The organism is Streptomyces sp. NPDC023157 (assembly GCF_055560575.1).
This window is the reverse complement of the sequence record NZ_JBVHIL010000003.1, coordinates 114183-279099: the sequence shown is the minus strand read 5'-3', so window position 1 is coordinate 279099 and position 164917 is coordinate 114183. Positions and strand designations below refer to the sequence as shown.

At 73.8% G+C, this 164917-nt stretch carries 135 protein-coding genes (1 of these 135 running past the window's edge); 65 read left to right on the top strand and 70 right to left on the bottom strand.

The features are described from left to right. Positions 1 to 141: 141 nt before the first annotated feature. The 20 genes from ACZ3ZE_RS12470 to ACZ3ZE_RS12375 form a co-directional block, all read right to left on the bottom strand. Entirely contained in the window at positions 142 to 546 is a 405-nt protein-coding gene (locus tag ACZ3ZE_RS12470; protein WP_363292420.1) for a PTS-dependent dihydroxyacetone kinase phosphotransferase subunit DhaM, read from the bottom strand. Further along, positions 543 to 1163, bottom strand: coding sequence for a dihydroxyacetone kinase subunit DhaL (gene dhaL / locus ACZ3ZE_RS12465; RefSeq protein ID WP_467258844.1), 621 nt, complete (start codon positions 1161 to 1163; stop codon positions 543 to 545). The genes ACZ3ZE_RS12470 and dhaL overlap by 4 nt, the downstream gene beginning before the upstream one ends. Positions 1164 to 1170: 7 nt before the next feature. Further along, a complete protein-coding gene (dhaK, locus tag ACZ3ZE_RS12460) occupies positions 1171 to 2163 on the bottom strand; it encodes a dihydroxyacetone kinase subunit DhaK (protein WP_467258840.1) in 993 nt (330 codons plus the stop codon). Positions 2164 to 2272: 109 nt separating this feature from the next. Continuing rightward, entirely contained in the window at positions 2273 to 2965 is a 693-nt protein-coding gene (locus tag ACZ3ZE_RS12455; protein WP_467259280.1) for a zinc ribbon domain-containing protein, read from the bottom strand. A 481-nt stretch (positions 2966 to 3446) separates the two neighbouring features. After that, complete coding sequence (locus ACZ3ZE_RS12450; protein ID WP_467258837.1) at positions 3447 to 4025, bottom strand: phage tail protein; 579 nt, start codon at positions 4023 to 4025, stop codon at positions 3447 to 3449. Then, positions 4022 to 5995, bottom strand: coding sequence for a putative baseplate assembly protein (locus ACZ3ZE_RS12445; RefSeq protein ID WP_467258834.1), 1974 nt, complete (start codon positions 5993 to 5995; stop codon positions 4022 to 4024). The genes ACZ3ZE_RS12450 and ACZ3ZE_RS12445 overlap by 4 nt, the downstream gene beginning before the upstream one ends. Further along, positions 5995 to 6417: a GPW/gp25 family protein gene (locus ACZ3ZE_RS12440; protein WP_329418259.1), complete on the bottom strand. Its 423-nt coding sequence runs from the start codon at positions 6415 to 6417 to the stop codon at positions 5995 to 5997. Before ACZ3ZE_RS12440 ends, ACZ3ZE_RS12445 begins: the two co-directional genes overlap by 1 nt. Then, a complete protein-coding gene (locus ACZ3ZE_RS12435) occupies positions 6417 to 6734 on the bottom strand; it encodes a PAAR domain-containing protein (RefSeq protein ID WP_467258832.1) in 318 nt (105 codons plus the stop codon). The genes ACZ3ZE_RS12440 and ACZ3ZE_RS12435 overlap by 1 nt, the downstream gene beginning before the upstream one ends. Positions 6735 to 6785: 51 nt before the next feature. Continuing rightward, positions 6786 to 8603, bottom strand: coding sequence for a VgrG-related protein (locus ACZ3ZE_RS12430; RefSeq protein WP_467258830.1), 1818 nt, complete (start codon positions 8601 to 8603; stop codon positions 6786 to 6788). After that, positions 8600 to 9328, bottom strand: coding sequence for a CIS tube protein (locus tag ACZ3ZE_RS12425; RefSeq protein ID WP_361167040.1), 729 nt, complete (start codon positions 9326 to 9328; stop codon positions 8600 to 8602). The genes ACZ3ZE_RS12430 and ACZ3ZE_RS12425 overlap by 4 nt, the downstream gene beginning before the upstream one ends. Before the next feature lie 58 nt (positions 9329 to 9386). After that, positions 9387 to 9812, bottom strand: coding sequence for a phage tail protein (locus ACZ3ZE_RS12420; RefSeq protein ID WP_351663958.1), 426 nt, complete (start codon positions 9810 to 9812; stop codon positions 9387 to 9389). Between the two features lie 34 nt (positions 9813 to 9846). Further along, a complete protein-coding gene (locus tag ACZ3ZE_RS12415) occupies positions 9847 to 11085 on the bottom strand; it encodes a hypothetical protein (RefSeq protein WP_467258827.1) in 1239 nt (412 codons plus the stop codon). Positions 11086 to 13033: 1948 nt separating this feature from the next. After that, positions 13034 to 13192, bottom strand: a complete 159-nt coding sequence (locus tag ACZ3ZE_RS12410) for a DUF6760 family protein (RefSeq protein ID WP_361167046.1) — start codon at positions 13190 to 13192, stop codon at positions 13034 to 13036. Next, positions 13189 to 13683, bottom strand: coding sequence for a hypothetical protein (locus ACZ3ZE_RS12405; protein WP_361167049.1), 495 nt, complete (start codon positions 13681 to 13683; stop codon positions 13189 to 13191). Before ACZ3ZE_RS12405 ends, ACZ3ZE_RS12410 begins: the two co-directional genes overlap by 4 nt. Next, positions 13680 to 14120 (bottom strand): phage tail protein, encoded by a 441-nt coding sequence (locus ACZ3ZE_RS12400; protein WP_329418251.1) that lies wholly within the window; start codon positions 14118 to 14120, stop codon positions 13680 to 13682. The genes ACZ3ZE_RS12405 and ACZ3ZE_RS12400 overlap by 4 nt, the downstream gene beginning before the upstream one ends. 50 nt (positions 14121 to 14170) lie before the next feature. Next, a complete protein-coding gene (locus ACZ3ZE_RS12395; RefSeq protein WP_361167053.1) occupies positions 14171 to 15730 on the bottom strand; it encodes a phage tail sheath family protein in 1560 nt (519 codons plus the stop codon). Between the two features lie 161 nt (positions 15731 to 15891). Next, a complete protein-coding gene (locus ACZ3ZE_RS12390) occupies positions 15892 to 17997 on the bottom strand; it encodes an ATP-binding protein (RefSeq protein ID WP_361167711.1) in 2106 nt (701 codons plus the stop codon). Positions 17998 to 18413: 416 nt separating this feature from the next. Then, the gene (locus tag ACZ3ZE_RS12385) at positions 18414 to 19118 is read right to left on the bottom strand and encodes a Pvc16 family protein (protein WP_361167056.1); all 705 of its coding nucleotides are present in this window, start codon (positions 19116 to 19118) and stop codon (positions 18414 to 18416) included. Beyond that, complete coding sequence (locus tag ACZ3ZE_RS12380) at positions 19115 to 22300, bottom strand: hypothetical protein (RefSeq protein WP_467258824.1); 3186 nt, start codon at positions 22298 to 22300, stop codon at positions 19115 to 19117. Before ACZ3ZE_RS12380 ends, ACZ3ZE_RS12385 begins: the two co-directional genes overlap by 4 nt. Positions 22301 to 22483: 183 nt before the next feature. Continuing rightward, positions 22484 to 23299 carry a helix-turn-helix transcriptional regulator gene (locus ACZ3ZE_RS12375; RefSeq protein WP_467258821.1) on the bottom strand — a complete coding sequence of 272 codons (816 nt, stop codon included), beginning with the start codon at positions 23297 to 23299 and terminating at the stop codon, positions 22484 to 22486. A 238-nt stretch (positions 23300 to 23537) separates the two neighbouring features. On the opposite strand from ACZ3ZE_RS12375, the gene ACZ3ZE_RS12370 reads away from it, so the two are divergent. Next, the gene (locus ACZ3ZE_RS12370; RefSeq protein WP_363292754.1) at positions 23538 to 24848 is read left to right on the top strand and encodes a COG1470 family protein; all 1311 of its coding nucleotides are present in this window, start codon (positions 23538 to 23540) and stop codon (positions 24846 to 24848) included. 253 nt (positions 24849 to 25101) lie between these two features. Here the strand turns inward: ACZ3ZE_RS12370 and ACZ3ZE_RS12365 are convergent, their stop codons facing one another. The 4 genes from ACZ3ZE_RS12365 to ACZ3ZE_RS12350 all read right to left on the bottom strand — a co-directional run bounded on the left by ACZ3ZE_RS12365 (position 25102) and on the right by ACZ3ZE_RS12350 (position 31242). Then, positions 25102 to 27162, bottom strand: coding sequence for an eCIS core domain-containing protein (locus ACZ3ZE_RS12365; RefSeq protein WP_467258819.1), 2061 nt, complete (start codon positions 27160 to 27162; stop codon positions 25102 to 25104). Between the two features lie 87 nt (positions 27163 to 27249). Continuing rightward, positions 27250 to 29157 (bottom strand): eCIS core domain-containing protein, encoded by a 1908-nt coding sequence (locus ACZ3ZE_RS12360; protein WP_467258816.1) that lies wholly within the window; start codon positions 29155 to 29157, stop codon positions 27250 to 27252. A 169-nt stretch (positions 29158 to 29326) separates the two neighbouring features. Continuing rightward, on the bottom strand, positions 29327 to 29767 hold the full coding sequence (locus tag ACZ3ZE_RS12355) for a hypothetical protein (RefSeq protein WP_467258813.1): 441 nt from the start codon (positions 29765 to 29767) through the stop codon (positions 29327 to 29329). Next, complete coding sequence (locus tag ACZ3ZE_RS12350) at positions 29764 to 31242, bottom strand: APC family permease (RefSeq protein WP_467258810.1); 1479 nt, start codon at positions 31240 to 31242, stop codon at positions 29764 to 29766. The genes ACZ3ZE_RS12355 and ACZ3ZE_RS12350 overlap by 4 nt, the downstream gene beginning before the upstream one ends. Before the next feature lie 203 nt (positions 31243 to 31445). Here ACZ3ZE_RS12350 and ACZ3ZE_RS12345 point away from each other — a divergent pair, with 203 nt between their 5' ends. Both ACZ3ZE_RS12345 and ACZ3ZE_RS12340 read left to right on the top strand, forming a co-directional pair. Continuing rightward, complete coding sequence (locus tag ACZ3ZE_RS12345; protein WP_361167073.1) at positions 31446 to 31745, top strand: DUF1876 domain-containing protein; 300 nt, start codon at positions 31446 to 31448, stop codon at positions 31743 to 31745. A 424-nt stretch (positions 31746 to 32169) separates the two neighbouring features. Then, a complete protein-coding gene (locus ACZ3ZE_RS12340) occupies positions 32170 to 33573 on the top strand; it encodes a DUF7507 domain-containing protein (RefSeq protein ID WP_467258807.1) in 1404 nt (467 codons plus the stop codon). Here ACZ3ZE_RS12340 and ACZ3ZE_RS12335 read toward each other — a convergent pair. The 5 genes from ACZ3ZE_RS12335 to ACZ3ZE_RS12315 form a co-directional block, all read right to left on the bottom strand. Beyond that, complete coding sequence (locus ACZ3ZE_RS12335; RefSeq protein WP_361167076.1) at positions 33570 to 34220, bottom strand: CBS domain-containing protein; 651 nt, start codon at positions 34218 to 34220, stop codon at positions 33570 to 33572. The two genes, ACZ3ZE_RS12340 and ACZ3ZE_RS12335, sit on opposite strands and share 4 nt — an antisense overlap. A gap of 94 nt (positions 34221 to 34314) precedes the next feature. Then, positions 34315 to 35622 (bottom strand): serine hydrolase domain-containing protein, encoded by a 1308-nt coding sequence (locus ACZ3ZE_RS12330; RefSeq protein ID WP_467258804.1) that lies wholly within the window; start codon positions 35620 to 35622, stop codon positions 34315 to 34317. Between the two features lie 88 nt (positions 35623 to 35710). Then, complete coding sequence (locus ACZ3ZE_RS12325) at positions 35711 to 37516, bottom strand: FAD-dependent monooxygenase (protein WP_467258801.1); 1806 nt, start codon at positions 37514 to 37516, stop codon at positions 35711 to 35713. A gap of 95 nt (positions 37517 to 37611) precedes the next feature. Then, positions 37612 to 38277, bottom strand: a complete 666-nt coding sequence (locus ACZ3ZE_RS12320; protein ID WP_361167082.1) for a GntR family transcriptional regulator — start codon at positions 38275 to 38277, stop codon at positions 37612 to 37614. A 108-nt stretch (positions 38278 to 38385) separates the two neighbouring features. Then, complete coding sequence (locus ACZ3ZE_RS12315; protein ID WP_361167085.1) at positions 38386 to 39555, bottom strand: CaiB/BaiF CoA transferase family protein; 1170 nt, start codon at positions 39553 to 39555, stop codon at positions 38386 to 38388. A 137-nt stretch (positions 39556 to 39692) separates the two neighbouring features. Between ACZ3ZE_RS12315 and ACZ3ZE_RS12310 the strand changes: the two genes are divergently transcribed. Then, positions 39693 to 40898, top strand: a complete 1206-nt coding sequence (locus ACZ3ZE_RS12310) for an acyl-CoA dehydrogenase family protein (protein ID WP_467258799.1) — start codon at positions 39693 to 39695, stop codon at positions 40896 to 40898. A 41-nt stretch (positions 40899 to 40939) separates the two neighbouring features. Here the strand turns inward: ACZ3ZE_RS12310 and ACZ3ZE_RS12305 are convergent, their stop codons facing one another. Continuing rightward, a complete protein-coding gene (locus ACZ3ZE_RS12305; RefSeq protein ID WP_361167091.1) occupies positions 40940 to 41443 on the bottom strand; it encodes an FBP domain-containing protein in 504 nt (167 codons plus the stop codon). 125 nt (positions 41444 to 41568) lie between these two features. Further along, a complete protein-coding gene (gene yczR, locus ACZ3ZE_RS12300; RefSeq protein ID WP_363293311.1) occupies positions 41569 to 43050 on the bottom strand; it encodes a MocR-like transcription factor YczR in 1482 nt (493 codons plus the stop codon). Positions 43051 to 43171: 121 nt separating this feature from the next. Between yczR and ACZ3ZE_RS12295 the strand changes: the two genes are divergently transcribed. Next, a complete protein-coding gene (locus ACZ3ZE_RS12295; RefSeq protein ID WP_467258796.1) occupies positions 43172 to 43900 on the top strand; it encodes a universal stress protein in 729 nt (242 codons plus the stop codon). On the opposite strand, the gene ACZ3ZE_RS12290 is transcribed toward ACZ3ZE_RS12295, so the two are convergent. Next, positions 43885 to 45351: a DUF6777 domain-containing protein gene (locus tag ACZ3ZE_RS12290; protein ID WP_467258793.1), complete on the bottom strand. Its 1467-nt coding sequence runs from the start codon at positions 45349 to 45351 to the stop codon at positions 43885 to 43887. The genes ACZ3ZE_RS12295 and ACZ3ZE_RS12290 overlap by 16 nt on opposite strands. Before the next feature lie 84 nt (positions 45352 to 45435). On the opposite strand from ACZ3ZE_RS12290, the gene ACZ3ZE_RS12285 reads away from it, so the two are divergent. Further along, positions 45436 to 46788 (top strand): streptophobe family protein, encoded by a 1353-nt coding sequence (locus ACZ3ZE_RS12285; RefSeq protein ID WP_363293315.1) that lies wholly within the window; start codon positions 45436 to 45438, stop codon positions 46786 to 46788. Between the two features lie 104 nt (positions 46789 to 46892). Here ACZ3ZE_RS12285 and ACZ3ZE_RS12280 read toward each other — a convergent pair whose 3' ends face one another. Genes ACZ3ZE_RS12280 through ACZ3ZE_RS12270 form a run of 3 tightly spaced genes read right to left on the bottom strand, consistent with a single transcriptional unit; the run spans position 46893 to position 51250 of the window. Continuing rightward, positions 46893 to 47996, bottom strand: a complete 1104-nt coding sequence (locus ACZ3ZE_RS12280) for a serine/threonine-protein kinase (protein ID WP_361167108.1) — start codon at positions 47994 to 47996, stop codon at positions 46893 to 46895. After that, on the bottom strand, positions 47993 to 48898 hold the full coding sequence (locus ACZ3ZE_RS12275; protein WP_467258790.1) for a hypothetical protein: 906 nt from the start codon (positions 48896 to 48898) through the stop codon (positions 47993 to 47995). The genes ACZ3ZE_RS12280 and ACZ3ZE_RS12275 overlap by 4 nt, the downstream gene beginning before the upstream one ends. 6 nt (positions 48899 to 48904) lie before the next feature. Then, on the bottom strand, positions 48905 to 51250 hold the full coding sequence (locus ACZ3ZE_RS12270) for an FHA domain-containing protein (RefSeq protein ID WP_361629156.1): 2346 nt from the start codon (positions 51248 to 51250) through the stop codon (positions 48905 to 48907). Positions 51251 to 51377: 127 nt separating this feature from the next. Between ACZ3ZE_RS12270 and ACZ3ZE_RS12265 the strand changes: the two genes are divergently transcribed. The 4 genes from ACZ3ZE_RS12265 to ACZ3ZE_RS12250 all read left to right on the top strand — a co-directional run bounded on the left by ACZ3ZE_RS12265 (position 51378) and on the right by ACZ3ZE_RS12250 (position 54829). After that, positions 51378 to 51986 carry a TetR/AcrR family transcriptional regulator gene (locus tag ACZ3ZE_RS12265; RefSeq protein ID WP_361629153.1) on the top strand — a complete coding sequence of 203 codons (609 nt, stop codon included), beginning with the start codon at positions 51378 to 51380 and terminating at the stop codon, positions 51984 to 51986. A gap of 115 nt (positions 51987 to 52101) precedes the next feature. Next, entirely contained in the window at positions 52102 to 52773 is a 672-nt protein-coding gene (locus ACZ3ZE_RS12260) for a ThuA domain-containing protein (RefSeq protein WP_361167117.1), read from the top strand. 108 nt (positions 52774 to 52881) lie between these two features. After that, the gene (locus tag ACZ3ZE_RS12255) at positions 52882 to 54273 is read left to right on the top strand and encodes an NADP-dependent succinic semialdehyde dehydrogenase (RefSeq protein ID WP_361167120.1); all 1392 of its coding nucleotides are present in this window, start codon (positions 52882 to 52884) and stop codon (positions 54271 to 54273) included. A gap of 262 nt (positions 54274 to 54535) precedes the next feature. Further along, a complete protein-coding gene (locus ACZ3ZE_RS12250; protein ID WP_361167123.1) occupies positions 54536 to 54829 on the top strand; it encodes a DUF6342 family protein in 294 nt (97 codons plus the stop codon). 86 nt (positions 54830 to 54915) lie between these two features. On the opposite strand, the gene ACZ3ZE_RS12245 is transcribed toward ACZ3ZE_RS12250, so the two are convergent. Beyond that, on the bottom strand, positions 54916 to 55941 hold the full coding sequence (locus tag ACZ3ZE_RS12245) for a PHP domain-containing protein (protein ID WP_361629147.1): 1026 nt from the start codon (positions 55939 to 55941) through the stop codon (positions 54916 to 54918). A 19-nt stretch (positions 55942 to 55960) separates the two neighbouring features. Continuing rightward, positions 55961 to 58033 carry a SpoIIE family protein phosphatase gene (locus ACZ3ZE_RS12240; RefSeq protein WP_361167129.1) on the bottom strand — a complete coding sequence of 691 codons (2073 nt, stop codon included), beginning with the start codon at positions 58031 to 58033 and terminating at the stop codon, positions 55961 to 55963. Between the two features lie 90 nt (positions 58034 to 58123). On the opposite strand from ACZ3ZE_RS12240, the gene ACZ3ZE_RS12235 reads away from it, so the two are divergent. Further along, on the top strand, positions 58124 to 61486 hold the full coding sequence (locus ACZ3ZE_RS12235) for an AfsR/SARP family transcriptional regulator (RefSeq protein ID WP_467258787.1): 3363 nt from the start codon (positions 58124 to 58126) through the stop codon (positions 61484 to 61486). A 175-nt stretch (positions 61487 to 61661) separates the two neighbouring features. Here the strand turns inward: ACZ3ZE_RS12235 and ACZ3ZE_RS12230 are convergent, their stop codons facing one another. Then, complete coding sequence (locus tag ACZ3ZE_RS12230; protein WP_467258784.1) at positions 61662 to 62543, bottom strand: siderophore-interacting protein; 882 nt, start codon at positions 62541 to 62543, stop codon at positions 61662 to 61664. A gap of 152 nt (positions 62544 to 62695) precedes the next feature. On the opposite strand from ACZ3ZE_RS12230, the gene ACZ3ZE_RS12225 reads away from it, so the two are divergent. Continuing rightward, positions 62696 to 62896: a hypothetical protein gene (locus ACZ3ZE_RS12225; RefSeq protein ID WP_361167138.1), complete on the top strand. Its 201-nt coding sequence runs from the start codon at positions 62696 to 62698 to the stop codon at positions 62894 to 62896. Between the two features lie 176 nt (positions 62897 to 63072). After that, a complete protein-coding gene (locus ACZ3ZE_RS12220) occupies positions 63073 to 64263 on the top strand; it encodes an acyl-CoA dehydrogenase family protein (RefSeq protein ID WP_361167141.1) in 1191 nt (396 codons plus the stop codon). Positions 64264 to 64311: 48 nt separating this feature from the next. Here ACZ3ZE_RS12220 and ACZ3ZE_RS12215 read toward each other — a convergent pair whose 3' ends face one another. After that, a complete protein-coding gene (locus ACZ3ZE_RS12215; protein WP_361167144.1) occupies positions 64312 to 64746 on the bottom strand; it encodes a VOC family protein in 435 nt (144 codons plus the stop codon). 79 nt (positions 64747 to 64825) lie between these two features. Beyond that, a complete protein-coding gene (locus ACZ3ZE_RS12210) occupies positions 64826 to 65572 on the bottom strand; it encodes a universal stress protein (RefSeq protein ID WP_467258781.1) in 747 nt (248 codons plus the stop codon). Between the two features lie 219 nt (positions 65573 to 65791). Here ACZ3ZE_RS12210 and ACZ3ZE_RS12205 point away from each other — a divergent pair, with 219 nt between their 5' ends. The 5 genes from ACZ3ZE_RS12205 to ACZ3ZE_RS12185 all read left to right on the top strand — a co-directional run bounded on the left by ACZ3ZE_RS12205 (position 65792) and on the right by ACZ3ZE_RS12185 (position 70168). Then, positions 65792 to 66664 (top strand): universal stress protein, encoded by an 873-nt coding sequence (locus ACZ3ZE_RS12205; protein ID WP_361167150.1) that lies wholly within the window; start codon positions 65792 to 65794, stop codon positions 66662 to 66664. Positions 66665 to 66678: 14 nt separating this feature from the next. Further along, positions 66679 to 67740 (top strand): universal stress protein, encoded by a 1062-nt coding sequence (locus tag ACZ3ZE_RS12200; protein ID WP_467258778.1) that lies wholly within the window; start codon positions 66679 to 66681, stop codon positions 67738 to 67740. Positions 67741 to 67744: 4 nt separating this feature from the next. Then, positions 67745 to 68692 (top strand): ABC transporter ATP-binding protein, encoded by a 948-nt coding sequence (locus ACZ3ZE_RS12195; protein WP_361628564.1) that lies wholly within the window; start codon positions 67745 to 67747, stop codon positions 68690 to 68692. After that, a complete protein-coding gene (locus tag ACZ3ZE_RS12190; protein WP_467258776.1) occupies positions 68689 to 69507 on the top strand; it encodes an ABC transporter permease subunit in 819 nt (272 codons plus the stop codon). Before ACZ3ZE_RS12195 ends, ACZ3ZE_RS12190 begins: the two co-directional genes overlap by 4 nt. A gap of 97 nt (positions 69508 to 69604) precedes the next feature. Then, positions 69605 to 70168 (top strand): Rv1733c family protein, encoded by a 564-nt coding sequence (locus ACZ3ZE_RS12185; protein WP_467258773.1) that lies wholly within the window; start codon positions 69605 to 69607, stop codon positions 70166 to 70168. A gap of 71 nt (positions 70169 to 70239) precedes the next feature. Here the strand turns inward: ACZ3ZE_RS12185 and ACZ3ZE_RS12180 are convergent, their stop codons facing one another. Continuing rightward, the gene (locus tag ACZ3ZE_RS12180; RefSeq protein ID WP_361167165.1) at positions 70240 to 71190 is read right to left on the bottom strand and encodes a LysR family transcriptional regulator; all 951 of its coding nucleotides are present in this window, start codon (positions 71188 to 71190) and stop codon (positions 70240 to 70242) included. Between the two features lie 71 nt (positions 71191 to 71261). Here ACZ3ZE_RS12180 and ACZ3ZE_RS12175 point away from each other — a divergent pair, with 71 nt between their 5' ends. Then, positions 71262 to 71924, top strand: a complete 663-nt coding sequence (locus ACZ3ZE_RS12175) for a maleylpyruvate isomerase family mycothiol-dependent enzyme (RefSeq protein ID WP_361167168.1) — start codon at positions 71262 to 71264, stop codon at positions 71922 to 71924. 26 nt (positions 71925 to 71950) lie between these two features. On the opposite strand, the gene cynS is transcribed toward ACZ3ZE_RS12175, so the two are convergent. Both cynS and ACZ3ZE_RS12165 read right to left on the bottom strand, forming a co-directional pair. After that, a complete protein-coding gene (gene cynS / locus ACZ3ZE_RS12170) occupies positions 71951 to 72421 on the bottom strand; it encodes a cyanase (RefSeq protein ID WP_361167171.1) in 471 nt (156 codons plus the stop codon). A gap of 70 nt (positions 72422 to 72491) precedes the next feature. Further along, positions 72492 to 73100 carry a carbonic anhydrase gene (locus tag ACZ3ZE_RS12165; RefSeq protein ID WP_361167174.1) on the bottom strand — a complete coding sequence of 203 codons (609 nt, stop codon included), beginning with the start codon at positions 73098 to 73100 and terminating at the stop codon, positions 72492 to 72494. A 139-nt stretch (positions 73101 to 73239) separates the two neighbouring features. Here ACZ3ZE_RS12165 and cynR point away from each other — a divergent pair, with 139 nt between their 5' ends. After that, positions 73240 to 74253 (top strand): transcriptional regulator CynR, encoded by a 1014-nt coding sequence (cynR, locus tag ACZ3ZE_RS12160; RefSeq protein WP_361628555.1) that lies wholly within the window; start codon positions 73240 to 73242, stop codon positions 74251 to 74253. Here cynR and ACZ3ZE_RS12155 read toward each other — a convergent pair. From ACZ3ZE_RS12155 to ACZ3ZE_RS12145, 3 genes are read right to left on the bottom strand one after another with little or no spacing between them, the layout of a single operon-like run. Beyond that, positions 74227 to 75687 carry an MBL fold metallo-hydrolase RNA specificity domain-containing protein gene (locus tag ACZ3ZE_RS12155; protein WP_467258770.1) on the bottom strand — a complete coding sequence of 487 codons (1461 nt, stop codon included), beginning with the start codon at positions 75685 to 75687 and terminating at the stop codon, positions 74227 to 74229. The genes cynR and ACZ3ZE_RS12155 overlap by 27 nt on opposite strands. Positions 75688 to 75721: 34 nt before the next feature. Beyond that, the gene (locus ACZ3ZE_RS12150; protein WP_442305852.1) at positions 75722 to 76735 is read right to left on the bottom strand and encodes an Acg family FMN-binding oxidoreductase; all 1014 of its coding nucleotides are present in this window, start codon (positions 76733 to 76735) and stop codon (positions 75722 to 75724) included. Positions 76736 to 76776: 41 nt separating this feature from the next. Then, on the bottom strand, positions 76777 to 77415 hold the full coding sequence (locus ACZ3ZE_RS12145) for a CBS domain-containing protein (RefSeq protein ID WP_467258768.1): 639 nt from the start codon (positions 77413 to 77415) through the stop codon (positions 76777 to 76779). A gap of 322 nt (positions 77416 to 77737) precedes the next feature. On the opposite strand from ACZ3ZE_RS12145, the gene ACZ3ZE_RS12140 reads away from it, so the two are divergent. Both ACZ3ZE_RS12140 and ACZ3ZE_RS12135 read left to right on the top strand, forming a co-directional pair. Beyond that, positions 77738 to 78643, top strand: coding sequence for a universal stress protein (locus ACZ3ZE_RS12140; RefSeq protein WP_467258764.1), 906 nt, complete (start codon positions 77738 to 77740; stop codon positions 78641 to 78643). 153 nt (positions 78644 to 78796) lie between these two features. After that, positions 78797 to 80635 (top strand): sensor histidine kinase, encoded by a 1839-nt coding sequence (locus ACZ3ZE_RS12135; RefSeq protein WP_467259278.1) that lies wholly within the window; start codon positions 78797 to 78799, stop codon positions 80633 to 80635. On the opposite strand, the gene ACZ3ZE_RS12130 is transcribed toward ACZ3ZE_RS12135, so the two are convergent. The 3 genes from ACZ3ZE_RS12130 to ACZ3ZE_RS12120 all read right to left on the bottom strand — a co-directional run bounded on the left by ACZ3ZE_RS12130 (position 80632) and on the right by ACZ3ZE_RS12120 (position 83486). After that, the gene (locus tag ACZ3ZE_RS12130; RefSeq protein WP_361167188.1) at positions 80632 to 81354 is read right to left on the bottom strand and encodes a response regulator transcription factor; all 723 of its coding nucleotides are present in this window, start codon (positions 81352 to 81354) and stop codon (positions 80632 to 80634) included. The two genes, ACZ3ZE_RS12135 and ACZ3ZE_RS12130, sit on opposite strands and share 4 nt — an antisense overlap. Positions 81355 to 81412: 58 nt before the next feature. Beyond that, positions 81413 to 82411: an aldo/keto reductase family protein gene (locus ACZ3ZE_RS12125; RefSeq protein WP_361167191.1), complete on the bottom strand. Its 999-nt coding sequence runs from the start codon at positions 82409 to 82411 to the stop codon at positions 81413 to 81415. A 115-nt stretch (positions 82412 to 82526) separates the two neighbouring features. Further along, positions 82527 to 83486 carry a GlxA family transcriptional regulator gene (locus ACZ3ZE_RS12120; protein ID WP_361167194.1) on the bottom strand — a complete coding sequence of 320 codons (960 nt, stop codon included), beginning with the start codon at positions 83484 to 83486 and terminating at the stop codon, positions 82527 to 82529. 105 nt (positions 83487 to 83591) lie between these two features. Here ACZ3ZE_RS12120 and ACZ3ZE_RS12115 point away from each other — a divergent pair, with 105 nt between their 5' ends. The 9 genes from ACZ3ZE_RS12115 (at position 83592) to ACZ3ZE_RS12075 (ending at position 94767) form a co-directional block, all read left to right on the top strand. Beyond that, positions 83592 to 84311, top strand: coding sequence for an MBL fold metallo-hydrolase (locus ACZ3ZE_RS12115; protein ID WP_467258761.1), 720 nt, complete (start codon positions 83592 to 83594; stop codon positions 84309 to 84311). Between the two features lie 106 nt (positions 84312 to 84417). Further along, a complete protein-coding gene (locus ACZ3ZE_RS12110) occupies positions 84418 to 85686 on the top strand; it encodes a phage baseplate protein (RefSeq protein WP_361628543.1) in 1269 nt (422 codons plus the stop codon). A gap of 74 nt (positions 85687 to 85760) precedes the next feature. Further along, complete coding sequence (locus tag ACZ3ZE_RS12105; RefSeq protein WP_361167203.1) at positions 85761 to 86225, top strand: hypothetical protein; 465 nt, start codon at positions 85761 to 85763, stop codon at positions 86223 to 86225. A 39-nt stretch (positions 86226 to 86264) separates the two neighbouring features. Next, positions 86265 to 87230, top strand: coding sequence for an oxygenase MpaB family protein (locus ACZ3ZE_RS12100; RefSeq protein ID WP_467258759.1), 966 nt, complete (start codon positions 86265 to 86267; stop codon positions 87228 to 87230). Further along, on the top strand, positions 87212 to 89512 hold the full coding sequence (locus ACZ3ZE_RS12095; RefSeq protein ID WP_467258756.1) for a tetratricopeptide repeat protein: 2301 nt from the start codon (positions 87212 to 87214) through the stop codon (positions 89510 to 89512). Before ACZ3ZE_RS12100 ends, ACZ3ZE_RS12095 begins: the two co-directional genes overlap by 19 nt. 241 nt (positions 89513 to 89753) lie before the next feature. Further along, on the top strand, positions 89754 to 91319 hold the full coding sequence (locus ACZ3ZE_RS12090) for a phytoene desaturase family protein (protein WP_361167212.1): 1566 nt from the start codon (positions 89754 to 89756) through the stop codon (positions 91317 to 91319). Between the two features lie 206 nt (positions 91320 to 91525). Beyond that, complete coding sequence (gene tdh / locus ACZ3ZE_RS12085) at positions 91526 to 92554, top strand: L-threonine 3-dehydrogenase (RefSeq protein WP_329418201.1); 1029 nt, start codon at positions 91526 to 91528, stop codon at positions 92552 to 92554. A 103-nt stretch (positions 92555 to 92657) separates the two neighbouring features. After that, positions 92658 to 93857, top strand: a complete 1200-nt coding sequence (locus tag ACZ3ZE_RS12080; RefSeq protein ID WP_361628531.1) for a glycine C-acetyltransferase — start codon at positions 92658 to 92660, stop codon at positions 93855 to 93857. 4 nt (positions 93858 to 93861) lie between these two features. Further along, positions 93862 to 94767, top strand: a complete 906-nt coding sequence (locus tag ACZ3ZE_RS12075) for a LysR family transcriptional regulator (protein ID WP_361167219.1) — start codon at positions 93862 to 93864, stop codon at positions 94765 to 94767. A gap of 18 nt (positions 94768 to 94785) precedes the next feature. Here ACZ3ZE_RS12075 and ACZ3ZE_RS12070 read toward each other — a convergent pair whose 3' ends face one another. The 4 genes from ACZ3ZE_RS12070 to ACZ3ZE_RS12055 form a co-directional block, all read right to left on the bottom strand. Further along, positions 94786 to 97848: an NPCBM/NEW2 domain-containing protein gene (locus ACZ3ZE_RS12070; RefSeq protein WP_467258753.1), complete on the bottom strand. Its 3063-nt coding sequence runs from the start codon at positions 97846 to 97848 to the stop codon at positions 94786 to 94788. Positions 97849 to 98334: 486 nt separating this feature from the next. After that, the gene (locus ACZ3ZE_RS12065; RefSeq protein WP_361167731.1) at positions 98335 to 99585 is read right to left on the bottom strand and encodes an MFS transporter; all 1251 of its coding nucleotides are present in this window, start codon (positions 99583 to 99585) and stop codon (positions 98335 to 98337) included. A gap of 17 nt (positions 99586 to 99602) precedes the next feature. Continuing rightward, positions 99603 to 100142, bottom strand: coding sequence for an ArsR/SmtB family transcription factor (locus ACZ3ZE_RS12060; RefSeq protein ID WP_361167225.1), 540 nt, complete (start codon positions 100140 to 100142; stop codon positions 99603 to 99605). Positions 100143 to 100253: 111 nt separating this feature from the next. Then, a complete protein-coding gene (locus ACZ3ZE_RS12055; protein ID WP_467258750.1) occupies positions 100254 to 102077 on the bottom strand; it encodes a serine hydrolase domain-containing protein in 1824 nt (607 codons plus the stop codon). A 171-nt stretch (positions 102078 to 102248) separates the two neighbouring features. Here ACZ3ZE_RS12055 and ACZ3ZE_RS12050 point away from each other — a divergent pair, with 171 nt between their 5' ends. From ACZ3ZE_RS12050 to ACZ3ZE_RS12040, 3 genes are all read left to right on the top strand, one after another. Then, positions 102249 to 103358, top strand: coding sequence for an NAD(P)H-dependent flavin oxidoreductase (locus tag ACZ3ZE_RS12050; RefSeq protein WP_361167231.1), 1110 nt, complete (start codon positions 102249 to 102251; stop codon positions 103356 to 103358). Then, complete coding sequence (locus ACZ3ZE_RS12045) at positions 103355 to 104929, top strand: acyl-CoA synthetase (protein ID WP_361167234.1); 1575 nt, start codon at positions 103355 to 103357, stop codon at positions 104927 to 104929. The genes ACZ3ZE_RS12050 and ACZ3ZE_RS12045 overlap by 4 nt, the downstream gene beginning before the upstream one ends. Positions 104930 to 105020: 91 nt before the next feature. Further along, positions 105021 to 106127, top strand: coding sequence for a calcium:cation antiporter (locus ACZ3ZE_RS12040; protein ID WP_361167237.1), 1107 nt, complete (start codon positions 105021 to 105023; stop codon positions 106125 to 106127). Here ACZ3ZE_RS12040 and ACZ3ZE_RS12035 read toward each other — a convergent pair. Further along, positions 106117 to 108561, bottom strand: a complete 2445-nt coding sequence (locus ACZ3ZE_RS12035) for a penicillin acylase family protein (protein ID WP_467258747.1) — start codon at positions 108559 to 108561, stop codon at positions 106117 to 106119. The genes ACZ3ZE_RS12040 and ACZ3ZE_RS12035 overlap by 11 nt on opposite strands. A 130-nt stretch (positions 108562 to 108691) precedes the next feature. Between ACZ3ZE_RS12035 and ACZ3ZE_RS12030 the strand changes: the two genes are divergently transcribed. Next, a complete protein-coding gene (locus tag ACZ3ZE_RS12030) occupies positions 108692 to 110224 on the top strand; it encodes a fatty acyl-CoA synthetase (RefSeq protein ID WP_467258745.1) in 1533 nt (510 codons plus the stop codon). A 46-nt stretch (positions 110225 to 110270) separates the two neighbouring features. Here the strand turns inward: ACZ3ZE_RS12030 and ACZ3ZE_RS12025 are convergent, their stop codons facing one another. Beyond that, positions 110271 to 110651, bottom strand: coding sequence for a VOC family protein (locus ACZ3ZE_RS12025; protein ID WP_361167243.1), 381 nt, complete (start codon positions 110649 to 110651; stop codon positions 110271 to 110273). Positions 110652 to 110674: 23 nt separating this feature from the next. Continuing rightward, a complete protein-coding gene (gene paaK / locus ACZ3ZE_RS12020) occupies positions 110675 to 111964 on the bottom strand; it encodes a phenylacetate--CoA ligase PaaK (protein ID WP_361167246.1) in 1290 nt (429 codons plus the stop codon). 372 nt (positions 111965 to 112336) lie between these two features. On the opposite strand from paaK, the gene ACZ3ZE_RS12015 reads away from it, so the two are divergent. Genes ACZ3ZE_RS12015 through ACZ3ZE_RS11995 form a run of 5 tightly spaced genes read left to right on the top strand, consistent with a single transcriptional unit; the run spans position 112337 to position 117342 of the window. Then, positions 112337 to 113506, top strand: a complete 1170-nt coding sequence (locus ACZ3ZE_RS12015; protein ID WP_467258742.1) for a type III polyketide synthase — start codon at positions 112337 to 112339, stop codon at positions 113504 to 113506. Further along, positions 113503 to 114732: a cytochrome P450 gene (locus ACZ3ZE_RS12010; RefSeq protein WP_361628513.1), complete on the top strand. Its 1230-nt coding sequence runs from the start codon at positions 113503 to 113505 to the stop codon at positions 114730 to 114732. Before ACZ3ZE_RS12015 ends, ACZ3ZE_RS12010 begins: the two co-directional genes overlap by 4 nt. A 16-nt stretch (positions 114733 to 114748) precedes the next feature. After that, entirely contained in the window at positions 114749 to 115318 is a 570-nt protein-coding gene (locus tag ACZ3ZE_RS12005) for a cupin domain-containing protein (protein WP_361167255.1), read from the top strand. Next, entirely contained in the window at positions 115315 to 116523 is a 1209-nt protein-coding gene (locus ACZ3ZE_RS12000; protein ID WP_467258739.1) for a cytochrome P450, read from the top strand. Before ACZ3ZE_RS12005 ends, ACZ3ZE_RS12000 begins: the two co-directional genes overlap by 4 nt. 42 nt (positions 116524 to 116565) lie before the next feature. Then, complete coding sequence (locus ACZ3ZE_RS11995) at positions 116566 to 117342, top strand: GNAT family N-acetyltransferase (RefSeq protein ID WP_361167258.1); 777 nt, start codon at positions 116566 to 116568, stop codon at positions 117340 to 117342. 15 nt (positions 117343 to 117357) lie between these two features. Here ACZ3ZE_RS11995 and ACZ3ZE_RS11990 read toward each other — a convergent pair whose 3' ends face one another. Continuing rightward, positions 117358 to 118209: a pentapeptide repeat-containing protein gene (locus ACZ3ZE_RS11990; protein WP_442305612.1), complete on the bottom strand. Its 852-nt coding sequence runs from the start codon at positions 118207 to 118209 to the stop codon at positions 117358 to 117360. Between the two features lie 67 nt (positions 118210 to 118276). Here ACZ3ZE_RS11990 and ACZ3ZE_RS11985 point away from each other — a divergent pair, with 67 nt between their 5' ends. Then, on the top strand, positions 118277 to 119809 hold the full coding sequence (locus ACZ3ZE_RS11985) for an alpha/beta fold hydrolase (RefSeq protein ID WP_467258736.1): 1533 nt from the start codon (positions 118277 to 118279) through the stop codon (positions 119807 to 119809). A gap of 13 nt (positions 119810 to 119822) precedes the next feature. Here ACZ3ZE_RS11985 and ACZ3ZE_RS11980 read toward each other — a convergent pair whose 3' ends face one another. Further along, positions 119823 to 121469, bottom strand: coding sequence for an acyl-CoA synthetase (locus ACZ3ZE_RS11980; RefSeq protein WP_467258734.1), 1647 nt, complete (start codon positions 121467 to 121469; stop codon positions 119823 to 119825). A 176-nt stretch (positions 121470 to 121645) separates the two neighbouring features. Here ACZ3ZE_RS11980 and ACZ3ZE_RS11975 point away from each other — a divergent pair, with 176 nt between their 5' ends. The 8 genes from ACZ3ZE_RS11975 to ACZ3ZE_RS11940 all read left to right on the top strand — a co-directional run bounded on the left by ACZ3ZE_RS11975 (position 121646) and on the right by ACZ3ZE_RS11940 (position 130161). Continuing rightward, positions 121646 to 122449 (top strand): crotonase/enoyl-CoA hydratase family protein, encoded by an 804-nt coding sequence (locus tag ACZ3ZE_RS11975; RefSeq protein WP_361167270.1) that lies wholly within the window; start codon positions 121646 to 121648, stop codon positions 122447 to 122449. 61 nt (positions 122450 to 122510) lie between these two features. Beyond that, positions 122511 to 123473 (top strand): Zn-ribbon domain-containing OB-fold protein, encoded by a 963-nt coding sequence (locus ACZ3ZE_RS11970; protein WP_361167273.1) that lies wholly within the window; start codon positions 122511 to 122513, stop codon positions 123471 to 123473. After that, entirely contained in the window at positions 123470 to 124531 is a 1062-nt protein-coding gene (locus ACZ3ZE_RS11965) for a thiolase domain-containing protein (RefSeq protein WP_361167276.1), read from the top strand. The genes ACZ3ZE_RS11970 and ACZ3ZE_RS11965 overlap by 4 nt, the downstream gene beginning before the upstream one ends. Continuing rightward, positions 124524 to 125690: a thiolase domain-containing protein gene (locus ACZ3ZE_RS11960; RefSeq protein WP_361167279.1), complete on the top strand. Its 1167-nt coding sequence runs from the start codon at positions 124524 to 124526 to the stop codon at positions 125688 to 125690. The genes ACZ3ZE_RS11965 and ACZ3ZE_RS11960 overlap by 8 nt, the downstream gene beginning before the upstream one ends. 38 nt (positions 125691 to 125728) lie before the next feature. Next, on the top strand, positions 125729 to 126139 hold the full coding sequence (locus tag ACZ3ZE_RS11955; protein WP_361167282.1) for an ACT domain-containing protein: 411 nt from the start codon (positions 125729 to 125731) through the stop codon (positions 126137 to 126139). 118 nt (positions 126140 to 126257) lie between these two features. After that, entirely contained in the window at positions 126258 to 129227 is a 2970-nt protein-coding gene (locus ACZ3ZE_RS11950) for an ATP-binding protein (protein WP_467258731.1), read from the top strand. Positions 129228 to 129276: 49 nt separating this feature from the next. Next, positions 129277 to 129777, top strand: a complete 501-nt coding sequence (locus ACZ3ZE_RS11945) for a hypothetical protein (protein ID WP_329418174.1) — start codon at positions 129277 to 129279, stop codon at positions 129775 to 129777. A gap of 18 nt (positions 129778 to 129795) precedes the next feature. After that, entirely contained in the window at positions 129796 to 130161 is a 366-nt protein-coding gene (locus ACZ3ZE_RS11940; RefSeq protein WP_361167288.1) for an RNA-binding S4 domain-containing protein, read from the top strand. 49 nt (positions 130162 to 130210) lie between these two features. Here the strand turns inward: ACZ3ZE_RS11940 and ACZ3ZE_RS11935 are convergent, their stop codons facing one another. From ACZ3ZE_RS11935 to ACZ3ZE_RS11925, 3 genes are all read right to left on the bottom strand, one after another. After that, a complete protein-coding gene (locus tag ACZ3ZE_RS11935; protein ID WP_361167291.1) occupies positions 130211 to 132412 on the bottom strand; it encodes a terpene synthase family protein in 2202 nt (733 codons plus the stop codon). 160 nt (positions 132413 to 132572) lie between these two features. After that, the gene (locus ACZ3ZE_RS11930) at positions 132573 to 134501 is read right to left on the bottom strand and encodes an N-acetylmuramoyl-L-alanine amidase (RefSeq protein ID WP_363292731.1); all 1929 of its coding nucleotides are present in this window, start codon (positions 134499 to 134501) and stop codon (positions 132573 to 132575) included. Between the two features lie 332 nt (positions 134502 to 134833). Next, complete coding sequence (locus tag ACZ3ZE_RS11925) at positions 134834 to 135961, bottom strand: aminoglycoside phosphotransferase family protein (protein WP_361167297.1); 1128 nt, start codon at positions 135959 to 135961, stop codon at positions 134834 to 134836. A gap of 236 nt (positions 135962 to 136197) precedes the next feature. Here ACZ3ZE_RS11925 and ACZ3ZE_RS11920 point away from each other — a divergent pair, with 236 nt between their 5' ends. Further along, a complete protein-coding gene (locus ACZ3ZE_RS11920) occupies positions 136198 to 137688 on the top strand; it encodes a DNA-binding protein NsdB (protein ID WP_361167300.1) in 1491 nt (496 codons plus the stop codon). Positions 137689 to 137760: 72 nt separating this feature from the next. On the opposite strand, the gene ACZ3ZE_RS11915 is transcribed toward ACZ3ZE_RS11920, so the two are convergent. Continuing rightward, on the bottom strand, positions 137761 to 139191 hold the full coding sequence (locus ACZ3ZE_RS11915) for a PP2C family protein-serine/threonine phosphatase (RefSeq protein ID WP_467258728.1): 1431 nt from the start codon (positions 139189 to 139191) through the stop codon (positions 137761 to 137763). Positions 139192 to 139404: 213 nt separating this feature from the next. On the opposite strand from ACZ3ZE_RS11915, the gene ACZ3ZE_RS11910 reads away from it, so the two are divergent. From ACZ3ZE_RS11910 to ACZ3ZE_RS11900, 3 genes are all read left to right on the top strand, one after another. Then, entirely contained in the window at positions 139405 to 141078 is a 1674-nt protein-coding gene (locus ACZ3ZE_RS11910; protein ID WP_467258725.1) for a hypothetical protein, read from the top strand. Positions 141079 to 141145: 67 nt separating this feature from the next. Further along, positions 141146 to 142333: a threonine synthase gene (locus ACZ3ZE_RS11905; RefSeq protein ID WP_361625751.1), complete on the top strand. Its 1188-nt coding sequence runs from the start codon at positions 141146 to 141148 to the stop codon at positions 142331 to 142333. A 62-nt stretch (positions 142334 to 142395) separates the two neighbouring features. Continuing rightward, positions 142396 to 142884 (top strand): GNAT family N-acetyltransferase, encoded by a 489-nt coding sequence (locus ACZ3ZE_RS11900; protein WP_361167312.1) that lies wholly within the window; start codon positions 142396 to 142398, stop codon positions 142882 to 142884. Positions 142885 to 142921: 37 nt separating this feature from the next. Here the strand turns inward: ACZ3ZE_RS11900 and ACZ3ZE_RS11895 are convergent, their stop codons facing one another. The 3 genes from ACZ3ZE_RS11895 to ACZ3ZE_RS11885 form a co-directional block, all read right to left on the bottom strand. Beyond that, positions 142922 to 144211 (bottom strand): ATP-binding protein, encoded by a 1290-nt coding sequence (locus ACZ3ZE_RS11895; RefSeq protein WP_361167315.1) that lies wholly within the window; start codon positions 144209 to 144211, stop codon positions 142922 to 142924. Between the two features lie 227 nt (positions 144212 to 144438). Further along, positions 144439 to 144795 (bottom strand): DUF805 domain-containing protein, encoded by a 357-nt coding sequence (locus ACZ3ZE_RS11890; RefSeq protein ID WP_361167318.1) that lies wholly within the window; start codon positions 144793 to 144795, stop codon positions 144439 to 144441. Between the two features lie 196 nt (positions 144796 to 144991). Then, complete coding sequence (locus tag ACZ3ZE_RS11885; protein ID WP_361167321.1) at positions 144992 to 145351, bottom strand: SPW repeat protein; 360 nt, start codon at positions 145349 to 145351, stop codon at positions 144992 to 144994. A gap of 387 nt (positions 145352 to 145738) precedes the next feature. Between ACZ3ZE_RS11885 and ACZ3ZE_RS11880 the strand changes: the two genes are divergently transcribed. After that, positions 145739 to 146974: a cytochrome P450 gene (locus ACZ3ZE_RS11880; RefSeq protein WP_361167324.1), complete on the top strand. Its 1236-nt coding sequence runs from the start codon at positions 145739 to 145741 to the stop codon at positions 146972 to 146974. Here ACZ3ZE_RS11880 and ACZ3ZE_RS11875 read toward each other — a convergent pair. Continuing rightward, on the bottom strand, positions 146949 to 147332 hold the full coding sequence (locus ACZ3ZE_RS11875; protein ID WP_361167327.1) for a VOC family protein: 384 nt from the start codon (positions 147330 to 147332) through the stop codon (positions 146949 to 146951). The two genes, ACZ3ZE_RS11880 and ACZ3ZE_RS11875, sit on opposite strands and share 26 nt — an antisense overlap. Before the next feature lie 435 nt (positions 147333 to 147767). On the opposite strand from ACZ3ZE_RS11875, the gene ACZ3ZE_RS11870 reads away from it, so the two are divergent. Beyond that, positions 147768 to 148142, top strand: a complete 375-nt coding sequence (locus tag ACZ3ZE_RS11870) for a cupin domain-containing protein (protein WP_361167330.1) — start codon at positions 147768 to 147770, stop codon at positions 148140 to 148142. Positions 148143 to 148169: 27 nt separating this feature from the next. On the opposite strand, the gene ACZ3ZE_RS11865 is transcribed toward ACZ3ZE_RS11870, so the two are convergent. Continuing rightward, positions 148170 to 149588 (bottom strand): sulfatase-like hydrolase/transferase, encoded by a 1419-nt coding sequence (locus ACZ3ZE_RS11865; RefSeq protein ID WP_467258722.1) that lies wholly within the window; start codon positions 149586 to 149588, stop codon positions 148170 to 148172. Further along, the gene (locus ACZ3ZE_RS11860) at positions 149588 to 150562 is read right to left on the bottom strand and encodes a TauD/TfdA dioxygenase family protein (protein WP_467258719.1); all 975 of its coding nucleotides are present in this window, start codon (positions 150560 to 150562) and stop codon (positions 149588 to 149590) included. The genes ACZ3ZE_RS11865 and ACZ3ZE_RS11860 overlap by 1 nt, the downstream gene beginning before the upstream one ends. A gap of 400 nt (positions 150563 to 150962) precedes the next feature. On the opposite strand from ACZ3ZE_RS11860, the gene ACZ3ZE_RS11855 reads away from it, so the two are divergent. The 9 genes from ACZ3ZE_RS11855 (at position 150963) to ACZ3ZE_RS11815 (ending at position 162682) form a co-directional block, all read left to right on the top strand. Next, positions 150963 to 152201, top strand: coding sequence for an ROK family transcriptional regulator (locus ACZ3ZE_RS11855; protein ID WP_361167339.1), 1239 nt, complete (start codon positions 150963 to 150965; stop codon positions 152199 to 152201). Between the two features lie 525 nt (positions 152202 to 152726). Beyond that, a complete protein-coding gene (locus ACZ3ZE_RS11850) occupies positions 152727 to 154319 on the top strand; it encodes an ABC transporter substrate-binding protein (RefSeq protein ID WP_467258716.1) in 1593 nt (530 codons plus the stop codon). A 3-nt stretch (positions 154320 to 154322) separates the two neighbouring features. Continuing rightward, on the top strand, positions 154323 to 155267 hold the full coding sequence (locus ACZ3ZE_RS11845) for an ABC transporter permease (RefSeq protein ID WP_361625763.1): 945 nt from the start codon (positions 154323 to 154325) through the stop codon (positions 155265 to 155267). Positions 155268 to 155272: 5 nt separating this feature from the next. After that, a complete protein-coding gene (locus tag ACZ3ZE_RS11840) occupies positions 155273 to 156256 on the top strand; it encodes an ABC transporter permease (RefSeq protein ID WP_467258713.1) in 984 nt (327 codons plus the stop codon). Next, a complete protein-coding gene (locus ACZ3ZE_RS11835) occupies positions 156253 to 158112 on the top strand; it encodes an ABC transporter ATP-binding protein (protein WP_467258710.1) in 1860 nt (619 codons plus the stop codon). The genes ACZ3ZE_RS11840 and ACZ3ZE_RS11835 overlap by 4 nt, the downstream gene beginning before the upstream one ends. Further along, positions 158109 to 159056 carry a formylglycine-generating enzyme family protein gene (locus tag ACZ3ZE_RS11830; protein WP_467258707.1) on the top strand — a complete coding sequence of 316 codons (948 nt, stop codon included), beginning with the start codon at positions 158109 to 158111 and terminating at the stop codon, positions 159054 to 159056. The genes ACZ3ZE_RS11835 and ACZ3ZE_RS11830 overlap by 4 nt, the downstream gene beginning before the upstream one ends. After that, complete coding sequence (locus ACZ3ZE_RS11825; protein ID WP_467258705.1) at positions 159053 to 161368, top strand: arylsulfatase; 2316 nt, start codon at positions 159053 to 159055, stop codon at positions 161366 to 161368. The genes ACZ3ZE_RS11830 and ACZ3ZE_RS11825 overlap by 4 nt, the downstream gene beginning before the upstream one ends. A gap of 170 nt (positions 161369 to 161538) precedes the next feature. Then, on the top strand, positions 161539 to 162057 hold the full coding sequence (locus ACZ3ZE_RS11820) for a DinB family protein (protein ID WP_361625778.1): 519 nt from the start codon (positions 161539 to 161541) through the stop codon (positions 162055 to 162057). A 94-nt stretch (positions 162058 to 162151) separates the two neighbouring features. Beyond that, positions 162152 to 162682, top strand: coding sequence for a GNAT family N-acetyltransferase (locus tag ACZ3ZE_RS11815; protein ID WP_361167363.1), 531 nt, complete (start codon positions 162152 to 162154; stop codon positions 162680 to 162682). On the opposite strand, the gene ACZ3ZE_RS11810 is transcribed toward ACZ3ZE_RS11815, so the two are convergent. Both ACZ3ZE_RS11810 and ACZ3ZE_RS11805 read right to left on the bottom strand, forming a co-directional pair. Further along, positions 162664 to 163038, bottom strand: coding sequence for a hypothetical protein (locus ACZ3ZE_RS11810; protein ID WP_361167366.1), 375 nt, complete (start codon positions 163036 to 163038; stop codon positions 162664 to 162666). The genes ACZ3ZE_RS11815 and ACZ3ZE_RS11810 overlap by 19 nt on opposite strands. Positions 163039 to 163084: 46 nt before the next feature. Next, entirely contained in the window at positions 163085 to 164419 is a 1335-nt protein-coding gene (locus ACZ3ZE_RS11805) for an ROK family protein (RefSeq protein ID WP_467258702.1), read from the bottom strand. A 213-nt stretch (positions 164420 to 164632) separates the two neighbouring features. Between ACZ3ZE_RS11805 and ACZ3ZE_RS11800 the strand changes: the two genes are divergently transcribed. Continuing rightward, positions 164633 to 164917 carry the start of an MFS transporter gene (locus ACZ3ZE_RS11800; protein WP_467258699.1) on the top strand. It continues 990 nt past the right edge of the window, so the window shows 285 of its 1275 coding nt (coding positions 1-285); it begins with the start codon at positions 164633 to 164635; its stop codon lies beyond the right edge, outside the window.

Sequence of the window (164917 nt, the reverse complement as noted above, 5' to 3'; positions counted from 1 at the left end):
CGGGGGGCGCCCGGGGGGGGGGGGGTGCCCGGACTGCGACCTTCACTTCGCTTCGCTCGTTACGGGCGCCGCCACGTCCGGACACCCCCACCCCCGCTCCGGCCCCGAACCCCTTCCCGCCGTCGTCGGGTGCTGCCTCGATCAGTCCTTGCGGTACGTGTACGCCTCCGATGCCGCTGCCGTCACCGCGTCCAGGTCTGCTCCGGTGCTCGCTGTCACCAGGGCGGCCACCGCGCCCTCCACGAACGGGGCGTCCACCAGACGGGAGCCTTCGGGGAGCTCGTCGCCCTCGGCCAGCAGGGCCTTCACCGTCAGGACCGCGCTGCCCAGGTCCACCAGGAGGGCCACCCCGGCGCCGCCGTCCGCCGCCTTCGCCGCCTCGGTGATCAGGTCCGAGCTGGTGCCCAGGCCGCCGTCCGGAGTGCCGCCCGCCGGCACGATCGGGGCCGTGTCACCGCCGCCCGCCAGGCCCCGGGCCAGCTCCGCCACCGACGCGGCCACCGCCGCGCTGTGCGAGACCAGGACGATGCCCACGCGTCCGCTCATGCGGCCACCTCCGCGAGTGCGCTGATGAGGAGCGCCGAGGACGTCGCCCCCGGATCCTGGTGTCCTGCGGAACGCTCGCCCAGGTAGCTGGCCCTGCCCTTGCGGGCGCGCAGCGGTACGGTCGCCAGCGCGCCCGCCTCCGCGGCCTCCCGGGCCGCCTCGAACGAGGTGCCGAGCGCCTCGGCCGCCGGGACGAGCGCGTCCAGCATCGTCTTGTCGCCCACCTGTGCCCCGCCCAGCTGGGACACGGCGGCCACTCCCGTACGCAGTGCCTCCGCGAGCGCGGCACGGGAGACCCGTTCCGTGTCGCCCAGCGCCTTGCCCGTGCGGCGCAGCAGCGTCCCGTACAGCGGGCCCGACGCGCCGCCGACCGTGGAGATCAGCTGCCGTCCGGCCGCCACGAGCACCGCCCCCGGGGTGGCGGGTTCCTCCTTGTCCAAGGTCGCGGTCACGGCCGCGAAGCCGCGCTTGAGGTTGGCCCCGTGGTCGGCGTCGCCGATCGCCGAGTCCAGTTCGGTCAGCCGGTCCGCCTCCCGCTCCACGGCCCGAGCCGCCTCGGCCAGCCAGGTGCGGAAGAACGTGGCGTCGTAGTCGGTGTCGGTGTTGGTGTCGTCCATGGTCCGCTCACCTGCCCCAGCGCAGGGCGGGCGTCTGTACCGGTGCGTCCCACAGGCGCAGCACTTCCTCGTCCGCCTCGCACAGGGTCACCGAGCAGCCCGCCATGTCGAGCGACGTGACGTAGTTGCCGACCAGCGTGCGGGCCACCGCCACGCCGCGCTCGCCGAGCACCCGCTGCACCTCCGCGTTGAACCCGTACAGCTCAAGGAGTGGCGTCGCACCCATCCCGTTCACCAGGGCGAGCACCGGGACCTTCGGTCGCAGGTCCTCCAGGACGACGTCGACGGCGTAGTCCGCGATCTCCCGCGACGTCATCATCGGGCGGCGTTCGCGGCCCGGCTCTCCATGGATCCCGATGCCCAACTCCAGCTCGCCCTCCGGGAGGTCGAAGGTCGGCGAGCCCTTCGCCGGGGTCGTGCACGCGCTGAGCGCCACCCCGAAGCTGCGCGACCGCTCGTTCACCCGGCGCCCGATCGCCTCGACCCGCTCCAGCGGCGCCCCCTCCTCGGCCGCCGCCCCGGCGATCTTCTCCACGAACAGCGTGGCCCCGGTGCCCCGCCGCCCCGCCGTGTACAGGCTGTCGGTCACCGCCACGTCGTCGTCGACCAGCACCTTCGCGATCTGCACGCCCTCGTCCTGGGCGAGCTCCGCGGCCATCTCGAAGTTCAGGACGTCGCCCGTGTAGTTCTTGACGACGAACAGGACCCCCGCGCCGCTGTCGACCGCGGCCGCCGCCCGTACCATCTGGTCCGGCACCGGCGACGTGAACACCTCGCCCGGACACGCCGCCGCGAGCATCCCCGGCCCCACGAACCCGGCGTGCAGCGGCTCGTGCCCCGAGCCGCCGCCCGACACCAGCGCCACCTTCCCGGCCACCGGCGCGTCCCGGCGCACCACGACCCGGTTCTCCACATCGACGTTCAGCTCCGGGTGCGCGGCGGCGATCCCGCGCAACGCGTCCGCTACGACGGTCTCCGGAACATTGATCAACATCCTCAAGGGTGTCTCCTCGTGGGGCCGGCGGATCAACCTGTGACCTCGGCAGTATCGACCTTGCGGGCGGGAAGGTCACGGAGATCGGCGAGGTGAGCCACCGGAACCGGCCGCCTCAGCCCCGCTGGAAGAACTCCACCTCCGCCAGCGCCAGATGGCGGCCCCCCACGAGACCCGCGGGCGTGCCCAGGACCAGCCTGATCTTCGTCACGTCGCTGATGCCGGTGGGGAAGGTCTGCCCGCCCGGTTTGTCGCTGAGCGCGAGTGACCTGGTCATCGTCGTTCCGTCCTTCGTCGTCGCCTCCATCTCGATGCGCAGCGCTCGGCCCTGGAGCGCGTACTGTTCCGGGGCCGACGACGCCCCGTTCGTCACGATCACGTCGACCAGCCGGAACGGCTTGGCGAACGTGTACGTCACCGACGCGCCCGCGCCCGGCGCCCCCCAGTAGCGGTTGCTCAGCCCGTCGGTCGTGTCGGCCGCCGGGTGCCCCCGGACCTCCGCACTCGCCCGTACGCCCGTGGGCGTCACCGGCTTCGCCTTGCCCAGCTTGTCCCGCGTGTCCTCGACCAGACGCCGGCCCGCCGGGAGCAGCAGAAGCGCTCCCGCGCACAGCGCCAGGACCACGGCCAGGACCGTCAGGAAGCGCACCGCCCGGCCCGAACCCGTCCGCACCCTGCGGCGGAACGGCCAGACCGTACGCCACCAGGGCAGCGGGGCCGGTGCCGTGGACGGCGTCAACGGCGCCGCGCACCGACGGCAGAAGCGCCGGTCCGGCGCGTTGGGCGTGCCACACGCCGGGCACGGCACCCCCGCCACCACCTCCTCCACCGGCACCGCCCGAACCTGCGGGCGCGCCGCCACTGCCTTCGCCGGCTGAACGGGACGGGGCGCCGTTTCCGTCTCCTGGGCGGGGGGCTCCTGGGGTGGTGGGGGTGTGGTGGGGCGGCTGCGGGTGGGCCGTTCCGGTGCCGGTGCCGGTGCCGGTACCGGGGTGGGTGTGGGTGGGGGTGGGGGTGTGGGCTGGTGGGTGCCGGGAGCCGTGCCCGTGCCCGTACCCGGATCCGGCTCAGGCGCCGGTCGCCGGTCCCGGGCCTCTCGCTCCCCATGTGGTGCGGGACCGGGACCGGGACTGGGGTCGGGAGCAGGATCGGGAGCCGAGCTGGCTCGCTCCGCCTGGGGTGGAGTCGTCCTCCCCTGGGGCGCCGCCCCTTCCGACCAGCCCAAATACGCGCCGCAGTTGCCGCAGAAGTCGTCCGTCTCGCCGTTGGGCGAGCCGCATGCCGGGCATTCACGCATGGGGTTCGTCTCCTTCGGCGTGGGTCGGCGGGCCGGGCAGGACCTCGACCCGGCAGGCCGTGTGGACCGGGCACAGGGTGCGGACCAGGGCGCGGACCCGGTCGGCGTCGACCGTCGTCTCGCGGTCCGGCCACACCCGGACCAGGATCTCCTCGGCCGGTGGTGGTGGCAGCGGGGTGCCGGGGGTCCTGGACCAGGTGGCCGCGCCGTCGCCGTGGACCTCGGCGGAGACGCCGAGGATCAGGCGCAGCGCGTCGACCAGGCCGCGCCGGGTGCCGCGGCGCCGGTGCAGTTCGACCGCGCCGGCCACCGCCTCGCGCCGCAGCTCCAGGGGCCAGCGGGGGTCGTCGACGCCGCCCACCCAGGTGGCCAGCCAGGACAGGAAGTCGCCGGGGGCCAGGCGCGGGTCGAAGTACGAGGGCAGGTTGTCGAGGGTCGCGAAGACCGGGGCCAGGACCGTGTCGAGGCCCGCCGTGAAGCGCTGCGCGAAGTCGTCCTCCGCGTACATCGCGGGCAGCTGCTCGCCGATCGGGTGCCGGCTGGGCAGGCCGGGGACGGCGGCCCGGGTCATGACCGCTCCTCGTCGGCCAGGGCCGTCACGACGACCTGGTGCTGGTAGGAGAAGACCAGCGCGCCCGCGCCGATGTCGATCCGGTCGACGGGAGCGCCGCGCCGCCCGGTGACCGGGTCCGCGGCGAACAGCCGGATCTCCTCCACCAGCACGTCCCCGACGGCGCGTTGCAGGACGCCGAACACCTCCCCGTACTGCACGGGCCGCCCGAACGCCCACCCCGTGCCCTCGGGGCCGCCCCGCAGCGGATCGAGGTGCCGGAACAGCGCGGCGAGCGCCGCCTCCCGTACCCGGTCCGTCTCGGCGGCGGGCGCGGAGAGGCGGGCCACCACGGTGACGCCCTGGTAGAACGGCGGCTCCACGACCAGGCGGGTGCCGATCAGGCGCCGTTCGTCGAGGGCCGTGGTGATCGTCCTGAGCACCTGGTCGGAGGGGATCAGCTGCTCGAAGCGCAGCCGGTCGCCCTCGTCGGCCACGGCGTCCGGCACCACCAGGACCCGTACGGCTCCCGCGCCGCCCTCCGCGGACGCGGGCAGGCAGCGGACCCTGAGCACCGACGGCGCCGCCTGCCGGGCGATGATCTCGTAGTCCTCCGCGGTCACCGCCCGCTCCTGCATGCGCAGCGCCTCCGGGGCCCGCAGCCGGGCGTTGTCGAGGGTCTCCCCGGCGACGCCGCCCCGCGCGGCCTCCCGGTTCGCGACCCGGGCGACGTACGGGACGGAGCTGCGCAGCACCGAGATCGCGCCCCGGGCGACATTGCCGGACGGGCCGCCGCCCGTGCGGTAGCGCGCCACCCGGATGTGGGCGCCCTTCGGGGGTACGGCGCCCCGCGCGCCCAGCGTGCCGTCCGGCTCGCGCAGCACCGGCGGGAACGTGAACTCGCCGAGGGTGGCGTCGACCCGGACGTGCCGGTCCTCCGGGCCCGAGCGGCCGAAGTGTTCCACCACCTGCCAGCGCTGCCACCCCTCGGGCGACGACACCTCGACGAGGGGCGGCTCCCCGTCGAGCAGGATCGGCGGGCGGCCGAGCCGGAAGGTCTGCCCCGCCACCCCCTCCGAGATGCCGAGCGGCACGTCCGTCACCGTCTCGGCGTGCTCCACGGTCATCGTGCCCCCGACGGTGAAGACGGCGGCCTCGCGCACGGTGGGCGACTCCGAGTAGAACGGCTGGCCGGGCTCCGCCTCCGTCACCCGGCAGCGCAGCCAGCCCGCGCGGGTCCCCGCGATCACCGACGCGGTGTGCCCGGCCGGGACGTACACGATGACCTCACCCGGCCGGTTCAGCCCGCCGGTGCTGTCGGAACCCGTCTCGCAGCGCCGCCAGCGGCCGCCGTCCCACGCCTCCCAGACCAGCGGGGGCTGCCGCGGGTCGACACCGACGCCCCGCACCCGGCTGTCCAGGCGCACGGCGACCACACAGCGCGGCACCGCGGTCGGCAGCCCGAACAGCAGCGCGTCGCCCGGTTCCGGTGCCGCCTGGAAGCACGGTATGTCCCGCCCCTCGGCGAGCGGGCCGGTCACGTCGGTCTGGCCGCCGGACCGGGGCGCGGTCACCAGGCGGGTCAACTCGCTGGGGATGACCCGGAGATGGTCGACCGTCGCGAAGACCACGCCCTCGTCGGACTCGTCCGGGCCGCCGGCCACGGTCGTCACCTCGGTGCCCGCGGGCAGCGTCACCGTGTCGGGCTGCGGTGCCGACAGCCAGAAGTCGACTTCCGCGACGGCCGCCGACGGCGGGAACAGACGGATGCCCAACAGGTCGAGAAAGGCCAGGTAGTTCTTGTCCGGGACCCGGTTCAGGCGGTACAGCAGCTGGTCCACGAGGTACGCGAAGGTCTCGATCAGGGTGACGCCCGGGTCGGACACGTTGTGGTCGGTCCACTCCGGGGCGCGCTGCTGCACGTACCGCTTCGCCTCGTCGACGAGCTGCTGGAACCGTCGGTCGTCCAGGTTCGGGGAGGGCAGTGCCATCAGTCCTCGGCCATGTTCCCGGTCCCCTCCTCGGAGGGGATCGTGTAGAAGGGGAAGACCAGATTGCGCCGGTCGTTGGTGGTGCGCACCGTGTAGTGCACGTCGATGTAGAGGGTGCCCGCGTCCACGGAGTCGAAGGCCACGACGACCTCGTCCACCACGATCCGCGGCTCCCACCGCTCCAGCGCCTCGCGCACCCGCTGCGCGACCCGCCCCGCGGTGTCGCCGTCGCCGGGCGCGAACACGTACTCGTGGATGCCGCAGCCGAACTCGGGCCGCATCGGACGCTCGCCGGGCGCCGTCCCCAGGACCAGGCGGATCGCCTCCTCCAGCTCCCGCTCCCGCTCGACCATCACGATCCCGCCGGTGGGGCCGACCCGCAGCGGGTAGCCCCAGCCGCGCCCGATGAACCGTTCGCTCATCACACGCCCCCGATCAGCACGTTCGGCGCGCCCGTGAGGATCGTCGCCCCGCACACCGTCCGGTCACGGGCCCGCGCCGCCGGCAGGCCGCCGATCAGGACCGCGCCCGAGGCGAGGCCCGCCGGATTGGGCAGGATCACGTTGGCCGGCCCGGTCGCGGCGTGCGGCGGGACCACGCAGACGTGCAGGCTGCCCACCACGGCGGCGGGCAGTCCGCCGATCAGCACCGTCGCCACCTTCACGGCGGCACCGGGCGGCGGGGTCGCGATCCGGCCACCGTGGTCGGTCGGATCGCCGGTACGGGCCGCGGCTGGCATCAGGGACTCCTGGGGGAAGGGGAGGGAGGGGGAAGGGGGAGGTGCGGGGGCTTAGTTGATCCGGATGAGGCGGGCCTTGAGGACGGCCAGCAGGCCGCCGTCGACAGTGACGTCCGCCGTGCCGGACACCCGTACCGTCCGGCCGCCGACGCGCACCCCCGCCGTGGCGTCGATGTCGACCTCGCGGCCGGTCACCTTCACCGTGCCCTGCCGCGCGTCCAGCGTGATGCCGTCCCGGTCCAGCAGGACGGAGCTCACCGGACGGTTCCGCCCGGCGTACACGGTGACCTCGATCCGGTCCCGTCGGTCGTCGAGCCGCACCTCCAGCCGCTCGTCACCGGTCACCAGACGCAGCCCCGAGGGGCCGGGTGCCGGGGCGTCGAGCAGCTCCACGCGATGGCCCGAACGGGACACCACCGAACGCCGGTTGACCTTGCCGCTGGTCCGGTCGATCAGCGGAACGTCGTGCGGCGACGGCTCGTCGACCCCGTTGTAGAGGCCGCCGATGACGTACGGACTGTCCAGCAGGCCCTGCTCGAAGCCGACGAGCACCTCGTCGTTCACCTCGGGGCTCACCACCCCGCCGCCGCCCTTGCCGCCCCACTGCACGGTGCGCACCCAGTCCGTGACGTACGTGTCGTCGAGCCAGGGGAAACGCAGCCGCACCGCCCCGCGCTGCGAGCCGTTCGGCTCCCGCACGTCCGTCACCACGCCGATCGCCAGACCCGGGATGCGCGGCCCGCGCCCCGGGGCGTTCGCGCCCGTCACCAGACCCGTCAGCGAACGGTCCGCACTGGCGCTGACCCAGACGGTCGTGCGGTAGCCGCCGTACGGCTCCAGGACGTGCTGCACGGCCGTCGCCGTGTACCGGCCGGAGAACGCCGGACCCACATTGCCCAACGCCACCGCCTTGCCCGCCCGCAGCAGCGGATTGCCCTCGGCCACCGCCTCCAACTCGCCGTAACCCGCGCTGATCTGCGCCGCCGTCGCCCCCGCCACCGCCGTCGTCTCCGCCTGCGTACGGTACGGCGTGTCGGTCACCGTCACGGTCGCCGCGCCGAACCGCGCGGCGGCCTGCGGACCGAGCCCCGGCACCACCGTGTCGCTCACCACCGCCGGCTTCTCCGCCACCAGCGGCCGCTTGGTGGTCACGTCCCAGCCGCGCACCCGCACCTGCGCCGCACCGTCGGCGGCCGACAGCGACGCCCGCAGCGCCAGCAGGTTGCGCCCGTACTCCAGGACCATCGGATGGCGCGTCGCCGACGTCGACGGGGCGGGCGCCCCCGACGCCTTCACCGGCCGGGTGAACTGGAGCAGCCCCTTGTCGTCCACCCGCACCTGGGCACCGCTCTCACCGGCCAGGAACTGGAGGAAGTCCCAGTCGGAGACGTTCGCCTGGGACAGCTGCCGGTACGTCACCGGCGCCGCCTCCACCTTCCCCACCGCGAGCCCCGCCCCGGCCGCCACCTTGCGCACGATGGCCGCCGCCGTCATGTTCCGGTACGCCACGACCTTGCGGCCCCGCTGCAGCCGATGGGCCCTGGAGTACGCGCGGACGACCGTGAACGAACCCGTCCGGTCCCGGTCCAGCTCCAGGGCCGTCACCTCGCCGTTGAACAGGCGCTCCCGTGCCAGCCCCTTCACCGTCACCACCGACACCCGCAACGGGCTGCCGATCGTGATGCCGGTGGCGGAGAGGAACTCGTGGTCGGGGTCGCGGTACGTGAGCACCGCCGTGTCGGGCAGCGCCACGTTCTCGTCGACCACACAGCTCACCAACTGCGCGGCCCAGACCGGCGGCAGCTCACCCGGTGCCTCCACGATCGGGTCGGCCGCGAACGACCGGCCCCCGGCGTCGGACGTGCTCATCGCCCCTCCTCCTCGTCGTCGTCCGCGTCCCGCATCCCCGGCACCACCAGCTCGGTGCCCGGCACCAACGCCATCGGGTCGTCGATCCCGTTCGCCTCCGCGATGACCCGCCAGGCCGTCGCGTCGCCGTACTCGTGCCACGCCAGCATCGCCAGGCTGTCGCCCGCCACCACGGTGTGCGTACTGCGTGCCGTGCGCGCGCCCGACGTCGGGTTCTGACCCGGCGGGTCGACGCTCGCCTCCTCGATGGACAGCGCGCAGGTGGCCCGCAACGGCTTCCCGTCCACGTCGAACAGCGTGTACGTCACGGACAGGCTCGACAGCACCCCGTCGAACGACGTCGTCCGCGCGTTGCCCCACTCGAAGCGCACCCACGGACTCGCCGGTTTCTTGCGGCCGAGACTGGCCGGGGTCGGCACGCACGCCTTCATCAGCTTCTCCACCGCCTGCTCCACCGAGTTGTCGTGCGTGGCGGTGGCATCCAGGAAGACCTCCAGGCTGAGCGCCCGCGGCCCGCTCCCCACGAACTCCGGCAACGCCGACTGCCCGGCCATCCGGGACGGCGACCGCCGCCACTCGGTCGTCTTGCGCAGCTCCAGCGACGACGGGTTGAACTGGAGATCGAGCCGCGCGATCGTCCCGCCGGGCTTGGCCCCGACCGAGGCGGGCGGCTCCTTCAGGGTGAGCTGGGCCCTGGCGCGGCTGGCGCGAGCCGATGCGGGCATGGCGGGGGACTCCCTTCCGGGGGCGGGGCGGGGCGGACCTGGGACCGGGGAGGGGTGCTCAGGAGGGAAGGAGGCCCGCGTGGGCGATCTCCAAGGTCTCCACCGCCGCCTCCGAGTTGGCCGGATCGAACGAGGGCCCCTGCCAGCGCACCGGCACGATCCCGAAGACCTGCCAGCTGATGATCCGGCTCAGATCGGGCCGCAGCGCCACGATCTCGCCGTCCTTCGGCTCGACCCTGCGCAGCGTCTCGTCCAGCCAGCGCCCGATCTTCGCCGTGTCCGCCGTCACCGGCCGGGTGAGCGTGATGTTCGACCAGGTGACCCGCCCCGGCAGCTGCCAGGTGAAACCGTTGTTGCCGCCCTCGGCGTAACTCTCCATCTCGACCTCGGCCCCCATGCCCGAGCACGTGTGGAACGCGCCCAGGTCGTTGCCGCCGATCGCCAGCCGGAAGAACACGCTGGTCGCGAAGATGCTGTCGGTCATCGGTCCGCCGTCCGTCTCTCGTTCGTCCGTCTTCTCAGCGACGCCCGTCGAAGGGCCTGCCCGCGCGTTCCCGCCCGCGCCGCAACTCGGTGCGCAGCAGGCGGGCGACCGGATCGATCAGCCGCCGAGCCAGATCGTCCAGCTCGGTGTCCGACCCCTGCGGCGCCGCCTCGCGGGCCTTGCCGGTCCGTGCCGCGGCCGGAGCCGCCTGGACCGGGCGCGCGGCACCGGGCGACGGGCCCGGTTCACCGCCGCCCGCCGCGCGTTGCACCGGCGCGGGCCGCGCCACGGGAACCGGGCGGCCCGGGGGCGCACCGCCCTTCTCCGCGCGGGCCGGGGCCGGTGGGACGGCGAGAGGAGGCGCCTGGGGGCCGGTCACGGGGAGGGACGTACGGTACGGGCCCGGTCCGTTGCCGGCGGACACCGGCGTACGGGCGGAGCTCGGCCCGGTCGCCGCCGCCTGCGGCCGGTCCGCCGAGCGCTGTACGGGCGGCGGCTCGGGCCACCGCGCGGCGACCACGGGGCGGGGCGCCGGGTCCTCGCGGGGCGCGACCGACGTACCGCCGGTGTCCAGCCCGAGAGACAGCTGACGGGCCGACAGCAGCCGCAGGACGGGCGTAGGGCTGACGAGGCCGTCGCGCCCGTCGCCGGTGACGGGGCCAGGGACGACGAGGGGGACCGAACCGGAGTCGTCGGCCGCGTCCGGTCCTGTGGCCCGCTGCACGAGCGGGGGAGCGGCGGACGGGGTCCCGCCAGGTGGGTTCGGCGCGGTGGAGGGCACGGCACGGTCGCCGTCCGCTCCCAACAGCGGCGCGTGCGACGCCCCCTGCGCGGGAGCGCGCTGTACGTCGGCGGGGGAAGCGGCGCGCGCCGATCGGGACCGGGACTCCGGCGCGGCAGGAAGCGCCGCACTCGGCGGCAGCGCGGTCAGCGGAGCCCCGAGCCCGCTCCGTACGCGAGGCCCGGGCCCGGCGGGCGAGTCGCTCGCGGGCTTCGCGGCGTCCTTCCGGCGCGCCCCGGGCGAGGCCGGGGCATCGACGGCTTCCTCGGCCTGCCGCTGGACGAGGGGCATCGACGGACCGGACGCCACGTCACTCTTCGCCGGCTCGGCGGTGGGCGGCAGTTCGGCCAGGGGCGCACCGAGCGGGGCCCGGCTCGCCCGGGCGACGGGAGTGGCGGGCGGTCCGGAGGCGGCGGGCTGCGCGTCCGGGGTCGTCGCATCGGGTGGGGGGACGGCCGGTGGAGGCAGGACGGTCACACGGCGTCTGGGCATCAAGGGACTTCGGGCGACGATCGGCGCCTGCCCGACGGCACGGGGGCGCACCCCAGCGCGAGGGGCGCCGGTGGCGCCCGGCGCCGGGCCGGAGCCGCGACCGGGGGCGCCGCCGCTTCCGGTGCGGGGCGCCGGGGCCCCGGATGCGGCCCTCTGGGCGGGCGTGGCGGATGCGCTGGAGGCCTGTGAGGCGGGTGCGGCGGAGGGGCTCTGGGCCCGTGAGGCGTGTGGGGCTGGAGGGCGGGTGGTCCGGGAGTCGGACACGGCGGCAGGGCGGGTGGTCTGGGGGCCGGACGTGGCGGGAGCGGCCGGGGCTTGGGAAGTTGAAGCGCTGGAACGGCCCGGCACCCGTGAGCCGGACGCGGCGGAAGGGCCGGGTGTCCGCGCCCCCGTTCCCTCGCGAGGGCCGGGATTCCGGGACCCGGACGCCGCTGACGAACGTGATCCCCGCCCGCCGCCGGACGCCGCCCGCCGGATGGCCCCCTCCGCTGTCCCCTCGGGGACGACGGCGATACGCCGTATCAGCGGAAAGTCAGGGAGCACCGCATCGCGGGTCGGCGCGGAACGGGCCGCGCCCGCACCGCCGGCGGACTCGGCTCGCTGCACGGTGGCCCTCAGGCCGTCCGGCGCGAGAAGCCCCCGGTTCCCGGTCGTCGCGGGGCCGCCCGCGCCCGACGTCCCGGGAAGGTGCCGGGCCGCATCGCCCGCCACCGGACCGGACACGGTCCCTCGCTCCGGCGCGCCCGACTCCGCTTGGACCCGCTCCAGCGCGCCCGACTCTCCCCGGGCCCGGCCCGGCTGGTCCGGCTTCGCCTGGACCCGCTCAGGCGCGCCCGACTCCGTCCGGGCCCGGCCCCGCGCGTCCGGCTTCGCCTGGACCTGCTCGGGCGCGTCCGGCGTCGCCCGGGTCGTACCCGGCCTCTCGGCGGGCCGGTCCCGGCCGCCGTCCCGGCCCGAGGACGGGGTACGGGTGGCTCCTCCCCGGCCCAAAGGCGAGGCTCCCGCAGCTCCTTCACGACCCGAGGCCGGGGTTTCCGCTTCCCTGCCCCGCTCCGAAGACGGGCTGCGCGTCTCCCCGCTCCGGCCCGAAGACGTGGTCCGGGTCTCGCCTCCTCGGCCCGAGGCCGTGCTTCCGGGCTCTCCTCCCCGCCCCGAAGGAACGGTTCCGGTCTCGCCTCCCCGCCCCGACGACGGGCTCCGGTTCTCTCCTCCCCGCCCAGACGACGGGCCTCGGGTCCCCCTTCCCCGCCCGGAAGGCGAAGCCCCCGTCTCCCGCTCCGACGCACCCCGCCCGCCCGCGCCCTCGGCGACGGCCCGCGCCACCACTGGCCCCGGTGGGCCGTCGGCGGAACTCCGCGCCGCAGGGCCGGCGCTGGGCGCCACGGCATCAGCCGCAGTCGTCGCCGCGGCACCGGTCAGCGGTGCCTCAGGTGCCGCCGACGGTCCGCCGGGACCGCTCGCGGCGCGCTGCACCGTGCCGGGTCCTGCCGTGCGAGCCGTGCGGTCGGGGGCGGGGTCCCGGGGCGGTTCCGGTGTCGGGTGCTCGGGGTTCGCCCCGTACGGGCTGAGGGCGCGCAGCAGCAGGGGGCCGCCGGTGCTGTGGGGTGGTGGTGGGGTGGTGGCGGGGTGGGTCACCCCGTGGACGAGGCCGGGTGGGGCGGTGGGAGCCAGGGCGTGGGCGAGGCCGGTGTCGAAGGTGGGGTTCTGCCAGGCGGCGAGGCCGGCGCGGAAGACGAGGCCGTCGCTGACGGCGAGCGGGGCGCGGGAGACGGTCAGCCGGGGGCTCGTCGTCATGCGCCAGCCGCCGTCCCAGTTCCCGGGCACGCCGGAGTCCGGTGCGGCGGCGTCCTGGGGTGCCGCCGGGCCCGGTGCCGGGGGCTCCGTGGAAGCCGTGCCCCGGGCGGGCGCGGCGGCGCGCCGCCGCAGCCTGTCCCGCCATGCCATCTGCTCAACCGCCTTCGTTCACACGGGTGTTGATACGGGCGATCTCGGTGACCCAGTCCTGGCGTTCGCCATGGGTCAGGTCGAGGATGTCGTCGCGCCCCCAGTGGAAGTGGTAGGCGATGTACGCGATCTCCTCCCGGAGCCGGGGGAGGGCGTACGTCACGATTCCCCCAGGCGCCCACCGGAGAGGTCGACCTCGAAGCCGCCCTCGCAGTGCGGGCAGGTGACGGCCGCGCGGGTGTGGCCCTCGCTGTTGACGCGCCGGTAGAAGTCCTGGAGGAAGGCGACGTCGGTCGCGTACATCCGCTCGACGATCCCCGCGTGCACGTCGGTGAGCGTGCCGAGCCGGGTGATCACCTGGCTGAGCAGCACCACGCTCAGGTACGCGGGGTTCTCCTTGACCCGCAGGTCGATCTGGGGCCGTAGTTCGTCCCGCGCGGTGGCCAGCCGCATCGCGCCGTGCCGGTGCAGGGTGCCGTCCTCGTCCACGTACCCGCGGGGCAGTTCGAACTCGAAATCGGTGCGCAGTCCGTGGTCCTGTCGCGGCGCCGGTGGTGCGGCGGCGGGCGGGGCCGGCTGCTCGGGGGCCGTGGCGGGCGCGGTGGCCTGGAGGATCTCCTCCAGGCTGCCCGCCGTCACCGTGCGACGCCTCATTCGACGATGATCTCCTCGAACACGATGGTCACGGTCTCGGTGGCCCCGGACGACTCGCCGGCCTTCAGGGAGGGGCCCTCCCACTTGGAGGCCCAGCCCTGCATCAGCTGGATGCGCCGGACGGTCGAGCCCGTGCTGTCCTTGATCTCGATGGTGATGTTCTGCCGGGCGGCGTCGACGGCCCCGTTGTTCAGGGTCTCCTTGATCCACTTGGTGAACTCGCTGCTCTTGTCGAGTCCCCGCGTGATCGTGATCTCGCCGGCCTGCCGGGCGCCGGGCTGCTTGCGGATGATCTGCTTGCCCGTCGAGCTGACCTGGCGGACCTCGACGACCTCCTCCTCGACGCTCAGCCCGCTGATCTCCTGGATCGACTCGACCAGGTAGCCGCCCAGTTGCACGCCGAAGACATGGGTGGAAAGAGCATCGCCCTCTGCCATGACCGTCTACACCTCTCTCGTCTCTCGCTGGCTTTCGGTCCCGCTGTTCGTCACTCGTCGACGAGGCTGGTGCTGTCCGAGAACTGGGCCAGCCGAAACACCACGAACTCGGCCGGCTTGACGGGCGCGACGCCGATCTCGCAGACCACCCGGCCCTGGTCGATCGACTCCTGCGGGTTGTTGTCCCGGTCGCACTTGACGTAGAACGCCTCGGCGGCCGTCCGGCCGAACAGGGCGCCGCGGCGCCACTCCTCGGTGAGGAACGCCGTGACGTTGCGCCGGATGCTGGACCACAGCCGGTCGTCGTTCGGCTCGAAGACCACCCATTGGGTGCCCAACAGGATGGACTCCTCGAGGTAGTTGAAGAGGCGGCGCACGTTCAGATAGCGCCAGGCCGGGTCGGAGGAGAGGGTGCGGGCACCCCAGATCCGGATGCCGCGGCCGGGGAACGCGCGCACGCAGTTCACGCCGATCGGGTTGAGCAGGTCCTGCTCGCCCTTGCTGAGCTTCAGTTCCAGGTCCACGACGCCGCGGATCACCTCGTTGGCGGGGGCCTTGTGCACACCGCGCTCGGCGTCGCTGCGCGCCCACACGCCCGCGATGTGCCCGCTCGGCGGGACGGTCGCGTTGCGCCCGGCCGCCGGGTCGAAGACCCGCACCCACGGGTAGTAGAGCGTGGCGTGGCGCGAGTCGTAGCCCGCCTCGTCGTTGCGCCAGCGGCGCACCTGCTGGGCGGAGAGACCGGGGGGCGTGTCCAGGACGGCCACCCGGTCGCCCATCTGCTCGCAGTGCGCGATCACCGCGAGCTGCACCGTACGCACGCCCTCGGCGTCGATGTCGCCGCGCTCGTACGCGCTCATCAGGTCCGGCACCGCCACCATGGTGATCTCGTCGATCGTCTCCAGACCGGCGAAGCCGGTGCGCGCGTCCGCGTCGCCGACGTACTCGGCGGGGTCGAGGCGGGCCGCGTCACCCTGCCCGGCGGGCGCCGGCGCGGGGGCGGCCGGCGCGTCGGGCAGCGCGACCGTCTGCGCGGCGGGCCGGTTCTGTGCGGCCTCGCGCTGCTCCGCGACCTCGATCAGGCGCGAGCCGCGCGCCTGGGTGACGAAGTACCCCTTGACGCTCTTACGGGTGGACACGTCGAACGTCTCCGCCACCTGGTCGCCCTGGCGGACCAGGACCCGGAACCGGTCCTCGGGCGGGTTCTCGCCCTCCACGTCGGCGATCTCCACGGACACGCCGGTGACCCCGGGCCGCGCCGAGACGAGGAAGCCGCCGAGCTCGACCGGCGGGGCCGCCGGGAGCTCCCGCGGAGCGGAGGGGGACGCCGCGGCGCCGTCCGGCGCGGAACCGCCGATCCGCACGATGTACGCGGCGCCGCCGCCGTTGGCGAAGTACCCGTGGACCGCGAGGGGCAGATAGGCGCCCGCCGTGAATCCGCCGAACGACTGGGTGTACTGCTCCCAGCTGGTGACCAGGGTCGGCTCGTGGAAGGGCCCGCTCTGGGCGAACCCCAGAAACGCGGCGACGGCGGTGCCGACCCCTTCGATCGGGCGAGCACCGGACTGCACCTCCTCCACGTACACGCCCGGGGTGAGGTACGTCGGCATGCTCGCTCCTTCGGTCGGCTTCCTTCGGCCACGGGTGGCGCCGCGCGGTGATCGGCTTCGCCCCAGCCTTTCCGGCGGGCGTCGGCGGCGGCAGGGGCACACGGACCTGGCCGGGGGCACGCACGCTGCCCTCCCCGGGCGCCCCCGGCAGCCGGGACGGATCACCCGTGCGCGACCCGGGACAGGTACGGTCCGAACTCGCCCTCCAGGACGAGACGGCCCAGCTTGCGGTACTCCTGGGCGACGGCCGTCACCAGCTGGACCATGGTCAGCGGCGCGTCCGCGGCCGCGGCGGCGTACGCGGCGGTGACCGCGCAGGCCCGGATCGAACCGCCGGCCAGCTCGAACCGGTCCGCGCAGAAGCCGAGGTCGAGGTCGTCCGCCCGGGGCAGCCGCCCCCCCAGGCACCGTTCCCACAGGGCCAGCCGCTGGGCGGCGTCCGGCACCGGGAAGTCCGCGATCACGTCCAGGCGGCGCGTGAACGCCTCGTCCAGGTTGGCGCGGAGATTGGTCGTCAGGACGGCGATGCCGTCGAAGGACTCCATCCGCTGGAGCAGATACGCCGACTCGATGTTGGCGTGCCGGTCATGGGCGTCCTTCACCTCCGCGCGCTTGCCGAAGATCGCGTCGGCCTCGTCGAACAGCAGCACCGCGTTGACGGCCGCCGCCTCCGTGAAGATCCGCTCCAGGTTCTTCTCGGTCTCGCCGACGTACTTGTCGACCACCGTGGACAGGTCCACCACGTATAGGTCCATGCCCAGATCGGCCGCCACGACCTCGGCGGACATCGTCTTGCCGGTGCCCGACGGGCCGGCGAACAGCGCGATCACCCCACGCCCGCGCCCGCCGCCGGGGCGCATCCCCCACCGGCCGAGCACCTGGTCGCGGTGGCGGGCCCGCACCGCGAGCTCCCGCAGTTGCCGGTGCGTCGCGGCGGGCAGCACCAGGTCGTCCCAGCCCACCGCGGGCTCCACCCGGCGGGCCAGCCGGGCGAGTCCCGCGCCGTTCTGGGCCCGCACGGCCGCCCGCAGATCGTCCGGCGACACCGGCCGGCCGTCCAGCGCGGCCGTGCGCACCGCGGCCCCGGCGGCGCGGCGCAGCTGCCCGGCGTCGAGCCGGTGCGCGGCCACGGACCGCGCGAGCGCCTCGACGCCGCCCGGCCGCCCCTCGTCGGTCCGCCCCGGCCCCGTCTCGTACGCCGTGACCGGCCCCGTCTCGTACGCGGTGCCGCCGCGCCCCACCTCGTACCGCGCCGAGGCCCGCTCCAAGGCGTCCCGCCAGCGGGCCTCCTGCCGTTCGGGGGAGGGGGCCGCGACGGTCAGGGTGACGGGGGTGTCGGCGGCCCAGGCGGGCTCCCAGCCGCTCGTGCCGTACGTGAACAGGGGGATGCCGCGCAGCTCCGCGCAGAGCGCGCGCAGGACGCGGGCCCGTTCGCCGGGGTTGTCGGGCAGCTCTTCCAGCGGCCCGAGGAGTACTCCGGCATCGGCGAGGCGGGCCTCGCGGGCGACGGTCCGGGCGAGCGCGGCCACCGTGCCGACGGGCCGGCCGAGGGCCGCCGCGTCCAGCGGCAGCGAGCCGAGACCGCGGGCGCGCAGCGCGGCGGCGGCGAGGCCGGCCGGATCGCCCCCGTGGGAGCGGAGGTGGACATGGCCGTGGCCGGACGCGGCCGCGGCCACGTCCCGTTCGGCGGGGTCGGCGGCCGGGTCCTCGGGGGCCCGGCCGAGGACGTCGGCGAGCAGCGGGTCGGGCGACGGGTCGCCGAGCAGGTGCGCGGTGACCCGGTCGGGCACGGTCAGGACCCGGGACAGCGGCGGCCGTTCGGGCTCGGCGACCTCGATCAGGCCGCCGGTGACGAGCGGGGCGGCGGGGGACAGCCGGAACCGGGCGGCCGGGATCCCGGCGAGGCCGCACAGGTCGAGAGCGAGCCCGACGGTGGGCCGACGGCGCGTCAGGTCGTCGTTGAGATAGCCGTAGAGCCGCTCGAACCGAGCGTCGAGGTCCGGGGCCAGGGCGATCAGGAGCAGGTCCAGGTCCAGCGGGGCGAGCGCGAAGCGCTCGGCCAGCACGGCGAGCGGCGAGCCGGGCGGCGGGGGGTCGGCCGCGAGCGCCGGGAGGACGGGGTCGTACGCCGGGTCGAGGACCCGGGCGACGGCCTCCGGCGTCAGGAACGCCCCCCGGTAGGGGTCGTCCGGGTCGGGGTCGACGCCCAGCCGCCGCGCGACGGCCAGCCGCACCCGCTCCTCGACGAGCCGCAGCCGGCTCCACAGGTACGGGGGAGGGGCGGCCTGGGTGGTGGCGGGGGGCGGCCCCTGGGGCGTGGCGGGCGCGGGCACGGGTGCGGATGCCGGTGCCTCGTCCGGTACGGGTGCCGGTTCCTGCGCGGCGGTCCGGCTGGAAGCCGGTCTCTGGGCGGTGGCGGGGGCCGGTCCCTGGGTCGCCGTCGGGGCGGGTGTCGGTTCCTGTGCCCCGCCTGGCAGGGGTGCCGGTTCCTGCGCCGCGGTCCGGCTGGAAGCCGGTCTCTGGGCGCTGGCGGACGCCGGTTCCTGCGCCGCGGTCCGGCCGGACGCCGGGCCCTGGGCGGTGGCGGGGGCCGGTTCCCGTGCCCCGTCCGGGGCAGGATCCGGTGCCTCGGCCCCCTCCCGGCCCGGGCCCGCCCCCGGCGCCGTCGTAGGGACAGTGCTGGTCACGGCTGGCGTTCTCCTCGGCGGCGGCGGGCGGGGGTGGGGCGGCGGTCGCGGGGGCCGCCGAAGCCCTCGTCCGGGGCGGGGGTGTCCACCTCGGTGTAGCGCAGGCGGCGGGTGTCCTCGGTGTCCGGTGCCGAGCGGGGGGCGGCACGTACGACGAGGCCTTCGGTGACCGGGGGTGCCGTGACCCGGCTGATGCCTGCCAGCGGGGCTCGGACGCGTACGCCGATCGACGGTTTCAGCTCGCCGCCGAGCGCCGACCACACGTCGGAGGCCGAGGGGGTGTCGGGTCCGGTGGCGCCGGTGTCCAGCGGTACGTGCAGGCCGAGTTCGGCGAGCGTCCCGCCGAGCAGGCGGGCCGGGAGGTCGTCGCGGGCCGTGAGGCAGACGAGGACCTGGGAGAGCAGCCGGTGCTCGTCCTCGGGTCGGCCCGCCCACGCGGAGACCAGGTACGTCAGCTCGAACCAGCGCGGCGGGCTGCGGCGCGCGACGACGAAGCCCTCCTCGTCGTAGACCTCGCCGGCGCCGCTGCCGCGCCGGGCGTGGTCCTCGCGGATGTCGTACAGGAACACGCAGACCGTGGGCGTGCTGCGGCGCGCGGCCCAGTCGCGGGTCGGCGCGTCGAACACGACGTCGACGCCCGCCGCCTCCAGGCCGGACTCCGTGAGGAGGCGGCGCAGCGCCTCGTCGACCTCGTGGATCATCGGCGGGTCACCACGTCGGGCGGCTGCACCGTGCCGATGACCACGAGGAAGTCGGTCCGCACCGGGCCGAAGCCCGGCCCGCTCGCGGTGATCACCCGGGGCCCGGTCTGGTCCTTGGCGAGGATCAGCAGCTGTCCGATGAACGTGCCGTCGGGGCCGGGTACGGTCGGCGCCGCCGCGGCGGTGATGCCCGGCCGCCAGGTGAAGCGTACGGGCGCCCCGGGCGGGAAGTCCTTGCCGCGCACCGAGGTGACGAAGCCGGGCTTGCCGATCGGGGGCACCGCGACGATGCGCGGCTGGAGGACGCGGATGCGCTGCCGTGCGGTGTTGTCGCGGGGGTCGGCGTCCGTGCCGGTGGTGGTGAGGACGCCGGTGGCCCGGGCCGTGAAGGCGCGGTCGGGGCTGAGGACGACCTGGAGGACGACGCGGGCGCCCGGCGCCAGGTCGGGCAGCGCGCAGGTCCAGCCGCTGTCGCAGCCGGGCGGCGGCCCGTTGTGGGGGACGCCGGGGGGCAGGCCGATGCGCAGCCTGAGGCCGGTCGCGAGCGCGGCGCGCCCGTTGCGGACGGTGTACGTGACGACGACGCGCCCGCCCACGTACCCCGGTTGGGGCTGTGCGGTGATCCGCACGCCGGGCCCGGCCCGTGGCGCGGGCGGCTCGGGCGGTGGCGGGGGCGTGGGGGTCGGGGGCGTGGATGTCGTCGGGGGGACGGTCGGGGTCGGTGTCGACGGAGACGGGGACGGTGACGGCGTGGGCGGCGCCTCGCGCACCGGTACGACCGTGCGGCCCGCGTTGTCGCTCGGGCGGGGGTCGAGGACGGCGCCGGTCACCGACCAGTCCACGGGCTGGTCGCCCGGCACGGTCCCGGTGAACGTGACGTCCACCGGGACGCTGCCGCCCGGCGGTACGACGCCGAGGGCGCAGGTCAGGGCCGCCGCGTCACAGGAGGCACCGGGCGCGGTGAGCGCGGTGACGGTGAGGCCCAAGGGGGGCGCGAGGGTCAGCCGGGTCCCGGGTGAGGCGGCGGGACCGGCGTTGACGACCTCGACCCGTACGATCCCGGGGACGCCGACGGTCAGCGGCGGGACGGTGTCGGGCGCCCGCACGGCGAGGTCGACGGACTGCTGCACGGTGGGTTCCTTCTGACGGCCCGGGAGGTCGGCGGTCAGCGGGGTGAGCATGCCGGTCGCGACGTCCACCAGCTGGAGTTTCTCCGGGCTGTTCGGGGCCAGTGCGGCCCGGGCGCTGATGACGAGGCTCCTGCCGTCGGCGGTCCAGGCCGCGTCGCGGGGCTGGAAGGGCCCGGTGGCCGTGGTGTCGGGCAGCTCGCGGTGGCAGGCCTCCGGCAGGCCGCGGGCGGCCTCGGGCAGCAGCACGCGGCAGCCCGCGTCGAACGCGGCGCCGTTCACGGGGGCGAGCAGGAGGCCGTTGCGCTCGTCGACCCGGCCGCCGCCGTTCTTCCGGTTGAAGGCGATGAGGGTGCCGTCCGGCGAGAACGCCGGGCTGTCGTCGATGACCTCGCAGCCGGCCGGGCACATGGCGGCGCTCAGGTCGCGCTGCCGGTCGAGCCGGTCGACGGGCACGGTCCAGACGTGCTTGTTGCCGCCGTTGCCGTAGATGACCTGGTTGCGGGTGAACGCCAGGGTCGTGCCGTCGGACGACCAGGTGGGCTGGGCGTCGCCGCCCCGCGCCTGCCCGGCCGGCGGGACGATCTCCCCGCGGAGCGCCCCGGTCGCGGCGTCGGCGATCAGGATGCGTCCGGGACCGGAGGCGTCGCCGACACCGCCGGGGGACGTGCGGGTGAAGGCGAGGAGCCTGCCGTCGGGGGAGAACGTCGGGTCGGTGTCCCAGTCGCGGGGTCCGCGCCCGGCCAGCGGCAGCGCCGCCTCGTTCGTGCCGTCGGCGTCCGCCGTCCAGATCCGTTCGATCCGGCCCGAGTCGCGGGGGCCCTCGAAGCGGGTGAACACGATCCGGCGTCCGTCGGGGGTGTAGTTCTGCCGCTCGGTCCACGGGTCGAACCCGGGGGCGGGCCGGAACAGCGGATCCCGCGTCGGATCGGTCTCGGTGTCGGCGGCCGGGTCCTCGTTCAGGACGGTCCTGCCGAGGTCGCGCGGATCGGAGCCGTCCGACCGTACGTCCTGGAGCGTCACCTCGTGCGGGCCGGCCGCCGTGATCCGCTCGACGACGGTGCCGCCGCCGTCGGGCGGGCCGAGCCAGGTCGGCGAGCCGACCTCGCGGTCCTCGCTGAGCACCACCTCGGGTGTGGTGTCCGTGCGGGCGGTCACGCGGAAGACGTGGTCCCAGTCGCCCTCGCAGGTGCAGGTGCGGTCGGGGCTGAGGAAGAGCACCCGGTTCCCGTCGGGCATCCAGGATGCCCCGTGGGTCCGCCACTGCGCCGGAGCGCCGTCGAACAGCGCCCCGCCCGTGCGCCCGTCGGTCCACCGCAGCCGCGGGACGCCGTCGGCGGTCGCGGTGTAGGCGATCAGCTCCCGGTGCGTGGCGTCGTCCACCGGGTTCCACACGGGCTCCCCGGCGGTGCCCTGGTAGGGGTCGCTCACCCGGGTGGCGGCGCCGCCTTCCAGGGGGCGGACGTAGACCTGCCGCCCGAGGACCGGGTCGGCGTCACTGGCGTACGCGAGCCGTCCGCCGTCCGGCGAGACGGTGGGGTGCTCCTCGTTCGCGGCGGTGTCGGTCAGGCGGTCGAGTCCGGTCCCGTCGGTGCCCACCCGCCACAGGTCGCGCTGTCCGCCGCCGGGCGGGGCGGCGTCGAAGACCACGGCGCGCCCGTCCGGGGTGAGCCGGGGGTTCGCCGCGTCGAGGCCGCTGGTCAGCCGGCTGACCGAGCCGTCCGCGGCGCGCAGATAGATCTGCGGGGTCTTCTCGTCGCGACGGCTGGCGAACACCAGCCGGTCGCCCAGTGCGGCCGGCTGGACGTCCAGATGGGTGGGGCCCGCGCCGAACAGCGGGGCGCTGGTGGTGTCGCTCGTCACCCGGCCCAGGCTGCGGTGCCGCGTCCCCGCGTAGGCGACGCGGACATCACCGGCGTCGGCGGCCCGTGGGCCCGCCTCGGCCTGGTCGGGGGCGGAGGCCGCCGTCACCGCGAGCAGGGGGACCAGCAGCAGCATGGGCGCGCCGACCCTCCCCCAGCGGTGCCGTCGGCCGCCGGAGCCGCCCGTGCTCATCACGGTCCACCTCACAGTCCGGTGCAGCAGGGTCCGTACGACCCGCCACCCTGCCCGCCGGACGGCGCCGCCCGGCAGGGCCCCGGGGCCGCACCCGGGGGAAGGGCCCGCTGCGCTTTGGGGCAGTCCCGAGGGGCCGGTGCGGCCGGATCCGCCGCCCGCACCGGCCCCTCGGGCGACCGGTCAGATCAGGCCGTTGCGCAGGGCGTAGCCGACCGCGTGGGTGCGGTTGCGCAGTTCGAGCCGGGTGATGACCTCGTGCAGGACGTTCTTGACGGTCCGTTCCGAGTACGAGGTCGTGCGCGCGATCTCGGCGGTGTCCAGGCCCTCCGACACCAGGCGCAGCATGTCGGCCTCGCGCTGGGTCAGGGTGGACAGCGACGAGGCGTGCGGGTCGAGTGCGGAGCGCTGCAGGCTGCCGACGTGGCTGAGCAGTTTGGCCAGGAGGTCGCCGGGGAGCACGCCCTCGCCGTTGGCCATCGCCAGGACCAGCCGCAACAGGCTGTCCTGGTCGGCCTCGGCGCGCCGCAGCACCGCGGTCACCCCGCACTCGATGGCCCGCTGGAGCGCGTCGCCGGACTCGAAGGTGCCGACCACGAGGCCGGTACGGGTACGGGAGTTGTGCCGCAGCCGCCGCAGCAGCGCGGCGGTCTCGTCGTCCACGCTGTCCACCGTCACCAGCGCGACGCGCGCCTCGGCGGCCCGGGCCCCGTCGAGGAGCTCGATCTCGGGGCGCTGGCGGAGCTGGTGCACGACGCCGACGTGCAGGATCGGGTCCGAGGCGTACACGGCCACGGTGATCCGCTGGTCGGCGAGGCCGGCCGGCGACCGGGGGGCGGGCGGGGTCTGTATGAGGTCCCGGGGACCGGAGGAGTCATGGGTACGGGGAGCGTCCTGGTCCCGGGCGGCGCCCTGGCCCCGGGCGGAGTGCTGGGCGGGCACGGTGAGGGGTCCGGTGCCGGACGCGGTGACGGGTCCGCTGTGCTGAGCTCGGCTCATGAGTCGCTACCTGTTCGGTTTCGTTGAGACGTGCGCGGAGAGAAGGGGGTAGGAGTGACGGGTCATGGGAGGGAGCGGTACGAGCGGGGTGCGCGGGCGCGGGAGCCCGGTGGCCCGGGAGCCCGGGAGACGCACGCGCGCGGCGCCGCCGGGGCGCCCCCTTCAGGCACCCCGGCTGCCCGGGGCGTTGCCCTCGCATCCGTGGAGCCCGCGGGGCCTTCGGCCTAGCGTCGTCGGGGTGACGTCCTCAGCTGCCTCTTCCAGCGCTGGCGCGCCCGGTCTCGACATCCCGCGGGTGTCGGTCGTACCCGGCGGCACAGCGACCACCAGCCTCACCGTCCGCAATGACGGCGACATCGTCGAGGCGTACCACCTGGAGGTCGTCGGCGACTGCGCCGCATGGACGACGGTGGAACCCGAGCGGGTGTCCCTCTACCCGGGCACCACGGAGACGGTGACGATCCGTCTGGAGCCGCCGCGCTCTCCGCAGGTACGGGCCGGAGACGTGCCGCTCGCCGTACGGGTGCTGCCGACCGAGCACCCCGAGGCGGTGCGGGTGCCGGAGACCGTCGTGCACGTCGAGGAGTTCCGGGAGCTGCGCACCGCCCTCACCCCCGGCCGCAGGCGCGGCTGGCTCCGCGGCCGCTACCGGCTCGCCGTCCGCAACGAGGGCAACGCGCCCGTACGGGTGGCCTTCACGGCCGGGCAGCAGGGCGAGGAGCTGAAGTTCGACTTCCGGCCCACGGCGCAGGACCTGGAGCCCGGCGAGTCGGCGGAGGCGGGGCTGCGCGTCAGGGCGGGTCGGCCGGTGTGGTTCGGGACGCCCACGACGTGGCCGTTCACGGTGGCGGCGACCGAGGCTCGGGACGGTGCGGAGCCGCCGGACCCGGCGCTCGTCCGGCCGCCGGTGGAAGCCGAGTTCGTTCAGATCCCGATCTTCCCGCGCTGGCTGCTCGTGCTCCTCGCGGCGCTCCTCGCGCTGCTGATCGCCTGGTTCGCGCTGGTCCGCCCGGCCGTCCGCAGCACCGCGAAGGAGGCCGCGGACGAGGTGGTCCAGAAGCGGCCCGCGCCCACCGCCGTCCCGAGCGTACGGCCCCCGGGCACCGGTGACGGCAAGCAGCCCGGCGGATCGGGCGACGGGCCCGGAACGGGCGGCGACGGCGGGACCGGGACCCGGCCGGGCACGTCCGGGGGACAGCAGGGCTCCGCCACCATCGACCTGGAGACCGCCGCCGGCGAGACCGCGACCGGCACCTACACCGTGCCGCGGGACAAGGCCTTCGGGATCACCGACATCGTCGTGGCCAACTTCCAGGGCGACGAGGGCGTCATGACCATCGGCTTCGGCGATCGCAAGATCACGACGATCGCCCTGGAGACGTTCCGCAACCAGGACTACCACTGGGTCACCCCCATCAGGATCAACGAGAGTCAGACCGTGACCATCCAGGTGACCTGCGCGAAGCCGGGCACCCCGGCCACGGGCCGTCGAGCGCAGAAGTGCCACGAGGTCCTCAACGTGAGCGGTCTGCTCAGCGACCTGAGGTGAACCGGCGGCGCGGCCCATCCTCGGGCATCTTTGCGTCCGCGCAATATCACCCCTGTCGCGGCTGTCCGGAAAACGCATCCACGACGGGACGGCCGACGGTCTGATTTGTCCGGTACGGCCACCGGTCATAAACGGACAGAACGGCGGACTTCGGTCCGCCGTTCCTCGTTTCGGTCAGGGGTAAGGAAGACCGGTATAGAGCGCTCTCAGAGCGGTTGCGAAGCCCTGGGGAAAGAGCGCTCTCACCCTGTTCTCACTGCGCCGGGACGGGCAACTGCTGCCCCGAGGCCAGCACCACCGTGGCCGCGCCGAGGCCGACCGTGCCCGGCAGCATCGCCTGGGGCCGCAGCAGGTCCTTGAGCAGGTACCGCATCAGGTCCTCGCCGGACATCCCCTTGAGCCGCGTCGCGAGCCGCGGGTTGACCGCGTCGAGCCGCTGGATCTCCACGAGCGCCCGCTCCGCCAGACCCGGCACGATGTCCGCTCCCATCAGGGTGTTGGACCGCAACCGCTCCGCGTGGATCCGCTCGCCCGCCCCGGAGCCGTACGTCATGGTGCTGTGCGGATCGGCCAGCGCCTGGGTCATCGCGAAGGGGATCTGCCCCCGGCGCGCCGGGTCGTTCTCGGCCGACATCGCGTCCGTCATCCTCGTGAGGTCCATCCGGTCGGCGGCCGCCCCGGCCCCCACGTCGAACTTCCGTACGGGCAGGGTGTATCCGGGCGAGAAGGTCTCCTCGCGCGTGCCCAGCCTGCTCTGGGGGTGCGCCGGGTCCTCCGGGCGGGCGCGCAGGGTGGGGTACTCGCGCTGGGCGAAGTCGCTGAGCATCAGCCAGCCCTGGCTCATCAGCGGCGACGAGGTCAGCGGGATCTCGATCCGGGCGGGCTCCGAGCCGCCGAACCGGGTCTCGCGGAACGGGCTGCCGGGGACCTCCAGGAAGAAGAACACGAAGCCCTCGTCGGCCAGCACGTGCTTGTCGTACGCCTCCGAGTTGTTCGGCGCCCCCGGGTCCGCCCTCAGCAGCTCGGTCTTGGACTTCATCTGCCCCGCGGCGAGCATCTGCTCGGCCCGCTCCCGGGACGTGTAGTGGCACAGGACGCTCTGCCGCAACGCCGTCGTCAGCCGGGTCCGTACGTCGGCGACCCAGCCCTGGTCCGCCTGCGGCGCGAGCTCCTTGCCCATGCCCGCCCGGTTGAGCTCCGACAGCTCACGGAAGTAGCCGGCCCCCCGCATGCGGAAGGCGGCCGCGCTGTCGGCCCACTCCTCGCTCTGCCACAGCAGGCCGCCGTCGGTCATCGCGCGGAACGGCTCCCGGGCCTCCTCCGGCAGGGCGTCGTCCCGCACCATCTGGCCTCGCACCAGGGAGAGTTCGTCCTCGACGGCCTTCCGTGCCGCGGTCAGGAAGGGCTTGACCGTGCTGGTCGCGTCCTCCTCCGCGGGGGTGATCTCGTACTGGAGCCGGGACAGTTCCATGAGGCAGTGCATGGGGTCGCGGTTGGGGTCCGCGTCGTAGGCGGCGATGCTCGCGCGCACCTGCCGCACGAGCGCGTCCTCGGGCCCCGGCTGCGTACGGGTCAACGCGGAGAAGCGGCCCAACAGGCCGCCCTGGCGCGGCGGATGCTCCGGAAGCGACGGGGCGAGATCCTCGGGCCCCTTGCGCTGGACCACACCGCGCGCGGCGGGCGCGGACGGGGGAGCCGTGTCCGGTGCGCCCTCGGCCGCCCGCCCGACCGGTGCGGCCATGACCCGCCGTGCCCGGGCCTCGGCGGCCCGCTCGAATCGGTCGCCGGGGTCGCTGACCCGCAGCCCGTCGCCCGTGTCCGTCCCCTCGACCGGGCCCTGCCGTTGCTGCACGACGTGGGTGAGTTCGTGCGCGAGGGTGTGCTTGTCCCGCCCGCCGTCCGTGAGCACCACATGGTGCCCCGAGGTGTACGCCCGGGCCCCCAGCTCGACGGCGGAGCGCTGCGCGAGCGGGTCCGTGTGCACCCGTACGTCGCCGAAGTCCGCGCCGAGCCGCTGCTCCATCTCCGTGCGCAGCGGCGCGTCGAGCGGCCGTCCGGCCGACCGGAGCACCTCCCGCGCGGCGGCCCGCCGGTCCGGCGCGGTCCCGTCTCCTTCCTCCGCGTCACGCGCCGGGGCGAGCATCCGCGCCACCGCCGCGTTGCCGACGGCCCGTTGGAGGGCCGCCAGCGTGCCCGCCGACGGGGCGGCGGAGCCGGGGCGCTCCTCCGTACGGCGTGCCCGAGCGGACCGCTCGGAGCGCTCCACCGAGGCGGCGGTCGCGTCCTTGCGCCGGGGCCGGGCGGGAACGGGCATGTGCGGCTGCCTCTCGGGAGTCGGCGGAGCGGGGGAGGGCAGGGAGGCCGGGGAGGACAGGGAGGCCGGGGAGGTCCCGGCTGCCGGTCACGGGCTGTCGGGTCCGGGCCCGGTGCGGCGCCGGCTGGTGTCGCCGGCCTCTCCCCGGTCGTGCCGGTACGCCTCCTCGGCCCAGCTCGCCAGGTTGTGCAGCTCGGTCCTCAGCTGGTCCCAGGTCTTCATCTGGCTGCCCAGGGTGCGGATCTCGAAGGGGACCATCATGGCGCCCTCCTCCTCGTGCGGGTCGATCTGGTTCATGCCGCCGAAGACCCTCTGCTGGAACACCTGGGGAGTGCCCTTGATCGCCGACTTGGCGAAGGCGAGGAGGGTGACCGGGCCGCCCTCGACGTCCCGGGTGGCCTTCTCCTTGAAGTCCAGCTTCGTGCCCTCGCCGGAGTCCTCCTGGTATCCGGCGAGCAGGTCGAGGACGTCCTCGCTCCGCTTGTTCAGGAAGGTCCTGAACCCGGATTCGAGGAGAGCGTGCACGTCCGACAGCCTGGACCGGGACAGTACGGCCGTCAGGTTCTTGATCTGGCCGCGGTCCTCCTCCTCGGCGACGTAGTCCGCCACCGCGGCGACCTGGGTGAAGAACAACTGGCAGTAGCCGTCGAGCGCGTCCGTGTCCAGCTGCTTGCGCTTCTTCGAGGTGGTCGCGTCGCCCTCGTACATCTCCACGACCTTCGCGGCGAAGGCCTTCGCCTGGGTGAGCCGGAACCGGGCGCGCCGGTTCGGCGCTCCCGGCACCTGGTGGGGCGCGGCGTTCCTCAGGTGGTCGAAGAACAGCGGCATGCCCTTCAGCGGGACGCCGACGGAGTAGTGCACGAACAGGCCGTCGCCCAGGCCCTGACGGCCCGCGTGCTCCGTGTAGTCGAGGTTCGGCGCGACTCGGGCCTCCGCGCCCTCGGCCAGGATCTCCAGGTCCAGCGGCAGGTCCGCCAGGGGCGTCTTGTCGGCCGCCCCGTAGAACGCCTCCCGCACGGTCCGGATCTCGTCGACCAGCCGGTCCAGCCGCTCGGTGCCGGCCTCGCTCATCGAGCCGACGACCCTGACCGCTCCCGTCACGAACTCGACGTTCGAGTACCCCTGCCGGTTGTTCAGGGAGCGCTTGTCGGAGACGACCTTGAAGTCCTCCTTGGTGCTCTGCGCCAGGTCGGTGTCGCCCTCGTACATGCGTCCCTGGGCGTCCTCCACGGGGAGGCTGACCTCCGTCTCGAAGCCGAGCATGCGCTGTACGGGCGCGTCCGCGTGCGCGCCGGCATGCGTGCCCGCGTGCGTGTCCGCCTGAGAGTCCGCGTGTGTGCCCGGAGTCGCGGCCCGTTGTGCCGCCCGGGTGTCGGGCGCCGGGCCGGGTGCCGACCGGGGCCGCTCGGCCATGACCCGCCGCGCGTTGGCCTCGGCGGCCCGCTCGAAGGCGTCGGACGGGTCGGACAGCGACAGGCCCGCACCGTTGTCGGTGCCGGGGACGGGACCGCCGCGCTGCTGGATGACGTGCGTCAGCTCGTGCGCCAGCGTGTGCTTGTCGCCGCCGCCGGACCCGATGACCACGTCACGCCCGGAGGTGTAGGCCCGGGCCCCGATCTCGGCCGCGGAGCGCTGGGCCGTCGCCCCGGTGTGGACCCGTACCTCGGAGAAGTCCGCGCCGAGCCGCTGCTCCATCTCCGCGCGCAACGGCTCCCCGAGGGGACGGCCGGGGCGGCGGAGCACGTCGTGCACGAGGGAGGGGGGCCCGGACGGCTCCTGAGCTGCGTTCCCGTCGCGCTCCTGTGCGCGCCGCACCGCGCGTGCCACGGCCGCGTTGCCGATGCGCGCCTGCAACTCCGCGGCGTTCGCGGGGGAGACGGCCCCCCGGGCCGGTCCGGCGGCCGTTCGCGGCGCCTGGGCCGTCGTGCCCGTACGGGCGGCTTTGGCCGGCCTGTCGTCGGACGTACCGTCCCGGCCCTTGGCTTTCGCGCGCACGAGCTGCCTCCCGGTCGACGGTCGCGGTCACGGCTCCTGCCCCGATGGTTCCGCAATCCGCCCCGCCCGCCCAGTCCCGGGAGGGCAGACCGGGGTCCCTCGTGTCTGCACCCCCGCCCGTGCCACGGGCGGGGGTGCGGACACGAGGGCGGATCCGGCGGAGGCGCGGTCACCTCCTCACGGTGTCGTCCGTCTTCAGATCGTCGACGGCCTGGTCGAAGTCGTCGACCTGGTCGGGGCAGTAGACCTGGAGGACGATCCGTTCGGCGTCCACGGCCTTGGTGTCGGCGATGATCGGGCGGTTGCCGGGTCCCGTGGCGCCGTTGGAGAGCTGCTGGATCTGGTAGAGCGCCGTCTTCAAGGTGCTGGCCGGGTCCTGGCAGACCTGGCCGCCGTCCGTGCCGAGCAGGCGCTGGACGGTGTCCGTGTCGGGGGCCGGGTAGCCGGCCTTCACCAGCTCCTGACTGAGCTGGTCGGCCTTCTTCTGGCTCTCGTTCGTCCGCTTGAAGCTGCTGTAGCGGACCAGCCCGGTGATGAGCAGCCCCACCAGGATGACGATGGCGCCCCAGTAGATCCACTTGTGCTCGGAGGCGAAGCGGGTCGGGCTCATGACGCGTCTCCCCCGCTGCGGGCGGCCTCGCCGCCGGTGGCCGCCGCCGTGCGCCAGCTGGGCTTGCGGACCTTCAGGAAGATCCAGGGGATGAGGAGGCCGAGGACGAGGAGTCCGCACGCGATGAACAGGACGTACGAGAGCACGCTGCTGCCGCCGAACTGCGAGGGCGGCACGAAGCCGATCGCCATCGCCGCGAGCGAGGCCAGCAGACCGACGGTGCAGACCAGACCGAGCATCGGCACGCGGTAGCCGCGCGGGTGGTCGGGCTTGTCCTTCCGCAGCCGCATCGCCGCCACGAACATCAGCAGGTAGACGATGAGGTAGACCTGCGTGGTGATGGTCGAGAAGATCCAGTAGACGCTGGAGACGTTCGGGATCAGCGCGTACATGAGGGCGATGACCGAGGTCACGACGCCCTGGGTGACGAGGATGTTCTGCTGGATGCCGAACTTGTTCAGCTTCTGCAGGAAGGGCGGCAGATAGCCCTCGCTGCGGGAGATCTCCAGGAGGCCCTTGGACGGGCCGGCGAGCCAGGTCAGCATGCCGCCGAGGGAGGCGGAGATCAGCATGACGGCGGCGATCGGGGTCATCCACCCGACGCCGAAGTACGAGAAGAACGCGTCGAACGCCTGCATGACGCCGGCGGTGAGGCTGAGCTGTTCCGCGGGGACGACCCAGCTGATGGCGAGCGCGGGCAGGATGAAGATGAGCAGCACCAGGCCCATCGCCAGGAACATCGACTTCGGGTACTCCTTCGCCGGGTCCTTCAGCGAGGAGACGTGCACCGCGTTCATCTCCATGCCGGAGTACGACAGGAAGTTGTTGACGATCAGGACGAGGCTCGCGAGGCCGGTCCACTGCGGCAGCAGGTGACTGGTGTCCATGGGCGCCGCCGAGGGGTTGCCCTGGCCGAGGAAGACCATGCCGAGGACGACGAGGACCGTGCCGGGGACCAGGGTGCCGATGACCAGGCCCCAGCTGGACAGCCCGGCCAGGGCCTTCGTGCCGCGCGAGGAGACCCAGACGCCGGTCCAGTACAGGACCATGATCACGATCGCGGTGTAGACGCCGTTGGAGGCGAGCGAGGGATCGATGACGTACGCGATGGTCGAGGCCACGAAGGCCAGCAGGCTCGGGTAGTAGAAGATCGTCATCGCGAACTGGCACCACACCGCGAGGAAGCCCAGCGGCTTGGAGAGGCCCTCGGCCACCCACCGGTAGACGCCGCCGCTCCAGCCGGAGGCGAGCTCGGCGGAGACCAGCGCGGTCGGCAGCAGGAAGACGATCGCCGGCACGAGGTAGAGGAACACGCACGCGAGGCCGTACACGGCCATGGTCGGCGCCGCCCGCAGGCTCGCCACCGAGGCGGTCGTCATCAGCGCGAGCGTCACCCAGGTCAGCGTGGGCGGAGCGGAGGCGCGCGCCTCCGCTCGCTGTTTCGGCAGATCGGCCGGGACGTCCATCGATGCCATGGGCCCTCCTCAGGTGCGACCGTGATGGACACCAGCGTCGGCCGGAGTGCGGGCGGGCGCAGTCGGGGTCCGCCGGACGGGTGAACGAGGAACCCCTCCGGGCGGCGTGTCGCGCCGGCGCGCCGCTGGACGGATGCTGAAGGGAGAGGGCCGCGCGGCGCTCCCGCGTGGTCCGCGGGCACGAGCGTACGAGGAGGCAGGCCATGACGCGCCACCTGGAGTGGAAGGTCGGCCTGGATCTGGTCGAGGAGGGCGGCAGGACCAGGGCGGAGGCGCACCTGGACACCGGCACGTCGACCCTCACCGGCCACGGCACCGCCCGGTGCAACCCGGCGGACGTGGACGTGCCGGCGATCGGCGACGAGCTCGCCGCGAGCCGGGCCATGAAGGATCTGGCCGGACAGCTGATGAGGGAGGCCGACCGGGAGATGGAGGCCGTGGGCGCCGACACCGTGCCGCGGCGCACCGGACCCGGATACGGCTGGCCGGAGGCGGTCTCCTGACGGAGCCGCCCCACACCCCCGGGCCCGCCGGTGCCGGACGCGCAGCGGCGGGCCCGGCGCGTCCATCGAACCTCCGTACGTCAATGTGGCGCCCGTGAATTCACCTGGTCATGTGGCGTGGGGTCGTCACGTGGCGGCGGCATCCGGTCAGTACGGGCGGTGTGCGTGGGGGTGGTGGTGCCCACGGTGGGGGAAGGGGCACGGCACAGGACGCGGGAGCCGGTGGCAGGGCCGTGACGCAGGGTGCCGGCGCGCGCAAACCTCCAGGTCCGGGGTGGCCGGGACGCCTTCGCCGCGACTGTACGTGACCCTGGGGCGGGTGGTGGGCTACGGAGCGTTCCGGTCCCGCTCGTCCGCACCGCCCGCAGCACGGGGCGCGGCCCGCGGGGCGACGGCGCACCGTCGACCGACAGGAGACGTCAGCGTGACCACACCTCCTCCCGCCCCGCTGCGGGTCGCCCTCGTCAACGGCAGCTTCGAACAACCGCCCGTCACCGACATGGCGTTCCTGCCGGACGCCTCCCAGACGCAGGCCCCGAGCAACGTCCCCGGCTGGCGCACCACCGCCACGGACCACATGATCGAGCTATGGCACTCCGGCTTCAACGGCGTGCCGTCGGCGGACGGCGCGCAGTTCGCCGAACTCAACGCCAACCAGGTCTCGACCCTCTACCAGGACCTGCCGACCACCCCCGGCACCAAGCTGTACTGGCGGCTCTACCACCGCGGCCGGCAGGGCCAGGACACCATGGCGCTCGACATCGGCGCCCCGGGCGGCGTGGTCGAGCAGCGCACCTTCACCGACGGCAACACGGCGTGGGGCTACTACACCGGGACCTACATCGTCCCGGCCGGGCAGACCACCACCCGCTTCGCCTTCCGCTCCGTCTCGGCCGCCGGCGGCAACCAGGGGATCGGCAACTTCCTCGACGGGATCTTCTTCGGCACCGCCCCGCACGTGGTGCTCACCAAGACCGCGATCCCGGCGGGCCCGCTGGACGTCGGTGACGTCGTCACGTACCGGATCAACGCGAGGAACGAGGGCGGCGGGGCCGCCGAACGCCTCGTCCTCACCGACGTCCTGCCGCCCGGCACCACGTACGTGCCCGGTTCGCTGCGCGTCATCGACGGCCCGAACAGCGGCGTGAAGACCGACCGGGCCGGCGACGACCAGGCCTCCTACGACGCCGCCGCGGACGCGGTCGTCTTCCGGCTGGGCTCCGACGCCTCCGCCACGCAGGGCGGCAGCCTCGCCAACACCGCGGCCCTGCCCGGCGGCACGACCGTCGAGTACCGCGTCGTGCTCGGCCTGGAGACGGCCGGGACGCGCGTCACCAACACGGCGACCGCCGCCTACGAGAACCGCCTCGGCCCCACGCCCGAGCCCCTCACGGCCACCTCCAACGAGTCCGTCACCGTGGTCCGGCCGGCCGCGGACCTGGACGTGACGAAGGCGGCCGACGCCACCACCGTCACCGTCGGCCAGACGGTCACCTACCGGGTGGCCGTCCACAACGCCGGCCCCAGCCCGGCGACCGGCGTCACCGTCACCGACCGGCTCCCGGCCGGCCTGGAGTTCCTCTCCGCCGAGGCCTCCCGCGGCACGTACGACCCCGGGACCGGACAGTGGTCGGTCGGCGACCTGCCCGTCGGCGGCCGCGCGACCCTCACCCTGCGGGCGAAGGCGACGAGGACCGGGCTGATCACGAACACCGCCTCGGTCACCGCCGCCGAGAAGGACCCCGACCCGTCCGACAACACCGATGCGGTGAAGGTCTGCGTCGAACCGGCGCCGGCCTGCTGCGACCCCTGCAAGCCGCGCGGCTAGGAATTCTCCGGCCGGGCGATCCCCGGTGAGGCGGACCCCGGTGAAGGGTCCGCCTCGCCCTGCTCCCCGTAGACGAGCCGGTCCACCACCTCCACCACCCCGTCCACGTCCTCACAGAGACGCACGAAGATCGGCCCCACGCCCTTGCGGGGCAGCGTGCCGGTCAGCGTCACCCGGCCTTCCGCCACGTCGATGTGGAGGGACGCGGGGGAGAGGCCGAGGATCCGGGTGACGACGTCCTCCAGGATCTCCTCCTGGATGGCCCGGTCCCGCCGCAGGAACAGCTGGAGCAGGTCACTGCGGCTGAGCACGCCGATCAGGCGCCCCTCCGCGTCGACGACCGGCAGCCGCTTCACCCGGTGGCGCTCCATCAGCCGCGCCGCCTCGACCGCCGTCCAGGACGGGCGGGCGACGAAGACGGGGCTGGACATCATGGCCTCGGCGGTGCTGGGGCCCTCCTTGGCCGTGTGACGGCGCAGCAGATCGGCCTCGGAGACCACCCCCACCGGCCGGTTCTCCGCGTCGACCACCGGTACGGCCGTGATGCCGTACTCGTCGAGGAGCCGCGCGATCTCCTTGAACGGCGTGCCGGGCTGTACCGACACGGCGGTCGGCGTCATGAGGTCGGCGACACTGCGGTGCCTCATCGTTCGTCCCGTCCCTTCTCGACTCCTTTGTCCATGATCCCTCACGGGATCCGGAGGACGGAGCCGAGGGGCGGTCAGCCCGCGCGACGGACCGTCAGGGGGCCGGGAACCTGGTCTCAGGTGGGGTCGAGGCAGGAGGTGGGGAAGCGGGAGGTGTCGAGGCGGCCGGTTCGGTCGGCTTCGGCAGGTCGAACACGTGGTCCGGGGTGACGATCTCGGTGATCGCCTTCCCGAACAGCGTGCTGGGCTCGACCTGGTCGTGCAGGATGTCGGTGTTCAGGAGCACGACGAGCGTGGCCTGTTCCGCCGGCAGGTAGATCGTCAGCGACTCGTAGCCGGGCAGCGAGCCGTTGTGGCCCGTCCAGCCCTCCACCTTGAAGATGCCGAGCCCGTAACCGGTGTCCGGCATCCCCGTCGCCCCGGTCTTCAGGCGCTGCGCCTGCGTCGCGGGGGTCAGCAGCGTGCCCGTGGCGACGACCTTGGCCCAGGTGCGCATGTCCTGGAGGTCGGAGATCATCGCCCCGGCCGCCCAGCCCCAGGACGGGTCCCAGTCGGTGGCGTCCTCGGTCTGTCCCGACGCCGTCTGGTTGGTGTAGCCGTGGGCGTGCGGGTGGGGGAACTCGGCGCCGGTCGGGAAGAGGGTGTGCCGGAGACCGGCCGGCCGGACGACGTTCTGCGCGATGTAGTCGTGCAGGGGCATGCCGCTGATCTTCTCGACCAGCAGGCCCAGCAGGATCGTGTTGGTGTTGCAGTACTCGAACTCCGCGCCCGGCTCGAAGTTGACCGGGTGCTTGAACGAGTAGTCCAGCAACTGCTGCGGGGTGAAGGGGCGCCTGGGGTCGGAGGTGAGGGCCTTGAAGAAGTCCTCGTCGGCCGAGTAGTTGTACAGGCCGCTGCGCATCCCGGCGAGCTCCCGCAGGGTGATGCGGTCCCCGTTGGGCACCCCGGTGATGTACCGGCCGATCGGGTCGTCGAGGCCGACCTTGCCCTGGTCCACGAGCTGGAGCAGCGCGGTCACCGTGAAGGTCTTGGTCTCGCTGCCGATCCGCATGTACAGCCCCGGGGTCATCCGCTGCCCCGTCGCCTTGTCGGCGGTGCCGAAGGCGCGGATGTACTCGCCCTTGCCGGGCGCGGACAGCGCCACCATCACGCCGGGCACCTTCGCCTCGCTCATGACGCTCCGGACCGCCGTGTCCAGCTTCGCGGCGACGGCCGGGCTGAGCTGCGGGAACCCGTTCCCCGAGGGGGAGGGCGCGGTGGCGTGCGCCGAGGCGGCGGCCGGCAGCGGTGGATCGGGGGCCGTCACGCCGTACGCGGCTCCTGTGGCCGCCGGGACGGTCAGGGTGCCGGTGAGAGCCACACCGATGCAGAGCTTGCGCCAACGCGCCTGCGAGTACCTCACGGCAGCCTCCTGCCAGACGAGGGCAACACTCCGTTCTCCAGGCTAGGCCCGCGCCCGGTCCCCCGCACGGCGAAGCCCCGCGCACCCCTCACGTGTGGAACACGCGCGCGAGCCCCTCGGCCAGGCCCTCAGCCGTGGGCGGACGCAGCCGGGCCCCCAGGTACCCATCGGGCCGTACGAGGAGGGCCGTTGGCGCGTGTACGGAGCAGAGCCGGGCGAACTCGCCGCGCGCGTCCCGGTAGACCGGGAGCCCCGGCGCGCCCACCCCGTCGGTGGAGGTCCCGTCGGCGGCGAGCAGCACACAGGCCCGCACGGCACCGTGTGACAACTCCCCGGCCCGCACGGCGAGTCGGGCGAAGTCGTCGGCGGTCCGGTCGTCGCCGTACAGCAGCAGCACGTGGTCGCGGCCCCGCAACAGGTCGTACAGGCGCAGGGGTTGGGTGGCCAGCGGGGTGTTGAGGCCCGTGCAGTCGGGGACCCGGTCGCCGGGCCGCGGGCCCGCGCCGTCGCCTCCGTCGCGGGTGCCGTCCCCGGCCCTGACCCCGACCTCGCCTCCGTCGCGGGTGCGGTCCCCGGGCCCGGCCCCGGCCTCGCCTCCGTCGCCGTCCGTGATCGGGCTGCCCCGGTATCCGACGAGCAGCTGCGCTTCGCGCAGCAGAAGCGTCCCCGGGGTCTCCGGATCGGCTTGGACGCCCCCGCTCGCGTGCCGCACGGTCCGGCCGACGACCTCCTCGCCCACCGGGTGCCGCTCGGCGTCGTAGCTGGCGAGGAGGCCGGGGCTCGCGATGCCGTCGACGGCGAGGGAGAGCTTCCATGCCAGGTTGTAGGCGTCCTGGATGCCGGTGTTCATGCCCTGCGCGCCGGTCGGCGGATGGATGTGCGCCGCGTCGCCCGCGAGGAACGCCCGGCCCTCGCCGTACCGGTCGACCAGCCGGTGACTGATGCGGAACACCGAGGACCAGCGCAGTTCCGAGGCGGTCGCCGGCCGGGGCGAGAGCCGGTCCAGGACCTGCTGGATGTCGGCGAGCCCCGGCGCCCGCGCGCCGCCCTCCAGGCCGTGGGCGACCCCGTCCCCCGGCTCGGGCCCCTCGGCCCGGTGCGCGGCGGAGAGTTCCGGCGGCAGCCTCATCGACAGGCGGTACCGTCCCTGCCCCGGCAGCGGGATGCACACCAGGACGTCGTCGTCGGCACTGTCCGCGCCGCCCCGGTACGTCGAGCGCACCGCATACCAGGGCGGCAGGTCCCAGTCGACCACCACGTCGCCCAGCATGTACTCCTCGGGGAAGGCCCCGCCCTCGAAGCCGAGCCCGAGCTGCTTGCGCACCACGCTGTGCGCGCCGTCGCAGCCCACCAGATACCGGCAGCGGACCTCCTCCTCCACCGGCGCCCCCGTGTCACCGGCGGAGACGAGCCGGGCGGTCACACCGTCCGCGTCCTGCCCGAACGACACGAGCTCCGTGCCCCGTTCGACCCGGGTCCCGAAGCCCGCCAGGAACTCCTCCAGGATCCGCTCCGTCTCGTACTGCGGCAGCGCGGCGAAGCGGTACGGCACGTCGGGCGGCAGCACCAGGTCGAAGCGGGACCGCTCGACGCCGTCGACGTAGAGGAGCTGCCCGCGCAGCGGGACGGCCGCCTCCAGGGCCGCCCGTACGCAGCCCATCCGGTCCCAGACCTCCAGCGTGCGGGGCTGGATGCCGATCGCCTTGGCGTACGGGAGGCGGGCCGGCAGCCGGTCGACGATCCGTACCCCCGTGCCGCGACGGCGCAGCTCGGCGGCGGCGGTGAGCCCGACCGGTCCCGCGCCCACGACCAGGACGTCCAGGACGCCCCGCCCGTCCGTGCGGCCCGTACCGGACCGGGGCCCGCCACGGAGGGTGTCGCTGTCGCTGCGCATCGTCGGCGCCTCCTGACCCGTGGGCCCCTCCACCATCGTCGGCCGGGGAACCTGGCGGCGCACCCGCGCGGTCCGGCCCGTGACGCGGGGCCGGCTCACTCCGGGGCGAGCACCGCGCGCAGTGCGGCGACCGCGTGGTCCCGGTGCTCGTCCAGCCACCGCACCGTCGCGTCGGCGTCGCCTTCGGCCAGCGCCGACAGCACCCCGCGGTGCTCGTGGACGGCCTGCTCCCGGTGGGTGTCCTCGGCGTAGTAGAGCGAGCGGTAGGCGTCGGTCGCGTCCCAGAGGGTGCCGATGAGGCGCACCAGGCGGGGCATGCCGGAGGCCTCGATCAGCGTGAAGTGGAAGCTCCGGTTGGCCTGGGCCATCGCCGTGACGTCCCCGGCGTCGGCCGCCCGCTCGACCTCCCGCTGGATGTCCTCCAGGGCGTCGAGCGTGCCCTCCGGCATGCGGTGCGCCGCGGTGCGCACGGCCTCCGTCTCCAGGAGCCGCCGGATCCGGTAGATCTCCTCCAGGTCCTCCAGGGACAGCTCGGCCACGAAGTAGCCCCGGTGGACGTGGTGCACCACCAGGCCCTCGGCCTCAAGGGCCTTCAGGGCCTCGCGCAGCGGGACCCGGCTGACGTCCAGCCGCGCCGCCAGGGTCTCCTGCCGGATCGCGCCGCCCGGCCGCAACTCCCCGGAGGTGATGGCACGTCGCAGCTCGGCCAGGACGAACTGCTGGGCGGTCGGTGGCCGCCGCTTCTCCACCACGCTGCTCATCGTCGTGACCTTTCGCTCGGGGTTCGCCGTACATCCTGCATCTTGCTACGGACCGTGTGCCGCCTGCCGAGGCCTGTGGACAACCCGGGCGCCCGCCCGCGCACCCGGTCAGGCCTCGGGCCGGGCGAGTTCTGCCAGCAGTTCGTCGGTGTGCTGGCCCAGGCGCGGGGGAGCGGTGCGGTAGGCGGCGGGGGTCGCCCCGAGCGTGATCGGGTGGGCGACCTGTCCGGGGCCCGCCGCCCCGGCCGGGACGCGCGGAGCGAGGCCCAGGCGGTCGGCGAGGGCGAACGCGGCCTCCAGGTCGTTGATGGGACCGCAGGGCACTCCGGCGCCCGTCAGCTCCTCGAACCACTCGTCGGCGGTGCGCCGTGCCAGCGGTCCGGCGAGCTCCTCGACCAGGGCCTCGCGATGGGCGACGCGGGCGGTGTTGGTGGCGAACCGGGGGTCGTCGGCGAGGCCGGGGCGCCCGATCCGCTCGCACAGCACGCGGAACTGCCGGTCGTTGCCCACGGCCAGGACCAGCGGGCGGTCGCTCGCCCGGAACTCCTCGTACGGGGCGATGCTCGGGTGCCGGTTGCCCATGGCGCGCGGGACGACGCCGGCGGCGAGGTGCGCGGCGGCCTGGTTGGTGAGCGCGGAGAGCAGCGAGGTGAGCAGCGAGACCTGCACCCGCTGGCCCTCGCCGGTGCGTTCGCGGTGCCGCAGGGCGGCGAGGACGCCGAGGCCCGCGTGCAGACCGGTGATCACGTCGACGAGGGCGACGCCCGCCTTGGTGCCGGTGCCGCCGGGTTCGCCGGTGACGCTCATGAGGCCGCCCATGGCCTGGACGAGCAGGTCGTAGCCGGGCAGGTGGGCGCCCTCCGCCGTGCCGAAGCCGGTCACCGAGCAGTAGACGAGTCCCGGGTTGGAGGCCCGCACCTCCTCGTAGCCGAGGCCGAGCCGGTCCATCGTGCCGGGGCGGAAGTTCTCCACGAGGACGTCGGCGCGGTCGACGATCGCGCGGGCCGCCGCCAGGCCGGCGGGATCGGTCAGATCGAGCGTGACGGAACGCTTGTTGCGGTTCACGCCGAGGAAGTAGGTGGCCTGTCCGTCGGCGAACGGCGGGCCCCACGCGCGGGTGTCGTCGCCGGTGCCCGGCCGCTCGATCTTCACGACCTCGGCCCCGAGGTCCGCGAGGAGCATCGTCATGTACGGCCCGGCGAGCACCCGGCCGAAGTCGGCGACGACGATTCCGGACAAGGCGCCGGGAGGGAGCGTCTCCGGCTGTTCCGTGGGCATTCCGCTCTCCTTCGTCGGCGATCGGGATGTCCCCGGACGGTACGCAGCGGATATCGGATATTCAAGACTGGATCCAATATCCAATCTGGGGCTAGGCTGCGCCACGCCGAGTTGCCACAGTCGCCAGGAGGCCTTCCGTGAAGTCGTCGCCGCAGCCGTCGCGTTCGTCGCAGTCCGCGCCCGTCCACCCCCTCGATCTGCTCGCGATCGACGGACTGCTGACCGACGAGGAGCGCGAGATCCGCCGCACCGTCCGGGCCGCCGCGGACCGCGATCTGCGCCCGCACGTGGCCGGCTGGTTCGACGAGGGCGCCATCCCCGCCCGCGAACTCGCCCGCACCCTCGGCGGACTCGGCGTCCTCGGCATGCACCTGGAGGGCTACGGCTGCGCGGGCACCAACTCCGTCGCGTACGGCCTGGCCTGCATGGAGCTGGAGGCGGTCGACTCCGGACTGCGCTCGCTCGTCTCCGTCCAGGGCTCGCTCGCCATGTACGCCATCTGGAAGTTCGGCTCCGAGGAGCAGAAGCAGCACTGGCTGCCCGGGATGGCCGCCGGCGAGTACATCGGCTGCTTCGGCCTCACCGAGCCGGACGCCGGCTCCGACCCCGGCGCCATGCGCACCCACGCCAAGCGCGACGGATCGGACTGGGTGCTCAACGGCACCAAGATGTGGATCACCAACGGCTCCGTCGCCGACGTGGCCGTCGTCTGGGCCCGTACCGAGGACGGCGTCCGCGGCTTCGTCGTCCCCACCGACACCCCCGGATTCAGCGCGCCCGAGATCAAGCGGAAGCTCTCCCTGCGCGCCAGCGTCACCAGCGAGCTGGTCATGGACGACGTGCGCCTGCCGGCCGACGCGATGCTGCCCGAGGCCCGCGGCCTCTCCGGCCCCCTCGGCTGTCTGAACGAGGCCCGGTTCGGCATCGTCTTCGGCGCGCTCGGCGCGGCCCGCGACTGCCTGGAGACCGCGATCTCCTACGCCGGCGACCGCACCGTCTTCGCCCGCCCGCTCTCCTCGTACCAGCTGACCCAGGCCAAGCTGGCCGACATGTCCCTGGAACTCGGCAAGGGCATGCTGCTCGCCCTGCACCTCGGCCGCCTCAAGGACGCGGGCGAGCTGACCCCCGAGCAGATCAGCGTCGGCAAGCTGAACAACGTCCGCGAGGCCATCGCGATCGCCCGCGAGTGCCGCACCATCCTCGGCGCCAACGGCATCACCCTGGAGTACCCGGTGCTGCGCCACGCCAACAACCTGGAGTCGGTCCTCACCTACGAGGGCACCAGCGAGGTGCACGCCCTGGTCATCGGCAAGGCGCTCACCGGCGAGCAGGCCTTCCGCTGACCGCCGGGCGCCAGGGCCCGTCCTAGCCGCCAGGGCCGCTCCTAGCCCGCCGTCACCCGGTCCACGAAGGCGTGCAGGTTGCGCATCATCCGGTCGACCCGCTCCGCCACGCTCAGGGACTCCTCCTGCCGGATGCCGCGCAGTCGCGGCTCCAGCCTGCCCCGCACGTAGAGCGGGCAGGCCAGGTCGGCGCAGACGTACGTGCCGATCGTGTTGCCCTCCCGGCCGCGGCTGCCCGCGAGTGGCGCGGCCAGCAGGGTGACGCCGGAGGAGGCGTGCGCGGTCAGGCAGATCTGGCACATGCTCGACTTCACGGCGCTCGTACGGCCCACCGCGGGCACCCGCAGGGTGATGCCGACCGGGCCGTCCGGGCGCGGGACGACGAGATGGGCGCGCAGCGGCGCGCCCGGGTCGACCCAGCCGAGGAAGTCGAGATCGGGCCAGGGCAGCTCGGCGAAGTCGAGCGGCGTCTTCATCCGGGCCGCGTCGCCCTTCGTGCAGTTCACGAAGGACGCGCGGATCTGTTTGTCGGTCAGAGGTTCCACCCTGGGACCGTACACACCGCCCGTTGCCCCGGGCATCCGATTATCGGGCGTGCGGGCGTGCGGGCATGCGGGCATGCGGGCACGCGGGTGTCGTGCCCCCCGGGACGTCGCGGCTTCGGGGAGGGTCAGGCCACCCACTGCGGCAGGCCCGGCTCGGAGATCCGCGCCGGGGCGCCCGCCAGCGCCGCCGCGAGCCGCTCGGCCGCCGTCTCGTACACCTCGCTCGGCAGCGTGTACGGGATGCGCAGCCGGTGCTCGTGGGTGCCGGGGTCCACCCCGAACCGGGCGCCGCCCTCGACCCGGATCCCGTGCCCCAGGGCCCGCGCCGCGAGCTGCGAGGCGATCGGGCGGCCCAGGTCGATCCAGAGGCACAGACCACCCGGCGGAAGCGTCCACCGCCACTCCGGCACATGCCGGGCGAGCGCGTCCACGAGCGCCTCCCTGCGCCGCCGCAGCTCTGCCGCGCGGCCCGGGAGCAGCGGGTCGATCCGGTCCATCAGCGCCACGGAGACCAGCTGGTCCAGGACGGAACCCGACAGGTCGTGCGTGATCCTCACCCGGGCCAGCTCCGTCACCATCCGCGAGGACGCCCGCACCCAGCCGACCCGCAGCCCGCCCCAGCAGCTCTTGCTGAGCGAGCCCACGCTGATGATCTGCTCACCCGTGCCCGGCCCGGCGGAGGCCGCGAACGGGCGCGGCGCCGGCACGTCCAGGGCGATGTCGGCGAGCGTCTCGTCCACGATCAGCCAGGTCCCGGTGGCCCGCGCCGCCGCGGCCACCTCACGGCGCTGCTCCTCCGGCATCAGCCGGCCGGTCGGGTTGTGGAAGTCGGGGATCAGATAGGCGAGCCGCGGCGCGGTCTGCCGCAGCGCCGCGTCGATCAGACCGCTGTCCCAGCCCGCCTCGGTGACCGGCACCGGGGTGATCCGCAGCCGGTGGTTGCGCATGGCGTCCAGGGCGTTGGTGTACGAGGGGTTCTCCGCGAGCACCCGGTCGCCGGGCCCGCCGAGCAGCGCGAGGGCCAGCGCCAGGGCCTGCTGGGCGCCGGTCGTCACCAGGATCTGCTCCGGCCGGGTCGGCAGCCCGCGGGCGGAGTACCGGTCGGCGATCGCGGCGCGCAGTTCGGGCAGCCCGTACGGGTGGTAGCCCTGGGTCCTCGCGTAGCGGGGCAGCTCGGCGGAGGCGACGGCCAGCGCCTCGGCGAGCAGGCCCGCGGGCGCCTCGGGCGCGGCGAGCGCGAAGTCGATCACGGCCCCGGTGTCGCCGTGGATCGCGGCGGGGCCGATCGGCGACTGCCCCTCGGGGAGCGCCGTCCAGGTCCCCGCGCCCTGGCGGCTGTGCGCGTACCCGCTCTCCCGGAGCAGGTCGTACGCGGACGTCACGGTGGTCCGGCTGACCCCGAGCGCCGTCGCGAGCTCGCGCTCGGCGGGCAGCCGCATCCGCAGCGCCACCCGCCCGTCGAGCAGCGTCTCGCGCACCGCCCGGGCCAGTTCCCGGTAGCCGAAACGCCCCTCCGGCGGCGGCGTGAGCAGCGCCGCCAACTGCCGGCCGCTCAACACGCGGTCCGCGACGGTGACCACGGAACGGACCACTCGACCCTCTGCCATGCCAATCACTCTCCATTGGCTCTGCTGTCCAGGCCAATAAGGCTACAGACTCCGGTCAAGTGGCCTGTGGGTTTCAGGCCAGGGGAGTAGCCCAGGAGTCACTGGGGGAGAGGAGCGCACCATGTCCGGACACTTCACGGACCGGGACGAGAGGGCGTGGCAGCGGCGGGCGGAGCAGCGGATCGCCGAGACATGGGGCATTGGATATTGGATCCAGTCGTGGATCCCCTCGCTGCGGCGCACGGCACCCCCAGCCCGCCCCCGCGCCCGTCGCCGCCGCCCGGCCCCGCTCCCGTCCGCGCCCCTGCGAGCCGGCATGAGCAGGATCGTCGTCGGCGTGAGCGGCTCGCTCGCCTCGCTCGCTGCCCTGCGCCAGGCCACCGCCCTCGCCCACCGCGACGGCTCCGAACTACTGGCGGTGCTGGCCTGGGAGCCCCCGGAGGGAGAGGCGGCGTACGCCCGCACCCCCGACCGGGCCTGGGCGCGCCTGTGGGCCGACGAGGCCAGGGCCAGGCTCACACGGGCCTTCGAGGACGGCCTCGGGGCCGTCCCCGGCGGGCCGGCCGTGGAGCGCCGGATCGTGCGGGACGCCCCGGCGGACGCGCTGTGCCGGGCGGCCGACCGCCCCGGAGACCTGCTCGTCCTCGGCACGACCACCGGCCGTGGCCGGCTCGGCGGGCCGCGCCGCAGGCCGGTGCTCCGGGCCGTCCTCGCACGGGCCGGGCGGCCCGTCCTCGTGGTGCCCGGCCCGGTGGTGCGCCGGGGCGAGGCCCGCCTCCTGCGGCGGCACGCCCGTACCGGCGTCGTGGCGCCGTGGGCGACCCCGGCGCCCCCTCAGACGATCGGCTGAGGACCGGGCGCGCCCGGCACGGCCGGCGAGGTCGACCCGGAGATCGAGGCGGGACCGGGGATCGAGGCGGAGGTCGATACCGAAGCCGAGGACGCCGGGGGCGACTGCGACACCGGTGAGGACCCCGGGGCGGAGGCCGAGGACGGCGGCGGTGAAGACGGCGGTGAGGACGGTGGCGACGAGGGCGGTGACGAGGGCGGCGACGACGGTGGCGACGAGGCGGGGGACGACGGGGGCGGCGACAGGGTCGACGGGCAGGGCGACGGCGTCACGCCGTGGCGCGGGGTCGGCGTCTGCGTGCCCGTGACCGTCACGCACGGCACCGGGGAGCTCGGAGAGGTGGACGTCGACGGAGACGTGGACGTGGACCTCGACGGGGTGGGTGTCGGGGGCGGCGGGGGTGTCGTGTGCTGGTCGTGGCGGCCGGTGTCGCCCGGCTTCCGCGCGATCCAGCGGTCGTCGTGCGGGTCGTAGATCACGAAGATGTTGATGACCGTCACCGACGGCTGCACGACCACCGTGTTGCTCGCCCGGTAGCCGGGCCAGACCGGGCCGACCGCCTTCGGCGCCGACTGCGCGACCGGCGGCGTCAGCGGGTTGCCGCAGGCGCACCGCACCCGGGGCACCCCGTGGTCGTCGACCAGGACGGCGGTGCCGGCCTGGAGCACGGACTGGAACTGCGTCGCGGAGCCGTCCCGGAAGCCGTGGTTGGTGACGCGGGTGTCCACCCGCAGCTGAAGCGAGGTCAGGGACCGCAGATAGCTCGGAACCTCGTTGGCCGAGATGCCGACGACCTTCGCGAAGGCCGCGTTCTTCGGGGGCTCGTCCGCCAGGAAGCGGATCTGCCGCTCGACGTCGCAGCTCGCCGTCCGGTGCGTACCGCCGTACAGGCCCGGGGCCGAACCCGACACGCTGCGCGTGACGTTGGTGTCGGTACCGGTCCCGTTGGGCAGCGGAACGGGCGACATGGAGGCGCCGGTCGTGCGGGCCGTCGACTGGGTGAACGGGTCGGGGCCGGACGCGGAGGTGTTCTGCAGGAACACCTCACCGCCACCCCCGCCGCCCGCCTCGTTCTTGCCACCGCCGCTGTCGCCGCGGGTGAGGACCACGACCAGCGCGATGGCGGCCACCAGGACGGCGGTGATCGAGGCGACCTTCGGTACCGAGCGCCACCACGGGCCCCGGTCGCCCCCGCCGCCACCACCGGCCGCGCCTCCGCCCGTACCGCCGGCGCCGGAGTCACCGGACCCGCCGCCTCGGGAGCCGCCCGCGCCTCCGCCCGGACCACCCCCTCCGCCGGAGCCGCCGCCCCCGCCCCCGCCGTCGTGCGGCGGGCCCGGAGGCGGTGGGGGTACGGCCTGCCCGGGGCGCGTGGTCGGGCCCGAGAGGGGTCCTGAGGGCGGGCCGGCAGGGGGGACCGAGGGGGTGCCGGACGGCGGGTGGGAAGTCACGTTTTTCCCTTTCTTCCGTTCCGCGCCCATTGTGTGCGCCGACCGGGTGCCGCCCGCAAGCGGACGGCGCCCGCCGGCACTAGCGTGGGCGAGGTGAGCAACCGGCTCCCCACCCCACCCAGCCCGTACGCCGCGGAACGCCCCACGGGGCAGCTCGCCCGTGACGTGGCCCTGGCCCTCCTGGCGGTCGTCGCCGGTCTCCTGGCGATGGGCGTCGTCGCCGGCCTCGGGCTGTGGGCCGCGGGCGCCGCGGACCTCCCGGGCGGCGCGGGCGCCTTCGTCGCCGTCCTCGCCGCGGTGGTCGTCATGGCCGCGGGCGGACAGGTCGGCCTCGCAGGGGACGCCGGCGACCTCGCCGGCACCCAGGCCGAGCTCACGGCCATGCCGCTCACCGTCACCCTGGTGGGCGCACTCGTCACCGGCTTCTGCTTCCTGCGCCCACTGCGCCACCACGCCGTCGCCCGCACCCGCGACCTGCTGTCCCTCGCCGTGCCGACCGTCCTGATCTGGCTGGCCGCGCTCGCGGGCCTCTCCGCCCTCGCCCGGCACGACTTCCCGATCAGCATCGGCGGCGGCACCTCCCAGGACAGCGGGACCCTCGGCGACCTCTTCAGCGAACTCCTGGACGCCGTGAACCCCTCGGTGGGCTTCCGCACCGACCTCGGCCCCACGCTCTTCTACGGCCTGCTGTGGATCCTCGGCGTCCTCCTCGTCGCCCTCCTCGTCTCCCGCCGCACCCCGCTGCCGACCCGGCTCGTCCGCCACCACGCGGCCGTCCGGCCCGCCGCTTCCGCGATGCTCCTGCTCGTCCTCGCGTACGTGGTGATCGGCCTCGTGATCGGCCTCGTCGTCGCCGCGACCAAGGGCCACGCCGCCCAGACGCTCGCCGTGCTCCTGCTCGGCCTGCCCAACGTCAGCTGGCTCGCGCTCGGCGTCGGCATCGGCGGCTCCTACGAGGGCCGTGTCGACGGCCCGTTCGGGCTGCCCATGCCGCAGATCCTCGACGACGTGCTGCGCGGCGGGAACGGCGGCAAGGACCTGTCCACCGTCGACCTGTCCAGCCTCGCCTCCTACGACGCGCGCGCCTGGTGGCTGCTGCCGATCGCGGCCGTCCTGGTCCTCGCCGCCGCCTTCGTGGCGGCCGTACGCTCCCCGGCGCGCACACGGCTCTGGCAGCACTCCCTCCACCTCGGGATCGCCTTCGCCCTCACGATGCTCGTCATCGCCCCGCTCACCCTCGTCGAAGCGCGGTTCGGCCTCTCCATCCTCGGCATCGGCGAGCTGGAGTCCCTCGGCGGCGAGGTCGTGCTCCGCCCGAACATCTGGCGGACCGTCGGCTTCGCCCTGCTCTGGGGCCTCGTCGCCGGCCTCCTCGGCGGCCTCCTCGCGAGCCCCGTCCGCCGCCGCGGCGAGGCCGACCCGCCGGCGAAGCCCTGACGCCACGGCGAAGGGCTGCCGCCACGACGAAGGGCCGCCGCCTCGTCGAAGGGCTGCCGCCTCGACGAAGGCCCGAGGCGCTTAGGCCCTGAAGCCGCCGGACCTCACCGCTCGAACGCGTCGCCGATCCGCCGGAACACCGGCCGCGCCCACGCCGGCGGCTCCGGCGGCGGGCCCTGCGCCGGCCGCCCGCCCCCGCCGGTCTCGCGCGCCGGCTCCTTCGCGCGCGTCCCCCGCTCCAGCGCCGCCCGCAACTCGGTCACGAACTCCAGGCACGTCCCGTACCGCTCCTCCGGCGCCTTCGCCAGCGCCTTCGCGAGCACCGTGTCCGCCGCCTCCGGCAGCCCGTCCCGCACCTCCGACAGCGGAGGCGGCGGATCGTACTGCTGCGCCCACAGCACCGCGATGTCGTCGTCCCTGCGGAACGGCACCACCCCGGTCAGCATCTCGAAGACGACGCAGCCCAGGCTGTAGACGTCGCAACGCCCGTCCACCGGCTTGCCGGAGATCTGCTCGGGCGCGACGTAATCCAGCGTGCCGACGAACTGCCCCACCGTCGTGAACCCGGTCAGGGACAGCGACTTCTTCGTCAGGCCGAAGTCGGTCAGGTACACGTGCTCCGGGTGGTCCCGGTCGGTGCCCTCGGCCACCAGGATGTTGCCCGGCTTCACGTCCCGGTGCACCAGGTCGTGGGCGTGCGCCGCGTCCAGGGCGGACGCCACCTGGATCGCGATCCGGCCCGTCGTCACCGGGTCCAGCGCGCCCTCGCGGTCCTCCAGGGCCCGCAGGTCCTGCCCCGGCACGTACCGCATCGCGATGTACAGCAGGCCCTCCGTCTCGCCCGCCTCGAAGACCGGCACGATGTGCGGGTGGTCGATCGCCGCCGCCACCCGCGACTCGTGCGCGAAACGCCTGCGGAAGGTGTCGTCGCGGGCCAGCTCCGGAGCGAGCAGCTTCAGCGCCACGGTCCGCTCCAGGTTCAGGTCATGGGCCCGGTAGACCACCGCCATGCCGCCGCGCCCGATCTCCTCCTCGACCCGGTAGCCCGCGATCCGCTTGCCGATGAGCCCCGAGTCGCGGCCGACCGGCAACTCGGCGTAGCCGCCCGGATCGGGGACCGCGCCGGGCGCGGTGTCCGTGGGGCCGCCGGGAGGGCTGTCCGGCGGTGTGTCCGGGGGAGTGTCCGGCGGCATGTCCGGGTCCGTCATCGGCCTTCACCCGGTCCGTCAGATCCGTCAGATCCGTCAGATGCGTCGGGTCCGTCCGCTCCATCCGGTCCGTCCGGTTCATCTGATCCGTCCGGTCCATCCGGCCGTCCCACCACCCAGGTGCGCTGCGCCGGGTCGGGAGGGCCGGAGTCGAGCCGGGGCACGATCTGGGTCGGCGCGTGCGGAGCCACCGGAGTCAGCGGCGACTGAGGTGTCTGAGGAGTCCGAGGCGACTGCGGCCCGCCCGATCCGTCGGTCCCCTCGGCCGCATCCGCCCCGCCCGCCCCAGACGGCTCAGACGGCTCAGGCACAGGCACAGGGACAGGCAGAGGCACAGGCGCAGCCACCGACACCCCGCCGCCCGACCCCGCCCCCGGCGCCGCCACCGAGGGCCCCGAGGAGGCCGCGTACGTGCTCAGGCCGGTCCCGTCGCAGTAGAGCCACCGCTCGTGCTCGGCGTCGTACAGCCACAGCGACTCGCCGTCGACGACCATCCCCACCCGCAGCCCGCGTGTGCGCCGCCGGAACGTCTCGCCGTCCGCGCGCCCGCCGGCCAGCTCCTCCGCCGCCCGCCGGTAGCGGCCCAGGGCGTCCTCCGCGCGGGCGATCAGCGGCCGGGGATCCGCGGTGCGGGTGAGCGGGCCGCCGGCGGCGGGCGGATCGTCGGGTACGGAGACGAGGAGGCGGGCGTCGACCCAGGCCGACCAGCCGTTGGAGCACAGGACGCGCCCCCAGTCGCCGATCCGGTCCACGAGCCGCACCGGCAGGAACGCGTCGAGCGGGGCGGTCGGCAGTCCCGGATCGGGCGACTCCCACGAGGGCAGCCCGTCGCGGGGCACCACGTGCGTGGGCCGGAAGTCGGGCACGTACGCGTAGTCGGAATCCGGTACGACGCTGTTCACGGCACGCTACCTCCGCATGACGACCGGCTCGTGCCGGCGCAGCAGCCGGGCGACGACGAAGCCGAGGACGACGCAGAGCACCACCAGCATCCCCATGTCGAAGAGCCAGGCGCCCACGGTGTGGTTCATCAGCGGGTCCGCCGTCTTCTCGCTCGGCGCGACGGCCCCGATGTCGATGGTCGCCCCCATCGCCGCGAACGCCCAGCGGGACGGCACCAGCCAGGCCAGCTGCTCCAGGACCGGCGTCCCCCGCACGTTCAGGAGGGCTCCGCAGAACACCACCTGCACGATGGCCAGGAGGACGAGCAGCGGCATCGTCACCTCCTCCTTGCGCACCAGGGCGGAGACGAAGAGGCCGAGCATCATCGCGGTGAAGGCGAGCAGGGCGACGGCCAGGGTGAGCTCCACGAGCGGGGGCATCAGCACCCCCTTGCCGTCCGGCACGTTCAGCGGCACGCCGATCAGCGCGACCAGCGTCAGCACCACCGCCTGGACGATCGTGATCGCCCCGAGGACCACGACCTTGGACATGAGGTAGGCCGAGCGCGACAGCCCGACGGCTCGCTCCCTGCGGTAGATCGTGCGTTCCTTGACGAGCTCCCGCACCGCGTTCGCGGCACCGGTGAGCACACCGCCGACGCACAGGATCAGGAGGACGTTCAGCGTCGACTCGGGGCCGAGGCTGCCCTCCGAGAGCGCCCGCGCCATCGCGCCCATGACGAACGGCAGCGCGATCATGATGGCGAGGAAGGTCCGGTCGGCGGAGAGCGCGGCCGTGTAGCGGCGTACGAGGGTCCGCAGCTGCGACCACCAGCTCTGGGCCTTCGGCGGCGGCGCGGGGGCGGCCGGAGCGCCGGGGGCGGCGGGTCCGGGCCGCACCATGGCCTCGTCGATGTACTGCCGGTGGAAGCGCGAGGCGCGGTACCGGCCGGCCCAGTCGCGGTCCCGGTCGTTCTCGAAGGCCTCGAACGCCTCCGGCCACTGGTCGAAGCCGAAGAACCCCAGCGCGTCCTCGGGCGGGCCGTAGTAGGCGACCCGGCCGCCCGGCGCGAGGACGAGCAGCCGGTCGCAGACGTCCAGGCTCAGCACGCTGTGCGTGACGACGATGACGGTGCGCCCGTCGTCGGCGAGGCCGCGCAGCATGTGCATCACCGAACGGTCCATGCCCGGGTCGAGCCCGGAGGTCGGCTCGTCCAGGAAGAGCAGCGAGGGCTTGGTGAGCAGCTCCAGGGCCACGCTGACCCGCTTGCGCTGCCCTCCGGAGAGGCTGTGGATGGGCTGCCCCGCCCGCTCGACCAGGCCCAGCTCCCCGATCACCTCGTCCACCCGCGCGCGCCGCTCGTCCGCCGCCGTGTCCTCGGGGAAGCGCAGCTCGGCGGCGTACGAGAGGGCCCGGCGCACGGTGAGCTGGAGGTGCAGGATGTCGTCCTGCGGGACGAGGCCGATGCGCTGGCGCAGCTCCGCGTAGTCCCGGTAGAGGTCGCGGCCGTCGTAGAGGACGGTGCCCCGGTCGGCGGGCCGCTGCCCGGTGAGCGCCCCGAGCAGCGTGGACTTGCCCGCGCCGGACGGGCCGACGACGGCCAGCAGGCACTTCTGCCCGACGGGGAACGACACGTCGTCGAGGAGGGTCTTGCGGCCGTGGTCGACGGTGACGGCGAGTCGCGTCACGTCGAGGGAGATCTCGCCGGTGTCGGTGAACTCGACGAGGTCGCCGCCGATGAGGCAGAACGCGCGGTGCCCGATGCCGACGATGTCCTCGGCCGTCACCCGGGCCCGGTCGACGGGGCTGCCGTTCAGGAAGGTGCCGTTGTGGCTGCCGAGGTCATGGATCCAGTACGTGCCGTCCGGCGCCGCCACCAGCTCCGCGTGCCGCCGGGAGACCGTCAGGTCGTCGACCACCAGGTCGTTGTCGGGCGCCCGCCCGATCCGGACACCGCGCTCGGGCAGCGGCCGCACCGAGGTCGGCTGCCGGAAGGTCCCCGTAAGGGCGGGATACGAGACGGAGGACGGGCGAGCGGGCACGGCCTGCCGCGCCGCCGCCGACAGCACCGCCACCGGCCCGTCCGACGGATGCCCGAAGCGGATCACCGTGCCGGGGCCGACGGAGCTCACATGCACCCGCCGTTCGTCGGCGAACGTGCCGTTCGTGCTGTCCTCGTCCTCGACGGTCCACCGGCCGCCGGCCGCCCTCAGTACGGCGTGGTGCCACGACGCCCTGGCGTCGGCCAGGACGAAGTCACTGGTGGGGTCGCGTCCGATGCGATAGACGCGGCTCGGGTTCATCACGGTCGCGTCCCCGCCGATCTCCAGGACCAGCTCGGGCGCGGCGGGCGCGACGGGCCGCTCTCCCATGTCCGCATCTTAACGTCGGACGCCGGTCCGTGCCCGGGCTGGCCGCCGGTATGGTGGTCGCCCCGCCACCCCTTCGGACAGGGCGGACGACGTGCGGGAACGAGGACGGGAACAAGGAGGAGGGACCGTGCCGAAGGGTGTCACCGGGCGCCGGCCGCGTACCCGCGCGGCCCTTCTGAAGGCGGCCCTGGAGATCTTCGCCGAGCACGGGTTCCACGCCGCGTCGATCGAGCAGATCTGCGAGCGCGCCGGATACACGCGCGGCGCGTACTACTCGAACTTCGCCAGCAAGGAAGAGCTGTTCCTCGCCCTCTTCGACGAGCACAGCGAGCACATCGTGCGCCGCCTCGCCGAGTCGGTCGACGCGCTCGGGCCCGACGACTACACCCTGGAACAGGTCGCGGAACTGGCCTCCCGGGTGGAGCCGGACGAGCGCGACTGGTACCTGGTCAGCACGGAGTTCACCCTGCACGCCATCCGCGACCCGCAGGCGGCCTGGGTGCTCGCCCGGCACGACGCCCGGCTGCGCGCCGAGATCGCGCGCGCGATCGAGCTCGTCCTGCGCCGGTCCGGACGCGAACTGACCGTGGACGCCGACCGGTTCGCCCGGATGGTCGTGGCCCTGCGCGAGGGCGGTCTCGCGCAGAGCTATGTCGAACCGGCCGCCCTGCCGCCGGGCACGCTCGAACGGGACTTCCTGGCCCCGCTGTTGGCGTCCTGCACCCGCCCGGTCTGAGCGTCGCCTCCCGAGCCCCCCCGCACCTTGCGGCGCGCTGACCGGCTGGCTACCGTCGCACCCGGCCCTCGGATAGAAAGCGCTTACTGATGAGCGCGGCACACACAGGAGCAGCGTGAGCGACACCAAGGACGTCCTCGTCTACACCCGTACCGCCGGCTACCGCCACGACTCGATCCCCGCCGGAGCCGCGGCGCTCGCCGAGCTCGCCGCCGCCGCGGGCCGCCCTGCCGAGACCACCGAGGACCCCGGCGCCTTCACCCCCGACCGCCTGGCCCGCTGCGCCGCCGTCGTCCTCCTGTCGACCACCGGCACCGTGCTCACCGACGCGGGCCGCGCCGCCCTCGAAGCGTACGTACGCGGCGGCGGCGGGCTCCTCGCCGTGCACGCCGCGGCCAACGCCGAACCCGACTGGCCCTTCTACGGCGAACTGCTCGGCACCCGCTTCGACGGCCACCCCGAGCCCCAGCCGGGCGCCGTCTGCGTGGACGCCCCCGGCCACCCGGCGACGGACCGCCTGCCGGCCCGCTGGGAGTGGACCGACGAGTGGTACAACTTCACCTCCAACCCCCGGGCCACCGGCGTCCGCGTGCTCGCCCGCGCCGACGAGACCGCCTACCGGGGCGGCACCCTCGGCGCCGACCACCCCCTCGTGTGGTCCCGCGAGACCGGCCCTGGCGGCGGCCGCTTCCTGTTCACGGCTCTCGGCCACGCCCCGGAGGCCTACGCGGACCCCGCCTTCCGCGCCCACCTGGCGGGCGCCCTGCACTGGGTCGCGGGCGGCTGACCGACGCCCCCGCACCCGGGCGTGTCACCCCACCGCCCCGCCCCGATTGCGCCCGGGGCCCGGGCGCGAAAGGTTTCCGGATGGGGGCGGAGGCCAGGAGGAGACGACATGGGCATCGCCACCGTGAACCCGGCGACCGGCGAGACGCTGCGCACCTACGAGGCCCACGGGCCCGCCGAGATCGAACGCCGGATCGACGCCGCCCACGAGACGTACCGCCAGTACCGCACCACCCCCTTCGCGGAGCGGGCCCGCCTGATGCGGGCCGCCGCCGCCCTCCTCGACGAGGACACCGAGGACATCGCCCGCACCATGACCACGGAGATGGGCAAGCCGATCGCCGCCGCCCGCGCCGAGGCGGCCAAGTGCGCCAAGACGATGCGCTGGTACGCCGAACACGCCGAGGCCCTGCTCGCCGACGAGCACCCCGACGAACACGACGTCCAGGACGCGGGCGCCGACACGGCCCGGGTCCACTACCGGCCGCTCGGCCCGGTCCTCGCCGTCATGCCGTGGAACTTCCCGCTCTGGCAGGTGATCCGGTTCGCCGCGCCCGCGCTGATGGCCGGCAACACCGGGCTCCTCAAGCACGCCTCCAACGTCCCCCAGACCGCCCTCTACCTCGGCGGACTGTTCCGCCGGGCCGGCTTCCCCGAAGGCTGCTTCCAGACCCTGCTCATCGGCTCGGGCGCCGTCGAGGGCGTCCTGCGCGACCCGCGGGTCGCCGCCGCTACCCTCACCGGCAGCGAACCGGCCGGCCGCTCCGTCGCCGCCATCGCCGGCGACGAGGTGAAGAAGACCGTCCTGGAGCTGGGCGGCAGCGACCCGTACATCGTCATGCCCTCCGCCGACGTCCCGCGCGCCGTCAAGACCGCCGTCACCGCCCGCGTACAGAACAACGGGCAGTCCTGCATCGCGGCCAAGCGGTTCATCGTCCACCGGGACGTCTACGACGACTTCGCCGAACGCTTCACCGCCGCCATGAACGCCCTCACCGTCGGCGACCCCCTCGACGAGGACACCGACGTCGGCCCCCTCGCCACCGAACAGGGCCGCACCGACCTGGAGACCCTCGTCGACGACGCCGTACGCCGGGGCGTCACCGTGCTGTGCGGGGCGGGCCGCCCCGAGGACCGGCCCCGCGGCTGGTACTACCGGCCGACCGTCCTCACCGGCATCACCCCGGAGATGCGCATCCACCGCGAGGAGACCTTCGGCCCCGTCGCCACCCTCTACCCCGTCGCCGACATCGAGGAGGCCGTCGCCGTCGCCAACGACTCGCCCTTCGGCCTCAGTTCGAACGTGTGGACCCGCAAGGACGAGGACGTCGCCTTCTTCGTACGCGACCTGGAGGCCGGCGGCGTCTTCGTCAACGGCATGACCGCCTCCCACCCCGCCCTGCCCTTCGGCGGCGTGAAGCGCTCCGGCTACGGCCGCGAGCTCTCCGGCCACGGCATCCGCGAGTTCTGCAACGCGACCACGGTCTGGCAGCGCGGCTGACCCCGGGGGGGCACGTGCCTCCCGCCCGGGCGGGAGGCACGTGCCCCGCTTTTCGGTCTCCATCTACGCTGATTTAGCCAAAAAGCAGGCATCTGCCCATGTAGGCCGATGAACTTCGCCGGACGGGTGCCGTCCGGCGACCGGTGCTGCGTAGAGTCCTCACGCGGTCGGACGATGCTCCAAAAGCCCGGCCGGGACGGCTCATTCACTGGAGTGCGGACGCGTCCCGAGGACGCGCCCGCCGGAACGGGAAGGAAGCCTCATGACGGACATCGATCTCGGAGTGGCGACGGACTGGAACGAGGGCGACACCCACGCCCGTATCGCATTACGGCAGAACCACGTCAACCCGAAGTCGCAGGACATCCTCATCAGTTCGCCGGTCAGCATCGAGCTGTCGGTGAACTCGAACTTCTCCTCCAACCAGGACGGGGACAAGATCTTCTTCACGACCCACATCGGCTCCACGAAGAAGATCATCGGGATCCTCGACTCCGAGGGGAACCTGCACATCGCCGGCCGCCTGATCGCGGAGCAGAAGGACCTGTCGTACTAGGAGCCGGGGCGGTCACCTCCGCCTGACGGCCCACTCGGGGCGGTGGCAGGTCCGGCATCCGGCTACCTGTCATCGCGCCCGGCCCCCTACGACGGGGCGGGCAGACCCCGCGTCCAGTCGAGCAACCGCTCCGCCGACCACGTGTTGATCACCCGCTCCACCGGCACCCCGCACTCCTCCGCCCGCGCGCAGCCCAGGATCTGCCACTCCAGCTGCCCCGGCGCGTGGGCGTCCGTGTCCACCGCGAAGTACACCCCGGCCGCCACCGCGAGCCGCAGCAGCCGGCTCGGCGGATCGCGGCGCTCGGGGCGGCTGTTGATCTCCACCGCCGTGCCCGCCTCGGCACACGCGGCGAAGACGCGCTCCGCGTCGAACTCCGACTCGGGCCGCAGCCGCCCGCCGCTCACCAGCCGGCCCGTGCAGTGCCCGAGGACGTCCATCAGGGGATTGCGGACCGCCTTCTCCATCCGGCGGGTCATCGCCCGCGACTCCATCCGCAGCTTCGAATGCACCGAACCGACCACCAGGTCCAGCCGGTCCAGGAGCCCGGGCTCCTGGTCGAGGGAGCCGTCCTCCAGGATGTCGCACTCGATCCCGGTGAGCAGCCGGAACGGCGCCCACTCCTCGTTCAGCCGCTCCACCAGCGCCAGTTGCTCCCGCAGCCGCTCGGGGGACAGGCCGCGCGCCACCTTCAGGCTCGGCGAATGGTCCGTCAGCACCGCCCACTCGTGCCCGATCCGGGCCGCCGTGCGCCCCATGTCCACGATGGTGCTGCCGCCGTCCGACCAGTCCGAGTGCACATGGCAGTCGCCCCGCAGCGCCGCCCGCAGCGTCTCACCGCCCGACACCTCCGGCATCGGGATCTCCCGCTCCAGGCGCTCCAGATAGGCGGGGACCCGCCCTTCGAGCGCCTCGCGCACGACCGCGGCCGTCTTCGGCCCGATGCCCTTCACCGACTCCAGGGTCCCCGCCGCCGCCCGCCGCGCCACCTCGTCCGCGCCGAGCGCCGTCACCGCCGCCGACGCCGTACGGAACGCGCGGACGCGGTACGTGGGTGCCTGCGAGCGTTCCAGCAGGAACGCGATCCGCTCCAGCGCCGCCACCGGATCCATCGGCCGCACCCTCCTCCGGTCAGCCCGCCGGGCCCGCGGCGGACGCGGGCCCGATCTCGCACCACACCGCCTTGCCCTCGCCACGCGGCTCCACACCCCAGCGCGAGGCCAGCGCGTCCATGAGGAGCAGACCCCGCCCCGAGGTCGCCGCCTCGCCGGGAGTACGCCGCCGAGGCCACGCGCTCGACCGGTCCTGCACCGACAGGCGGACCCGCCGCACCGGCTCCGGCAGCACCTCCAGGGTGAGGACCGCGCCGCCCTCGGTGTGCAGCAGCACGTTCACCAACAGCTCGCCCGTCAACAGCTCCGCGTCGTCCGCGAGTTCGGGCATGCCCCAGTCCACGAGCGCCTGGCCCACCGCGGCCCGCGCGTCCGACAGGCCCTGCGGGTCGGCCTGGTGGATGTACTGATGGATGCGCGGCGCCCGCGGCGTGCCCGGGTCCGGACTGCGCCGCAGCACGAGCAACGCCACGTCGTCATCCGCACCCCAGCGCTCCCACAGCTGCTCGGACAGGTGGTCGGCCAGCGCCTCCGCCTGCGGCGGGCCGCTGCCCACCGCCTCGGCCAGCGCCGACAGGCCGTCCTCGATGTCCGTGCCCGGCTGCTCGACCAGACCGTCCGTGTACAGCACCAGCGTCTCGCCCGGCACCAGGTCGAGCCGGGTCTCCGGGAACTCCTCGTCCCCGAAGGCCGTCGCGAGCCCCAGCGGCAGCCCGCCCCGCAGCTTCGGCCGGCCCACCCGCCCGTCCGTGTGCCGGATCAACGGCCCCAGATGCCCCGCCCGCACCCCGCGCACCGTGCCCCCGGCCAGATCCACCTGGGCGTACGTACAGGTCGCGAAACGATTCGTGTCCAGCTCGGCGAGAAAGCGCGAGGCACGGGCCAGCACCGTCGACGGGGCGTGACCCTCACCCGCGTACGCCCGCAGCGCGATCCGCAGCTGCCCCATGATCGCGGCGGCGTGCGTGTCATGGCCCTGGACGTCACCCACCACGACCCCGACCCGCCCGCGCGGCAGCGGGATCACGTCGTACCAGTCGCCGCCGACCTGCCGCCCGCTCCACGCCGCGTGATACCGCACCGCGATCTCGCCGCCGGTGATCACCGGGATCCGGCGCGGCAGCATCGTCGCCTGGAGCCCCGTCGCCAGCTCCCGCTCCTCGTCGAACAGGATCGCCCGCTGCAAGGACTGCGACACGATCGCCGCCAGGCCGAGCAGCAGATTGCGCTCGTCCGCGTTGAACGTGCTCCGCCGCCGGTAGAACAACGCCAGCCCGCCCAGCTTGCGGGCCTGCGCGATCAGCGGCAGATAGCAGGCCGACTTGAACGGCATCCGGCTCACGTACGGCGCCAGCTCCGGAAAGTCCTGCCCCAGCGACGCGAACGTGGACACGAACCGCGGGCGTCCGCTCAGCACCGCGTCCGCCATCGGCAGGCCCCCGTCCAGGCGACGGAGCCGGAAGTCGTCGAACACCTCCAAGGACTCCCCAGACAGCGCGATGATGTTGAGCGAGTCGTTCTCCACCAGACCCAGGGCAAGACCCTCCGCGCCCAGCCGCGCCAGCCCACCGGGACCGGTGAGCGCCGCCGTCACGTCGTCCACCGTGACCGCCCGCGACAGCGCCTGCGTCGTCCGCTCCACGATCGACGTCTGCACCTCGCGGCGCTTCTCCAGCTCCAGCAGGAACGCCGAATGCGTCACCTCCGCCGTGGCATCCCGCACGATCCCCACGATCCGGTACGCCATCCGCCCGTCCCGGCGCAGGATCCGCGCCTGCACATGCGTCCATTGGGGTGTACCGTCGGCCCGCTCCAGCCGCACATGCGCGGTGTACGAGGACTCCCCGCTGGTGATCGCCCGCCGGATCACCGCGTCCAGCCGGGACCGCTCCTCCGGATCGAGCCCGCGCACCAGCGTCGCCGGCCGCCCGTCGAACGAGTCCGCGGCGACCCCGAAGACCAGCAGCCCCGCGGCGTCGACATCGATGGTGCCCGTGTCGAGATCCCAGTCGAAGCTGCCGGTACGGTTCATGGCGAGACGCTCGGTCGGCCCGATCTCGCCGCCGCGCGCGTCGCGCTCGTCTTCGGTCATCCTCCCCATTGTCGAACCGGCACCCCCCGGACGCCATGGCGGCGACACCGCCGCGCGGGGGAATCTCCGGAGGTTCGGCAGAATGGGCCGGTGCACCCGTCCTATCGCATCCTCGGTCCCGGTCAGGCCCTCCGCACCGACGGCCGTGAGGCCGCCCTGAACGGCGCCCGGCTCCGGGCCCTCCTCACCGCCCTGGCCGCGGCGGGCGGGCGCGCGGTGCGCACGGACGCGCTGATCGCCCAGGTGTGGGGGGAGGGCGGGGGCGAGGCCGACGACCGCCTCGCCGCCCTCCAGGCCCTCGTCGGGCGCCTCCGTCGGGCCCTCGGGCCCGACGCGGTCGCCTCGGAACCCGGCGGCTACCGGCTCGCCGTCCGGACACCCGAGGACATCGATTACTTCCGCTTCGAACGGAACGCCGACGCCGCCGCCCGCGAGCTGGACGCCGGCCGCCCCCAGCGGGCGGCCGAGCTCCTCGACGAGGCCCTCGGCCTGTGGCGGGGCCCCGCGCTCGCCGACCTCCCCGACCACGCCACCGACCCCCTCGCCCTCCGGGCCGAACGGCGCCGCACCCGGGCCCGGCGCGACCGGCTGGCCGCCGCCGTCGCCCTCGGCCACGCCCAGGACGCGCTCGCCCCCCTGGCCGAGCTCATCGCCGAGCACCCCCTCGACGAACCCCTGCACGCCCTCCACCTGCGCGCCCTGCGCGCCGCGGGCCGCCCGGCGGAGGCCCTCGCCGCGTACGACACCATCCGTACCGCCCTCGCCGCGCACCTGGGCACCGACCCGGGGCCGGAACTCAAGGAGCTGTACGGGGAGTTGCTGGCGGGAGCGCCGCAGGGCGAGCCGGTCGCGGCCCGTCCCGCGCTGCCTCTCGCGCTCACCTCGTTCCTCGGGCGCGATACGGAACTGGGCCAGTTGGGGCAGGAGTTGCGGTCGTCTCGTCTGGTGACCCTGCTCGGGCCCGGGGGCGTCGGCAAGACCCGGCTCGCCATGGAAGCCGCCCGCGGCGTCGAGGCGGATCCGGGCGACCGGGAGATCGAGGTGTGGGTGGTCGAACTCGCCTCCGTACGGGAGGAGTCCGCCGTCCTCGCCGCCGTGCTCACCGCGCTCGGCGCCCGCGAGACCCAGCTGTGGAGCGGCCCCGCCCTCGCCGAGACCATGGGCCGCGACCCGCTCGCCACCCTGGTCGAGCACTGTGCCCGCCGCCGGATGCTGCTGGTGCTGGACAACTGCGAGCACGTGGTGGGTGCGGTGGCGGGGTTGGTGGAGGTGTTGTTGGCGCGGTGTGCGGGGGTGACGGTGCTGGCGACGAGTCGGGAGCCGTTGGGGGTGCCGGGGGAGGTGGTGCGGCCGTTGGGGCCGTTGCCGGTGGGTGTGGCGGTGCGGTTGTTCGGTGAGCGGGGGGCCGCGGTGCGGCCGGGGTTCCGGGTGGAGGAGGAGCGGGGGGCTGCTGAGGAGATCGTTCGGCGGTTGGACGGTCTGCCGTTGGCGGTGGAGTTGGCGGCGGCTCGGTTGCGGGTGTTGTCGGCGGGGCAGATCGCGGAGCGGTTGGACGACCGGTTCCGGTTGTTGACGTCGGGGGCGCGGACGGTGTTGCCGCGGCAGCAGACTTTGCGGGCGGTGGTGGACTGGTCGTGGGATCTGTTGGACGGGGCCGAGCGGGTGGTGTTGCGGCGGCTTTCGGTGTTCACGGGTGGGTGTGATCTGGAGGCTGCCGAGGCGGTGTGCGGGGGCGGCGGGCCGGTGGGTGCTGCGGGTTCGGCGGGTTCGCTCGGTGCCGTGGGCGCGGTGGGTGCGGTGGGCGCTGTGGGTGTGCCGGATGTGTTGGGTGTGTTGGGGGCGCTGGTCGACAAGTCGTTGGTGGTGGCTGTCGAGGGGGTTGGGGGGATGCGGTACCGGTTGCTGGAGACGGTGGCCGAGTATGCGGGGGAGCGGCTTGACGAGGGTGGGGACCGGGAGGTCACCGAGCGGCTTCACCTCGAGTACTACCGGGAGCTCGCCCGGCTGACCGACCCCGAACTCCGGGGGCCGCGGCAGGCGTTCGCTCTCGACCGGTTCGAGACGGAGCACGGCAACATCCGGGGCGCGCTCCGTACCGCCGTGCGGTTCGGGGAGGAACAGGAAGCACTGTGCCTCGTCCACGCCATGAGCTGGTTCTGGCAGCTGCGCAACCACCAGTTCGACTCCCGCACCTGGACCAGGGACGCCGCCGGCCTCGGGCCCGACCCGTTCCTGGCGCCGGTGCGGCACGCCGAGCCCTTCGCCGGGCGGTGCCTCGACGTCCCGCCGCCTTGGACGGGGGAGCGGCTGTGGGAGGCACGCCGCGGCGGACGGCTGCTCGTCCTCGCCACCGAAGGCGGTGAGGGCGGCGACGGCGGCGCCGTGCTGGAGCGCCCCGAGACCCGTGCCCGCCTGGAGGCCGTCGTCGCCGCGTACCGGCCCGGACTGCCGCAGACCTGCCGCCAGCCCGGGGCGATGTGGTACTTCGCACGGCTCATGACCGGCGGCTTCGGCAGCCTCGACGAGACCCTCGCCGCGATCGTCGCCGGCGCCCGCGAACACGGCGACGACTGGGACATCGCCTTCAACCTGCTCCTGCGGGCCAAGCTGCTCGGCGAACGGCTCGACGACGCCGAGGAGGCCCTGGGGCTCTTCGAGGCCGCCGGCGACTCCTGGGGCATCGCCGAATCGCTCGCCGCACGCGGGGAGACCTACGAGCGGGCCGGGCGTTCCGCCGAGGCCGCCGCCGACTTCGCCCGCGCCATGGACGCCGCCGCGCGGCTCGGCGCCCACTCCCAGGTACCCGTCTTCAAGGCGCTCCTCGCCGCCGTCCGCCTCCGCACCCGGGCCGTGGCCGACGACCCCGTCGCGTGGGCGGACGCGGAACGGATGCTCGCCGAAGCGGCCGACGAGGCGGGGGAGTCCGGGGCCGAGGCCGTGAGCACCGCGCGTCTGCTGCTCGCCCAGCACTACGGGAACACCCGTCGAACCGCTCTCGCTCGCGGGCAACTCGATCTGATGGAAGGCGAGTTCGGCGACGACACACCTGGTCTGTTCCGGGGCATGCTCGGCGGGCTGCGCGGGTGGCTGGCGTGTGAGGACGGCGCGTACGAGCAGGCGACGGAGCATCTCGCCCGCGCGGTACGGGACATGGAGGCCCTCGCGTACCTCGTCGCTCCCTATCTGGTCGTCGCCCAGTTCGCGCCGGCCGCCTGGGCTCGGGCCGGGAGCGGCGCGCCGGAGGCCGGGGCCCGGCTGCTCGGCGCGTACGACGCCCACCGTGGGGCGCTGGGGGGTGCCGGGTTCCGGCCCTACACGGCGCAGACCGAGGCCTCGATGCGGGAGCGGGCGGAGGGGGCGCTGCGGGAGGTCCTCGGCGCTGAGGCGTACCGCGTCCACTACGGGGAGGGGGGCCGGCTCACGGCGAAGGAGGCGGCGGGGTTGGTCGGGTGACCGGCCGGTGGTCCGGCGGGGGCCGGAACCTCCGCGGGGGTAGGGGGTGTCCGGACTGCGACCTTCACTTCGCTTCGCTCGTTGCGGGCGCCGCCACGTCCGGACACCCCCTACCCCCGCTCCGGATCCGGCCCCCTCCCCGCCGGCGCCGGGTGCCGCCCGGTGGGTGGCTTCCTCACGTGTCGTCGCTTAGGGCTGCCAGGCGCTCTTGGGCTTCTGCCAGGTCCTCCCTCGTCGGTGCGTCGTCCTGGGTGAGTTTCCGGCGCCAGTAGCCGGCGAAGTCGATGGCGCGGCGGTCGATGTTCCGCTCCTCGATGAGGTGGCGGCGCAGGGCGCGGACCGTTGCCGCCTCGCCGGCCAGCCACGCGTACGGGCGTCCGGCGGGGAAGGCGGCCGCTCGTACGGCGTCCTCCGGTGAGGATTCGCCGTGCAGCCAGTGGACCGTGAGCCGTCCTTCGGTGGGGAGGGGCTGTTCCTCGGCGGTGTCGGCGACGTGGACGTACGCGAGGGCGCGGTGGCCGGGCGGCAGGGCCGCCGCGAGTGTGGCCAGGGCGGGCAGTGCGCACGCGTCGGCCACCAGGAGGGTCCAGTCGCCCGAGGCGGGGTCGACGGGCGGGGCGAAGTAGTCGGACGGCCCGAACATGCCGAGGACGTCCCCCACGCGGGCGTTCCGGGCCCAGCGGGTGGCGGGGCCGTCGTCGGCGTCGCCGTGCAGGAGGAAGTCGACGTCGACCGTGGCGTTCGCCGGGTCGTGGGACCGCAGGGTGTAGCTGCGCATCCAGGGGCGCCGGGCCTCCGGGATCGCGGCGTACGCGGCGTACCAGCGCATGACGTCGCCGTCGGGGTCCGGGGCGGGGAGGACGGGCTCGGACTGGCCCGGGCGGGGGAAGTACAGCTTGACCTGCCGGTCGGGGCCCGCGAGCGGGGCGCCGGCCAGGGAGGGGTCGCCGAGGGTGACGCGGACCATCCTCGGGGTGACCCGGCGGACTGCCATGACGGTGACGCGGCGCAGGGGCAGCGGTGGGGCGGGGGAGTGCGAGGCGGGCGTGGTCGGCATGGGGCTCCTCGTCTGGGGTGGGCCGGTGCCGCCACCCTTCCTGTCGCCGTCGACACGGCACCGACACGCTGTCGACATGGGATCCGCCCGGATGGCGGGAGCGGGAAGTGGACACGAGAATGGCCAGTGCCTGCAGAACATGAGGAGGCGGCATGAACGGTGAGACCGACAAGACGTCCCGGGGGGACATCCCGACGCCCGACAGGCTGCTGCACGCCGGGTCGGAGGGCGAGTTCTCGGCCGAGGACGTGTGCCTCGCGTCCGGCCGGGACGTGAATCCGAAGAACCTCGCCTGGGCCGAGCGGCGTATGGCCGAGAAGGGGCGCAGGTCGCTCGACGAGCTGCTCCCCTGAGTGAAGTGCGGTAGCCGGGTCGCCGCGGTCGGTCGCCACGAGGTGCGGCGGCCGGGCGGCGCCCGGTGCGTGTGAGCACAGGTGCGAGATCCTTCCCCGTTCCCCTTCCCCATTTATGGAACACGTTCTACCGTGGCGCCGCACCGCGCGGAGACCGATCCAGGGGAGACGACGCCATGCACCTCGAGTACACGCCCGCCCAGCACAGCCTGCGCGCCGAGCTGCGCGCGTACTTCGCCGAGCTCGTCCCCGAGGACGTCCACGCCCGTTACGCCGACCCCGCCGCGCAGAAGCGCTTCTACCGCGAGACCGTGCGCCGCCTGGGCACGGACGGCTGGCTGGGCGTCGGCTGGCCCACGGAGTACGGCGGGCGCGGGCTGAGCCCCATGGAGCAGTTCATCTTCTTCGACGAGGCCGCGCAGGCCGGTGTACCGCTGCCTTTGATGGCGCTGAACACGGTCGGCCCGACGATCATGCAGTTCGGCACCGAGGAGCAGAAGGCGTACTTCCTGCCGAAGATCCTCTCCGGCGAGATCGACTTCGCCATCGGCTACAGCGAGCCGGACGCCGGCACCGACCTCGCCGCGCTCAAGACCCGCGCGGTGCGCGAGGGCGACGAGACCAGCGGCCACTACACGGTCGACGGGCAGAAGATCTGGACCACCAACGGCGACACCGCCGACTGGGTCTGGCTCGCCGTCCGCACCGACCCCGCCGCGCCGCCCCACAAGGGCATCACCATGCTGCTGGTGCCGACCAGCGACCCCGGCTACTCCTGCACCCTGATCAACACCCTCGCCTCGCACGACACCACCGCGAGCTACTACGAGAACGTCCGCGTCCCCTGCTCCCGCCGGGTCGGCGAGGAGAACAAGGGCTGGCGCCTGATCACCAACCAGCTCAACCACGAGCGGGTCACCCTCGCCGCCCACGGCACCATGGCGATCCGCGCCCTCCACGACGTCCAGCGCTGGGCCGCCGACACCAAGCTGGCCGACGGCCGCCGCGTCCTGGACCTCGCCTGGGTCCGCCGCACCCTGGCCCGCACGCACACCCGCCTCGACGCGATGAAGCTCCTCAACTGGCAGATGGTGAACGCCGTCCAGAACGGCACCCTCACCCCCCAGGACGCCTCCGCCGTCAAGGTCTACGGCTCCGAGGCCCGCCGCGACGCCTACGCCTGGCTCATGGAAGTCACCGGCGCCGCCGGCGCCCTCAAGGAAGGCTCCGCGGGCACCGTCCTCCACGGCGAACTCGAACGCGGCTACCGCTCGGCCGTCATCTTCACCTTCGGCGGCGGCAACAACGAGATCCAGCGCGAGATCATCTCCTGGATCGGCCTGGGCATGCCCCGCGTCCGACGCTGACCCTCAGCGGAACGCGTGGACCACCTGGATCGCGCCCCTCGCACCTGTTCAGTCGAGGCAGAACTCGTTGCCCTCGATGTCCAGCATCACGATGCAGGACTCGTTCTCCTCGTCGGCGAGCAGGACGCTGTGCTGCTTCGCGCCCAGGGCCACCAGGCGGTCGCTCTCGGCCTGCAGGGTGGCCAGGCGCTCGTCGCCCACGAGGCCGGTGCCGACGCGTGCGCAGAGGTGCACCCTGTTCTTCACGACCTTGCCTTCGGGGACGCGCTGGAAGAGCAGGCGGGGGCCCACACCGGTCGGGTCGGCGCAGGAGAACCAGCCCATCGGCTCCTTGGGCTCCGGCGACCGGTGGTACGCGTCCCACGTGTCGAAGCCCTTCGGCGGCGGCTGCACGACATAGCCGAGGACCTCGCACCAGAAACGGGCCAGGCGCTCGGGCTCCGCGCAGTCGAAGGTGACCTGGAACTTCTTGATCGTTGCCATCGAGCCACCGTAGCAGGGGGTGTTTCGCTCATGTCACGGTCAGGGGAAGGGGGTTGGCGGGTGGCTCGCACTCCGTCGCTCAGTCGTGGGGGACCACCGCCACCGGCGCCGTGCTGTGGTGCATGACCGCGTGGGCCACGCTGCCGATGTGGCCGCCGAGCACCGACCGCCGGGTGCGCCGGCCGACCGCGACGAGCGCCGCGTCCGCCGCGATCCGTACGAGTTCCTGGGAGGCCGAGCCGATCAGCACGCGCCCGCTCGCCGCCACCCCCGGGAACTCCGCCCGCCACGACGTGAGGAGATCGTCCAGTGAGAGCTGGATCTCCGGGGTCACGGCCGGCCGCACGTCCGGCACCATCGCCGGGCCGGGGCTCGCGTACAGGGGGAGGTGCTGCACGTACACGACGTCCAGGGGGCCGCCCCGCAACGCCGCCTCCTCGAACGCGAACCGCAGCAGGGCGTCCGCCGGCTGCCGTACGTCGACCCCCGCCACCACGGGGCCCCGCCGCGCCCCCTCGCCGTCGGCCCGCACCAGCACCACGGGCCCCTCGACCCGCCCGGCGACCGACATCCCGACCGACCCGACGAGATACCCGGCCACACCCCCCAGCGCCCGCGAACCGAGCACCAGCAGCTCCCCCTGGTCCGCCGCCGCGACCAGGCCCGGAACGGGGCCCGAGGGCAGCACCTGGGTGGTCACCGTGAGCCCCGGCCGGCGCTCGCGCAGCCCGGCGGCCGTACGCGCCAGCAGGTCCTCGGCCCAGGACTCCTCGGGCTCCCGTGACACCAGCGGGACGGGAGCCGCGCGCCCGTCCCGTACCTCCATGGTGTGCGTACCGGCGTCCCCCCACCAACGCGCGCGGGACGCCCAGCGATGTTCTCCTGAAGGTGAGGAGGGGACCCACCCCAGAGACGCGGGGAAGCGGTCTCGTGCCGCGCACCGCGCAATCAGGATCCGCGAGAAGCGGATGGGCCCCTCCTCCCGCCCGTGCCCGGCGCCCCCGCGCGGCACGGCCGCCCCGCCACGTCCCGGAAGGTGGGCACGATGGAAGCACCGCTGGTCGTGGGAGTGGACGGCTCCGAGGCGAGCCTCGTCGCCGTCGACTGGGCGGTCGACGAAGCCGTACGCCACGCGCTCCCGTTGCGGATCGTGCACGCCTCGCTGTGGGAGCGGTACGAGGGATCCGTCCCCGACACGGACGCCGACCGGCCCTCGGGCCGCCGCCACGCCGAGCACATCGTCCGCTCCGCCGCCGACCGGGCCCTCCTCCGCGCCCCCGGCCTCCCCCTCACCTCGGACGTCCTCCCCGAGGACCCCGCGGGCGCACTGCTCAGGGAAGGGCGCGACGCCACCCTCCTCGTCGTCGCGTCCCGGGGGCGCGGGGAGTTCGCCGACCTGTTGCTCGGCTCCGTGAGCCTCGGCGTCGCCGCCCGGTCCTCCTGCCCGGTCGTCGTCGTCCGCGGCGACGCCCACGCCCTGGCGGCACGCCACGGACGTGTCCTGCTGGGCGTCGGCGAGCACGACGTGGACTCGCCGGCCGTACGGTTCGCCTTCCGCGAGGCGGCGGCCCGCGACGCGGAACTCGACGCCGTACGCGCCTGGAGGCGCAGGGCGCACGTCCCGCTCCCGGACGGCGGGACGGACGGGCACGAGGAGGGGCGGGCGTCCGATCGCCTCGACGAGGCGCTGGACGCCCTGGTCCGCGAGCATCCCGGGGTGCGGCTCCTCCGCAGCACGGTCGAGGGCCCCGCCCACCGGGCGCTGACCGAACGCTCGGCCGCCGCCGACCTGCTCGTCGTCGGAGCCCGCCGCCGCGACGGCCTCGTCGGCCTCGAACTCGGCAGGGTCGCCCACCGCGCCCTCCACCACGCCTCCTGCCCGGTCGCCGTCGTACCCGAGCGCCCCACGCCGTCGTAGGGAGGGGAGGGATGATGAGCGGCGAGCACCCCGGCCGAGCGGAACTCGGCAACGTCGTCGTGGGCGTCGACGGCTCGCCCTCCGCGCGGACCGCCGTCCTGTGGGCCGCCTCCGAGGCGGACCGCCGGGGCAGCCGCCTGCACCTCGTGCACGCCGCCGACACCGACCGGCGCGCCCTCTTCGCCGACGCCGAGACGATCCAGGAGGTACGGGAAGCCGGCCGCGACCTGCTGGCCCGCACCGCGCGCCTGGTCGCGGAACGCTTCCCGGACCTCGACGTCACCGGCGAGCTCGGCCGCCAGGAACCGCTCTCCGCCCTCCGCTCGGCCGCCGGTGCCCGCGGGACGATCGTGGTCGGCCACCGCGGCCTCGGCGGCTTCGCCACCCTCATGCTCGGATCCGTGGGGCTGGGCGTGGCGGCCCGCGCCGACGTCCCCGTGATCGTCGTCCGCGGGGAGCGGAACGGTCCCGGCACGGCGTCCGTGACCGCCGCCGTACGCGGCGTAGCGGACCTCGACTGGCTGCCGCTCGCCGCCGCCGAGGCGCAGGCCCGCGAGGCGGCCCTGCGCGTCGTGAGCGTCTGGAACGTACTGACCCAGGTCGGCAGCGTCGCGACCATGCTCGACGACCTGGACGGGATCGCCCGCCAGCGCGTCAGCGAGACCCAGGCGGTCGCCGAACGGATCCGGCGGCTCCACCCCGGACTGGTCGTCGACCACCACGTGGAGACCGGCACGAGCTCCGCCGGGATCCTCGTCGAGGCCAGCGCCCGCACCGACCTCCTCGTGATGGGCCGGGGCCGCCGCCCGCTCGGCGTCGGGCGGTCCCTGGGCCGGGTCGCGCACTCGCTCATCCACCACGCGCACTGCCCGGTGGAGATCGTCCCGCGCGGCTTCGTGACACGGACCACGGACGAGGGGGACGAGGGGGACGAGGGGGACGAGGGGGACGAGGGGGACGACGGGGAGGACGGGGGCGACGGGGAGGACGGGGGCGACGGGGGCGACGGGGACGAGGGGGAGGGGGGCGGGCCGGCGGCGGCCCCAGGCCCTTCGGCCGCCCCGGGCACACACTGAACCTATGGGCGAGACGTGCGCCATCGAGCTCAGCCGGCTGTCCAAGCGATACGGGCCGGTCATCGGCGTGGAGTCGCTCTCCCTGGTCGTGGAGGCGGGGGAGGTCTTCGGCTTCCTCGGCCCCAACGGCGCCGGCAAGACGACGACACTGCGGTGCCTCGTCGGACTGCTCGGCCCCACGGCCGGCCACGCACGGGTCCTCGGCCTCGACCCGATCACGGACCACGCCCGGCTCGCCCCCCAACTCGGCTACCTACCAGGCGAATTGCGCCTCTACCCCGAGCTCACCGGAGCCCAGACCCTCGACCTGCTCACCGCCCTCCAACGCACCCCCTCGCCCCGGCGCCGGGAACTCTGCGCGCGCCTCGACCTCTCCGAACAGGACCTGCGGCGCCCCGTCCTCGGCTACTCCCGGGGCATGAAGCAGAAGCTGGGCCTCGTCCAGGCGCTCCAGCACGATCCCCGCCTCGTCGTCCTCGACGAACCCACGGAAGGCCTGGACCCGCTCGTCCAGGAGACCTTCTACGCGCTCATGGCCGAGGCCGCCGAGGCCGGACGCACCGTGCTGCTCTCCAGCCACGTGCTGCCGGAGGTGCAGCGCGCTTGCGGGCGGGTCGCCATCATCCGCGAGGGGCGGCTCGTCACCGTCGAGCGCGTCGCCGCGCTGCGCGAGGCCCGGGCCCGCCGGATCCGCGTCACCCTCACCGGCCAGGGCCCCGAGCGGCCCCGGAGCCTCGGGGACGCCGACCGCTGGAACCCGCGCTGGCAGGGCGACCGGGCCGAGCTCCTGGTCCCGCCGAGCGACATCACGACCACCCTGCGCACGCTGCTCACCCTCCCCGTCGCCGACATCACCGTGGAGGAGGCGGGCCTCGACGAGGCGTTCCTCGACCTCTACCGCGCCCACCGGCCCGAGCCCCCGCCGCCTCCCCCGACCGGGAGCCCGTCGTGAACGCCCGCCTGCCCCTCCTCTGGCTGTCCCTCCACCGCAGGCGGCGCATGCTCAGCGCCGTACTGATCGGCATGGTGGCCTTCGAGGCGCTCATCGTCGTCGTCACGAACACGATCCCGCCGGAGCAGCTCTTCTCGGGCGGCCGGAAGCCGCCCTCCGCGTACCGGGCGTTCAGCGGCTCCAGCGGGGACGTCTCGATCGCCAGCTACCCGGGGCTGCTCGGCGCGGGCCTGACCCACCCGTTCTGGATCGCCCTCCAGCTGACCGTGATCGGCTCGCTCGCGGCGGGCGCCGTCGCCGCCGACGTGGAATCCGGCACGATCGAACTCGTCATGGTCCGGCCGGTCACCCGCACCCGGCTCCTCGCCGAACGTACCGCCGCCCTCCTCCTCGCCTCCGCCGCCGTGACCGCCGCCGCCACCCTCACCGTCGCGGCGGGCGTGGCACTCTCCCCGAAGATCCACGCCGAGGTCGGCCTCGGCGGCGTCTTCGCCGCCGGACTCATGGGATACGCCTTCACCCTCTGCGTCACGGGACCCGCGCTCGCCGTGTCCGCCGCCGTGGCGCGCCGGGCCCTGGTCCTCGGCGCGGTCGTCGCGATCGGCGCGGTGGGCTTCGCCGTCAACTTCATCGCCCTCGCCTGGGAGCCCGCCGCGCCACTCCGCTACCTCAGCCCGTTCCACTACTACACGCCGGGCGACGCCCTCGCCCACGGCGCGGTCATCTGGTCGCACGTCGCCGTCCTGGCGGGAGCGGGCGCGGTCGGCCTGCTCGCCGCCCGGACGCTGCTGCGGCGCCGGGACCTCACCCGATGACGGTGACGGAGGCCGTGATGGTGAGCGGGCGCCGCGACGCACGGGCCGCCCGGCCCCGCCCCGACGCCCGGCGAGCCGTCCCACCAGGAGGTGTGCCATGACCCACCACGAGTCGCCCCCACGGCGTCGCACCGCCCTGGTCCTCGTCCTGCTGACGGCCCTGATCTGCGGCGCCATCGCCACCGGAGTGCTGTGGACGGCCGGCTCCCGGGCCGACCGCGCCCTCGCGGCCCACCGCCACCAGGTGACGGCGACGACCACGGGACCGGCCGAGGAACTGCCCGTCGCCACCCGGTACGGGACGCGTGCGCAGGCCGTCGCGCCGGCGGCCTGGAGCTACCCCGGCGACGTCCGCAGGACCGGCCGCGTCCCCGTGCCGCCGGGTTCGCCGCGCGGCCGCGCCGTCACCATCTGGGTGGACGACGCCGGCGCCCCGGCCCGGCCCCCGGGCAGCGCGACGAACCGCGCGCTGGTCTCCCTCTCCGGGGGTACGGCCACGGCGACGGCCGTCGGCGCGATGGGCGTGGGCGTCCTGATCTTCGTACGACGGACGGTCGAGGCCCACGGTCTCGCGGCCTGGGAACGCGAGTGGGAGCAGGTGGAGCCGGTGTGGTCGGGCCGGCAGCGGCGGGGCAGCGGGCAGGGGACGGACGAGGACTGACGACGGCTGGCGAAGGCGGACGGCGGCTGACAAAGACTGGCGACGGCTGGCGACGGCTTACGGCTTACGGCTTACGGCGAGCGACGGGCCGGGGACGTGTCCGGCGTCGAGGTCCCGGGCGGGGAGGGGAGGGCTTTGCGCAGGCGGTCGAGGAGGGCTCGGGCGGCGGGGCTCGTGGGGCCGGTGGTGCGCCAGGCGAGGGCGATGCGGGCGCGCATCTCGGGGTGGACGATCGGTAGGGTGCGGAGGAGGTCGCCGGGTGCGCTCTCTCCCGCGGGCAGGACCGCGATGCCCAGGCCCCGGGCGGCGAGCTGCTTGAGGGTGTGCGGGGCCGCCGCCTCGAACGTGACCCGGGGGCGGAACCCCGCCTGCGCGCAGCCGCGTTCGAGCGCCGCGCGTACCCCGGTGCCGCGCGGCAGGCTGATCAGCGGCCGGTCGCGCAGGTCGGCGAGGGGGACGACGCCCGTGTCGCCGGCGCGGGCGAGGAGCGGGTCGCCGGGTGCGACGGCGGCGACCAGCGGGACGTCGATCACCAGGTGGAAGGCGGCTCCCGGCGGCGGCACCTCGTCCGCTGTCCCGAGGACGGCGATGTCGAGCTCGCCGGCGAGGAGCGCGGCCTGCATCCGCTCCGTGCTGTCCTCGGTGAGCGCCACCTCCACCGCGGGGTGGTCGGCGTGGAAGTCCGCGAGGAAGGCGGCGATGTCGAAGGCGTGCCCGGTGGCTCCGAAGACCATCCCGAGCGTGACCCGGCCGCGCAGCAGCCCCGTGTACGCGTCCACCGTCTCCCGCACCGCGTCCGCCGCCGCCAGTGCGGCGCGGGCGTAGGGCAGGACCGCCCGGCCCGCCTCCGTCGGCGTCACCGAACGGCCCGAGCGGTCGAGCAGCGGCTGCCCCAACTCCTTCTCCAGCTGCCGGATCTGGGCGCTGAGGCCGGGCTGGGCCAGATGCAGCCGGGCCGCGGCGCGGGTGAAACCACCTTCCTCGACGACCGACACGAAGTAGCGCAGCTGACGCAGTTCCATAAGCAACGATTCTAGAAGGCAGCAGAACTATCTATTGGATCTATCGCCCGGCAGGCCGCAGGCTGGGACGCATGGAGACCGTGACCGCCAGCAAGCGGAAGAACACCGAGGTCAGGGACGCGATCGCGGCGGAACGCCGGGAACTGGCGGACCTGTTCGACGGCCTGTCGGCCGAGCAGTGGAACGAGCCGAGCCTGTGCGCGGGATGGCGGGTCCGCGAGGTCGTGGCGCACATGTCGACGGGGTTCCGGCTCTCCCTGCCCCGGACGCTCGGCGAGCTGGTCACGGCGCGCGGGAACCTGCACCGCATGACCGACCGGGTCGCCCGCAGGGACGCGGCCGCCCATTCCGCCGAGACCCTCGCCGGCTTCCTGCGGGACAACGCCGACCACCCGTGGACGCCACCGGTCGGCGGGCTCCCGGGGGCGCTCGGCCACGACGTGGTGCACGGCCTGGACGTCACCGTGGCGCTCGGCCTCGACCGGCGCGTCCCCGAGGACCGGCTGCGCATCCTGCTGGACCGGACCCGGCCCGGCGGCCTCAGGTTCTTCGGTGTCGATCTCGCCGGGGTGCGGCTCTGCGCCGAGGACCTCGACTGGACGTACGGCTCCGGCGCCCCCCTGTCCGGCACCGCCCAGGACCTCCTGCTGCTGACCTTCGGCCGCGGGCTTCCGGCCGGCCGCCTCCGAGGAGAGGCCGCCGGCCGCTTCACCCGACCCGCCGAGGAGGCGTGAACCGCGCGCGGATCCGGGCCTCGGGATCAGAAGGGCTTGGTCGGCAGGTACTTGCCGTCCAGCGTGATGACGGCGCGCTCGCCGCCCTCGGGGTCGGCGACCTTCTTCACGTCCAGCTTGAAGTTGATCGCGGAGATGATGCCGTCCCCGAACTCCTCGTGGACCAGGGCCTTGAGGGTGGTGCCGTAGACCTGGAGCATCTCGTAGAAGCGGTAGATCGTCGGGTCGGTCGGGATGCCGCCGGGGATCGAGCCGCGGGTCGGGATGGTCTGCAGCAGCAGCGCCGCGTCCTCGTCCAGACCCAGCAGCTCGGCGACCGCCTTCGCCGAGGCCTCCGGCAGCGCGTGCTGGCCGAGGACGGCGGCGGTCACGAACGCGACGGACAGGCCGGCGACGTCGGAGATCTGCTGCCAGGACAGGTCCTTGCGGGTCTTGGCCTCGACGGCGGCGATGGCCAGGGACTGGCGGGCGCTCGGGTCGAACTGTGCGTGCACCATGGGGTGTCTCCTTCTGTGTTCGGTGTTCTGTGTGTTCGGTGGGACGGGGATGTTGGGGAGGGGCGGGAGGTCAGGCCGCGGCCGCCGGGGCGGTGTCGGCTCCGGTGGTGGAGGCCAGTTCCTCCACGCCCCCGGTGCCGATGTCGTAGACCCAGCCGCGGAGGGTGATCCGCCGCTCGGCCAGGGCGCGGGCGACCGACGGGTGGGTGGCCAGGTTCGCCAGCTGGGCCAGCACGTTCTGGCGTACGAGGGCGGGGATGTCACCGGCGGCGGTACGGGCCCGGGAGGCGTCGGCGTGCCGCAGCCAGGCCGCGACCGCGGGGGCGCCGCTGAGGTCGTGCCCCTGGGCGAGCGCGGTCATCGCACCGCACGCGGAGTGACCGCAGACGACGATGTCCCGCACGCCCAGCGCGGCCACGGCGTACTCGATGCTCGCCGCCACACCGTCCACGCCAGGGGTGTGGGCGGGCACCAGGTTCCCGGCCGTGCGGATGACGAACAGGTCGCCCGGCTCGGTGCCGGTGATCAGCTCGGGGACGACACGGGCGTCGGAGCAGCTGATGAACAGCGTGTGCGGCGTGTGGTGCGTGGCCAGGCGGGCGAAGAGCTCCGCCTTGGCCGGGAAGACGTCCCGCTGGAAACGGGCGACGCCCTCGGCGAGGTCCTGCGTGGATCGCATGGGTCACTCCCTTCTGTGGCCGCCGGCCCCTTTCGGTGCCGGCGAGATCCACCATGCACGACCTGCGGCTATAGCGTCCAAGACTTGCTGACGATAGGAGCTAGTGGTGCCATCTATGGTCCGGTCTATAGTGGTGCGCATGGCCGCTGCACTGGAACTGCGTCACCTGCGCTATCTGCTCGCCGTCGCCGAGCACGGCAACTTCACCCGCGCCGCGGAGGACCTGCGCATCTCCCAGCCGACGCTCTCCCAGCAGGTCAGGCAGCTGGAACGCACCCTCGGCGTGCAGCTCCTGGACCGCAGCGGGCGCACGGTGCGGCTCACCGACGCCGGTGCCGTCTACGCCGAGCACGCCCGGCGCGCGCTGCGCGACCTGGCCGCCGCCGAACACGCCGTCCGCGACGTCCAGGACCTCTCCAGCGGGTACCTGCGCCTGGGCGTCACCCCGACGTTCACCGCCTACCTCGTCGGCCCGCTCGCCGCCGCACTCCACACCCGCCACCCCGGCATCGGCCTGACCCTGACCGAGACGACCCAGGACCGGATCGAAGCCGCCCTGCTCGCCGACGAACTCGACCTGGGCATCGCCTTCGCCGGACCGCACCCGCCCGGCATCGCCGCCGCACCGCTCTTCACCGAGACCCTCGGCCTCGTCACCGCCGCCGGGCCCGGGCCGACGCCTCCGGGCGCGGGAACGGGCGCGGGCGCGAGCCCGGACTCCGCCCCCGCCCCGCTACCGGTCCACGCCCTGGCCGACCGGCAACTCGCCCTCCTCAGCGGTGACTTCGCCACCCGCGCCCATATCGACGCCTACCTCGCCGCCCACCGCGTCGCCCCTCGCATCACGGTGGAGGCCAACTCCATCCAGGCCCTCACGGAGATCGTCCGGCGCGGCCCGCTCGCCACCGTCCTGCCCGACGCCATCACCCACGACCACCCCCACCTCACACCCGTCCCCCTCGACCCGCCCCTGCCCGCCCGGACCGTCACGCTCCTGCACCGGCAGGGCGCGTATCACAGCGCCGCCACCCGCGCCTTCGCCCGGATCACCCAGGACCTCGTCCGGACGCGCGGCTACACCGGCGCCGGGGCGGAGGGGCCGGTGCCGGGTCGCGATCCGGCGGCCTCACCGGACCAGCACCGACTCGCCTGAGCGGGGGACGACGGCCGTCCAGCCCAACTCGCGGTCGATGCGGTCGCGCAGCGCCTGTGAGGCGTCCGGCTCGCCGTGGACGAGGTACGTGGTGTGCGGGGCCGGGGCGCCGCGCAGCCAGTCCATGATCTGTGCGGCGTCCGCGTGGGCCGAGAAGTGCGGGACGTCGACGACCTCGGCGCGTACGGGCACGTACGTACCGAACATCTTCAGCGTCCGGACCCCGTCGACCAGGTCCCGCGCCCGCGTGCCCGCGGCGGCGAAGCCGACCACGACCACCGCGTTGCGCGGGTCGGGCAGCAGCCGCCGCAGATGGTGCAGGACCCGGCCGCCGGTGGCCATGCCGGCCGAGGAGACGATGACGGCGGGGCCGGGGGCGCTGTTGATCTCGATCGACTCCTGGACCGTACGGGCAGCCAGGAACGGCTCCGGGCTGAGCGCCGCCTCTCCCCGGGCCAGGACCTCGGGGCGCAGCTCCGCCGACCGTTCGCGTACGGCGTCCCGGTACACGTCCAGGGCGGCCAGGGCCATCGGGCTGTCCACGTACACGGGGACCGACCGGGGCAGGACGCCCGTCTCGCGCAGCCGGGTCAGCTCGTGCAGGACGACCTCGGTGCGGTCGATCGCGAAGGCCGGGACGACGACGGTGCCGCCACGGGCGAGGGTGCGCCCGACGGCGGCGGCGAACGAGGACCGCGCGGAGTCGTGGTCGTGGCGCCGGTCGCCGTACGTCGACTCCATGAGCAGCACGTCGGCGCCGGAGAACGGTTCGGGCGGCAGCAGCAGCGGGTGTCCGGGCCGCCCCAGGTCACCCGAGACGGCCAGGGTGTGCCCGTCCTCCAGCGTGAGGCGGGCCCACGCCGACCCGAGGATGTGCCCGCCGTGGTGGAGCGTCAGCCGGGTGCCCGCCATGATCTCCACCTCGGCGCCGACCGGGACCGGGTCGAAGAACGAGAGCGTCTTCTCGACGTCCGCTTCGTCGTAGAGCGGCTTGGCCGGGCGGTGCTTGGACCAGCCGTGCTCGTCGGCGTGGCGGGCCGCCTCCATCTGGAGCCGGGCACTGTCGCGCAGCACGATCCCCGCGAGCCGGGCGGTGGGGGCGCTGGCCAGGATCGGGCCCCGGAAGCCCTGCCGCACCAGGCGCGGCAGATAGCCGCAGTGGTCCAGGTGGGCGTGGGTGACGACCACGGCGCGGATGTCGGCGGCGTCCCGCGCGAACCGCTCCCAGTTGCGCCGACGCAGCCGGGCGAAGCCCTGGAAGAGGCCGCAGTCCAGCAGGATCCGGGCCCGGTCGCTCTCGACGAGGAACGTGCTCCCGGTGACCGTCCCCACGCCGCCCAGGAAGCTGAGCAGGGCCGGGCGTGCCGGGCCGGAGGCGGGCGCGGGGGCGGAGGCGGGTGCGGGGGAGGTGTGCGTGGCTGCTGCCTTGGACATGATCGTCGCCCTCCTTGCGGTACGTGCCGGTCGCTCAGGCGATGTCGAGCACCTCCGAGACGGGGCGGCGCGGGGTGGCCCGGCCGCGGGGTCCGTATCCCAGGCGGAGCACCATGTGGACGAAGCCCATGGTGGACTCGGGATCCCTGGCGAGGGAGCGCAGTTCGGGCCACTCCAGGGGCTGCGACATGAGCGACGCGGACAGCCCGTCGAGGGTGGCCCGGAGCAGGATCCGCTGCATCGCCTGACCGGCCGCCAGCCACTCCCGCGGGGTGTCCCCGGTCGTGCCGAGGAGGGCGATCTGGGGCTCCTTCTCGAAGGTCGCCGAGGTACGGGCGGCGACCCGCCGCGAGGGGTCGAAGTCCCGGACCGGGGAGGTCACGTCGTACTGGCGCGGCCCCATCGCGTAAGCGGGGATCCCCTCGCCCGCCGTGCCGTCGCCCGCCGTGCCCTCGCCCGCCGTCCCCGTACGGGTCCAGGCGGCGATCTCCGCCCGGACCGACATGCTCGCGGCCTCGAACAGCTCGGAGGCGTGGACCAGGCCCAGGACCGTGTCCGTGTGCCAGGCTCCCGGTACGACGAGCCGGCAGCCCTCCCGTACGGCCTCGGCGCTCAGCCCGTCAAGGAGCTCGGCGGGGATCCGTTCCTCGGTGAACGGGAAACGGCTGGTGTGCCGTTCCCGCAGCGCGGGCCGGAAGACGGCCAGGTCCTCCTCCCCGTCCTCGGACGCGGGCTCCCGGAGGTCCACGTCCGCGAGATGCCAGGGGTTCCCCGGGTCGGGCAGAAGCCGGGCCGCGGCGTGCAGCCCATGGTGCGCGGCGCCGACCCGCAGGCCGAACAGGGCCGCGCCGCAGCCGAGATGGAGCGCGCGGTGGTCGGGGTCCTCGCGCGGCATGCCGCGTGCCGGGTCGCCGTACAGCTCGACGGTGTCCGTCCCGGGCCGGTGGACGAACCTCCACGGCTGCGCGTTGTGCATCGAAGGCGCGGTGACGGCGTCCTCGACCAGCTCCGTCACGAGCGGCCTGGTCAGGGGAAGGGTGCTGGACACGGATCGACCGTCCTGTCTGAAGGGCGCCCGGTGAACGCGGGTCACCACGGGATGTCCTGTGCGGCGCGTGCGGAGGTGGTGGAGGGTGCGGTGGTGGGGACCGTGTCGTCCTCGGGGCCGGCCAGCCGGTCCACGACGGCGACGACGCCGTCCACCCGCTCGGCGAGTCCCACGAGGACCCGGGCACGGCTCCGCCGCCGTACCCGCCCTTCGAGTGTCACCACACCGTCCATGACGTGCACGTCCACCGCGTCCCGGGGCAGGCCCATGGCCTCCGCCAGGACGTCCACCCGTATGCGGTGCCGGATCTCCGCGTCCGGACGGAGGTAGACGCACAGCAGATCGCGGCGGGTCACGATGCCCACCAGCCGTTCCTCCTCGTCGACGACGGGTAGGCGCTCCACCCCGCGGCGCACCATCAGCCGGGCCGCGTCCGCGACCGTCTCCTCCGCGTACACGGTGACGGCCGGGGCCGTCATCAGCTCCCGTGCGCTGCTCCGACGGCGGGCCAGCAGGTCGGACTCGGAGACGACGCCGATGACGTGCTCGTCCTCGTCGACGACCGGCAGTCCGCTGATGTCGTGCTCGGCGAGCAGCTTCGCCAAGTGCTTGAACGGAGTCGAGGGGACGGCGGAGACCACGTCGTCCGACATCAGGCCGCCGACCTTCATGTGCTTCATCACCGCGCCTCCTGTCGCGTCGTCTCCCGCCCCACCACTGTCCGCCGTGGCGCTCGTGCGGCGCGAGGGGCCGAATGGTCCCCCGTCCGGACCGACCGGACCCTCCCGCCCCGGCGGGGACCCGGCCGGCAAGGGAGGGACCTTCGGCCCCGGACTTGCCCCCAGCGGCCCTCCGGCCGCCCGCCGGCGGGATGCCACGGTGGAAGCAGGCGCACGGACCGAGCGAGGAGGAGCCATGGACGGAAGGGACGGGAGGGACGGGAGCGGCGGAAGGGACGGAAGGGATGGGAGGGATGTGAGGCACGGGAGAGGTCGGAAGGACGTGACGGAGGGGCGGCGGGACGGGGCGTCCGAGCGCTTCGGCTTCGGCAGGGTCGTGGTCGGCGTCGACGGCTCGGCCTCCTCGCGTACGGCCGTACGGTGGGCCGCCGCGGAGGCGGTCCTGCGCGGCAGCGGCCTCTGCCTGGTCCACGCGACGGACACCGACGCGGCGCCCGGCCCCCTCTCCCGCGAGGAGACCGCCCGCCGCCGGCGGGCGGGCCTCGATCTGCTCGCCACCGCCGCCGAGACGGTGGCGGCGCGCCACGCCGCCCTGGCCGTCGGCACGAGGCTCGGTACCGGCCCGCCCGCCGTGGTCCTGCGCACCGCCGCCGGCCCGCGCGGCACGATCGGCGTGGGGCACGGGGGCGCGGGCGGGCTCTCCTCGCTCCGGCTCGGCTCGGTCGCCTTCGACATCGCCTCGGACGCCGCCACGCCGGTCGTCGTCGTGCGCGGGGCCGCCGACCCCGCCGAGGCAGGTGCCGTCCTCGCCGGCGTCCGCGACGCGGACGACCTGGACTGCGCCAGGGAAGCGGCCAGGGAGGCCCGGTTGCGCAAGGCGCCCCTGCGGCTCCTGCACGTGTGGGCCATGGCCTCGCACGTCGGTGTACGGGGTGGCCTGAGCGGCGGTACGCGGGAGACGGCCCGCGCCCACGTGCGCGCGGAGAACGAGATCGCCGAGCGCCTGCGGGAGGAGTTCCCGGAGCTCACCCTGCTCGCCGACGGCGAGAAGAGCCACAGCGTGCCCGACGCCCTCGTCGACGCCTCCCGCGACGCCGACCTGCTGGTCGTCGGCGGCCCACGGGCGCCCGGGCACCTCGGACGCACCTCCCTCGCGCTGCTTCAGCACGCCCACTGCCCCGTGGAGCTGATCCCCCGACGCGGACCGGGACCCGGGAACGCCGCCTGAGGGGGGAGCGGGACCGGGGGCGGGGACCGGGCCGCCCGGCTACGGTGAAAGCGGGCCGGCCGCGCGGCGCCGCACGCCCGGTACGGCGGGCGCCGGAGACCGGAGACCGGAGACCGGCGGCGGGAAGGCCGGAGGTGGCGATGTGGCGTGACCATGGGGCGTGACGATCCCGCGCGGGCCCACAGCGGGCTGCCTCGCCTGCGACTCGACGAGCTGCTCGACGAGCTCCAGGCGCGCATCGACGAGGTGCGGGGCACCCGTGACCGGCTCAACGGGCTGCTCGAAGCCGTCATGTCCGTCGGCCGTGAACTGGACCTGCCCCAGGTGCTGCGGGGCATCGTGGAAGCGGCCGTGACGCTCGTGGACGCCGAGTACGGGGCGCTGGGCGTCATCGGCGAGGACCGGCGGCTGTCGGCGTTCCTGCCCGTCGGCATCGACGACGAGCTGCGCGAACGGATCGGCGCTCTCCCCTCCGGCCACGGCCTGCTCGGCGAACTGATCCGCAACCCCAAACCACTGCGCCTCGCCGAGCTCTCCGAGCATCCCGCCTCCTACGGCTTCCCCGCCCACCATCCGCCGATGCACTCGTTCCTCGGCGTGCCCGTGCGCGTCCGCGACGAGGTGTTCGGCAACCTCTACCTCACCGAGAAGCGGGGCGGCGCCGACTTCGACGCGGAGGACGAGGCCGTCGTCACGACGCTGGCCGTCGCGGCCGGCATCGCCATCGAGAACGCCCGCCTGTACGAGGAAGGGCGGCTGCGGCAGCGCTGGCTGGCCGCGAGCTCGGCGCTGACCAGCGCCCTGCTGTCCGGCAGGGCCGAGACCGAGGTCCTCGACGGCATGCTGGAGCAGGCCGTGGACATCGCCGGCGCGGACATGGGCGCGTTCTACCTCGTGGGCCCGGGCGGCGAGCTGCGCGGCTCGCTGGCGCGCGGCGTGGGCGCCGATGAGCACCGGGGCGTCGTGCTGCCGAGCAGCGAGGGCACCCTCGCCGCGGCGGCCCTCGCCCGGGACGGGCTGATCACGGTCGCGGACGTCGAGAGCGACGAACGCGTCACCGCGCAGCCGGAGCGGTGGCGGGGCTTCGGTCCCGCCGTGGCCGTCACGGTCGGTACGAAGGAACGCCTGAGCGGCGTGCTGATCCTGGCGCGACGCCAGGGTCGGCCACCGTTCACCGGAGCCGGGATCGCCGCCCTCCCCGGCTTCGCCGACCAGGCGGCCCTCGCCCTCGAACTGGCCGACCGCCGCCGCGACTCCGAGCAGGTGAGCCTCCTGGAGGACCGCGACCGCATCGCCCGCGACCTGCACGACCTCGCGATCCAGCGCCTGTTCGCGACCGGGATGACCCTGCAGAGCGCCCGCCGGTTCGTCGAGCACCCGGAGGCCTCGGACCGGCTGAACCGGGCGATCGACGAGCTCGACGCCACTATCAAGATCATCCGGTCGACCATCTTCGGTCTCCGCGAGCACCCGGCCCCCGGAACCGCGCCCAAGCTCAGGAACCGCATCGTCACGGTGGTCGACTCGGCCGCCTCGACCCTCGGCTTCGCCCCCGCCCTGCGCATGGAGGGTCTGCTCGACACGGACGTGCCGCCCGGCACCGCCGACGAGGTCGTCGCCGTCATCGGCGAGGCGCTCACCAACGTGGCCCGGCATTCCGGGGCCCGCCGCGCCGAGGTGACGGCCGTCGCCCAGGACGGCGTCCTGACCGTGTCCGTGAGCGACGACGGCGTGGGCATCCCGTCCGGCACGCCCCGCAGCGGCCTGCGCAACCTCTCCGAGCGCGCCGAACGACTGGGCGGCACCCTGTCGCTCACCGCCCGCCCGGAGGGGGCGGGAGGCACGCTGCTGGAATGGCGGGTCCCGCTGACGGTGGAGCAGGAGCAGGAGAGGGGATCGGAGCCGGAGAGGGGATCGGAACCGGAACCGGAATCGGGGCCCGCATCAGGCCAGGGCCCCGGCCCGGGGAGTCCGGGCCCGGTTCGCGACTAGGCCTCTCCGCGCCCGTACCCCTGCACGGCATGGGGATCGTGATCGGGGTCGTGATCGTGTTCATGGGCCTGCGCGGCGATCACAGCCGCCTGGACCCGGCGTTCCACGCCCAGTTTGCCCAGCAGGCGGGAGATGTGGTTCTTGACCGTCTTCTCGGACAGGTAGAGCCGCTTGGCGATCTGGCGGTTGGTGAGTCCCTCGCCGATGAGTTCGAGTACGGACCGTTCCCGTTCGGACAGTACGGCCAGCCGCTCGTCCTCCGGGGGCTTCGCCGTCTCGGGATGCCGCAGTGAGCGCATCAGCCGGGCGGTGGTCGCCGGGTCGAGCATCGACTGGCCGGTGGCCACGGTCCGTACCGCGGCCACCAGGTCCGAGCCCTTGATCTGCTTGAGCACGTACCCGGCCGCCCCTGCCATGATCGCGTCGATGAGGGCGTCCTCGTCGTCGAACGAGGTCAGCATCAGGCAGGCAAGGCCGGGCACCCGGGAGCGGAGCTCCCGGCAGACGGAGATGCCGTCGCCGTCGGGCAGGCGTACGTCCAGCACGGCCACGTCCGGCCGCAGCGCGGGGCCTCGGGCGAGCGCCTGGTCCGCCGTCGACGCCTCGCCGACCACCTCCAGGTCGGCCTCGTCGTCGATCAGGTCGCGCAGCCCCCGGCGAACCACCTCGTGGTCGTCCACGAGGAAGACCCGGGTGACTGCCGCGGATGCCTCGGTCATGCCTAGATTGTCCCAGTTCCTCCGCCCGGCCCGCTCGGGCGACGCCCTCCGGCCCCGCTCAGCGGCGCTTGACGCCTGCCTGGGCGTTCGGTGCCAGGGTGGGCTCGGTCAGCGGGGCGTCGCCGAGGGCGCGGTCGACGGCGGCCAGCAGGTCGGGGGAGAGGTCGACCCCGGAGGCGGCGGCGTTGGCGTGGACCTGCTCGGGGCGGGAGGCGCCGGTGATGGCGGAGGCGACCTCGGAGCGGCGCAGCACCCAGGCCAGGGCGAGGGTGGGGAGGGAGAGGCCGGCCTCCTCCGCGATCGGCACCAGGCGCTGGACGGCCTCCAGGTTCGCCTCGTTGTAGACGAGATCGCGGGCGCCCGCCATCGCGTCGTTGGCGAAGCGGCTGCCCTCGGGGACGGGCTGCCCCGGGCGGTACTTGCCGGTCAGGACGCCCTGGGCGAGCGGGGACCAGACGATGTTGGAGATGCCGTGGGCCTCGGTGAGGTCGAAGAGCCCGGCCTCCGGGGCCTGCCAGAGCATGGAGTACTGCGGCTGGGAGGAGACGAAGAGCTCCGGGCCCGCGAGGTCGATCGCCGCCTGGATCTGCTCGTTCGTCCACTCGCTGAAGCCGAGGTAGCGGGCCTTGCCCTGCTCGACGACCTTCTGGAACGCCTCGATCGTCTCCTCGATCGGTACGGCCGGGTCGAAGCGGTGGGCCTGGTAGAGGTCGACGTGGTCGGTCCTCAGCCGGGTCAGTGAGGCGTCGATCTGCTTCGCGATCTGCTCGGCGGACAGGCCCCTGTCGGCCGGGTCGTCCGACATGGGGCCCCAGACCTTGGTGGCCAGGACGTACGAGTCGCGGGGGTGCGACGACAGGATCTCGCCCCAGGCCGCCTCGGCCGCCCCGCGGCCGTACACGTTGGCCGTGTCGAAGAAGTTGATGCCGGCGTCGAAGGCCGCCTCCGTGCAGGCGCGGGTCGCGTCCGCCTCGACGCCGCCGGAGTAGGTGAGCCAGGAACCGAGCGAGATCTCCGAGACCTCCAGGTCCGAGTTGCCCAGCTTGCGGTACCGCATGGGGGACTTCCTTTCGCAGCGGAAAGAATCACGTACATGCTCAGGCGTCCAACCTAGGCCGCCCACCCCCGCGGGCGCCCGCACATTCGCCGCGCATCCCGCCGGTCGCGGGCGGCTACGGCGTGCGGGTGAAGGAACGGCGGTACGTGCGCGGGGGCACCCCGCGGCGGCGCACGAACTGCTCGCGCAGTACGGCCGCGCTGCCGTAGCCCACCCGGCGGGCGATCTCCTCGACCGGCAGGTCCGTGGTCTCCAGGAGCTCCTCGGCCCCGCTCAGGCGCAGTTCCCGCAGCCAGGCGTGCGGGGTCGTCCCGGTCGCGGCGGTGAAGCGGCGTGCGAAGGAGCGCTTGCTCATCATGGCGCGCCGGGCCAACTCGGCTACGGGCAGGGGCTCGTGCAGATGGGCCCGGGCCCAGCCGAGGACCTCCGCGAGCCGTTCGTCCTCGCCGTCCTCGGGGACGGGCGCGGCCAGGTACTGCGCCTGCCCGCCGTCGCGGTGCGAGGGCAGCACCATGTCCCGGGACACCGCGTTGGCGAGGGCGGCGCCGTGCTCGCGCCGCAGCAGGTGCAGGCACAGGTCGAAGCCGGCCGCCGCGCCCGCGCCCGTGACGATCCGCCCCTGGTCCACGTAGAGGGCGTCGGCTTCGACGTCGACCAGCGGGTGACGGCTCGCCAGCAGGTCGGCGAACCGCCAGTGGGTGGTGGCCCGTTGGCCGTCGAGCAGCCCGGCGGCGGCCAGCGTGAACGTACCGACGCAGTGGGCGGCCACCAGCGCGCCGCGCGCGTACGCCGCCGACAGTGCCTCCAGGACGGCGGGCCCCGGCGGGGTGCGGAACCCGGCCCCCGGCAGGGCGAGTACGAGATCCGCGGCGGCCAGCCGCTCCAGGCCGCCCTCGACGGCCAGCGGCACTCCGAAGTCCGTGGGCACGGGCCGGTCCGGGCGGTCGGTGCACAGGGCGAAGTCGAAGCCGGGGAATTCCTTCCCGTGCGGACCGAACACCTCGGCGACGATGCCGACGGCCAACATGCCGACACCGGGCGGGGCATAGGCGGCGACGGTACGGAAGGCGGGCATCCGCGCAGTCTGGCACAGGGGTCGCGGAGGACTTGGCACTTTTCCTGTGATCAGTGGCATCAGTGCCACTCGTGAGGCCCGGGCCCCCTCGGCATGATCATTGCCATGAGGAACACGACGCCCCACACGCTCCCCACCGCCACCGCCACCGCCACCGCCACCGCCACCGCCACCGCCGCCGCCACGACCGGCCCCGCCACGATCGGCCCCGCCCCCACCGCCACGCTCGCGAACGAGGCCGCCACCCTCGCCCGTACCGCCGTCTACACGGTCCTGACCACCGGCTACACGCTCTCCACCGGACCCGGCGTCGCGGCCACCGTCTCCTACGTCACCGACGGCGACCGGCACGTCATCGTCGACCCCGGCATGGTCGCGAGCCGCGACCGCATCCTCGGCCCGCTCGCCGAACTCGGCCTCGGCCCCGACGACATCACCGACGTCGTGCTCAGCCACCACCACCCGGACAACACCATGAACGTCGGCCTCTTCGGGCAGGCCAGGGTGCACGACCACAAGGCGGTCTACGAGGCCGACCAGTGGACCGACCGGGACGCCGAGGGCCACGAGCTCACCCCGGCCCTCCGGCTGATCCGCACCCCCGGGCACAGCCCCGAGGACATCACCCTCCTCGCCGGCACCGCCGAAGGCGTCGTCGCCTTCGTCGGTGACCTGTGGTGGCGCCCCAACGGCCCCGTCGAGGACCCGGTCGCCCCCGACCACGCCCTCCAGCGCACGTCCCGGCTGCGCGTCCTGGCCGCCACCGACGTGATCGTCCCCGGCCACGGCGCCCCCTTCGCGGCCGACGAGAACGCCCCGCTCTGAACCACGCGTACGGGCACCCGCCCACTCACGCCCGACGCCGGGGTTTGGCAGACTGACGCGGTTCCGATCACCAGGGACACCCGAACCATCCCAAGGAGCGGCGTCGTTGAGCGTCACCGTCGAAGGACAGATAGACATCGCGGGCCCGGTGGGCAAACTGCTCCACCGCCGCCCGCTCAAGAACGGCACGGTCATGCAGTCGTTCGGCATCGATCCGGTGTCCGGCGACATCTTCGTGCTCCAGATCATGGAGGGCGGGATCAGACTGGCCGGTGAGGCCGCCGCGGTCGACTACGACACCCGCAAGGCCGCCGGCGACCTGTGCCTGACCCGCCTCACCGAGGACGGTCGGATGGCCGGCTTCATGTACCTGCGCGGCTTCGGACACGGCGTCAGCCTCGGCGTGGAGAACCGCGCCGGGACGATCTGGCTGTGGACCGAGACCGCGTCCACGCCCAACTCGAAGAACGAGGGCTACGGCACCGCCGTCACCAGCTTCACCTACGCCGACGGGGACGTCGTCACCTACGGCACCACCCGGCACACCACCCCGTACACGCCCGACCCGGCGGCCCGCTTCATCACCCCCACCATCGACCGGGGCACGGGCGAACTCGTCATTCGTTTCTCTCTGAACGGAACCCACTGGGAGCGCTACGACCTCGCCAAGGCGGCCGCCGGCGTGTGGGAGCCGGTCCAGCGGCTGACCCCGGCCCTGCCGAGCGCCGTCTTCCAGGGGTACGCCTCCCACAGCGGCATCCTGTACACGCTCCAGGGCGAGGCCTATTCGCCCACCACCAACCCGCTGCCGGGCAACACGTACCTCACCGCCTTCGAGTGGGCCACCGGCGCACTGCTCGACCGGCAGTTCAGCACGGCGGCGCCCGGCCTGGAGTGGCGCGAGCCCGAGGGCATGGCCGTCTCCGTCCGCGACGGCGTCCCGCACCTCCACTTCGGCTTCGCCTGCGAGGACCCCGGCCCCCGCACCTGCACCATCGTGTCGCTCTCCGGGGCGCCCGAGACCGACGGCGTCAAGGTGCTCACCGACTGGCAGCCGATCACCCTCGCGGCCGGGGTGAGCGTCGATCAGAACGCCCCCCAGGGGCGCCTGATCAGCATCGCCGGCACCCCCACGCTCCAGCTGAGCGGCGGCGTCAAGGGCAGCTTCGACGCCGACGCCGTCATCGGCCACCTGCCCGACTCCCTCACCCCGAGCGTGACCGCCCGCGCCAACGTGCCGCGCAACAGCAGCGGCGGCTACACCGTCGCCCGCGTCGAGGCCGGGACCGACCGCGAACTGCGCCTGTTCGGCGGGCGCACCACCAACGTCATCACCTGGGCACAGCTCGACAGCTTCAGCGCCGCCTGGCGTTAGGCCGTCCGGGCCGTCCCTTCCAGCGGCCCGCCGCCCAGCCCAGCCCCGACCCGTCACCCACAGGAGCCCTCCGCATGTCCCAGACCTCCCACCACCGCCGCAGCATCCTCGGCGCCGCGCTCGCCCTGCCCGCCGCCCTCACCGTCGGCGGGCTCGCCACCGCCGCCCCCGCGGCCGCCGCCCCCGGCGGCGTCGAGGCCGGCGAGTGGACCGACCTCGTCCTGGAGCCCGGCATCACCGCCACCGCCGGGGCGACCCCGCAGGTCCGCCTCGTCACGATCGCGGGCACCGCCTTCCTCCAGGCCCGCGGCCAGATCACCGGCTCCTTCACCGCCGACACCAAGATCGCCACGCTGCCGGCCGCCCTCGCCCGCCCGACCTGGTACGTGCGCGCCACCGCGCCCCGCAACAACAGCCAGGGCATCAACGCCTGCCGCTTCGAGATCAACCCCGCCGGCTCGGTCACCGTCTACGGCGGCAACACGGGCAACCCGATCACCTGGGTCCAGTTCGACTCCGTCCAGGCGATCTGGCGCTGACCCGTCGACCCCGGGTGCCGGCCCGCCTAGCCTGAATCCATGCGAGCCACGCGATCCATCCGAGCGACGCGAGCCACGCGGGCCGAGCGGGCCGCTGCCGCCGGGCCCGGCGGCGACCCCGGGGTCTTCGGCCCCGGGTCCGTCACCTGGCAGCTGCACGGCGACCCGGTGATGTGGATCGGCGGGGTGCGCGCCCTGTACCTGCAGGCGCTGCACCCCGCCGCCATCCGCGGCGTCATGGCCAACAGCGACTTCCGCAAGGACGCCTGGGGCCGCCTCCTGCGCACAGCGAGTTTCGTCGGCACGCTCACCTACGGCACCACAAAGGCGGCCGCGGCCGCCGGGGCCCGGGTCCGGAAGATCCACCGGCTGCTCGGCGTCGACGACCCCGAGCTGCTGCTCTGGGTGCACTGCGCCGAGATCGACTCGTACCTCCACGTCGTACGCCGTTCCGGCATCCCCCTCACCGACGCCCAGGCCGACCGGTACGTCGACGAGCAGCGCGTCGCCGCCCGGCTCGTCGGCCTCGACCCGGACGAGGTGCCCGGCACGTCCGACGGGCTCCGGCGCTACTTCGACGCCGTCCGCCCCGCGCTGGCCGCGGAGGAGGACGCGCGGGTGGTCGACGACTTCCTGCGCGCGCCGCCCGTCCCGCCCGCGCTCGTGCCCGCGCGCGAGGCACTCTGGCGGCGCGTGGCGGCACTCGCGTACGACACCCTGCCCCCGTACGCCCACGAGCTGTACGGGCGCCCCGCGCCCCCGCCGGAGACCGTGACGTACCGGCTCACCGCCACGGCCAATCTGCTGCGCTGCCTGCCGGACAAGCTCCGCTGGCGGCTGCCCCCGCGGCACATCCTGCGGGCGATGGAGCGGCTCGGCGAGGACACCCGACCCGCGCCGTACGGACTGCGCGCGTCGGCCGCCATACTGGACCGGCCGGGCCGGGAAGGGCACGGCCACGGGGCAAACGGGGGCGACAGCACGCGATGGCGGACACCAGGCTGATCCAGGGCCGGTACCGGCTGCACGAGGTGATCGGTCGCGGCGGCATGGGCGAGGTCTGGCGGGCGACGGACGAGGCGCTCGGCCGGCGCGTCGCCGTCAAGTGCCTCCGGCCGCTCGGCCCGCAGCGCGACCCGGCCTCGCTCGCCGTGCTGCGCGAACGGTTCCGCCGCGAGGCGCGCGTCGCCGCCGCGCTCCAGCACCGCGGGATCACCGTCGTGCACGACTTCGGCGACTCCGACGGCGTGCTCTTCCTCGTCATGGAGCTGCTCGACGGACACAACCTCAGCCAGCTGCTCGGCGACAAGAACGGCAAGGCCCCGCTCCCCGTCGACGAGGTCGTCGACATCGCCACGCAGGTCGCCGACGCCCTCGCCTACACCCACCGCCAGGGCGTGGTGCACCGCGACCTCAAGCCCGCCAACATCGTGCGGCTCGGCGACGGGGCCGTGAAGATCTGCGACTTCGGGATAGCGCGATTCGCCGCCGACCACGGCATCACCTCGCGCCTCACCGGCACCGGCATCGCCATGGGCACCCCCCACTACATGTCCCCCGAGCAGATCGGCGGCGGCGGGGAGATCGACCACCGCAGCGACCTGTACTCGCTGGGCTGCGTCCTGTACGAGATCGCCACCGGCGTCCCGCCCTTCGACCTGGAGGACACCTGGGCCGTCCTCGTCGGCCACCGGGACACCCAGCCCGCGCCCCTGCGCAGCCACCGCCCCGAGCTGCCGGCCGCGCTCGACCTGCTCGTCCTCGACCTGCTGGCCAAGGCCCCGGAGGCCCGCCCGGCGGACGCGACGGAGATCCGCACCCGGCTCGCCCCGGGCCGCACCGTCCCGCGCCCGCCCCTCGCGCTCCCCGGCTGGGCGGGCCGCATCACCACCGGCCGCCCTGCGACGCTCACCTTCATGGGCGCGCCCACGGCCGCGTACGACCCGGCGTCGGCCCTCACGGGGGAGTGGACCCGGGCCACCTCGGCGCTGCCCGGACCGGCGAGCTCCACGAGTCCGGCGACGGGCACCCTCGCGCCTCCTTACCCGCTCGCCCCGCAGCTCCCCGAGGCCCCGCCCCCGGCGGCCCCGGCCTCCGCGCAGACGTCCGCCCCCGGCCACGACCACAGCACCCTGCCCGGCACCGGCCGCATCCCCCTGCCCACCCCCTCGCCCGCGGCCGACGCCCCGGGCCTCGGCACCGCGCCCGCCGCCGAGCTCCTCGCCGTGCTCGCCGGCCGGCACCGGGCCGGGCTCGGCCTCGGGCGGCTCGGCCGGTGGGAGGAGGCGGCCGAGGTGCACCGGACCGTCGTACGGGACCGGGGCCAGGTCCTCGGCGCGGACCACCCCGACACCCTCGCCAGCCGCTACGAACTGGCCTTCGCGCTGGCCCGCTCGGACCGGCACGCCGACGCGCTGCGCGAGTTCGGCGGGGTCTCCGAAGGACGCGCCCGCACCCTCGGCCCCGACCACGCCGACACCCTCGCCGCCCGCCAGGAGACCGCGTACGTCCTCGGCGGGCTCGGCCGCCACGCCGAGGCGCACTCCGTGTACGCCTCGGTGCTCGCCGTGCGCGAGCGCACCATGGGCCAGGACCACCCCGACACCCTGCGCTGCCGGCACAACCTGGCCTTCACCCTCGGCCGGCTCGGCCGGCTCCCGGAGGCGTACGCGACGGCCCGCGAGGTCGCCGACGCCCGCGCCCGGCTCCTCGGCCCCGCCCACCCCGACACGCTCGCCACCCGTCACGAGGTGGCGCACCTGCTGGGCCGGCTCGGGCGGTGGGCGGACGCGCTGACCCAGTACCGCGAGGTGGCCGACGCGCGCGCCGGCGCCCTCGGCGCCGACCACGCCGACACGCTCGCCGCCCGCTACGAGGCGGGCATCTGCCTCGGGCGGCTCGGCCGCGCCGAGGAGGCCGCCGCGCTCTACCGGGAGCTCGCCGGGGCCCGTACCCGGGCCGTCGGACCCGAGCACCCGGAGACGCTGCGGGCACGGCACGGCCTCGGCGTGAGCCTGGGCCGGCTCGGCCGGTGGGAGGACGCCTTGGCCGAGGCCCGCGCCGTGTGCGGGCTGCGGACGCGCGTGCTCGGCCCGGACCACCCCGACACGCTCGTCAGCCGCCGCGAGATCGGCATCGGCCTGGGCTGGCTGGGCCGCCACGACGAGGCCCTGGAGGAGTACCGCCGCGTCGCCGAGAGCCGCACCCGCACCCTGGGCGCCGCCCACCCCGACACCCTCGCGGCCCGGGCGGACGAGGCGCACTGCCGGGAGCGCATGGCGCGCTAGGGGGGTGTCTTGTCGATCAGCGGGGCTCGCGGCGTCCGGCACGCACGGCCCCGGCGCCTCGCGCACGCACCAGACCCGCGAGCCCTGCCCTGCGGTTCAGGGCACGCACCAGACCCGCGAGCCCCCGGCCCTGCGGACGGACGGCGCCCCTTCCCAGACGCGGCCCGGCCCGGCGGCGACGTCGCCGGACGCCACCGGCGGCCCTCTGTTCGCATCCGCCCCCGAGGTGCTAGCAAGGGGCATGACCGCACAGCGCTCCTACGACGCCGTCATCGTGGGCGGTGGGCACAACGGGCTCGTCGCCGCCGCCTACCTCGCCCGCGCGGGACGCCGCGTCCTCGTCCTCGAACGGCTCGGCTCCACCGGCGGGGCCGCCGTCTCCACCCGGCCGTTCGCCGGGGTCGACGTCCGGCTGTCCCGCTACTCGTACCTCGTCTCGCTCCTCCCGGAGAAGATCGTCCGCGAGCTGGGGCTGCGCTTCGCCGTCCGCAAGCGGTCCGTCTCCTCGTACACCCCGTACGGCGACTCCGGCCTCCTCGTCGGCGGCGACCGGGACCGCACCCGGGCCTCCTTCGCGGCGCTCACCGGCTCCGACCGTGAGTACGAGGCGTGGCGGGCCTTCTACGGGCGGACGGAGCGGGCCGCGCGGCGGATCTTCCCGACGCTCACCGAGCCGCTGCCGGACCGGGCGGCGCTGCGTGCCCGGGTCGACGACGACGCGACCTGGGACATGCTCTTCGAGCAGCCGATCGGCGTTGCCGTGGAGCGGGCCTTCGCCGACGACCTCGTGCGCGGGGTGGTCCTCACCGACGCCCTGATCGGCACCTTCGCCGACGCCCACGACCCCGCGCTGGCGCAGAACCGCTGCTTCCTCTACCACGTCATCGGCGGCGGCACCGGCGACTGGGACGTGCCCGTCGGCGGCATGGGCGCCCTCACCGACGCCCTCGCGGACGCGGCCCGTTCGGCCGGGGCGACGATCCTCACCGGCCACGAGGCCACCCGGATCGACACCGACGGCGGCCGGGCCGAGATCACGTACCGCACCGCCGACGGCGAAGGTGTCGTCGCGGCCGGCCACGTCCTCGTGAACGCCTCGCCGCAGGCGCTCGCCGCGCTCCTCGGCGACCCGCCCCCGCCGCCCGCCGAGGGCGCCCAGCTCAAGGTGAACATGGTCCTCACCCGGCTGCCCAGGCTCCGTGACCGGTCCGTCGACCCCCGCGAGGCGTTCGCCGGCACCTTCCACATCGCCGAGGGCTACCGGCAGCTGGCGACCGCGTACGCCGAGGCCGCGAGCGGCCGGCTGCCCGCCGCCCCGCCCTCCGAGATCTACTGCCACACCCTGACGGACCCGAGCATCCTCGGTCCCGAAGCCGCCGCCCGCGGCTACCAGACCCTCACCCTGTTCGGACTCCACGCGCCCGCCCGGCTGTTCGCGGCCGACCCCGACGGCGCCCGCGAGGCGCTCCTGAAGGCCACCCTCGACCAGCTCGACGCCTGCCTCGACGAACCGATCGCCGACTGCCTGGCCCGCGACGCCGACGGGCGCCCCTGCGTCGAGGCGAAGAGCCCCCTGGACCTCGAACGGGAGCTGCGACTGCCCGGCGGGCACATCTTCCACCGCGATCTCTCCTTCCCGTACGGGACCGAGGACGGCGGGCGCTGGGGCGTCGAGACGTCGCACGCCAACGTCCTGCTGTGCGGCGCGGGAGCGGTCCGCGGCGGTGGGGTGAGCGGGGTGCCCGGGCACAACGCGGCGATGGCGGTGCTGGAAGGCGACCGCGAGCACCGCCGGCCCCGGGGATGACGGCGGGCCCTGAGGGTGACGGCGGGATGCGAGGTTGACGCCGGGTGGGCTCCCACCGGCGGCGTGAAGCTGATCTGCGAGTGCGCTTAAGAAATCCTCGATGGACCATGGGCCCCAGGTACGAAAGATTTGTTTCAGGGATCTTGGGTGCTTCGCCGCGCCCGGACCCGGCACATCACAGGACGCGTACGTCGGGAGCCGTTACATTGAAGGCGCTGGTCAAGCAGAAGGCAGAGCCGGGACTCTGGCTCATGGACGTTCCCGAGCCCGAGATCGGTCCGGGTGACGTGCTCATCAAGGTCAAGCGGACCGGTATCTGCGGGACCGACCTGCACATCCGCTCCTGGGACGGCTGGGCGCAGAAGACCATCGCCACGCCGCTGACCCTCGGGCACGAGTTCGTCGGCGAGGTCGTCGAGACCGGCCGCGACGTCGCGGACATCGAGGTCGGCGACCTGGTGAGCGGGGAGGGCCACCTGGTCTGCGGCAAGTGCCGCAACTGTCTGGCCGGCCGCCGGCACCTGTGCCGCGCCACCGTCGGCCTGGGTGTCGGACGTGACGGCGCCTTCGCCGAGTACGTCGCCCTGCCCGCGTCCAACGTCTGGGTGCACCGTGTCGACGTCGACCTCGACGTCGCCGCGATCTTCGACCCCTTCGGCAACGCCGTGCACACCGCGCTGTCCTTCCCGCTCGTCGGCGAGGACGTCCTGGTCACCGGTGCGGGCCCGATCGGCATCATGGCCGCCGCGGTCGCCAAGCACGCCGGCGCGCGCCACGTCGTCATCACCGACGTCAGCGAGGAGCGCCTCGCCCTGGCCCGCAAGACGGGCGTCTCGCTGGCCCTGAACGTCGCCGAGCAGAGCATCGCCGACGGCCAGCGCACCCTCGGTCTGAAGGAGGGCTTCGACGTCGGTCTGGAGATGTCCGGCAACCCGCGCGCGATGCGCGACATGGTCGCCAACATGACCAACGGCGGCAAGATCGCCATGCTCGGCCTGCCCAGCGAGGACTTCTCCGTCGACTGGGCGAAGATCGTCACGTCCATGATCACCATCAAGGGGATCTACGGCCGCGAGATGTTCGAGACCTGGTACGCCATGTCCGTGCTCCTGGAGGGCGGCCTCGACCTCGCCCCCGTGATCACCGGCCGCTACGCGTACACCGACTTCGAGGCCGCCTTCGACGACGCCGCCTCCGGCAAGGGCGGCAAGATCATCCTCGACTGGACCGTCTGAGACCGGACCGTCCGACACCGGACGGGCTGCCCTCGGACCGTCCGCCTCCGGACCGTCCGCCCCGGACCGAAGACCTTCTGTAGACCTTCAGGAGCTGCACTCCATGTTCGATTCCGTACGCGACGACCTCCTCGCCACCCTCGAGGAGATCAAGCAGGCCGGCCTCCACAAGCCCGAGCGGGTCATCGGCACCCCCCAGAACGCGACCGTCGCGGTCACCTCGGGCGGCCGCCCCGGCGAGGTGCTCAACTTCTGCGCCAACAACTACCTGGGCCTCGCCGACCACCCCGAGGTGATCGCCGCCGCCCACGAGGCGCTCGACCGCTGGGGCTACGGCATGGCCTCCGTCCGCTTCATCTGCGGCACCCAGGAGGTCCACAAGGAGCTGGAGGCGCGCCTGTCCTCCTTCCTCGGCCAGGAGGACACGATCCTCTACTCCTCCTGCTTCGACGCCAACGGCGGCGTCTTCGAGACGATCCTCGGCCCCGAGGACGCCGTCATCTCCGACGCCCTCAACCACGCCTCGATCATCGACGGCATCCGCCTCTCCAAGGCCCGCCGCTTCCGCTACGCCAACCGCGACATGGCCGACCTGGAGCAGCAGCTCAAGGCGGCGGACGAGGGCGGCGCGCGGCGCAAGCTGATCGTCACCGACGGCGTGTTCTCCATGGACGGCTACGTCGCGCCGCTCGACGAGATCTGCGACCTGGCCGACCGTTACGACGCCATGGTCATGGTCGACGACTCGCACGCCGTGGGCTTCGTCGGCCCCGGCGGGCGCGGCACCCCCGAGCTGCACGGCGTGATGGACCGCGTCGACATCATCACCGGCACCCTCGGCAAGGCCCTCGGCGGCGCCTCCGGCGGCTATGTCGCGGCCCGCGCCGAGATCGTCGCCCTGCTGCGCCAGCGCTCGCGCCCGTACCTGTTCTCCAACACCCTGGCCCCGGTCATCGCGGCCGCCTCCCTCAAGGTCCTCGACCTGCTGGAGTCCGCCGGCGACCTGCGTGAGCGCCTCAACGCCAACACGGCGCTGTTCCGCTCCCGTATGACCGAGGCGGGCTTCGACATCCTCCCCGGCGACCACGCCATCGCCCCCGTCATGATCGGCGACGCCGCCGAGGCGGGACGGATGGCCGAGCTCCTCCTGGAGCGCGGCGTGTACGTGATCGGCTTCTCGTACCCGGTCGTGCCGCAGGGCAAGGCCCGCATCCGCGTGCAGCTGTCGGCCGCCCACTCCACGGACGACGTGCACCGCGCGGTGGACGCGTTCGTCGAGGCCCGGGACGCCCTGCGAAACTAGGGGCATGATCGAAGCGCGGCGGCTGCACATTCTCCGGGCGGTGGCCGACCACCGTACCGTCACGGCGGCTGCCGCCGCGCTCTATCTCACGCCCTCCGCGGTCTCCCAGCAGCTCGCCGCCCTGGAGCAGGAGACCGGCCACCGGCTGGTCGACCGCAACGCCCGGGGCACCCGGCTCACCCCGGCCGGCGAGATCCTGCTGAGCCACGCCAACGCCGTCCTGGCCCAGCTGGAACGGGCCGAGGCCGAGCTCGCCGCGTACGGGTCGGGCGAGGCCGGTACGGTGACGGTGGCCGCGTTCGCCACCGGCATCGGCCTGGTCGTCGCCCCGGCGATCGGCTCCCTCGCCCGCAGCTCGCCCGGTATCCGGGTCCGGGTCCAGGACGCCGAGGGCGACGAGAGCCTGCTGATGGTCCTGGACCGGCAGGTCGACGTGGCGGTCGCCGTCGAGTACCGCGGGGCGCCCGGCGAGGACGACGCCCGCCTCACCCGCGTACCGCTCTACGCGGAGCCGTTCGACGTGGTGCTCCCGCCGGACCACGCGTTCGCGGACCGCGAGCGGATCTCCCTCGGCGACCTGGCGAAGGACTCCTGGATCGGCCAGTCCGCCGGCAACCCCTGCCATGACGTCACCGTCCTGGCCTGCGAATACGCCGGTTTCGCCCCGGTCTCCTCGCATGTCTCCGACGACTTCCGCGCCGTCGTCGCGCTCGCCGCGGCGGGTGCGGGCGTGGCCCTGGTCCCCCGCTCGGCCCTCCGCGGCACCGACCTCAGCGGCGTCGTCGTCCGCCCGGTCGACGGGGTGGCCCCCACCCGCCGCGTCTTCGGCGCCGTCCGCCGCGGCGCGGAGGACCACCCCCTGATCCGCCCCGTCCTCGCCGCCCTGCAAGAGGCGGCGAGGCGGCCGTAGGGCGGGTCCGGGCAGGCCCTAGTTCAGGAGCGTCGCTCCGGCCCAGTCGGCGTGGTCGCTGTTGATGCCGTCTCCGGCGTCGGTGACCTTGAGGGTGAGCGTGGTGACTCCGGTGACGTCCACGTCGACGGCGGCGGTCGCGCTGGTCGGGGTCATCGGGGTGGGGGATTCGTAGAGCTTGGTGCCGTCGCCCCAGACCTCGAACTTCACGGTGGCGTTCGCGGTCACCTCGTCGTCGACGCCGAGGTCGGACTGGAAGCGGGTGTAGCCGCCGTCGAGGGCGTAGGTGACGGTGGAGTCGGCGTGGGTGCCGATGCCCTTGGTGTAGGTGGTGCCGTTCAGCGTGAGGGTGTTGCCCCCGACGCTCTTGTCCTTGTGGACGGTGCCCCAGCCGATCACGGGGGTGCCCGTCCAGTTCAGGTCGGCGAGCGCCGTCCGCGTCTGCGGGCGGGTGACCAGCTTGGCTCCGGCCCAGTCGGCGTGGTCGCTGTTGATGCCGTCTCCGGCGTCGGTGACCTTGAGGGTGAGCGTGGTGACTGCGGTGACGTCCACGTCGACGGCGGCGGTCGCGCTGGTCGGGGTCATCGGGGTGGGGGATTCGTAGAGCTTGGTGCCGTCGCCCCAGACCTCGAACTTCACGGTGGCGTTGGCCGTCACCTCGTCGTCGACGCCGAGGTCGGACTGGAAGCGGGTGTAGCCGCCGTCGAGGGCGTAGGTGACGGTGGAGTTGGCGTGGGTGCCGATGCCCTTGGCGTACGCCGTGCCGTTGAGTCTGATCGGGGCGCCGTCGACGCTCCGGTCCTTGGTGACGCTGCCGAAGTCGCTCCGGGCGCTGCTCCAGGTGAGCGCGCTCAGGTCGACCTGCCGGCCGTCGCCGCCGGTGGAGGTGGTGACGGCGTTGCTCGCGCCGGAGACGTTCCCGGCGGCGTCGACCGCCTTCACCGTGAAGGTGTACGACGTCCACGGCGTCAGGCCGGTGGCCGTGAAGCGGGTGGCCGCACCGGTCGTCGTGCCGACGAGCGTGGTGCCGCGGTAGACCTGGTAGCCGGTCACGCCGACGTTGTCGTCGGACGCCGTCCAGGCCAGGTCCACGCTGCCGGAGGTCGCACCGCTCGCCGCGAGGGCGGTCGGCGCGGTGGGCGCGATGGTGTCGCCCGTGGGGGTCCCGGCGGTCGCGGTCACGGTCGCGCCTGCGGTCACCGGCACCGTCACGTACGAGACGGTCTTGCCGTACAGCGACTTGGTCCGCGCCGGGTACGGGGTGCCGTTCACGGTGATCGTGCCGTGGGTGCCGTAGAACTGGGCCTCCCAGTTCACGGTGGCACCGGAGTTGTTGGTGAGCTTCGACGCCGTCGTGCCGGTGTGCTGGAGGTTCAGGTCGTTGTCACCGACCTTCAGGTGGTCGATCTCCACCCACGGGGTCTCGGACGTCAGCCGCGACACGGTGGCGACCTTGTCGTTCGGGGCGTCGGGCTGCACGCCCATCATGCCGTCGATCGTGTTGCTCACCGCGAGGAAGGAGATCTCGGGGTACGTGTTCTTGTCGGCCATGAGCTTCTTGAGCCAGGCCCAGCCCTCCGCCGTGCGGTTGTACTGGTAGTACATCTCGGGCAGGTACGAGGTCGCCTCGACGTTCAGGTTGTCGTCGTTCGCGGCGACGAAGTCCAGATAGCCCTCGGTCCGGGGGCCGTGGTCGCCCAGCCCGGTCAGCATCATCAGGAAGCTGGCCTCGTGGCCCCAGCTGCTGTAGCCGGTGCCGGCGGCGTCCTTGCCGCGGACGTACCGGTTGTTCGCCGCGTCCCACCAGTTGCTCTCGAAGTGGTCGCGGACCCGCTGGGCGCGCGCCGCCCACGTGGTGCTGCCGGTGTTGTCGCCCTTGGCCTTGAGAATGGCCGAGTACGCCAGCATCGACTGGTACTGGTAGCCGAGGGAGTCGGCGGCCGAGACCAGGTTCTCGTTCGGGAACTCGAAGTAGGTGGCCGTGTACTCGCCCGGCTGCTTCCGCGAGACCGGCTGCTCCGCCCGCGGGTCGGCGTCGTTCCACTTGACCTCGTGGCCGGAGAGGAACGTCCCCATCGTCGAGTCGTAGAACTTCGACAGGTCGGGGTCGTTGAGCCAGGCGGGGTCGCCGGTCCACTGGTACTGCTTGTAGGCCTTCGTCATCAGGTTGAAGGGCGAGGGCAGTTCGCGGAAGCCGGTGCCGTCGATGTAGTACATGGCGCCGTACGAGCTGTGCGCCCACAGCGGCCAGCCGTTCTGCCCCGGGTCGTCGGCGTCGCCGGCGAAGGTCTTCATCATGCGGAAGGTCTGCGCGTCCAGGCCGACGGCGTGCGCGCCGTCCGACTGGTGGGAGATGTCGCGGTTGTAGTACGACTCGCGGTTGGTGTACGCGCCCCAGTAGCCGGGCTCGACCGTCGGGTGCGCCGCGTTCTTGAGCCGCCACCACTCCGGCTCGTGGCCCATCATCGGGTTGCCCGGGTAGAACGTCATGGCGAGCGCCCGGTTCTTGCCCCAGTCGAAGCCGGCGTTCAGGGCCGCGTTCGGGGACTTGATGCTCAGGGTGCTGGTCGGCGCCCCCACGTGCTCCTGGATCGTGATCCGGTCGATCCGCGGGACCTCGCCCGTCGAGGTGGCGGTCAGCTCGATGACGTCACCGGGCTTGAGCTGCACCTTGCTCGACGTACGGGTGTCGATGTCGACCGGGTCGGTGTAGTCGCGTCCGTAGCGGCGTGAAGTGCCCCAGGAATCCACGGCGGTGGAGTTCACGGTGATCTTGTACGTCACGCCGTTCTCGGTCATGCCGTTGTAGCGCGTGATGAGGTCGTACGTCCCGGCGGTGCCGGAGAAGGTGGTCCGGGCGGTGCTCGTCTGGCCCGCCGCGCCCCGGACGTAGGTGACGTTGTCGACCGTCGTCCCGTTCCAGGTGTGGTTCACGGTGTCCGTCGCGAAGTTGGTCAGCGACATGTTCTCGGCTTCGATCACGTACGGGCCCGCCGCCGCACCGGCGGTAGTGGCGGCCATCGCCGGCGAGGGGCCGGGGAGGGCGAACGCGGTGCCGACCACTGCGAGCACAGCGGTCATCGCACAGGCAGAACGACGCATTTGCGGTCGATCCCTTCAGGTGGGGGTCCCTCCGGAGAGAGTGAGCTGAGGGTGCGCTCTGTTCAACTGTGTTGAATATTGAGACTTTCGGTTGAGCCGCTGTCAATACTTCGCGCTCACGTCGCTCACGCCAGGCGTGCATACGGGCGTGGGGGAGGCGGGGGCGGGGTGGCGAGGGGCAGGGGGTGCCGTAGTCGTGGCGCGAGACCCCGGCAGATTCGTGAAGTAGCAGGTCAACTGCCCAATGAGGCAAGGTCCTCGACGCCTCCCCAGGTGGGGGAGGCGGAGATTCCGGGCGCCCGGGCGGCGTGTGGCATCGCCGGGTCGCCCGTCGACTTTCCATCAGAGATTGACGTGCCTTCAGAAAGTCTTCACCGTGGTATTGCATGCCTATGGCGAGTGCCAGTAGGGTCCCGACCCGGAAGGGCTAGGTGAAACGCACAAGAGTGAACAACGTGCGGGGGGTCAGACGGCGTCCTTGGACACCGGCTGCTCCGGAGCGACGGCCGGGGCGGCGGCCCGCAGCGCCGCTTCGACCCGGCGGTTGCTGGTCATGGACGCCGTGACGGCCGTCATCGCCAGGAGGAGGCCGGCGGCGGCGTAGAGCGGGGTGCGGATGTCGTACGCGGTGGCCAGCCAGCCGCCGAGGAAGGCCCCTACGGGGGCGGCGCACATGGCCAGCATGCGGGAGGTGGAGGCGACCCGGCCCATGAGGTGGGCGGGGACGATCGCCTGCCGGAGCGAGGGGGCGAGCACCATCGTGGCGCCCATTCCGGCCCCGCAGACGGCGAGCGCGAAGCCGGCGACGTACGGATCGGAGGCGGTTGCAAGGCCCAGGATGGCGAGTCCCTCGACAGCGGCCGTGCAGGTCAGCGCGGTGCCGGTGCCGAGCCGTCGGCCGAGACGGGAGGCGATCCCCGCACCGAGCAGACCGCCGGTGGCCTCCGCCGTGAGGAGCAGGCCGAAGCCGAAGGTGTCGATGCCGAGGCGGTCGTGCGCGAAGAGGGCGAGGACGGTCTCCACGGCGAGGAAGGCGATGTTCCCGACCGCCGGGCGGAGCGCGAGCCCGAGCAGCAGCCGGTTCTCGAAGACGTACGAGGCACCCGCCCGCGCCTGCCGCAGCAGCGACTCCCGGGCCTCCGGCACGGGCCGGGGCGTGGCGGGCAGCGTCCGTACGAGCAGGGCCGAGACCGCGAACGACACCGCGTCGGCGACCAGCGGAACAGCCCGCCCGAGCGCGAGCAGCGCACTGCCCGCGGGCGGCCCCGCGAAACCGGACATGGCGGTCTGGGCGCCACGCAGACGGGAGTTGGCGCGCTCCAGGAGCGCGGGATCGCGGTGGAGCAGGTCCGGCAGGTAGGCCGTGGCGGCCGTGTCGAAGAAGAGTCCGCCCACTCCGAGCAGGAAGGCGACGGCCGCGAGCAGCGGAATGCTCAGCACGTCGAGCACGGCCGCCGCCGCGGGTATCGCGAGCAGCGCCGCACGCGCCGCGTCCGCGACCCACATCGTGCGCCGGCGGTCCCAGCGGTCCACCAGCGCACCGCCGAGCACCCCGAAGAGCAGCCATGGCAGCGTCCCCGCGGCCGTGACGACGGCGAGCGCCATCGGATCCCGCGTCAACGTCAGCGCGATCAGCGGCAGCGCGGCATGTGACACCCCGTCACCGAGCGAGGACACCGTCTGTGCGGTCCACAGCCGCCCGAACCCGGCCGGCAGCTTTCTGTTTCCCTCGTTCACTTGGAGCCCCCGTCCGTCTCCTGGCGCGGCGCCGGCCGGAACAGCGCGAAGGCGAGCGACACGTCCGGCAGCGACGGATCGGACAGCTCCCGGTACTCGATCGCCAGAGCCTCCAACCGCGCCCCCAGCTCCGCGAACTGCTCCTCGGTGAGCCGCAGGTGCATCATCCCGACATGTCGCTCGCCATCCGCCGGCGACGCCTCCAGGTCCGCCACCACATGGCGCATCAGCACATCCGGCCCTCCCTCACCCGGCTCCGGCAGGACGACCGACCGCGCGGCCATGGCGTAGTACCGCTCGGTGACCCCCCGCACCTTCCGCGTCCGCACCACCTTCACCAGCCCGGCCCGCTCCAGCAGCCGCACGTGATAGCTGGAACTCCCCTTCGCGAGGCCGACGCGCTCGGCGATCTGCGTGATCGTGGCCGGCTCGAAGCGGAGCACGGCCATGATCCGGTGACGCGTGAGATTGGAGACGGCACGCAACTGCTCGTCCGTGGTGACGTGAAACGTCTCGGGAAGATCATCGGTAGGCATGCGAGCAATGGTCAATGATTCTTGACCATTGCGCAATGGGAAATCGCTCGGAGGTTCAGGATGTCGACGGAACAGGTCGCGGACAGGTCGCGGACAGGCCGCGGGTCTGTCCTAGTCCTCCGCCCTCACCCACCCCGACGCCTCGATCCGCGCCCCGTCAGCGGGCCGGGCCTCGTCGAACAGGGGGTGGCCCTCGGGGGACAGGACGCGCAGGGCGTCCACGTACACGCCGCGGCCGACGTAGCGGCGGTCGGTCGTGCAGCGCCAGCGCAGGCGGGTGGAGGGGGTGGCGGTGGCGGGGAGGTCCGCCGTGACGGTGTGCCAGGTGCGGCCGGACCAGCCGGTCGCCGTGCCCGTGGGGTGGGGGCCGGGGGTCGCGCCCGTGACCGTGAAGGGCAGCGGGTGCCAGGTCGTGCCGCCGTCCGGGGAGTGCTCCAGGTGGGCGGCGTCCGTGCCGGGCTCGGTGTCCCACCACAGCGCGCAGGTGAGGCGCGCGGCGCCGGGGAGGGCGGGCAGGGTGAGGGTGGCGGTGGTGTCGTTCGCCATGCCGGAGAACCAGGCCGTGCGCCCGCGCGCCGGGCGGACCGGTACGGCGCGGGCCAGGTGGTCGGCGGCGGCGACGCGCGGGGCGGAGCCGGAGCGCCAGGTGCGCACGGGGTGGACGGAGTTGCCGAGGACGACGAGGAAGGCGTCCGTGGTGGGGTCCAGGACCAGACTGGTGCCGGTGAAGCCGGTGTGGCCCGCGGTGCGCGGGGTGGCCATGGCGCCCATGTACCAGTGCTGGTAGAGCTCGAAGCCCAGGCCGTGCTCGTCGCCGGGGAACGCGGTGTTGAAGTCGGTGAACATCAGCTCCACCGAGGCGGGGGAGAGGATCCGGGCGTCGCCGTACGCCCCGCCGTTGAGCAGGGTGCGCGCGAGGACGGCGAGGTCCCAGGCGGTGGAGAACACCCCGGCGTGCCCGGCGACGCCGCCCATGCCGTACGCGTTCTCGTCGTGGACCTCGCCCCACACCATCCCCCGGTCGAGCCCGGACCAGGGCGCCCGGGCGTCCTCCGTGGCGGCGATCGAGGGGCGCCAGGAGAGCGGGGGATTGAAACGTGTGCGGTGCATCCCGAGCGGAGCGGTGATCTCGATTCGGAGCAGTGCGTCAAGAGGGTGACCGGTGATCTCCTCCAGGATCAGCTGGAGCGTGATCAGGTTGAGGTCGGAGTAGAGGTAGACCGTCCCCGGCGGGTTCGCCGGCACCTCGTTCCACAGCAGCCGCAGGCGCCCCTCCCGCGTCGGCTCCTTGTAGAGCGGGATCCAGGCCCGGAACCCCGAGGTGTGCGTGAGCAGCTGACGGACCGTGACCTCCCGCTTGCCGCCGCCCCCGAACTCCGGGAGGTACGCCGTGACCCGCTCCTCCAGGACCAGTGCGCCCCGCTCGATCTGCTGCACCGCGAGCAGCGAGGTGAACAGCTTGGAGACCGAGGCCAGGTCGAAGACGGTGTCCTCGGACATCGGGATCTGCCGGTCGGCCGGCAGCTCGACGCCGGTGTCGGTCTTCTCGTCGTACGCCGCGTAGCGCACGGCCATGCCGATCGGACGGTGCAGCGCGACCGTCCCGCCGCGCCCCGCGAGCAGCACCGCGCCCGCGTACCACGGGCGCCGTGGCGAGGGGCGCAGGAAGGACTCGGCGTCGGTGACGAGCCGGTCCAGGTGCTCGGGGAGCAGCCCGGCGCGCTCGGCGGAACCGTGCCGCAGGGTGGTGCGCCGGGCGAGCCCGGACGCGGGACCCGCGCCGCCGGACCCCGGCCCGGACCCCGGACCCGGCTCGGGTGCGGCCGAGGCCCCCGGCACCGTACCGATCATCAGCGCACCTCCCAGGGCGAGAGCGCGGCCGCCGAACGCGCGACGACTCGGACCCCGGCTCCCGTTTCGCGACGGCTCCGTCATGCCCACCCTCTCCCACCGCTTCCTGAAAGAAAACTTCGCGACTCCGGCAAGATCTGAAACTTTCTTACCGGAGGGGCGCGTGTCGGGGGAAGCGTGCCGCGCGCCAAGAAATCTGACACTGCATCAGAAAATCTCTTCCCTCGGCGGGACCGCTGCGGCATCCTGCCGCCCATGAAGACGGAGCTGAGTCGCACACTGGGGATCGAGCACGCCATCTTCGGCTTCACGCCCTTCCCCGCGGTGGCCGCCGCCATCACCAGAGCCGGCGGATTCGGCGTCCTCGGCGCGGTCCGCTACACCGCCCCCGAAGACCTCGCCCGCGACCTCGACTGGATGCAGGAGCACACCGACGGGCTGCCCTACGGCCTCGACGTCGTGATGCCCGCGAAGAAGGTCGACGGGGTCAGCGAGGCCGACGTCGAGGCGATGATCCCGGAGGGGCACCGGGCGTTCGTCCGCGACACCCTCGCCAAGCACGGCGTCCCCGAACTCGCCGAGGGCGAGGCCTCCGGCTGGCGCATCACCGGCTGGATGGAGCAGGTCGCCCGCAGCCAGCTCGACGTCGCCTTCGACTACCCCATCAAACTGCTGGCCAACGCCCTCGGCTCGCCCCCGACCGACGTCGTCGAGCGCGCCCACGCCCACGGCGTCCTCGTCGCCGCCCTCGCCGGCAGCGCCCGGCACGCCCGCCACCACGCCGAGGCCGGCATCGACGTCGTCGTCGCCCAGGGCTACGAGGCCGGCGGCCACACCGGCGAGATCGCCTCCATGGTCCTCACCCCCGAGGTCGTCGAGGCCGTCGCCCCGCTGCCCGTCCTCGCCGCCGGCGGCATCGGCAGCGGCGAGCAGATCGCCGCCGGGCTCGCCCTCGGCGCCCAGGGCGTCTGGCTCGGCTCCCTCTGGCTCACCACCACCGAGGCCGAGATGCACTCCCGCGCCCTCACCGCCAAGCTGCTCGCCGCCGGCTCGGGCGACACCGTCCGCTCCCGCGCCCTGACCGGCAAGCCCGCCCGCCAGCTCCGTACCGAATGGACCGACGCCTGGGACGACCCGGCCGGACCCGGCACGCTGCCCATGCCGCTCCAGGGTCTCCTCGTCGCCGAGGCCGTCTCCCGTATCCAGAAGTACGAGGTGGCGCCGCTGCTCGGCACACCCGTCGGCCAGATCGTCGGCCGGATGAACTCCGAGCGCAGCGTCCAGCAGGTCTTCGACGAGCTGACCAGCGGCTTCGAGAAGGCCATCGACCGGATCAACCGCATCGCGGGAAGGAGCACGCAGTGACGGAGGAATCGGGGTCCCCCCGGACGAAGTCTGGGGGAGGTTTCTGGTCCCAGGCCGCCGCCGATCCCGGCCGCACGGTCCTGGTCGCCCCCGACGGCGAGGAGTGGACCGCGGGCCGTCTGCTCGCCGACGCCAACCGGCTCGTCCACGGCCTGCGCGCGGCCGGGATGGAGCGCGGCGACGCCTTCGCCGTGGTCCTGCCCAACGGGGTCCCCTTCCTCACGGCCTACCTCGCCGCCGCCCAGGCGGGCTTCTACCTCGTCCCGGTCAACCACCACCTGGTCGGCCCCGAGATCGCCTGGATCGTCTCCGACTCCGGCGCCAAGGTCCTCATCGCCCACGAGCGCTTCGCCGACGCCGCCGCCCAGGCCGCCGACGAGGCGGAACTGCCGGCGAGCCACCGGTACGCCGTCGGCGCCCTGCCCGGCTTCCGCCCGTACGCCGAACTCCTCGACGGGCAGCCGGAGTCGGCGCCCGCCGACCGCACCCTCGGCTGGGTGATGAACTACACCTCGGGCACCACCGGGCGGCCCCGCGGCATCCGCCGCCCGCTGCCCGGCAAGCTGCCCGAGGAGACCTACCTCGGCGGCTTCCTCGGCATCTTCGGCATCCGGCCCTTCGACGGGAACGTCCACCTGGTCTGCTCGCCGCTCTACCACACGGCCGTGCTCCAGTTCGCGGGCGCCGCCCTGCACATCGGGCACCCGCTCGTCCTCATGGACAAGTGGACCCCCGAGGAGATGCTGCGGCTCATCGACGCCCACCGCTGCACCCACACCCACATGGTGCCCACCCAGTTCCACCGGCTCCTCGCCCTGCCCGAGGAGACCAGGAACCGCTACGACGTCTCCTCCATGCGGCACGCCATCCACGGCGCCGCACCCTGCCCCGACCACGTCAAGCGGGCGATGATCGAGTGGTGGGGCCACTGCGTCGAGGAGTACTACGCGGCCAGCGAGGGCGGCGGCGCCTTCGCCACCGCCGAGGACTGGCTCAAGAAGCCCGGCACCGTCGGGCGCGCCTGGCCCATCAGCGAGCTCGCCGTCTTCGACGACGACGGCGAGCGGCTGCCGCCCGGGCAGCTCGGCACCGTGTACATGAAGATGAGCACCGGCGCCTTCCGCTACCACGGCGACGAGGCCAAGACGAAGTCGAGCCGCATCGGGGACTTCTTCACGGTGGGCGACCTCGGCGTCCTCGACGAGGACGGCTACCTCTTCCTCCGCGACCGCAAGATCGACATGATCATCTCGGGCGGCGTGAACATCTACCCCGCCGAGATCGAGGCCGCGCTCCTCGCCCACCCGGCCGTCGCCGACGCCGCCGCCTTCGGCATCCCGCACGCCGACTGGGGCGAGGAGGTCAAGGCGGTCGTCGAGGCGGCCGAGGGTCACGAGCCGGGACCGGAGCTCGCCGCCGCGATCCTGGCCCACTGCGAGACCCGTCTCGCCGGATATAAACGTCCCAAGTCCGTGGACTTCATCACGGTCATGCCCCGCGATCCCAACGGCAAGCTGTACAAGCGCCGACTTCGCGATCCGTACTGGGAGGGCCACGACCGCGCGCTCTGACGGACCTTGACCTTCCGTCAGGTAGGCGAGCGGGTGTGCGAGCACGCGGCGCACGGAGGACGGATCCTCCCTTTATGGCAGGATTCAGGGCATGAGTTCGAGTACCGCAGGACTGACACGACAGTGGACCACGTGGGGCCCCGTGGTCGCCGCGGTGGGGCTCGCCCTCGGCTGGGGGCGTGACCTACCGGGCTTCGCGGTGGCGCTCATCGTCCTCTGCCTCTTCGCCGCCGTCCTCTCGGCCGTCCACCACGCCGAGGTCATCGCCCACCGCGTCGGCGAACCCTACGGCTCCCTCGTGCTCGCCGTCGCCGTCACGGTCATCGAGGTCGGACTGATCGTCATGCTGATGATCGGCGGCGGCGACAAGGCGACCAGCTACGCCCGGGACACCGTCTTCGCCGCCGTCATGATCACCTGCAACGGCATCGTCGGCCTCTCCCTGCTCGTCGGCGCGCTGCGGAATCGGACCGCCGTCTTCAACGCGGAGGGATCCGGCGGCGAGCTCGCCATCGTCTGCACCCTCGCGACCATGACCCTGGTCCTGCCCACGTTCACCACCAGCCACCCCGGCCCCGAGTTCTCCGCCGCCCAGCTCGCCTTCGCCGCCGTCTCCTCGCTCCTCCTGTACGGCGTGTTCGTCGCCGTCCAGACGGTCCGGCACCGCGACTACTTCCTGCCCGTGCCACGGCCGGGCACCGGCGGCAAGCAGTCGGAGGACGAGCACGCCGACCCGCCGACCTCCCGCCAGACCTGGTTCAGCCTCGGCATGCTCGTCGTCGCCCTCGTCGCCGTCGTCGGCAACGCCAAGCTGGTCTCGCCCACCATCGAGGACGGCGTCGAGTCCGCGGGCCTGCCCAAGGCCGTCGTCGGAGTCGTCATCGCCCTCATGGTCCTGCTGCCCGAGACGCTGGCCGCCGTGCGCGCGGCGAGCCGGGACCGGATGCAGACCAGCATGAACCTGGCCTACGGCTCGGCCATCGCCAGCATCGGCCTCACGATCCCCGCGATCGCGCTCGCCTCCGTCTGGCTGAAGGGGCCCCTGATCCTCGGCCTGGGGCCCCTCCACATGGTGCTGCTGGCGCTCACCGCCGTGGTCAGCGCCCTGACCGTGGTCCCGGGACGCGCCACGCTGCTCCAGGGCAGCGTCCATCTCTCGATCTTCGCCGGCTTCGTGTTCCTGTCGTTCAGCCCCTGACGACCACGATCCTCAGCTCCGGCGAGCGCAGGATGTCCTTCTCGCAGAACCGGGAGGTCACCCAGCGCTCGCCGGAGTACAGCGCCGTCTGGTCGCTGTAGTGCGGCGAGAGCGGGTTGGAGGACTGGGAGTACGTCAGGAGGGTGCGGGCCACCGGGCACCGCCCGCCGTCCCAGCCCACCGCCTGCACATGGCTGGTGCCGTGCGCGACCTCCGTGTAGCCGCCGCCCGCCGGATTCCACACGGGCTCCGTCTTGTTCCAGACGCCCAGCGCCTCCGTGCCGCCGCCCACCGGGACGCGCACCCCGTTCCGTACCACGAACTGGTGCTGCCCCAGCGGCGCGTCCAGCGCGATCCCCGCCGCCCGCAGCTCGGCCACGGCGTCCTTGAGGGCCTTGGCGAAGCCGGGCGCGTCCGTGTTCACGGTGTTCGGGGTGCGGACCGGGTCGGCCGCCGAGAACGGCACCTTCCACTGCTCGGCCTGCGGCGTCGTGGCCGTGAACCTGCGCCAGAACCGGTCGAAGAGCAGCGCTCCCCGGCTCCCGGCGTCCATCGTCCGGTCCCAGGCGCCCAGCGCCCGGCACACCTCCGGACCGTCGGAATCGGCGGCGAGGGCCGCCGCGCAGGCCCGGGCCGTGTCGGCAGCCGCCAGATCGCCGGCGGGCGCCCGGTCGGCGAACTGCTGGCGCTGCAGATCGGCCACCGTCAGACGGCCGCGCTCCGCCATCGCCGCCACGTCCTCGACGGCGCCACGGGTGCGCAGCGAGCGCGGCGTCCCGACGGTGCCGAAGATCCGCTCGTAGCCGGTGACCGGGCGCTCGGCGTTGGCCAGCCAGGCGCTGTCGTTGGAGTTCTCCACGTACGGGGCGTCCCGCAGCACCGGCATCCGCGCGGGCCCGAAGACCCCCGGCTGCACCGCGTCCGGGTCCGAGCCGAGCGCGCAGTCGCCCCGCGCACCGTCCAGCACCGCCACGCCGGAGGCCGGGTAGGTGGCGCGGCCGAGCGGGGTGGAGCAGCGCTGCGCCAGCTCGTCGGTGATGCGCGGCAGCAGCTGCGCCTGGGTGAACAGCGTGTGGCCCGAGGAGTCGGCGGCGATCGTGTTCACCCAGGGCAGGCCCTGGGTGCGCCGCAGCGTGTCGACGAGGCCCTGCGTCGAACGGGACCGGGCGAAGCCGAGCGCCGTGTCGGAGGCCCGCAGGTTGGCCGCGTTGGGGTCGTTCAGGGCGAAGGCCGTCGTCGCGGTCCAGGGCAGCGGCAGCTGCGGCCCGAGCCCGGACACCACCGGCCCGTACCGGGTCCACCACTGAGTACGGGTGACCGGGGCGCCGTCCTTGACCGCGACCGTGACCGTGCGCGGGGTCATCCGCTCCGGCCTGCCGTCCACCAGGTACGCGGTGGGGTCGGCCGGGTCGAGGGTGAGCTGGTGCAGGCTGAGCGGGACGCCCGTGGCGACGGTGTGGCTCCAGGCCACCTTGTCGTTGAAGCCGATACTGACGGGGACGGTGCCGAGCAGGGACGCGCCGGAGACGTTCAGCTCGCCGGGGATCGTCTGCTGGGACTGCCAGAAGCGCCGGCCGCCCTGCCACGGGTAGTGCGGATTGCCGAGCAGCAGCCCGCGCCCGTTCGCCGTGGCCGAGCCCTGGAAGGCGACGGCGTTCGAGCCCATCGTGGCGTTCTCGGCCGCGAACAGCGCCCGCGCCGCCTCGGCCGTACGGTCCGGGTCCGGGGTCTCGGGGACAGCGGCGGCCCGGGCGGCGGAGGGCCCGCCGGCGGCGGGCGCCCCGGGGGCGGCGGGGGGCCGGGCGGCGGTGATGCCGTCCGCGCCACGGCCCTGGCCGCCGAGGACGGAGACCGCCCAGCCGCGCCGCGCCACGTCGAGCTCGGTGACCGGCCGGACCCACGCGGCCCCGGCGCAGGCCGGGTCGGTGACGCGGTTCTTCCGCAGCCACGCGTTGTACCCGGCCGCCCAGCCGCGCATCAGCTCCCTGGACGGGCGGCTGGGACCGGCCGGCGCGGGCGTGGCGAGCAGCGCCTCGACCGTCCCGGCGTCCCTCACCCCGCGGAAGAACAGGTCGCTGGAGAGGTTCCTCGTCGCCGACGACAGGGAGCCGTCCGGCGCGCCGTCGGCGCCGAACCAGCGCGAACGCTCGCCCGCCACGGTCACGAAACCGTCGGCGAGGACGCACACCTGGTCCGCGGCCTGCGCCCAGCCGGTGCCGAAGCCCAGGTTCGCGTAGTCCTTGGCCACGATGTGCGGGATGCCGTACTCGGTGTAGCGGATGACGGCCGACAGCCCCCGGTCCGACGGATGGTGGCCCCGGTCGCCGGCGTCGGCGACGGCCGCGGCGGGCAGCGAGGCGGTGACGGTGGCGAAAGCCGCGCCGACCAGCGCCAGGCGCCTGAACCGGGCGGAGAACAAGGTACGGAAGTGCAAGATGCCTCCCAACGGACATGCGGTGCATGCGGGTTGGGCCATGCATTCAGCTGAGCGCTTGCTTTGTCAACATCCCGTCCGGCGTCCCGGGTACTTGACCGGCGGCTCCGCCCGGCCCAGGATCCGGTCCATGGAACGAGGACTGGACCGGGGAACCGATCGCGAGCTGCTCACTCTCACCGTCGACGGCGTGCTGCGCGCGAGCGCCCGGCGCGTCCCCGACCGGACCGCCGTGCGCTACGCGGACCGGACGTGGACCTACGCCGAGCTGGACGCCGCCGTCTCGACGGCCGCCGCCGTCCTGCTGGACCCCGACGGCGCCGGCCTCGTGGCGGGCGACCGGGTCGCGACCTACGCCCACAACTCGGACGCCTATCTCGTCGCGTTCCTCGCCTGCGCCCGGGCAGGCCTCGTCCACGTCCCCGTCAACCACCACCTCACCGGCGAGGACCTCGACTACGTCCTGCACCAGTCGGGCAGTTCGCTGGTGCTCGCCGACCCGGCGCTCACCGGACGCGTCCCGGAGGACTTCCCCGTACGGGCGCTGCGGGACGCCGAGGACTCGCTGCTCGCGTGGCTGGCCGCGCCGCGACCGTTCGACGCCGAACGCGACCCCGGCGAGCTCGTGCAGCTGCTCTACACCTCCGGCACCACCGCCCAGCCCAAGGGCGCGATGATGACGCACCGGGCTCTGGTCCACGAGTACGCGAGCGCTCTCGACGCCCTCGACCTGGGCGAGGACGACCGGCCGGTGCACTCGCTGCCGCTCTACCACTCGGCGCAGATGCACGTGTTCCTGCTGCCGTACCTCGCCGTGGGCGCCGAGAACACGATCGTCGACGGGCCCGACCCGGCGGTCCTCTTCGACCTGGTCGAATCGGGTCGCTGCGACAGCCTGTTCGCCCCGCCGACGGTGTGGATCGGGCTCGCCAACCACCCCGGCTTCGCCACCCGTGACCTCGCGGCCCTCGGCAAGGCCTACTACGGCGCCTCGATCATGCCGGTGCCGGTCCTGGAGCGGCTGCGCGCCCACCTGCCCGGCCTGCGCTTCTACAACTGCTTCGGCCAGTCCGAGATCGGCCCGCTCGCCGCCGTCCTCGGCCCCGACGAGCACGAGGGCCGGATGGACTCCTGCGGCCGCCCGGTCCGGCACGTCGAGGCCCGGGTCGTCGACGAGCGGGGCGAGGACGTGCCGGACGGCACCACCGGTGAAGTCGTCTACCGCTCACCGCAGTTGTGCACCGGCTACTGGGAGAAGCCCGAGGAGACCGCGGCGGCGTTCCGTGACGGCTGGTTCCACTCGGGCGACCTCGCCGTGCGCGACGCGGAGGGGTATCTCACCGTCGTCGACCGGGTGAAGGACGTCATCAACTCCGGGGGCGTCCTCGTCGCCTCCCGGCAGGTCGAGGACGCCCTCTACACGCATCCGTCCGTCGCCGAGACGGCGGTCGTCGGACTCCCGGACGAGCGCTGGATCGAGGCCGTCACCGCCTTCGTCGTGCCGCGCGGAGACGTCACGGAGGCCGAACTCCTCGCGCACGCACGCGAGAAGCTGGCGCACTTCAAGGCACCCAAGAGGGTGCTGTTCGTGCCGGAGCTGCCCCGCAACGCCAGCGGAAAGATCCTCAAGCGCGAGCTGCGCGACCGCTACGGGGCCGCCTGAGGGCGCCCCGCGTCCGCCGCCCCGTACCCGGCGGCCCCGTACCCGGTCAGCCCTCGCGCTCCTCCAGGACGCAGAGGATGTTGCCCTCGCTGTCCTTGAACCAGGCGCCCCGCATCTCGTCCGACTCGACCACGCCGTCGACCGTCTTGATGCCGGGCAGGTCGTAGTCCTCGAAGGTGACGCCCTTGGAGCGCAGATCCTTCATCTCGGCATCGAGGTCGGCGACCTTCCAGCTGGCCAGCGTGTGCTGGGCCTGGCCGCCGTAGGGGGTCTCGTACAGACCGATCATCGTGCCGCCGGTCTCGAATCTCGTGTCCTCGGGCGATTCCTTGATGAGGGTGAGGCCGAGGGTCTCGGTGTAGAAGCGCTTCGCGCGGGCCATGTCGTTGACCGGAATGATCGCGGCTATGGGGGACTCCGCCAGCATCGCAACCACCTCCTCCCTCCAGGCTACGCGCCGTCCCGGAGGTCCACGATCCGCTTGATCTTCCCCACCGAGCGCTCCAGCGTCTCCGGGTCGACCACCTCCACGCCCACGGAGACCCCGATCCCGTCCTTCACCGCCGCCCCGATGGCGCGGGCCGCCTCCCGGCGCTGCTCGGGGGTGGCCCCGGCGCGGGCCTCGGCCCGTACGGTCAGGGCGTCGAGGCGGCCCTCGCGGGTGAGCCGGAGCTGGAAGTGGGGGGCGACGGCGGGGGTGCGCAGGACGATCTCCTCGATCTGGGTGGGGAAGAGGTTCACCCCGCGCAGGATCACCATGTCGTCGCTGCGGCCGGTGATCTTCTCCATGCGCCGGAAGACCCGCGCGGTGCCCGGCAGCAGTCGGGTGAGGTCGCGGGTGCGGTAGCGGATCACCGGCATCGCCTCCTTGGTGAGGGAGGTGAAGACCAGCTCGCCCTCCTCCCCGTCCGGAAGCACCTCGCCGGTGATCGGGTCGACGACTTCGGGGAAGAAGTGGTCTTCCCAGATGTGGAGGCCGTCCTTGGTCTCCACGCACTCCTGTGCGACGCCGGGGCCCATCACCTCGGAGAGTCCGTAGATGTCGACGGCGTCGAGGGCGAAGCGCTCCTCGATCTCACGGCGCATCTCCTCGGTCCAGGGCTCCGCGCCGAAGACGCCGACCTGGAGCGAGGTGCCGCGCGGGTCGATGCCCTGGCGCTCGAACTCGTCGAGCAGGGTGAGCATGTACGAGGGCGTGACCATGATGACCTCGGGCCGGAAGTCCTGGATCAGCTGGACCTGGCGGGCCGTCATGCCGCCGGAGGCGGGGATCACCGTACAGCCGAGCCGTTCGGCCCCGTAGTGGGCGCCGAGGCCGCCGGTGAACAGGCCGTACCCGTAGGCCACGTGCACCTTGTGTCCGGGCCGCGCGCCGGCCGCGCGCAGTGAACGGGCGACGACGTCGGCCCAGGTGTCCAGGTCCCGCTCGGTGTAGCCGACCACGGTGGGCCGGCCGGTGGTCCCGCTGGAGGCGTGGATGCGCCGGATCCGCGACTGGTCGACGGCGAACATGCCGAAGGGGTAGTGCGCCCGCAGATCGGCCTTGGCGGTGAAGGGGAAGCGGGCCAGGTCCGCGAGGCTCCGGCAGTCCTCGGGCCGGACCCCCGCCGCGTCGAAGGCCTGCCGGTAGAACGCCACGTTGTCGTAGGCGTGCCGCAGGGTCGCGCGCAGCCGTTCCAGCTGGAGCGCCTCCAGCTCCTCGCGTCCGAGTCGCTCGCCCGCGTCCAGCAGCTCGCCCATGCGCCACTCCCTCGCCCTCGCGTACCACCCCGCCGCCCGTCGTAAAACGGACGACCGATCATTCGGTTGATCTTCCGGCTTCAGTAAAACCGGCGACCCCGGGGGGTTGGCAAGAGGTCGGGACGGGTTTTCTTCCCGCCCGCCCCGGGCCGGTCGACGCGGCGCGCCCCACGCCTCGGAACGCCGCCGCCACGGCGCCGGACAATCGCCCCCGGGCGCGCCTTCCCGCAGGTCACGGACGTCTGCCGAAGATCACACATTCGGGTGTGATTGTCCGCCCCGGTGCAGAAACGGTGCCCCGCGAGGGAGTGGGGAACGGAAGATGATCCCGTCCGGCTCCCCCTCCCCACCCCCCGGACGAAATGGACCCCCATGCCTGTCCTGTGCCGTCCCGCCGTCGCCGTGCCCGAGCACGTCATCACCCGGGAAGAGACCCTCGATCTGGCCCGCACCCTGCACGCGGGGCACGAGCAACTGCCGCTCGTGCTGCGCCTGATCGGGAACACCGGCGTCGCCAAGCGGCATCTCGTACAGCCCATCGAGCGCACCCTCGCGCACCCGGGCTTCGAGGCGCGCAACGCGACGTACGAGACCGAGGCCAAGGCGCGCGTCCCCGCCGTCGTCGCCGAGGCCCTCGCCCACGCCGGGCTCCAGGCGCGCGACATCGACCTCATCGTCTACGTCTCGTGCACCGGGTTCATGATGCCCTCGCTCACCGCCTGGATGATCAACACCCTCGGCTTCCGCAGCGACACCCGCCAGCTCCCCATCGCCCAGCTGGGCTGCGCGGCAGGCGGCGCGGCGATCAACCGGGCGCACGACTTCTGCGCCGCCTACCCCGGCGCCAACGCGCTCATCGTCGCCTGCGAGTTCTGCTCCCTCTGCTACCAGCCCACCGACCTCACCGTCGGCAACCTGCTCTCCAACGGTCTCTTCGGAGACGCCGTCGCCGCCGCCGTCGTCCGCGGCTCCGGCGGCACCGGCGTCCTCCTGGAGCGCAACGGCTCCCACCTCGTCCCCGACAGCGAGGACTGGATCGCCTACAAGGTCCGCGAGACCGGCTTCCACTTCCTGCTCGACAAGCGCGTCCCCGGCACCATGGAGCAGCTCGCCCCCGCCCTCGTCGACCTCGCCGCCCGGCACGGCCGGGACGCCGGCCGGCAGGACTTCTACCTCATCCACGCCGGCGGCCCCCGCATCCTCGACGACCTCTGCAAACACCTGGACGTCGTCCCCGACATGTTCCGCTTCAGCCGGGCCACCCTCACCGAGTACGGCAACATCGCCAGCGCCGTCGTCCTCGACGCCCTGCGCCGGCTCTTCGACGAGGGCGGCGCCGCACCCGGCGCCACCGGGCTCATCGCCGGCTTCGGCCCCGGCATCACCGCCGAGATCTCCCTCGGCAGCTGGACCCACGACGCCCCGCCCCCTGCCCCGCACGCCCTCCACGATCCCCAAGCCCTCCACACCCCCCAAGCCCTCCACGCCCCCCACGCCCCCCTGGACCCCCCACTCACCCCGACTGCTGCGGTGGCACGATGACCACGACCACGACCCACGCCCCCGAGAACGCCGACGACCCCCAGGTGCACTTCTGGGCCGTCCCCGACCTCACCGGACTCACCTTCGACCCGCTCCTCGCCAAGCTGCTCCACGAGGACCCCGTCACCCGGGTGCGCCTCCCGCACGGCGAGGGCCACGCCTGGCTCGTCACCCGCTACGAGGACGTCAAGTTCGTCTCCGTCGACCCCCGGTTCAGCCGCCAGGCCGTCTACGGACGCTCCGTCACCCGGGTCGCCCCCCACTTCATCCCCATGGAAGGCGCCGTCGGCTTCGCCGACCCGCCGGACCACACCCGGATGCGCCGCGTCGTCGCCCGCGCGTTCAGCGCCCGCGCCCTGCGCTCCCTGCGCGAGCACGCCCAGGACGTCATGGACGGACTCCTCGACCGCCTCGAACGGCACGGCCCGCCGGCCGACCTCATGGAGATGGTCAACCGCCCCTTCCCGCTCGCCATGGTCAGCGAACTCATGGGAGTCCCCGAGGGCGACCGGCCCCTCATGGCGAACTGGTCCGACGCCATCATCTCCGCCGGCGCCGGCCGCGAGGCCAGCGAGCGTGCCAAGAGCGAGATGGCCCGCTACTTCACCGAACTCATCGGCCGCAGCCACGACACCGGAAAGGAGACCCTCGCCGCCGTCCTCGCCGACGCCGTCGACGAGGGCACCGTGGAGGAGCACGAGGCCGTCGGCCTCGCCGTCCTCATCCAGATCGGCGGCGCCCACGCCGTCCGCAACAACAGCGCCAACATGGTCTACACGCTGCTCACCCACCCCGAGCACCTGGCCCGGCTGCGCGCCGAACCCGCGCTCCTGCCGCGGGCCGTGGACGAACTGCTGCGCTACATCCCGCACCGCAACGCCGTCGGCCTCTCCCGGATCGCCCTGGAGGACGTCGAGGTCGGCGGCGTCACCATCACCAAGGGCGACCCCGTCTACGTCTCCTACCTCACCGCCAACCGCGACCCGTCCGTCTTCCCCGACCCGGAGAAGCTGGACTTCGACCGCGGCTACAACCCGCACGTCGCCTTCGGCCACGGCCCGCACTACTGCCCCGGCTCCGCGCTCGCCCGCATCGAGTCCGAGATCCTCCTCGACTCCCTGTGGACCCGCTTCCCCGACCTGCGGCTCGCCGTCCCCGAGGAGGAGCTCCGCTGGCAGCGCGGCGCCCTGATCCGCGGCCCCGAGACCCTGCCCGTCACCTGGTGAGAGGAGGCGCCGCCCCATGACCGCGACCGCCATCGGAACGGGCGGCGGCCTCATCGTGCCGCCCGGCCACGGCAAGACCCTCACCACCGCCGCCCAGCGCGTCACCTTCAAGGTGACCGGCGAGCACACCCCGACCTCCTCCACCTTCGAGGTCCTCGTCCCGCCCGGCTTCGACGTCGGCGCGCACGCCCACGGGCACAGCGAGGAGCTCTTCTACGTCCTGGAGGGCGAGCTCGACGTCCTCGCCTTCGAGCCGCTCGTCCGCACCCGCGACAGCTGGCGCGACTGGGAGTCCGCCACCGGACAGCGCGCCGTCCGGGCCACCGCCGGCACCCTGATCCTCGTGCCGCCCGGCTGCCCGCACGCCTTCGCCAACCCGACCGGCGAACCCGTACGGATGCTGTTCCAGGCCTCCCCGCCGCCCGACCACGAGCGGTACTTCGAGGAGCTGATGGAGATCCTCGGCTCCGGCGGCCCCGTCGACCACGCCGCCATCGAACGGCTGCGGCTCCGCTACGACATCGACCAGATCACCCCGCTCCGGCACGATGCCGGAAGCCCGCGAGGAACGGCCCCGACCTCATGAACCGTCCCCCGAGACCCGAGCGGGTCCACGACTGGGTCCCGTCCCCGCTGCCGGACACGGTCTTCGACCCGCTCCCGTACCGGCTCCTGCACGAGGAGCCGGTCGCCCGGGTGCGCCTCCCGTACGGCGAGGGCCACGCCTGGCTCGTCACCCGCTACGAGGACGTCAAGCTGGTCTCCGCCGACCCGCGGCTGAGCCGCGCCCGCACCGTCGGCCGGCCCGTCACCAGCATGACCCGGCACACCCTCGCCCCGGCCGGCGGTGTCGGCCGGGCCGACCCGCCCGACCACACCCGGCTGCGCAAGCTGATCGCCCCCACCTTCGGCCGCCGCCGCATGACCGCCCTGCGCGAGCACACCGAGCGGATGGCCGGGACGCTCACCCTGCGCCTCCTGGAGACCGGGCCGCCCGCCGACCTCGCCGAGAGCTTCGTCGGCCCGCTGTCCGCCACGGTCATCGCGGAACTCCTCGGCGTCCCCGCCGCCGACCTGGACCGCGTCCAGGCCTGGCGGGCCGGGATCCTGTCGAACGACACCACCGCCGCCGCGGGCGAAGCCGTCAAGAAGGAGATCGCCGGCTACTTCGCCGACCTGGCCCGGCACCGGGCCGCGCACCCCGGCGACGACCTCGTCAGCGAACTCGCCGCCGCCCGCGAGACCGGCGGGATCAGCACCCCGGAACTGGTGTCGATGGCCGTCATGCTCACCCTCAACGGGCTCGACGCCGTCCGGAACATCGTCTCCACCATGGCGTACGTCCTCCTCGTCCACCCCGAGCAGACGGCGAAGCTGCGCGCGGCCCCCGACCGCCTGCCCCGGGCCGTCGACGAACTCCTCCGCTACATCCCGCAGCGCGACGGCGTCGGCATGCCCAGGATCGCCACCGCCGACATCGAGGTCGGCGGGGTCACCCTCCGCGAGGGGGAGGCCGTCTACGTCTTCTACCCGGCCGCCAACCGCGACCCGTCCGTCTACACCGACCCCGACCGGCTCGACCTCGACCGGGACGAGGCCCCGCACCTCGCCTTCGGCCACGGCGCCCACTACTGCGCGGGCGCCCAACTCGCCCGCATGGAGGCCGAGGTGATGCTCGGCACCCTGCTCGCCCGCTTCCCCGCCCTGGCACTCGCCGTCCCGCCCGCCCAGGTCGCCTGGCGGACGGGCACGGTCAACCGGGGACCCGAGGCACTGCCCGTGACCTGGTAATCCGGTGGCGTCGGGGCCGCGCCGGATGGTGAGCTGACGGCCATGGACATCACCGCACTGCGCACCCACTACGACCGCCAGCGCCGCATGGGCGCCCGCCCCGAAGGACCCGGCTGCCGGGTCGAACGCGACGGCCTCGTCGTCCGCCACGAAGGCCCGTCCTACGCCTGGAACGGCGTCCTGTGGTCCGGCCTCGGCCCCCAGGACGCCGACGCGGCCATCGCCGCCGAGATCCGCCACTTCCGCGCCCTCGGCCACTCCTTCGAATGGACGCTGTACGGCCACGACGGCCCGGCCGACCTCGCCGACCGGCTCCTCGCCGCCGGATTCACCGCCGAGGAGCCCGAGACCCTGATGGTGGCCGAGGCGGCGTCCCTGCCCGCCGCCGTGGACCTCCCGGACGGCGTGGAGCTCCACCCGGTCACCGACGAGGCCGGCGTACGGATGATGGTCGAGGTGCACGACAAGGCCTTCGGCACCGACGGATCGCAGTACGGCAGCCGCCTGCTCGACCAGCTCGCCGCCACGCCCGACTCGGTCGCCGCGGTCGTCGTCCTCGCCGACGGCGTCCCCGTCAGCTCGGCTCGCCTCGACCTGCCCGAGGACTCCGACTTCGCCGGCCTGTACGGCGGCGGCACCGTCGAGGAATGGCGCGGCCGCGGCCTCTACCGCGCGCTCGTCTCCCACCGGGCCCGCCTCGCGATCGCCCGGGGCTACCGCTACGTCCAGGTCGACGCCGCACCCACCAGCCGCCCCATCCTCAAGCGCCTCGGCTTCGCCGAACTGACCACGATGACCCCGTACGTGTACGAGGTCTGAGCGGGCCCGAAGGCGTCAGCGGGACCAGTGCCCAGGGCGCTCGAAGCCATCCGGCAGACGGGTGGCGGCGTCGCCGCGCGCCCCGTTGAGCTGCGGCTGGGTGAGGAACAGCGCACCGGTCAGGTCGGCCCCCGACAGGTCGGCGTCCCGCAGGTCCGCGCCGATCAGGTCCGCGAGCGACAGGTCCGCCCCCGACAGGTCGGCGGCGATCAGCAGCGCCCCGCGCAGGTCCGCCCCGCGCAGCCTGGCGCCGCGCAGCCGGGCGCCCATCAGGTCGGCACCGCGCCGGCTCTTCGGCTTGCCGCCGGCGGCCGCGCGGACCAGGGAGCTGCTCTTCAGGAGCAGGGGGTTCACCTCGGCCCGCACCGGGCCGACGTCGAGCCGCTCCAGGTCGGCCGGGGCGCCCTCGGTCAGCGCGGTCACCCGGGCGAGGGCCCGGTCGAGGTCGCCGTGGAGGGTGCGGGTCGCGGACAGGGCGCGCGCCTCGGTCAGGTAGCGCAGCAGCTCGTGCAGCTGGCGCATCACCGGGAAGACCTCGTACATCTGCCGCGCGGTGTCCGGGGCCTCGCGCCAGGAGACGCCGCCGAAGGTCACCTGGGAGACCTTCTGGCCGGCGCCGAAGCAGTCGTACACGGTGCAGCCGGGGAAGCCGCTGTCCCGCAGCCGGGTGTGGATGCCGCAGCGGAAGTCCTCCTGGAGGTTCCGGCACGGATCGCCCGACGACTTGGTCACGGCGAAGTCCGCCGACTTGGCGAAGGGGAGGGCCACACAGCACAGCCCGAAGCAGTTCGCGCAGTCGCCGCGCAGCTCGGCCTGACGGGTCTCGGACACGGGGAAACGGCTTCCTTCGCTGGTGGGGGCGGACATCCCACCGTATCGCGCTGTCGGCGAACCCGGTTGCCGCGACCGGGCCCGCCTGACCATGATCGGCGGTATGGCTCTGCACACGCGCACCTTCACCACGTACGACGGAACCGCACTCGCCTACCGGACGCAGGGCCAGGGCGAACCCCTCGTCGTCCTGCCCGGCGGCCCCCTGCGCGACCCGGTCTACCTCGGCGACCTCGGGGGCCTGCCCGCCCACCGCACCCTCGTCGTGCTCCACGCGCGCGGCACCGGGGACAGCGCGGCCCCCGCCGACCCGGCCACCTACCGCTGCGACCGGCAGGTCGCCGACGTCGAGGCGCTCCGCACTCACCTCGGGCTCGACCGGATCGACCTCCTCGGGCACTCCGCGGCGGGCAACCTGGCCACCCTGTACGCGGCCGCGCACCCCGAGCGGGTCCGCTCGCTCGTCCTCGTCACGCCCGGCACCCGCGCCGTCGGGGTCGAGACCAGCGACGAGGAGTGGGACAAGGCCGCCGAGTGCTTCGCCGACCGGCCCTGGTACCCGGAGGCCCGCGCGGCCCTGGACGCGATCGACGACACCACCCCCGCCCCGCGCGTGGCCGAACTGGTCATGCCCTTCGCGTACGGCCGCTGGGACGAGGCCGCGCGGGCCCACGCCGCCGGGGTGCGCACCGAGGTGAACTGGGCCGCTGCCGCCGCCTACTACGGGGACGGCGCCTTCACCCCCGAGGCCACCCGGCGGGCGCTGCGCGCGGTGACCGCCCCGGTCCTCGTCCTCGCCGGCGGCCTCGACAACGGCCCCACCCCCGCGAAGGCCGCCGAGCTGGCCGCCTGCTTCCCGCACGCCGAGGCGGTCGTCCAGGCGGGCGCGGGACACTTCCCGTGGGTCGACGACCCGGGCGCCTTCGCCCGCGCGGTCGCGGCCTTCCTCGACCCCGGGGTGCGCACGGTCACCGTCGACGGGGTCCGGCTCGCCTACCGGGTGCGGGGCCCCGAGGGCGCCCCGCCCGTCGTCCTGGTGCACGGCCGCGGCGGCGACTCCACCGACTGGACGGAGATCGCGGCCGGGCTCGCGGCAGACCGCCGGGTGTACGCGCTCGACCTGCGCGGCCACGGCCTGAGCGACCACCCGGGGGAGTACGGCTTCGCCGCGCTCCGCGACGAGATCGGCGGCTTCCTCAAGGCCCTCGGTCTCGCCGGGGCCACCGTCGTCGGGCACTCGATGGGCGGGGCGGCGGCCTGTCTGCTGGCCCAGCGGGAGCCGGCCCTGGTCGGACGGCTCGTCCTGGAGGACGCCCCGGTCTTCTTCCCCGTCCTCCCGCCGCGCGGCCCCGCGGGCCTCCCGGAGGAGCCGGTCGCCTTCGACTGGGCGGTGCTCGACGCGACCAACGTCGACCTGAACGCCCCGGACCCGGCCTGGCGCGAGGAGCTGACGGCCATCACCGCCCCCACGCTGATCATCGGCGGCGGGCCGACCAGCCACCTGCCGCAGGGGCACCTCGCCTGGATGGCGGAGCGGGTGCCGGACGCCCGGCTGGTCACGATCGAGGCCGGGCATCTGGTGCACGCTGCCCGGCCCCGCGAATTCCTCGCCGCTCTACGGGAGTTCGGCGTCTGACGGGTAGGTGGTCTCAGGACCCGTCGCCCGGCGCCGCCGTCGAGGCGTCCGCGTCCACCGCCACCGTGCGGGCCCAGCGGTAGTCCGCCTTGCCGCTGGGCGAGCGCTGGATCCGGTCGGCGAGCACGAGCTGGCGCGGCACCTTGTAGCCGGCCAGGCGGGTGCGGCAGTGGGCCTGGACGGCCGCCAGGTCCAGCGGTCCGGCCCCGGCGCGCAGCTGGACCACGGCGGCCACGTGGTTGCCCCAGGTGGCGTCGGGCACTCCGGCGACCAGCGCGTCGTACACGTCCGGATGGGACTTGAGCGCCTGCTCGACCTCCTCCGGGTACACCTTCTCGCCGCCGGTGTTGATGCACTGCGAGCCGCGACCGAGGACGGTGACGATGCCCTCCTCGTCGACGGTGGCCATGTCGCCGAGGAGCACCCAGCGCTCGGCGCCCTTCCGGAAGAAGGTCTCGGCGGTCTTGGCCGGGTCGTTGTAGTAGCCGAGCGGCACGTGGCCGCGCTGGGCGAGCCGGCCGATCTCGCCGACGCCGACGAGTTCGTAGGTGGCCGGGTCGACCACCTGGGTGCGCTCGTTGACGTGCAGCCGGAAGCCCTTCTCGGGGCCCGAGTCGTCGGTGGCCCGGCCGTTGGAACCGGACTCCGAGGAGCCGAAGTTGTTGAGCAGCAGCACGTTGGGGGCGAGGGCCTGGAACTGGGCGCGGACGGTGTCGGACATGATGGCGCCCGACGAGGAGAGGCTGAAGAGGGCGGACAGGTCGGTGCCCTTGAGCGGCCCGTTGAGGGCGTCGATCAGCGGGCGCAGCATCGCGTCGCCGACCAGGGAGACGCTGGAGACCTTCTCCTTCTCGATGGTCCGCAGCACCTCCTCGGGCACGTACTTGCGGTGGATGACCACCCGCTGCCCGTAGTTGAAGGCGACGAACGAGGTGAGGGTCGAGGTGCCGTGCATCAGCGGGGGAGTCGGGAAGAAGGTGATCCCGGCGCCGCCCGCGGCGACCCGCTCGGCCAGTTCCTCGGGGCGTTTGACGGGCTCGCCCGACGGGTCGCCGCCGAAGAGCCCCGCGAAGAACAGGTCCTCCTGGCGCCACATCACGCCCTTGGGCATGCCGGTGGTGCCGCCGGTGTAGATGATGAAGAGGTCGTCGGCCGAGCGCGGTGCGAAACCGCGCTCCGGTGACGAAGCCGCCTCGGCCGCCGCGAACTCCACGCAGTCGAGCTCCGGCGCGCCCTCGGGCGGGGTCCCCACCCGCACGAGGTGCCGCAGCTTCTCCGTCTGCGGCTGCGCGGCCGCCACCCGCTGGGTGAACTCCGCGTCGAACACGAGCGCGGCCAGGTCGGCGTCCCGGTAGAGGTAGACCAGCTCCTCCTCCACGTAACGGTAGTTGACGTTCACCGGCACGATCCGGGCCTTGAGGCAGGCGAGCACGGTCTGCAGGTACTCGATGCCGTTGTACAGGTGGATGCCGAGCTGTTCGCCGGGGCGCAGTCCCGCGTCGATCAGGTGGTGCGCGACGCGGTTGGCGGCGGCGTCGAGTCCGGCGTAGGTCAGCCGGCGCTCGGCGCCGGTGCCGGGGTGGTCGACGTAGACCAGCGCCTCGCGGTCCGGGACCACGTCGACGACCGATTCGAACAGGTCGGCAAGGTTGTACTCCACCGTTCCTCCTGATCCTGGCCCGGACGGACCCGACGGTCACTGGCGCGGTCATCAGAACACCGAAGGGCAGAGGGGGGAAGGGGTCGCGCAGAAGAATCTGACTGAGTGTCAGAAAACTATTGAACTGGACCCGGCACTCCTGCAACCTGTTCCAGAACTGGAGACGGGAGACGCCCATGGGCGGCAGCACCGAGCACCTGACCGTGCGGCGCGAAGGCGCCACGCTCGTACTCACCCTCAATCGGCCCGAGGCCAAGAACGCGCTCTCGCTGCCGATGCTCGTCGGCCTCTACGACGGATGGCTGGAAGCCGACGCCGACGACACGATCCGCTCCGTCGTCCTCACCGGCGCCGGCGGCGGCTTCTGCGCCGGCATGGACCTCAAGGCCCTGGCCGGCAAGGGCATGGAGGGCGAGGCGTACCGGGACCGCATGACCGCGGACCCCGACCTGCACTGGAAGGCGATGCTGCGCCACCATCGCCCCCGCAAACCCGTGATCGCCGCCGTCGAGGGCCACTGCGTCGCGGGCGGCACCGAGATCCTGCAGGGCACCGACATCCGCGTCGCCGGGGCCTCCGCGACCTTCGGCCTCTTCGAGGTCCGCCGCGGCCTGTTCCCGATCGGCGGCTCCACGGTCCGCCTGCCCCGGCAGATCCCGCGCACCCACGCCCTGGAGATGCTCCTCACCGGCCGCCCCTACACCGCCGAGGAGGCCCAGCGGATCGGCCTCGTGGGCAGCGTCGTCCCCGACGGCACCGCCCTCGACGCGGCCCTGGAGATCGCCGAGCGGATCAACGCCTGCGGGCCACTGGCCGTCGAGGCCGTCAAGGCCTCCGTCTACGAGACCGCGGAGATGACGGAGGAGGAGGGCCTGGCGGCCGAACTGAAGCGCGGCTGGCCGATCTTCGCCACCGCCGACGCCAAGGAGGGGGCGAAGGCCTTCGCGGAGAAGCGCGCGCCGGTGTACCGGCGCGAGTGAGGGCACGGACCAGCGCGCCGCAGGCACCGCCACCGCGTCCCACCGACCAAGGAGCCGCCCCGTGACATCCGCCCCCGAAACGCTCTCCGCACCCCTCGTCGTCGAGTTCCCCTTCACCCGCTCCCTCGGCCCCGTCCAGTCCGCCTTCCTCACCGGCCTGCGCGAACGCACCCTGCTCGGCGTGCGCACCGAGGCGGGCCGGGTCCTCGTGCCCCCCGTCGAGTACGACCCCGAGACCGCCGCCGAACTCCGCGAACTCGTCGCGCTCTCCACCACCGGCACCGTCACCACCTGGGCCTGGAACCCCGACCCCCGCCCCGGACAGCCCCTCACGACCCCCTTCGCCTGGGTGCTGGTCCGGCCCGACGGCGCCGACACGGCCCTCCTCCACGCCCTCGACGCGCCCGGCCCCGACGCCGTGCACACCGGCATGCGGGTCCGCGTCCGCTGGGCCGCCGAACGCGAGGGCGCCCTCACCGACATCGCCTGCTTCGAACCGTACGAGGGCCCCGGCACCCCCGACGAGGCCGCGCCCCGCGCCCACGACGGACGCTTCGAGGAACCCGTCACCGGCATCGTCGCCCACGCCCGCCTCGACTACACCTACAGCCCCGGCCGCGCCCAGACCGGCTACCTCCAGGGCCTCGCCGAACGCCGCACCGTCGGCGAACGCTGCCCCTCCTGCGCCAAGGTGTACGTCCCGCCCCGCGGCGCCTGCCCCACCTGCGGCGTCGCCACCACCGACCGCGTCGAGGTCGGCCCGCGCGGCACGGTCACCACGTACTGCGTCGTCAACATCAAGGCGAAGAACCTGGACATCGAAGTCCCGTACGTATACGCCCACATCGCCCTGGACGGCGCGGGGCTCGCCCTGCACGGCCGGATCGGCGGCATCCCCTACGACCAGGTCCGCATGGGCCTGCGCGTCGAACCCGTGTGGAGCGAGGGCGGCCGCTACCCCGACCACTACCGCCCCACCGGGGAGCCGGACGCCGACTACGACACGTACAAGGAGCTGCTGTGAGCCGAGAAGTGGCGATCGTCGCCTTCGCCCAGACCGACCACGCCCGGCGCACCGACGAACTCTCCGAGGTCGAGATGGTCATGCCGGTCCTCCACGAGGTGCTGCGGCAGACCGGCCTGAAGACCTCCGACATCGGCTTCACCTGCTCCGGCTCCTCCGACTACCTGGCCGGCCGCGCCTTCTCCTTCACCATGGCGCTGGACGGCGTCGGCGCCTGGCCGCCGATCTCCGAGTCGCACGTCGAGATGGACGGCGCCTGGGCCCTGTACGAGGCCTGGGTGAAGCTGCTCACCGGCGAGGCCGACACCGCGCTCGTCTACGCCTACGGCAAGTCCTCGCCCGGCTCCGTGCGCGACGTCCTGACCCGGCAGCTCGACCCCTACTACGTCGCACCGCTGTGGCCCGACTCCGTCGCCCTCGCCGCCCTCCAGGCACGCGCCCTGATCGACGCCGGCGACACCGACGAACCGGCACTCGCCCGGATCGCCGCCCGCAGCCGCGAGGACGCCGCCGCCAACCCGCACGCCCAGCTGCCCGGGGCCCGCCCCCAGGGCGACTACGTCGTCGCACCCCTGCGCACCGGCGACTGCCCGCCGATCGGCGACGGCGCCGCCGCCGTGATCCTCGCCGCCGGGGACAAGGCCCGCGAACTGTGCGCGCGGCCCGCCTGGATCACCGGCATGGACCACCGCATCGAGGCCCACTCCCTCGGCGTGCGCGACCTCACCGACGCGCCCTCCGTCCGGCTCGCCGCCGAACGCGCCGGAGCCTTCGACCCGGCCCGCCGGCCCCTCGACACCGCCGAGCTCCACGCCCCCTTCTCCTCCCAGGAGGTCGTCCTGCGCAAGGCCCTCGGCCTCGGGGACGAGGTCAAGGTCAACCCGTCGGGCGGCGCGCTCGCCGCCAACCCCGTGATGGCCGCCGGCCTCATCCGGCTCGGCGAGGCCGCCGCCCGCATCCACCGCGGCGCCTCCCACCGCGCCCTCGCCCACGCCACCTCCGGGCCCTGCCTCCAGCAGAACCTCGTCGCCGTCCTGGAAGGGGACTCGCATGAGTAAGGAGCCCGTAGCGATCGTCGGGATCGGCCAGACCAAGCACGTCGCCGCCCGCCGGGACGTCTCCATGGCCGGACTGGTCCGCGAGGCGGCCCTGCGCGCCCTGGAGGACGCCGGCCTGACCTGGTCGGACATCGACGCCGTCGTCATCGGCAAGGCCCCGGACTTCTTCGAGGGCGTGATGATGCCGGAGCTCTACCTGGCCGACGCCCTCGGCGCGGTCGGCAAGCCGATGCTCCGCGTCCACACCGCGGGCTCGGTCGGCGGCTCCACCGCCCTGGTGGCGGCCAACCTCGTCGCGGCCCGCGTCCACGGCACCGTCCTGACCCTGGCCTTCGAGAAGCAGTCCGAATCCAACGCCATGTGGGGCCTGTCCCTGCCCGTCCCGTTCCAGCAGCCCCTGCTCGCCGGGGCCGGCGGCTTCTTCGCCCCCCACGTGCGCGCCTACATGCGCCGCACGGGCGCCCCCGACGCGATCGGCTCCCTCGTCGCGTACAAGGACCGCCGCAACGCCCTCAAGAACCCGTACGCGCACCTCCACGAGCACGACATCACCCTGGAGAAGGTCCAGTCCTCGCCGATGCTGTGGGACCCGATCCGCTACTCCGAGACCTGCCCCTCCTCCGACGGCGCCTGCGCCATGATCCTCACCGACCGGGCGGGCGCGGCCCGTTCGCCCCGGCCGCCGGCGTGGGTGCACGGCGGCGCCATGCGCAGCGAGCCGACCCTCTTCGCGGGCAAGGACTTCGTCTCCCCGCAGGCCGGCCGGGACTGCGCCGCCGACGTCTACCGGCAGGCCGGCATCACCGACCCGCGCCGCCAGATCGACGCGGTGGAGATGTACGTGCCGTTCTCCTGGTACGAGCCGATGTGGCTGGAGAACCTGGGCTTCGCCGAAGAGGGCGAGGGCTGGAAACTCACCGAGGCGGGCGTCACGGAACTGGACGGCGACCTCCCGGTGAACCCGTCCGGCGGAGTCCTCTCGACGAACCCCATCGGAGCCTCGGGCATGATCCGCTTCGCCGAGGCGGCCCTCCAGGTCCGAGGCCAGGCAGGAGAACACCAGATAGAAGGAGCGCGGACGGCCCTGGGACACGCCTACGGAGGCGGCGCCCAGTTCTTCGCGATGTGGCTGGTGGGCACGGACCGGCCCACCACCTGACCCACCGCCCACCTGGGGATGTCCCTAGGCTGGGGATCATGAGTGCAGAACGTGATCTGACCCGGCTGGTGGCCGGGATGCGTCCGGAGCTCCACCCCGGCCGCTATGTCTTCACCACCGTGGAGGGCCCCGCCCCCGCGGGCCTCGCCCCGGTCGCCACCGTCGCCGAACGCGAGGGGCTGACGATGGTCGTACGCCAGGAGGACGCCGACGCGGCCTCGCTGGCGTACGACTACGTGGCGGGCTGGATCACCCTGCGCGTCCACTCGGCCCTGGACGCGGTGGGCCTGACCGCGGCGGTCGCGCGCGAGCTCGCCGAGGCGGGCCTGAGCTGCAACGTGGTGGCGGGCTTCCACCACGATCACCTGTTCGTGGAACACGCCCGGGCGGACGAGGCGTTGGCCACCCTGAACGCCCTCTCGGACCGGGCGTCCAGCGCATTCACATGATCCCCACAATCCCCCTCCCTGACGGCGCATCCGGGCGTACGCTGGGGCTTTCGCGGGGCCAACGCCCAGGCCGCATCCCTCGTGCGCCGGGTCTGCGCCCCCGGCGTGGGGGTGGACGATGGCAGTACGCACCGGCAGGTCCGGGGCCCGTGGCTTCGGCCTGTTCGAGCGAGAGGCCGAACTGGCGGCGGCGGAGGAGGCCCTGAACCAACTGACGGGCCAGGAAGCACCCCCGCCCCCGCGGAGCCCCCGGACCGCGCAGCCCCACCCGCCCACAGCCGCGCAGCCCGCACCACCCGCCCACCCCCGCCGAGGCGGCGTCCTCGCCTACGCGGCCCCCGCCGGCCTCGGCAAGACCACCCTCCTGGCCGAGATCCGCCGCAGCGCGGCCGCCAAGGGCTGCACCGTGCTCTCCGCCCGAGGCGGCGACCAGGAGCAGCGCGTCGCCTTCCACGTGGCCCGCCAACTCCTCCAGCCCCAACTGGCCGCCGCCTCCCGCACGGAGCTGACCGAGCGCCTGGGCGGCTGGTACGACATCGTCGGCCCCGCCCTGGGCCTGTGCACGTCCCCCGAGGGCTCCCCGCCGGACCCGCAGGGCCTGCGGGACGGCCTCGACTGGGTCCTCACCCACCTGGCGGTCCGCCGCGCCCCGCTCGTCGTCGTCCTCGACGACGCCCACTGGGCCGACCCGGAGTCCCTGGGCTGGCTGTCCGCCTTCGCGCCCCGCGCGGAGGACCTTCCGATGCTGCTCGTCGTCGCCTACCGCCCCGACGAACTCCCGGAGTCCGGCGCGGAGTTCACCGGCCGCCGCTCCGGCCAGCGCCCCCTCGGCCTGGAACCGCTGACCTCCGAGGCCATCGCGAGCCTGGTCCGCGACCGGGTCGGCGCCCACGCCGACGACGCGTTCTGCCAGGAGTGCTGGGCCGTCACCTCGGGCAACCCCTTCGAGGCCGTCGAACTGGCGGCCAGGGTCCGCGACCGGGGCCTGGAGCCCACCGCGGACCGCGCGCACGCGCTGCGGGACCTCGCCGCGGCCGTCAAGGGCAGCGGCCTGATCGCCCAGATCGAGGGCTTCGGCACCTCCACCGTCCGCCTCGCCTGGGCCTGCGCCGTCCTCGGCACGGAGATCTCCCCGCAGCTCGCGGGCGCCGTCGCGGGACTCGGCGCCGAGGAGGTCGCCCGCTGCGCCGAACGCCTCCGCCAGGCCCGCGTGCTGGCCCCGGCGTCCCGTGCCCTCCAGGACGCCGAACCGGGCGCCGACACCCTGGAGTTCGTCCACCCCCTGATCGCCACCGCCGTCTACGACGCCATCCCGGCCGCCACCCGCGTCGCCCTGCACGGCCAGGCCGCCTGGTGCGTCGTGGACGCCGGACTCGGCTCCACCACCGCCGCCCGCCACCTCGTCGAGACCCACCCGGAGGGCGACCCCTGGGTGGTGCAGCACCTGCGCGCCGCCGCTCAGGAGACGCTGCGGGCCGGCGCCCCCGACACGGCCCGCCGCTATCTCGCCCGCGCGCTGCGCGAACCCCCGGACCAGGACGAGCGCGCCGCCGTCCTCTTCGAGCTGGGCTGCGCCTCCCTCCTCACGGAGCCGGCCACCACCGTCAACCATCTCCGCGCCGCCCTGGAGGAGCCGGTCGCCGACGCGGCCCTGCGGCACGGCATCGTGTACCGGCTGTCCCAGGTCCTGGCCCACAGCGACCGCCTGGTGGAGGCCTCCGAGCTGCTCGCCAGGGAGTCCCGGCTGACGACGGACGCCCGCAGCCGGCTGCGGATGCAGTCGGAGAAGTTCATGTGGGACGCCTTCCGCGCCGACGAGCCGGACTCGCCCGCCCGCTCCCGCCGCCTGGCCAAGCTCGCGGACCGCCTCCCCGGCCGGGACCTCACGGAGCGCTACATCATCGGCCTGCGCGCCTGGGACGCGACCCTGCGCGCCGAGCCGTCCGACGTCGGGGTCGGTCACGCGGAGCGGGCCCTGGAGGGCGGCCTCAGCTGGGCCGACGAGAGCCGCGGCTTCGAGGTCCCGGTCCTCGTCGCGCTCACCTTCCTCTACGCCGACCGCCCGGGCCGCGCCGAGGAGCTGTTCGCCGCCGGCACGGCCGAGTTCGAGCGCCAGGGCTGGCGCGGCGCCCACCTCTCGTTCGCGTACACCCTCCTCGGCTACATCCGCTACCGGCGCGGCCGGCTCGTCGAGGCCGAGGACTTCGTCCGCGCGGGCCTGCGGCTCGCCGAGCGCGTCGGGCCGCGCACGCCCGCCGAGTGGTACGCCGTGGGCGTGATGATCGAGGTGCTGCTGGCCCGGGGCCGTACGGAGGAGGCGGAGCGGGTGGCCCGCGCCCACGACTTCGGGGAGCCCTTCCCGGCAGCCGTCACCTTCCCCGACTCCCAGACCGTCCACGGCGAACTGCTCCTGGCCACCGGCCGCACCGAGGAGGCCGCCGCCGAGCTCGCCGCAGTCGGCCGCCGCCTCGACCCGCGCGGCATGCGCAACCCGGCCTGGTGCCCCTGGCAGCTCCACCTCGCCCTCGCCGAGGCCTGCGAGACCCCGGAGCGGGCCCGCGACACGGCCCTCGCGGGTGTCGCCAGGGCCCGCCAGTACGGCGCGCCCTCCGCGATCGGCCAGGCGCTCCGCGTCACCGCCGAGGTCTCGGGCGAGGCGGAGCGGGTCAAGCTGCTGGAGGAGTCGGTCGACTGGCTGGAGCGCTCGCCCGCCGCGTACGAGCTGGCCCGCTCCCTCGTCGCCCTCGGCGCGGCGCTGCGGCGCACGGGCCGCACGGCGGAGGCGGCCGAGCACCTCTACCGGGGTCTGGAGACGGCGCAGAGCTGCGGTGCCGACGGCCTCGTCGACGACGCCAGGTCCGAGCTGGCTGCCGCCGGACTGCGCCCGCGCACGCTCCATCCGACGGGCACCGACACGCTGACCGTCCGCGAGCGCGGCGTGGCCGAGCTGACCGCCCGCGGCGAGGACCCGGCGGTCGTCCTGGGCCTGGACCAGGCGGCCGTCACCCGGCTCCTTTCGGCCGTCTACCGCAAGCTGGGCACCGACCCCGCGGGACTCGCCCAGGCCCTGACCAGCGGCAGGCCGTGACGTCGCCCCGGCGCGCCGCACCGCGCGCCGGGACACGTACCATGGCGGTATGTCCTTCCTCCGCCGCCGCAGCGCCGCCACACCCGCTGGCCCGGACTTCGATGTCCTCGCCATGGACCCGGGGGACTGGCCCGGCAATCTCGGCGCCGGTCTGCTCCCGGCTCCCGACGGCACCTGCCAGGGCGTGTTCCTGCGCTACGACCTGTTCGGCGGCCGCGGACCCGCGATGATCATCGGCAACCTGCCGGAGGGCTCCCCGGCGCGCGAGCTCGCCGACGGCCAGATCCCCTTCGAGGTGGCCCAGCTCCTCGCCGCCCTGGAGAACGACGAGCCGGTCGACGTCCTCGACGTCGAGGACGTCCCGGTGATGCAGGGCGACAACCTGCTCATCGTGCGGCGTCTGAAGCTCTCCGAGAGCCGGATCTCCTGCGTGCAGTTCGACCGCAGCGACAACGTCCTGGTGACCATCGCCAGTTGGGACCGGCCCATCACCGACGACCTGTACGCGCTGCTCAAGCCGCTGCCCGCCGAGCTGTTCCAGCAGGGCTGACGGGGAGGGCGGGGGCGGATGAGCGCACGCGTCGACAGCTGGATCTGGGCGGTCCGGCTCACCAAGACCCGCTCCCAGGCCGCCGCGGCCTGCCGGGCCGGCCATGTCAAGGTCAACGGGGAGCGCGCCAAGCCCGCCCAGCCGGTGAAGCCGGGCGACGAGGTGCGGCTCGTGCACGGCGACCGGCAGCGGATCGTCGAGGTGAGGCAGCTGCTCACCAAGCGGGTCGGCCCGCCGGCGGCCGCGGAGGCCTACGTGGACAACAGCCCGCCCCCGCCGCCGCGCGAGCAGGTGGCCGTCGCGGCCGTCCGCGACCGGGGCGCCGGCCGCCCCACCAAGCGCGACCGCCGCGAACTCGACCAGCTGCGCGGCCTGCGCCCGTAACGGCGGGGACCGCCCCCGGAGCACCGGGGGCGGTCTTTCCGTACCGGCGTCAGCGCACCGGTGATCCGAAGACGGCGGCCAGGTGGGCCGCCGAGGTGCCGAGCCCCGTCGGGCCCCGGCGCAGCAGCGCGGTGCCGCTGCCGGAGCGGACGTCGTCCGCCCCGTACCGCCGTACGCTCCGGTGCCAGTTCAGGACGCCCGCCAGCCAGTCCTCCAGCTCCCGCAGATACGCCTGGAAGGCCGCCCGGCCCTCGGCGCCGAGCCCGAACTCCGCGTAGAGCAGCGGTACTTCGTTCTTCTTCACGTGTTCGTACTGGCGCAGCCTGCCGCGCATCAGGTCGTCGGTGATGGTGACGGCGGCCGGGTAGTCGCAGTCGAAGAACTTCTGCACGACCAGCAGCAGGTTGTGCACCTCGCCCTCGACCTCGATCTCCTTCTGGTAGGAGAAGAGGTCGTTGACGAGCGCCCCGTAGTCGGCGACCGAGTTCTCCAGGGCGCGTACGGTGCCCGTCCGGAAGATCTCCGGTGGCAGCTCCCGCCGGTGCGCCAGCCGGCACAGCAGCATCGTCAGTTCCGCACCGAAGGTGGCCCGCCGCATCTCGAGGTAGTCGACGGGGTCGGGGACCCGGTGCTGGGCCGTGTTGTGCAGCTCCCACAGCCAGCTGTCCAGCATCACGTCCAGGGAGCGCCGGAGCTCGGCCCGCGCCGCGGGGTCCAGCGGTGTCGCGGTGCGGGCCCACAGGTCGGACAGCGCACGCTCCAGCGCGTTGGACGCGGGCACGGTCCGTACGCCCGGATCCTCCAGCGGCATCAGGGACTTGAGCCGGTCGGTCTGCTGCTTGGCGCCGACGAGGTCGCGCGAGCGGCCGAAGACGAGGGGGTAGTAGTCGTCGGCGTACGTGCCCCAGGTCAGCCACAGGGCGCTGGTCTCCAGCTCCTCCAGGGTGGCGTCCGGGTCGAGCCCCGCCGAGCAGAGAGCGAGGTCGAAGCCCTCCATCATCGGCCGGTCCCAGATGTCGTCGAGCAGCCCCATCCGCTCCGCCCAGTCCTCCGAACGCCGCTTCGCCTCCCGGTGGTGGAGGCTGACCGCCAGCGGATACGGCAGGCCGAACTCCGGCAGCAGCGGGTTCTCGACCTTCTGGTGCGGCTGGTGGGTGAGCGTGCGCAGCCGGCTCGCGGTCTGGCGGGGGCCGAGGAGGTTCCTGATGTCGAGCGCGGAGGTACCGAGCGGCCGCCCGAACGGCGACGAGTCCTGGACCAGGCCCTCGTTCATGTACCGGCTGGAGCGCAGGTGCCACTCGTGGCCGCCGGACTGCCAGTCCTGCAGCCCCTTGGTGTACGCGGCGATGGCCGTGGCCTCCGCCGGACCGAGCCCCTGCTCCAGGCAGAGCGCGGGCACTTCGGTGAGCGCGGTGTTCTCGAACTGGTGCAGCCGCGAGGTCAGCAGGTCGTTGACCGCGTCCGCCGCCTCCTGTGTCGTGCAGCCGAGGAACTTCTCCAGGACGAGCACGCCGTTGCTGTTCTCGCCCTCGTCCTCCACCTCGCGCTGGTACGAGAAGAGGTCGTTGCGCAGATGGACCGCGTCGGAGAACGCGTCCCGCAGCACCCGCAGCGGCCGGGAGTACGCCACCTGCTCCGGGACCTCGGCGCCCGCCGCGTACTCGACGAGCCCCGCCGACCAGGGCGCGCCGCCCACCTTGCGGCGCATCTCGATGTACTCGACGGGGTTGGCGATCCGCCCCTCGTTGATGTTGTCGAGCTCCCACAGCGACTCGTACAGCAGGTGCTCGGTCGCCTCGGCGAACCGCACCCGCCAGGCCTCCGACATCGCGGGGACGGTCCGCCGCCACAGGTCGGCGAGTCCCGCCTCGACCGGATTGGTCGGCTCGGGCATGCCGGCGGCGGGGTCGGCCGGCATGAACAGCGGCAGCCGGTCGAGGTAGGCCTTGCCGCCCGCCCGGTCCTGGGGGCGCTTGAAGATCTCCAGGAAGTGGTCGTCGAAGAAGAAGACCCACGTGTACCAGTCGGTGACGAGGGAGAGCACGTCCGCGTCGCAGTCCGGGTGGGTGTAGGAGCACAGCAGCGCGTAGTCGTGGGACTGGAGGTCCGCCTCCTCCCAGACACCGGAGCCCTCCAGCATCCCCCTCTCCCGGGCCCAGTCCCGCGTGTGGGTGCGGGCCACCTCCACATGGGGGTTGAGCCGCGCCGGATACGGGACATAGAAATCCGGCAGAACGAAGGGCTGAGCCATGCCAGGGAGGCCTTTCGGTGAGCGAGGGCGGTGTTCCGGCCGAGCATTACCCCTCGACCCGGGCCCGCACGCGAACACCGAAATAGTCATATGAACGCCAGGGAGTGCCGGCCGGGCCGCAGCCCGCCGGCACTCCCGGAGCGCGCCGTCCCCCGTACCGTCAGACCCGGGAGATCCGCACGTCAGCGGCCTTCACGAAGGCCACCCGGTGCCCGAACTGGATCTCGTAGTACTCCTCCTGGCCCCGCACGACCGCATGCCCCGCGGTATCGAACGTCGGAGCGAAGAAGTACTCGCCCGGGGTGCGGCCGCCCACCACGTACCGCTGCCCGGCGAGCAGCTTGTACGGCAGCGGGGACACCGACTGCACCGGCACGCCCGCCGGATACGCCGAGGCCTCCGGATAGGCCCGCCCGTACACCGGCACCGACGCCAGGCCCTCCTTCGGGGTCAGGACCACACCCCGCGCGTCCACCGCCGTCCGCCGCTCCTTCGGGTCGTGGAACCACGCCTTCTGCCCCAGGTACCAGACCGCCGTCCAGTCGCCCTGCCGCTCGGCGACCGCGAAGCTCTGGCCCGTCGAGGCCCGCGCGCCCGTGTCGTTGACCCCGTCGGTCGAGTCCTGTCCACCCGGGCGCAGTCCGATGTCCTTCACCAGCGGCGCGTCGGCGCTCGGGGCGGTGCGCAGGCGCACGGCCCCGCTCCCGTGGGGCGCACATGCCTGACCGGCCGTCACGCACCCCGTGTACACCGGCTGGTTCGCCGCGTACTCCGGACGGATCGTCACCACCCCCGCGTCCGGGCCCGCGCTCGGCGTGACCGGCCGGCCGAGCAGCTGGAGGTAGTGCGCCCAGTCCCAGTAGGGGCCCGGGTCGGTGTGCATCCCGCGGATCGACGAGGTCACCGTGCCCGGCACGTTGTCGTGACCCAGGACGTGCTGCCGGTCCAGCGGGATGCCGTACCGTTTCGCCAGGTACCGCACCAGGCGCGCGGAGCTGCGGTACATCGCCTCCGTGTACCAGGAGTCCGGCGAGGTGAGGAAACCCTCGTGCTCCAGACCCACCGACTTGGCGTTCACGAACCAGTTGCCCGCGTGCCAGCCCACGTCCTTCAGCGCCACGTGCTGCGCGACATGCCCGTCCGAGGAACGCAGCGAGTACTGCCACGACACGTACGTCGGGTCCTGCACCAGCTTCAGGGTGGTGTCCCAGCTCGCCTCGGTGTCATGGATCACGATGTAGTCGATGGACTGCGAGGCGGGCCGGTTCCCCAGGTCGTGGTTGCCGTAGTCGCCGTCCCCGAACTCCTCGTACGGCGCCGGGACCCACTCGCACGCCACCGTGCGCGGGCACTCCGCCGCACCCCGCACGGGCGCGCGCAGCCCCAGCGCGCCGACCTGGCCGGCCGCCGGGGCGACCTCCGGGTCCGCCGCCAGCGTCACCACCTGGCCGCTGTCCGTCGTCCGCGACTCTCCGGACCGGATCACGTCGAAGACGTCGTCCGCGTACGTCGCCGCCGTCGCCGAGTCGTCGGCGCCGGAGTAGCGCGCCACCGCCCCGTACCAGTCGGCCGGATCGGCGCTCGCCGGCAGACCGGCCTCGCGCTGCGCCGCCGCCAGCAGCGCCGCACCGCCCTCGATGTTCGCCGCTGTGCCGGTCCGCAGCTCCTCGGCGGACCGGCCGGACAGCTCCGCCGCCCGCTCCAGGGTCCGCAGCCGCGCCGGCAGCTCCGCCGCCGTCGGGACATCCGCCGGGGCGTGCGCCCCGGTGCCGACGCGGGGCGCCCGCGCGTCGTCGCCGCGCGCGTCCTCCCCGCCCTCCGAGTGGTGCGGCGCGTCGGCGAGCGCGGTCACCGCGTCCGTCAGGTGCATCGGACCGTACCCGCCCGTCACGCTCGGCGCGCCACCGTGGGCGTCCCAGCGCGACTGGAGGTACGACACGCCGAGCAGCACGCTCTGCGGCACGCCGTACCGCTCGGCCGCCGCGGCGAACTGGCGCTGCAACGCGCCCGCCGCGGGTTCCTCGGCGGTCGCGGACGGCGCGGCGGACAGCAACGGGAACAACAGGGCGGCGGACGCCAGGGCGCCCACCGCCCGGGGAACACGTCTGGGGGACCCAGGGGACGCGATACGGGGCAAGGCAGCCTCCAGCAACGGGTGAGGACCACGAGGGCAGGGCGTCGTGCGGGACCGGTCCCGTACAGGGGTAGCGGCTCCCGGACCATCCGTCAATCACCCGTCGCGCAGGTCGATTTCCCACGTCAGAGGAGTTTCGCGCGGGCGGTGCGCCCGCCTGCGACGCGTCAGTGGACTGGACCATTGGGGGCGCGTGACCGTGATCCGTACGAACGCCGGCGCGCCGCGCGTCCGGTGTGTCGGCACCGGACGCGCGGCGCGCCTCCCCCGTCTCGTGCCGGGACCCCTCAGCGTGTCCCGACGGCCGCGCGCACGGCCCGCCGCGCCATGGCGCAGTCGTCGTGCAGCCGGCGCAGCAGCAGCCGGTGCTCCTCGCCCGGCGACACCGCCCCGGCGGGCACCGGGACCGAACCGGCCGGCGGCGCCTCCCTGATCGTGCGCTGCACCGCCGTCTCGTACGTACGGATCTCACGGGTCAGCACGATCATCAGGTTCACCAGGAACGCGTCCCGGGAGGCCGTGCCCGCCTGCTGCGCCAGCTGGCTGATCTGCCGCCGCGCCAGGGGGGCGTCGCCGAGGACCGCCCAGAGCGTCGCCAGGTCGTACCCGGGCAGGTACCAGCCCGCGTGCTCCCAGTCGACGAAGACCGGTCCGGCCGGGGAGAGCAGGATGTTGGAGAGCAGGGCGTCCCCGTGGCAGAACTGCCCCATGCCCTGCCGCCCGCCCGCCTGGGCCAGTCCGTGCAGCAGCTTCTGCAGGTCGTCGCGGTCACGGTCGGTGAAGAGGCCCAGCTCGTGGAAGCGGGCGATCCGGGCCGCGTAGTCGAGCGGGGCGTCGAAGGTCCCGGCCGGCGGACGCCAGGCGTTGAGCCGGGCGACCGCTCCGAGCGCGGCCCGTACGTCCGCGCGGGGCGGAGCCTCGGCGGGGTGGCGGGTCAGCGCCGCCGCCCGTCCGGGCATCCGCTCGATCACCAGCGTGCAGTTCTCCGGGTCCGCGGCGATCAGCCGCGGCGCGCGCACCGGGGGACGGTGCCGGACGAAGGAACGGTAGGAAGCTATTTCGTGCCTGAACCGCTCGACCCACGCGGGGGAGTGGTCCAGTAAACACTTCGCGACCGCCGTGGTCCGACCGGTCGTCCCGACGATCAGCACGGAACGGCCGCTGCGTCGCAGCACCTGGACCGGGTTGAACTCGGGGCAGATCCGCTGGACGGACGCGATCGCCATGCGCAGCTGCGCGCCCTGGGGGCCGGACAGGTCGATTCTCCCGCTGGGCGGCTGGACGGTGCTCCCGGCCCAGCGCCTCTGCCGTGGCGCTCCCTGCGGAACGGGGGCGAGGTACGGTCCGGGGCCGGCCGGGACGGTGCGGTGCAGCGGCCGGGGCGGGGCGGTCACGGAGGACGATGCTGTGTACATGGAGGAGACAGATCCCTTCGCGCGCCGACGAGTTGCGTGCGCCGCCCCGCCCCCCGAACGGTCCGCACCCTGGGGAAAATGTGGGCCGGTCGGCGGGGCGGGGTGGCGCGTTCCTACCTGACACCCGGGCGCGGGTGGCGGAACATCGGGCGCACCCTGGCGAACCCTGGCGAATAGTCGCCAGCCCTATGACAGGGGGTTACTGTCAACTCAGCCGAGAACCTGGGGGCTTAGACGTGACCGGACAGACCAACACCCGCCTGGCGGACCTCTTCGGCCTCGCCGGCTGGTCCAAGGGCGAACTCGCGAGACTCGTGAACCGGCAGGCGGCGGCCATGGGCCACCCCCAGCTGTCGACCGACACCTCGCGGGTGCGGCGCTGGATCGACATGGGGGAGACCCCGCGCGATCCCGTGCCCCGGGTGCTGGCAGCGCTGTTCACCGAGCGACTCGGCCGTGTCGTGACCATCGAGGACCTCGGGTTCGTACGACACGGGCGCGCCGGGAAGAGGCGGGACGTCAGGAACACCGACAACCCTGACGGGCTGCCCTGGGCGCCCGAGCGTACGGCAGCGGTCCTCACCGAATTCACGGGAATGGACCTCATGCTCAACCGACGCGGCCTGGTGGGCGCGGGTGCCGCGCTCGCCGCCGGCTCCGTACTCAGCAACGCCATGCAGGCCTGGCTCCACACCGACCCCGCACGACCCGGCGCCACCCCCCGCGCCGTCGATCCCCTCTACGCCGATCCCGCCGGGTTCGACCGTTACGAGGCGGCCCCCATCGGGTCGGAGGAGATCGACGCGCTGGAGCGCTCCGTGGAGGTCTTCCGCGCCTGGGACGCCTCCCGGGGCGGCGGTCTCCAGCGCAAGGCCGTGGTGGGCCAGCTCAACGAGGTGGGCGGGATGCTCGCCTACCGCCACCCCGACCATCTCCACCGGCGCCTGTGGGGCGTCGCCGCCAACCTGGCCGTCCTGGCCGGCTGGATGTCCCACGACGTGGGCCTGGAGCCCACCGCCCAGAAGTACTTCGTGATCGCCGCGCACGCGGCCCGCGAGGGCGGCGACCGGCCACGGGCCGGCGAGGCGCTGTCCCGCGCCGCCCGCCAGATGGTGCACCTGGGCCGCCCCGACGACGCCCTCGACCTGATGAAGCTGGCCAAGTCGGGCTCGGGGGAGCGGGTGCTGCCCCGGACGCAGGCCATGTTCCAGACCATCGAGGCCTGGGCGCAGGCGTCGATGGGCCGTGGCCAGGCGATGCGCCGCACCCTCGGCGAGGCCGAGGACCTCTTCGTCTCCGACCGGGGCGAGGAGAAGCCGAGCTGGATGCAGAACTTCGACGAGGCCGATCTGCACGGCATGCAGGCGCTCGCCTACCGCACCCTGGCCGAGCACGATCCGGCCGCCGCGGTCCCCGCGCAGCGCCACGCCAAGCTGGCGATCGAGCTGCGCAGCCACGGTCACGACCGGTCGAAGCTGTTCGACCACATCTCGCTCGCCTCGGCCTGCTTCATCGCCGACGACCCCGAGCAGGCGGACCGTTACGCGCGTCTCGCGCTGGTGTCGATGGGGGACACGTCCTCGCACCGCACCTGGGACCGGCTGCGCGAGATGTACCGGCTCACCGGCCAGTACGCGGGCTACACGAAGATCGAGGACCTGCGCGAGGAGATCGAGATCGTGCTGCCGAAGGCGCCGGCGAACCGCCCGCGAACCGGAGAGGTGTGAGGCGCCGGGCGAGCGAGCTGTGCGGGGATACGAGGTCGGCGCCCTCGGAGCCCTCGGAGTCAGGGGACGGGGCTAGCGGCCGACCCGTACGACCATCACGCAGGCGTCGTCCTCGCGCGGCCCCTCGCCGAACTCCTCCACCACCGACCGGACGCAGTCCTGCGCGTCGCGCGCGGCGGCCAGCCGCGGGGCGAGGGCCAGCAGCCGCCGCGTACCGTCGTCGCTGTGCACGTCGCCCGCGGTGCGGGTGAGGCCGTCGGTGTGCAGCAGGAGCAGATCGCCGGGGAGCAGCCGGGTCTCGGCCTCCTCGTACGCGGCGCCCGTCGTCGCGCCGAGGAGCACGCCCTCCGGCCTGGCCAGGGTGCGCACCGTCCCGCCGCGGAAGAGCAGCGGGGCGGGGTGCCCGGCCTGGGACCAGGTGAGGACCTGGGAGGTGGGGTCGTAGCGGCAGCACATCGCGCTGCCGAGCGCGGGCTGGACGGTGGTCTCCAGGAGCTGGTTGAGGTGTCCCATCAGGGCGCCGGGGCGGATCCCGGCCACCGCCATGCCGCGCAGCGCGCCGAGGAGCATGGCCATCGAGGAGGTCGCGGCGACGCCGTGCCCGGTCAGGTCGCCGACCGTCAGCAGCGCGTCCCCGTCCGGGAGCGCGAGGGCGTCGTACCAGTCGCCGCCGATGAGCCCGGTCGACGCGGCCGGCAGGTAGTGGCCGGCGACGTCGAGCGGGGCCGGCCCGTCGTGGGCGAAGCTGAGCGAGCCGCGCCACGGCGGCAGCACGGCCTCCTGGAGCTCGACGGCGACCCGGCGTTCGGTGTGCTCGATCTGCCGGTGCCGCTGGAGGCTGTCACGGCTCTCGCGGACCGCGCGCTCGCTGCGCCGCAGTTCGCTCACGTCCCGCAGGACGGCCCACATCGAGGCCGTGCAGCCGTCGGAGTCGAGGACGGGCTCGCCCGTCATGTGGACCGTGCGGACCCGGCCGTCGCTGCGGACGATGCGGAACTCGCCGTCGATGGGCTTCCCGTCGATCAGGCAGTCCGTCACCATCGCCTGGAGCAGCGACTGGTCCTCGGCGAAGACCAGCGAGGGCAGCTCGTCGAGGGAGAGGGGGCCGCGCTCCCGCGGGCGGCCGAAGATCTGGAACAGCTCGTCGGACCAGTGCACGTCGTCGGTGAGCAGATCCCACTCGGCGCTGCCGACCCGGGAGAGGAGCGAGCCGGCGGGCCGCGGTGCCGGTACCGCGTACGCGGCGGGCGAGTCGACCGGGTGCTCGACGGGCAGGCCGGTCTTCAGCTGGCCCAAGTGCGCGCCGAGGTCGTCGAGTTGGTGGACGGCCAGATCGCAGAGGGCGCGCTGCCACCGGTTGTGCGGGTCGTCCTCGTCCACGGCCGAGTCCCTGCGGACCGCGTCCACCTCGCCCCGCAGCCGGCGCGTCTGCGAGATCAGCGCGTCCACCGTGCCAGGCTCGGGCGACTGGGCGGGACGGTCCGCGAACAGATGGGACGGCATGTCGTACTCCGATACAGGCGACTGGGACCACACGGCACGGCCAGTTCATGAAGTTGAAGCCCGGTCACGACTTTCGCACAGGCCGGGGCACCTCGTAAGGGATTTGGCAACACTCGATACGGTGGTGCTTCTGGCATATGCCAAAGGCCCACAAGGTGACCGTCCGGTACCCATCGGCATTTCGGCCACACCGACTCGGGTTACGGTGCTGGTGTGGTGAGCAACGACGTGAAAACAGTGGGTACGGCCCTCCTGCTGGCGGCCGCACCGGCCGGAAAAGGCCGGGCGATGGACGCGGCCTCCGTGCTGCCCGCGCTCGCGGCGGTACCGGCCGGCGCCCTCACGGGCACGGACATGGCGACGGTCGTCGAACTGGCGGACCCCCTGGACCCGCAGACCGTCCTGACCCGGCTGCGCGCGGCCGCCGCCGCCCCGGGCCCGCTCACCCTCTGCCTCGCCGGACAGCTCCAACTCGACCGCCGCCAACGGCTTCCGCACCTCGCGCTCGCCCGCAGCACCCCGACGACCCTGCGCTACACGGGACTTCCCTGGCACTGGCTGGCCGGCGAACTGGCCCCGCGCCACCCCGGCACCACCACCGTCATCGCCGACCTGGCGGCCGAACCCGAACTCCTCCAGCGCCTCGCCGCCGACCCGAACGCACTCCAACTGGGGCCGTCCGTCGCCCTGTTCGCCCACGTGACGCCCTTCCCGCGCCGGGGCGCCCCCTCGACCCCGGAATACCTCCGGCACTTCGCCACGCTCTGGCGCACGGGCGCCCGGCCCCCGCTCCCGATCCTCCACGCGGAGGCCGTCGCCGCGGCGTCCGCAGCGGACGCGCTCCTGCTCGCGCCCGCGGCGCCCATGGGCGAGCCGCACCGGGCCACCGCCGTGGCGCCTCCGGGCGGGTCACCGATGACACCCCCGGGTGTGGCGCCGATGACACGCCCGGGCGGGTCGCCGACGGCGCCCCTGGGTGTGTCGCCGGTGGCGCCGCCCGGCGAGGCCGGCGTCGATTCGCCACCGACCAGGCGGCTGGGGGGGACGGGCGCCCGCGCGGTGCCGGAACGGCGAGCGGCGACGGCCCCGGCCGAGGCCTCTGTGGTTCCTGGCGCGGCGGCTGTTGCTGTGGCGCCGGGTTCCGTGGTTCCAGGCTCTGCGGCGGCTGTTGCTGGAGCTCAGGCCTCCGTGGTTCCCGACTCTGCGACGCCCGTTCCTGTGGCGCGGGCTTCCGTGGTCCCTGGACCTGCGACGCCCGTTGCTGTGGCTCCGGCCACTGCGGTCCCTGGCCCTGCGGCCTCCGTCGCTCTGACTCCTACCACCGCTCTGACTCCCGCCACCGCTCTGACTCCCGCCACCGCTCTGGCGCCCGCCTCTGCGGTTCCCGGCCCGGAGGCCTCCCCTTCCGTGGCGTCCGCTCCTGCGGTGCCCCGCCCCCAGCGGCCGGCGCAGCCGCCCGTCCCGCCCGCCCCCGGCATCGGGGGCGACCCGCACCCCGCCATCCTGGCCGCCGCCATGGCCGGGCGGCACGGGGAGGCCGCCGCGATGGCCGCCACGTGGGAGAGCGAGGCGCTGCGCCGGTACGGCGCGCGGTCGGGGGAGGCGTTGCACTGGGTGGAGGTGCGGGCCGATCTGGCCCGGCTGGCGGGGGAGCCCGCGCGCAGCTGCGAGTTGTGGATCGCCGCCGCGCAGGCCCGGCTCGGCCTGCGGCAGGGCCCCGACGAGCCGGACGTCGAGGGGGCCGTGGACCGGGCCCACCACCAGTGGGAGCAGATCGAGGACCCGGCCAGGGCCCGCGCCCTCGGACCCGCGCTCGTCGAGCTGCGGCGCCACGTCCCGGGCCGCCGCGCCGGCGCCCTCGCGGCGCTTCAGCGGAGGATGGGCTGAGGCCCGTACCCCGCGCCCCGCACGTCGTTTGTACGCACCTCCCGCCCGCACCGTACGAAAGGACGCCGTGACCTCTCTCGCCACCGCCCAGCGCGCCCTGCTCGACCCCGCCGTGCGCCACCCGCTCTGGCCGCCGCTGACCGCCGGGTGTCCGGTGACCTCCACCGAGCGGGTCGCGTACCCGCTGGACATCGACTACGCCTACGACCAGGTCCCGGACGACCTGTTCACCCGCCCCGCCGCGCACGGCCTGGAGCGCTGGGCGCCGCTGCTCCCGCCGCTCGCCGCGCCGGGGCTCGGCGAGGGGAACACGCCGCTGGTGCCGCTCGGCGACGACGTCTGGATCAAGGACGAGTCGCGCAACCCCACCTGGAGCCACAAGGACCGGCTGAACCGGGTCGCGGTGAGCGCCGCCGTGGCGTCCGGCGCGCGCGGGATCGTCGTGTCCTCCTCCGGCAACCACGGCGCCGCTGCCGCCGCCTACGCGGCCCGCGCGGGCCTGCCGTGCGTGGTGTTCGCGTCGGCCTACGCCCCGCCGGCGGTCGCCTCCCACCTGCGTGCCTACGGCGCGACCGTGCTGACCGCCCCGCGTCCGTCGGTGCGCCCGCTGATGCGGCGGATCGTCGACGAGCTCGGCTACCAGCCGGTGAGCAGCGTGACGGACAGCGCGCACACCGGGCACCCCTTCGGACCGGAGGGCTACAAGACGATCGCGTACGAGATCGCGCTCGACCTGGGACGCGCCCCGGCGGCCGTCCATCTGCCCACCGGGTACGGCGAGTTGCTGTTCGGTGTCACGAAGGGCTTCCAGGAACTCGCGAGGCTCGGCGTCACCGGATCCGTTCCCCGCGTGTACGCGGCCGAGCCGGCCGCCGCCGGCGCCCTGACCGAGGCGATGCGCACCGGGGCGGACACCGCCCGCGTCCCGGTCGGGCCGACCGCCGCGTACGCCATCGACTGCGAGATCAGCGGCTACCGGGGTGTCGTCGCGCTGCGCGCGAGCGGAGGAGCGGCCCGCACGGTGACGGATGCTCAGATGGCGGACGCACAGGCAGAGTTGGCCGCGCAGGGGATGTGGTGCGAGGTCTCCTCGGCGGCCGGGTTGGCGAGCCTGCGCGCCCACGGACCCCGGGAGACGGACGGCCCCGTCGTCTGCGTCGTCACGTCCAGTGGCTACAAGGACACGGCGACCGCGCGCGAGACGCACGCCCCCATGGACCTGGAGTGGGCCGAGGTGAAGGCGCTGCTGGCGTAGGGAACCGCGGGCGGGGGCCCTCGCGGGTCCGGGTGGGCCGGCGGGCCTGGCATCATCGATGCATGGCCCCTGCATCCGCCTCCCTCCGCACCGAGCGGCTCGTCCTGCGCCCCGTGAAGGCCAGGGACCTGCCGGCCGTGACGCGGCTGTGGACCGACCCCGAGGTGCGGCGCCACCTGGGCGGGCCCGTGATCGACTCCGTGGTGCGCATCCGACAGCGGCGGATCGTCGGCGCGAGCGGCTTCCACGCCGTCGAGCGGGCGGCCGACGGCGCGGTCCTCGGACTGGTCACCGTCGAGGCGGGCGCGCGGGACGGGGAGACGGAGGTGTCCTACCAGTTCCTGCCCGAGCACTGGGGGCAGGGCTACGCCCGCGAGGCCGTCGCCGCCGCCGTCGAGCGGGCCCTGGGCGACACGCCGAGTGTCGTCGCGGTCACCCAGGAGGCCAACGCGCGCTCGCGGCGTCTCCTGGAGTCCGTGGGCATGGCGCACGCCGACTCCTTCGTGGAGTGGGACGCGCACCAGGTGCTGTACCGACGGCGGCGCGCCTGAGGCGCCGCCCGGCCGTGGCCGCCCGGCGCCCGGCCGCTCAGAACCGGGCGTGTGTGGTGATGTCGGACTCGAACTGGGTGATCATCTCGGGTGTGACCGTCGGCCGGCACTGGGCGATGGCGTCCAGGTAGTCCCGGGTGGTCGCGCCCGGCGCGGGCCCGTCCCCGGTGCGGGAGCCGACCGACACGAGGTCCCTCTCGAAGGAGTTCTGCGCGGCGATCCGGGCCGCGTGCTCGATGTCGGCGGGGGTGAACAGCTCGCTGGCGAGGACGAGTTCGTCGACGTCGACGTCCGGCCGGGCGTCGGTGTAGCGGGACCAGATCGCGGCCCGGGCCCCCTTGTCCGGGGTGCCGATGGGGATCAGGTAGTCGAAGCGTCCCGGGCGCAGGAACGCCGGGTCGAGGGAGCGGATCGAGTTGGTCGCGCAGACCAGCAGCCGCTCGTCCCGTTCCCGGAAGCCGGGGATCAGCTTGAGCAGCTCGTTCGTCACGCCGTGCGTCCCCCCGGGCTGCGCGGGCTCGGTGCGTACGGGCGCGATCTCCTCGACCTCGTCGATGAAGACCAGCACCCGCTCCAGCTCCGCGATCCGGGCGAAGGCGGAGCGCAGCGCGGCCGCCAGGTTCCCCTCGTCGGCGAGCCGGGACGGCAGGATCTCCACGAACGGCCAGCCGAGCCGGGAGGCGATGGCCCGGGCGAAGGTCGTCTTGCCCGTGCCGGGCGGGCCGAAGAGGCCGAGGGCGCGCGGCGGCCTGACCCCGTGCCGGGCGGCCCGCTCGGGTTCGGCGAGCGGCAGCACGACACGCCGTTCGATCAGGTCCTTCTCGCGTTCCATGCCGGCGACCTTCGCCCACAGGTCGGCGGGGAGCAGCCGCCCGCCGAGGTCGTCGAGGAGGTTCGCGGCGGGCCCGTGCAGCGGCTCGACCTTCTCGAAGTACGCCACGGCGGGCTGCCGGGTGTACCCGGCGTTGAGCAGCCCCTCGCCGACGAGCTCCTCCTCGGGCAGCACATAGGCGATCCGCCCCACCCGGGCGGCCACCAGGCGCCGCTCCAGCTCGACGAGCAGCGCGCTCGCGAGGCCGCGGCCCCGCCACGCCGACGCGATCGCGATCCGCATGACCCAGGCGCGCTCGCCGGCGACACAGGCCAGGGCGGCACCGATGGGGGCGCCCTGGTGGACGGCGACGACGGCCGGCTGGCGGGAGGTCAGGGCGCCGATGCACTCGGCGAGCGAGAAGACCGACTCCTGGCCGAGCTCGGCCGTGGTGTCGATGAGATGGACGACGGCGGCGAGATCGCTCTCGCGGTAGTCGTGGATGAGCCAGTTCACCGGTGGTACCGCCCCTCGTTGCTGCTGTCGCGCTCCGTGACGGCGAGGCTAGGTGGGGCGGCGGGGGCGGGTCCTGCGCCATCGTGCACAAGGGACGCGGGCGAACGCGCCGTACCGGCTCTATGCAGGCGGACCCGACGCGGGCGGACCCGACGCGGGCGGTCTCCACGCACGCGAAAAGCCCCCGTGACGGGCGCACAGGGGCTTCGGCGTACGGGACGGGGCCGTCAGTGGGCCGGGGCCAGCTTCGGGTTCGGGCCGTGGGCGTTCTGCTGGGAGTCGCCCTCGGTGGCGAGGAAGACGATCAGGATGATGAAGCCGACGAGCGGCACCAGGTCGATCAGGATCCACCAGCCGGAGCGGCCCGTGTCGTGCAGGCGCCGGACGGCCACGCCCAGGCTGGGAAGGAGCACGCCGAGGCCGTAGATCGCGTAGAGCAGCGGGTACGTGCCCAGAGCCATGTCGACGATCATGACGATGATCGCCGCGATCAGGTTGAAGAGGGCGAACATCCAGAATTCCTGGCGCCGCGCCCGGCCGGTGAATACCGCGTACTTCTTGAGAACGTCGAGGTACCAGTTCACTTAGTCCCCCCAAGGAACGGATCGTGAGTGGGGCCTGCCCCTGTGGAGCTAGCTTTACGCAGAACTTATGTGGCTGAAACCACGTGGGTCAATCCGTTACCGGGTGGTGGCCGTTCACAGATACGGGCGCGACGGAAGTGAACGGCGTCGCCTTCTCTTGCGAGGAGGCGACGCCGTGGTCGGGAGAGGATCGGAGTCACGTCGTTCTCTTGCTCATGAGCAGTCCGCCCGCGGTGAGGGCGAAGAGACAGACGCACGCGCCGGTGATGACATTGCTGAGGATCGCGCCGGTACCGGCGTCCCGGGAGACCACCCACGGGGAGACGATCAGCCATGCACCGAGCAGCAGGACCACGAAGTTGAGGTCCTGGGACCGCTCCGGGGCCATCGACATGCACAGCCCGAGGCCGGCGAGAGCGATGCCGACGATCAGGTTGCTGATGGCCAGTTCCGGCTTTGCGGCGGCGAAGTGGACGGTCCACGCGGAGACCGCGGCGTAGATTCCGGCGAGGATCACCAGCTCCTCGACCGCCGCCACACCACGGGTCTGCAGCACACGGGCATAACGGTCCCGCATTTCTCCCGCGTCGGGGTGTCCACTGATATCACCGGGACGGTGAGAGACGTCGGCCATACGACTCGCCTCCTTCTGGCGTCCTGCACGTCTGACCGCGCTTGCGGCATGGATGCCGCGGTTTCATTGTGCGCTTATCTGGCCTTTATGTGTAGATCTGCCCGATAAGGGATGTGCACAGAAAACGACACCCCCCGCTGCCGGGAACTGCCAAAGACGGGGAAGGTTCAACAAGCGTTCAGGGAAAGATCAAGAAAAGCGCCGCATCGATATGCGCATTCCCTCTTGAATCGTCACGCGCCGTCCTCCATCCTCCGTCCCCGGCCCGCCCGCCCGAGCGCCCGGACCGCAGACCCTGGAGAGGCCCCGATGACGCGTGCCCCCGTCCTCGCCGAGGACGTCTTCACCCCCGCCGCACTCGACGACCCGCACACCCTCTACGCCCGGCTCCGCGCCGCGGGCCCCGTCCACCACCTGCCGGGAGCCGGCCTGCACCTGGTCGCCCGGCACGCCCAGGTCCTGGAGGTCCTCGACGACCCCGCCACCTACTCCAGCAACCTCACCGCGCTGTTCTTCGCCGGCGACGACGGCCGCCCGGCCCTCCTCGACGCCGGCGGCACCGGGCCCGACGTCCTCGCCACCGCCGACCCGCCCGCCCACACCGGACAACGCGCCGTCGTCCGGCACGCCTTCGGCCGCGGCGCCGTGGAGTCCTGGCGCACCGCCGTCGAGGAGATCGCCGCACCCCGGATCGCGGCCCTCGCCGCGCGCGGCGGCGGCGACTGGATGGCCGAGCTCGCCGCGCCGCTCCCGGTCCTCGTCATCGCCCGCGTCCTCGGGCTCCCCGACGCCGACGCCACGCGGCTCACCGCCTGGGCGGACGCCGGTGTCGAGCTCTTCTCCGGACACGCCGACGCCGACCGGATGCTCCGCCTCGGCGCCGGCATGGCGGACTTCCTCGGCTACCTCCGCGCCCGGCTCGACGCCGCCGGGACCGCACCCACCGGCGGCCTCGTCGACACCCTCGTCGCCGCCCGCGCCCGCGGCGAACTCGCCGCCGACGAGGCCACCGCCATGCTGCTCCAACTGGTCATCGCGGGCAGCGAGTCCACCACCAGCCTGCTGGGCAGCGCCGTCCGACTGCTCGCCGGACGCCCCGACCTCCAGGACCGGCTGCGCAAGGACCCGCCCGCGGTCGAGCGGCTGGTGGAGGAGGCACTGCGCCTGGAGAGCCCCTTCCGGGGCCACTTCAGGATCACCACGCGCCCGGCCGTGCTCGGCGGGGTGCGACTCCCCGCCGGAGCACGGCTGATGCTGCTCTGGGGCGCGGCCAACCGCGACCCGGCGGCCCACCCGGAACCGGACACCCTCGACCTCGACCGGCCGGGACCGAAGGGACACACGGCCTTCGGGCGGGGCATCCACTTCTGCCTCGGCGCCCACCTGGCCCGCCTGGAGGCCGTGGTCGCCCTGCGCCTCCTGCTGGCGGCGACCAGCGACCTCACACTGCCGGAAGGCATCGCCCCCGCCTACCTGCCGAGCCTCTTCGTCCGGCGGCTCGCCCGGCTGCCGATCGTGGTCAACGGCGCGCGTACGGACGGGTGATGATCTCCATGTTGTGGCCGTCGGGGTCGTCGAAGTAGGCGCCCCGGCCGCCGTAACGGTGGTTGATCCGGCCCGGATCGGTGTGGTTCGGATCGGAGTAGTACGTCACCCGCATCCGCTCGAGACGCTCGATCATCGTGTCGAACTCCTCGTCCGGCACGAGGAACGCGTAATGGGTGGGGGTGAAGGGCTCGTCACCCTGCTGGTAGTAGTCCAGGGTCACACCGTTGCCGGTGTCCACCGGCAGGAACGGGCCCATCGGGGCACCGACCGTGAGACCGAGCACCTCGGCGAGGAACTCGGCGGAGACCCGCCGGTCACGGGCGTACACGACGGTGTGGTTGAGCTCGACGCTCATGGGGGGTCCTTTCACAGGGCAAGCGCTGTCGACTGTCTCCTGTCCCGTACACGCGGTACGGGAGGGACGGCCGCGGCGGACCCCGCGCACACCACCCGGCGGCGCTCACGCCACAGCCGGGCGCCTCACTCGCTCACGGCCCATGGCCGACCCGGCAGTCATGCCTCCACGGTAGCCCGCGCCGATCTTGTACGACAACGCGGTTTACGGCCACGGCCCGGCCGGTCGGCGTCGGTCGGTGTCGGTGTCGGTGTCGGTGTCGGCGTCGGCGTCGGCGTCTGTGCCGGCGCCGGTCGGCATCGGTCCGCGCCGGTCGGCACGGGTCTTGGCGGGCGCCCGGCGCGCGGCCCGGCGCGGGAAGTGCGCCAGGCACTCGCGGCGTAGCCTGGAAGTGGACTCGGGGTCCCACGTTCCACCGCCGGGAGGCGGACGACGATGACCGGAATCGTTTCCAGGAGCTTCGACTCCGCAGACGAGACCCGCCCCTTCGACGGCGGCAAGGGCCGGCTGGACCTGCTCAACACGGACAAGGGCCAGATCGGCAGGGCCGTGTTCGAACCGGGCTGGCAGTGGACCAAGCACGTGAAGCCCATCGCGGGCACCGACAGCTGCCAGGCGCACCACGTCGGCTACGTCGTCAGCGGCCGCATCAAGGTGGTCATGGACGGCGACGGCGACAGCTCCGAGCTCGGCCCCGGCGACTTCTACGAGATCCAGCCGGGACACGACGCCTGGGTCCTCGGCGACGAGCCCTGCGTGGCCCTCGACTGGGTCGGCTTCGGCGACTACGCCGTACCGTCCGGCTCCTGACCCTCCCGGCCGGACCACGGGGCGCCGTCACGCGTGCCCGAAGCGCACCCCCTCCCACGGCACCCGGCCGTGCGGGAAGGAGTCCGGGGAGCGCTGGTCGAGCGTGCGCGGCGGAGCCGCCTCGATGACCGGCTCGGCGCCCTCCACCTCGCGCAGCCAGGCGGCGAGGGCGTCCCGCAGCCCGTCGGCCACCCGCCGGTGCGAGGTGAGCCCGGCCAGGTTCTCCAGCTCGTACGGATCGGCCGCCAGGTCGTACAGCTCGCTCTCGCGGTAGCGGTCGGCGTCCGGCTGCCGCCAGGGATCGGGACCGGGCGGCGCCGTCACCACGTACTTCCACCGCTCCGTGCGCACCGCCCGCCCGATCACGTCCTCGCTGATCTGCACGAACACCGAGTACGGGCGCTCGGGGTCGGACCCGCCGCCGACCAGCGGCCGCAGCGAACGCCCCTGCACGCCCTCCGGGATCCTCAGGCCCGCCGCGTCGACGAGCGTCGGCATCAGGTCCACCGTGGAGACCGGATGGCGGATGAGGCCGCCGCCGCGGAAGCCGGGTCCGGTGAGCGCGAACGGCACGCGCACCGAGGCCTCGTGGGCGGAGCGCTTGTACTCGCCGTTGCGCGTTCGGAAGTGCGAACCGTGGTCGGCGGTCCAGGCGAGCAGCGTGTCGTCCTCGATGCCCAGGCTGCGCAGCGTGTCCCGCAGCCGCCCCACCCCCTCGTCGACGCGTTTGATCTGGCCCAGGTAGCCGCCGAGATGCCGGTGCGCGCCGCCCTGCTCGGCCCCGGGGCTGAGCGCCGCGAGGTCGGGTGGCAGCCACCGGCCCTCGTAGCGCTCCCAGTAGCCGGTGGGCGCCGGGTAGGAGTCGGTGGCGTTCTGGTGATGCGGCTCCAGGAGGGAGAGGAAGAGCAGGAAGGGCCGCTCGTGGTGATCGGCGACGAAGCGGATCGCCGCGTCGATCAGGGCGTCCGAGCGGTACCCCGGCAGCCGGACCGGCTCGCCCTCCTCGTCGTACACCACGGTCCGGTACGCGTCGGAGGTGAACTCCAGCCGGTCCGAGGCGAGCCAGCGCTCGTAGCCGCCGCGCCGGCCGGGCGGGACCGGGCCGTCGGGGTTGTCCTCGCCGGCCAGGTGCCACTTGCCGATGTAGCCGGTGACATACCCGGCCTCGGCGAAGGTCCCGGCGAGCGTGGGGAGTTCCGCTCCGAGCGGAAGTCCGTTGCGGAACACCCCGGTGGCCGTCGGATAGCGGCCAGTCTGCAGCGCGGCACGGGCGGGCGCGCACACCGGATTGGGCGTGACCGCCTGCTCGACCAGCGTGCCCTCGCGGGCCAGCCGGTCGAACTCCGGGGTCGCCCCGGCGGGGTTGCCGTGCGCGCCGGTGGTGTCCCACCGCTGCTGGTCGGTGAGGACGACGACGACGCTCGGCCGGGCGGCGGCGGGCGGCATCAGACGGCGGGCCGCGCCGTCGAGGCGCCGGAGGCGATGCCGAAGGCCGGGTCGGGCACGCCCTCGGGCGCGAGCAGGACCGACGAGCGCCCGTCCACGCCGACCGGGACGTCACCGTCGATGGTCACCCGGCGCAGCTTGCGGTCGTGGGCGTCAGAGTCGTCCACGCCGTAGTGCTGGGTGGCCCGGTTGTCCCAGATCGCCACGTCGCCGACCTGCCACTGCCAGCGGACGGTGTTCTCCGGGCGCTCGACGTGGGACTGGAACAGGTCGACCAGCGCGCGCGAGTCGGCACCGGTCAGCCCGCTGATCCGCTGCACGAAGTTGCCGAGGAGGAGGGTGCGTTCGCCGGTCTCGGGGTGGACGCGCACGACCGGGTGCTCGGTGAGGAACTTCGTCGAGGCGAACACCTCGCGGAAGCGGACCAGCTGCTCGGGCAGGGTGTCGGGGCGCAGGGCCGCGTAGTCGTAGTCGTTGGAGTGCACCGCCCGCAGCCCCTCGGCCAGGACGCGCAGCGGCTCCGGGAGGCGCTCGTACGCGGTGGCGGTGTTGGCCCACAGGGTGTTGCCGCCGTAGGGCGGGATGACCACGGCACGCAGGATCGAGAAGGCCGGGTAGGCGGGGACGAAGGTGACGTCGGTGTGCCACTGGTTGGCCCGGCCGCCGTAGTCGGAGTCGATGGGGAAGGAGTAACGCCCGTCGGACGAGGGGACGGTGGGGTGGGCGACCGGCGTGCCGAGCAGGCGTCCGAAGGCCTCGTGGGAGTCCTCGTCCAGGTGGTCCTGGTCGCGGAAGAAGACGACCTTGTGCTCCAGCAGGGCGGCGCGGATCGCGGCGACCGTCTCGGGGGCGAGGTCGCCGCCGAGCCGCACACCGGAGATGACGGCGCCGAGCCTGCCGCCGACCTTGCGGACGGTGAGTTCGGTGGCGGTGGCGGTGGCGGTGGCGGTGGTGGGGGCGGTCGTGGTCGACATGACGGATCCCTTCGGGACAGGGTGCGGAGTTAATTTCGCAGGGGAAGTAATGAAGGCGCCAGAGGGCGGGCACCGGAGGGGCTGGCGAGACGCCACGGGGTGCGCACCGGAGAGCCGGCTGGTGCGGCGGGGCGACGACCAGGACCATCGCAGGGCTCCCGGCGGACCGTCAACGATCCACAGGCCCGGCGAAGATCGCCCCGTGGTGGTTGAATCGGCCTCTCCTCCGGCACCGGGCAGCCGCCCACCGGACTCCGCCAGACCCCTTGTGACCAGTGCTTTCGCCGGTACGGAGGGGCACGGCGAGTGGTCCGGCCGCGCCCGTGGCGGGCGTCCCGCGCGGCGCCGGGGGATTTCACGCCGTGGCAACACTGAGCAGCACTCCCGAGACGAGGCCTTCATGACCTTCACCTCTCCCACCCCCCACACCCCGCGCATGGCCGGGGACGGCCGGCGCGAGACCAACGCCGCCACCGTGCTGCGCACCGTCCTCGACCACGGGCCCGTCGCCCGCAGCGGCATCGCCCGGCTCTCCGGACTCAGCCCCGCGGCCGTCTCCCGTCAGGCCACTGACCTGCTCCGGCACGGACTGCTGCACGAACTGCCCGAGTACGCCGAGGGCGGGGGAGTGGGCCGCCCGCAGATCCCCGTCGACCTGCATCTCGGCACGACCGGCGGCCCGGTCGCCGGCGGCATCCATCTCGGCGTCCCCGCCTCGTCCCTGGGCCTGGTGGACCTGCGTGGCCGGGTCCTCGCCCGGCGCACCCTCAGCCACGCCGGGGTCGACCCGCGCACCCTGCCCGGCACCGTCGCCCGGGAGATGCGGGCCTTTCTGGCCGAGTACACCGACGGGCGCCCGCTGCTCGGCGTCGGAGCGGCTGTCGGCGGCTGGGTCGACCCCGACCGGGGGCACGTCGTACGCCACGACGCGTTCGGCTGGTACCACCGGCCGCTGGTCGCCGAACTGACCGGCGGCCTGGGCGGGCGCACCGTACGGGTCGACAACCACGCCCGCGCCATCGCCCAGTCGGAGATCCTCTTCGGCCGCCCCGAGGCGCGCCGCAGCCTGGTCCACCTCTTCATCGGCAACGTGGTCGACGCCGCCCTCGGGATCGCCGGAGTCGTGCACCAGGGGCCCGGCTCGGCCGCCGGAGACGTGGCCCACCTGCCCGTTCCGGACTCCACCACGCCTTGCCCGTGCGGGCGTTCGGGCTGCCTGGAGGCGACCGCGTCGAACACCTGGGTCGGCGAGACCGCGTACCGCAGGGGGATCGTGCCCGAACCGGACGTGTCCCTGGTGGTGGACGCGGCGGCGGCCGGCGACCGGCGCGCGGACCGGCTCCTGCGCGAGCGGGCCCGCGCGGTGGGGCGGGCGGTCGCCCTGCTGCTCGACGTGCTCAACCCCGACCTGGTGGTGGTCACGGAGCAGGCCAGCGTCCTGGACCCGGAGTACCTGGAGGAGATCAGGGGCGCCGCGATCGACCTCTCGCACGTCTGCGACGACCCCGAACGGATCGTCAGTCCACATGCCGGACCAGCCACCCTGCCCGTGGCGGCGGGCACGGTTCTGCTGAATCCCCTGTTCAGGAACCCTCTTCAGGGCATCGAAAGGCTGTCGGTGAAGGCGGCTTACAGCTGAGGTTGTCTCAGAATCCGGACAAGCCTGGTTGACCCGGCCGGGAAGCCGCTGCCATATTGCTCCCGTGAATCCGGACATGCGCCTCATCTGCCGCAGGCACGTCGACCTCTGTCGACAGGCCAGCGCGGTCTGTGCCGTCCGCCTCTGAGCGGTCCGCTCCGCACGCCTCCGCCTTCCTCCCGGGCTCCGGGCCACCGAACGCGTCGCGTTCGGCCCGCCGCGGCACGCCCGGCATCCGCTCCCGGGTAGCGGGCAAGCTCCGTTCCTGACCCCCTCAGGGATCTCCGGCCCTCCCGGTCCTCCCGTCGCGCCCGCTCCTGAGTTCCCTTCTCCTGCCAGGGGTTTGTTTCTCCCGCAGCGGAAGTAATTCGCGGAGCTGTTCCTCCGCGCCGGTTCCCACGAGCCCCCGCCCGATCCGGGGATCCCTCCCCATCCCTTCGCTTCCCTCCCCCCTTCCCTCCCCCTTCCCTCCCCCTTCCCTCTCCTTACCTCCGCCCTCCCCTCCCTCTCACAGGCAGGCATCCGATGACCGAGCTGTACCCCTCCACGCCCAGCACCCCCTCCCGCCGCACCGCCCTGCGCGCCGCTGGCGGTGGGACCCTGCTCCTGGGGCTGGGTCTGGCCGGCTGCCGCTCGGCCGTCTCCGAGTCCGGCGCCACCGACCCGAAGGCCGCGGCGGGACCACGCCGCGGCGGCACCGTCACCGTCGCCGTCAACAGCGACTTCACCCCCAGCCTGCTCTTCGCCCAGAGCAACCAGTCCCTCCAGCAGCGGCTGCTGTTCAACACCCTCACCCGCTACGACGACCGGCTCCGCCCCCAGCCCGAGCTCGCCACCTCCTGGGAGTACGCCCAGGACGGGCGCAGCATCACCCTCAAGCTGCGCACCGGAGTGACCTTCCACGACGGCCGCCCCTTCACCGCAGACGACGTCGTCTTCGCCGTGAAGAACCTGCAGAACCCGCTCAGGGCCGCCCAGTTGCGCACCACCGCCGCCGCGATCACCGGCTTCGACAAGCGCGGCGACCACGAACTGACCCTCCGCCTCGCCCACCCGGTCAACAACCTCTTCGACCTCTTCGAGTTCATGATCGTCACCGATCGGAACAGCATCGAGGACGCCGTCACCGGCAAGCGGCTCAACGGCACCGGCCCCTTCAAGCTGGCCAAGTGGAGCCCCGGCACCGGAGTGAGCCTCACCCGCAACGACACGTACTGGCAGCCCGGCCGCCCCTACCTCGACGGCGTCGAACTCCGCGTCATACCCCAGGCCGACGCGCTCATCTCCTCCCTGCGCTCCGGCCAGTCCCAGCTCTCCTTCAGCGTCCCCGGCAAGAGCCTCACCGTCGTCAAGAACAACCCCGACCTCACCCTCACCAGCTACGACACCGGCGCCGGCGCCTACTACCTCGGCGTCAACACCACCGTCGCCCCCCTCGACGACAAGCTGGTCCGCCAGGCCCTCGCCTGGGCCATCGACCGTGAGCGCCTCCTCAAGCAGGCCCTCGGCGGCTACGGCCTCGCCTCCGCCGCGCCCTGGCCGAAGTCCTCGCCCGCGTTCACCGAGAGCGGCCGCACCCACTACACGTACGACCCCGGCAAGGCCCGCGAGCTCCTCAAGGCCGCCGGACACCCCAGGCTGGAGCTGCCGCTGCTCCATGTCAGCCTGCCCGGCGAGACGGCGCTCGCGGAGTCGATCCAGTACGACCTCAAGCAGGCCGGTGTCGACGTCACCCTCCAGCCCACCGACCCCGCCACCGCCCAGAAGAACCTGATCTCGCAGAACATGCCCGCCCTGTGGGCCATGGGCCACGGTTTCGCGCAGGTCCAGCCGTCCACCCTCGCCGTCAGCGCGTACCCCTTCAACGAGGCCAAGAACACCTCGAAGTTCCGCTCCGCCGCGTACACCCGGATCGTCCGCGAGGCCTGGACCAGCCGCGCCACCGGCGCCGCCGCCAACGCCCTGCAGGCCCGGATCTCCGACCTCCTCCTCGACGAGGCCTTCATCATCGACCTGGTCATCCGCGGCAACGTCCAGGTCGCCTCCGCCAAGCTGCACGGCGTCGCCCTCAACAAGTTCTCCTACCTCAACCTCGACGACGCCTACCTGGCGGGCTGAGCGATGCGCCGCCACCTCCTGCGGAGGATCCCCTCCGCCCTCCTCGTCCTCCTCCTCGCTTCCTTCCTCGTCTTCACCCTCATCCGGCTCGTCCCCGGCGACCCCGCCAGCTCCCTCGCCGGCCCCGACGCGACTCCGGAGACCGTCGCCGCCATCCGCACCCGACTCGGCCTCGACGCCCCGCTGTTCAGCCAGTACGCGCACTGGCTCGGCGGCCTCGTGACCGGCGACCTCGGACCCTCGTACGCCATCGGCGGCCAGACCGCCGACCTCATCGGCGACGGACTCGGCGCGACCGTCGAACTCACCCTGGGCGCCCTGCTGTTCGTCGTGCTCCTCGGCGGCGCCTTCGGAGTCCTCGGCGCCACCGCCCGCAGCTCCTGGGTGCGCGGGGCGGTGCGGGTCGTCACCACGGCGGCGCTCGCCGTACCGCCGTTCGTCTCCGGCGTCCTGCTGGTCCTGCTGTTCGCCGTCGTCCTCGGCGTGCTGCCGCCGGGCGGCCGGGTCCCGATCCTCACCGCGCCCGACCTGGGAGTGCAGTACCTGCTGCTGCCCGCCCTCTGCCTCGCCCTGCCCAGCGCCGCCGTCCTCGGCCGCTACCTCAAGGACGGCATCGAACGCGCCCTCACCGAGGACCACGTCCGCACCGCCACCGCCGCCGGCATCGCACCCCGCCGCATCCTGTGGCGCCACGCCCTGCCCGGCGCGCTACCGCCCGTCGTCACCCTCCTCGGCATGCAGACCGGCCATCTCCTCGGCGGAGCCGTCCTCGTCGAGGCCATCTTCGCCTGGCCCGGCCTCGGCCAGCTCGCCGAACAGGCCCTGGTCCGCCGCGACTACCCCGTCGTCCAGGACCTGCTGCTCCTCCTCGTCACCGTCTTCGTCCTCGTCCAACTGCTCACCGACCTCGTCCACGCCTGGCTCGACCCCCGGATCAGGTGGGAGTGACCGACATGACCGCCACAGAGACCGCCACTCAGACCACTCAGACCACTCAGACCACCCAGACCACCCAGACCACTCGGACCACTCAGGCCGAACAGACCGCGGAGACCACTCAGACCAGCCCGACCGCACAGACCGCGAAGGCCCTACCCGCCCCCGCCTCCACCATCCGCCGCCCCCGCCACCCCTACCGGGCCGCCCTCGGCACCGCCCGCGGCCGCACCGGGCTCGTGCTCGTCGCTCTCGTCGTCGCCGCCGGGCTGCTCGCCCCGCTCCTCGCCGGGCACGGCCCCACCGACCAGAGCGGCCTGTCCCTCGCCGGGCTCGGCACCCCCGGGCACCCGCTGGGCACCGACGACCTCGGCCGCGACCTGCTCGCCCGGCTCCTCTACGGCATCCGGGCCGACCTCGGCATCATCGCCGTGGCCGTGCCGCTCGGCGCCGCCCTCGGCTGCCTCGCCGCGCTCCTCGCCGCCGTCCACCCGGTCGCCGACACCGTCGTGCAGCGGGCCTTCGACCTGATCCTCGCCTTCCCCGGACTGATCCTCGCGCTCGCCGTCACCGCCGTCCTCGGCCCCGGCCCGCTGCCCGTGATCCTCGTCATCGCGCTCGCCGAGATCCCCGCCTTCGGGCGGCTGCTGCGCACCGGGATCCTCGTCCAGCGGTCACGCGAGTACGTCACCGCCGCCCGCGTCGGCGGCACCTCGTCCGGCCGGATCCTCACCCGCCACATCCTGCCCAACGCCGCCGACCCGCTCGTCGTCCAGATCGCCGTCTCCCTCACCGTCGCCGTCTTCATCGAGGGCGCCATGAGCTTCCTCGGCGTCGGCGTACGGCCCCCACAGCCCACCCTCGGGGCCGTCCTCAGCCAGTCCATGCCCTATCTCGCCCAGGCCCCGCACTTCGCCGCGGGCCCCCTGATCACCGTGACCGTGCTCGTCCTCGGCCTCTCCCTGATCGCCGACGCACTGAACCGGGAGACCCGCCGATGACCCGTCCGGTACGCGACGAGGGCCCCGCCCTCCTCGAAGTCAGCGGCCTCGACGTCGAGTTCACCACCCCCGACGGCGGCACCCTGCGCGCCGTCCGCGACGTCTCCTTCACCCTGCGGCGCGGCGAGACCCTCGCCGTCGTCGGCGAGTCCGGCTCCGGCAAGTCCACCACCGCCCTCGCCCTGCTGCGCATGCTGCCCGGCACCGGCAGGATCACCGCGGGCTCCGTCCGCCTCGACGGACAGGAGCTCACCACCGCGGACGAGCGCGAGCTGCGGGCCGTACGCGGGGCACGCGTCGGCATGATCTTCCAGGACCCGATGACCGCCCTCAACCCGGTCCTCACCGCCGGCGGCCACCTCGACGAGGTGCTGCGCGCCCACCGGTACGGCGACCGGGCGGCCCGCCGGGCACGGGCCCGGGAACTCCTCGACCTGGTCGGCATCCCCGACGCGGCCCGCCGTCTCGACGACCACCCCCACCAGTTCTCCGGCGGCCAGCGCCAGCGCATCCTCATCGCCATGGCCCTCGCCGGCGAACCCGACATCCTGCTCGCCGACGAACCCACCACCGCCCTCGACGCCACCGTCCAGGACCAGATCCTCACCCTGCTCGCCGACCTCGGCCGCAAGACCGGCACCGCGCTCGTCCTCATCACCCACAACATGGGCGTCGTCGCCCGCGCCTGCGCCCGCGTCCTCGTCATGTACGGCGGCACCGTCGTCGAGGACGGCCCCACCGTCGAGGTCCTCACCCGGCCCCGCCACCCCTACACCGCCGGGCTTCTCGCCGCGGTGCCCCGGCTCTCCGCATCCTCCGGCACCCGCCTCACCGGCATCCCCGGCAACCCGCCCGACCCGACCCTCCTCGGCGACGGATGCGCCTTCGCCGACCGCTGCGCCTTCGTCACCGACCGGTGCCGCACCGCCGTCCCCGCACCCGTCACCCTCGCCGGCGGGGTGCGCGCCGCCTGCGTGCTCGCCGCCGAGCGCACCGAGCCCCTGCCGCCGCCCCCGCCCCCGGCCCGTATCGACCGGCCGGAACCCGGAGGCGTCGTCCTCGCCGCCGCATCCCTGCGCAAGACGTACGGGCGGCGCGGCCGGCGCTCCTTCACCGCCCTCGACGACGTGTCCCTCACCCTCGCCGCCGGGGAGACCCTCGGCATCGTCGGCGAGTCCGGCTCGGGCAAGTCCACCCTCGCCCGGGTCCTCGCCCACGCCCACCCCGCCGACGGCGGCCGCCTGCTCCTCGACGGCCGGGACGTCACCCGCCCCTCGCGCCGCGAGCTGCACGGCGTACGGCGCCGGGTCCAGATGGTGTTCCAGGACCCGTACGCCTCCCTCGACCCCCGCATGACCGTCGGCGAGATCATCGCCGAGCCGCTCCGCGCCTTCGGGCTCGGCGACCGCGCGGACCGCGAGCGGCGGGTCGCCGAACTCCTGTCGCTCGTCGGCCTGGACCCGGCCGTCGCCGACCGCAGGCCCCGCTCCTTCTCCGGCGGCCAGCGCCAGCGCGTCGGCATCGCCCGCGCCCTCGCCCCCGAACCCGCCGTCCTGATCTGTGACGAACCCGTCTCCGCGCTCGACGTCTCCGTGCAGGCCCAGATCGTCGGCCTGCTCACCGACCTCCAGCGCGACCTGGGCCTCGCCCTGGTCTTCATCGCCCACGACCTCGCCGTCGTCCGGCAGGTCAGCCACCGCATCGCCGTCATGCACCGGGGCCGGATCGTGGAGACCGGCAGCGCCGACGAGGTCTGCGAGCGCCCGAAGGACCCGTACACCCGTGCCCTGCTGGCCGCCGCACCCGAACCCGTACCGACGGCACCGCGGCTCCTGACGGCGGGGGCGAGCGCATGAGCGCCTGCTGCGCGCCCGGCCGCCCGTGCGCGGGGCAGCGGTCCGAGGCCACGGCATTGCTTCCGCTGCCGAAGATACGAATCAGCGGCCGGCACAAGCCCCTGCGGCCCATGGCCGAACTGCCCGGCGGCACCTTCACGATGGGCGACCCCTTCGACGAGGGCCACCCCGCCGACCGGGAGGGCCCCGTACGCGAGGTGACCGTGGCGTCCTTCGCCATCGACACCACCGCGGTGACCAACGCGCAGTACGCGCGGTTCGTGGCGGCCACCGGACACCGCACCGACGCTGAACGGTACGGCTCCTCGTACGTGTTCCACCTGCTGCTGCACCCCGCCGCCGAGGCCCATGTGCTCGGCCGGGTGCCGAACGCGCCCTGGTGGCTGGGGGTCGCGGGCGCCGCCTGGCACAGCCCCGAAGGGCCGGGCTCCGGCCTCGAAGGACGCGCGGACCACCCCGTCGTCCACATCAGCCACGCCGACGCCACCGCCTACTGCGACTGGGCCGGCCTGCGGCTGCCCACCGAGGCCGAATGGGAGTACGCGGCCCGCGGCGGCCTCGACGGCGCCCGCTACCCCTGGGGCGACGCACTCGCCCCCGACGGACGTGAGACGTGCAACATCTGGCGGGGCGACTTCCCGCACCGCTCCGACCGGCCCGGCGGACGCACCGGCACCGTGCCCGTCACCGCGTACGAGCCCAACGGCCACGGCCTGCACAACACCTCCGGCAACGTGTGGGAGTGGTGCGCCGACCCCTTCGGACCCCCGTCCCGCCCGGGCGCGCCCGCCGAGCGGGTCATCCGCGGCGGCTCCTACCTCTGCCACGACTCCTACTGCAACCGCTACCGCGTCGCCGCCCGCTCCCACAACACCCCCGACTCCTCCACCGGCCACGGCGGCTTCCGCTGCGCCCGCTCACTCACCGGAGACCTCCCCGCATGACCACCAGCACCCGCCGCGACCCGTACGAGGGCTTCCCCGGCCGGATCGGCCGCACCTTCGCCGAGTCCGAGCCCGCCTGGCCCGCCCGGCCCACCCCACCCGCCAAGGCCCCCAACATCGTCGTCGTCCTCGTCGACGACATGGGCTACAGCGACATCGGACCCTTCGGCTCCGAGATCCCCACCCCCGTCCTCGACTCCCTCGCCGAGGACGGCGTACGGCTCACGAACTACCACACCATGCCGCTGTGCTCACCGGCCCGCGCCGCCCTGCTCACCGGCCTCAACCCGCACCGCGTCGGCTACGCCATGGTCGCCAACTCCGACCCGGGCTTCCCCGGTTACGGCATGGAGATCGCCGACGACATCCCCACCCTCGCCGAACTCCTCCACGACTCCGGCTACGCCACCTTCGCCGTCGGCAAGTGGCACCTCGTGCGCGACTCCGCCTCCAACGCCGCCGACGACCGGCGCAACTGGCCGCTGCGGAAGGGCTTCGACCAGTACTACGGCGTCCTCGAAGGGCTCACCAGCCTCTTCCACCCGCACCAGCTCGTCCGCGACAACAGCCCGCTGGACATCGACGAGTTCCCCGACGGCTACTACTACACCGACGACCTCACCGACCAGGCCATCTCCATGGTCACGTCGCTGCGCGCGCACGACCCGGACAAGCCCTTCTTCCTGTACCTCGCCCACAACGCCGTCCACGGCCCCCTCCAGGCCAAGCCGGAGGACATCGCCCGCCACCGGGGCCGCTACGACGAGGGCTGGGACGCCCTGCGCGACCGGCGCTTCGCCGCACAGATCGCCGCCGGACTCTTTCCGCTCGGAACGGAACTACCCGAACGCAACAGCGAGGCCGGACTCGACGTCCCCGCCTGGGACTCCCTCACCGAGGAGCAGCAGCGGCTCTACGCCCGCTACATGGAGGTGTACGCCGCCCTCGTCGACAACATCGACCAGAACCTCGGCCGGCTCACCGACACCCTCGCCGCCCTCGGCGAACTCGACAACACCGTCATCGTCTTCACCTCCGACAACGGCGGCACCGGCGAAGGCGGCGCCGAAGGCACCCGCTCCTACTTCAGCCGCTTCGTCCACCACCCGCGCCTGCCCGGCGACTGGGACCCCGACGTCGACCGCGACCCCGAGCTCATCGGCGGCCCCCGCAGCCTCGTCCACTACCCGCGCGGCTGGGGCATGGCCTCCAACACCCCCTTCCGGCTCTACAAGGGCCACACCTACGCCGGCGGCGTCCGCGTGCCCTTCGTCCTGTCCTGGCCCGAGGGCGCCCGCGACGGACGGCTCGCGCGCGGGCTGCGCCCCCAGTACCAGTACGTCACCGACATCACCCCCACCCTCCTCGAACTCGCCGGCCTCGCACGGCCCGGCACCCGCCGGGGCGTCCCGGTCCAGGAGCCGGACGGCACCAGCTTCGCCCCCGTCCTCGCCGACCCCGCCCACGACTCCACCCACGCCGAGCAGTACTGCGAGATGACCGGCAACCGCAGCCTCTACCGCGACGGCCACAAGCTGGTCACCCTCCACCGCCCCGGCACCCCCTACGACGACTCCGAATGGGCCCTCTACGACATCCGCGCCGACCCCACCGAGATCCACGACCTGTCCGCCCGACACCCGGAGCTGGTCGCGGAGTTGTCGAAGGCCTGGGAGGAGGCCGCCTGGCGCGACGGCGTCTTCCCGCTGCCCGACCACAGCGGGGCCCTCGCCCGGCGCAACCCCGCCGAACAGCGCCTCGCCCGCCCCCTCACCCTGCTCCCCGGCACCCCCGAACTCGAGCGCTACCGCTCCTCACGGCTGATCTCCCTGCGCTCCTTCGAGATCTCCGTCGCCGTCGACGAGAGCGGCGACGGCGTGCTCGTCTCCCACGGGGACCAGGGCGGCGGCTACAGCCTCTACGTGGAGCACGGCCGGCTCGTCCTCGCGTACAACGAGTACGGCACCCTCCACGAGACCGACGCCGGCCCCCTCGCCCCCGGAGCCCACGACATCCTGCTCACCGCGACCGCCGAGGAGGGCCTGCGCTGGCGCTTCACCGTCACCGTCGACGACGAACTCCGCGCCACCCCCGACACCGTCCACCAGCTCATCGGCATGGCCCCCTTCCAGGGCATCAGCATCGGCATCGACCGCAAGTCCCCCGTCTCCTGGCCCCTCTACGAACGCCGCCGTTCCTTCCGCTTCGAGGGAAAACTGCACTCGGTGACCTACCGCCCGGGACCGCCCGGCCCGGACGCCCCGGAAGCAGTGGCCGAGGCCCTGAAGGCGGCGGCTGCGGCCTTCGAGTGACGGGCGGGGCGACCAGGGGGGCGGGCAGAGGCGCTCGGCGCCGAGACCCACTGCCCGCCCCTCTGCCGCCCCCGCTGCCCCGCCCCCTGAACCTCGCCTGCCCGGCTCCCGGACGCCGCGCCGTCGAAATCCACGGGCCCGCGCCCCGCCACCGCTGGCAGGATGCCGCCATGACACTCCCGGACCGCCGCATCCAGCCGCCCTGCACCGCCGACGAACGCACCACCCTCACCGCCATGCTGGACTTCCAGCGGGACACGCTGGCCATGAAGTGCGAGGGGCTGACGCCCGAACAGTTGAAGGAGCGGGCGGTCCGGCCCTCCGGGCTCTCGCTGCTCGGGCTGGTGCGGCATGCCGCCGAGGTGGAGCGCGGATGGTTCCGGAACGTCATCAACGGGGAGAGCAGCCGCAGCCCTTGGACCCCGGCCGGTTCCACCGACTGGGCCGACTTCGACATCGACGACGCCGCCGACGCCGACGTCGACGAGGCCTTCGCGGTCTGGCGCGAGGAGTGCCGGCGCGCCCGCGCGATCGTCGAGGCGGCCGACTCGCTCGACGTGACCGGACACATCGACGAGGAGGCCTTCTCACTGCGCTACGTCCTCGCCCACATGATCGAGGAGTACGCGCGCCACAACGGCCACGCCGACCTGCTGCGCGAGCGCATCGACGGCGTCACCGGCGAGTAGCGGCACCGGACCGTCCCGCAGCCCCCTCCCCGTATCGCTCCGAGAGGAAGAAACTCCTGGTAGTGGGGGTGCCCACGGCTGTTATCGTCACCGCATGCCGCAGCTGATCGCCCCCACCGCGCGACTCCACGCCTCCTGGCTCGACGCCCACGCCGAATGGCGCCCCGGCATCAACCAGGACGGTTCCGGAATGCGGCTCGCCGAGCACGACGCCTTCGCGATGCCCGAGGTCTTCACCTCCTGGGTGGGCCGGCTCCGCGAACAGTCCGACCTGACCCGGCCCCAGCCCGAGGGCCGGGTCCACGCCACCCACTGGTGGATCGTCGAGGACGACACGTACCTCGGCGCGATCGACCTGCGCCACGAGCTCAACGACTTCCTTCTCCGGGCCGGCGGCCACATCGGCTACAGCATCCGCCCCTCGGCCCGCCGCCGCGGCCTCGCCACCTGGGCGCTCGCCACCGTCCTGCCCGAGGCCCGGGCCCTCGGCATGACCCGGGTCCTGCTCACCTGCGACGACACCAACACCGCCTCGGCCCGCACCATCGAGCGCAACGGCGGCGTCCTGGAGGACGTCCGCCCCACCGAGATCGGCCTCAAGCGCCGCTACTGGATCGAGCTGTAGGCATCGGTCATGCAGTCCGACGCGCACCGCCCGCGCTCGTACGCGTGGCGCAGCGCGGCGGCCGCGTGCCCCCGGCTGACCTCCTCGTAACCGAAACGCTCGTGGGCGAGCCGTACGACGGACTCGACGGTCACGATGGCCGGTTCGCCCCGGCCCGCCGCATCCCGGGCGGCGGCGATGGCCAGCTCCGCCGAGCGGGTCAGCGCCCGCACGTAACTCTGCCAGGCGGCTCTGCGCGCCCGCCGGGGCGCCGGCGGGCGCACGGCCCGCCCCTTCCAGCGGGCACCCGCCGCGACGAGGACGGCACCGGCGACCACGACCAGGGCTCCGAGCAGGGCATCGGGACTCACGTTCACACCGCGAGCCTTCCCTCGCGGGGGAGCGGGCAATCGGACACCCCGCTCACCTGGCGCCCGAGCCCGACGACGGTGACGACGGTGACGACGGTGACGGCGGTGACGGCGGTGACGACGGTGACGACGGTGACGACGGTACGGCCGCCGGGTCGTCGAGGACGGCGTCCCGTCCGTACGTGAGCGCACCCGTCAGCGCCGCGTCCGCGCCCAGCACGCCCGGCACCGGTACCGGGACGAGCCAGTGGGCGAGGGCGCGGCGGCCGGACAGCCGGGCGGCCAGGCCGCGTTCGAGCCAGGGGTACCAGTCGGCGAGGTAGCCGCCGAGGACGACCTCGTCGACGTCGAGGAGGCTGGTGATCGCGAGCACGGCCGCGCCCAGGACCTCGCCCGCGGCGTCCAGGGCGTCCAGGGCCCGCCGTTCCCCGGCCTCCAGGGCCTCGCCGAGGGCCGTCAGCGCCGCGTCCGGGCCCGCCGAGGCGCGCAGTTCGGCCAGCCCCGCCGCGTCGGTGAGCGCCTCGGGTCCCACGTACAGGGCGAGGCAGCCGCGCGCGCCGCAGGCGCAGACCGGCCCGTCGAAGGCGACGGGCATGTGCCCCGGCTCGCCCGCCACTCCGTGCCCGCCCGTGTGGATGCGCCCGTCGAGGACGAGCCCGCCGCCCACGCCGATGTCCGCCTTCAGGTACGCGAGGGAGCGCGGCGGTGTGCCGCGGCGGGCGGCCAGGGCGCGGTACTCGGCGAGCGCGGCGAGGTTCGCGTCGTTGACCAGGACGAGGGGGAGCTCCACGGGTCCTCGGCCCGGTCCCGCTCGCCGCAGCTCCTCCCGTACGAGGCCCGCCAGGTCCACCGGCCCCGGCCAGCCGAAGTCGGTGCTGAACACATGGGCGCCGTCCGCGTCGACCGGTCCCGGCATCGCCATCACCGCCCCCCACACATGCGCCCCCGGCACGGCCGGCACGGCCGCCCGGGCCTCGCGCAGCGCGCCCGCGACGGCGCGGGCGAGGGGCCGCGGGTCGCCCTGCGGGGCGCGGTGGGGGAGCGAGGCGCGGTGCACGGCCTCGCCCGCGAGGTCGGCGACGGTCGTCTGGAGCCGTTCGCGGGTGATCCGTACCGCGAGGGTGAGCACCCTTCCCGGCACCAGTTCCAGCTGCCGCCGGGGCCGCCCGCGTCCGCCGGCCGGGGTCAGCCCGGCCTCCCGTACGAGACCGCGGTCGATGAGGTCGGCCGTGAGCGCCGTGAGCGAGCCGTGGGCCAGCCCCGTCGCGGCCGAGACCTCGCTGCGGGAGCAGGGGCCGCGCTCGGCGATGTGCCGCAGGGCGCGCGACAGGTTGAGACGGCGTACGGCGGCGGAGTCGGAGGGCGGTTCGGCTGGAGCTACGGGCACCCGGCGATTCTCTCCGACGGCGGGGCGCGCACGGCGGACCACCCTCTGTTGACACGAGTAAGTGACACGCGTCACCTTTTTATTTCGACCATTGACGTAAATTGTTTCCGGGTCCGACGCTGTGGACGTCCCCGACGACGTGGCCGGGGCCGACGAGGCCGTCGGAACCGCCCCAGGCACCCCCGGCGGCCCGGCCAGGAAGGCAGCACCGCCATGACCACCGCATCCTCCCCGCAGGCCGCCCCCGCGCGGCCCCGAGCCGCGGGGACCACGACCCTCCTGTGGTCGATGCTGGCCGGTTTCACCACGCTCTACATCGCCTACTCGGGCCTGCTGAGCGTCCTCCTGCCGATCCAGGTCGAGGCCATCGCCCCGGACTCCAAGGAGTCCAGCCTCGCGATGGTGACGATGACCTCCTCGATCGTCACCCTCTTCGTCCAGCCCATCGCGGGCGCGCTCTCCGACCGCACCCGGGGCCGTTTCGGCCGCCGCACCCCC

What these genes read in the sequence shown, in the direction of transcription:
- ACZ3ZE_RS12470 (WP_363292420.1), bottom strand. Translation starts at nt 546, where the DNA reads ATGAGCGGACGCGTGGGCATCGTCCTGGTCTCGCACAGCGCGGCGGTG.
- dhaL (WP_467258844.1), bottom strand. Translation starts at nt 1,163, where the DNA reads ATGGACGACACCAACACCGACACCGACTACGACGCCACGTTCTTCCGC.
- ACZ3ZE_RS12450 (WP_467258837.1), bottom strand. Translation starts at nt 4,025, where the DNA reads ATGACCCGGGCCGCCGTCCCCGGCCTGCCCAGCCGGCACCCGATCGGC.
- ACZ3ZE_RS12445 (WP_467258834.1), bottom strand. Translation starts at nt 5,995, where the DNA reads ATGGCACTGCCCTCCCCGAACCTGGACGACCGACGGTTCCAGCAGCTC.
- ACZ3ZE_RS12440 (WP_329418259.1), bottom strand. Translation starts at nt 6,417, where the DNA reads ATGAGCGAACGGTTCATCGGGCGCGGCTGGGGCTACCCGCTGCGGGTC.
- ACZ3ZE_RS12435 (WP_467258832.1), bottom strand. Translation starts at nt 6,734, where the DNA reads ATGCCAGCCGCGGCCCGTACCGGCGATCCGACCGACCACGGTGGCCGG.
- ACZ3ZE_RS12430 (WP_467258830.1), bottom strand. Translation starts at nt 8,603, where the DNA reads ATGAGCACGTCCGACGCCGGGGGCCGGTCGTTCGCGGCCGACCCGATC.
- ACZ3ZE_RS12425 (WP_361167040.1), bottom strand. Translation starts at nt 9,328, where the DNA reads ATGCCCGCATCGGCTCGCGCCAGCCGCGCCAGGGCCCAGCTCACCCTG.
- ACZ3ZE_RS12420 (WP_351663958.1), bottom strand. Translation starts at nt 9,812, where the DNA reads ATGACCGACAGCATCTTCGCGACCAGCGTGTTCTTCCGGCTGGCGATC.
- ACZ3ZE_RS12415 (WP_467258827.1), bottom strand. Translation starts at nt 11,085, where the DNA reads ATGCCCAGACGCCGTGTGACCGTCCTGCCTCCACCGGCCGTCCCCCCA.
- ACZ3ZE_RS12405 (WP_361167049.1), bottom strand. Translation starts at nt 13,683, where the DNA reads ATGAGGCGTCGCACGGTGACGGCGGGCAGCCTGGAGGAGATCCTCCAG.
- ACZ3ZE_RS12400 (WP_329418251.1), bottom strand. Translation starts at nt 14,120, where the DNA reads ATGGCAGAGGGCGATGCTCTTTCCACCCATGTCTTCGGCGTGCAACTG.
- ACZ3ZE_RS12395 (WP_361167053.1), bottom strand. Translation starts at nt 15,730, where the DNA reads ATGCCGACGTACCTCACCCCGGGCGTGTACGTGGAGGAGGTGCAGTCC.
- ACZ3ZE_RS12385 (WP_361167056.1), bottom strand. Translation starts at nt 19,118, where the DNA reads ATGATCCACGAGGTCGACGAGGCGCTGCGCCGCCTCCTCACGGAGTCC.
- ACZ3ZE_RS12380 (WP_467258824.1), bottom strand. Translation starts at nt 22,300, where the DNA reads ATGAGCACGGGCGGCTCCGGCGGCCGACGGCACCGCTGGGGGAGGGTC.
- ACZ3ZE_RS12375 (WP_467258821.1), bottom strand. Translation starts at nt 23,299, where the DNA reads ATGAGCCGAGCTCAGCACAGCGGACCCGTCACCGCGTCCGGCACCGGA.
- ACZ3ZE_RS12365 (WP_467258819.1), bottom strand. Translation starts at nt 27,162, where the DNA reads ATGCCCGTTCCCGCCCGGCCCCGGCGCAAGGACGCGACCGCCGCCTCG.
- ACZ3ZE_RS12355 (WP_467258813.1), bottom strand. Translation starts at nt 29,767, where the DNA reads ATGAGCCCGACCCGCTTCGCCTCCGAGCACAAGTGGATCTACTGGGGC.
- ACZ3ZE_RS12350 (WP_467258810.1), bottom strand. Translation starts at nt 31,242, where the DNA reads ATGGCATCGATGGACGTCCCGGCCGATCTGCCGAAACAGCGAGCGGAG.
- ACZ3ZE_RS12345 (WP_361167073.1), top strand. Translation starts at nt 31,446, where the DNA reads ATGACGCGCCACCTGGAGTGGAAGGTCGGCCTGGATCTGGTCGAGGAG.
- ACZ3ZE_RS12335 (WP_361167076.1), bottom strand. Translation starts at nt 34,220, where the DNA reads ATGAGGCACCGCAGTGTCGCCGACCTCATGACGCCGACCGCCGTGTCG.
- ACZ3ZE_RS12325 (WP_467258801.1), bottom strand. Translation starts at nt 37,516, where the DNA reads ATGCGCAGCGACAGCGACACCCTCCGTGGCGGGCCCCGGTCCGGTACG.
- ACZ3ZE_RS12320 (WP_361167082.1), bottom strand. Translation starts at nt 38,277, where the DNA reads ATGAGCAGCGTGGTGGAGAAGCGGCGGCCACCGACCGCCCAGCAGTTC.
- ACZ3ZE_RS12315 (WP_361167085.1), bottom strand. Translation starts at nt 39,555, where the DNA reads ATGCCCACGGAACAGCCGGAGACGCTCCCTCCCGGCGCCTTGTCCGGA.
- yczR (WP_363293311.1), bottom strand. Translation starts at nt 43,050, where the DNA reads ATGGCAGAGGGTCGAGTGGTCCGTTCCGTGGTCACCGTCGCGGACCGC.
- ACZ3ZE_RS12295 (WP_467258796.1), top strand. Translation starts at nt 43,172, where the DNA reads ATGTCCGGACACTTCACGGACCGGGACGAGAGGGCGTGGCAGCGGCGG.
- ACZ3ZE_RS12280 (WP_361167108.1), bottom strand. Translation starts at nt 47,996, where the DNA reads ATGACGGACCCGGACATGCCGCCGGACACTCCCCCGGACACACCGCCG.
- ACZ3ZE_RS12270 (WP_361629156.1), bottom strand. Translation starts at nt 51,250, where the DNA reads ATGGGAGAGCGGCCCGTCGCGCCCGCCGCGCCCGAGCTGGTCCTGGAG.
- ACZ3ZE_RS12255 (WP_361167120.1), top strand. Translation starts at nt 52,882, where the DNA reads ATGGGCATCGCCACCGTGAACCCGGCGACCGGCGAGACGCTGCGCACC.
- ACZ3ZE_RS12250 (WP_361167123.1), top strand. Translation starts at nt 54,536, where the DNA reads ATGACGGACATCGATCTCGGAGTGGCGACGGACTGGAACGAGGGCGAC.
- ACZ3ZE_RS12245 (WP_361629147.1), bottom strand. Translation starts at nt 55,941, where the DNA reads ATGGATCCGGTGGCGGCGCTGGAGCGGATCGCGTTCCTGCTGGAACGC.
- ACZ3ZE_RS12240 (WP_361167129.1), bottom strand. Translation starts at nt 58,033, where the DNA reads ATGACCGAAGACGAGCGCGACGCGCGCGGCGGCGAGATCGGGCCGACC.
- ACZ3ZE_RS12230 (WP_467258784.1), bottom strand. Translation starts at nt 62,543, where the DNA reads ATGCCGACCACGCCCGCCTCGCACTCCCCCGCCCCACCGCTGCCCCTG.
- ACZ3ZE_RS12225 (WP_361167138.1), top strand. Translation starts at nt 62,696, where the DNA reads ATGAACGGTGAGACCGACAAGACGTCCCGGGGGGACATCCCGACGCCC.
- ACZ3ZE_RS12220 (WP_361167141.1), top strand. Translation starts at nt 63,073, where the DNA reads ATGCACCTCGAGTACACGCCCGCCCAGCACAGCCTGCGCGCCGAGCTG.
- ACZ3ZE_RS12215 (WP_361167144.1), bottom strand. Translation starts at nt 64,746, where the DNA reads ATGGCAACGATCAAGAAGTTCCAGGTCACCTTCGACTGCGCGGAGCCC.
- ACZ3ZE_RS12210 (WP_467258781.1), bottom strand. Translation starts at nt 65,572, where the DNA reads ATGGAGGTACGGGACGGGCGCGCGGCTCCCGTCCCGCTGGTGTCACGG.
- ACZ3ZE_RS12205 (WP_361167150.1), top strand. Translation starts at nt 65,792, where the DNA reads ATGGAAGCACCGCTGGTCGTGGGAGTGGACGGCTCCGAGGCGAGCCTC.
- ACZ3ZE_RS12200 (WP_467258778.1), top strand. Translation starts at nt 66,679, where the DNA reads ATGAGCGGCGAGCACCCCGGCCGAGCGGAACTCGGCAACGTCGTCGTG.
- ACZ3ZE_RS12195 (WP_361628564.1), top strand. Translation starts at nt 67,745, where the DNA reads ATGGGCGAGACGTGCGCCATCGAGCTCAGCCGGCTGTCCAAGCGATAC.
- ACZ3ZE_RS12185 (WP_467258773.1), top strand. Translation starts at nt 69,605, where the DNA reads ATGACCCACCACGAGTCGCCCCCACGGCGTCGCACCGCCCTGGTCCTC.
- ACZ3ZE_RS12180 (WP_361167165.1), bottom strand. Translation starts at nt 71,190, where the DNA reads ATGGAACTGCGTCAGCTGCGCTACTTCGTGTCGGTCGTCGAGGAAGGT.
- ACZ3ZE_RS12175 (WP_361167168.1), top strand. Translation starts at nt 71,262, where the DNA reads ATGGAGACCGTGACCGCCAGCAAGCGGAAGAACACCGAGGTCAGGGAC.
- cynS (WP_361167171.1), bottom strand. Translation starts at nt 72,421, where the DNA reads ATGGTGCACGCACAGTTCGACCCGAGCGCCCGCCAGTCCCTGGCCATC.
- ACZ3ZE_RS12165 (WP_361167174.1), bottom strand. Translation starts at nt 73,100, where the DNA reads ATGCGATCCACGCAGGACCTCGCCGAGGGCGTCGCCCGTTTCCAGCGG.
- cynR (WP_361628555.1), top strand. Translation starts at nt 73,240, where the DNA reads ATGGCCGCTGCACTGGAACTGCGTCACCTGCGCTATCTGCTCGCCGTC.
- ACZ3ZE_RS12155 (WP_467258770.1), bottom strand. Translation starts at nt 75,687, where the DNA reads ATGTCCAAGGCAGCAGCCACGCACACCTCCCCCGCACCCGCCTCCGCC.
- ACZ3ZE_RS12145 (WP_467258768.1), bottom strand. Translation starts at nt 77,415, where the DNA reads ATGAAGCACATGAAGGTCGGCGGCCTGATGTCGGACGACGTGGTCTCC.
- ACZ3ZE_RS12135 (WP_467259278.1), top strand. Translation starts at nt 78,797, where the DNA reads ATGGGGCGTGACGATCCCGCGCGGGCCCACAGCGGGCTGCCTCGCCTG.
- ACZ3ZE_RS12130 (WP_361167188.1), bottom strand. Translation starts at nt 81,354, where the DNA reads ATGACCGAGGCATCCGCGGCAGTCACCCGGGTCTTCCTCGTGGACGAC.
- ACZ3ZE_RS12125 (WP_361167191.1), bottom strand. Translation starts at nt 82,411, where the DNA reads ATGCGGTACCGCAAGCTGGGCAACTCGGACCTGGAGGTCTCGGAGATC.
- ACZ3ZE_RS12120 (WP_361167194.1), bottom strand. Translation starts at nt 83,486, where the DNA reads ATGCCCGCCTTCCGTACCGTCGCCGCCTATGCCCCGCCCGGTGTCGGC.
- ACZ3ZE_RS12115 (WP_467258761.1), top strand. Translation starts at nt 83,592, where the DNA reads ATGAGGAACACGACGCCCCACACGCTCCCCACCGCCACCGCCACCGCC.
- ACZ3ZE_RS12105 (WP_361167203.1), top strand. Translation starts at nt 85,761, where the DNA reads ATGTCCCAGACCTCCCACCACCGCCGCAGCATCCTCGGCGCCGCGCTC.
- ACZ3ZE_RS12100 (WP_467258759.1), top strand. Translation starts at nt 86,265, where the DNA reads ATGCGAGCCACGCGATCCATCCGAGCGACGCGAGCCACGCGGGCCGAG.
- ACZ3ZE_RS12095 (WP_467258756.1), top strand. Translation starts at nt 87,212, where the DNA reads ATGGCGGACACCAGGCTGATCCAGGGCCGGTACCGGCTGCACGAGGTG.
- ACZ3ZE_RS12090 (WP_361167212.1), top strand. Translation starts at nt 89,754, where the DNA reads ATGACCGCACAGCGCTCCTACGACGCCGTCATCGTGGGCGGTGGGCAC.
- ACZ3ZE_RS12080 (WP_361628531.1), top strand. Translation starts at nt 92,658, where the DNA reads ATGTTCGATTCCGTACGCGACGACCTCCTCGCCACCCTCGAGGAGATC.
- ACZ3ZE_RS12075 (WP_361167219.1), top strand. Translation starts at nt 93,862, where the DNA reads ATGATCGAAGCGCGGCGGCTGCACATTCTCCGGGCGGTGGCCGACCAC.
- ACZ3ZE_RS12070 (WP_467258753.1), bottom strand. Translation starts at nt 97,848, where the DNA reads ATGACCGCTGTGCTCGCAGTGGTCGGCACCGCGTTCGCCCTCCCCGGC.
- ACZ3ZE_RS12060 (WP_361167225.1), bottom strand. Translation starts at nt 100,142, where the DNA reads ATGCCTACCGATGATCTTCCCGAGACGTTTCACGTCACCACGGACGAG.
- ACZ3ZE_RS12055 (WP_467258750.1), bottom strand. Translation starts at nt 102,077, where the DNA reads ATGACGGAGCCGTCGCGAAACGGGAGCCGGGGTCCGAGTCGTCGCGCG.
- ACZ3ZE_RS12050 (WP_361167231.1), top strand. Translation starts at nt 102,249, where the DNA reads ATGAAGACGGAGCTGAGTCGCACACTGGGGATCGAGCACGCCATCTTC.
- ACZ3ZE_RS12040 (WP_361167237.1), top strand. Translation starts at nt 105,021, where the DNA reads ATGAGTTCGAGTACCGCAGGACTGACACGACAGTGGACCACGTGGGGC.
- ACZ3ZE_RS12030 (WP_467258745.1), top strand. Translation starts at nt 108,692, where the DNA reads ATGGAACGAGGACTGGACCGGGGAACCGATCGCGAGCTGCTCACTCTC.
- ACZ3ZE_RS12025 (WP_361167243.1), bottom strand. Translation starts at nt 110,651, where the DNA reads ATGCTGGCGGAGTCCCCCATAGCCGCGATCATTCCGGTCAACGACATG.
- paaK (WP_361167246.1), bottom strand. Translation starts at nt 111,964, where the DNA reads ATGGGCGAGCTGCTGGACGCGGGCGAGCGACTCGGACGCGAGGAGCTG.
- ACZ3ZE_RS12015 (WP_467258742.1), top strand. Translation starts at nt 112,337, where the DNA reads ATGCCTGTCCTGTGCCGTCCCGCCGTCGCCGTGCCCGAGCACGTCATC.
- ACZ3ZE_RS12010 (WP_361628513.1), top strand. Translation starts at nt 113,503, where the DNA reads ATGACCACGACCACGACCCACGCCCCCGAGAACGCCGACGACCCCCAG.
- ACZ3ZE_RS12005 (WP_361167255.1), top strand. Translation starts at nt 114,749, where the DNA reads ATGACCGCGACCGCCATCGGAACGGGCGGCGGCCTCATCGTGCCGCCC.
- ACZ3ZE_RS12000 (WP_467258739.1), top strand. Translation starts at nt 115,315, where the DNA reads ATGAACCGTCCCCCGAGACCCGAGCGGGTCCACGACTGGGTCCCGTCC.
- ACZ3ZE_RS11995 (WP_361167258.1), top strand. Translation starts at nt 116,566, where the DNA reads ATGGACATCACCGCACTGCGCACCCACTACGACCGCCAGCGCCGCATG.
- ACZ3ZE_RS11990 (WP_442305612.1), bottom strand. Translation starts at nt 118,209, where the DNA reads ATGTCCGCCCCCACCAGCGAAGGAAGCCGTTTCCCCGTGTCCGAGACC.
- ACZ3ZE_RS11985 (WP_467258736.1), top strand. Translation starts at nt 118,277, where the DNA reads ATGGCTCTGCACACGCGCACCTTCACCACGTACGACGGAACCGCACTC.
- ACZ3ZE_RS11975 (WP_361167270.1), top strand. Translation starts at nt 121,646, where the DNA reads ATGGGCGGCAGCACCGAGCACCTGACCGTGCGGCGCGAAGGCGCCACG.
- ACZ3ZE_RS11960 (WP_361167279.1), top strand. Translation starts at nt 124,524, where the DNA reads ATGAGTAAGGAGCCCGTAGCGATCGTCGGGATCGGCCAGACCAAGCAC.
- ACZ3ZE_RS11955 (WP_361167282.1), top strand. Translation starts at nt 125,729, where the DNA reads ATGAGTGCAGAACGTGATCTGACCCGGCTGGTGGCCGGGATGCGTCCG.
- ACZ3ZE_RS11950 (WP_467258731.1), top strand. Translation starts at nt 126,258, where the DNA reads ATGGCAGTACGCACCGGCAGGTCCGGGGCCCGTGGCTTCGGCCTGTTC.
- ACZ3ZE_RS11945 (WP_329418174.1), top strand. Translation starts at nt 129,277, where the DNA reads ATGTCCTTCCTCCGCCGCCGCAGCGCCGCCACACCCGCTGGCCCGGAC.
- ACZ3ZE_RS11940 (WP_361167288.1), top strand. Translation starts at nt 129,796, where the DNA reads ATGAGCGCACGCGTCGACAGCTGGATCTGGGCGGTCCGGCTCACCAAG.
- ACZ3ZE_RS11935 (WP_361167291.1), bottom strand. Translation starts at nt 132,412, where the DNA reads ATGGCTCAGCCCTTCGTTCTGCCGGATTTCTATGTCCCGTATCCGGCG.
- ACZ3ZE_RS11925 (WP_361167297.1), bottom strand. Translation starts at nt 135,961, where the DNA reads ATGTACACAGCATCGTCCTCCGTGACCGCCCCGCCCCGGCCGCTGCAC.
- ACZ3ZE_RS11915 (WP_467258728.1), bottom strand. Translation starts at nt 139,191, where the DNA reads ATGCCGTCCCATCTGTTCGCGGACCGTCCCGCCCAGTCGCCCGAGCCT.
- ACZ3ZE_RS11900 (WP_361167312.1), top strand. Translation starts at nt 142,396, where the DNA reads ATGGCCCCTGCATCCGCCTCCCTCCGCACCGAGCGGCTCGTCCTGCGC.
- ACZ3ZE_RS11880 (WP_361167324.1), top strand. Translation starts at nt 145,739, where the DNA reads ATGACGCGTGCCCCCGTCCTCGCCGAGGACGTCTTCACCCCCGCCGCA.
- ACZ3ZE_RS11875 (WP_361167327.1), bottom strand. Translation starts at nt 147,332, where the DNA reads ATGAGCGTCGAGCTCAACCACACCGTCGTGTACGCCCGTGACCGGCGG.
- ACZ3ZE_RS11870 (WP_361167330.1), top strand. Translation starts at nt 147,768, where the DNA reads ATGACCGGAATCGTTTCCAGGAGCTTCGACTCCGCAGACGAGACCCGC.
- ACZ3ZE_RS11865 (WP_467258722.1), bottom strand. Translation starts at nt 149,588, where the DNA reads ATGCCGCCCGCCGCCGCCCGGCCGAGCGTCGTCGTCGTCCTCACCGAC.
- ACZ3ZE_RS11860 (WP_467258719.1), bottom strand. Translation starts at nt 150,562, where the DNA reads ATGTCGACCACGACCGCCCCCACCACCGCCACCGCCACCGCCACCGCC.
- ACZ3ZE_RS11855 (WP_361167339.1), top strand. Translation starts at nt 150,963, where the DNA reads ATGACCTTCACCTCTCCCACCCCCCACACCCCGCGCATGGCCGGGGAC.
- ACZ3ZE_RS11850 (WP_467258716.1), top strand. Translation starts at nt 152,727, where the DNA reads ATGACCGAGCTGTACCCCTCCACGCCCAGCACCCCCTCCCGCCGCACC.
- ACZ3ZE_RS11845 (WP_361625763.1), top strand. Translation starts at nt 154,323, where the DNA reads ATGCGCCGCCACCTCCTGCGGAGGATCCCCTCCGCCCTCCTCGTCCTC.
- ACZ3ZE_RS11840 (WP_467258713.1), top strand. Translation starts at nt 155,273, where the DNA reads ATGACCGCCACAGAGACCGCCACTCAGACCACTCAGACCACTCAGACC.
- ACZ3ZE_RS11835 (WP_467258710.1), top strand. Translation starts at nt 156,253, where the DNA reads ATGACCCGTCCGGTACGCGACGAGGGCCCCGCCCTCCTCGAAGTCAGC.
- ACZ3ZE_RS11830 (WP_467258707.1), top strand. Translation starts at nt 158,109, where the DNA reads ATGAGCGCCTGCTGCGCGCCCGGCCGCCCGTGCGCGGGGCAGCGGTCC.
- ACZ3ZE_RS11825 (WP_467258705.1), top strand. Translation starts at nt 159,053, where the DNA reads ATGACCACCAGCACCCGCCGCGACCCGTACGAGGGCTTCCCCGGCCGG.
- ACZ3ZE_RS11820 (WP_361625778.1), top strand. Translation starts at nt 161,539, where the DNA reads ATGACACTCCCGGACCGCCGCATCCAGCCGCCCTGCACCGCCGACGAA.
- ACZ3ZE_RS11815 (WP_361167363.1), top strand. Translation starts at nt 162,152, where the DNA reads ATGCCGCAGCTGATCGCCCCCACCGCGCGACTCCACGCCTCCTGGCTC.